This is a genomic window from Mesorhizobium sp. M0491 (assembly GCF_040321265.1).
Taxonomy (GTDB): domain Bacteria; phylum Pseudomonadota; class Alphaproteobacteria; order Rhizobiales; family Rhizobiaceae; genus Mesorhizobium.
Genome location: NZ_JAMYRE010000001.1, coordinates 1 through 230,686, shown reverse-complemented (window position 1 = coordinate 230,686; position 230,686 = coordinate 1). Strand labels below are relative to the sequence as shown.

General features: G+C 63.4%; 203 protein-coding genes, 1 tRNA gene and 3 pseudogenes (1 of these 207 cut by a window edge). 108 read left to right on the top strand and 99 right to left on the bottom strand.

The features are described 5' to 3' along the window. On the top strand, positions 1–340 hold the 3' portion of the coding sequence (locus NKI69_RS01035) for an aromatic ring-hydroxylating oxygenase subunit alpha (RefSeq protein WP_352719614.1). 890 nt of this gene lie to the left of the window's left edge; the window shows 340 of its 1,230 coding nt (coding positions 891–1,230); its start codon lies beyond the left edge, outside the window; the stop codon is at positions 338–340. Between the two features lie 46 nt (positions 341–386). On the opposite strand, the gene NKI69_RS01030 is transcribed toward NKI69_RS01035, so the two are convergent. The 4 genes from NKI69_RS01030 to NKI69_RS01015 form a co-directional block, all read right to left on the bottom strand. Next, on the bottom strand, positions 387–785 hold the full coding sequence (locus NKI69_RS01030; protein WP_128304847.1) for a hypothetical protein: 399 nt from the start codon (positions 783–785) through the stop codon (positions 387–389). 56 nt (positions 786–841) lie between these two features. After that, on the bottom strand, positions 842–2,230 hold the full coding sequence (gene chrA / locus NKI69_RS01025; RefSeq protein WP_352719612.1) for a chromate efflux transporter: 1,389 nt from the start codon (positions 2,228–2,230) through the stop codon (positions 842–844). Next, positions 2,227–3,045, bottom strand: a complete 819-nt coding sequence (locus NKI69_RS01020) for a chromate resistance protein ChrB domain-containing protein (RefSeq protein WP_352719610.1) — start codon at positions 3,043–3,045, stop codon at positions 2,227–2,229. Before NKI69_RS01020 ends, chrA begins: the two co-directional genes overlap by 4 nt. Before the next feature lie 250 nt (positions 3,046–3,295). Continuing rightward, positions 3,296–5,101, bottom strand: a complete 1,806-nt coding sequence (locus NKI69_RS01015; RefSeq protein WP_023811496.1) for an IlvD/Edd family dehydratase — start codon at positions 5,099–5,101, stop codon at positions 3,296–3,298. A gap of 146 nt (positions 5,102–5,247) precedes the next feature. On the opposite strand from NKI69_RS01015, the gene NKI69_RS01010 reads away from it, so the two are divergent. Beyond that, positions 5,248–5,697 (top strand): SRPBCC family protein, encoded by a 450-nt coding sequence (locus NKI69_RS01010; protein WP_023811497.1) that lies wholly within the window; start codon positions 5,248–5,250, stop codon positions 5,695–5,697. 15 nt (positions 5,698–5,712) lie between these two features. Here the strand turns inward: NKI69_RS01010 and NKI69_RS01005 are convergent, their stop codons facing one another. Beyond that, the gene (locus NKI69_RS01005; protein ID WP_352439705.1) at positions 5,713–6,894 is read right to left on the bottom strand and encodes an Mrp/NBP35 family ATP-binding protein; all 1,182 of its coding nucleotides are present in this window, start codon (positions 6,892–6,894) and stop codon (positions 5,713–5,715) included. 269 nt (positions 6,895–7,163) lie between these two features. Here NKI69_RS01005 and NKI69_RS01000 point away from each other — a divergent pair, with 269 nt between their 5' ends. Beyond that, positions 7,164–7,541 carry a VOC family protein gene (locus NKI69_RS01000; RefSeq protein ID WP_352719607.1) on the top strand — a complete coding sequence of 126 codons (378 nt, stop codon included), beginning with the start codon at positions 7,164–7,166 and terminating at the stop codon, positions 7,539–7,541. A gap of 11 nt (positions 7,542–7,552) precedes the next feature. Here the strand turns inward: NKI69_RS01000 and NKI69_RS00995 are convergent, their stop codons facing one another. Together NKI69_RS00995 and NKI69_RS00990 are read right to left on the bottom strand one after the other, a co-directional pair. Continuing rightward, positions 7,553–8,557, bottom strand: coding sequence for an inorganic phosphate transporter (locus tag NKI69_RS00995; protein ID WP_023811692.1), 1,005 nt, complete (start codon positions 8,555–8,557; stop codon positions 7,553–7,555). A 3-nt stretch (positions 8,558–8,560) separates the two neighbouring features. Further along, positions 8,561–9,202, bottom strand: a complete 642-nt coding sequence (locus NKI69_RS00990; RefSeq protein ID WP_352719605.1) for a DUF47 family protein — start codon at positions 9,200–9,202, stop codon at positions 8,561–8,563. A gap of 151 nt (positions 9,203–9,353) precedes the next feature. Between NKI69_RS00990 and NKI69_RS00985 the strand changes: the two genes are divergently transcribed. The 11 genes from NKI69_RS00985 (at position 9,354) to NKI69_RS00935 (ending at position 19,876) form a co-directional block, all read left to right on the top strand. Further along, positions 9,354–10,268, top strand: a complete 915-nt coding sequence (locus tag NKI69_RS00985) for a LysR family transcriptional regulator (RefSeq protein WP_027039670.1) — start codon at positions 9,354–9,356, stop codon at positions 10,266–10,268. Positions 10,269–10,443: 175 nt separating this feature from the next. Then, complete coding sequence (locus NKI69_RS00980) at positions 10,444–10,923, top strand: formate dehydrogenase subunit gamma (protein WP_023811689.1); 480 nt, start codon at positions 10,444–10,446, stop codon at positions 10,921–10,923. Then, complete coding sequence (locus NKI69_RS00975; RefSeq protein ID WP_352719603.1) at positions 10,920–12,476, top strand: formate dehydrogenase beta subunit; 1,557 nt, start codon at positions 10,920–10,922, stop codon at positions 12,474–12,476. Before NKI69_RS00980 ends, NKI69_RS00975 begins: the two co-directional genes overlap by 4 nt. A gap of 10 nt (positions 12,477–12,486) precedes the next feature. After that, positions 12,487–15,399, top strand: a complete 2,913-nt coding sequence (gene fdhF / locus NKI69_RS00970; RefSeq protein WP_352719601.1) for a formate dehydrogenase subunit alpha — start codon at positions 12,487–12,489, stop codon at positions 15,397–15,399. 84 nt (positions 15,400–15,483) lie between these two features. Next, positions 15,484–15,684: a thioredoxin domain-containing protein gene (locus NKI69_RS00965; RefSeq protein ID WP_155930580.1), complete on the top strand. Its 201-nt coding sequence runs from the start codon at positions 15,484–15,486 to the stop codon at positions 15,682–15,684. Further along, the gene (gene fdhD, locus NKI69_RS00960) at positions 15,684–16,511 is read left to right on the top strand and encodes a formate dehydrogenase accessory sulfurtransferase FdhD (protein WP_128304839.1); all 828 of its coding nucleotides are present in this window, start codon (positions 15,684–15,686) and stop codon (positions 16,509–16,511) included. The genes NKI69_RS00965 and fdhD overlap by 1 nt, the downstream gene beginning before the upstream one ends. Beyond that, entirely contained in the window at positions 16,501–16,812 is a 312-nt protein-coding gene (locus tag NKI69_RS00955; RefSeq protein WP_352610808.1) for a formate dehydrogenase subunit delta, read from the top strand. Before fdhD ends, NKI69_RS00955 begins: the two co-directional genes overlap by 11 nt. 112 nt (positions 16,813–16,924) lie before the next feature. Beyond that, positions 16,925–18,478, top strand: a complete 1,554-nt coding sequence (locus NKI69_RS00950; protein ID WP_352719599.1) for an alpha/beta fold hydrolase — start codon at positions 16,925–16,927, stop codon at positions 18,476–18,478. A 108-nt stretch (positions 18,479–18,586) separates the two neighbouring features. After that, positions 18,587–19,066: a carboxymuconolactone decarboxylase family protein gene (locus NKI69_RS00945; RefSeq protein ID WP_023811682.1), complete on the top strand. Its 480-nt coding sequence runs from the start codon at positions 18,587–18,589 to the stop codon at positions 19,064–19,066. Positions 19,067–19,143: 77 nt separating this feature from the next. Then, complete coding sequence (locus NKI69_RS00940; protein WP_023811681.1) at positions 19,144–19,506, top strand: nuclear transport factor 2 family protein; 363 nt, start codon at positions 19,144–19,146, stop codon at positions 19,504–19,506. A 55-nt stretch (positions 19,507–19,561) separates the two neighbouring features. Next, on the top strand, positions 19,562–19,876 hold the full coding sequence (locus tag NKI69_RS00935) for a hypothetical protein (protein WP_023811680.1): 315 nt from the start codon (positions 19,562–19,564) through the stop codon (positions 19,874–19,876). A gap of 123 nt (positions 19,877–19,999) precedes the next feature. Here NKI69_RS00935 and NKI69_RS00930 read toward each other — a convergent pair whose 3' ends face one another. The 6 genes from NKI69_RS00930 to NKI69_RS00905 form a co-directional block, all read right to left on the bottom strand. Continuing rightward, complete coding sequence (locus NKI69_RS00930) at positions 20,000–21,427, bottom strand: gamma-aminobutyraldehyde dehydrogenase (RefSeq protein WP_023811679.1); 1,428 nt, start codon at positions 21,425–21,427, stop codon at positions 20,000–20,002. A 103-nt stretch (positions 21,428–21,530) separates the two neighbouring features. Next, complete coding sequence (locus NKI69_RS00925; protein ID WP_023811678.1) at positions 21,531–22,346, bottom strand: ABC transporter permease; 816 nt, start codon at positions 22,344–22,346, stop codon at positions 21,531–21,533. Then, positions 22,336–23,301: an ABC transporter permease gene (locus NKI69_RS00920; RefSeq protein ID WP_023811677.1), complete on the bottom strand. Its 966-nt coding sequence runs from the start codon at positions 23,299–23,301 to the stop codon at positions 22,336–22,338. The genes NKI69_RS00925 and NKI69_RS00920 overlap by 11 nt, the downstream gene beginning before the upstream one ends. 223 nt (positions 23,302–23,524) lie before the next feature. After that, positions 23,525–24,535 carry an ABC transporter ATP-binding protein gene (locus NKI69_RS00915; RefSeq protein ID WP_023811675.1) on the bottom strand — a complete coding sequence of 337 codons (1,011 nt, stop codon included), beginning with the start codon at positions 24,533–24,535 and terminating at the stop codon, positions 23,525–23,527. A 172-nt stretch (positions 24,536–24,707) separates the two neighbouring features. Beyond that, complete coding sequence (locus NKI69_RS00910) at positions 24,708–25,862, bottom strand: ABC transporter substrate-binding protein (protein WP_023811674.1); 1,155 nt, start codon at positions 25,860–25,862, stop codon at positions 24,708–24,710. A gap of 219 nt (positions 25,863–26,081) precedes the next feature. Continuing rightward, on the bottom strand, positions 26,082–26,993 hold the full coding sequence (locus tag NKI69_RS00905; protein ID WP_023811673.1) for a LysR family transcriptional regulator: 912 nt from the start codon (positions 26,991–26,993) through the stop codon (positions 26,082–26,084). Positions 26,994–27,081: 88 nt separating this feature from the next. Here NKI69_RS00905 and NKI69_RS00900 point away from each other — a divergent pair, with 88 nt between their 5' ends. Together NKI69_RS00900 and NKI69_RS00895 are read left to right on the top strand one after the other, a co-directional pair. Continuing rightward, the gene (locus NKI69_RS00900) at positions 27,082–27,531 is read left to right on the top strand and encodes an RrF2 family transcriptional regulator (RefSeq protein WP_023811672.1); all 450 of its coding nucleotides are present in this window, start codon (positions 27,082–27,084) and stop codon (positions 27,529–27,531) included. Continuing rightward, positions 27,521–28,420, top strand: a complete 900-nt coding sequence (locus tag NKI69_RS00895; RefSeq protein WP_352719595.1) for an NAD(P)/FAD-dependent oxidoreductase — start codon at positions 27,521–27,523, stop codon at positions 28,418–28,420. The genes NKI69_RS00900 and NKI69_RS00895 overlap by 11 nt, the downstream gene beginning before the upstream one ends. Here the strand turns inward: NKI69_RS00895 and NKI69_RS00890 are convergent. After that, the gene (locus NKI69_RS00890; RefSeq protein ID WP_127290028.1) at positions 28,417–29,193 is read right to left on the bottom strand and encodes a DeoR/GlpR family DNA-binding transcription regulator; all 777 of its coding nucleotides are present in this window, start codon (positions 29,191–29,193) and stop codon (positions 28,417–28,419) included. The genes NKI69_RS00895 and NKI69_RS00890 overlap by 4 nt on opposite strands. Positions 29,194–29,596: 403 nt before the next feature. Between NKI69_RS00890 and NKI69_RS00885 the strand changes: the two genes are divergently transcribed. Then, the gene (locus NKI69_RS00885; RefSeq protein ID WP_128304831.1) at positions 29,597–30,484 is read left to right on the top strand and encodes a phosphotransferase family protein; all 888 of its coding nucleotides are present in this window, start codon (positions 29,597–29,599) and stop codon (positions 30,482–30,484) included. Beyond that, positions 30,481–32,934, top strand: a complete 2,454-nt coding sequence (locus NKI69_RS00880) for a GcvT family protein (RefSeq protein WP_352551067.1) — start codon at positions 30,481–30,483, stop codon at positions 32,932–32,934. The genes NKI69_RS00885 and NKI69_RS00880 overlap by 4 nt, the downstream gene beginning before the upstream one ends. 1 nt (position 32,935) lies before the next feature. On the opposite strand, the gene NKI69_RS00875 is transcribed toward NKI69_RS00880, so the two are convergent. Further along, entirely contained in the window at positions 32,936–33,568 is a 633-nt protein-coding gene (locus NKI69_RS00875; RefSeq protein WP_352551068.1) for a class I SAM-dependent DNA methyltransferase, read from the bottom strand. 101 nt (positions 33,569–33,669) lie between these two features. On the opposite strand from NKI69_RS00875, the gene NKI69_RS00870 reads away from it, so the two are divergent. Further along, positions 33,670–34,572 (top strand): phosphotransferase family protein, encoded by a 903-nt coding sequence (locus tag NKI69_RS00870; RefSeq protein ID WP_023811666.1) that lies wholly within the window; start codon positions 33,670–33,672, stop codon positions 34,570–34,572. Between the two features lie 5 nt (positions 34,573–34,577). On the opposite strand, the gene NKI69_RS00865 is transcribed toward NKI69_RS00870, so the two are convergent. Beyond that, the gene (locus NKI69_RS00865; RefSeq protein ID WP_023811665.1) at positions 34,578–35,501 is read right to left on the bottom strand and encodes a DMT family transporter; all 924 of its coding nucleotides are present in this window, start codon (positions 35,499–35,501) and stop codon (positions 34,578–34,580) included. A gap of 106 nt (positions 35,502–35,607) precedes the next feature. After that, the gene (locus NKI69_RS00860; protein WP_352439719.1) at positions 35,608–36,888 is read right to left on the bottom strand and encodes an amidohydrolase family protein; all 1,281 of its coding nucleotides are present in this window, start codon (positions 36,886–36,888) and stop codon (positions 35,608–35,610) included. A 169-nt stretch (positions 36,889–37,057) separates the two neighbouring features. On the opposite strand from NKI69_RS00860, the gene NKI69_RS00855 reads away from it, so the two are divergent. Then, positions 37,058–38,812 (top strand): ABC transporter ATP-binding protein, encoded by a 1,755-nt coding sequence (locus tag NKI69_RS00855; protein WP_128363991.1) that lies wholly within the window; start codon positions 37,058–37,060, stop codon positions 38,810–38,812. A 158-nt stretch (positions 38,813–38,970) separates the two neighbouring features. Here NKI69_RS00855 and ilvD read toward each other — a convergent pair whose 3' ends face one another. Next, entirely contained in the window at positions 38,971–40,815 is a 1,845-nt protein-coding gene (ilvD, locus tag NKI69_RS00850) for a dihydroxy-acid dehydratase (protein ID WP_023811662.1), read from the bottom strand. 251 nt (positions 40,816–41,066) lie between these two features. Between ilvD and NKI69_RS00845 the strand changes: the two genes are divergently transcribed. Then, positions 41,067–41,537, top strand: coding sequence for a VOC family protein (locus tag NKI69_RS00845; RefSeq protein WP_027039696.1), 471 nt, complete (start codon positions 41,067–41,069; stop codon positions 41,535–41,537). A 75-nt stretch (positions 41,538–41,612) separates the two neighbouring features. Here NKI69_RS00845 and NKI69_RS00840 read toward each other — a convergent pair whose 3' ends face one another. Beyond that, positions 41,613–43,205 carry a peptide chain release factor 3 gene (locus NKI69_RS00840; RefSeq protein WP_352719592.1) on the bottom strand — a complete coding sequence of 531 codons (1,593 nt, stop codon included), beginning with the start codon at positions 43,203–43,205 and terminating at the stop codon, positions 41,613–41,615. A 236-nt stretch (positions 43,206–43,441) separates the two neighbouring features. Here NKI69_RS00840 and NKI69_RS00835 point away from each other — a divergent pair, with 236 nt between their 5' ends. Continuing rightward, positions 43,442–44,515, top strand: a complete 1,074-nt coding sequence (locus NKI69_RS00835; protein WP_352719591.1) for an NAD(P)/FAD-dependent oxidoreductase — start codon at positions 43,442–43,444, stop codon at positions 44,513–44,515. On the opposite strand, the gene NKI69_RS00830 is transcribed toward NKI69_RS00835, so the two are convergent. From NKI69_RS00830 to NKI69_RS00815, 4 genes are all read right to left on the bottom strand, one after another. Beyond that, positions 44,509–44,922, bottom strand: coding sequence for an amidase family protein (locus NKI69_RS00830; RefSeq protein ID WP_352719589.1), 414 nt, complete (start codon positions 44,920–44,922; stop codon positions 44,509–44,511). The two genes, NKI69_RS00835 and NKI69_RS00830, sit on opposite strands and share 7 nt — an antisense overlap. Positions 44,923–44,962: 40 nt before the next feature. Next, entirely contained in the window at positions 44,963–45,883 is a 921-nt protein-coding gene (locus NKI69_RS00825; protein WP_352719588.1) for an amidase, read from the bottom strand. Between the two features lie 327 nt (positions 45,884–46,210). After that, positions 46,211–47,011 (bottom strand): class II glutamine amidotransferase, encoded by an 801-nt coding sequence (locus NKI69_RS00820; protein WP_023811655.1) that lies wholly within the window; start codon positions 47,009–47,011, stop codon positions 46,211–46,213. A 15-nt stretch (positions 47,012–47,026) separates the two neighbouring features. Continuing rightward, on the bottom strand, positions 47,027–47,275 hold the full coding sequence (locus NKI69_RS00815) for a DUF6356 family protein (protein WP_023811654.1): 249 nt from the start codon (positions 47,273–47,275) through the stop codon (positions 47,027–47,029). A gap of 114 nt (positions 47,276–47,389) precedes the next feature. Here NKI69_RS00815 and NKI69_RS00810 point away from each other — a divergent pair, with 114 nt between their 5' ends. The 6 genes from NKI69_RS00810 (at position 47,390) to NKI69_RS00785 (ending at position 52,115) form a co-directional block, all read left to right on the top strand. Then, complete coding sequence (locus NKI69_RS00810) at positions 47,390–47,860, top strand: Lrp/AsnC family transcriptional regulator (RefSeq protein WP_352719586.1); 471 nt, start codon at positions 47,390–47,392, stop codon at positions 47,858–47,860. A gap of 301 nt (positions 47,861–48,161) precedes the next feature. After that, entirely contained in the window at positions 48,162–48,647 is a 486-nt protein-coding gene (gene dut, locus NKI69_RS00805) for a dUTP diphosphatase (RefSeq protein ID WP_023811652.1), read from the top strand. After that, positions 48,647–49,309 carry an HAD family hydrolase gene (locus tag NKI69_RS00800; RefSeq protein WP_352719584.1) on the top strand — a complete coding sequence of 221 codons (663 nt, stop codon included), beginning with the start codon at positions 48,647–48,649 and terminating at the stop codon, positions 49,307–49,309. The genes dut and NKI69_RS00800 overlap by 1 nt, the downstream gene beginning before the upstream one ends. A 72-nt stretch (positions 49,310–49,381) precedes the next feature. Continuing rightward, positions 49,382–50,236 (top strand): hypothetical protein, encoded by an 855-nt coding sequence (locus NKI69_RS00795; RefSeq protein ID WP_352719582.1) that lies wholly within the window; start codon positions 49,382–49,384, stop codon positions 50,234–50,236. A gap of 80 nt (positions 50,237–50,316) precedes the next feature. Then, on the top strand, positions 50,317–51,120 hold the full coding sequence (locus NKI69_RS00790; RefSeq protein ID WP_128304822.1) for an isocitrate lyase/PEP mutase family protein: 804 nt from the start codon (positions 50,317–50,319) through the stop codon (positions 51,118–51,120). Continuing rightward, positions 51,117–52,115: a proline racemase family protein gene (locus NKI69_RS00785; RefSeq protein ID WP_352719580.1), complete on the top strand. Its 999-nt coding sequence runs from the start codon at positions 51,117–51,119 to the stop codon at positions 52,113–52,115. Before NKI69_RS00790 ends, NKI69_RS00785 begins: the two co-directional genes overlap by 4 nt. A 9-nt stretch (positions 52,116–52,124) precedes the next feature. Here NKI69_RS00785 and NKI69_RS00780 read toward each other — a convergent pair whose 3' ends face one another. Both NKI69_RS00780 and NKI69_RS00775 read right to left on the bottom strand, forming a co-directional pair. After that, on the bottom strand, positions 52,125–52,835 hold the full coding sequence (locus tag NKI69_RS00780) for a sulfate transporter family protein (protein WP_352719578.1): 711 nt from the start codon (positions 52,833–52,835) through the stop codon (positions 52,125–52,127). Between the two features lie 89 nt (positions 52,836–52,924). Continuing rightward, positions 52,925–53,857 (bottom strand): DMT family transporter, encoded by a 933-nt coding sequence (locus NKI69_RS00775; RefSeq protein ID WP_352439729.1) that lies wholly within the window; start codon positions 53,855–53,857, stop codon positions 52,925–52,927. Between the two features lie 228 nt (positions 53,858–54,085). On the opposite strand from NKI69_RS00775, the gene NKI69_RS00770 reads away from it, so the two are divergent. Then, on the top strand, positions 54,086–55,078 hold the full coding sequence (locus NKI69_RS00770) for an adenosine kinase (RefSeq protein ID WP_027039710.1): 993 nt from the start codon (positions 54,086–54,088) through the stop codon (positions 55,076–55,078). Positions 55,079–55,568: 490 nt separating this feature from the next. Then, a complete protein-coding gene (locus NKI69_RS00765; protein WP_128304819.1) occupies positions 55,569–56,270 on the top strand; it encodes an antitoxin Xre/MbcA/ParS-like domain-containing protein in 702 nt (233 codons plus the stop codon). Positions 56,271–56,303: 33 nt separating this feature from the next. On the opposite strand, the gene NKI69_RS00760 is transcribed toward NKI69_RS00765, so the two are convergent. Beyond that, a complete protein-coding gene (locus NKI69_RS00760) occupies positions 56,304–58,583 on the bottom strand; it encodes an NADP-dependent malic enzyme (RefSeq protein WP_352719576.1) in 2,280 nt (759 codons plus the stop codon). 213 nt (positions 58,584–58,796) lie between these two features. Here NKI69_RS00760 and mutS point away from each other — a divergent pair, with 213 nt between their 5' ends. Continuing rightward, positions 58,797–61,520 (top strand): DNA mismatch repair protein MutS, encoded by a 2,724-nt coding sequence (gene mutS / locus NKI69_RS00755; RefSeq protein WP_352719574.1) that lies wholly within the window; start codon positions 58,797–58,799, stop codon positions 61,518–61,520. 205 nt (positions 61,521–61,725) lie between these two features. Here the strand turns inward: mutS and NKI69_RS00750 are convergent, their stop codons facing one another. The 3 genes from NKI69_RS00750 to NKI69_RS00740 all read right to left on the bottom strand — a co-directional run bounded on the left by NKI69_RS00750 (position 61,726) and on the right by NKI69_RS00740 (position 65,595). Further along, a complete protein-coding gene (locus tag NKI69_RS00750) occupies positions 61,726–62,571 on the bottom strand; it encodes an aldo/keto reductase (protein ID WP_352719572.1) in 846 nt (281 codons plus the stop codon). An 84-nt stretch (positions 62,572–62,655) separates the two neighbouring features. Further along, on the bottom strand, positions 62,656–63,048 hold the full coding sequence (gene copM, locus NKI69_RS00745; RefSeq protein WP_352719570.1) for a CopM family metallochaperone: 393 nt from the start codon (positions 63,046–63,048) through the stop codon (positions 62,656–62,658). A 42-nt stretch (positions 63,049–63,090) separates the two neighbouring features. Next, complete coding sequence (locus tag NKI69_RS00740) at positions 63,091–65,595, bottom strand: heavy metal translocating P-type ATPase (RefSeq protein WP_352719569.1); 2,505 nt, start codon at positions 65,593–65,595, stop codon at positions 63,091–63,093. 187 nt (positions 65,596–65,782) lie between these two features. Here NKI69_RS00740 and NKI69_RS00735 point away from each other — a divergent pair, with 187 nt between their 5' ends. The 3 genes from NKI69_RS00735 (at position 65,783) to murJ (ending at position 71,126) form a co-directional block, all read left to right on the top strand. Beyond that, positions 65,783–66,601 carry a glycosyltransferase family 25 protein gene (locus NKI69_RS00735; RefSeq protein ID WP_128302885.1) on the top strand — a complete coding sequence of 273 codons (819 nt, stop codon included), beginning with the start codon at positions 65,783–65,785 and terminating at the stop codon, positions 66,599–66,601. Positions 66,602–66,679: 78 nt separating this feature from the next. Beyond that, a complete protein-coding gene (locus NKI69_RS00730) occupies positions 66,680–69,481 on the top strand; it encodes a [protein-PII] uridylyltransferase (protein ID WP_127289968.1) in 2,802 nt (933 codons plus the stop codon). A 46-nt stretch (positions 69,482–69,527) separates the two neighbouring features. Continuing rightward, positions 69,528–71,126 carry a murein biosynthesis integral membrane protein MurJ gene (gene murJ / locus NKI69_RS00725; RefSeq protein ID WP_352719568.1) on the top strand — a complete coding sequence of 533 codons (1,599 nt, stop codon included), beginning with the start codon at positions 69,528–69,530 and terminating at the stop codon, positions 71,124–71,126. Positions 71,127–71,186: 60 nt separating this feature from the next. Here the strand turns inward: murJ and NKI69_RS00720 are convergent, their stop codons facing one another. Then, entirely contained in the window at positions 71,187–71,384 is a 198-nt protein-coding gene (locus NKI69_RS00720) for a hypothetical protein (protein ID WP_050592693.1), read from the bottom strand. Positions 71,385–71,930: 546 nt separating this feature from the next. Between NKI69_RS00720 and trpS the strand changes: the two genes are divergently transcribed. The 3 genes from trpS to NKI69_RS00705 all read left to right on the top strand — a co-directional run bounded on the left by trpS (position 71,931) and on the right by NKI69_RS00705 (position 74,309). Then, a complete protein-coding gene (trpS, locus tag NKI69_RS00715) occupies positions 71,931–72,998 on the top strand; it encodes a tryptophan--tRNA ligase (protein WP_128302884.1) in 1,068 nt (355 codons plus the stop codon). Positions 72,999–73,091: 93 nt separating this feature from the next. Further along, positions 73,092–73,583 carry a universal stress protein gene (locus NKI69_RS00710; protein ID WP_013528063.1) on the top strand — a complete coding sequence of 164 codons (492 nt, stop codon included), beginning with the start codon at positions 73,092–73,094 and terminating at the stop codon, positions 73,581–73,583. 156 nt (positions 73,584–73,739) lie between these two features. Further along, positions 73,740–74,309, top strand: coding sequence for a NifU family protein (locus NKI69_RS00705; protein WP_023811631.1), 570 nt, complete (start codon positions 73,740–73,742; stop codon positions 74,307–74,309). A gap of 113 nt (positions 74,310–74,422) precedes the next feature. Here NKI69_RS00705 and NKI69_RS00700 read toward each other — a convergent pair whose 3' ends face one another. Then, positions 74,423–75,040 carry a L,D-transpeptidase gene (locus NKI69_RS00700; protein WP_013528066.1) on the bottom strand — a complete coding sequence of 206 codons (618 nt, stop codon included), beginning with the start codon at positions 75,038–75,040 and terminating at the stop codon, positions 74,423–74,425. Positions 75,041–75,266: 226 nt separating this feature from the next. On the opposite strand from NKI69_RS00700, the gene cueR reads away from it, so the two are divergent. The 5 genes and pseudogenes from cueR (at position 75,267) to NKI69_RS00675 (ending at position 78,571) form a co-directional block, all read left to right on the top strand. Beyond that, positions 75,267–75,689 carry a Cu(I)-responsive transcriptional regulator gene (gene cueR / locus NKI69_RS00695; RefSeq protein ID WP_023811630.1) on the top strand — a complete coding sequence of 141 codons (423 nt, stop codon included), beginning with the start codon at positions 75,267–75,269 and terminating at the stop codon, positions 75,687–75,689. 59 nt (positions 75,690–75,748) lie between these two features. Beyond that, positions 75,749–76,180 carry an OsmC family protein gene (locus tag NKI69_RS00690; RefSeq protein ID WP_023811629.1) on the top strand — a complete coding sequence of 144 codons (432 nt, stop codon included), beginning with the start codon at positions 75,749–75,751 and terminating at the stop codon, positions 76,178–76,180. Between the two features lie 950 nt (positions 76,181–77,130). Beyond that, positions 77,131–77,462 (top strand): annotated as a pseudogene (locus NKI69_RS00685) (SMR family transporter). Positions 77,463–77,788: 326 nt separating this feature from the next. Further along, positions 77,789–77,977: a hypothetical protein gene (locus NKI69_RS00680; protein WP_127289952.1), complete on the top strand. Its 189-nt coding sequence runs from the start codon at positions 77,789–77,791 to the stop codon at positions 77,975–77,977. A gap of 93 nt (positions 77,978–78,070) precedes the next feature. Continuing rightward, positions 78,071–78,571, top strand: coding sequence for an MmcB family DNA repair protein (locus NKI69_RS00675; RefSeq protein WP_023811626.1), 501 nt, complete (start codon positions 78,071–78,073; stop codon positions 78,569–78,571). 16 nt (positions 78,572–78,587) lie between these two features. On the opposite strand, the gene nhaA is transcribed toward NKI69_RS00675, so the two are convergent. The 5 genes from nhaA to NKI69_RS00650 all read right to left on the bottom strand — a co-directional run bounded on the left by nhaA (position 78,588) and on the right by NKI69_RS00650 (position 85,477). Then, a complete protein-coding gene (gene nhaA, locus NKI69_RS00670; RefSeq protein WP_023811625.1) occupies positions 78,588–79,796 on the bottom strand; it encodes a Na+/H+ antiporter NhaA in 1,209 nt (402 codons plus the stop codon). 63 nt (positions 79,797–79,859) lie between these two features. Beyond that, positions 79,860–80,423, bottom strand: coding sequence for an ActR/PrrA/RegA family redox response regulator transcription factor (locus NKI69_RS00665; protein ID WP_013528072.1), 564 nt, complete (start codon positions 80,421–80,423; stop codon positions 79,860–79,862). An 85-nt stretch (positions 80,424–80,508) separates the two neighbouring features. Beyond that, the gene (locus NKI69_RS00660) at positions 80,509–81,840 is read right to left on the bottom strand and encodes an ActS/PrrB/RegB family redox-sensitive histidine kinase (RefSeq protein WP_352719566.1); all 1,332 of its coding nucleotides are present in this window, start codon (positions 81,838–81,840) and stop codon (positions 80,509–80,511) included. A gap of 116 nt (positions 81,841–81,956) precedes the next feature. After that, entirely contained in the window at positions 81,957–84,539 is a 2,583-nt protein-coding gene (gene hrpB, locus NKI69_RS00655; RefSeq protein WP_352719564.1) for an ATP-dependent helicase HrpB, read from the bottom strand. A 47-nt stretch (positions 84,540–84,586) separates the two neighbouring features. Next, complete coding sequence (locus NKI69_RS00650) at positions 84,587–85,477, bottom strand: DMT family transporter (RefSeq protein ID WP_023811623.1); 891 nt, start codon at positions 85,475–85,477, stop codon at positions 84,587–84,589. Between the two features lie 28 nt (positions 85,478–85,505). Between NKI69_RS00650 and NKI69_RS00645 the strand changes: the two genes are divergently transcribed. From NKI69_RS00645 to NKI69_RS00575, 15 genes are all read left to right on the top strand, one after another. Continuing rightward, a complete protein-coding gene (locus NKI69_RS00645; protein WP_023811622.1) occupies positions 85,506–86,195 on the top strand; it encodes a PIG-L deacetylase family protein in 690 nt (229 codons plus the stop codon). 277 nt (positions 86,196–86,472) lie between these two features. Next, complete coding sequence (locus NKI69_RS00640) at positions 86,473–87,804, top strand: ABC transporter substrate-binding protein (RefSeq protein ID WP_023811621.1); 1,332 nt, start codon at positions 86,473–86,475, stop codon at positions 87,802–87,804. A 112-nt stretch (positions 87,805–87,916) separates the two neighbouring features. Then, positions 87,917–88,864, top strand: a complete 948-nt coding sequence (locus NKI69_RS00635) for a carbohydrate ABC transporter permease (protein ID WP_023811620.1) — start codon at positions 87,917–87,919, stop codon at positions 88,862–88,864. Next, entirely contained in the window at positions 88,861–89,811 is a 951-nt protein-coding gene (locus tag NKI69_RS00630; protein ID WP_023811619.1) for a carbohydrate ABC transporter permease, read from the top strand. Before NKI69_RS00635 ends, NKI69_RS00630 begins: the two co-directional genes overlap by 4 nt. Next, positions 89,808–90,014 carry a hypothetical protein gene (locus NKI69_RS00625; protein WP_031213400.1) on the top strand — a complete coding sequence of 69 codons (207 nt, stop codon included), beginning with the start codon at positions 89,808–89,810 and terminating at the stop codon, positions 90,012–90,014. Before NKI69_RS00630 ends, NKI69_RS00625 begins: the two co-directional genes overlap by 4 nt. A gap of 2 nt (positions 90,015–90,016) precedes the next feature. After that, entirely contained in the window at positions 90,017–91,129 is a 1,113-nt protein-coding gene (locus tag NKI69_RS00620; RefSeq protein WP_023811617.1) for an ABC transporter ATP-binding protein, read from the top strand. Then, positions 91,122–92,135, top strand: coding sequence for an ABC transporter ATP-binding protein (locus NKI69_RS00615; RefSeq protein WP_023811616.1), 1,014 nt, complete (start codon positions 91,122–91,124; stop codon positions 92,133–92,135). The genes NKI69_RS00620 and NKI69_RS00615 overlap by 8 nt, the downstream gene beginning before the upstream one ends. Positions 92,136–92,190: 55 nt before the next feature. Further along, positions 92,191–93,834 carry a dihydroxyacetone kinase subunit DhaK gene (locus NKI69_RS00610; RefSeq protein WP_023811615.1) on the top strand — a complete coding sequence of 548 codons (1,644 nt, stop codon included), beginning with the start codon at positions 92,191–92,193 and terminating at the stop codon, positions 93,832–93,834. A gap of 72 nt (positions 93,835–93,906) precedes the next feature. Next, a complete protein-coding gene (gene dhaL / locus NKI69_RS00605) occupies positions 93,907–94,509 on the top strand; it encodes a dihydroxyacetone kinase subunit DhaL (RefSeq protein ID WP_023811614.1) in 603 nt (200 codons plus the stop codon). Further along, positions 94,506–94,895, top strand: a complete 390-nt coding sequence (dhaM, locus tag NKI69_RS00600) for a dihydroxyacetone kinase phosphoryl donor subunit DhaM (RefSeq protein ID WP_013528085.1) — start codon at positions 94,506–94,508, stop codon at positions 94,893–94,895. Before dhaL ends, dhaM begins: the two co-directional genes overlap by 4 nt. A gap of 21 nt (positions 94,896–94,916) precedes the next feature. After that, the gene (locus tag NKI69_RS00595; RefSeq protein ID WP_023811613.1) at positions 94,917–95,219 is read left to right on the top strand and encodes an HPr family phosphocarrier protein; all 303 of its coding nucleotides are present in this window, start codon (positions 94,917–94,919) and stop codon (positions 95,217–95,219) included. Next, complete coding sequence (ptsP, locus tag NKI69_RS00590) at positions 95,203–96,789, top strand: phosphoenolpyruvate--protein phosphotransferase (protein ID WP_023811612.1); 1,587 nt, start codon at positions 95,203–95,205, stop codon at positions 96,787–96,789. Before NKI69_RS00595 ends, ptsP begins: the two co-directional genes overlap by 17 nt. Before the next feature lie 11 nt (positions 96,790–96,800). After that, the gene (locus NKI69_RS00585; protein ID WP_128302874.1) at positions 96,801–97,223 is read left to right on the top strand and encodes a hypothetical protein; all 423 of its coding nucleotides are present in this window, start codon (positions 96,801–96,803) and stop codon (positions 97,221–97,223) included. 89 nt (positions 97,224–97,312) lie between these two features. Next, on the top strand, positions 97,313–98,299 hold the full coding sequence (dhaK, locus tag NKI69_RS00580) for a dihydroxyacetone kinase subunit DhaK (RefSeq protein WP_023811610.1): 987 nt from the start codon (positions 97,313–97,315) through the stop codon (positions 98,297–98,299). 63 nt (positions 98,300–98,362) lie between these two features. Continuing rightward, on the top strand, positions 98,363–99,382 hold the full coding sequence (locus NKI69_RS00575) for a nucleotidyltransferase family protein (protein WP_023811609.1): 1,020 nt from the start codon (positions 98,363–98,365) through the stop codon (positions 99,380–99,382). Positions 99,383–99,389: 7 nt separating this feature from the next. Here NKI69_RS00575 and NKI69_RS00570 read toward each other — a convergent pair whose 3' ends face one another. The 4 genes from NKI69_RS00570 to NKI69_RS00555 form a co-directional block, all read right to left on the bottom strand. Then, positions 99,390–100,367, bottom strand: coding sequence for a phosphoenolpyruvate carboxykinase (ATP) (locus NKI69_RS00570; RefSeq protein WP_023811608.1), 978 nt, complete (start codon positions 100,365–100,367; stop codon positions 99,390–99,392). Continuing rightward, complete coding sequence (locus NKI69_RS00565; RefSeq protein ID WP_023811607.1) at positions 100,364–100,798, bottom strand: lasso peptide biosynthesis B2 protein; 435 nt, start codon at positions 100,796–100,798, stop codon at positions 100,364–100,366. The genes NKI69_RS00570 and NKI69_RS00565 overlap by 4 nt, the downstream gene beginning before the upstream one ends. Next, positions 100,798–101,082: a PqqD family protein gene (locus NKI69_RS00560; protein ID WP_013528093.1), complete on the bottom strand. Its 285-nt coding sequence runs from the start codon at positions 101,080–101,082 to the stop codon at positions 100,798–100,800. The genes NKI69_RS00565 and NKI69_RS00560 overlap by 1 nt, the downstream gene beginning before the upstream one ends. Positions 101,083–101,527: 445 nt before the next feature. Continuing rightward, positions 101,528–102,310: a DUF2259 domain-containing protein gene (locus NKI69_RS00555; protein ID WP_031213397.1), complete on the bottom strand. Its 783-nt coding sequence runs from the start codon at positions 102,308–102,310 to the stop codon at positions 101,528–101,530. Positions 102,311–102,519: 209 nt separating this feature from the next. Here NKI69_RS00555 and NKI69_RS00550 point away from each other — a divergent pair, with 209 nt between their 5' ends. From NKI69_RS00550 to NKI69_RS00540, 3 genes are all read left to right on the top strand, one after another. Next, positions 102,520–104,427: a propionyl-CoA synthetase gene (locus NKI69_RS00550; RefSeq protein WP_023811605.1), complete on the top strand. Its 1,908-nt coding sequence runs from the start codon at positions 102,520–102,522 to the stop codon at positions 104,425–104,427. Between the two features lie 115 nt (positions 104,428–104,542). Continuing rightward, positions 104,543–105,625, top strand: a complete 1,083-nt coding sequence (locus NKI69_RS00545) for an acyltransferase family protein (RefSeq protein ID WP_023811604.1) — start codon at positions 104,543–104,545, stop codon at positions 105,623–105,625. A 236-nt stretch (positions 105,626–105,861) separates the two neighbouring features. Continuing rightward, positions 105,862–106,620 carry a metallophosphoesterase family protein gene (locus NKI69_RS00540; protein ID WP_023811603.1) on the top strand — a complete coding sequence of 253 codons (759 nt, stop codon included), beginning with the start codon at positions 105,862–105,864 and terminating at the stop codon, positions 106,618–106,620. Positions 106,621–106,694: 74 nt separating this feature from the next. Here NKI69_RS00540 and NKI69_RS00535 read toward each other — a convergent pair whose 3' ends face one another. The 6 genes from NKI69_RS00535 to NKI69_RS00510 all read right to left on the bottom strand — a co-directional run bounded on the left by NKI69_RS00535 (position 106,695) and on the right by NKI69_RS00510 (position 114,395). Further along, positions 106,695–109,082: a polysaccharide biosynthesis tyrosine autokinase gene (locus NKI69_RS00535; protein ID WP_023811602.1), complete on the bottom strand. Its 2,388-nt coding sequence runs from the start codon at positions 109,080–109,082 to the stop codon at positions 106,695–106,697. Positions 109,083–109,307: 225 nt separating this feature from the next. Beyond that, positions 109,308–110,204, bottom strand: coding sequence for a UTP--glucose-1-phosphate uridylyltransferase (locus NKI69_RS00530; protein ID WP_013528099.1), 897 nt, complete (start codon positions 110,202–110,204; stop codon positions 109,308–109,310). Positions 110,205–110,278: 74 nt separating this feature from the next. Beyond that, positions 110,279–111,247 carry a glycosyltransferase family 2 protein gene (locus NKI69_RS00525; RefSeq protein WP_023811601.1) on the bottom strand — a complete coding sequence of 323 codons (969 nt, stop codon included), beginning with the start codon at positions 111,245–111,247 and terminating at the stop codon, positions 110,279–110,281. Then, on the bottom strand, positions 111,237–112,187 hold the full coding sequence (locus NKI69_RS00520; protein WP_023811600.1) for a glycosyltransferase family 2 protein: 951 nt from the start codon (positions 112,185–112,187) through the stop codon (positions 111,237–111,239). The genes NKI69_RS00525 and NKI69_RS00520 overlap by 11 nt, the downstream gene beginning before the upstream one ends. Then, entirely contained in the window at positions 112,187–113,182 is a 996-nt protein-coding gene (locus NKI69_RS00515) for a glycosyltransferase family 2 protein (RefSeq protein WP_023811599.1), read from the bottom strand. The genes NKI69_RS00520 and NKI69_RS00515 overlap by 1 nt, the downstream gene beginning before the upstream one ends. A gap of 40 nt (positions 113,183–113,222) precedes the next feature. Then, positions 113,223–114,395: a glycosyltransferase family protein gene (locus NKI69_RS00510; protein ID WP_023811598.1), complete on the bottom strand. Its 1,173-nt coding sequence runs from the start codon at positions 114,393–114,395 to the stop codon at positions 113,223–113,225. Positions 114,396–114,579: 184 nt separating this feature from the next. On the opposite strand from NKI69_RS00510, the gene NKI69_RS00505 reads away from it, so the two are divergent. Next, positions 114,580–116,076, top strand: a complete 1,497-nt coding sequence (locus NKI69_RS00505; RefSeq protein WP_023811597.1) for a lipopolysaccharide biosynthesis protein — start codon at positions 114,580–114,582, stop codon at positions 116,074–116,076. Between the two features lie 52 nt (positions 116,077–116,128). Next, positions 116,129–117,151, top strand: coding sequence for a phosphoribosyltransferase family protein (locus NKI69_RS00500; protein WP_023811596.1), 1,023 nt, complete (start codon positions 116,129–116,131; stop codon positions 117,149–117,151). 142 nt (positions 117,152–117,293) lie between these two features. Here NKI69_RS00500 and NKI69_RS00495 read toward each other — a convergent pair whose 3' ends face one another. The 8 genes from NKI69_RS00495 to NKI69_RS00460 form a co-directional block, all read right to left on the bottom strand. After that, positions 117,294–118,373 (bottom strand): glycosyltransferase, encoded by a 1,080-nt coding sequence (locus tag NKI69_RS00495; RefSeq protein WP_023811595.1) that lies wholly within the window; start codon positions 118,371–118,373, stop codon positions 117,294–117,296. A 74-nt stretch (positions 118,374–118,447) separates the two neighbouring features. Continuing rightward, complete coding sequence (locus tag NKI69_RS00490) at positions 118,448–118,897, bottom strand: hypothetical protein (RefSeq protein ID WP_023811594.1); 450 nt, start codon at positions 118,895–118,897, stop codon at positions 118,448–118,450. A 13-nt stretch (positions 118,898–118,910) separates the two neighbouring features. After that, positions 118,911–120,353 (bottom strand): GMC oxidoreductase, encoded by a 1,443-nt coding sequence (locus NKI69_RS00485; RefSeq protein ID WP_352719559.1) that lies wholly within the window; start codon positions 120,351–120,353, stop codon positions 118,911–118,913. 92 nt (positions 120,354–120,445) lie between these two features. Then, positions 120,446–121,777, bottom strand: a complete 1,332-nt coding sequence (locus NKI69_RS00480; RefSeq protein ID WP_023811592.1) for a UDP-glucose dehydrogenase family protein — start codon at positions 121,775–121,777, stop codon at positions 120,446–120,448. Positions 121,778–121,844: 67 nt separating this feature from the next. Beyond that, positions 121,845–122,702, bottom strand: coding sequence for an endo-1,3-1,4-beta-glycanase ExoK (gene exoK, locus NKI69_RS00475; RefSeq protein WP_127289886.1), 858 nt, complete (start codon positions 122,700–122,702; stop codon positions 121,845–121,847). A gap of 148 nt (positions 122,703–122,850) precedes the next feature. Further along, positions 122,851–123,246, bottom strand: a complete 396-nt coding sequence (locus NKI69_RS00470) for a single stranded DNA-binding domain-containing protein (RefSeq protein ID WP_023811590.1) — start codon at positions 123,244–123,246, stop codon at positions 122,851–122,853. Between the two features lie 282 nt (positions 123,247–123,528). After that, the gene (locus tag NKI69_RS00465) at positions 123,529–124,551 is read right to left on the bottom strand and encodes a glycosyltransferase family 2 protein (protein ID WP_023811589.1); all 1,023 of its coding nucleotides are present in this window, start codon (positions 124,549–124,551) and stop codon (positions 123,529–123,531) included. Positions 124,552–124,646: 95 nt separating this feature from the next. Next, the gene (locus NKI69_RS00460; protein ID WP_352673345.1) at positions 124,647–125,777 is read right to left on the bottom strand and encodes a nucleotidyltransferase family protein; all 1,131 of its coding nucleotides are present in this window, start codon (positions 125,775–125,777) and stop codon (positions 124,647–124,649) included. A 512-nt stretch (positions 125,778–126,289) separates the two neighbouring features. Between NKI69_RS00460 and NKI69_RS00455 the strand changes: the two genes are divergently transcribed. The 6 genes from NKI69_RS00455 (at position 126,290) to NKI69_RS00430 (ending at position 132,222) form a co-directional block, all read left to right on the top strand. After that, on the top strand, positions 126,290–126,442 hold the full coding sequence (locus tag NKI69_RS00455; protein ID WP_013891488.1) for a lasso peptide: 153 nt from the start codon (positions 126,290–126,292) through the stop codon (positions 126,440–126,442). A 136-nt stretch (positions 126,443–126,578) separates the two neighbouring features. After that, positions 126,579–126,893: a PqqD family protein gene (locus NKI69_RS00450; RefSeq protein ID WP_352719556.1), complete on the top strand. Its 315-nt coding sequence runs from the start codon at positions 126,579–126,581 to the stop codon at positions 126,891–126,893. Further along, complete coding sequence (locus NKI69_RS00445) at positions 126,877–127,470, top strand: lasso peptide biosynthesis B2 protein (protein ID WP_352719554.1); 594 nt, start codon at positions 126,877–126,879, stop codon at positions 127,468–127,470. The genes NKI69_RS00450 and NKI69_RS00445 overlap by 17 nt, the downstream gene beginning before the upstream one ends. Next, positions 127,467–129,389 carry a lasso peptide isopeptide bond-forming cyclase gene (locus NKI69_RS00440; RefSeq protein ID WP_352612488.1) on the top strand — a complete coding sequence of 641 codons (1,923 nt, stop codon included), beginning with the start codon at positions 127,467–127,469 and terminating at the stop codon, positions 129,387–129,389. The genes NKI69_RS00445 and NKI69_RS00440 overlap by 4 nt, the downstream gene beginning before the upstream one ends. Next, a complete protein-coding gene (locus NKI69_RS00435) occupies positions 129,386–130,372 on the top strand; it encodes a phosphoenolpyruvate carboxykinase (ATP) (protein ID WP_023811584.1) in 987 nt (328 codons plus the stop codon). The genes NKI69_RS00440 and NKI69_RS00435 overlap by 4 nt, the downstream gene beginning before the upstream one ends. A gap of 8 nt (positions 130,373–130,380) precedes the next feature. Continuing rightward, positions 130,381–132,222, top strand: a complete 1,842-nt coding sequence (locus NKI69_RS00430; RefSeq protein ID WP_352439763.1) for an ABC transporter ATP-binding protein — start codon at positions 130,381–130,383, stop codon at positions 132,220–132,222. 97 nt (positions 132,223–132,319) lie between these two features. Here the strand turns inward: NKI69_RS00430 and NKI69_RS00425 are convergent, their stop codons facing one another. Next, the gene (locus NKI69_RS00425; protein WP_023811582.1) at positions 132,320–132,595 is read right to left on the bottom strand and encodes an exopolysaccharide production repressor protein; all 276 of its coding nucleotides are present in this window, start codon (positions 132,593–132,595) and stop codon (positions 132,320–132,322) included. Positions 132,596–133,196: 601 nt separating this feature from the next. Between NKI69_RS00425 and NKI69_RS00420 the strand changes: the two genes are divergently transcribed. After that, positions 133,197–133,874 (top strand): sugar transferase, encoded by a 678-nt coding sequence (locus NKI69_RS00420; RefSeq protein WP_023811581.1) that lies wholly within the window; start codon positions 133,197–133,199, stop codon positions 133,872–133,874. A gap of 100 nt (positions 133,875–133,974) precedes the next feature. Next, entirely contained in the window at positions 133,975–135,240 is a 1,266-nt protein-coding gene (locus NKI69_RS00415; RefSeq protein WP_164892842.1) for a polysaccharide biosynthesis/export family protein, read from the top strand. A 356-nt stretch (positions 135,241–135,596) separates the two neighbouring features. On the opposite strand, the gene NKI69_RS00410 is transcribed toward NKI69_RS00415, so the two are convergent. From NKI69_RS00410 to NKI69_RS00390, 5 genes and pseudogenes are all read right to left on the bottom strand, one after another. Further along, positions 135,597–136,910: an O-antigen ligase family protein gene (locus NKI69_RS00410; RefSeq protein WP_023811579.1), complete on the bottom strand. Its 1,314-nt coding sequence runs from the start codon at positions 136,908–136,910 to the stop codon at positions 135,597–135,599. Between the two features lie 201 nt (positions 136,911–137,111). After that, the gene (locus NKI69_RS00405) at positions 137,112–137,939 is read right to left on the bottom strand and encodes an SDR family NAD(P)-dependent oxidoreductase (protein WP_352719551.1); all 828 of its coding nucleotides are present in this window, start codon (positions 137,937–137,939) and stop codon (positions 137,112–137,114) included. An 88-nt stretch (positions 137,940–138,027) separates the two neighbouring features. Continuing rightward, positions 138,028–138,522 carry an acetone carboxylase subunit gamma gene (locus NKI69_RS00400; RefSeq protein WP_023811577.1) on the bottom strand — a complete coding sequence of 165 codons (495 nt, stop codon included), beginning with the start codon at positions 138,520–138,522 and terminating at the stop codon, positions 138,028–138,030. Between the two features lie 34 nt (positions 138,523–138,556). After that, positions 138,557–140,722, bottom strand: a pseudogene (locus NKI69_RS00395) (hydantoinase B/oxoprolinase family protein); the annotation flags it as partial. A 13-nt stretch (positions 140,723–140,735) separates the two neighbouring features. After that, complete coding sequence (locus NKI69_RS00390) at positions 140,736–142,895, bottom strand: hydantoinase/oxoprolinase family protein (RefSeq protein ID WP_352719549.1); 2,160 nt, start codon at positions 142,893–142,895, stop codon at positions 140,736–140,738. A 112-nt stretch (positions 142,896–143,007) separates the two neighbouring features. On the opposite strand from NKI69_RS00390, the gene NKI69_RS00385 reads away from it, so the two are divergent. Beyond that, the gene (locus NKI69_RS00385; protein WP_023811574.1) at positions 143,008–143,784 is read left to right on the top strand and encodes a helix-turn-helix transcriptional regulator; all 777 of its coding nucleotides are present in this window, start codon (positions 143,008–143,010) and stop codon (positions 143,782–143,784) included. A 49-nt stretch (positions 143,785–143,833) separates the two neighbouring features. On the opposite strand, the gene NKI69_RS00380 is transcribed toward NKI69_RS00385, so the two are convergent. Further along, positions 143,834–144,109, bottom strand: a complete 276-nt coding sequence (locus tag NKI69_RS00380) for a type II toxin-antitoxin system RelE/ParE family toxin (RefSeq protein ID WP_348625591.1) — start codon at positions 144,107–144,109, stop codon at positions 143,834–143,836. A 20-nt stretch (positions 144,110–144,129) separates the two neighbouring features. Further along, on the bottom strand, positions 144,130–144,411 hold the full coding sequence (locus NKI69_RS00375) for a type II toxin-antitoxin system ParD family antitoxin (RefSeq protein WP_023811572.1): 282 nt from the start codon (positions 144,409–144,411) through the stop codon (positions 144,130–144,132). Between the two features lie 279 nt (positions 144,412–144,690). On the opposite strand from NKI69_RS00375, the gene NKI69_RS00370 reads away from it, so the two are divergent. The 3 genes from NKI69_RS00370 (at position 144,691) to NKI69_RS00360 (ending at position 149,862) form a co-directional block, all read left to right on the top strand. Next, a complete protein-coding gene (locus NKI69_RS00370; RefSeq protein ID WP_352719547.1) occupies positions 144,691–146,865 on the top strand; it encodes an alpha-ketoacid dehydrogenase subunit alpha/beta in 2,175 nt (724 codons plus the stop codon). 84 nt (positions 146,866–146,949) lie between these two features. Next, positions 146,950–148,512 carry an ABC transporter substrate-binding protein gene (locus NKI69_RS00365; RefSeq protein WP_023811570.1) on the top strand — a complete coding sequence of 521 codons (1,563 nt, stop codon included), beginning with the start codon at positions 146,950–146,952 and terminating at the stop codon, positions 148,510–148,512. Positions 148,513–148,632: 120 nt separating this feature from the next. Then, positions 148,633–149,862: an aminotransferase class III-fold pyridoxal phosphate-dependent enzyme gene (locus tag NKI69_RS00360; protein ID WP_023811568.1), complete on the top strand. Its 1,230-nt coding sequence runs from the start codon at positions 148,633–148,635 to the stop codon at positions 149,860–149,862. Positions 149,863–149,896: 34 nt separating this feature from the next. Here the strand turns inward: NKI69_RS00360 and NKI69_RS00355 are convergent, their stop codons facing one another. Continuing rightward, positions 149,897–150,634: a GntR family transcriptional regulator gene (locus tag NKI69_RS00355; protein ID WP_023811567.1), complete on the bottom strand. Its 738-nt coding sequence runs from the start codon at positions 150,632–150,634 to the stop codon at positions 149,897–149,899. 146 nt (positions 150,635–150,780) lie between these two features. Between NKI69_RS00355 and otnK the strand changes: the two genes are divergently transcribed. Together otnK and NKI69_RS00345 are read left to right on the top strand one after the other, a co-directional pair. Next, positions 150,781–152,154, top strand: a complete 1,374-nt coding sequence (gene otnK, locus NKI69_RS00350; protein ID WP_023811566.1) for a 3-oxo-tetronate kinase — start codon at positions 150,781–150,783, stop codon at positions 152,152–152,154. Then, positions 152,154–152,792 carry a class II aldolase/adducin family protein gene (locus tag NKI69_RS00345; protein ID WP_023811565.1) on the top strand — a complete coding sequence of 213 codons (639 nt, stop codon included), beginning with the start codon at positions 152,154–152,156 and terminating at the stop codon, positions 152,790–152,792. Before otnK ends, NKI69_RS00345 begins: the two co-directional genes overlap by 1 nt. Before the next feature lie 143 nt (positions 152,793–152,935). Here the strand turns inward: NKI69_RS00345 and NKI69_RS00340 are convergent, their stop codons facing one another. Genes NKI69_RS00340 through NKI69_RS00320 form a run of 5 tightly spaced genes read right to left on the bottom strand, consistent with a single transcriptional unit; the run spans position 152,936 to position 158,208 of the window. Continuing rightward, positions 152,936–154,207 (bottom strand): CaiB/BaiF CoA transferase family protein, encoded by a 1,272-nt coding sequence (locus NKI69_RS00340; protein WP_352719544.1) that lies wholly within the window; start codon positions 154,205–154,207, stop codon positions 152,936–152,938. Between the two features lie 37 nt (positions 154,208–154,244). Further along, positions 154,245–155,276, bottom strand: a complete 1,032-nt coding sequence (locus NKI69_RS00335) for an ABC transporter ATP-binding protein (RefSeq protein WP_023811563.1) — start codon at positions 155,274–155,276, stop codon at positions 154,245–154,247. Next, positions 155,273–156,349 (bottom strand): ABC transporter ATP-binding protein, encoded by a 1,077-nt coding sequence (locus tag NKI69_RS00330; protein WP_023811562.1) that lies wholly within the window; start codon positions 156,347–156,349, stop codon positions 155,273–155,275. The genes NKI69_RS00335 and NKI69_RS00330 overlap by 4 nt, the downstream gene beginning before the upstream one ends. A 3-nt stretch (positions 156,350–156,352) precedes the next feature. Then, positions 156,353–157,195, bottom strand: a complete 843-nt coding sequence (locus tag NKI69_RS00325) for an ABC transporter permease (RefSeq protein ID WP_081734862.1) — start codon at positions 157,193–157,195, stop codon at positions 156,353–156,355. Beyond that, positions 157,195–158,208: an ABC transporter permease gene (locus NKI69_RS00320; protein WP_023811560.1), complete on the bottom strand. Its 1,014-nt coding sequence runs from the start codon at positions 158,206–158,208 to the stop codon at positions 157,195–157,197. Before NKI69_RS00320 ends, NKI69_RS00325 begins: the two co-directional genes overlap by 1 nt. Before the next feature lie 184 nt (positions 158,209–158,392). On the opposite strand from NKI69_RS00320, the gene NKI69_RS00315 reads away from it, so the two are divergent. From NKI69_RS00315 to NKI69_RS00295, 5 genes are all read left to right on the top strand, one after another. Next, positions 158,393–159,202: an IclR family transcriptional regulator gene (locus tag NKI69_RS00315; RefSeq protein WP_023811559.1), complete on the top strand. Its 810-nt coding sequence runs from the start codon at positions 158,393–158,395 to the stop codon at positions 159,200–159,202. 134 nt (positions 159,203–159,336) lie between these two features. Then, positions 159,337–160,089: an SDR family NAD(P)-dependent oxidoreductase gene (locus NKI69_RS00310; RefSeq protein WP_352551182.1), complete on the top strand. Its 753-nt coding sequence runs from the start codon at positions 159,337–159,339 to the stop codon at positions 160,087–160,089. 212 nt (positions 160,090–160,301) lie between these two features. Further along, positions 160,302–161,651: a glucoamylase family protein gene (locus NKI69_RS00305; protein WP_023811557.1), complete on the top strand. Its 1,350-nt coding sequence runs from the start codon at positions 160,302–160,304 to the stop codon at positions 161,649–161,651. Next, complete coding sequence (locus NKI69_RS00300; RefSeq protein WP_023811556.1) at positions 161,641–163,173, top strand: mercuric reductase; 1,533 nt, start codon at positions 161,641–161,643, stop codon at positions 163,171–163,173. Before NKI69_RS00305 ends, NKI69_RS00300 begins: the two co-directional genes overlap by 11 nt. Positions 163,174–163,338: 165 nt before the next feature. Further along, a complete protein-coding gene (locus NKI69_RS00295) occupies positions 163,339–164,568 on the top strand; it encodes a glycosyltransferase family 4 protein (RefSeq protein WP_023811555.1) in 1,230 nt (409 codons plus the stop codon). Between the two features lie 100 nt (positions 164,569–164,668). On the opposite strand, the gene NKI69_RS00290 is transcribed toward NKI69_RS00295, so the two are convergent. The 3 genes from NKI69_RS00290 to NKI69_RS00280 form a co-directional block, all read right to left on the bottom strand. Further along, positions 164,669–165,640: a hypothetical protein gene (locus tag NKI69_RS00290; protein WP_352719539.1), complete on the bottom strand. Its 972-nt coding sequence runs from the start codon at positions 165,638–165,640 to the stop codon at positions 164,669–164,671. A 235-nt stretch (positions 165,641–165,875) separates the two neighbouring features. Further along, the gene (locus NKI69_RS00285; RefSeq protein WP_352719537.1) at positions 165,876–166,451 is read right to left on the bottom strand and encodes a DUF1349 domain-containing protein; all 576 of its coding nucleotides are present in this window, start codon (positions 166,449–166,451) and stop codon (positions 165,876–165,878) included. Between the two features lie 91 nt (positions 166,452–166,542). Beyond that, the gene (locus NKI69_RS00280; protein ID WP_023811552.1) at positions 166,543–167,982 is read right to left on the bottom strand and encodes an aldehyde dehydrogenase family protein; all 1,440 of its coding nucleotides are present in this window, start codon (positions 167,980–167,982) and stop codon (positions 166,543–166,545) included. Between the two features lie 268 nt (positions 167,983–168,250). Between NKI69_RS00280 and NKI69_RS00275 the strand changes: the two genes are divergently transcribed. From NKI69_RS00275 to NKI69_RS00250, 6 genes are all read left to right on the top strand, one after another. Then, positions 168,251–168,910 (top strand): TetR/AcrR family transcriptional regulator, encoded by a 660-nt coding sequence (locus tag NKI69_RS00275; protein WP_031213366.1) that lies wholly within the window; start codon positions 168,251–168,253, stop codon positions 168,908–168,910. Between the two features lie 212 nt (positions 168,911–169,122). Beyond that, positions 169,123–171,534: a GcvT family protein gene (locus NKI69_RS00270; protein ID WP_352719535.1), complete on the top strand. Its 2,412-nt coding sequence runs from the start codon at positions 169,123–169,125 to the stop codon at positions 171,532–171,534. An 82-nt stretch (positions 171,535–171,616) separates the two neighbouring features. After that, complete coding sequence (locus tag NKI69_RS00265; RefSeq protein ID WP_128302832.1) at positions 171,617–172,870, top strand: sarcosine oxidase subunit beta; 1,254 nt, start codon at positions 171,617–171,619, stop codon at positions 172,868–172,870. 8 nt (positions 172,871–172,878) lie between these two features. Continuing rightward, positions 172,879–173,145, top strand: coding sequence for a sarcosine oxidase subunit delta (locus NKI69_RS00260; protein WP_352719533.1), 267 nt, complete (start codon positions 172,879–172,881; stop codon positions 173,143–173,145). Continuing rightward, complete coding sequence (locus NKI69_RS00255) at positions 173,142–176,027, top strand: sarcosine oxidase subunit alpha family protein (RefSeq protein ID WP_352719531.1); 2,886 nt, start codon at positions 173,142–173,144, stop codon at positions 176,025–176,027. Before NKI69_RS00260 ends, NKI69_RS00255 begins: the two co-directional genes overlap by 4 nt. Beyond that, positions 176,020–176,559 (top strand): hypothetical protein, encoded by a 540-nt coding sequence (locus NKI69_RS00250; RefSeq protein ID WP_352719529.1) that lies wholly within the window; start codon positions 176,020–176,022, stop codon positions 176,557–176,559. The genes NKI69_RS00255 and NKI69_RS00250 overlap by 8 nt, the downstream gene beginning before the upstream one ends. 15 nt (positions 176,560–176,574) lie before the next feature. Here the strand turns inward: NKI69_RS00250 and NKI69_RS00245 are convergent, their stop codons facing one another. From NKI69_RS00245 to NKI69_RS00175, 15 genes are all read right to left on the bottom strand, one after another. Beyond that, positions 176,575–177,060 carry a hypothetical protein gene (locus NKI69_RS00245; protein WP_352719527.1) on the bottom strand — a complete coding sequence of 162 codons (486 nt, stop codon included), beginning with the start codon at positions 177,058–177,060 and terminating at the stop codon, positions 176,575–176,577. Between the two features lie 116 nt (positions 177,061–177,176). Next, entirely contained in the window at positions 177,177–177,737 is a 561-nt protein-coding gene (gene msuE / locus NKI69_RS00240; protein ID WP_352611572.1) for an FMN reductase, read from the bottom strand. A gap of 72 nt (positions 177,738–177,809) precedes the next feature. After that, the gene (locus NKI69_RS00235) at positions 177,810–179,057 is read right to left on the bottom strand and encodes an SfnB family sulfur acquisition oxidoreductase (RefSeq protein ID WP_352719525.1); all 1,248 of its coding nucleotides are present in this window, start codon (positions 179,055–179,057) and stop codon (positions 177,810–177,812) included. Between the two features lie 24 nt (positions 179,058–179,081). Beyond that, positions 179,082–179,888, bottom strand: a complete 807-nt coding sequence (locus NKI69_RS00230) for an ABC transporter ATP-binding protein (RefSeq protein ID WP_352611573.1) — start codon at positions 179,886–179,888, stop codon at positions 179,082–179,084. Between the two features lie 81 nt (positions 179,889–179,969). Next, complete coding sequence (locus NKI69_RS00225) at positions 179,970–181,307, bottom strand: ABC transporter substrate-binding protein (RefSeq protein ID WP_352629842.1); 1,338 nt, start codon at positions 181,305–181,307, stop codon at positions 179,970–179,972. 66 nt (positions 181,308–181,373) lie between these two features. Next, positions 181,374–182,414, bottom strand: coding sequence for a branched-chain amino acid ABC transporter permease (locus NKI69_RS00220; RefSeq protein ID WP_352439782.1), 1,041 nt, complete (start codon positions 182,412–182,414; stop codon positions 181,374–181,376). 3 nt (positions 182,415–182,417) lie between these two features. Further along, positions 182,418–183,317, bottom strand: a complete 900-nt coding sequence (locus NKI69_RS00215; protein ID WP_352439783.1) for a branched-chain amino acid ABC transporter permease — start codon at positions 183,315–183,317, stop codon at positions 182,418–182,420. After that, positions 183,314–184,249 carry an ABC transporter ATP-binding protein gene (locus NKI69_RS00210; RefSeq protein WP_023811539.1) on the bottom strand — a complete coding sequence of 312 codons (936 nt, stop codon included), beginning with the start codon at positions 184,247–184,249 and terminating at the stop codon, positions 183,314–183,316. The genes NKI69_RS00215 and NKI69_RS00210 overlap by 4 nt, the downstream gene beginning before the upstream one ends. Positions 184,250–184,363: 114 nt before the next feature. Beyond that, entirely contained in the window at positions 184,364–185,467 is a 1,104-nt protein-coding gene (sfnG, locus tag NKI69_RS00205; protein WP_352439785.1) for a dimethylsulfone monooxygenase SfnG, read from the bottom strand. Between the two features lie 165 nt (positions 185,468–185,632). Continuing rightward, the gene (locus tag NKI69_RS00200; RefSeq protein ID WP_023811537.1) at positions 185,633–187,093 is read right to left on the bottom strand and encodes an FAD/NAD(P)-binding protein; all 1,461 of its coding nucleotides are present in this window, start codon (positions 187,091–187,093) and stop codon (positions 185,633–185,635) included. Then, positions 187,090–188,262, bottom strand: coding sequence for an FMNH2-dependent alkanesulfonate monooxygenase (gene ssuD, locus NKI69_RS00195; protein WP_023811536.1), 1,173 nt, complete (start codon positions 188,260–188,262; stop codon positions 187,090–187,092). Before ssuD ends, NKI69_RS00200 begins: the two co-directional genes overlap by 4 nt. 235 nt (positions 188,263–188,497) lie before the next feature. After that, complete coding sequence (locus NKI69_RS00190) at positions 188,498–189,436, bottom strand: sugar ABC transporter substrate-binding protein (protein ID WP_023811535.1); 939 nt, start codon at positions 189,434–189,436, stop codon at positions 188,498–188,500. Between the two features lie 14 nt (positions 189,437–189,450). Next, positions 189,451–190,446, bottom strand: coding sequence for an ABC transporter permease (locus tag NKI69_RS00185; protein ID WP_127322263.1), 996 nt, complete (start codon positions 190,444–190,446; stop codon positions 189,451–189,453). Then, positions 190,446–191,444, bottom strand: a complete 999-nt coding sequence (locus NKI69_RS00180) for an ABC transporter permease (RefSeq protein ID WP_245273225.1) — start codon at positions 191,442–191,444, stop codon at positions 190,446–190,448. Before NKI69_RS00180 ends, NKI69_RS00185 begins: the two co-directional genes overlap by 1 nt. Next, on the bottom strand, positions 191,441–192,943 hold the full coding sequence (locus NKI69_RS00175; RefSeq protein ID WP_352551217.1) for a sugar ABC transporter ATP-binding protein: 1,503 nt from the start codon (positions 192,941–192,943) through the stop codon (positions 191,441–191,443). Before NKI69_RS00175 ends, NKI69_RS00180 begins: the two co-directional genes overlap by 4 nt. A gap of 339 nt (positions 192,944–193,282) precedes the next feature. Between NKI69_RS00175 and NKI69_RS00170 the strand changes: the two genes are divergently transcribed. From NKI69_RS00170 to NKI69_RS00155, 4 genes and pseudogenes are all read left to right on the top strand, one after another. Beyond that, positions 193,283–193,957, top strand: a complete 675-nt coding sequence (locus NKI69_RS00170) for a GntR family transcriptional regulator (RefSeq protein WP_128287601.1) — start codon at positions 193,283–193,285, stop codon at positions 193,955–193,957. Positions 193,958–193,976: 19 nt separating this feature from the next. Then, positions 193,977–194,120, top strand: a pseudogene (locus NKI69_RS33510) (L-rhamnose mutarotase); the annotation flags it as partial. A 337-nt stretch (positions 194,121–194,457) separates the two neighbouring features. Then, the gene (locus NKI69_RS00160) at positions 194,458–195,969 is read left to right on the top strand and encodes a UxaA family hydrolase (RefSeq protein ID WP_023811529.1); all 1,512 of its coding nucleotides are present in this window, start codon (positions 194,458–194,460) and stop codon (positions 195,967–195,969) included. 68 nt (positions 195,970–196,037) lie between these two features. Beyond that, the gene (locus tag NKI69_RS00155; protein WP_023811528.1) at positions 196,038–196,784 is read left to right on the top strand and encodes an SDR family NAD(P)-dependent oxidoreductase; all 747 of its coding nucleotides are present in this window, start codon (positions 196,038–196,040) and stop codon (positions 196,782–196,784) included. A 14-nt stretch (positions 196,785–196,798) separates the two neighbouring features. On the opposite strand, the gene NKI69_RS00150 is transcribed toward NKI69_RS00155, so the two are convergent. From NKI69_RS00150 to NKI69_RS00125, 6 genes are all read right to left on the bottom strand, one after another. Beyond that, on the bottom strand, positions 196,799–197,704 hold the full coding sequence (locus NKI69_RS00150) for a dihydrodipicolinate synthase family protein (RefSeq protein ID WP_023811527.1): 906 nt from the start codon (positions 197,702–197,704) through the stop codon (positions 196,799–196,801). Between the two features lie 11 nt (positions 197,705–197,715). After that, positions 197,716–199,428 carry an L-arabinonate dehydratase gene (gene araD / locus NKI69_RS00145; protein ID WP_352719519.1) on the bottom strand — a complete coding sequence of 571 codons (1,713 nt, stop codon included), beginning with the start codon at positions 199,426–199,428 and terminating at the stop codon, positions 197,716–197,718. 14 nt (positions 199,429–199,442) lie between these two features. Continuing rightward, positions 199,443–200,222 carry an SDR family oxidoreductase gene (locus NKI69_RS00140; protein WP_023811525.1) on the bottom strand — a complete coding sequence of 260 codons (780 nt, stop codon included), beginning with the start codon at positions 200,220–200,222 and terminating at the stop codon, positions 199,443–199,445. Between the two features lie 15 nt (positions 200,223–200,237). Then, positions 200,238–201,188 (bottom strand): L-arabinose ABC transporter permease AraH, encoded by a 951-nt coding sequence (araH, locus tag NKI69_RS00135; protein WP_023811524.1) that lies wholly within the window; start codon positions 201,186–201,188, stop codon positions 200,238–200,240. Positions 201,189–201,198: 10 nt separating this feature from the next. Continuing rightward, on the bottom strand, positions 201,199–202,710 hold the full coding sequence (gene araG / locus NKI69_RS00130) for an L-arabinose ABC transporter ATP-binding protein AraG (protein ID WP_023811523.1): 1,512 nt from the start codon (positions 202,708–202,710) through the stop codon (positions 201,199–201,201). A 70-nt stretch (positions 202,711–202,780) separates the two neighbouring features. Beyond that, positions 202,781–203,770, bottom strand: coding sequence for an arabinose ABC transporter substrate-binding protein (locus NKI69_RS00125; RefSeq protein ID WP_352719517.1), 990 nt, complete (start codon positions 203,768–203,770; stop codon positions 202,781–202,783). A 257-nt stretch (positions 203,771–204,027) separates the two neighbouring features. Between NKI69_RS00125 and NKI69_RS00120 the strand changes: the two genes are divergently transcribed. After that, complete coding sequence (locus tag NKI69_RS00120; protein WP_245273229.1) at positions 204,028–204,717, top strand: FadR/GntR family transcriptional regulator; 690 nt, start codon at positions 204,028–204,030, stop codon at positions 204,715–204,717. Positions 204,718–204,725: 8 nt separating this feature from the next. Beyond that, complete coding sequence (gene dgoD, locus NKI69_RS00115) at positions 204,726–205,874, top strand: galactonate dehydratase (RefSeq protein ID WP_023811520.1); 1,149 nt, start codon at positions 204,726–204,728, stop codon at positions 205,872–205,874. 192 nt (positions 205,875–206,066) lie between these two features. Here the strand turns inward: dgoD and NKI69_RS00110 are convergent. Next, positions 206,067–206,142: transfer RNA gene (locus tag NKI69_RS00110), tRNA-Ala, on the bottom strand. A 172-nt stretch (positions 206,143–206,314) separates the two neighbouring features. Continuing rightward, positions 206,315–206,704: a TIGR02300 family protein gene (locus tag NKI69_RS00105; protein ID WP_023811519.1), complete on the bottom strand. Its 390-nt coding sequence runs from the start codon at positions 206,702–206,704 to the stop codon at positions 206,315–206,317. Between the two features lie 206 nt (positions 206,705–206,910). On the opposite strand from NKI69_RS00105, the gene aroA reads away from it, so the two are divergent. From aroA to rpsA, 3 genes are all read left to right on the top strand, one after another. Beyond that, positions 206,911–208,269 (top strand): 3-phosphoshikimate 1-carboxyvinyltransferase, encoded by a 1,359-nt coding sequence (gene aroA, locus NKI69_RS00100; RefSeq protein WP_023811518.1) that lies wholly within the window; start codon positions 206,911–206,913, stop codon positions 208,267–208,269. 254 nt (positions 208,270–208,523) lie between these two features. Beyond that, the gene (gene cmk / locus NKI69_RS00095; RefSeq protein WP_023811517.1) at positions 208,524–209,174 is read left to right on the top strand and encodes a (d)CMP kinase; all 651 of its coding nucleotides are present in this window, start codon (positions 208,524–208,526) and stop codon (positions 209,172–209,174) included. 209 nt (positions 209,175–209,383) lie between these two features. Further along, positions 209,384–211,081, top strand: coding sequence for a 30S ribosomal protein S1 (rpsA, locus tag NKI69_RS00090; protein ID WP_023811516.1), 1,698 nt, complete (start codon positions 209,384–209,386; stop codon positions 211,079–211,081). Between the two features lie 113 nt (positions 211,082–211,194). Here rpsA and NKI69_RS00085 read toward each other — a convergent pair whose 3' ends face one another. From NKI69_RS00085 to NKI69_RS00075, 3 genes are all read right to left on the bottom strand, one after another. Further along, complete coding sequence (locus NKI69_RS00085) at positions 211,195–211,902, bottom strand: SDR family NAD(P)-dependent oxidoreductase (RefSeq protein WP_023811515.1); 708 nt, start codon at positions 211,900–211,902, stop codon at positions 211,195–211,197. A gap of 186 nt (positions 211,903–212,088) precedes the next feature. Then, positions 212,089–213,690, bottom strand: coding sequence for a 5-guanidino-2-oxopentanoate decarboxylase (locus tag NKI69_RS00080; protein ID WP_023811514.1), 1,602 nt, complete (start codon positions 213,688–213,690; stop codon positions 212,089–212,091). Further along, positions 213,687–214,535 (bottom strand): dimethylarginine dimethylaminohydrolase family protein, encoded by an 849-nt coding sequence (locus tag NKI69_RS00075; RefSeq protein ID WP_031213356.1) that lies wholly within the window; start codon positions 214,533–214,535, stop codon positions 213,687–213,689. The genes NKI69_RS00080 and NKI69_RS00075 overlap by 4 nt, the downstream gene beginning before the upstream one ends. 244 nt (positions 214,536–214,779) lie before the next feature. On the opposite strand from NKI69_RS00075, the gene NKI69_RS00070 reads away from it, so the two are divergent. The 8 genes from NKI69_RS00070 (at position 214,780) to NKI69_RS00035 (ending at position 221,525) form a co-directional block, all read left to right on the top strand. Further along, positions 214,780–215,595 carry an ABC transporter ATP-binding protein gene (locus NKI69_RS00070; protein WP_023811512.1) on the top strand — a complete coding sequence of 272 codons (816 nt, stop codon included), beginning with the start codon at positions 214,780–214,782 and terminating at the stop codon, positions 215,593–215,595. A gap of 54 nt (positions 215,596–215,649) precedes the next feature. Continuing rightward, positions 215,650–216,450, top strand: coding sequence for a transporter substrate-binding domain-containing protein (locus NKI69_RS00065; RefSeq protein ID WP_023811511.1), 801 nt, complete (start codon positions 215,650–215,652; stop codon positions 216,448–216,450). A gap of 202 nt (positions 216,451–216,652) precedes the next feature. Beyond that, positions 216,653–217,318, top strand: coding sequence for an ABC transporter permease subunit (locus NKI69_RS00060; protein ID WP_032909264.1), 666 nt, complete (start codon positions 216,653–216,655; stop codon positions 217,316–217,318). After that, positions 217,318–218,127, top strand: a complete 810-nt coding sequence (locus NKI69_RS00055; RefSeq protein ID WP_023811509.1) for an ABC transporter permease — start codon at positions 217,318–217,320, stop codon at positions 218,125–218,127. The genes NKI69_RS00060 and NKI69_RS00055 overlap by 1 nt, the downstream gene beginning before the upstream one ends. 155 nt (positions 218,128–218,282) lie before the next feature. Further along, entirely contained in the window at positions 218,283–219,284 is a 1,002-nt protein-coding gene (locus NKI69_RS00050) for an Ldh family oxidoreductase (RefSeq protein WP_164892839.1), read from the top strand. Positions 219,285–219,524: 240 nt separating this feature from the next. Then, the gene (locus NKI69_RS00045) at positions 219,525–219,806 is read left to right on the top strand and encodes a hypothetical protein (RefSeq protein ID WP_023811506.1); all 282 of its coding nucleotides are present in this window, start codon (positions 219,525–219,527) and stop codon (positions 219,804–219,806) included. A 195-nt stretch (positions 219,807–220,001) separates the two neighbouring features. After that, positions 220,002–220,454, top strand: a complete 453-nt coding sequence (locus tag NKI69_RS00040) for a DoxX family protein (RefSeq protein ID WP_023811505.1) — start codon at positions 220,002–220,004, stop codon at positions 220,452–220,454. Between the two features lie 93 nt (positions 220,455–220,547). After that, positions 220,548–221,525 carry a complex I NDUFA9 subunit family protein gene (locus tag NKI69_RS00035; protein WP_352719513.1) on the top strand — a complete coding sequence of 326 codons (978 nt, stop codon included), beginning with the start codon at positions 220,548–220,550 and terminating at the stop codon, positions 221,523–221,525. 28 nt (positions 221,526–221,553) lie between these two features. Here the strand turns inward: NKI69_RS00035 and NKI69_RS00030 are convergent, their stop codons facing one another. Further along, positions 221,554–222,921, bottom strand: coding sequence for a cytochrome P450 (locus NKI69_RS00030; protein ID WP_023811503.1), 1,368 nt, complete (start codon positions 222,919–222,921; stop codon positions 221,554–221,556). 177 nt (positions 222,922–223,098) lie between these two features. Here NKI69_RS00030 and NKI69_RS00025 point away from each other — a divergent pair, with 177 nt between their 5' ends. The 4 genes from NKI69_RS00025 (at position 223,099) to NKI69_RS00010 (ending at position 230,161) form a co-directional block, all read left to right on the top strand. Beyond that, positions 223,099–223,668 (top strand): NADPH-dependent FMN reductase, encoded by a 570-nt coding sequence (locus NKI69_RS00025; RefSeq protein ID WP_023811502.1) that lies wholly within the window; start codon positions 223,099–223,101, stop codon positions 223,666–223,668. A gap of 91 nt (positions 223,669–223,759) precedes the next feature. Next, positions 223,760–226,378 carry a caspase family protein gene (locus NKI69_RS00020; protein WP_352439797.1) on the top strand — a complete coding sequence of 873 codons (2,619 nt, stop codon included), beginning with the start codon at positions 223,760–223,762 and terminating at the stop codon, positions 226,376–226,378. 161 nt (positions 226,379–226,539) lie between these two features. Then, complete coding sequence (gene gyrB / locus NKI69_RS00015; protein WP_023811500.1) at positions 226,540–229,011, top strand: DNA topoisomerase (ATP-hydrolyzing) subunit B; 2,472 nt, start codon at positions 226,540–226,542, stop codon at positions 229,009–229,011. Between the two features lie 232 nt (positions 229,012–229,243). Beyond that, a complete protein-coding gene (locus tag NKI69_RS00010) occupies positions 229,244–230,161 on the top strand; it encodes a hypothetical protein (protein WP_023811499.1) in 918 nt (305 codons plus the stop codon). 190 nt (positions 230,162–230,351) lie between these two features. Here NKI69_RS00010 and NKI69_RS00005 read toward each other — a convergent pair. Further along, a partial coding sequence (locus NKI69_RS00005) for a transposase (RefSeq protein ID WP_352719510.1) occupies positions 230,352–230,686 on the bottom strand: 335 nt, incomplete at its 5' end.

Genomic DNA, 230,686 nt, shown 5'->3' with positions numbered 1-230,686 from the left:
CTATGACGGTGGCGTCACTTCCATCCATCTCGGCGGCACGACCTTTCTCGTCTGCTATCCCGATCACGGCATGATCTACCGATTCATCCCGAAAACGGCTGGTACATGCGAGATGGAACTGATCTGGCTGGTGCGCGGCGACGCGGTCGAGGGACAGGACTACGATCTGGAGAAGCTGACCTGGCTGTGGAAGATCACCACAGAAGAGGACAAGAAGATCATCGAGCACACCGCGCGCGGCGTGCGCTCGCACTATTTCGTGCCCGGACCTATCGCGCCCATGGAACACAACGAACTGCGCTACATCGGCTGGTATCTCGAGGAGATCAGCCGGGCCTGAACGGTTCGGCTGCCTTAGGAGGATCAGGCAGATCCTGCCTTTCGCGTCATTCCGCGCTGAGCCCGTATCGGTCGACGACTTCGGGGTTGATGAGCTTGGCATGCAGTGTCATCAGCACGATCTGCGCGTCGAGGCTGTCGCCGGTTTCAAGCGCCGCCTCGATGCGGCGCTCGGCTTCCAGCGTCCGCTCATGGCCATTGGCTTGCTCGAAGGTTTCGGGACCCGCGATGCAATAGCTGCATAATTGTGCCACCGACGCATAGGTACCCCGTGGCGGCTCGTCGGGCCAGCGATCCTTCATGAGATTGACCAGGGTAAGCTTCACGCCCTCCGGCACAAGGGCTGGATGCAGATCCGCGCCGCGCAATGCATCGTCGAGCTGCCTCAAGTCGCCCGAGCGGCCGAACATTCCGAGGAAGCCGAGGGAAGAGCGCCGTCCGGCCATGATGTTTCCTTCCGTTCCAGCCCACTTAGGTGGTGGGCATACAAAGGCGGTGCTATCTAACCAGCCGCCGCCAGCAAGACCCCTGCAAGGGCGGATAGCGCGAGTGTCGGCAGCATGCCGATCTTCAGCTTCAGGATGGCGATCATGGCGGCACCCGAAAGCAAGGCCGCGCGCCAGTCGATCGACGAAAGCACCGGCACATTCATGCCAAGACCCGTCGCATGCACCTCACGGAAGATGACGTGCAAGCCAAACCATAGGGCCAGATTCATAATCACCCCGACAATTGCGGCGGTGATCGCGCCCAGTGCGGCCGACAGTGCCTTGTTGCCGCGCAACGCCTCGATGTAGGGCGCCCCGAGGAATATCCAGAAAAAGCAGGGCGTGAACGTCACCCACAGGGTGAGCAACGCCCCCAGCGATCCGGCAAGCAACGGGTCGAGCGAGCCGGAATGGCGGAACGCGGCGATGAAGCCGACGAACTGCAACACCAGGATGAGCGGACCCGGCGTCGTTTCTGCAAGCCCAAGGCCATCAACCATTTCACCAGGGGCCAGCCAGCCGAAGGACTGGACGGCTGCCTGCGCGACATAGGCGAGGACCGCATAGGCGCCACCGAAGGTGACGACAGCCATCAGGCTGAAGAACCGGCCTATCTCGGTCCAGACGCTTGCGGAGCCGGTGAACCACCAGATCAAAAGTGCAGGCCCGAGCCAGATCGGCAGCCAGATGGCGACGGTGCGCGGCGCGTGCCATTTGGTCGGTTTGACATGGGCCAGTTCGCCACGCTCGAACATCAGGTCGACCGCTCCCTTGAAGTCGGCAACATCGTCCTTGCCATGGGCCGAGCCGGAAAACAGGCCGGGAGCAATGCGATCCCCCAGCCATCCCGTCAGGCCGGCGAACAAGACGATGAGCGGAAACGGCACATTCAACGCATAGATGGCGATGAACGCCGCGACCGCGATCGACACCATGACCGGGTTTTTCAGGGCGCGCCGTCCGATCCGGATCACCGCCTCGATGACGATGGCAAGCACCGCCGCCTTAACCCCGAAAAACAGCGCCGCGACGAGTGGCATGTCGCCGTAGAGCATGTAAAGGCTGCTCAAGACGAGCATGACCAGCGCGCCCGGCACGACGAACAGGATGCCGGCGACAAGGCCGCCGATCGTCCTGTGCAGCAGCCAGCCGACATAGATGGCGAGTTGCTGGGCTTCCGGGCCAGGCAGCAACATGCAGTAGTTCAACGCATGCAGGAAGCGCTGTTCACCGATCCAGCGCCGGTCCTCGACCAGCTCCTTGTGCATCAGCGCGATCTGCCCGGCAGGTCCGCCGAAGCTGAGCAATCCGATCCTCGCCCAGACCTTCGTGGCTTCCGCGAAGGTCGGCGCAGCCGGCGGCTCGACGGCCACCGCCTTGTTGTCGGGGACAAGAATGGTCATGACGGCTTACCCGCAGCGGGCCAGTTGTGCGTTTCTTCGGTGGCGTCGCGACACCAGCGGAAGAACGCGTCGTAGAGCAGCATGCCTGCTTCCAGTTGTTCCAGATCGTCGCGGTACATACGCGACAGACCCAGCGAGGCAGCCAGAAAACCGGCCGCCTGGGGCACCAAGTCGAGGCTTGCGGTGTCGGCCGCGCGCACGATTACGGCGAGGCGATCGAGCGCCTCGGATTCCAACCCGAACTCCTCGATCATCGTGTCGAAGGTGCAGCGTTCGCCACGATGGCTCCAGAACACATTGTCGATGTCGAACGGCACGGCCTGAAAGCGGTCGGCAACAGCCAATACTTCAGCGGGCTCGACAAACAGGAACACCGCGTCGGGGTCGAGGAAACGCCGGATCAGCCATGGGCAAGCGATGCGGTCGACCTTCGGGCGCGATCGCGTCACCCAGACGGTGGCGCCCTTTTCATTGCGCCGCGGCATTTTGGCGGTGCGGACCAGAAGTCCCCCGGCATCGCGCCAGGCCTCAAACCCGCTTTCAAGGGATTCGGCTGATATCCCCTCATGGCGCAGCCATGCAACGACGCCTTGCGAGAGCTTTTGCCCCTTCTGGCATACGACGGCCACCGGCTTGCCGGCGAATGCGGCCGCCCAGGTCGAAACGGTTTTGAAATCGCGCCGGCACGAAGCCGGCAACAGGCGCGGGTCGGCGTCGAAATCGTCATCGATGCGAACATCGATAATGACAGGCGCGCCCGGCAGACCGATGAGCCGGGACAGTTGCGATACAGTGATAGCGGTTGTTGACGGCATGGCGTCCACCTCCTGGAAGAGAAGCTTGGACGCGAACGTTGGGCTGACGCCTCACGGGGTCGTCGCGATGCACCCCTTGTCATGATGGTGGATTTGTTGGGCGCGCTTGTCAAGGACGGTGACCGTTCTCGACCTACCCGGCAACACGCTGACCGGAAAACCGACGGCGGCTTGATTTGATCAAGCCGCCATCCGTCGATCCAGAATCAATGATTGTCCCCGGAGCAATCAGTGATTGTCCCCGGAGCAATCAGTGATTGTCTCTGGGAACGCCGCTGGTGTGCGCGACGTCCTGATACTTCACCGCCGGCTTCAGCACCATTCCCTCCGAGAACTGCGCGACCATGCCGCGCTGGATCTCCTGCCAGGGTGTCTGGTGCTTGGGATAGTGGAAGCCACCATTGTTCTGCAGTTCGGCGCGGCGCCGGGTGATCTCGTCGTCGGTAACGAGGATGTCGGCCGTGCCCTTGCGCAAGTCGATGCGGACCCTGTCGCCCGTCTTGAGCAGCGCCAGTCCGCCGCCGATCGCCGCTTCCGGCGAGGCGTTGAGGATCGATGGCGAACCCGACGTACCCGACTGGCGGCCGTCCCCGATGCAAGCGAGCGCGTGGATGCCCTTCTTGATGAGATAGGCCGGCGGCTGCATGTTGACGACTTCGGCACCGCCTGGATAGCCGACCGGGCCAGCGCCGCGCATGAACAGGATGGTGTGTTCGTCGATGCCTTGCGCCGGGTCGTCGATGCGGGCGTGGTAATCCTCCGGCCCATCGAAAACCATGGCGTTGCCTTCGAAAGCCTCGGGATCCTTGGGGTTGGAGAGATAGCGTTCGCGGAATTCCGGCGAGATGCCGCTGGTCTTCATGATCGCCGAATCGAACAGATTGCCCCGAAGATTGATGAAGCCGGCATTGGCCTTCAGCGGCTTGGCGACAGAGCGGATGACGTCGGGATTTTCGTTGGCGACGCCCTCGCTATTCTCACCGATCGACTTGCCGTTGACGGTGCGCGCGCCGGGATGCGGCAACAGCCCGCCCTTCATCAGTTCGGCGATGACCGCCGGCACGCCGCCGGCATGGTGGTAGTCCTCGCCAAGGTATTCGCCCGTCGGCTGCAAATTGACCAGTAGCGGCACATTGAGGCCGACCGTCTGCCAGTCGTCATTGTCGAGCTTGACTCCGAGGTGGCGCGCGATGGCGTTGAGATGGATCGGCGCGTTGGTCGAGCCGCCAATGGCCGAATTGACGACGATGGCATTCTCGAAAGCCTCTCTCGTCATGATGTCGGACGGCTTCAGATCCTCATGCACCATCTCGACGATGCGCTTTCCGGTCTCATAGGAAATCTGGCCGCGCTCGCGGTAGGGCGCGGGAATCGCGGCCGAGCCCGGCAACTGCATGCCAAGCGCTTCGGCCAGCGAGTTCATCGTGGTGGCGGTGCCCATGGTGTTGCAATAACCGGTGGACGGCGCCGACGAGGCGACGATGTCCATGAACTCGTCATAATCGATCTCGCCGGCCGACAGGCGCTGGCGCGATTCCCAGACGATGGTGCCGGAGCCGGTGCGCTTGCCCTTGTGCCAGCCATTGAGCATCGGCCCGACCGACAGCGCGATCGCCGGGATGTTGACGGTGGCCGCCGCCATCAGCAGCGCCGGCGTCGTCTTGTCGCAACCGATGGTGAGCACGACGCCATCGAGCGGATAGCCGTAGAGCACTTCGACAAGGCTGAGATAGGCAAGGTTGCGGTCAAGTGCCGCGGTCGGGCGCTTGCCGGTCTCCTGGATCGGATGGCAGGGGAATTCGAAAGGAATGCCGCCCATCGAGACGATGCCTTCGCGCACACGCTTAGCGAGTTCGATATGGTGACGGTTGCAAGGCGACAGATCCGAGCCGGTCTGTGCGATGCCGATCAGCGGCTTGCCGGACATCAGTTCGGCGCGCGTCAGGCCGTAATTGAGATAGCGCTCGAGATAGAGCGCCGTCATGCCCGGATTGTCGGGATTGTCGAACCACTCCTGCGAGCGAAATTTTTTCTTGTGGGTTGGGGCGCCTGCCATCATGGTCTCCGTATTTGTAAGACAAATCGATATGGCAACGCGCGGGAGCAGGCAAGAGGGCGTGCGGTCGCAACCGGACTTTGGTGCGATAGACACGCACCAAGCCGTGCGTTACGGGTTCCGACAGTCTTGTCCGGGAGGTTTTCATGGCTTTGGTGATCGAAGGCGAGGAGCGCATTGCCGCACCGCTGCAAAAAGTGTGGGAAGCGCTGAACGATCCCGAGGTCTTGAAGGCGACCATTCCCGGCTGCCAGAGCCTGGAGATGAAGTCGCCGACCGAGATGGCGGCAACCGTGGTGGTGAAGATCGGACCGATCAAGGCGACATTCAACGGCGAAGTGACGCTGAAGAACCTGAAGCCGCCGCACTCCTACACCATCCAGGGCGAAGGCAAGGGCGGCATTGCCGGCTTCGCCAAGGGTGGCGCCGACGTGACGCTGACGGCAGATGGACCTGACGCCACGGTATTGAACTACGCGGCCAAGGCCGATGTCGGCGGCAAGATCGCCCAGCTCGGCAGCCGCCTGATCGAATCGACCTCGAAGAAACTGGCCGGACAGTTTTTTTCGTCGTTCGGCGAAAAGGTCGGCGGCTGAGCCCTCAAGCGGGCATCACTCGAACACAATACTCGGCACGGCGGCAGCAGCTGCACCACGCTCTTCGTTGACCCGGTCCCAGACCTTCGAAGCGATGTCGCGGTAGATTTTCGCCTCGGCGCCGTCGGGCTTCGAGACGACAACCGGCGTGCCGGCATCCGAGCTTTCGCGGATGCCCATCTCGAGCGGCACTTCGCCAAGGAAGGTGACGCCGAGACGCTCGGCCTCGCGGCGCGCGCCGCCATGACCGAAGATATCGTAGCGCTTGCCGGTGTCCGGGGCGATGAAATAGCTCATGTTCTCGACGATGCCGAGCAACGGCACGTCGACCTTCTTGAACATGTTGAGGCCTTTTCGCGCGTCGATCAGGGCCAGATCCTGGGGCGTCGAGACGATGACAGCGCCGGCCAGCGGCACCTGCTGGGCCATGGTCAGTTGCGCGTCGCCGGTACCGGGCGGCATGTCGACGACGAGCACGTCGAGACGGCCCCATTCGACCTCGCGCAGCATCTGCGTCAGCGCCGACATCACCATCGGGCCGCGCCAGATCATCGGCGTTTCCTCGTCGACGAGGAAACCCATCGACATCACCTTCAGGCCGTAATTCTCCATCGGTTTCAAGATCTTGCCGTCGACGGTCTGCGGCCGTCCGTGGATGTTGAGCAGCCTGGGCATGGACGGTCCGTAGATGTCGGCATCCAGCACGCCGACGCGCAGGCCGTTGGCGGCGAGGCCGAGCGCGATATTGACGGCGGTGGTCGACTTGCCGACGCCGCCCTTGCCGGACGCAACCGCGATGATTGCCTCGATACCGGGCACGCCACGCTTGCCCGAACTGTGCGAGGCGGGCGCGTGCGGAGCCGCACGCGGCGCGGCGGCAGCGGGCGCAGCCGGCGGAACGGGCCTCGGTGCGGGGCGCGACGGAACCGGCGCCTCCATGCCGCCGCCCTTCTTTTCGGCCGTCAGCGCGACGACCGCGCCTGCGATCCCGGGGATTGCCTTGACGACCCGCTCGGCGGCGGCGCGCAGCGGCTCCATTTCCTGGGCACGAGCGGCGGGAACGGTAATCGAGAAGAAGACCTTCCCGTCGGCGATGAAAATCTCCGAAACCATGCCGAGGTCGACGATGTTGCCGGTGAAATCCGGCCCGTTGACCGTCTTCAGACGCTCGGTGACGATTTCCTTGGTGACGGACATGGCAGTTTTTCCTTACGCAGCTTGCGCCTGAGATGCAGCTTGCACCTGAGATAATGCAGTTTCCGGACAGAACCAAGCCGTGGAGCAATGGCTGTCTTGGCGTGCCTGAAAAAAGCGGCGGGTCCTGTCGGATTTCATCCGCGCCAAACGTCTTCCAGATAATCGAGCGCCGATGCGGCCAACAATCAGGTCAAGCGACAGTCGTCAAACGATCGCGGCGACCTATTTCGGTGACCAGCACGGGCCGACAACCAGGAAAGGAGACCATCATGCTCGCAAACAGCAACGCAATGGCAAATCTGGCGGTAAGCGACCTGGCAAAGGCCAAGGCTTTCTACGAGGGAACGCTTGGCCTGCAACAGGTGCACGATGAGGGCGGCGAACTGATCGTCTACAAAAGTGGCGATACCACCCTCAACGTCTATCATTCCCAATTTGCCGGAACCAACAAGGCGACAGCGGTGACCTGGATGGTTGGCGACGGGATCGGCGATATCGTCAAGGCGCTGAAGTCGAAGGGCGTCGCCTTCGAGCACTATCAGATGCCGGGCCTGACACTGGAGGGCGATATCCACGTCGGTTACGGAATGAAGGTCGCCTGGTTCAAGGATCCAGACGGCAACATCCTGAACCTTGTGGACAGGTAGATTTCCTCACCTCACCTCGCCAGGCCAACCGCGAGGTAGGTGAGCGCCGAAATCAAAGCGGTGGCCGGCAGGGTGACGATCCAGGCAATGACGATATTGCCGGCAATGCCCCAGCGCACGGCCGAGACGCGGCGGGCGGCGCCGACGCCGATGATGGCGCCGGTGATCGTGTGCGTGGTCGATACGGGAACGCCGAGCCAGGTCGCGGCAAACAGCGTGATCGCCCCACCGGTCTCGGCGCAAAAACCCTGCATCGGGTTCAGCCGGGTGATCTTCGAGCCCATGGTGTGGACGATGCGCCAGCCGCCGAACAACGTACCGAGCGCCAGCGCCGTCTGACAGGTGAGCACGACCCACAGCGGCACATAGAAAGTCGCGCCGAGCATGCCTTGCGAATAGAGCAGCACGGCGATGATGCCCATGGTCTTCTGGGCGTCATTGCCGCCGTGCCCGAGGGAATAGAGCGAGGCGGAAAAGAACTGCATGACGCGGAAGGTGCTGTCGACCGCAAACGGTGTCTGGCGCACGAAGAGCCAGGAAACGGCAAGGATCAGGACAAGAGCCAGGATAAAGCCGGTCGCTGGCGACAAGACGATTGCCGCAACCGTCTTGCCAAGCCCTGTCCAGACGATGGCGCCCACGCCTGCCTTTGCCACACCGGCGCCGACCAGACCGCCAATCAGCGCGTGCGAGCTGCTCGACGGGATGCCGGCGATCCAGGTGACGATGTTCCAGACGATGGCGCCGACGAGCGCTGCAAAGATCACCGCCGGGGTGACGATGCTGACGTCGATGATACCCTTGCCCACGGTCTCGGCAACGTGGAGGCCGAAGAACATGAAGGCGATGAAATTGAAGAATGCCGCCCACAGCACCGCATATTGCGGCCGCAGCACGCGGGTGGAAACGATGGTGGCGATGGAATTGGCGGCATCGTGCAGGCCGTTGAGAAAGTCGAAGAACAGTGCGACGGCGACGAGGCCGGCCAGCACGGGAAAGGCAATGGTGGCTTCCATCACCTAGACATTCTCAATGACGATGCCGCTGATCTCGTTGGCGACGTCCTCGAAGCGGTCGACCACCTTTTCCAGCTGGCCATAAATCTCTGAGCCGATCATATAGGCCATCGGATCGCTGCTGCCGTGCTTCCTGAAGAGATCCTTCAGCCCTTGCTCATGCAGGTCGTCGGCCCGGCTTTCGACGCGCATTACCTCTTCGGCGATGGCGTTGAGGCGCACAGTATGCGTCGCGACCTTGCTGAGCAGCGGGATCGCCTCGGCCACCAGCTTGGCGGCGGCGACGATGACGCCACCCATTTCCTGCATCAGCGGATCGAACTCCTTGCGCTCGAACAGCTTCACCGTCTTGACCGTCTTGTGCATCATATCGATGGCATCATCCATCGACTGGATCAGGTCCTTGATGTCGCCGCGATCGAAGGGTGTGATGAAGGAGCGCCGCACCGCCAGCAGGACTTCCGCGGTGATCTGGTCGGCCTCATCTTCGAGATCGATGATTTTCTGGCACCAGAGGTCTATATCTCTGCCTTGGAGAAGCTGCTCCAGCGCCTCGGCGCCGCCGACCACGGTGCGGGAATGTCGTTCGAACAGGTCGAAGAAGCGATCTTCGCGCGGCAAAAGCTTGCGGAACCAGCCCAGCATGGTCGATCTCCCAGTTTCATCCACATAGCGCCGCATCGCGCCGCGGGAAACAGGTAGCCGGCTTAAAGGTGTGGATGCCGGGCAATTGTGCGTGGTGCTTGCGGTAGAGCACAATTTCCCCGACCTTGCAGCGAACGACCGGAAAGATCGCATGATCGACAAGCTGGAATTCTTCATCGCGCTCGCCAGGGAGGAGCATTTCGGCCGGGCGGCGGAGGTGTGCGGTGTCACCCAACCGACGCTCTCGGCCGGCATCAAGCAGTTGGAAGGCCAGCTTGGCGTCATGCTGGTTCTGCGCGGCTCACGCTTCCAGGGGCTGACGCCGGAGGGAAAACAGGTGCTGGTGTGGGCACGCCGCATCGTCGGCGACACCAGAACCATGCGCGAGGAAATGCGCGCGGCGCGCCACGGACTTTCCGGCCGTATCCGCATCGCCGCCATCCCGACGGCGCTCGCCATGCTGCCGCGGCTGACGACGCCGTTTCGCGAAAAGCATCCCGGCGTCACCTTTTCGGTGCTGTCGCGGACCTCGATCGAGGTGCTGTCGCTGCTCGGCAATTTCGACATCGATGCCGGGATCACCTATCTCGACAACGAGCCGCTGGGGCGGGTGACCAGCGTGCCGCTCTATGACGAGCGCTACCAACTGATCACCGCGATGGGAAATCCCTATTCCGACCGCGACAAAGTGACATGGGCGGAGCTCTCGAGCCTGCCGCTGTGTCTGTTGACGCCGGACATGCAGAACCGCCGCATCATCGATCAGCATCTGGCCGAAGCCGGCGTGCAGGTGCGACCGACGCTGGAATCCAATTCGATGATCGTGCTGTTTTCGCACATCCGCACCGGCAAATGGTCGTCGATCATGCCGCTCAACCTTGCGGAAACATTCGGCTTTTCCGAGCCGATCCGGGCCATTCCGATCATCGAGCCAGATGCCAGCCACACGGTCGGCCTGGTGGCGACACCGCGCGAACCGCACACACCTTTGGTCTCGGCGCTGCTGGACGAGGCAATGGCGCTGGCGGACGATTTCCACGCCAACCGTTCCGCTAGACAGAGTTAGCCAAACGGAACGATAGAAAATTTCTATCGTACAACGAAACCGCTTTATTGATTTCATAGGTTTTCTCTGGTTTCTTAAGCACTTAGCGATAAAGCGGCACGCGCATGTCGTTGTTCCAAAACAGCTTGATGCTCTTGGCCGATAGTATGGGTCGCTACGATAGGGAGGGCGCTGCATGACAATGCAGCCTGCAAGTACCGAGATTACGTCGCGCACGGCCGCGATCATCCAGGAGATGAAGGGCCTCGAAGGCCCATTGCTGCCGATCCTTCACGGCATCCAGGAAGAGTTCGGCCATGTGCCCAAGGATGCGCTGCCGGTCATCGCCGAGGCGCTGAACATTTCCAGGGCCGAGGTGCACGGCGTCGTCAGCTTTTATCATGATTACCGCAGCCACCCGGCAGGCAGGCATGTGCTGAAGCTCTGCCAGGCGGAATCCTGCCAGTCGATGGGTTCGGACGCCATCGCCGCCAAGCTGAAGCAATTGCTGGGCATCGGTTTCCATGAGACGACCCGCGACGGTTCGGTGACGCTGGAGCCGGTCTATTGTCTCGGCCTGTGCGCCTGTTCGCCCGCCGCAATGCTGGATGGCGAGGTGATCGGGCGGCTCGATGACGAGAAGCTCGACGAGATCGTTGCAGAGGTGCGCTCATGATCCCGCGTATCTACATTCCCGGCGATTCCGGTGCGCTGGCGCTTGGCGCCGAAAAGGTCGCCAAGGCGATCGCCGGCGAACTCGCCGAGCGCGGCATCGAAGCCAAGATCGTGCGCAACGGGTCGCGCGGCGCCTATTTCCTCGAGCCTATGGTCGAAGTCGCGACAGCCAATGGCCGCATCGCCTACGGGCCGGTCAAGCCGTCCGACGTCAAAAGCCTGTTCGACAGCGGCTTCCTCACCGGCGGCCACCACAAGCGCTGGCTGGGCACGCCGGACAAGATCCCCTTCCTGGCCAAGCAGACGCGGCTGACCTTCGCGCGCTGCGGCGTCACGGATCCGCTTTCGCTCGAATCCTACAAGAAGCATGGCGGGTTGAACGGACTGACGAACGCGCTGGCGCTGACGCCTGCCGCCATCGTCGCCCAGGTTACCGAGTCGGGCCTGCGCGGGCGCGGCGGCGCCGGCTTCCCGACCGGCATCAAATGGAAGACGGTGCTCGATACCGTTGGCGACCGTAAATACATCGTCTGCAACGCCGACGAGGGCGATTCGGGCACCTTCGCCGACCGCATGATCATGGAGGGCGATCCCTTCGTGCTGATCGAAGGCATGACGATCGCCGGTATAGCCACGGGCGCGACGAAGGGCTTCGTCTATGTCCGCTCGGAATATCCGCATGCGGTGGCGGTGATGAACAAGGCCGTCGAGATCGCCCGCAAGGCTGGCGTTCTTGGCGCCAGCGTGCTGGGCTCACCCTACGCTTTCGACATGGAGATCCGGGTCGGCGCCGGCGCCTATGTCTGCGGCGAGGAGACGGCGCTGCTCGATTCGCTCGAGGGCAAACGCGGCATGGTTCGGGCAAAGCCGCCACTGCCGGCGCATAAGGGGCTGTTCGGCAAGCCGACGGTGATCAACAACGTCATCTCGCTGGCCTCGGTGCCTGTCATCATGGACAAGGGTGCGGCCTACTACAAGGATTTCGGCATGGGCCGCTCGCGCGGCACGATCCCGATCCAGATCGCCGGCAACGTCAAATATGCCGGTCTGTTCGAAGCCGCTTTCGGCATGACGCTGGGCGAGATCGTCGACGAGATCGGCGGCGGCACGGCCACGGGGCGCCCCGTCAAGGCCGTGCAGGTCGGCGGGCCGCTCGGCGCCTATTTCCCGCGCGCGCTGTTCGACACGCCATTTGATTATGAAGCCTTCGCCGCCAAGGACGGGCTGATCGGCCATGCCGGCATCGTGGTGTTCGACGACACCGCCGACATGCTGAAACAGGCGCGCTTTGCCATGGAGTTCTGCGCCATCGAAAGCTGTGGCAAATGCACGCCCTGCCGCATCGGCTCGACGCGCGGGGTTGAGACCATCGACAGAATAGTTGCGGGCATTGAGCCGGAGAAAAACCTCGCTCTGGTCACCGACCTCTGCAACACGATGAAGTTCGGTTCGCTCTGCGCGCTGGGCGGCTTCACGCCCTACCCTGTGATGAGCTCGATCACCCATTTCCCCGACGACTTCAAGCCAGCGCCCGTGCGCGTGGCTGCCGAATAGGAGCTGGCAGATGAACATCAAGGCCGACTTCCCCTCCCTCGTCGAAGAGATCGACTACGGAACCCCCCAATCGAAGGCGCAGAAGCAGGTCACGCTGAACGTCGACGGGCGCAGCATCACCGTGCCGGAAGGCACCTCGATCATGCGTGCGGCCATGGAGGGCGGGGTCGAGATCCCGAAGCTTTGCGCCACCGACATGCTGGACTCCTTCGGTTCGTGCCGTGTCTGCCTTGTCGAGATCGAAGGACGTGGCGGCACGCCGGCGTCCTGCACGACGCCCGTCGGCGAAGGCATGATCGTGCGCACGCAGACCGAGCGGCTCGACGCCATTCGCCGAGGCGTCATGGAACTCTACGTCTCCGACCATCCGACCGGCTGGAACGAACAGGCCGGAACCGGCGCCAGCGAGTTCGATGCAGTGGCGAAGTCGATCGGCCTGATCGAGAACCGCTACGGCATCGAAGGTCGCAACCACGTCAAGCCGGAAGGTGGCGTGGCGCCCGGCCATGGCTCGCTGGCGGTCGACTACATCGCCCGCGACGAGTCCAACCCCTATTTCACCTATGATGCCTCGCAATGCATCGTCTGCTCGCGCTGCGTGCGGGCCTGCGAAGAGGTGCAGGGCACCTTCGCGCTGACCATCGAGGGACGAGGCTTCGAATCCCGGGTTTCGGCGGGGATGCACGAGGCGTTCATCGATTCGGAATGCGTGTCCTGCGGCGCCTGCGTCCAGGCCTGTCCAACCGATGCGCTGCGTGAGAAGACGGTGCTTGCCAAGGGCCTGCCGGAGCGCTCCGCCGTCACCACCTGTGCCTATTGCGGCGTCGGCTGCTCATTCAAGGCCGAGGTGAAGGGTGACGAAGTCGTTCGCATGATGCCCTATAAGGAGGGCAAGGCGAACCACGGCCATTCCTGCGTCAAAGGCCGTTTCGCCTATGGCTACGCCACCCACAAGGACCGCATCCTGTCGCCGATGATCCGGGAAAAGATCACCGATCCCTGGCGCGAGGTGAGCTGGGAAGAGGCTATCGCCCACACGGCCAAGGAGTTCCGCCGCATCCAGTATCAGTATGGACGCACTTCGATCGGCGGCATCACCTCGTCGCGCTGTACCAACGAGGAGACCTACCTCGTCCAGAAGATGGTGCGGCAGGGTTTTCGCAACAACAATGTCGATACCTGCGCACGCGTCTGCCATTCGCCGACGGGCTACGGGCTCGGCCAGACCTATGGCACCTCGGCCGGCACGCAGGATTTCGATTCCGTCGACTTCACCGACGTCGCCGTCATCATCGGCGCCAACCCGGCTTCCGCTCACCCGGTGTTCGCCTCGCGGCTGAAGAAGCGGCTGCGCCAGGGCGCCAAGCTGATCGTGCTCGATCCGCGCCGCACCGAGATGGTCAAGTCGGCCCATATCGAAGCGGATTACCACCTGCCGCTGAAGCCCGGCACCAATGTGGCCGTGCTGACGGCGCTGGCGCATGTGATCGTCACCGAGGGCCTGTTCGACGAAGCCTTCATCCGCGAACGCTGCGACTGGACGGAGTTCCAGGATTGGGCATCGTTCGTCGCCTTGCCGGAAAACAGCCCCGAAACCGTCGGCAAATTGTCCGGCGTCGATCCCGAGCTGATCCGGGGGGCCGCCCGCCTCTACGCCACCGGTGGCAACGGCGCGATCTATTACGGCCTCGGCGTGACGGAACACAGCCAGGGTTCGACCACGGTGATGGCAATCGCCAATCTCGCCATGGCCACCGGCAATATCGGCCGGCCCGGCGTCGGCGTGAACCCGCTGCGCGGCCAGAACAATGTGCAGGGCTCGTGCGACATGGGCTCCTTCCCGCACGAACTGCCCGGATATCGCCACATCTCCGGCGAAGCCGTGCGCGACATCTATGAGACCCTGTGGGGCGTGAAGCTGGACGACGAACCCGGCCTGCGCATCCCCAACATGCTCGACGCCGCCGTCGACGGCAGCTTCAAGGGCATCTACATCCAGGGCGAGGACATTCTGCAGTCCGATCCCGACACCAAGCATGTCGCCGCCGGCCTTGCCGCGATGGAATGCGTCGTCGTGCACGACCTCTTCCTCAACGAGACGGCGAACTACGCGCATGTCTTCCTGCCGGGCTCGACCTTCCTGGAGAAGGATGGCACCTTCACCAACGCCGAGCGCCGCATCAACATGGTGCGCAAGGTTCTTGAGCCGAAGGCGCGCTACGCCGATTGGGAGGCGACGCAGGAACTTGCCCGCGCGATCGGGCTGGACTGGAACTATCAGCATCCCTCGCAGATCATGGACGAGATCGCGATGACGACGCCGAGCTTCGCCGGCGTCTCCTTTGAGCTGCTCGACCGTGTCGGATCCGTGCAATGGCCCTGTAACGAGAAGGCACCGCTCGGCACCCCGATCATGCACATCGACGGGTTCGTGCGCGGCAAGGGCAAGTTCATCCGGACCGAATATGTGGCGACGGACGAAAGGACGGGGCCGCGCTTCCCGCTGCTGCTCACCACCGGCCGCATCCTGTCGCAGTACAATGTCGGCGCGCAGACCAGGCGCACCGACAACAGCATGTGGCACTCGGAGGACCGGCTAGAGATCCACCCGCACGATGCCGAGAACCGCGGCTTGCGCGACGGCGACTGGGTCCGGCTGACGAGCCGCTCGGGCGAAACGACGCTGCGCGCGCTGATCACCGACCGGGTGTCGCCCGGTGTGGTCTACACGACGTTCCACCATCCGGACACGCAGGCCAACGTCATCACCACCGACTTCTCGGACTGGGCGACGAACTGTCCGGAATACAAGGTGACGGCGGTGCAGGTCGGCGCCTCCAACGGACCGTCGGAATGGCAGCGCGACTATGACGAGCAGGCCAAGCAGAGCCGGCGCATCGCGAAGCTGGAAGCGGCGGAATAGCTTTTGGGAACCTCGCTTTCGATAAAATGAGGGCGACGTTGCAATGACGGAGGAACAAAGGTGACTCGAAAGGAAGCCTACGAAATGCTCCTTCGCCTTTGTGAGAAGCAAGGCGCCGATCTGGATCGCTTCCTAAGTGATATTCAGGGACATGCTGCCAAAGAGGATTTCGAAAAGCTTCGGAGCATCGTCGGCAAGATAATGGGCAACGGACACTACGAGGCGTTTGAAGCCATTGCCCATGATGTTCCCGAATTGGCGCCTGTTTGGATGAAGCGAACCTGATGCGTACCCGCCAGCCTCTCAGCCAAATTTCCCGCTTGGCGCATCGCGCCAGCGGCACGGCTGCTGCCGACCGCATGGTGCCGGAAGAGACGCCGGTGGCGTTCTCCTTTGCCGGCACCACCCACGCCGTGATGATGGCGAGCCCGGCCGACTTCGAGGATTTCGCGCTCGGCTTCTCGCTGACCGAAGGCATCATCTCGTTACCGGATGAGATCGAAGCGATCGAGGTCGAGGACCATGGCGCCGGCATCGACATCCAGATCCGGCTGAAGGACCGAGCCAACACTCGTTTTGAAGCGCGGCGGCGAAGGCTCGCCGGCCCGGTCGGCTGCGGGCTCTGCGGCATCGAATCGATCGAGGAAGCAATGCGCTCGGTCGATGCGGTTGGTGCTTCAAAGCTTACGCTTGATGCCGACGACATTGTCCGTTCGGTCAAGCTTCTGTCGAAAGTGCAGCCGCTGCACACCGAGACCGGAGCCGTGCACGCCGCCGGCTTCTATGTACCTGGCAAGGGCATCGTCATGGCGCGCGAAGATGTCGGCCGTCACAATGCGCTCGACAAGCTGGCCGGCGCGCTGGCCAAAGCCCGCATCGACGGCGCATCCGGTGCTGTCGTGGTGACATCCAGGGTTTCGGTTGAAATGGTGCAGAAGACGGCTTCTATCGGCTCGGCCTTCATCATCGCCGTCTCGGCGCCGACCGCACTTGCCATCCGCACGGCGCAAGAGGCCGGCATGACGCTGGTGGCGCTGGTTCGCGGCGACGATTTTGATATTTTCACCCACCCCGACCGGGTGGTTTGCGGAGTTGCCAAGCATGTCGCATGACGAAGAACACATTATGAGCACCGCCGACAAGCTGGTGCGCATGGCAAACCAGATCGCCGATTTCTTCCATTCCAAGCCGCGCGAGGAAGGCATTGCCGGCGTCGCCGAGCACATCAACAAGTTCTGGGAGCCGAGGATGCGGCGGCAGTTCTTCGAAATGCTGGACGACGGCACCGGGAACTTCAACGAGTTGGTGGTGGCCGCCTCCGCCAGGATCAGGCGGCCGATCACGCCGGCTGCGGCCGACCTCAAACTCGGACTCGAGCCCTCCCCTGCCGATGTCGCCGCCTCGCAGGAATAGTCGCCAAGCCGCGCCGGCTTATATTCTCCATCGCTAAAGTTTAGCTGCGGCAATCTGCGCTGTTCTGCTATGGTTTGACGACCAGAAATCGTCAGGCCGGGGTGGAAATCTCGTGAGGCCGATCGAGACGCGATACGCCCGTAGCGGCGATGTGCGGATCGCCTATCAGGTGGTCGGGCAGGGATCGTTCGATCTCGTCTTCGTGCCGGGTTTCATTTCCAACCTCGACCTGCACTGGGAAGACGAGGGCTATACCAGGCTCTTGAAGCGGCTTTCGGCATTCTCGCGGCTGATCCTGTTCGACAAGCGCGGCACCGGTCTTTCCGACCGCGTCGACGCGCATAACCTGCCCAGTCTCGAAACGCGGATGGACGATGTGCGCGCGGTTATGGACGCCGCCGGCAGCGGCCGTGCAGCCCTGCTCGGCTCCTCCGAAGGCGCGCCGATGGCGATGCTGTTCGCCGCCACCTATCCGGAGCGGACGCGAGCTCTGGCGCTCTATGGCGGCTATGCGCATTTCCACAAATGGGTGATGTCGCGCGAACGCCTCGACGCTTTCATCGAGATGGCGGAGACAGCCTGGGGCACCGGCGCCACGCTGCCCCATTTCGCGCCGAGCCGGGTCGACGACGCGCATTTCGCTCAGTGGTGGGCACGTTTCGAACGATTATCGGCGAGCCCGACTTCGGCGGCGGCGCTGTGGCGCATGAACGCCGACGTCGACATCCGCCATATCCTGAGCGTGATCAGCGCGCCGACGCTTGTGATACATCGCCGCAACGATGCGCGGGTCGACCCCGATGCCAGCCGCTTCCTTGCGCAAAAGATTCCCGATGCCCGGCTCGTCGAGATTCCGGGACGCGATCATCCGATCTGGACCGGCGATGTCGATGGGGTGGCCGACTTGATCGAGGAATTCCTGACCGGCGAGCGCGCCGTAGGCGAAGTGGACCGTGTGCTGGCGGCGCTGCTGGTGACACGCATCTACGACACGGCGCGGCTCGGCGACCGCATGTGGAGCGAACGCAGCCAACGCTTTCAGGAAACCTGGCAGCTGCTGGTCGGGCGCCATGGCGGGCGCTCTGTGGGCCTGCAGGGCGAGTTGATGATTTCGCGCTTCGATGGCCCGGCACGCGCCATTCGCTGCGCGGCGGCGCTGCGCGAGGCGGCGCAGGAAATCGGCGTGGCAAGCGCGCAAGGGGCGCATGTCGGCGAGATCGAAGTGCGCGGTCCGCCCGTTGGGATGACGGCGCGGGTGGCGATGCAACTAGCCGCCCATGCCGGCCGCGGCGACATTATCGCGTCGCGTCTGATCGCCGATCTAGCGGCTGGGTCGGGCCTGCATTTCACCGACGCCGGGCGCATCAGCGTCGACGAGTTGGAGGAGCCGTTGGCGCTGGTCCATGCGACGTCCGAACAACACCTGGAACCCGCCTGCCGGCCCAAACCCAAGGCTGCCGAGCCTGCCGCATTGACGGCGCGCGAAACCGAGGTGGTGAGCCTCGTCGCCGACGGCAAGAGCAATGCCGCGATCGCCGCCGAATTGAGGCTGAGCGAACACACGGTCAAGCGCCATGTCGCCAACATACTGCTCAAGCTGGACCTGCCGTCGCGGGCGGCGGCGGCGGCGTTCTCAGTCAGGCACCCTGGCCCGCACGGGCCATGAGAGCCATGGCGCTTTCGGGCGAAGCGGCCAAGGGCGGCTAGGCGCTATCAATTCTCCCATGCAGGCCAGGCGGATGTCGCCGGAAAGGTGCTGCGAACGGAGGAGGAAATGCTGACGTCGAACCAAACACTCAAATCGCTTGTGATAGCGGCAGGCATTGGAGCGCTGTTCGCCATCGCTCCGGCAAAGGCCGAGGATGCGTCCGCGGCGGCGACCTACAAGGACATTGAGGCGACGCTCGGCTCGGTGCCGGACATGTTCAAGACGTTGCCGGATGTGGCCGTCGCCGGCGCCTGGGCCGAGATCAAGGGCGTGCAGCTCAACCCGAAGACGGCGCTTGACGGCAAGACCAAGGAACTGCTGGGCCTCGCCGTCGCAGCACAAATCCCGTGCCAGTATTGCATCTATTTCCACACCGAGGCGGCCAGGCTCAACGGCGCCAGCGACGAGGAGATCAAGGAGGCGGTGGCGATGTCCGCGATCGTGCGCCACTGGTCGACGATGCTCAACGGCAGCCAGGTCGATCTGACGACCTTCAAGAAGCAGGCCGACGACGTGTTCGCGGCCGTCAAGGCGAAGTCGCAGTAAAAACCACTGCCTGGCGACAAGCGCCGGGCAGCACTTCGACCATCAACCGCCCGGAAGACGGGCCAATGGAGAATGACATGCTGACCAAGACCCAAACAGTGGATGGCGCGGCGATCAAGAAGGCCATCGAAACCCGTGATGGAAAGATGCTGTCGAGCTTCTACGCCGACGACGCGCTGGTGCGGGTGATCGACCGCAACAACCCGCCGAGCAAGCCGCGTGAAATCCGCGGGCGCGCCGCGATCACCACATTCTGGGACGACATCTGCAGCCGCGCGATGACCCACAAGGTCGATACCACCATCGCCGACGGCGACAGTCTCGCCTTCACCCAGGCCTGCGCCTATCCGGACGGCACCAAGGTGTTCTGCGCGGCGATGCTGGAGCTGAAGGACGGGCGGATCGCAAGGCAGACCGTCGTGCAGGCCTGGGACGAGTAGACCAACAGCCGGTGGATCAATCGCGGCCTGGGCCGCAAAGCTGGAGGAGAAGACGATGTTCAGCGCCAGATGGCAGATCGACGCCAAGTTCGGGCACAAGCAGACCGTGCTCGACCTGTTGAAGAAATGGGAACGCGAGATCGGCTCGCAGGTCGGCCTCGACGAGCTGGAATTCCAGATCATGACCGGTTCGATCGGCGCGCGGGAGGCGACGGTCGAGTCCCATCACCAGGTCGAAAGCCTGGCCCAGTTGGAGGCGTTCTTCGCCAAGATCGGCAAGATCGACGGGCATGCAAAATGGGGCAAGGAGATCGAGCCCTATGTCGTGTCGGGCACCAGCCTGTGGAATATTTATCGCGTTGTGGAGTAGCGACTCTTCTCCCCGTGAACGGGGAGAAGAGAAAATAGCCACGCCCGGCCCTACGCAGGCTCCGGGCGTTCGAAGCTCGAAAAGCCAAGCAATTGGCTTTTCGTCCGCTACGCGGACCACCTCTCACCCATGCGCAACCATCACATGGCGCACGGCGGTATAATCCTCGAGCGCATATAGCGACATGTCCTTGCCGTAGCCGGACTGCTTCAACCCGCCATGCGGCATCTCGTTGGTCAGCATGAAGTGGGTGTTGATCCAGGTGCAGCCATATTGCAGGCGGGCGGCCGTCGCCATGGCGCGCGACACGTCCTTGGTCCATACGGATGACGCCAGGCCGTAGTCGCTGTCGTTGGCCCAGTTCACCGCCTCGTCGACTTCCGAAAAACGGGTGATCGAGACGACCGGTCCGAACACTTCGCGGCGCACGATCTCGTCTTCCTGCAGGGCGCCGGCAACGACAGTCGGCTGGTAGTAGAAACCAGATCCCTCGCCCGGCTTGCCGCCGGTGGTGATCTCGATGTGCTTCAGTTCCGAGGCGCGCTCGACGAAGCTGGACACGCGGTCGCGCTGACGGCGCGAGATCAGCGGACCGATCTCGTTTTCGGTGTCGTCGGGACGGTTGTATTTGATGGTCGAGACGGCCGAGGAGAGATCGGCGACGAGCTTGTCATAGATCTTCCTGCCGGCGTAGATGCGGCAGGCGGCGGTGCAGTCCTGGCCGGCATTGTAATAGCCGAAGGCGCGCAGCCCGTTGACCACGGCGCCAAGATCGGCGTCGTCGAAGACGATGACCGGCGCCTTGCCGCCGAGTTCGAGATGCGTGCGCTTGACCGACTTGGCAGCTGCCTGCAGCACCTTCTTGCCGGTGGCGACATCGCCGGTGATCGAGATCATGTTGACCTTGGGATGGTTGATCAGCGTGTTGCCGACGCTGTCGCCGCGGCCGAGCACGACATTGACCACGCCTTCGGGCAAGATGTCCGCAAGGATTTTCGCCAGCTTCAGCGCCGTCAGCGGTGTCTGCTCGGACGGTTTGAAGACGACGGTGTTGCCGCCGGCGATCGCCGGCGCCAGCTTCCAGGCCATCATCATCAGCGGATAGTTCCACGGCGCGATGGAAGCGACGATGCCGATGGCGTCGCGGCGGACCATCGAAGTATGGCCGGGAATGTATTCGCCGGCGACGACGCCCGGCATCGAACGGACGGCTCCGGCGAAGAAGCGGTAGCAGTCGACGATCGCCGGGATTTCGTCATTGAGCACGGCGTTGATCGGCTTGCCGCAATTGAGCGCCTCGAGCGTGGCGAATTCCTTGGCATCGGCCTCGATGCGGTCGGCGATCTTCAGCAAATAGCCGGAGCGCTGCGCCGGCGTGGTGCGCGACCACAAGACGAACGCTTGTTCGGCGGCAGTGATCGCCGCCTCAATCTGTGCCTGGCTGGCCTCGGGCAGGCTGAGGATGGTCGCCCCGGTCTTTGGATTGAGGATCGGCTCCTCGGTTTCGGTGCCCTTCTCGAATCTCGAGCCGATCAGCATCTGGGTGTCCATAAGGTTTCTCCTTAACAGGAGCGAGTAGCGAGTAGCGAATAGCGAGTAGGGTTTGACTGTCGATCTTCCCTATTCGCTATTCGTCACTCCCTATTCGCTGATTTCATTTTCCACTGCCCGCAATCTGGTCGCCGTCGCGGGTGAGGTAATAGGCGGCAAGGATCGGCAGCAGCGTCACCAGCACCACGACCATGGCGACGACATTGGTCACCGGGCGCTGGCGCGGACGGATCAGCTCTTCCAGCATCCAGATCGGCAATGTCTGCTGCTGGCCGGCGGTGAAGGTGGTGACGATGACCTCGTCGAAGGACAGCGCGAAGGCCAGCATGCCGCCGGCAAGCAGCGCCGTGGCAATGTTGGGCAGCACGACATGTCGGAAGGTCTGAAAACCGTCGGCGCCGAGATCCATCGACGCCTCGATCATCGATCCGGAGGTGCGGCGAAAGCGGGCGACGGCATTGTTGTAGACGACGACGACGCAGAAGGTGGCGTGGCCGAGCACGATCGTCCAGAACGAGAACGGGATATCTGCCAGCGAAAAGGCCGAGCGCAGCGCGATGCCGGTGATGATGCCGGGCAGCGCGATCGGCAGGATGACCAGCAGCGAGATGGTTTCGCGGCCGAAGAATTTTGTCCGCGAAACCGCCGCCGAACAGAGCGTGCCGAGGACGAGCGCGATCGCCGTCGAGATCGCGGCAACCCTGACCGACAGCGACAATGCCTGCCAGACATCCGGCCGGTTCCAGGTGACGGCGAACCATTGCGTCGTCAGTCCTGGCGGCGGCCAGACGAAGCTCTTCTCCTCGGTGGTGAAGGCGTAGACGAAGATCAGCAGGATCGGCAGATGCAGGAACAGCAGGCCGCAGGCGGCGGCGATCTTCAGGCCGAGCGGCGCCGACTGGGAACCATCAGAGCGCATCGAAGGCCCCCATGCGCTTGGCGCCCCAGAGATAGAAGCCCATGATGACGATCGGCACCACGGTGAAGGCGGCGGCGAGCGGGATGTTGCCGGCCGTGCCTTGCTGCGAATAGACGGCTTGGCCGATGAACAGCCGCGAGGTGCCGATGATCTGCGGGATGATATAGTCGCCGAGCGTCAGCGAGAAGGTGAAGATCGAACCGGCGACGATGCCCGGCAGCGCCAGCGGGAACAGCACGTTGCGGAAGGTCTGGCCGGGCGAAGCGCCCAAATCGGACGAGGCCTCGACGAGATTGCCGGGCACGCGCTCGAGCGCCGCCTGTACCGGCAGGATCATGAACGGTAGCCAGACATAGACGAAGACGATGAAAGTGCCGGTGAACGATACCGACAGCGAATTGCCGCCGACGATCGGCAGCGACAGCCAGGCGTCGAGCACCCACAACAAATGCAGCTTGGCGAGGAGCCAGGTGAGGATGCCTTCCTTGGCCAGGATGAGCTTCCAGGCGTAGATCTTGACCAGATAGCTCGACCACAGCGGCAGCATGATGCCGAGATAGAACAAGGCCTTCCAGCGACCGCGCGCATAGCGCGCCGCGTAGTAGGCGATGGGGAAAGCGATGACGGCCGAGGCCAGCGTGACCAGAGCCGCCATCGTCACCGTGCGCAGGATGATATCGAGATTGGCGGCCTGGAACAGGTCACCATAGGTCTTGAGCGTGAACTCACGGTTGATGAGACCGGAAAACTCGTCGATGGAGAAAAAGCTCTGCGCCAGGAGCGCAAACAGCGAGCCGATATAGACGATGCCCAGCCAAAGCACCGGCGGCAGCAGCATGAGCAACAGCAGGACCTTCGGCTTGCGCCAGAAAAGGTCCGACAGCGCGCCACGCAGGCCGCCGCTGCCCGGCAGGATGGCGGGCGCGGGATTGGAGCTGAGCGCGGCGGTCGTCATGATGGAGCTCTGTACTCATGGAGGATGTATGAGAGGCCGAGATCCTTCACACCCCCCTCTGTCCTGCCGGACATCTCCCCCGCAAGGGGGGAGATCAGCAGCTTGTCCGCCTCACCGGCTCTGCAGCGTTGGAAGCTGGCGAAGCCAGTGGTAACAGCCAATCTCCCCCCTTGCGGGGGAGATGTCCGGCAGGACAGAGGGGGGTGCAATGCGCAAACCTTCATCATGCCGGCTCGTCCATCAGATGCAGGTGCTCGCGGTTGAAAGTCAGCACGACCGCCTCGCCTTCCCCAGGCAAGGCCGTGCCGGCCGGCACGATGGCGTGCAGTCGAAGGCCGTCGGCGTCGAGCGCCAGTTTTGTCGTGGCGCCGAGATAGTTGGTCGAGACGAGGCGGGCGGACACGCCTTCACCACTTGTGCCCCCGCTGGCCGCGCGGCCGACGCGAATGGATTCAGGGCGGAGACTCCCCCAGCGATGCTGGCCGGAATAACGCTGGACGAAATCCGGTGGCAGTACATTCGATGAGCCGACAAAATCGGCAACAAAACGCGTCTTCGGCCGCTGGTAGATATCCTCCGGCGTGCCGATCTGCATGATCTTGCCGTCGTTGAAAACGGCGACGCGGTCGGCCATCGACAGTGCTTCGCCCTGGTCGTGGGTGACGAAGACGAAGGTGATGCCGAGCGCCTTCTGCAGCGACTTCAGCTCCTCCTGCATGTTCTCGCGCAATTTGAGGTCGAGCGCGCCGAGCGGCTCGTCGAGCAGCAGCACCTTTGGCTGGTTGACCAGCGCACGGGCGAGCGCGACGCGCTGGCGCTGGCCGCCGGAAAGCTGGCCGGGGCGGCGGGCGCCATAGCCGGGCAGCCGCACCAGTGACAGCGCCTCTTCCGCCGCCTTGTGCCGCTGAACCTTGCCGACGCCCTTGACCATCAGCCCGTAGGCGACGTTGTCGAGCACGTTCAGATGCGGGAACAGCGCATAGTCCTGAAACACGGTGTTGACGTTGCGGCGATAGGGCGGAACGCCCTCGGCGCGTTCGCCGAAGATCGAGATCGAGCCCGATGTCGGCTGCTCGAAGCCGGCGATGAGGCGCAGGCAAGTGGTCTTGCCGGAACCGGACGGCCCGAGCATGGCGAAGAATTCCCCCGGCGCGATATCGAGATCGACCGCGTCGACGGCGCGCACGCTGCCGAAATGGCGCGAGGCTTTCTGGAAGGAGACGGCGGAGGTCATGGGCTGTCAGTCCGTTGCCGGTTTGGTGTGCTGATGTCGCGCGACGTCCTACCTCCCCCCTTATGGAGAGGTCGCGGCGAAGCCGCGGGTGGGGGTGCCTCGAAAAACGCCGAGCCGACCCCACCCCGACGCTATGCGTCGACCCTCCCCACGAGAGGGAGGGTAAGAAAAATCACCGCCCGCCGATGACGCCGATATAGTCCGACACCCAGCGGTAGTAGGGCACGCACTGGTCGTTCTGGGTGGTGCATTTCGACACCGGCGTCTTCCAGAACTTGATCTTGTCGAAATTCTCGTAGCCGTTGGTCTTGCAGCCTTCGTCGGTCAAAAGCTCGTTGCCCTTGCAGGCGGCGGGCACGACGGGCAGCGAACCGAACCAGGCCGAGACATCGCCCTGCACCTTGGGCGACAGCGAATGTTCCATCCACATATAGGCGCAGTTTGGGTTGGCCGAATCGGCTTCCATCATCGTGGTGTCGGCCCAACCGGTGGCGCCCTCCTCCGGGATGGTGGACGCGACCGGCTTCTTGGCGGCGACCAGCGTGTTGACCTGATACGGCCACGAGCCGGAAGCGACGACGCCTTCGTTCTGGAAATCGTCGACCTGAATGGCGGCGTCGTGCCAATAGCGGCCGACCAGCGTGCGCTGGACGCGCAGCAATTCCAGCGCAGCCTTGTACTGATCCTCGTTCAGTTCGTAGGGGTCCTTGATGCCGAGTTCCGGCTTGTGGAACATCAGATAGTTGGCGGCATCCGCGATGTGGATCGGCCCGTCATAGGCTTGGACGCGGCCCTTGTTGGACTTGCCGTCAGGCAGCTTCATTTCCTCGAAGACGATGTTCCAGCTCTTGGGAGCCTCCTTGAACACGTCGGTGTTGTACATGAGGACGTTCGGGCCCCACTGGTAAGGAACGCCGTAATGGGCGCCGCCGACGGTGAACCACGGCGCGTCCTTGAGGCGCTCGTCGACCGTCTTCCAGCTCGGGATGAGATCGGTGTTGATCGGCTGCACGCGCTTGCCGGCAACGAGGCGCAGCGAGGCATCGCCTGAAGCGGTGACGAGGTCGAAGCCGCCCTCATTCATCAGCGAGACCATCTCGTCGGAGGTGTTGGCGGTCTTGACGTTGACCTTGCAGCCGGTCTCCTTCTCGAAGGAGGTCACCCAGTCATAGCCCTTGTCGGTTTCGCCGCGCTCGATATAGCCCGGCCAGGCAACGATGTTGACCTGGCCTTCGCCCTTGCCAAGTTCCTTGACCTGGGCGACGGCCTGACCGGAAAAGGTCAGCGCGACCGTCAGAGCAGTGCATGACTTCAGGAATGAATTCATTGTCGATCTCCCATTTAGGCGCCTGACCCTGAAAGCCGGTTTCGGTCTTCGCTAGGGGTCACGCGCGGACTGAAAACTGTCAGTTCGTCCGTTGGGCTTGATGCCGCTCTGATGGCGGCTTTGGTCCCTGGACCGAAAGTGCTTTGAAAACTCCGGTTTCGCAAATTCATTTATCAGAAGGGCGATATCGGTTTTTCCGATAGGTGGGCAGTCGATCTCTCAGGGACGCTGGCGGACCGTCCGTTGCGACTGGGCAAGGCCGATGAAATCGCGCGCCGCCTGCGGCAGACCGGAGCCGCGCCGCCAGACCATGCCGACCTGGACCACCGGCAAGGAGCCGGAAATGTCGCGCGATTCGATGCGGTCGCCTTCCAGCGACCAGGGCCGGTAGACGAGGTCGGGCAGCAGCGCCACACCGGCGCCGGTGGCGACCAGACTGCGCACGGCCTCCACGGAACGGGTGCGGAAGGCGACATGCGGCTTGGCGCCGATCGCCGTCAGCAGCTTGCCGGTATTCTCCTCGATCTCGTCGACGGTCAGCATGATCAGCGTTTCGGAGGCAATGTCGCCAATGCCGATGATGTCGGCGCCGACGAGCGGATGACCGAGCGGCAGCCACAGCCGATAGGCCGAGACTTCGAGGATTTCCGACTGCAACGCGGTGCGGTCGCGCAAATTGGAGGTGACCATGACGGCAATGTCGAGCTTGCCGCCGATCAGGAGGTGTTCGAGATAATCGCCATTGTCCTCGATGGCAGAGACCTCGACGCCGGGATAGGCGCGGCGGTAGCGGGCGAGCAGATCCGACAGCACATAGCCGGCGACCAGTGAGGTGACGCCGAGCTGCAGCCGGCCGGCCGCCACCGTCTGCTCGCCCGAGAAAGAGCGGCGCGCGTCGGAAACGTCCGCGAGAATCTTCGTCGCGTGGCGCAGGAACTGGTGGCCCTTGTGGGTGATGTTGAGGCCACGCGGATGGCGTTCGAACAGTTCGACGCCGAGATCGCTTTCGAGCTCCTTGATCGCTTCGGTGACCGACGATTGCGAGATTGACAGGTTCTGCGCGGCGCCCGAGACCGTGCCTTGCTCGGCGACGGCGATGAAGAACTGCAACTGGCGGATGGTGAAAGCCATGGCCGGACTAAACACGGCGGACGCGATGCTGGGAAGTGGCAACCGGCGAACACTTGACGGCTTCGCCAATCGTAACTAACTAAGTTACATGAAGCGCAACAGCCGACTGTCCTCGACCTTGCACATTCTCGTCCACATGGCCGAGAAGCCCGAACAGGCGCTGACCTCCGAGCAGCTTGCCACCTTCATCCACACCAATCCGGTTGTGGTCCGTCGCACCATCGCAGGCTTGCGCGATGCCGGCATCGTCACCTCGTCGCGCGGGCACGGTGGCGGCTGGCTGCTCGGGCGGGCGCCCGAGAAAATATCCTTGGCCGAGATCAGCGTCGCCCTTGGCGAGACGCTGCTGCCGTTCAGCACCGAGCCGGAAAGCCCCGGCTGCCTCGTCGAGCAGGCGGTGATCGCCGTGCTCGACGATTTTCGCATCGCCGCCGAAAAGCTGCTGGCGGAGAAACTGAGCCGCATCACGCTGGCCGACCTGACCGCCGATTTCCGCCGCCGTTTTGACCTCATTGGAGTCTCCAGCCATGCAGTATGATCTTGCCGTCGTCGGCGGCAGCTTTGCCGGCCTGTCCGCCGCCATCCAGGTGGCGCGCGCAGGACGCAAGGTGCTGGTGATCGACGCCGGCCAGCCGCGCAACCGCTTTGCCGAGCATTCGCACGGCTTCCTCGGACATGACGGGCGCGCGCCCGGCGCAATCCTGGATGACGCAAGGCGGCAGCTGCTGGCCTATCCGACAGCCAGGGTTGTCGACAGGCGTGCGGACAAGGCCGTTGCTGCTGACAGCAGCGATTTCGAAATCGCCACCGACGGCGGCGAGACATTCGGCGCCACACGGCCGGTGCTGGCCACCGGGGTGCGCGATATCCTGCCGGAGGTTGCCGGTCTTGCCGAGCTCTGGGGCAGAAAAGTGCTGCACTGCCCCTATTGCCACGGCTACGAGGTTTCCGGCGGGCCGCTCGGCGTGCTCGCAACCGGCCCGATGTCCCTGCATCAGGCGCAATTGATCGCCGATTGGGGCGATGTCACGCTGTTCGGCAACGGCCTGTTCGAGCCTGACACAGAGCAGATGCGCGCGCTGGAGAGCCGAAAGGTGCGGTTTGAGCCCACCAGCGTTGCCGAGCTGCGGGAAGACGGCTCCGGCGGGTTGATCGTCCACCTCGACGATAGCCGAAAGGCCGGCGTCAGGGCGATGTTCACCGCACCGCGCAACACCATGGCCAGCCCGCTGGCCGAACAGCTCGGCTGCGGCTTCACCGAAGGCCTTCTCGGTCCGATAATCACCGTCGATGACAGGCAGCAGACGACCGTGCCCGGCGTCTACGCCGCCGGCGACGCGGCACGTTCGATGCACAACATCGCCTTTGCGGTATCGGCTGGCACCTTTGCGGGCGTCTGCGCCCACCAGTCGCTGGTGTTTAGCTAAAACCCGGCTTCCTCGTCGGCGATGCTAAGCCGCGCGCCGGCCTGCGCAAGGGCGGCGGCCAGGTCGTGCGGCGGCGAGCGATCGGTGGCGAGTTCGGAAAAGCTGTCGAAGCCGCAGACCTGGACCAGACCAAGACGGCCGAATTTCGAGTGATCGGTGATGACCAGGGACCGCTGGCCGCGCGACAGCACCATGCGGGCGAACTCGGCTTCATCCAGATCAAAATCCATGACGCCCATCACCGCGTCGACGCCGCCGGTGGAAATGATGGCGTGGCTGACCGAAAAACGACTGACAAAATCGATTGCCGAGGCGCCGAAAGCAGCGCCGGAATCGCTGCGCAGCTCGCCGCCCGCCATATAGACCTTGTTGCCGTTGATGGTGGCCAGCGTGCGGGCAATATCCGAGGAATTGGTGACGACCGTCAGGCGCCGGTGGCCAAGCAGTTCACGCGCAAGGAACGAGGTCGTCGTGCCGGTGTCGAGCATGATCGATTCGCCGTCGCGTATGGTGGCGGCGACCATGCGGGCAATGACGCGCTTGGCGTCGGCGTTCTCACGCATACGCCGCTCGAACGGCGCTTCGCCGATCATCGACGGCAGGCCGATGGCGCCATGCATCTTGAGGACAGAGCCATCACCAGTCAGTGGCTTGACGTCGCGGCGCACTGTCTCGAGCGACACGCCCAGCCGGTCGGCCAGACTGGCGATGGTGACGGTGCCCTCTTCCTGCAGGAGACGCAGGATCTCGCCGTGTCGTTTGGACTGGGCCATCTGGTTTCCCGAACTGATGCTCCTGACCGATTCTAAGGTAATTCAAGTGCTTTTAAAGGAACTACCTTATGCTTTCGGGCAAAATACCCAAAAAAAGTCACACCTTTTTATTGACAAGCGGGCAACCCGGGCGTGAAATCAAAGACATCAACAGGCTTCAGATCTGCGACTGGGGGCAGAGCCGCAACTCAGTGGTCAGGCCGTTTGGAACGTGCCTGTACAAGGAATTTTCAGATCCGCGGGGGCGGATGCCGGGCTCAAAAACCTGGCCAAGGGGCTCGTCGGTGCGGTGCGGGATACCGATCCTGGCGTCCCGCACCGACGAGAGTATTTACGTTTCTCCCCGCCGTCGTTGCGCTGTTCACGGCGCCTTGTCGAAGCCCAGCAAACCAGGGATGATTCCGTGACCGCCGAAGATCGCATCCGCGCCCTGCCCTGCTGGACCGGTGGCATCGAGATCGCACCGCTGCCCGGCGGCCTGAGCAACGCGAATTATGTGGTCACGGACGCGGCCGGACGACATGTCGTGCGCTTCGGCAAGGACTATCCGTTCCACCATGTCTTTCGCGAGCGCGAGGTTATGACCGCGCGGGCGGCGCATGCCGCCGGTTTCGCGCCAGCCGTCCACCATGCCGAACCGGGCATACTGGTAACGGAATTTCTCGGTGCGAAAACCTATCTGGCGGAAGACGTGCGCGCCAATCTCGGCCGCGTCGCGGCTCTGATGCGCGCCTTCCACCGGGAGATGCCCAATCACGTTTCCGGCGCCGGCTTCATGTTCTGGGTGTTCCATGTCATCCGCGACTATGCGCGCACGCTTGAAGAGGGCGGGAGCCGCAAGCGCAGCGACTTGCCGCGCCTTTTGACACTGGCCGACGAACTGGAGCGCGCGCAGAAGCTGCTGCCGATCGTCTTTGGCCACAATGATCTGCTGCCGGCCAACATTCTCGATGACGGCAACAGGCTGTGGCTGATCGACTTCGAATATGCCGGTTTCAACACGGCGATGTTCGACCTCGCAGGCGCCGCCTCCAACGCCGGCATGAGCGACGAGGAATCCTTCGCCTTCCTGACAGCCTACTTCATGAAGGAGCCGGACGATGCGATCCGCCGTTCGCACGCGGCCATGCAATGCGCCTCGCTGCTGCGCGAGGCGATGTGGAGCATGGTCTCCGAGCTCTATCTCGACGCGCCAGGCATCGACTACGTCGCCTACACCGAGGAAAACCTCGTCCGGCTCGACGCGGCACTTGAAAACTACCGGACAAAATACGGGATACAGAAATCATGACATTGCCGAGCCAGGCCGCCATCGTCGTCATCGGCGGCGGCATCATCGGCTGTTCGACGGCCTATCATCTGGCGCGCGACCATAAGGCTGACGTGGTGCTGCTGGAGCAGGGCAAGCTGACCTCGGGTTCGACCTGGCATGCGGCCGGCCTTGTCGGGCAATTGCGCTCGTCGGCGTCTATCACCCGCGTGCTGAAATACTCCGTCGACCTCTACAAGGGACTGGAGGCCGAGACCGGTCTCGCCACCGGCTGGAAGATGACCGGCTGCCTCAGGCTCGCCACCAATGCCGACCGCTGGACGGAGTACAAAAGGCTGGCGACAACAGCAAAAAGCTTCGGCATGGACATGCAATTGCTGTCGCCGGACGAGGTGAAAAGAATGTGGCCGCTGCTGGAGACCGGCGATCTCGTCGGCGCCTCCTGGCTGCCGACCGATGGCCAGGCGAGCCCCTCCGACATCACGCAGTCGCTGGCCAAGGGCGCGCGCATGCATGGCGCCAAACTGTTCGAGGATGTCCGTGTCACCGGCTTCGAAATGAAGGACGGCCGCATCACGGCGGTGAAGACCAGCAAGGGCGACATCGCCTGCGACAAGGTGGTCAACTGTGCGGGCCAATGGGCGCGGCAAGTGGGGGCCATGGCCGGCATCAACGTGCCGCTTCAGCCGGTGAAGCACCAGTACATCATCACCGAGAAGATCGACGGTCTGGCGACCGACGCGCCGACCATCCGCGACCCTGACCGACGCACCTATTTCAAGGAGGAAGTCGGCGGGCTGGTGATGGGCGGCTATGAGCCGAACCCGCAGGCCTGGGCGACTGGTCTCCCCGGCGGCGACGTACCCAATGATTGGGAGTTCAGGCTGTTCGACGACGACTACGACCATTTCGAGCAGCACATGAGCCAAGCGATCGCGCGCGTGCCGGCGCTGGAAACCGTCGGCGTCAAGCAGATGATCAACGGGCCGGAGAGTTTTACGCCGGACGGCAATTTCATTCTCGGCACAGCGCCCGAATGTGCCAACATGTTCGTCGGCGCCGGCTTCAACGCCTTCGGCATCGCCTCGGGCGGCGGCGCCGGCTGGGTGCTGGCGCAGTGGGTGGTCGACGGCGAAGCACCGCTCGACCTTTGGGTGGTCGACATCAGGCGCTTTTCCAACCTGCACCGCGACCGTCAGTGGGTCCGCGACCGCACGCTGGAGGCCTATGGCAAGCACTATACGATCGGCTTCCCGCATGAGGAGTATGCCAGCGGGAGGCCCCGTATCCTCTCGCCGCTCTACGACAGGCTGAAACAGCAAAATGCTGTGTTCGGCTCGAAGCTCGGCTGGGAGCGGCCGAACTGGTTCGCGCCCGAAGGCGTCGAGCCGCAGGACATCTATTCGATGGGCCAGCAGAACTGGTTCGCGGCGGTCGGCGACGAACACCGTCATGTGCGCGAAAAGGTTGGCATATTCGATCAATCCTCCTTCGCCAAATACGAGTTGAGCGGGCCCGATGCGCTGAAGGCGCTGGACTGGATCTGCGCCAACGACGTCAGCAAACCGGTCGGCCGGCTGACCTACACGCAGCTTCTCAACACGCGCGGCGGTATCGAGGCTGATCTCACTGTGGCGAGGCTGGCCGAGGAGAAATTCTACATCGTCACCGGCACAGGTTTCCGCACGCATGATTTCTCATGGATCAGCGATCATATCGGCGAAGGGCTCGACGCCAGGCTTGTCGACGTCACCGAGGATTTCGGCACGCTGTCGCTGATGGGTCCTCGGGCGCGCGACGTGCTCTCGGCGGCGACCGGAGCCGACGTGTCGAATGCCGGCTTCCCGTTCGGCCATGTGCATGAGATTGCCATCGCCGGCCACACGGTTCGGGCGCTGCGCGTCACCTATGTCGGCGAACTCGGCTGGGAACTGCATGTGCCGATCGCGGCCACCGGCGAAGTCTTCGACGCGCTGCTGGCGGCAGGCGAGAAGCATGACATCCGCCCGGTCGGCTATCGGGCGCTGGAATCGCTAAGGCTGGAAAAAGGCTATCGCGCCTGGGGCTCCGACATCACCCCCAACGACACGCCGCAGGAAGCCGGGCTCGGTTGGGCGGTCAAGCTGCGCAAGAACACCGATTTCGTTGGACGGCGCGCGCTGGAGAAGACCAGCGGCGCGGCACTGAAGAAACGCTTTGCCGGCTTCACGGTCGACGACCCCGAGATCGTGCTGCTCGGTCGCGAAACCATACTGCGCAATGGCGATCCGGTCGGTTATCTCAGCAGCGGTGGTTATGGCTACACGCTGGGCAAGACCATCGGCTACGGCTATGTGCGCAACGCCGACGGGGTGAGCGACGATTTTCTGGTCTCGGGCGACTATGAACTGGTGGTTGCGATGGAGAGGACACCGGCCAAGATCCATCTCGAGCCGATGTACGACCCGGCAGGCGCCAGGGTCAAAGCGTAGGTCAGGTCACGCGCAGTGCGAGACCGCGGCTGGGCACGGTGTCGGCTTCGCCCGGCATGGAGACGTAAGGGCGCGTTTCCTCGACGCGGGTGACGAGGCCTTGCACCTCGATCTCGCCGACACGCGTGGCAAAGCCGGCATCCCACAGCGTGTTCTTGACCGTCAGCACGATCACGCCGCCCGGGCGGCAGATGCGGATTAGCTCGTCCAGCCCCTCGACGCCGACATGGCCCGAGGTGAAGACGCCGGCCGAGATGATCCCGGCATAGGCATCATCGGCAAAGGGCAGATGACCGCCGAGCGCCAGGCAATGGAGCGCGGAATAGACGCCCTTGCGGGCCGCCTGATCCAGCATGCCTTGTGAAATATCGAGTGCCTCGACTTGCGGGTAACCAGCAATATCAAGCCATTCGCCGATGAGCCCGGTGCCGGCCCCGGCATCGAGCAGCGGTGCTGAACCGCGCGGCAGATGGCGGGCCAGCAAGGCAAGGCAGATCGTCGGATGGCGATAGCCGGCGGCCGACATGTCGGCGTCATAGGTTTCCGACCAGCGATCATAGAGTGCGGCCACCTCTTCGGGCCGCTTTGCCGCGTAGGCCGCGCCGAGCGCGCCATGATGTTTGCTGTCCGCCACTTTTATCCAGTCCGCCAATTTTTGATCTCGCAGTGATGATAGCCAAAGCGCGAAAATTGTGGAACCGTCGCTGCGACAAATAACGGCGTGGGGGCGCAGGCATGGTGACTGACGAGGCGCGTGCGGCACTGGACGCCATTCCCATGCTGGCCGGCTACAGCGGGCCGCTGGAACGGCTGGGCGGCCTCACCAACCTCGTCTTCAAGGCCGGCGACTTCTGCCTGCGCATTCCCGGCAAGGGCACCGAGGAATACATCAACCGGGCCAACGAAGCAGTGGCTGCACGCGAAGCGGCAAAGGCAGGGGTCAGTCCCGAGGTGCTGCATGTCGACCCCGGCACCGGGGTGATGGTGACACGCTACATCGCCGGCGCCGAAACGATGTCGCCGGAGAAATTCCGGACACGTCCGGGCAGTCCGGCCCGCGCCGGCGAGGCCTTTCGCAAGCTGCACGATTCAGGCGCGGTGTTTCCCTTCCGCTTCGAATTGTTCGCGATGATCGACGATTACCTCAAGGTGCTGTCCACCAAGGAGGTCGCCCTGCCCGCCGGTTATCATGACGTGGTGCGCGACGCCGAGAGCGTGCGCTCGGCGCTGGCCGCCTATCCGCTGCCGCTCGTTGCCTGCCACTGCGATCCGCTGTGCGAGAACTTTCTCGATACCGGCGAGCGGATGTGGATCGTCGACTGGGAGTATTCGGGCATGAATGACCCACTCTGGGACCTTGGCGACCTCAGCGTGGAAGGCAAATTCGACACGGGGCAGGATGAGGAGATGATGCGCGCCTATTTCGGCGGCGAGGCCAAGCCGGCGGAGCGCGGCCGCATCGTCATCTACAAGGCGATGTGCGACCTGTTGTGGACGCTGTGGGGGCTGATCCAGCTCGCCAACAACAATCCGGTCGATGATTTTCGCGCCTATGCCGACGGTCGGTTCGCGCGCTGCAAGGCGCTGATGGAGACGACGGAGTTTTCACGGCACCTGGCGGCGATACGTCAGGGCTGAGCCTACTAATTCACGCCCTTCGGCACGTTTTCGGGCGGCACCGCAGTCTCGACCACTTTCTGGCGGTGGAAGATGAACAGGCCGGCCAGAACGACGATGCCCGAGCCGATCAGTATGCGCGGGCCTGGCACGTCGCCGAAGAATGCCAGTCCGAACACCACCGCCCACAGCAGCAGCGTGTAGTGCAGCGGCGCCAATGTCGAAGCCGGCGCCAGCTTGAGCGCCCTGGTGATCATCAGATGCGCGCCGCAGGAGACGATGCCGAGCAGCAGCATGGCGCCGAGATCGAGCGCCGACGGCGTCTGCCAGGCGCCGATGGTCAGCACACCCCCGACCAGCAGCGTGCCGATAGTCTGCCATGTCACCAGATTGGTGTCGCTGGTGCCGCGCAGCCGGCGGTTGAGGATGATGGCGAAGGCGAAGGAGATGCTGCCCACCAGCGCAAAGCCCGACGACAGCGAGAACGCCGCCGAGGACGGTTTCAGCATGATCAAAACGCCGCAGAAGCCGAGCAGGATCGCCATCCAGCGGCGCCAACCGACCTTTTCGCCAAGCAAGAGGTGCGAGAGCGCCGCAACGTAGATCGGCCCGGCCATGTAGAAACTCATGACATCGGCAAGCGGCAGATAGACCACGGCGGCATAAAAGAGCGCGGTGTCGAGCGTGGTCATGACAACGCGCAGCAGCTGCAGCTCCAAGCGCTCCATGCGAAACAGCTTGGCCGTGCCTTGATGGGCAATCATCGGGCCAAGCACGAAAAAGGCGCCGATGGAGCGGATCAGCACCACCTGACCGACGGAGAAGCTGGCGACCAGCCACTTGCCCATGGCGTCGTTCAGCGCAAACAGGAAGTCGCCGGCCAGCATCAGCAGAATGCCGGCCAGAAGCACATTCCTGATCGTCGAATTCTGCGCCACGGGCTGCGTCATGCCGATCCCGATTCCTCCCTAGTAAGCCGCGTCGTAGACGGAAGCGGCGGCTTTGACGAGGAGAATTCGGGCAATGGGTAAGACCAGCGCCAGGAATCGGCTGTATCTAGCTGGATATGTGCCGCCGGTTCACCATTCCCGGCCTTCCGTCGATGGACAGCCTGGTTTCCTGCTTCGTCCGCTCCGCCACCACCTTGCCCCTGGCGATGACGCACAGGCGCTCGGCGCGCAAGCGCAGGGCTTCGACCGGATTGCCGGCATCGAGGACGACAAGGCTGGCGCGCTTGCCGACCGCCAGGCCGAGATGATCGAGGCCCATGATCGCGGCATTGACGTTGGTGACCATGTCGAAGCAGCGCGCCATCTCGGCCGGGCTCGACATCTGAGCAACGTGCAGACCCATGAAGGCGACATCGAGCATGTCGGCGGTGCCAAGCGAATACCAGGGATCGAGCACGCAATCCTGGCCCCAGCCGACGCGAATGCCGAGCGCCAGCATCTCCTTGACCCGAGTCAGGCCGCGGCGCTTCGGGAAGGTGTCGTGGCGGCCCTGCAGCATGATGTTGATCAGCGGATTGGGAATGACCGAGACGCCGGCCTCGGCGATCAGCGGCAGCAGCTTCGAGACGTAGTAATTGTCCATCGAATGCATCGATGTGAGATGCGAGCCGGCCACCCTGTTTTGCAGACCAAGGCGCTGCGTCTCATAGGCAAGCTGTTCGATGTGACGCGACAGCGGGTCGTCGGTCTCGTCGCAATGCAGGTCGACCATCAGGCCGCGTTTGGCCGCGATCTCGCACAGCTCCGTTACCGAACGCGTGCCGTCGGCCATGGTGCGCTCGAAATGGGGGATGCCGCCGACAATGTCGACGCCCATGTCCAATGCGCGGATGGTGTTCTCACGTGCCGTCGGCGAGCGGTAGAACCCGTCCTGCGGGAAGGCGACCAGTTGCAGGTCGATATAGGGGGCGACCGTCTTCTTGACCTCGAGCAGCGCCTCGACCGCCAGCAGCCTGTCATCGCAGACATCGACATGGGTGCGGATTGCGAGCAGGCCCATCGACACCGCCCAGTCGCAATAGGCCAATGCGCGATCACGCACCGCCTCATGCGTCAAAAGCGGCTTCAACTCGCCCCATAGCGAAATGCCTTCGAGCAGCGTACCCGACGCGTTGATGCGCGGAATGCCGTATGAGAGCGTCGCGTCCATGTGGAAATGCGGATCGACGAAGGGCGGCGAGACCAGATTGCCACGGGCGTCGATCTCGGTTCGCGCGGAACCCTGCATAACGGGCTCGATCGCTGCGATCGTCTCACCGCTGATGCCTATGTCGGCAACCCTGCCATCAGGCAGCGTGCCGCCGCGAACGATAAGGTCGAAATCCATCTGTCGTCATCCCGTCAAAAGAATCATCTGATATAGCCGAGGCTGAAAATCGCATCCCGTCGATGCCGCTTGCAACAGCGGTTTGTCCGCGGCGGCCGCGGATGGTTCCATCCGGCCGCAACTCCCTCTATAAGCCGCCTTCGTTGTCCCGGTTTCAAGGATCCGCCGTTTGTTTCGTTTCTTCCGCTCGACGGAAAACCAGCGCCTCGTTGCGAGGTTGATCCGGGAATCCTTTTACCAGCACAGGTTTGGCTACGGCGCCGCGATCTTGTCCATGCTTGTGGTGGCCGCCACGACCGGCGCCAGCGCCTGGATTCTCAAAGAGATCACCGACGAATTCGTGGTCTTCAAGCGGATTGACCGCGTCAACCTGATTGCGGCGGGGGTCGCCACGATCTTCATTCTCAAGGGTCTCGCCAACTTCATCCAGGCTTATTTCATGAGCCGGGTCGGCAACGCCATTATCGCCGATCGCCAGCGCAAGATCTACGACCGCATCCTGGCGCAAGGCATCGAATTCTACCATTCGACCTCGTCGTCCGACCTGATCACACGCATGACCAACAATGCGCAGGCTGCGCGCAACGTGCTCGACCTCGTTGTCACGTCCTATGTGCGCGACCTGTTGTCGCTGGTTGTCCTGGTAGGAGTCATGGTCTGGCAGCAGCCAGCCTTGTCCATAATCTGCTTTGTCGTCGGCCCCTTGGCTATCTACGGGGTCAACCGCATCCTCAAACGTGTTCGCAAGTTCGCCGCGATGGAGTTTCGCTCGGTCGGCCAGATCGTGCAGGTGATGCAGGAAACTGCAATCGGCGTGCGCGTCGTCAAATCCTTCAACCTCGAAGGCGCAATGCGCAACCGCATGTACAAGGCCGTGTCGGACGTCGAGAACCGGGCCAACAACATCGCGACGCTGGAGGCTGCGACAAGCCCGGTGATGGAGACGCTGGCCGGACTGGCAATTGCCGGGGCCATCTTCGTCAGCGGCTTCCTGGTCTTGCAAGGCGGCCAGATGCCTGGAAACATCATGGCCTTCATCGGGGCGCTCCTGTTCGCCTATGAGCCGGCAAAGCGCCTTGCGCGCGTGCGCATATCGCTGGAAAGCGGCATTGTCGGCGTGCGCATGATGTTCGAGCTCGCCGACCAGCCGCTGACTCTGGTCGAGAAGCCGGACGCGAAGCCGCTTCTGGCCGGACCGGGCGAGATCCGGTTCGACGCCGTCGACTTCGCTTATCAGAACGGGCCGCCGGTGCTGGACAGGTTCGATCTGACGCTTGCGCCCGGCAAGATGACGGCGCTGGTCGGGCCTTCCGGCGGCGGCAAGTCGACGATTCTAAACCTGATCATGCGCATGTACGACCCGAAGAGCGGCAAGGTGCTGTTCGATGGTCAGGATATTTCCCATGCAACGCTCGCATCGCTGCGGGAAAAGATCGCCTATGTCAGCCAGGACACGTTCCTGTTTGCCGGCACCATCATGCACAACATCCGGCTTGGGCGCGAGGGTGCGACCGACGAAGAGGTGATCGCCGCCGCCAAGGCGGCCAACGCCCATGATTTCATCAGCGCGCAGGCGAAAGGCTACGAGACGGATGTCGGCGAGAATGGCGGCCTGCTGTCGGGCGGCCAACGCCAACGGATCTCGATCGCACGCGCCATGCTGCGCAATGCCGAGATCCTGCTTCTGGACGAAGCGACCAGCGCGCTCGATGCCGAATCGGAAGCACTGTTCCGCGACGCGCTGCAGCAATTGACGGAAGGCCGCACGACGATCGTTATCGCGCACCGTCTGTCGACCGTGCACCAGGCTGACACGATCGTGGTGCTCGAAGCCGGCAAGGTGGTGGAAAGCGGCCCGCACAAGACCTTGCTCAAGCAGGGCGGGCTCTACCAGAAGCTTTATGAGTATCAGTTGATGCCCTGATGGTGTTCCGGATGTTGGAGCCAGGCGCCCTCATCCGGCCCTTCGGGCCACCTTCTCCCCGAGGGGAGAAGAGATCGTCAGCGCCGGCGCCAGCCTCTTCTCCCTAGCGGGGAGAAGAGGCCGCGTAGCGGCCGGATGAGGGGGCCTGGGCGCGAACCTTATTCCGGCACGAACCTGACAGCCCCCTTGGCCGCGCTGGTCGCCATCGCGGCATAGGCGCGCAAGGCGGTCGTCACCTTGCGCTTGCGCTTTTCCTCTGGCTTCCAGGCCAGGGCGCCCCTGGCCTCCATCGCCGCCCGGCGCGCAGCGAGCTCCGCGTCATCGACAGCAAGGCGGATGCTGCGGTTCGGGATGTCGATCTCGATCGTATCGCCCTCCTGCACCAACCCGATCAGCCCGCCTTCGGCGGCTTCCGGCGACGCATGGCCGATCGACAGGCCCGAGGTGCCGCCGGAGAAGCGGCCGTCGGTGACCAGAGCGCAGGCCTTGCCGAGCCCTTTCGACTTCAGATAGCTGGTTGGATAAAGCATTTCCTGCATGCCTGGGCCGCCGCGCGGCCCTTCATAGCGGATGACGACCACATCGCCGGCCTTGATCTCGTTGGACAGGATCGCCTTGACGCTGGAATCCTGGCTTTCGAAGACGCGGGCCGGGCCGGTGAACTTCAGGATCGATTCATCGACGCCGGCCGTCTTCACGATGCAGCCGTCGAGAGCCAGATTGCCTTTCAGCACGGCGAGGCCGCCGTCCTTGGAAAAGGGATGTTCGGTCGAGCGGATGACGCCTTTCTCGCGGTCGAGATCGAGCTCGTCCCAGCGGCGATCCTGGCTGAAAGCGACCTGTGTCGGCACGCCACCAGGGGCGGCGAGGAAGAAATCGCGCACACTCTGGCTGGTCGTGCGGGAAATATCCCAATGGTCGAGCGCTTCGCCCAGCGTTCGCGTATGGACCGTCGGCAGGTCGCGGTTGAGCAGGCCGGCATTGTCGAGCTGGCCGAGGATGGCCATGATGCCGCCGGCGCGGTGGACGTCTTCCATGTGGACGTCGGACTTGGCCGGAGCAACCTTGCACAGCACCGGCACCTTGCGCGACAGCGCGTCGATGTCGTCCTGATCGAAATCAATCTCGCCCTCATGCGCGGCAGCCAGGATGTGCAGCACGGTGTTGGTCGAGCCGCCCATGGCGATGTCGAGCGTCATGGCGTTCTCGAAGGCGCCCTTCGAGGCGATGTTGCGCGGCAGCGCGGTTTCGTCGTCCTGCTCGTAATAGCGCTGAGCGAGATCGACGATCAAGTGGCCGGCCTCGACGAACAACCGCTTGCGGTCGGCGTGGGTAGCCAGCGTCGAGCCATTGCCCGGCAACGAAAGGCCCAGCGCCTCGGTCAGGCAATTCATCGAATTGGCGGTGAACATGCCCGAGCAGGAGCCGCAGGTCGGGCAGGCCGAGCGCTCGATGACCTTGACGTCCTCGTCGGAAATTCGGTCGTCGGCGGCCGCGACCATGGCATCGACCAGGTCGAGCGCCTGCGTCTTGCCGGCCAGAACCACCTTGCCGGCTTCCATGGGACCGCCGGAAACGAAGACGGTCGGGATGTTGAGGCGCAACGAGGCCATCAGCATGCCGGGCGTGATCTTGTCGCAATTGGAGATGCAGACCATGGCATCGGCACAGTGAGCGTTGACCATGTACTCGACCGAGTCGGCGATCAATTCGCGCGACGGCAGCGAATAGAGCATGCCGTCATGGCCCATGGCGATGCCGTCGTCGACGGCGATGGTGTTGAATTCCTTGGCGACGCCGCCGGCCTTCTCGATCTCGCGCGCGACCAACTGGCCGAGATCCTTGAGATGGACATGGCCCGGCACGAACTGGGTGAAGGAGTTGACCACCGCGATGATCGGCTTGCCGAAATCCGAGTCCTTCATGCCGGTGGCGCGCCAGAGGCCGCGAGCGCCGGCCATGTTGCGGCCATGGGTGGTGGTGCGGGAGCGATAGGCAGGCATGTTTTTTCCTTGGTGGCTGGCCACAGCCAAGCATGGCGCGGCAGAGCTGAATTCGGACCGCAGGCGTTATAGACGCGCAAGCCCGGTCTGGCCACAATTTTGCAATGCGCCAGATTCTCTCAAAAAAAATGCGTGGCACTGTCGGATGGCGCACTGCATGCCCGTCCTTGGGCAGACGGCATGGAAATGGCACCGCGTTCGGAGTCAGCCGTTTCGCCGTAACGCAACCAAAACCACCCGAGGAGCACGACATGCAAAAGATCACCACCTGCCTGTGGTTCGACGGCCAGGCCGAAGAGGCCATGAATTTCTACGTCTCCATCTTCAAGAATTCGAAGGTGCTGAGCGTAATGCGCTGGCCCGAAGGCCACGCCGATGAAGGCAAGGTGCTGGTGACCACGTTCGAACTCGACGGGGTGCAGTTCCAGGCGCTCAATGGTGGACCGCAATTCAAGCACACCGAGGCGATGTCGCAGTCGATCGACTGCAAGACGCAGGAAGAGGTGGATTACTTCTGGGACAAGCTCATCGAAGGTGGCGGCCAACCGTCGCAATGCAGCTGGCTGAAGGATAAATTCGGCGTCTCCTGGCAGGTTGTGCCGGAGCAGCTGCCGCGCCTGCTGCTGGATCCGGACCGGGCCAAGGCCGGCCGCGTGATGTCGGCGATGATGCAGATGAGCAAGATCGACATCGCCAAGATCGAGGAAGCCGCTAGAGGATAGTCAAGGGTCGCGCCGCCCCTCATCTGCCCTTCGAGCACCTTCTCCCCGTGAACGGAGAGAAGGAAAAACTGGCGCCTACGCCGCTCTGTCGCGGACCTGATAGTCCTTGATCGTGGCAAACCTGATCGCCTTCCAGCGTTCCGCTTCGTAGTTCAGCGAGAAAGCGTGCTGGGCGAGGAACACCGGATCATTGTCGAGGTCGCGGGCGATGTCGCCGCGATGCGCCTCGATGAAGCGAAGCGTCTCGGCCTTGTCGTCGGCCGAGATCCAGCGACACACCGAGAAGCGCGACATTTCGAATTCGACCGGCAGCGTGTATTCGAAGTTCAGCCGTTCCTTCAGCACGTCGAGCTGCAGCGCGCCGACGACCCCGACGATGGCCGGCGAGCCATCCTCGGGCGAAAACAGCTGCACGACGCCCTCCTCTGCCATCTGGTGCAGCGCTTCCTTGAGTTTTTTCGCCTTCATCGCGTCGCCGAGGCGAACGCGGCGCAGGATTTCCGGTGCGAAATTCGGCACGCCGCGGAACAGGATTTCCTCGCCCTCGGTCAGCGTATCGCCAATACGCAGCGTGCCGTGGTTGGGAATGCCGACGACATCGCCGGCGAACGCCTCGTCGGCGGTGACGCGGGTGCGGGCAAAGAAGAATTGCGGCGCCGACAGCGACATAGGCTTTCCCGTACGCACCAGCTTGGCCTTCATGCCGCGCTCGAGCTTGCCCGAACAGACGCGGACGAAGGCAATGCGGTCGCGGTGGTTGGGATCCATGTTGGCCTGGATCTTGAAGACGAAGGACGTCATCTTCTCCTCGGTTGCCTCGACCTTGCGGGTGTCGGCCTCCTGCGCGCGCGGCGACGGTCCAAAAGCGCCAAGCGCCTCGATCAGGTCGCGCACGCCATAATTGCGCAGCGCCGAGCCGAAATAGACCGGCGTCAGATGGCCCTCTCGGAAGGCTTCTATATCAAGGGGTCTGCACGCTTCCCGCGCGAGCTCCAGTTCCTCGATGAAGGCTTCGCGTTCGTTTTCTGGCAGCAGGCCGGCAACGCGGTTGGAATCGGGACCGTTGACCGGCGTGCGTTCTTTCTCCGCGTCTCCCCTGCGCACGGCATTCAGCGCCAGATGATAGGTGCCGGCAAAATTCTTGCCGCGGCCGATCGGCCAGGTGACGGGGGCAGTATCCAGCGCCAGCTTCTGCTCGATCTCGTCGAGGATCTCGAACGGATCGCGGCTTTCGCGATCCATCTTGTTGACGAAGGTGATGATCGGGATATCGCGCAGGCGGCAGACTTCGAACAGTTTCAGCGTGCGCGGCTCGATGCCCTTGGCGGCGTCGATGACCATGACGGCCGAGTCGACCGCGGAAAGTGTGCGATAGGTATCATCGGCGAAATCCTCGTGGCCGGGCGTGTCGAGCAGGTTGAAGACATTGTCCTCATACTCGAAGGTCATCACCGAAGTGACGACCGAAATGCCGCGTTCGCGCTCGATCTTCATCCAGTCGGACCGCGTCTGGATCTTGTCCTTCTTGGCCTTGACCTCGCCAGCGAGCTGGATGGCGCCGCCGAACAGCAACAGCTTTTCGGTGAGCGTCGTCTTGCCGGCGTCCGGGTGCGCGATGATCGCGAAGGTGCGGCGGCGCGCCACTTCTTCTTCTATTGCTTCGGGCATTCTCTGGGATTTCCGTGTGACAGGCCGGGCTTCTAGCAGCGCAGTGCCGGCCTGTCGACCGGTCCGGCGGCTCGGGCGCTGCCGATCGCCGCCTCACCGTCAGAGCATACAGCTCAGTCGTGCTGTGGCTCCGGCCAGTGCATTGCCGCATATTTTGCGCTGCGCAATGTTGGCAAGCGGCTGCCGGGATGGCACTGGATGAACATCCCTCGGGATGACGAGGCAAAGGAACGAACATGACAGCGGCGAAACAAGTGATCGTCATCGGCGCCGGCATCATCGGCGCCTCCATCGCCTGGCATCTGAGCAAGGCGGGAGCACAGGTCACGGTCATTTCCGACAGCCCCGTCGGTGGAATCGCCACCCCAAACTCGTTTGCCTGGATCAATGCCAGCTGGGGCAATCCGGAGCCCTATTTCCGGCTGCGCACCCGCGCCATGGCCGAATGGTCGCGGCTGGCGCAGGACCTACCCGGCCTGCCGCTCAGCTGGTGCGGTGGCCTGTGCTGGGATCTGTCGGCCACCGACATGGAAATCTACGCCACGGAGCATTCCGCCTGGGGCTACGGCATCGAACGCGTCGACCGCGCCGGTGCCGCGCGCATCGAGCCCAATCTCGCCGAGCTTCCCGACTTTGCCCTGCATGTGGCTGAGGAAGGTGTCGCAGAGCCCGTGGCCGCCGCCCATGCCCTATTGGCAGACGCGAAGCGACATGGCGCGAAGACCATCTCCAGCACGGTGACGGCCCTGGTCCAGACCGGCGGCAGGATCACCGGTGTCGACACTTCGCACGGATTGATTGCATCAGACGAGGTGGTGGTCGCGGCCGGCGTCGGCTCGCCGGAGATCGCCGCGACGGCCGGCATCAACCTGCCGATCGAAACGCCGTCCGGCCTGATCGTCCATTCAAGGCCCACCAAAAAGCTGCTCAACGGGCTGGTGCTGGCCGAGCGGCTTCACATGCGCCAAACTGCGGAAGGCCGCATCATCGCCGGCTCGGATTTCGGCGGCTCCGACCCCGGCATGGATGCGGAAGCCACCGCCCAAGAGCTGTTTGCGGCGCTGAAAGCCAGCCTGCGAGGTGGCGAAGGTCTGGCGCTGGATTTCCACACGGTCGGCTACCGGCCGACGCCGATCGACGGCTTTCCGATCATCGGCCGCGCGGTGGGCATGGACGGTGTCTATGTCGCGGTCATGCATTCCGGCATCACGCTGGCGCCGGCCGTCGGCCTGTTCGCCACAAGGGAAATCCTCGACGGCGAGCGCGACCCCTTACTTGCCCCTTATGGATTGTCGCGCTTCGCTCAATAGCCGGGCGGACGGCGAAAGCCGCCGGTGAGTGGTTCGATTGCCTTGGCGATGCCGAGCAGCCGTGACTCCGACCAGCGTTTGCCGACCAGTTGCAGGCCGATCGGCAGGCCGGTGCTGTCCAGTCCGCACGGCATGGAAAGCGCTGGATGGCCGCTGTAGTTGAACACGGCGCCATAGGCCGGCAGCATCCAGTAGCTCTGCTCCTTGCCGTCGACCTTGATCGGCGTGCCCGGCTCGCAATGCGGGAAGGCGGTGGTCATGGCGACCGGGCAGATCAACGCGTCGTAGGCCTCGAAAAACCGGTCCCAGGCGAGAATGGATTTGTCGCGGCGGGCGAGTGCCTCGAACCAGCGCGAGACCGGTGTCGGTTCCTCCGGCGGCTCAGGCTGAGCGGCCTCCAGCATCATGCCGATCAGCGCGCCGCCCTGCTCCAGATCGTCATGCAGGTCAAGTTTCGGCAGTTTTGCTTCTTCGACGACCGCTCCTGCGGATTGTAACTGCCTTGCGAGACTTTCGACCGCGGCGCTGACGTCGCCCGCCACTGGAAACCCGGGAAAGAACGGCGCGAAGGCAATGCGCAATGTCTTGAGGTCGAGGCTTGGCATATCCTCGACCGGCACCGGCCGCAAGATCGGTGTCGCTTCCATTAGGACCGGCAATGATTTGATAGATCAGCGCCAAATCTTCCACACTGCGCGCCAGCGGCCCAAGGCAGGACATCAGCCGCACGCTGCGCGCAGTACCGCCGGGATCGGGAAAGACGCCGGCCAGCGAGACGCGGTGCTCCGTCGGCTTCAGGCCATAGACACCGCAGAAACTGGCCGGCAGCCGGATTGAGTCCTGCATGTCGGTGCCGACATCGAACGGCGTCATCCCCGAGCAAAGTGCAGCCGCCGCGCCGCCGCTGGAACCGCCCGCCGTGCGCTGGAGATTCCAGGGATTGCTGGTGCGACCAAACAGCGGATTGTTCGACTGCCAGTCCGAAAGCATGGTCGCGACATTGGTCTTGGCCATCAGCACGCCGCCAGCCGCACGCAAGCGGGCGACGACCGGACTGTCCTGTTTGGCGACATAGTCGGCAAAGGGCGGAAAGCCGACCGTGGTCTTCATGCCGGATGTATCGTGCATGTCCTTCAGCGTGAACGGTACGCCGTGCAGCGGGCCGAGGGCCTCGCCGCGCGCCTGGGCCGCGTCGGTCTTCTTGGCGCACTCGCGAGCCCCTTCCCTGTCGAGCGAGATGACGGCGTTGACCGCATCGTTGTGCGCATCGATCTGCGCCAGATGCGCGTCGAGTGCCTCGACGGCGGAGATCTTCCGCGCGGCGATGGCAGTGGCCAGCTCGATGGTTGAGGAAAAGACGAGGTCCATTGACAATGCTCCGGCTTGGCCGCGTTCGCCTGATCGGATGGCGGACAGCGGCGCTGCTTCAAATGGAGTTGAGCATTCGAGGATTGGCTGCGTTTGATCGAAATTGTGCAGACTGGACTGTCCAAGTCTGCACTCTACGGCGCCCCCCTCTGTCCTGCCGGACATCTCCCCCACAGGTGGGGAGATTGGATGTCACGACAGCTTTCGCCAATCTCGGACGTTGCAAGGAATAGCGCGGCAGTCGCAGGTGCCAATCTCCCCCCGTGTGGGGGAGATGTCCGGCAGGACAGAGGGGGGCTGTCCCGCGGCGTTGCCGCACTTTTGCAACTAGACGGCCAGTGCCAGCCTGGCCGATGCGGGTGCGAAAGGGCGAATGACCATGCCATCGCCAGTGATCGTCACAAAACTCGACGGCGGGATCGCCTGCCAGTCGCCGCCCTCGCGGTCGAACGGCTCGGAAACGATGCAGCGGCCGCCGCCCTTGCGCAGGACAGACGTGTAGAGCGTCGGTGCGTGAGCGTCGGTGGCGTAGCGCACCGCATGCAGCGCCTGCCCGTCGGAGAAGGCGGCGGTGAGTTTCAGCGCCGGTTCGAGGCCGGCGCGGCGCGAGGCTTCGAGCACGCGGCTGGTGGCGCGGGAGACGGCGCCTTGCGGATCGCCGGTCAATCCCTCGTCGATCATCAGCAGGAAAAACAATTCGGAATCGGTGGTGCCTTCGCGCTGGTCGAAGACAGCGTCGGACAGCGAATTCTCCAGCGCGCGGCGGATTTTTTCGAAGCCGCCGATCTGGCCGTTGTGCATGAACGACCAAGAGCTGGAGATGAACGGATGGCAATTCATGCGGCTGGTGGCGCCGCCGGTCGACGCCCGCACATGGGCGAGGAACAGGCCGGATTTGATCTGCCGGCACAGGCTCTTCAGATTGGGATCCGACCATGCCGGCAGGATGTCTCGGTAGAGACCCGGCTCCGGGCGGTCGCCATACCAGGCAAGGCCAAAACCGTCACCATTGGTCGGCGATTTCGCTTCCTGGGCGCAATGGCTCTGGGCGATCAGCGAGTGACAGGGCGCGGTGAGCATGTCTTCGAGAAAGACTGCTTCACCGAGATAGGCCGCCCACCGGCACATCGCTTCTGTCGCCCTCTAGGCGCGATCCATAAGAGCCGCAGGCTCCTTGATCGCGTGTGTGCCTCTGTTGTGCGTCCGCTCGTAAAGCTCACGAACGATTCGGCTGGCGGTAGTCTCAAACAGAAATGGCAAGAAAGCGTGAACGAGCGCGGCGCCAGCCGCCATCAGCAGCCGCGACGAGAACCAGCCGGCAAAGGCCATATGAGTGAAATAGGTTTCGCCGACCTTGGCCGGATGAGAGGTGAAAATCCTTGCGACCGACATGCTGGTCCCCTTCAGCGCTTGAAGTTCCTGATATGAGTATCCTGACACGCTTCGCCGGTTCATCGGTCTCAAAATATCCTTGTATTTGTCCCGTTGATGGGACAAACATCCCACATGGCGTTGGAAATCGACGAAATCGACCGGAAATTGCTTGCCGAATTGCAACGCGACGGCACGCTGTCGGTCGACCAGCTGTCGGAACGGGTGGCGCTGTCGCGCAATGCCTGCTGGCGCCGGGTGAAGCGGCTGGAGGAGGATGGCGTCATCACCGGCCGCGTGGCGCTGGTCGATGCCGAAAAGCTCGGACTTGGCCTTTCCGTCTTCATCCTGATCCGCACGTCCAACCACGACCCGGAGTGGCTGCAGAAATTCCGGGCGGCGGTGACCGGCTTTCCCGAGATCACCGGCGTCTACCGCATGTCGGGCGACCTCGACTATGTCCTGCGCGCCCGCGTCGCCGACGTGAAGGCCTATGACCGGCTCTACCAGCGGCTGATCGCCAAGGTGTCGCTGTCGGACGTATCCGCCTCCTTCGTGATGGAGGAGATCAAGGAGACGACCGTTGTTCCGATGGAACTGAGGTAGATTAGCTGAAGCCTCCCAACTTCGTCATCCACGGGCGGAGCAGGAGCGAAGCTCCGTCGCGAAGACCCGAGGATCCATGCCGTGACCTTGGCCGAGGAGTGCAGCGGAGCAGAATTCTGCACCGCAGCAACGCTTTAAAGTCGCGGCATGGATCCTATGGTCTGCGCTGCGTCGCTTCGCTCCTTGCTTCGCCCGTGGATGACGAAGCGTTGGGTGGTCACAGTGCCGCCCAAAAGAAAGCCGTTGATAGCAGTGTAGTCGAGTTGACCGAATCGCCGTTCGCGCCGATAGGATCGATTTTATGCGCGCAGCCCTTCAAACTCCCTCCGTCATCGGTCCGACCGTCGGCTTCGTCAGGTTGCCGCATGCTGAAGGACTTCCCCTCCCCGCCTATGAAAGCATCGGGGCCGCCGGCATGGATTTGCGCGCCGCGGTGCCCGACGACCGGCCGCTGCTGATCCTGCCCGGAAAACGCGCTTTGGTGCCGACCGGGCTGATCCTGGAGATTCCCGAGGGCATGGAAGGTCAGGTGCGGCCACGCTCCGGACTTGCTTTCAAGCACGGCCTGACCGTGCTCAACACGCCCGGCACCATCGACAGCGATTATCGCGGCGAGGTGAAGGTGCTGCTGATCAATCTCGGCGACGAGGATTTCGCGGTGACGCGCGGCATGCGCATCGCCCAGATCGTCTTCGCGGCGGTGACGCAGGCGGCCGTGGAAGAGCGCACTTTGGCCGGCGGCACGGCGCGTGGCTCGGGCGGGTTCGGATCGACCGGCACCGCCTGATGTCTGAACTGCCTAAACTTGTCATCTTCGACTGCGACGGCATCCTGGTCGATACAGAGAACCTGGCCAATCGGCGTCTCGCCGAATGGCTGACCGCTGCCGGCTATCCGACAAGCTTCGAATATTGCCGCAAGAATTTCTCCGGCCGCAGCATGGCGTCGGTGCAGAAAGAGATCGAAGCAGAGACCAGCGTCAGGCTCGGCGTCGATTTCGTCGATCGCTGGAACGCCGGCCTGCCGGATCTGTTTGCCCACGGCGTCGAAGCGATCCCCTACGTCCGCGAGTTCGTCGAAGCCGTGGGTTCAGCCGGTATCGCCTATTGCGTCGCCACCTCGGCCCGAGTGTCGAAGATGCACATCACGCTCGGCCAGACCGGGCTGTTGCCGCTGTTCGAACACGCGATGTTTTCCTCGACCATGGTCAGCCGTGGCAAGCCGTTCCCGGACCTGTTCCTGCATGCGGCCAAGACCATGGGCTTCGCGCCCGCCGACTGCATCGTCATCGAGGACAGCGTCGCCGGCACGCAGGCCGGGATCGCCGCCGGCATGCGGGTGTTTTCCTATCATGCCGATCCCTATTCCGACCGCGCTGGCCTGATCCAGGCCGGCGGCATCCTGTTCGACGACATGCGCGAGCTGGCCGGGCTGGTGCCGATCCACTAAGCTGATCTTCAGCCCGCGGCTGTACGCCTCGATCGTCCGTGCTAGCTTGGCCCCGCCAATTCGAGGCCACGCATGAAACCCGCCCTGTTCCGCTTCTTCCTTACCTTGACGCTGCTGCCGTTTTTGTGGACTGCGGCCGGCGCGCAAGCCGTCGGCTTCCCGGAACTCGGCAGTGCTTTGCCCGGCCGCACGGATGCCACCTATCTCGACCTCGCGAGGATGGTCATTCCAGATCTCGCCGCGGACCAGGACGGCTTCTACAGGGGCGGGTTACCGATCGAGATGCGACATATCGAGCGACCGGATGGCGGCGGTTCGCCGCCCGAAACTTCGGGCTTTTCCAATGCCGCGGTGCTTGCGATCAAGGCCGGCGGCAAGGACCGGCTGGCCATGCTGTTCGACCTCGGTGACTCTCCCGACAGCGCCGAAGGCTATGCGGTGCTGGCGCTCTACGACGTCACGGCCAAGCCAAAATTGCTCGACGCCGTCAATGTCGCGCTCGACCGCGGCACCTACTTCCGCGAACCGGGCAAGCTTTCGGTCAGCGCCAACGATGACGTCCTGATCACCATGAGCGCGCATTTCAACTCGAGCCAGAACTATGTGATCACGCCGCTGATCATGGTCCGCGACGACAAATTCGAACTGATCGACATGATCTATACGTTCGACGAAAACCTGTGCGCCTACAGCCGCAAGCAGGATGTAGCTTTTCAGGCCATCGCGGAGGGGAAGTCCTATGCTGCCATCAAAGTGACGGTGACCGATGCCATGGTGCTCAACGGCGAAAGCTGCGACGACACTCCGCCCCGACCAGAGTCCCACGCGATTTCCGTCATCTATCACTGGGACAAGAAGACATCGCACTACATCAAGGATTCCGACACGCTGGACAAATTGGCAGGAGAGAACGCCAAACGCTTCTGAACCAACCGCATTCGTTTGCCCGGCCAAATGGGGCAGGATAAAATCCACTTAGCCACACCGCATATGATGGGGGTACTACCATGGACAAGGGCAAGATCTTCCGCGACCTGCATGCCTCGACCTTCGTCATGCCCAATCCCTGGGATATCGGCACGACGAAGCTGCTCGGCTCGTTCGGCTTCACGGCGCTGGCGACAACCAGCGCCGGCTTTGCCTTTTCGCGCGGCTTGCCGGACGGCGCGGTGACCTTCGACCAGATGATCCACCATTGCCGCGAGGTGTCGGGGGCGACCAGCCTGCCGGTCTCGGCCGACCTCGAGAAAGGCAAGGGCGACAGCGCCGAGCAGGCCGCCGAAACCATCTTCGCGGCCGAAGCGGCCGGTCTTGCCGGCTGCTCGATCGAAGACCACACCGGCGACCCCGACAAGCCAATCTATGATTTCGCGCACGCTGTCGAGCGCGTTGCGGCGGCGGTGGAGGCGGCGCGGGCGCTGAAGCGCGATTTCGTCTTCACGGCGCGGGCCGAGAATTTCCTGTGGGGCAAGTCCGACCTCGACGATACCATCAAGCGGCTGCAGGCGTTCGAGAAGGCCGGCGCCGACGTGCTCTATGCGCCAGGCATCGGCGACGTCGAGATGATCCGCACGCTCTGCTCGGCGGTCAGCAAGCCGGTCAATGTCATGGCAAAGCCTGGCTTCACCATCGCCGACCTCGCCATGGCCGGCGTCAAGCGCATCTCGCTCGGGCCGTGGCTGACCAATTTCGCCTATGGCATGCTGGAAACGGCGGCACGCGAGATCCAGCAGGACGGCACCTTCGGCTTCACCCGCGCCGCCATGCCGTTCGGCAAATTGCAGGCCCTCTTCACGAAGCCCGTCGCATGACGCTGGCCGTGGTCGATATGCATACCGGCGGCGAGCCGCTGAGGATCGTCACCGGCGGCTATCCCGGTATTCCCAAGGGCACGATCCTGGAAAAGCGCGCCTATGTGCGCGACCATCTCGATCATCTCAGGAAAATCCTGATGTTCGAGCCGCGCGGCCATTACGACATGTATGGCGCCTTGCTGGTCGAGCCGGACCTGCCCGGCGCCGACCTCGCCGTGCTGTTCATGCACAATGAGGGTTACTCGACGATGTGCGGCCACGCCATCGTCGCGCTCGGCCGCTACGCCGTAGATGAGGGATTGGTGGCGAAACAGGAACCAATCACGACAGTCAATATCGAGGCGCCGTGCGGGCTGGTCGTCGCCTCGGTCGAGGTCAGGGACGGCAAGGCCGGTGCGGTGTCGTTCGAAAGCGTGCCGGCCTTCCTGTTCGCCGGCGGGCAGACGATAGAGCTGGCGGGCCATGGCACGATCGGCTTCGACGTCGCCTATGGCGGCGCCTTCTACGCGCTGGCCGATTGTCACCAATTCGGGCTTGAATTCGGCAGAAGCCGGGTGCGCGATTTCGTCGATGCGGCAACCGCGCTGACGGACAGGATCAAGGCCGAATTGCCGCTGTCGCATCCCGACCATGCCGACCTAGCCTTCCTCTATGGCACCATCCTGACCGATGGCCGCGATGCGTTTTCCAGCGAGGTGACTAAAAACATCTGCGTCTTCGCCGAGGCGGAGGTCGACCGCTCGCCGACCGGCTCCGGCGTCACCGCAAGGCTGGCGGCCATGCATGCCAAGGGCGAGATCGCGATCGGACAGACGCGCACATTCGAAAGCATTGCCGGCTCGCGTTTTTCGGGAGCCGTGGTGCGGACTGCAAAGGCTGGCCCGCACGAGGCGATCATCGCCCGCGTCGGCGGCCGCGCCTATTATAGTGGCAGGACTGAGTTTATCGTCGAAGCGGACGACGAGCTCGGACGCGGATTCCTGTTGCTCTGAAGAAAATGCTCAGTGGCGCGAGGAGCGAGCCACTTCCCGCACCGAGATCGCCTTGTGCAGATGCACCATCATGGCGGCGGCGAACAGCGGCGTCAGCAGGTTGAGCAACGGCACGGCGAGGAAAGCCGCGATGAGCAGCCCGGCGAGAAACACTGTGGCGGCATAGTGCCTGCGCAAGGCCCTGGCCTCTTCTTCCCTACGAAAGCGCATGGCGGCGAATTCGAAGAACTCGCGCCCGAGCAGATAGCCGTTGACGATGAAGAAGGCGGCTATGTTGACGCCCGGCACCAAGAGAAGCAGCAGCGCGACGATGTTGCCAAGAATGACGACGCCGAGGAATCGCGCCGACAGCACCAGCGAGCGCAGCGCCGGCATGGCGCGGCCGGTCGGATCGCCGGGATAGTCGGTGCGCTCGACCACTTCGGCGATATCGTCGAGGAACAGGCCGGCGACAACAGCCGTCACCGGCGCGATGAGCAACGCCATGCCGAAGGCAAGCGCTATTGCCGCGATGATGCCGCCCAGCCACCCGGCCCAGGACGGCGTGCCGGGCAACAGCGTCTGCAACCATGGCAGGGCCAGCCACTCGACAAGGCTGGTCAGACCGAACCACAGCGCCACCAGCGCCAGCAGGGTCAAGCCCAGCGTCTTGAGGAACACGGCACGAAACGGAGGCGAGAGCAGCTCAAGGGCCGCAGTGCGGGCAGCGTCGAAAATCACCGTGCTTCAACCAAGGGTTAGCGGATACCGCCGAAAGACGGACGCCCCCGAGATAAGCAGTGCAGGTCGCCAGCACAAGCGGCGGGCGCCTACCGCGCAAGCGCCGGCCTGCGAACCGGGATGGCCATGGCAGCGACCCCAGCCACGACAAACGCCATGCCCAGCCATGCCGTCGAACCAAGGCTTTCACCGAGGAAGACGGCGCCGATGCCGACGCCGATCGGCACGCGCAGATAGGCCTGCGAAGTGGTGCCGACCGAGCCCAGCGTGTGGATGAGGCGGAAATAGATGACGAAAGCCAGTGCGGTCGAAAACACCGACAGGCCGAGCAAGGCCAGGATCGATGCGGTCGACGGCGCCAGCGTCCACGGCTGGTCGAACACAAGACTGAGCGGCACCAGGATGATTGCGCCGCACAGCATCGATCCGGCGGCCGGCAGCATCGGGTCGAGGCCCTTGAAGCCACGGCCGAAAATGGCCGCACCGGCATAGCAGATTGTCGCTGCGACGATGGCAAGCTGCGCCCACAATTGGTGACCGATGCCATCAAGCGCCTGGGTTCCGATGATCAGGCATATTCCAGCTATACCGGCGCCGACGCCAATCAGCTTGCGCACCGTGACCGGCTCATGGCGGGTGATGAGCGCGGTGAACAGGAAGGTGAAGATCGGTGAGGTCGCGTTCAGGATGGTGGCGAGGCCTGCATCGACCGAGCGCTCGGCGGCGGCGATCAGGGTGAATGGTATGACGCTGTTGAGGCATGCCTGGAAGGCAAAGCGGCGCCAGCTTGCCGCATCGCCCGGCATGGCGAGCCCGCGCCAGCGGATGATGGCGAACAGGATACCGCCGGCGATCAGGGTGCGGGCGGCTATGAAGGTGACCGGCGGGATGGTTTCGACGCCGATCTTGATGAAGGTGTAGGAGGCGCCCCAGAGCACTGCCAGAACGACGAGCAGTGTCAGGTCGGTGGTCATGTCGTTCTTTGCAGGCTCGTTCTTTGTCGAGATCTTCTTTGTAGACATGGGGCTGGCTCGCCTTCGAAACGGGATCGGCTGAACCAGGCTTGTAGGCGGTGCGGCGACGAAATGCTTCGGCCACGGTCGAATTGTCATAGCGCCTCCCGGCTGATGCGCCTTTTGCCTGTTCCGCCAAAGTTGCGTCTCACGCCCTAGGCAAACCGGTTTCAAATCGCTAGACCCGCGCCGGACCGGCGTGGCAAGAAGCCGGCTCGGGTTTTGGCGGAGATTTTGATGCCGGATTATGACGTGCTTTGCATCGGCAATGCCATTGTCGACATCATCGCCCAGTGCGACGAGGAATTCCTCGAGACCAACGGCATCATCAAGGGCGCGATGAACCTCATCGACACACAACGCGCCGAACTGCTCTACAGCCGCATGGGTCCGGCGATCGAGGCGTCCGGCGGCAGTGCCGGCAACACGGCGGCCGGTGTCGCCAGCTTCGGCGGCCGCGCCGCCTTCTTCGGCAAGGTCTCCAACGATGCGCTCGGCGAAATCTACGCCCACGACATCCATGCGCAGGGCGTCGCCTTCGACACCACGCCGCTCAAGGGCGAGCCGCCGACGGCGCGCTCGATGATCTTCGTCACGCCCGACGGCGAGCGCTCGATGAACACCTATCTCGGCGCCTGCGTCGAGCTTGGCCCTGAGGATGTCGAAGCCGACAAGGCGTCTGGCGCCAAGGTCACCTATTTCGAAGGGTATCTGTGGGACCCGCCGCGCGCCAAGGAGGCAATCCGCCAGACGGCGAAGCTGGCGCACGCGGCAGGCCGCGAAGTCTCCATGACACTGTCGGATTCGTTTTGCGTCGACCGCTACCGCGACGAATTCCTCGACCTGATGCGCTCGGGCACGGTCGATATCGTCTTTGCCAACAGCCACGAGATCAAGTCGCTCTACCAGACGTCGTCGTTCGACGAGGCGCTGGCCCAGATCCGCAAGGATTGCCGGATCGCCGCCGTCACCCGCTCGGAAAAAGGCTCGGTGATCGTACGCGGCGACGAAACCGTGGTGATCAAGGCGACCGCCATCAAGGAACTGGTCGACACGACCGGCGCCGGCGATCTCTATGCCGCGGGCTTCCTGCATGGCTACACGCAAGGCCGCGACCTGCAGACCTGCGGCGACCTTGGCTCACTGGCGGCCGGACTGGTGATCCAGCAGATCGGCCCCAGGCCACGGCAGAATCTGCGCCGAGAGGCTGAGCAGGCGGGGTTGCTTTAGCAGCCATCAAGCTGCCGATCTCCCCCCTCGTGGGGGAGATGGCCGGCAGGCCAGAGGGGGGCACCGTCCCGCCAGCATCTTCAAGGCTTTACACTGCCGCCGACCCCGAAATAGACGGCATGAATTCCTGGATTCTTGCGCGACGTTGACGTCGTCAGAAGGACCTGGAGCGCGGGCGCAAAACATCGTTCCGTAGCGATCCTTCGCGCGCCCCTCTGCCCTGCCGGGCATCTCCCCCACGAGGGGGGAGATCGGCAGCTTGGCCGTCCGCTTCTCACCGTCGCGCGGCTGTCATACATCGCACCTACACGCAATCTGGGCGTCCCGCGACTGACATTTCGGTGCGCCCTCAGTCAGTTGGGGTGTCAAGAAATGCTAGACAGCATGCTGTCGGGCGGCCGGATTCATTGCCGCCGCGATTTCCGCTTTCCGCTCTAGAGATTCAACAATCGGCCGCAGCTGAGGGGAGCGCGGCCCGGAAGACAGATGCATGAACAGATTTCAGATCCAGGCCCTCAGGCAGGACGACTTCGCGGAGATGGTCGCGGAGGAGGTCGAACGCGCGCTTGCCCACTATGATGAGGCCATCAACAAGCCAACCATGGTCTCGGTCGGCAAGATCGCCGGCAGCATAGCGTCCGCCGTCACCTTGCTGTCGCCGAAGCACCAGCGCGCCATCGACGCCATCCATGCCGACCTGCCCGGCCTGGCCTCGAAATTCGTGCGCGCGCTGGCGGCGGAAGCCGCGCGCCGCAGCGAAGCCGGTATTGCCGGCGTGATCAATCCGCCGATGACCCCGTTGACCGATGTCGAGCCCCCCTCGCTGCCAAAGTCCGACGATCTCGAATCGATGCTGATCGAGGACTGGGCGGGCCGCGTCGCCGGCTCGACCTATCTGGAAGAGCATTTGCGCATCGCCCGCTCGACCCTGCACCGTTGGCAGAGACGGGGTGAGGTCATCGCCTTGCGCAAGGGCGGCCGCAAACATGTCTTCCCGCTGGCGCAGTTCGTCGACGGCCGGCCGGTTGCAGGCATTCGCGACGTGCTGTCGCTGATCACCAATCCAAGGCTCGCATGGCTGTGGCTGACGCGGCCCTCGGCGCAGCTCGACGGCCGCATTCCCGTCGACCTGCTTCGGCAGGATCAGGTCGACGAGGTCGTTGAGGCCGCGCGCGTATTCGCGCCGCGCTGAACGCCTCGCGACCTCACCGCTCAGGCTCGCCCCTCAAGTCCCCGCCGTATACGCCGCGATCGCCGCCATGTTGACGATGTCGCTGTCCTTGGCGTTGAGCGACACGATCTGAACCGGCTTGTTCAGGCCGACCAGCAGAGGACCGATGACCGTGGAGCCGCCGAGTTCCTGCAGCATCTTGGTCGAGATCGAGGCCGAGTGGAACGCCGGCATGATCAACACATTGGCCGGGCCGGTCAGCCTTATGAACGGATATTGCGCCATGGCGCGGGCGTTGAGGGCGACGTCGGCGGCCATTTCGCCGTCATACTCGAAGTCGACGCGGCGCTTGTCGAGGATGCGCACCGCTTCCTGGACGCGCTCGGAGCGCTCGCCCTGCGGATGGCCGAAGGTCGAATAGGCGAGCATGGCGAGCCTCGGCTCATAACCCATGCGGCGGGCAAAGCCTGCGGCCTCCTCGGCGATGTCGGCGATCTGCTCGGCGTTCGGCATATCGTGCACGGCGGTGTCGGCGACCAGCACGGTCTTGCCCCGCGCCAGCACGATCGAGACGCCGATGACGCGATGGCCGGGCTTGGCGTCGATGACGCGGCGGATGTCGTCGAGTGCTGTCGAATAGTTGCGGGTGACGCCCGTCACGATGCCGTCGGCGTCGCCCAGCGCCACCATGCAGGCGGCAAAATGGTTGCGGTCGTTGTTGATCAGCCGCTGGCAGTCGCGGAACAGGAAGCCTTTGCGCTGCATGCGCTCGTAGAGATAGTCGGTGTAGATGCCGTTGCGGCGCGACAGCCTTGCATTGATGATCTCGATGCCTTGCTTGTTGAGGTCGATGCCGGCGTGCTTGGCGTTTTCCTTGATGACGTCGTCGCGTCCGAGCAGGATGGCGGTGCCGAGCCGCTGATTCACATAGGAGACGGCGGCGCGCATGACCTGCTCCTCTTCGCCCTCGGCGAAGACGATGCGCTTGGGCTGGCGCCGCACGCGGTCGTAGATGCGCTGCAGGGTCGAGGCGATCGGGTCGCGGCGGGCCGACAGCTCCTGCGCATAACGGTCGAGATCGAGGATCGGCTTGCGGGCGACGCCGGAATCCATCGCCGCCTTGGCCACCGCAATCGGGATGGCCGAGATCAGGCGCGGGTCGAACGGCACCGGGATGATGTAGTTGGGGCCGAATTTCGGCCGGTTGCCCTGATAGGCGGCGGCGACGTCGTCGGGCACATCCTGGCGTGCCAATGCCGCCAGCGCCTGGGCGGCGGCGATCTTCATGTCGTCATTGATGGTGGTTGCCCTGACATCCAGCGCGCCGCGGAAGATGTAGGGAAAGCCGAGCACGTTGTTGACCTGGTTGGGGTAATCAGAACGACCGGTGGCCATGATGGCGTCGGTGCGGATCTCGGCGACCTCCTCCGGCGTGATTTCCGGATCGGGATTGGCCATGGCGAAGATGATCGGGTTCTTGGCCATCGACTGCACCATGGCGGTGGTCAGCGCGCCCTTGGCGGAGAGGCCGAGGAAGACGTCGGCGCCATCGAGTGCCTCGGCGAGGCTGCGCGCCTCGGTCTTGACCGCATGCGCCGACTTCCACTGGTTCATGCCTTCGGTGCGGCCTCGAAAGACCACGCCCTTGGTGTCGCACAAAGTGATGTTTTCCGGCGCAAAACCCATCGCCTTCATCAGCTCGATACAGGCGATGCCGGCTGCACCGGCGCCGTTGCAGACCATTTTTGTGGTCTTCATGTCGCGGCCGGTGATTTCCAGCGCGTTGATCAGGCCGGCGGCCGAGATGATCGCAGTGCCGTGCTGGTCGTCATGGAAGACCGGGATGTCCATCAATTCGCGCAGGCGCTGCTCGATGATGAAGCATTCCGGCGCCTTGATGTCCTCGAGATTGATGCCGCCGAAAGAGGGCCCGAGGAAACGCACACAGTTGATGAACTCGTCGGCGTCCTCGGTATCGACCTCGAGGTCGATGGAATCGACATCGGCGAAGCGCTTGAACAGCACCGCCTTGCCCTCCATCACCGGCTTGGAGGCCAGCGCGCCGAGATTGCCAAGGCCGAGAATGGCGGTGCCGTTGGAGATGACGGCGACCATATTGCCGCGCGTCGTGTAGTCGAAGGCGCGCGAGGGGTCTTCGGCGATGGCCAGAACAGGAACCGCGACGCCAGGCGAATAGGCGAGGCTGAGGTCGCGTTGCGTCGCCATCGGCTTGGTGGCAACGACCTCCAGCTTGCCGGGGCGACCCATGGCGTGGAATTCGAGCGCTTCCTGCGCACTGACGGACGGACCGTTGTTCTCGGTTTTCCTGGCCATGATGTTCTTGATTTCCTCACCGGTGCAGCACCTCGTTGAAGCGGGTGCTTTGTGTCGGACCGAATTAAGACCACGCGCCGCCGCGTGTAAACCGCCAGCGCGCTGGAATCGCCGTCCGCATCGGCAATTGCGGACAAGCTGCCGTCCCGTCGTCCCCTGTTTTTCGAAGCTCTGGCATTAAACCGCATCATCACATCTGCTAGCGTGCCGCGCATGAACATGCACAGCCCGAACGAGCCAGACGCCCCCGAGGCGATGACGCCGGTGCCGACCGCCCACGCCGGCGCCACGCCGATGATCGAGCAATTCATCGAGATCAAGGCGGCGAACCCCGATTCGCTGCTGTTCTATCGCATGGGCGATTTCTACGAGCTGTTCTTCGACGATGCCGAGAAGGCGAGCCGGGCGTTGGGCATCGTGCTGACCAAACGCGGCAAGTATCAAGGGCTCGACATTCCGATGTGCGGCGTGCCGGTGCATGCCGCCGACGATTATCTGCAAAAGCTGATCGGCCAGGGTTTCCGCGTTGCCGTCTGCGAACAGATCGAGGATCCGGCCGAGGCCAAGAAACGCGGCGGCAAATCGGTGGTGCGCCGCGACGTGGTGCGGCTGGTGACACCGGGCACCATCACCGAGGACAAATTGCTGGCGCCGTCGGAATCGAGTTTCCTGATGGCGCTGGGGCGGGTGAAAGGCGGAGCGGACCACTCCTTTGCGCTGGCCTGGATCGACATCTCGACCGGCGCCTTCCGCGTCACCGACACCACCGCCGACCGGCTTTTGGCCGACATTTTCCGCGTCGATCCGCGCGAGCTGATCGTCGCCGAGCCGGTGTTCCATGATCCGGAGCTGAAGCCGGTGTTCGACGTGCTCGGCCGCGTCGCCAGCCCGCAACCGCCGTCGCTGTTTGATTCGGCCTCGGCCACGGGACGCATCGCCCGTTTCTTCGATGTGGCGACGCCGGATAGCTTTGGCGCCTTTTCGCGCGCCGAGCTATCGGCGATCTCGGGCGCCATCGCCTATGTCGAGAAGACGCAGAAGGCGGAGCGCCCGCCGCTATCGCGGCCGGAGCGCGAGGAGCAGGGATCGACCCTGTTCATCGACCCGGCAACACGCGGCAATCTCGAACTCTTACGCACGCTGTCGGGCAGCCGCGAAGGCTCGCTGTTCAAGGCGATCGACCGCACGGTCACCGGCGGCGGCGCAAGGCTGCTCGCCGACCGGCTGATGGCGCCGCTGACCGACCCGGTGGCGATCGGCGGCAGGCTGGACTCGGTTTCGTTCTTCCGTTCCGAGACCCGGCTCTGCCAGGCGGTGCGGTCGAGCCTGAGGAGCGTCGCCGACATGCCGCGCGCGCTGTCCAGGCTGGCGCTCAACCGGGGCGGCCCGCGCGACCTTGGCGCGCTGCGCGCCGGTTTCGAGGCTGCCGGCGCGATCGCCGAGATCTTTGCCGCGACCGCCCTGCCCAGGGAATTGACGGCGGCACTCGCTGCCATCCACGCGCTGCCCCAGGCGCTGGCCCAGCACCTGACACAGGCGCTTGGCGACGAACTGCCGCTGCTCAAGCGTGACGGCGGCTTCGTTCGCGGCGGCTATCACCCCGATCTCGACGAGATGCGGGCGCTGCGCGATGAGTCGCGCAAAGTGATCGCCGGGCTGGAGCGCTCGCTGATCGACGAGACCGGCATCCGCTCGCTGAAGATCCGCCACAACAATGTGCTTGGCTACTACATCGAGGTGACCGCCAATCACCACGCGATCATGACCGGCAGCGACGGCGCCAAGGCTCGCTTCATCCACCGCCAGACCATGGCCAACGCCATGCGCTTCACGACGACCGAGCTTGCCGAACTCGAGACCAAGATCGCCAACGCCGCCGACCGGGCGCTCAGCATCGAGCTTGCCGCCTTCGACGCGCTGACGGCGGAAGCGGTCGGCGAAGCGGAGAAGATCCGCGCCGGTGCGGATGCGCTGGCCGTGCTCGATGTCTCGGCGGCACTTGCGCTTCTCTCGGAAAGCGAAGCCTGGTGCCGGCCGGTGGTGGATTCGAGCCTTGCTTTCGACATTTTGGGGGGCCGGCATCCGGTGGTCGAGCAGGCCTTGCGCCGTTCGGGCGAAGGCCCGTTCGTCGCCAATGATTGCGACCTGTCGCCGGAGGGCAGCGCCAAGAATGGCGCGATCTGGCTTCTGACCGGCCCCAACATGGGCGGCAAGTCGACGTTCCTGCGGCAAAACGCGCTGATCGCCATCCTGGCGCAGACCGGCTCGTTCGTGCCAGCGACCTCGGCCCATATCGGCGTCGTCGACCGGCTGTTCTCGCGTGTCGGCGCCTCGGACGATCTGGCGCGCGGCCGCTCGACCTTCATGGTCGAGATGGTCGAGACGGCGGCAATCCTCAACCAGGCCGGCGAGCGCGCCCTGGTGATCCTCGACGAGATCGGCCGCGGCACCGCCACCTTCGACGGCCTGTCGATCGCCTGGGCGGCGGTCGAATATCTGCATGAGAAGAACCGCTGCCGGGCGATCTTCGCTACTCACTTTCACGAAATGACCTCGCTGGCCGGCAAGCTGGCGCGGCTCCACAACGTCACCATGCGGGTCAAGGAATGGGAAAACGACGTCGTCTTCCTGCACGAGGTCGGCAAGGGCGCCGCCGACCGCTCCTACGGTGTGCAGGTGGCGCGGCTGGCCGGGCTGCCGGAAGCGGTGGTCGACCGGGCCAAGGAAGTCCTGCACCAGTTGGAGGAAGGCGAGGTTTCCGGCAAGACCAACCGGCTGGTCGACGACCTGCCGCTGTTTTCGGTGGCGGTGAAGCGGGAAGCGGCGAAGCCGGCCAAGGGCGACGCGTTGGGTGCCGCGCTCGGCGACATCAATCCCGACGAGATGACGCCAAGGGAAGCGCTGGAGGCGCTTTACCGGCTTAAGGGACTGGCGTAGCCAGTAAAGGTCGGCGGGACAGCACCCCCCTCTGCCCTACCGGGCATCTCCCCCGCAAGGGGGGAGATCGGACGTCACCTTGGCTTTCGCCAATCACCATGCAAGGAGAGCGGAGCGCGGAAGCTGCCTATCTCCCCCTTGCGGGGGAGATGGCCGGCAGGCCAGAGGGGGGTGTGACGGAACGCGGCCTTCGCTATCTGCGCGCCTAAATCATCTCCAGCCCGCGTTTGCGCGTCGGTGGCGGAAAGCCACGGTCGAGATCGGCGATGTCCTGCGGCGTAAGCTTGATGTCGAGCGCCGCGACGTTCTGGCGGACATGCTCTTGGCTGCTGGCCTTCGGGATGGCGATGACGCCCTCCTGATGCATCACCCAGGCCAGGGCGATCTGTGCCGCCGTGGCCTTGTGGCGGGCGGCAATGGCTTCCAGCCTGGCATTGCGCGCCAGCGCGCCCTGCTCGACCGGCGAAAAAGCCATTAGCGGAATGCCGCGCTGCCGGCTCCACGGCGCCAGGTCGAATTCGAGGCCGCGCCGGACCAGATTGTAGAGCACCTGGTTGGTCTGGACATTGCCGCCATCCGACAAGCCGATCAGCTCTTCCATCTCGTCGGTGTCGAAATTGCTGACGCCCCAGTGACGGATCTTGCCCGCCTTTTTCAGGGCCTCGAAGGCCGCGACCGTTTCCGCCAGCGGCACGCTGCCCGGCCAATGCAGCAGATAGAGATCGATGCGGTCAGTGCGCAGGCGCTTCAGGCTGTTTTCGCAGGCGCGCTGCACGCCCGCGCGCGAAGCGTTCGATGGCAGAACTTTCGAGACCAGGAAGGTCTCGTCACGGCGCCCGGCAATAGCCTCTGCCACCACCTCCTCGGCGCCGCCGCTGGCATACATTTCGGCAGTGTCGATCAGTGTGATGCCGAGGTCGAGGCCGAGCTTGAGGGCATTCACCTCATCGGCACGGCGACTGATATCCTCGCCCATCTTCCATGTGCCCTGGCCAAGCACCTGAACGGCTTCGCCTGAGGGCAGTTTGGTGGTTCTGATGGTCGGCGGCATGGCGGGCTCCATTTGGGCCGATCGCATCACAGGCTGGACGAGAAATCCAGAGGCGTTCTCGCCGAGCTGGCGATGGCTGAAGACTTACTTCACCGGATGGGCGGCGAGCCAGGCCTGCATCTGCTTGATCTCGGCTTCCTGCGCGGCGATGACGCCTTCGGCCAGCTTGCGGATTTCCGGATCCTTGCCGTTGGCAAGCTCGACCTTGGCCATGTCGATGGCACCCTGATGGTGCGGGATCATGCCCCTGACGAAATCGACATCGGCATTGCCGGTATATTCAGATGCCATCATGTCGGCATGCATCTTGTCCATCGCTGCCTTGTAGCCCTCGGTCGAGGGGCTGGTCGCGTCCGTCGCCATGGCGCCCATGTCGTGTTTCATCTCCTCACTTTGCGCCGGAACACTTTCGAGGAAGACGGCAACCAGCATTCCGGCCGCCATCAGCAGCAGCACGAGTTTTTTGGCGAAGGTCATTCATGGTCTCCTGTTGGGTGGTTTCGTATTTGGGGGCTTGGATCAGAGTTTCAATGTTCTCAGCCGCAATGCGTTTGCGATCACCGACACCGAAGACAGGCTCATCGCCGCCGCCGCCAGCATCGGCGACAGAAGCGTGCCGGTGAGCGGATAGAGCACGCCGGCGGCGACCGGCACGCCAAGCACATTGTAGAGGAAGGCGAAGAACAGGTTCTGGCGGATGTTGCGGATCGTCGCCTGGGCCAGCGTGCGGGCGCGCACGATACCGTTGAGGTCGCCCTTGACCAGAGTGATACCGGCGCTTTCGACGGCGACATCGGCGCCGGTGCCCATGGCGATGCCGACATCGGCGGCGGCAAGGGCCGGTGCGTCATTGACGCCGTCGCCGGCCATGGCAACGCCGGCGCCCTTTGCGCGCAGTTCCTCGACAAGGGCTGCCTTCTGTTCCGGCAGCAGGCCGGCGCGGACCTCGTCGATGCCGAGGCTTCTGGCGATCGCGTTGGCCGTGCGTTCATTGTCGCCGGTTGCCATGATGATCCGCAAGCCGCTTTCATGCAGCGCCTTGATCGCCTCGGCCGTCGTTGCCTTGATAGGGTCGGCGACGGCGACGATGCCGGCCAGTTTTTTGTCGACAGCGACGAACATCGCCGTCTTGCCTTCGAGTTGCAACGCCTCGGCCTTGGCCGAGATGGATGCGATGTCGACGCCAAGGTCGGCCATCATCGCGGCATTGCCGAGCGCGACCGTCTTTCCCGAGACCGAACCGGACACGCCCTTGCCGGTGACCGCCTCGAAGGCGCTGGCCTCGGCAACTGTCACGCCGCGCGTAGCGGCGCCGTCGACGATGGCTTCAGCCAGCGGATGCTCCGACCCCTTCTCCAGACCGGCGGCAAGCGCCAGCAATTCCTCCTCGGAAAAACCGTTTGCCGCAACGACATCGGTCAGCTTCGGCCGGCCTTCGGTCAGCGTCCCCGTCTTGTCGACGATCAGCGTGTCGACGGAAGCGAAGCGTTCGAGTGCTGCGGCCTCCTTGATCAGCACACCGGCATGCGCTCCGCGCCCGGTGGCGGTCATGATCGACATCGGCGTGGCAAGGCCGAGCGCACAGGGGCAAGCGATAATCAGCACCGACACCGCCGAGACGATGGCAAAGATCAGGCTGGGCTCGGGTCCAAACACGGCCCAGGCGGTGAAAGCGACAATCGCGACAAGGACGACGGCCGGGACAAAGTAGAAAGAAACGCGATCGGCCAACCCTTGAATCGGGGCGCGCGAGCGCTGCGCCTTGGCGACGAGCTCGACGATGCGCGCCAGCGTCGTCTCGGCGCCAACCTTCTCAGCGCGCATGATCAGCGCACCATTCTTGTTGAGCGTGCCGCCGGTCAGCGCATCGCCCTCGACCTTCTCGACCGGCAACGGCTCGCCCGTGATCATCGATTCGTCGATCGAGGACCGCCCTTCCAGCACCGTGCCATCGACCGGCACGGCGTCACCGGGGCGTATGCGCAGGCGATCGCCGGCCTTGACGGCGTCGAGGGGCACGTCGTTTTCGGAACCATCGGCGGCAATCAGCCGCGCGGTCTTCGGCGCCAGATCGAGCAAGGCGCGGATCGCCGAACCGGTCTTTTCACGGGCGCGCAGCTCCAGCACCTGACCAAGGAAGACCAGCGCAACGATGACGGCGGCAGCCTCGAAATAGACGGGCACCGCACCGCCATGGCCGCGGAACTGATGCGGGAAAATGTCCGGAAACAGCGTGGCGACGACGCTGTAGAGATAGGCAGCGCCAACGCCGAGCGAGATCAGCGTCCACATGTTGGGGCTGCGGTTGACCAGCGAGTCCCAGCCGCGGTGGAAGAAGGGAAAGGCGGCCCAAAGCACCACCGGACTTGCCAGGACCAGTTCGATCCAGACCTTTGTCCGGTCCTCGACCAGGCTTTCAAACATCAAGCCGATCATGGGCGCCATTGCGATGATCAGAAGGGGGACCGAAAGGACAGCGCTCACCCAAAACCGCCTGGTGAAATCGACCAGCTCGGGATTTGGCCCTTCATCGCCCGTCGGCACGCCCATCGGCTCCAGCGCCATGCCACAGATCGGGCAGGATCCTGGCTTGTCGCGGATGATTTCGGGATGCATCGGGCAGGTGTATTGCGTGCCTTTGGGCATCGGCTGCGGTGCCGGCCTGTCGCCGAGATATTTTTGCGGCTCCGCCTCGAATTTCGCCTGGCAGGCGGCCGAGCAGAAGTAAAAGCCCTGGCCTTCGTGGCGGGCAAAGTGCCTGGCTGTCGCGCGATCGACGCTCATACCGCAGACCGGATCGGTGGCCGTCAGGAATTTTTCCGGCTCGGCGACGAATTTCGTGCGGCAGCCCTGGCTGCAGAAATGATAGGGATGGCCATCATGCTCGGTCGTCGGCTTGCCGGCGACCGGATCGACAGTCATGCCGCAGACCGGATCGCGGACGACGCTCTTCGTGGTGGGCACGGCGCCTTTTGTCGAGCAGCAGCTACTATGCGCGTGATGATCGTGATCGGAATGCGTCATTCGAAAATGCCTTGATTTATCGGCGTGTGACGTGGAGATAGGGCTTCCAGTAACTGGAAGGTCAAGGGCTGTTTCGACTTTTCTTCTCCGGTCCACGGCGCGTCCATCCTCCCCCAGAAAAAGTCTCACGCGGCAACACCACGCCTGCTAGAGAGCGAGCGTCCCGGGGGTGAGATTTTCTTTGGCAATGAAGCGTCTGGTCATCAATCTCGATCGGTCTCCCGATCGCCTTGCCCGTGTGACGGCGGAGTTTGCCCGCATCGGCGTCCCGTTCGAACGCGTTCAGGCCATCGACGCACGGGATCGGCCGGACCTGGACCAGCTGCCGCAAAATGTCGGATATCGGAACAGGCTGCCATTGACTGACGGCGAGATCGCCTGCCTGCTCAGTCACCGGGCCTGCTGGGCCGCCATAGCGCAAGGCGACGCTCGCTACGGGGCAATCTTCGAGGACGACATCGTCTTTGCCGCGAAAGCCGGCGCATTGCTTCGCGACAGCAACTGGATTCCAGCCGATGCCGAAGTCGTCAAGCTCGAAAGCTATTTTTGCAAGACCGTGATCCGACGCAAGCGCATTGACATCGGTCACGGCTTTTCCACATCCAAACTCGACGCTGGACATATAGGAACCGCCGGCTACATCATCTCCAGGCAAACCGCGCTCGACCTGATCAAGGCCACCGAGGAGATCGGCATCGCTGTCGACGACCTTGTCTTCAACCCCGAGTTTTCGGTTTTGCGAGGCGAGACAATCTATCAGCTTGTTCCTGCGCTCTGCGCGCAAGATCAGTTCCTTGGCGACAGGGCGCTCCAATTGCCAAGCCTGCTCAGGGAAAAGCGGGATATCCAGTGCGCCGCCGGGACCGGGAAACGCAGAAAGACAGCCATAGCGAAGGTCAAAGCCGAGGCTCGGCGGATAGGCAAGCGCATTGTCGATTTCTGTCGACTGAAGCGGAGAATGGTTATTCCATTTACTTATCCGAGCCAAAGCTCAACCGGGTCTTGAACCGGCTTTCAACGCCCCATACCCAGCGCCACGAAAACGCGCTATAGACGCCGCCGAACGGCAAGGCCGACTGGATATATGGCAAGAATCTCCCTGAAGCTCGACGAATTGATCGACGGCGAAGCCTTGCGCCGCGAGATGACCGCGCTGACCGCGGCCACGGCGGATGATGGCTCAGGGCAGGCCGCGCGCAATGGCGTGCTCCAACTGCTCAAGGGACGACTGGCGGAAGGGCGCGCCATTGCCGAACGAATGCTGATGGACGATGGCGGCGGCAGCGCCTGCGCGGCGCGGCTGTCGCATCTCATGGACGAGATCATCCGGGCGCTTTACGATTTCGCCGTCACCCATGTCTACCGGGTCAAGAACCCGTCCTCGGCGGAGCGCATGGCCGTCGTCGCTGTCGGCGGCTACGGCCGTGGAACGCTGGCGCCCGGATCCGACATCGACCTTCTGTTCCTGCTGCCCTACAAGCAGACGCCGTGGGGCGAACAGACAGTCGAATACATGCTCTACATGCTGTGGGACCTGGGGCTGAAGGTCGGCCACGCCACCCGTAACATCGACGAATGCCTGCGCCTGTCGCGCACCGATGTCACCATTCGCACCTCGATCCTCGAAGCACGTTTCCTGTGGGGCGAGGAAAAGCTCTATGATGAACTGATGCTGCGGTTCGATCATGAGGTGGTGCGCACGACCGGCCCCGAATATGTCCAGGCCAAGCTTGCCGAACGCGATGACCGCCATGCCAAGGCCGGCGAAAGCCGCTATCTGGTCGAGCCCAACGTCAAGGACGGCAAGGGCGGCCTGCGCGACCTGCAGACGCTGTTCTGGATCGGCAAATATTTCTATCGGGTGCGTACCGGCGAGGAACTGGTCGACAAGGGCGTCTTCACCGAGGGCGAATACCGCGAGTTCCAGAAGGCGGAGGATTTCCTGTGGGCGGTACGCTGCCACATGCATTTCCTCACCGGCAAGGCCGAAGAGCGGTTGCATTTCGACATCCAGCGCGAGATCGCCGAACGGCTCGGCTACACCACACACCCCGGCCTGTCGGCGGTCGAGCGCTTCATGAAGCACTACTTCCTCGTTGCCAAGGACGTCGGCGACCTGACCCGCATCTTCTGCGCGGCGCTCGAGGAGGAGCAGGCCAAGCACGTTCCTGGCTTCAACCGCATCTTCCTGACTTTCTCCAGGCGCAAACGCAAGCTGGCCGGCACCTCCGATTTCATTGTCGACAACCACCGCATCAACATCGCCGACGACCAGGTGTTCGAGCGCGATCCGGTCAATCTGCTCAGGCTGTTCTGGTTCGCCGACAAGCACGGTCTGGAATTCCACCCTGACGCGCTCAAGCTGCTGACCCGTTCGCTCGGCCTGGTCAACAAGTCGCTGCGGCGCGACGAGGAGGCCAACCGGCTGTTCCTCGACATATTGACCTCGGATCGCAATGCCGAACTCAATCTGCGTCGCATGAACGAAGCCGGACTGCTCGGCAGGCTGATCCCGGATTTCGGCAAGATCGTCGCCATGATGCAGTTCTCGATGTACCACCACTACACGGTGGACGAGCATCTGATCCGCTGCATCGGCGTGCTGGCCGAGATCGAGCGCGGCGACGGCGAAAAGGTCCACCCCCTCTCGCACACGCTGATGCCGGGCCTGAAGAAGAGCCGCGAGGCGCTCTATGTCGCCGTATTGCTGCACGACATTGCCAAGGGCAGGCCGGAGGACCATTCCGAGGCGGGGGCCAGGATCGCCCGTCGCATCTGCCCGCATATGGGGCTGTCGCCTGCCGATACCGAAACCGTGGCCTGGCTGGTCGAGAACCACCTCGTGATGTCGATGACGGCGCAGACCCGCGACCTCAACGACCGCAAGACCATCGAGGATTTTGCCGCGATCGTGCAGTCGGTCGAGCGGCTGAAGCTGCTTTTGATCCTCACCGTCTGCGACATCAGGGGCGTCGGACCCGGTGTCTGGAACGGCTGGAAGGGCCAGCTGCTGCGCACGCTCTACTACGAGACCGAATTGCTGCTGACCGGCGGGTTTTCGGAAGTGTCGCGCGCGCAGCGCACGGCGGCGGCGCGCGAGCGCCTGGCCGAGGCGCTTGCCGACTGGCCGGACAAGGCCCGCAAGCGCTATGTCGGCCAACACTACGAGAATTACCTTTTGACCGTCGATCTCGCAGACCAGTTGCGCCATGCCGAGTTCATCCGCGAAGCGGACGTGTCAGGCAACAAGCTTGCCACCATGGTCAAGACCCACCAGTTCGAGGCGGTGACCGAAATCACCGTGCTGGCGCAGGACCACCCCCGCCTGCTCTCGGTCATCGCCGGGGCTTGCGCCGGAGCCGGCGGCAACATTGTCGACGCGCAGATCTTCACGACGTCGGATGGCCGCGCGCTCGACACGATCCTGATCAGCAGAGAATTCGATCGCGACGAGGACGAGCGCCGGCGTGCCGAGCGTGTCGGCCGGCTGATCGAGGACGTGCTGTCGGGCAAGAGCTGGCTGCCGGAAATGATCGAGAAGCGCACCAAGCCGCGGCGCGGCTCCAAGGTGTTCAAGATCCCACCGCGTGCCGAAATCCGCAACACGCTGTCAAACCGTTTTTCGGTCATCGAGGTCGAGGGCCTCGACCGGCCGGGACTGCTGTCGGAGATCACCGGAACGCTTTCCGACCTGTCGCTCGACATCGCATCGGCCCACATCACCACCTTCGGCGAAAAGGTCATCGACACCTTCTATGTCACCGATCTCACTGGCCAGAAGATAGATAGCCCGGCCCGCATCGCCACCATCCGCAATCGGCTGATGGCAACGCTCGAAGGCATCGTGCCCGAACGCGGCGGCAAGCCCAGGGCGGCGGCCGAGTGACAACGACCATCACTTTGTCCCAATTGCGCAGGCAGTTCCCAAAAGCATGAGCCTCGTCAAGAAATTCGCAACGGTCGCTTCCGGCACGCTGATGAGCCGCGCGCTCGGTTTCGGCCGCGAGATGCTGATGGCTGCTGCACTCGGAACCGGACCGGTTGCCGATGCCTTCAACGCCGCTTTCCAGTTTCCCAACACCTTTCGCCGGCTGTTTGCCGAGGGGGCCTTCAACGCCGCCTTCGTGCCGCTATTCGCCAAGGAGATCGAGACCCACGGTACCGACGGCGCCAAGCGCTTTTCCGAGGAAGTGTTCGGCGTGCTGTTCACGGCGCTGCTGGCGCTGACGATCATCATGGAACTGTCGATGCCGCTGATCGTGCGCTATCTGGTGGCGCCGGGTTTTGCCGGCACGCCGGGGAAGTTCGACACCACGGTGACGCTGGCGACGATCATGTTTCCCTATCTGATCTGCATGTCGCTGGGTGCCATGATGGCGGGCATGCTGAATTCGCTGCGCCGCTATTTCGCCGCCGCGGTGGCACCGGTGTTCCTCAACATCATCCTGATCGGCGTGCTCGCCTATGCCTGGTACAAGGGCTCGGATGCCCTCACAGTCGGCTACGGGCTGTCCTGGGGCGTGCTTGCCGCCGGACTGGTGCAGTTGGCGATCGTCTGGGTGGCGGTGCGCCATGCCGGCATCTCGATCGGCTTTCGCCGTCCCAAAATGACGCCCGCGGTCAAGCGGCTGCTGATCCTGGCGCTGCCGGCGGCCATCACCGGCGGCATCACCCAGATCAACCAGCTGATCGGTACGGCGATCGCCTCGGCGCAGAACAGCGCGGTGTCCTCGCTCGCCTATGCCGACCGCATCTACCAGTTGCCGCTCGGCGTGGTCGGTGTTGCGGTGGCGATCGTGCTGTTGCCCGAACTGTCGCGGGCGCTGAAGTCGGGCAATCTGATCGAGGCGGCCAATCTGCAGAACCGCTCGGTCGAGTTCACGCTGTTCCTGACCTTGCCGGCAGCCGCGGCACTCTGGGTGATGTCTGAGCCGATCGTGCGGCTGGTCTATGAGCGCGGCGCGTTCGCCGCCAACGGATCGACGCCGACGGTGGCGGCGATCCTGGCGATCTTCGGCCTCGGCCTGCCGGCCTTCGTGCTGATCAAGGCGTTCACCCCAGGCTATTTCGCCCGCGAGGACACGCGCACGCCGATGATCTTTGCCGCCATCTCGGTGGCGGTGAACGTCACCACGGCGCTGACGCTGTTTCCACGGATGGGGGCGCCCGGCATTGCGGTGGCCTCGGCCGTCGCCGGCTGGGTCAACGCGGTGATGCTGCTCGGCGTCTTGATCCGGCGCGGCCATTGGGGCCGCGACGTACCGCTGATGAAGCGCATTCCACGTCTGGTGCTGTCCGCCGTGGTGATGGGCGCTGCGCTCTATTTTGCCGAACACTGGTTCGCCATCAGGCTTGGGCCGGGCTCGCCGCTGGTGGTCAAGGCGGCGACGCTGCTGTCGCTGGTTGCCGGTGGGGCGCTGCTTTATTTCATCACCGCGTTTGCCACCGGCGGCGCCGATTTCGGGATGATCCGGCGCAATGTCGGACGGAAAGGATCGCCGCCGACTAGGGAACAGTCTCCAGATCCGTGAGCCGGAATTTATTGCAATGTCCCACCCTCATTGCGACGATAGCGGCTGCTTCGACAAACATTAGTCTTCTCCAGACAATTCGTCGTAGACGGAGGGTGGCAAGGTGTTGCGCGCCTGCCCCCTCAGTTCAATTCCGAGTTCGGCCCGAAGCCGTGCCGCGGTCTCCAGCGGCGTCTCGCGGCTGCGCCTGCGCTGCAGTGCCTCTTGCATACCGACCACGCCGGCGGGGCGCTTCTGACCTTCAGATCCGGTGGGCATTCAAGGCGTCTCCTCCAAGGTCGCTATGTAATGCACCCGGCTGCCGCTCGCGTACATGATGAAGTGCTTGTTGCCAAAGCGGTCGTTTTTGACAGTGAGCGACGTAGTGAAGCGCGGAGCGTTTCGTGGCAATGGGGTCGTGGCGACGGGTGGCAGATGGCTCGCGGCTAGCCGCGATAGAAGCACGACTAATTGCCCTTCGGCCAGCGACTTCTCTGGGATGGAATCCTCCCATTGATCGGGCGCCCCGTGGCGTACAATCTTCCAAACTCGCGCCAAGTCTCCGGCCCCTGCTTTCCGCGAAGCATATAGGTGCTTTTGCATATTTCAAATTTCAAACTGAGACACTCCCGGTTTCTTGTCCCTGTTCCTTGTAGTCTGCTCCAAGGCCCAATGGCCTCTTGATCCTCTCACCGCTCTCGTCCATAAGCGCGCCGTCGCAAGACTTTCGCCGCGCGCGGTTTCCAGCCGCGTGATTGGCTCCGAAAAGTCTGCAACTTTTCGGAATCACGCTTATACGGCCCTCCACAAGCCATGAGGACAATCATGACCGCCTTCAAGCCACTCGTCTTTTCCGGTGTCCAGCCGACCGGCAATCTGCACCTCGGCAACTATCTCGGCGCCATCAAGAAATTCGTCGCCCTGCAGGAAACCTCCGATTGCATCTATTGCGTCGTCGACCTGCATTCGCTGACAGCTCAACTCGTTCATGAAGACCTAGCCGACCAGACGCGGTCGATCACCGCTGCGTTCCTGGCCTCGGGCATCGACCCGAAGAAGCACATCGTCTTCAATCAGTCGCGGGTCATGCAGCATGCGGAGCTCGCCTGGATCTTCAATTGCGTGGCGCGCATCGGCTGGATGAACCGCATGACGCAGTTCAAGGACAAGGCCGGCAAGGACCGCGAGAACGCGTCGCTCGGCCTGCTAGCCTATCCTTCGCTGATGGCTGCCGACATCCTGCTCTACCGTGCCACCCACGTGCCGGTGGGCGAGGACCAAAAGCAGCATCTGGAACTCACACGCGACATCGCGCAGAAATTCAACAACGACTTCTCCGACCGCATCGCGGCCCTTGGCATCGGCGTCGAGATGCAGGTCGGCGAAGAGACCGTGAACGGCTATTTCCCGCTGACCGAGCCGGTCATCGGTGGGCCGGCGGCGCGCATCATGTCGCTGCGCGACGGCTCCAAGAAAATGTCCAAATCGGACCCGTCGGATTTGTCGCGCATCAACCTGACCGACGATGCCGATGACATCTCGAAGAAGATCCGCAAGGCCAAAACCGACCCGGAAGCGTTGCCGAGCGAGCTGGACGGCCTGGCCGGCCGGCCCGAGGCGGAGAACCTGGTCGGCATCTATGCGGGTCTCGCCGAGATGTCGAAGGCGGATGTACTCAAGGAATTCGCCGGCCAGCAGTTTTCCGTGTTCAAGCCGGCCTTGGCCGATCTTGCAGTGGAAAAACTGGCGCCGATCGCCAGCGAGATGCGCCGCATTTCGGATGACCGCGCCTATGTCGACGCGGTCCTCAAGGATGGCGGCGAGCGCGCCGGCGTGCTGGCCGAAGCGACGATGAAGACGGTGCGCGACATTATCGGCCTGCTGCAGGGCTGATCGCGACATCGGGTGCACTGGCACAAGGCCGGCGGCTTGCCGCCGGTCCCCCGCAGTGGCAGATTGCGGCCGCACGACACCGAGTAGATAGACATGGTCTCCAAACGCCTCAGCCGCGAAGCCGGCCATCGCAGGAAATTCCTGACGATCATCGACGACACGCCGGAATGCGAGCGCGCCGTCGCCTATGCCTCGAAACGGGCGCAGAGCACCAGCGGCACGCTGGTGCTGCTCTATGTCATCGTGCCGGACGATTTCCAGCATTGGCTGGGTGTCGAGAAGATCATGCGCGAGGAAGCCAACGCCACGGCGCGCGCCGCACTCGACAGCTATGCCAACAAGGTGCGCCAGAAGCTCGGCATCGAGCCCGAGATGGTGGTGCGCGAAGGCAAGCCGACGGAAGAGATCCACAAATTGATCGAGGAAGACCAGGACATCGCCATCCTGGTGCTGGCCGCCGGTGCGGGCAAGGAAGGCCCGGGGCCGCTGGTCGGCGCCGTGGCCGGCAAGGGTGCCGCCTTCCCGATCCCGGTGACTGTCGTGCCGCAGAACCTGTCGGACGAGGAAATAGACAGCCTGGCCTGAGATTTTGCTCTTCAGGTGATGCCGCTCCGATTTTGGGCGCGAAAAAACATTCCGCCAGCCAGCCGTTCCGGCGATGCGTTTCGCTTGAATGTCCATCCAATTGAGCCTATTTAGAATTGTTCCAAACTAGATGCCCAAACGGGCACGGAGACGGCCATGTTCATCCAGACCGAATCGACGCCAAACCCGGCGACGCTGAAATTCCTGCCCGGCAAGGAAGTGCTTCTGGAAGGCACCGCCGATTTCCGCGATGCCGACAGCGCCGCCGTCGCCTCGCCGCTGGCCGGCCGGCTGTTCGAAATTCCTGGCGTCACCGGCGTTTTCTTCGGCTATGACTTCATCACCGTGACCAAGGATGGCCCCGACTGGCAGCATCTGAAGCCGGCGATCCTCGGCGCCATCATGGAGCATTTCATGTCCGGCGCGCCTGTCATGGCCAAGGCTGGCCCGGCCGCAGAGACCAGCCAGACCGGTGAGTTCTACGACAAGGCCGACGAGGAGCTGGTCATCACCATCAAGGAACTGCTCGATACACGGGTGCGCCCGGCGGTCGCCCAGGATGGAGGCGACATCACCTTCCGCGGCTTCGAGAACGGCACGGTGTTTCTGCACATGAAGGGCGCCTGCGCCGGCTGCCCGTCCTCGACGGCGACGCTGAAGCACGGCATCCAGAACCTTCTGCGCCATTTCGTGCCGGAAGTGCAGCAGGTCGAGCAGGTCTCGTAGAGACCTCCTTCTCGAGGCATTAGAGGCAAACAACAAAAAACCGGGCCGAATTGCCCGGTTTTCTGCTTTGGACGTCCGTTGTTGCCTAGACGGTCCGCGTACGAAAACTGCCTCTAGAGAACGATGACCTTGGCGCCGACCGAGGCGCGGTCATAGAGGTCGATAATGTCCTGATTCATCAGGCGGATGCAGCCAGACGACATAGCCTTGCCGATCGAATTCCACTCCGGGCTGCCATGCAGGCGATAGCCTGAATCACCGCCCTTGTTGAACAGGTACATGGCGCGCGCGCCGAGCGGGTTCTTCAGGCCCGGCTCCATGCCGCCGGCAAACTTTTCCAATTCCGGCTGGCGCTGGATCATCTGCCTCGGCGGCGTCCAGGTCGGCCATTCGCGCTTGAGCGCAATGTGGGCGGTGCCATGCCACTCGAAGCCCTCGCGGCCGACGCCGATGCCGTAGCGAATGGCCCTGCCGTCGCCCTCGATGAAGTAGAGGAACTTGTTCTGCGTATCGACGATGATCGTGCCCGGCTTTTCCGGGCTGTCGTAGTTCACTTCCTGCCGATGGTACTTCATCGGCACTTTCTCGATCGGGATGCGCGGCAGCTGATAACCGGCGTCGGTGACCGCGCCGTAGTCGTTGGAGAAGATCTGCGAGCCGATGGTGCTGCAACCGGCGATAGCAGTGGAGAGCGCCAGTGCGGCGATGATTGCAAACGACTTCATGCGCATCAGGTGATCCGGTGCCCCGCCCAACTTCGGCGGCACGAGTCGGCCGCTCTCTCATCGTCATTCATGCTGGCATTTGCTTTGCTTGCCAAGCGCGCGATGCCTATATGCCTGCCTTGACGTACCGGTAAGCGTATCACTATGGCATTTTGGCAACAGGACTCACAGGATTGTGAAGCAAATTCAAGGGGCCTGCTCCATGGGCTCCTGGAAATCGAGGAGAACCGTCATGAATGTCGGTGACGCCGCCCACCGCTCCGGCCTGCCGGCCAAGACTATCCGCTACTATGAAGAGATCGGCCTGATCGCCCCGGCGCGGGCCGCCAACGGCTACCGCGATTATTCCGGAGACGACATCCATCGGCTGGCCTTCCTGCGCCGCGCGCGCAATCTCGGCTTTTCCATCGACGATTGCCGCCAGTTGATGGCGCTTTACCAGGATCGCAGCCGCGCCAGCCACAACGTGCGCGAAATCGCCGCCGCCCATGTCACGGCGATCGAGGAGAAAGTGCGCGAGTTGCAGTCGATGCGCTCGACGCTGCAGAAACTGATCCATGCCTGCCACGGCGACGAAAGGCCGGATTGTCCGATCCTTGATGACATGGCGGGAGCGGCGTTGCTCAGCGACAGGGGCACCTCTGCGGCTGCATAATGACCCTACGTCGACGAGGCCCGACGCCTGGTCGACTCCTGCCGGGAGGACGTCCACAAATGGTCTCGATGAGCGTCGAACTGCGCAATATGGGGGGCACGCAGGCGGCCATGGGCTGGGCCGGCGGCCACACGATCATCGTCGACCGGCCCGAAGGCAAGGCCGGCGGCATGGGCCTGGGCTTCAATGGCGGCCAGCTGCTCGCCCTGGCGATCGGCGGCTACTTCTGCAACGACCTTCGCTACGTTGCCGAGGAAATGGGCATAACGCTCAACAAGATCGCCGTGACCGTGACGCTGAACCTCGAAGGCAAGCCTTTGCTCGCGACTTCGTCAACCATGACGGTTTCCTGCACGACGCTGGACGGCTCCGACCCGGCGGAGATCATCACAAGGGCCGCGGCGATTTCCACGGTCAGCAACTCCCTGCGCCAGGGCGTGCCGGTGAGCATCGAAACGGACGCAACGGCGACCGGCTTGTCGGAGGAATGATCCCCGGGAACAGGCGCATTTGGCCGCGTGGATTGTCAGAGATCGCTAAATAGGCCCACCGCCGGCACAGCAGAGCGATTGATCCAATTTTCTTCGGCATCTGGGCGCGTCAATCTGACGCGCTATGTCTTCCCTTGTTGCAATGATCAACGATGGAGATTGGCATGGATCGGCGATTGTTTCTGACTAGAATGCTTGGGCTGGCAGGGGCTGCGACCGTCGTCGCAATCGCGCGTCCTGCCACCGCCTTGGCCGGCATCCCCAATACGGGGCCGGGCATTCTCGATGAGCTCGACAAACCGTCCGACGACATTCTCGACCCGGATGGTCCCGATGTCCAGGACGGCGTCGAGTTCGTGCGGCACCGCAGGTGGCACCGCCGCCGTCGTCGACGCGGGTGGAGGCGGGTTTGCCGTCGCTATTGGCGCCACGGTTCCTGGCGCCGCAGGTGTTTCCGCAGATCCTTCTGGATCCACTTCTGACGAGACCTGCAACGCGAAGGTCCCGGAGTCCGCCGGCGCCTTCGCTATCGCTGCAGGCTTGAACCCAATCGGTAAAAAAGGCCCGCCGCCCCTCGGCAGCGGGCAGGTCCTGGAGTGCCGGGGGATCAACCCGGCATGGGTCAACGAGCGGGTCACCGGTTGGTTGCAGGGATCGGCCCGGTAGCCTTCCTTTGGGTGGACCGCCACCGGGCCTGACCGGAGCGGGGTGTATTGGGGGAGCCCCGGCTGCTTCGAAAATATCACCTTTCACTTATATTCGCTCTAGCTAATTAACAGGAGCGACGCAGCCCGGAGTGTAGCTGGGTGGGCCTCATCGGACAGGCGCGCGCCCTTGCAATCGACGAGACTCTGCGCCGCTCGCGGCGAGGCACGATCACGGGAAAGTGAACGTGACGCCATCGTAGCGTTCTGATCATTAGATGCCTCCCGCCACTGGAGGTTCATCGAATGCCAGCTTATGCCATTCTTGCCCTGGCTATTGTCGGTGAGGTCATCGCGACCAGCGCGATGAGGCCTCGGAAGGCTTCACCAGGCTTGGCCCGTCGATGTTGGTGCTGCTCGGTTACGCCACGGCGTTTTTCTTTCTGTCCCAGGTGCTGGACCGCATACCGGTCGGCGTTGCCTATGCAGTATGGGCGGGCGGCGGCATTGTTCTGGTCGCGCTGGTCGCTTGGATTGTCTACGGGCAACGGCCCGACGTGGCAGGTTTTGTCGGCATGGGCCTGATCTTGGCTGGAGTGCTGGTTTTAAACCTGCTGTCCAAAACGGGCGTTCATTGAGGTCCGACAACTACACGATCGCCTACATAAAGGCGGTTATATATTTGACAGGCCTAACGCCAAAATGGCCGGCGCAGGTTGCCGGATGAATGATGATCCGCGCCGGCCACTGCGGCTTCTTTGAGGGGTTGCCGCCTGCCGGGAGCTAGAGCGCGCGAATTGGCCGGCAATTGAGGCCCAGCCGCTTGGTTAAAAATGTACAGTGAATCCTTATTGAAGCCACCTCACAGCGTATTAAAATCCCAAGGTCACCGGCTACGGGTTAACGGCGCACCGGTGATTGAGAGTAACGCTAAGCTCCCGCCCTTATGGATGGGAGGTTGGCCATGTCTCAGTTCGATAGCTCGGTATCGGCTTTTGACTGCGATATTTTGCGCAGCGCGTTCATAAAAATCGTCATCCAGAAGAACATTCCAGAGGACAAATGGCGGGCCGAGGCCGAGCTTTTGATCCGGGAGTATACGGATAGCGACGACATTGAGCCCGGTTTAGCGGAATGGATCGCGCGGAAGTAGCCCGCGATGAAAGAGTGGAAGCCCGACGATTACCTGAAAGCGCCCACATAAAACAGGTTCAAACCGTGAACAGAATCTGGCATGGTGCCTGGCATGCCGATCATCTCCCCCATCCCCATCAATCCTCTCATCGACGGCCGCCAGTCCGAACGCGCCATGCTGGTGCGGCGCGGCGTACAGCGGCTGCTCATGGATATGGGCGCACATGTGTTGCCCGAGCTGTCGCTGGCCACGGGCCGCCGCGCCGACCTCGTCGCGCTGACCCGGCAGGGCGATATCTGGATAATCGAGATCAAATCCTCGATCGAGGATTTCAGGGTCGACCGCAAATGGCCCGACTACCGGCTGCATTCCGACCGCTTCTTCTTCGCCACCCATCCCGGCGTGCCCTCGGAAATCTTTCCGCAGGAATGCGGCTTCATCCTTTCCGACGGCTATGGCGCCGAGATCCTGCGCGATGCGCCCGAGCACCGCATGGCAGCGGCAACGCGCAAGGCGCTGATGCTGCGGGTCGCGCGGGCCGGCGCTTCGCGGCTGCTGGCGGCAGAGCTTGCCGGCGTGTCGGTGCCGGCGCTGGAGGGTGAGAGCGAGTAACGGCCCGTCCTTCAGTCTATGACCGGCTCTGCTCTTCATCGTCCTCCACGCCACCCTTGGCGGGCGCCATGAGCAGCACGGCAGCACCCAGAATTGCGGCGATGAAGGAGCCGGCGAGGATGCCGACCTTGACCGCGTCCTGCAGCGCCACGTCGCCGGCGAAGGCGAGCAGGCCGATGAACAGGCTCATGGTGAAGCCGATGCCGCACAGCAGCGATATGCCGATCATGTGCGTCCAGCCGGCATTGGCGGGCAGGTCGGCAAGACCGAGCCGGATCGCAAGTGCCGAGGAGCCGAACACGCCGACCAGCTTGCCAACCACCAGGCCGGCGGCGACACCCAGCGTCAACGGCTCGATCAGCGCACTGACGCTGAGGCCGGCCAGCGAAACGCCGGCATTGGCAAAGCCGAAGATCGGGATGACGACGAAGGCCACAATCTTGTGCAGGCCGTGCTCGAGCCGGTGCAGCGGCGAATGGTCGAGATCGTGGCCGATGCCGGCGGAGCGCTCAAGCGGGATGGTCAGCGCCAGCGCCACGCCGGCGAGCGTGGCATGGACGCCGGATTTCAGCACCAGCATCCACAAGATGACGCCGAGCACGAGATAGGGAACCAGCGTCATCACCCGCATGCGGTTGAGCACGACAAGCGCGGCAATGACGGCGAAGGCAGCACCCAGATAAGCCAGCGACAGGCCGCTGGTGTAGAAGATGGCGATGATGATGACGGCACCGAGGTCGTCGATGATCGCCAGTGCTGTGAGGAACACCTTCAGCGAAGCCGGCACGCGGCTGCCGAGCAGCGACAGCACGCCGAGCGCGAAAGCGATGTCGGTGGCGGTCGGGATCGCCCAGCCGGACAGGGCGGCCGCATTGTCGCGGTTGACGGCCACATAGACGAGTGCGGGAACCACCATGCCGCCGGCGGCTGCAATGCCGGGCAGCACGCGCCGGGGCCAGGTGGAGAGCTGGCCGTCCAGCATCTCGCGCTTGATCTCCAGTCCGACGAGCAGGAAGAACACCGCCATCAGCCCGTCATTGACCCAATGCGAGACGCTGAGCGGGCCGAGATAGGCGTGGAGCGCGGAGAAATAGGTTTCGGCGAGCGGCGAATTGGCGACGATCAGGGCCAGTGCCGCCGCCACCATCAGGATGATGCCGCCAGCCGCTTCACTATCGAGGAATTCGCGGAAGACGGAAACCGGCCGATGCTTCAAGTCCTGCATGTCGCCTCCGTCATGCCGTCTGTTTTGGCGGGCTTCGATCCCGCAAGATGGGAAACGGCGGCCTTAACGCGGCGCCCGCTTGGCCAGTATGCGCTGCAAGGTGCGTCGGTGCATGTTGAGCCGGCGCGCTGTCTCGGAGACGTTGCGCTCGCACATCTCATAGACGCGCTGGATATGCTCCCATCGAACGCGGTCGGCTGACATCGGGTTTTCCGGCGGCGCCGCGCGCTCGCCGGCGGTGCGGGTGAGTGCCGCGAAGATATCATCGGCGTCGGCGGGCTTGGAGAGATAATCGACCGCACCGAGCTTCACCGCGGTCACCGCGGTGGCGATGTTGCCGTAGCCGGTCAGGATGATGGTGCGGGAATCCTCGCGCTTTTCGCGGATGGCCGCGACCACGTCGAGGCCGTTGCCGTCGCCGAGCCGCATGTCGACCACGGCGTAGGCGGGTGGATTGGCGCGCGCCTTGGCAACCGCCTCCTCGACGCTCTCGGCCGTCTCGACCACGAAGCCCCTGGCTTCCATGGCGCGGGCCAGACGCGTGAGGAACGGCTTGTCGTCATCGACGACAAGCAGCGAGGTGTCCTCGCCTTCAACCATTGCGCCAATATTCTCGTCGCCTGTCATAGTCTCAAAATTCCTGCTGCCTTAATTTTACGCAAATATAGTTCCTGAGCCTCCTTGTCCAATTTTTAGAGGTCCTTCAAGGCTCTCAGGCGGTGTCGAACATGCTGGCCGAAATGATTTCCGGATTGAGGAACACACCACGCGGCCACGATATCTGGACCATGGCGCCCTCGCCCAGGCCGCTCGAATTGCGGAAATCGAGCACGGCACCAGAGCGTTCGAGCAGGGTCTTGGCGATGAACAGGCCGAGGCCCAGACCGCCGCCTGTTTCATTGCCTTGGCGCGTCGACATATAGGGCTCGCCGATGCGGTCGATGATCTCGGCTGGAAAGCCGGGGCCGTCATCGATGATCGAGAAGGTGACGATGGCCTCGTCCCAACTCCAGCGCACGGTTACGCTTTTGCGGGCAAAATCGACGGCGTTCTCGACCAGGTTGCCGAGGCCGTAGATGACGCCCGGATTGCGTCGCCCGACCGGCTCGGGGCCGATGCGTTCGCCGGGCCGAAGCTTGATCGAGATGCCGAAGTCCCGGTGCGGCGCGGTGACCTCCTCGACCAGCGAAGTCAGTGGCAATCGCGAAAGATGCGCCTCGCCCTCGGAGGACAGGCTGGTCAGCCGCTTGAGAATCTCGCGGCAACGCTCGCTCTGCGAACGCAACAGCGTCACATCTTCCCCGTATTTCGGATCCTTGCCGAGCGCCTTTTCCATCTCCTTGGCGACAAGCGCGATGGTGGCGAGCGGGGTGCCGAGCTCGTGCGCGGCCGCGGCGGCCAGCCCGTCGAGTGCCGAAAGGTGCTGCTCGCGCTGCAGCACGAGCTCGGTTGCGGCGAGCGCATTGGCCAGAAGCCGGGCTTCGGCGGCCACCCGGAAGGCGTATATGGCGGTGAAGGCGATCGAGGACAGCACCGCCATCCACATGCCGGCGACATAGAGAAAAGGCATCGCCAGCGGCGCGTCCTCATGCCAGGGCAGCGGCAGATGGACAAAGACCAGAAAGGTCGCCGCCGACATGACCAGCCCGCCGAGGATGGCGGTCAGGCGCAGGGGCAGCGATGTCGCCGAAATGACGACAGGCACGGTCATCAGCAGCGAGAACGGGTTGGTGAGGCCGCCGGTCATGTAGAGCAGGCCGGCAAGCTGCAGGCTGTCGAAGATGAGGATGCCGAAGGCCGCAAGCGGCGTGAGCCGGTGCGCTGCCGGAAAGCGAAAGGCGAGAAACAGGTTCATCCAGGCCGAACAGGCGATTAGGGCAAAGCAGAGGCTGACCGGCAGTGGAAACTTCAGCCCATAGGCGACGACGAGCACCGTCAGGCTCTGACCGACAATGGCAAGCCAGCGCAACCGGATCAGCGTGTTGAGGCGCAGTCTCTGGCTCTGCTGGAAATCGGGCGAACGCAAAACGTTGATCATGGCCATGAATTACAGCCGCGAAGCGCTGAAGGCTAGGTCCCGCCCCAATCCGAGGAGTCGGATGGGGCTCTACTTCTTGTTTGAGCATGACCTTTCCAAAAACCGGTTTCCACTTTTTGGGATCATGCTCTGGGTTTTGCGCGGGCGGTGGCGGTCGCGAGCAGCGGGTTTTCCGGCCAGACGTGCTTGGGATAACGGCCGCGCATATCGGCGCGCACATCGGCCCAGGAGCCGCGCCAGAAGCCGGGCAGGTCGCGCGTCGTCTGGATTGGCCGGTGCGCCGGCGACAGGAGTTCGAGCGTCAGCGGCACACTGCCATTGGCGATGGCAGGATGGCGGTCGAGGCCGAACAGCTCCTGCACGCGAATCGCCAGCACCGGCCATTCGCCGTCATAGCGGATCGGCACATGGCTGCCCGACGGGGCATCGAAATGGGTCGGCGCCAGCGTATCGATCCTGCGCTGCAGATCATGCGGCACGAGGCTGGCCAGCCCGGCCGAGATAACGCCCGCATCTATGGCGGCAAACGATGCCGCGCCGGACAGGTAAGGCAGCAGCCAGTCATTGAGGCGCGCGATGAGAGCAGCATCCTCCATATCGGGCCAAGGCGCGCCAAGGCCGCGATGCAGCCAGCCAAGCCGCTGGCGCAGCGTTTGCGCCTCCTTGCTCCAATTCAGCAGCGACAGCCCGTGCTGGCGCACCGCATCGAGGACGGCGCGGTCGGCGTCGGGCCCCGTTGGCGGCGGCAGCATGCGTTCGGCGAGCGTGATGGCGCCAAGGCGCACGGTTTCACGCACACGCACGGCGCGCTTGTCGCGGTCGAAGCTCGTTTCGCGGCGGACCTCGATCCTGTCCGCCAGCGCAGCGCGGACATCGTCCTCGCCGATCGCCGCCGCCGCCGTGATGCGCGCATTCTGTGCCTTGCCCTGCAGGTCGGCGACGACCAGAAACGGCTCGCCCGCCAGCGGATCGCCGGCGTCGAGCATGGCGCCGGAGCCGTTGGCCAGCACGAAACGGCCACGCTCGCCACGCGCCTTCGCCACCCGATCCGGCCAGGCGTGGACGAGCAGGGGACCGGCTGACTTACCCTCCCCCTTGTGGGGAGGGTCGGCGAGCGCGCCTTGCGCAGCAAGGCGAGAGAGACGGGGTGGGAGTGCAGCGCTCGGCCTACCCCCACCCCGCTCCGCTTCGCGGATCGACCCTCCCCACAAGGGGGAGGGTGAAGAGGTGCCGGCCTGCCGCGCCAGCCGTTCGGCGAGCTCCTTGGCGGCGGTAGCGCGCGGAGATCTTTCCCCACGAAAGCGCATCAGCCGTCGCTCCAGATCGGCGCCGTCGCCACCAAGACCGCGTTCGGTGAGCAGCACCGCAAGCATCGCCGCCTCGAAGGCATGGCCGCTGCCGGCTGCCTCGGCAACCATGTGCGCCAACCGCACCGGCAGAGCGAGCTTGCGCATCGCTGCACCCGCCTCCGTCAGGCGGCCCGTCTCGTCGATGGCATCCAGCGCGCGCAGCAGTGCCCTTGCCTCACTAAGGGCCGGAACAGGCGGCGGATCGAGAAAGGCGAGCCCTGCCGGATCGGCAACGCCAAAGGCAGCGCAATCGAGCAGCAGTCCGGACAGATCGGCCTCGAGGATTTCCGGCGGCGTGAAAGTGGGAAGTGCAGCCGTCTGCTCGGCCCGCCACAGCCGGATGGCGACGCCTGGCTGCGTGCGTCCGGCACGGCCGGCGCGCTGGTCGGCGGAAGCCTTGCTGACGCGCACGGTTTCGAGCCGGGTGAGGCCGCTGGCCGGTTCGTAGCGCGGCAGGCGCGACAGGCCCGAATCGATGACGACGCGCACGCCGTCGATGGTGATCGAGGTCTCGGCGATCGAGGTGGCCAGCACCACCTTGCGGCGGCCTGCCGGCGGCGGCTTGATCGCGGCGTCCTGCGCCTTGCCGTCGAGCATGCCGTAGAGCGGCACGATGTCGGTATCGGTGCCGACCTTGCCGGCCAGCCGTTCGGCGGTGCGCTCGATCTCGCGCTGGCCGGGCAGGAAGGCAAGCACGCTGCCGCTTTCGTCGGCAAGGGCGGCGCGGATCGCCTTGGCCATCGCATCCTCGATGGCGATGCCGGCGGGACGCTCGTCATAGCGGATGTCGACAGGGAAGGCGCGACCCTCGCTCTCGATCACCGGCGCGCCCGACATGAGTTTGGCGACACGTGCGCCGTCGAGCGTCGCCGACATCACAGCCAAGCGCAGATCCGGCCTGAGCGCCCCTTGCACGTCGAGGGCCAGAGCGAGACCGAAATCGCCGTCGAGCGAGCGCTCGTGGAATTCGTCGAAGATCACAGCCGAAACGCCGGGCAATTCGGGATCGTCGAGGATCATCCGCGCCAGCACGCCTTCGGTGACGACCACGATCCTGGTCTTTGCCGAAATGCGGTTTTCCATGCGCATGGCATAGCCGACGGTGGCGCCGGGCTCCTCACCAAGCAATTCAGCCATGCGGCGAGCGGCGGCGCGGGCGGCGAGGCGGCGCGGTTCAAGCAGGATGATCTTGCCGGCGCCGAGCCAAAGCGCGTCAAGCAGCGCCAGCGGCACCAGCGTCGTCTTGCCGGCGCCCGGCGGCGCCACCAGCACGGCGCTGTTGCCATCGCCAAGCGCTTCCCTCAGCGCCGGCAGCACGGCGGATACAGGAAGCTCCGGCAGGGGTTTTGTGGTCATGGCGCCCGCATATCAGCGGTTACGGCCACGGCGCAACCAGAGACGGTTCAAAGCCGGGTGCGCGAAAACGGGTTCCAGCGCACGGTGCCCAGCCGCGCTTCCTCCCGCACCATAGTCAACAGGCCGGCGCCGCCAACGACCGCCAGACCAACCAGCGACAGCCCGTCCGGATATTCCTGGAAGAACAACGCGCCGAGGACCACCGCCCAGGCGATCTGCGAATAATGCGTCGGCGCAACGCGGTTGGCGGGCGCGTATTTCATGGCCAGCAGTTGAAGGAATTGTCCACCTGCGGTGAAGGCTCCGGCCATTGCCAGCCACAGCAACTGCTTTCCGCTGGGAACAGTGAAGGCGGTGGCGGCGGCACCGATGCCGTTGAACAGCAGGCCGCAACCGACCAGCACGCCGAGCATGGTGGTGCGCTTTTCCTGCTGCGCCAGCGAGCGCATCAGGATGACGCTGATGGCGGCGAGGAAGGCAACGCCGAAGGCGGCAAGATGGCCGAGATTGAGCTCGCGAAAGCCAGGCCGCACCACCAGCATGACACCGGCAAAACCGGCGACCACCGCCAGCCAGCGCCAGGGGCCGACCTTCTCCTTGAGGATCACCGTGGAGAGGATGGTGACGCAGAGCGGCGCCAGGAAGATCAGCGCATAGGACTCGGCCAGCGGAATGGTGGTGAAGGCGTAGACGCTGAGCACGCCGGAAGCGATACCCGCCCAGGCGCGCGCCTGCACCGCCCATGGCCTTTTGGTGCGCCAGAAATCGCGCCAGCGTTCGCCCGCAGGTCGCGTGAAGAATAGGAAGAAGCCCGCGAACAAGGTTATGAAAAAGCCGATCTCGAAGATCGTGAGCTGACCGCCCAGGCTTTTGACAACGGCATCGCTGCCCGAATAGCTTGCGTAGGCGATCAGGGCGAGCAGGATTCCGTTCGTCACGTTGTTCCAGTTCCGGGGAGAGAGTGATTTGAAAATCCTAGCGCTCGGTGCGCATCCGGACGACATCGAGATCTTCATGTTCGGTACGATGGCCGCCTATGCCGCGCAAGGCGCAGAGCTCACTTTTGCCATGGCCACGGATGGTGCCAGGGGCGGCACGAGTGATCCCGCTGTTCTCGCTCGTGTCCGTCGCGATGAAGCAACGGCCGCGGCTGCGCTGGTAGGCGCAATGCCACGCTTCCTCGACTTCCCGGACGGCGAGTTGGTGGCCGATGCAGCGCTGATCGGAGCTCTGAAAGCACTGATTGGTCAAACCGGCCCGGATCTGGTGATCACGCATGCGCCCAACGACTATCACGCCGACCATCGCGCGCTGTCGGACGGCGTGCGCATCGCGGCGTCTTTCGCCGTCCCGGTGCTGCATGCCGACACGATGGGCGGCACCGGTTTTTCGCCGACGCACTACGTCGACATTTCCGGGTATGCCGACGTCAAAGCTGAGGCGATCCGAATGCATCAGTCGCAGGATCCCGACCGCTTCGTCGACATCGCGCGGACACAGAACGCCTTTCGCGCCGGCCAGTGCAACAGCGCGCAAGGCTCATCGGCCGAAGCGTTCCGTTTCGAACCGTCGTTCCCGTTCGCCGATATCCGCGCGCTGCTGCCGCCGGCGCCGCCAATCCGCAAGGTGATGGTGAGCACCAGAAGGGTGGATTGAAAACCGCGGCTGCCCCACGTCCTGGTCAGAATCGGCCTGAAGAGCTTCGGTAGGCCGACCAGCGACCCGCGCTTTTCCCAAGGTTTTCAGACATCGCCATAAGCATGCTGCGGCGCAGCAACGAATTCGCTTGCCTTGTTTAGTAAAAATTGCATCACTAAACAAATTACTAAACATCCGCAGCGTGACCGCGCCGCCATGTTTGGGCCCCTGAGGAGAGGGGTTGAGGGCTTTTTGAAACCGTCATCCGGGCGCGTTTCGCAAATGGGAGGAAGTCATGAAATCGAGCTTGAAACTGGCGTTGGGACTGACCTCGGCGATCACAGCGTCGACAGCCGTCTCGAATGTCGCGCACGCTGAAGACCTGACGCTGTGCTGGGCCGCTTGGGACCCGGCCAACGCGCTTGTCGAACTGTCCAAGGATTTTACCAAGGAAACCGGCATCGGCATGAAATTCGAGTTCGTGCCGTGGACCAATTATGCAGACCGTTTCCTCAACGAGCTGAATTCGCACGGCAAATTGTGCGACCTGATCATCGGCGACAGCCAGTGGATCGGCGGTTCGGCCGAGAACGGCCACTATGTCAAGCTGAACGACTTCTTCGACAAGGAGAAGATCAGCATGGACGACTTCGTGCCGGCAACCGTCGTCGGCTATTCGGAATGGCCGAAGAACACGCCGAACTACTGGGCGCTGCCAGCCATGGGCGACGTCGTCGGCTGGACCTATCGCAAGGACTGGTTCTCCAAGCCGGAGCTGCAGAAGGAATTCAAGGAGAAGTACGGCTGGGATCTCGGTCCGCCGACCACCTTCGACCAGTTGAAGCAGGTCGCCGAGTTCTTCCAGAAGCGCGAGATTGACGGCAAGACCGTCTACGGCGCCTCGATCTATACCGAGCGCGGCTCGGAAGGCATCACCATGGGCGCCATGGACGTGCTCTACAGCTACGGCTTCCAGTACGAAAACCCGAAGAAGCCCTACGAGATGGAAGGCTTCGTCAACTCCGACAAGTCGGTGAAGGGCCTGGAATTCTACAAGGCGCTTTATGATTGCTGTACCCCTCCGGGCGCGTCGAACAGCTACATGGGCGAAGGCGTCGATGCCTTCAAATCCGGCCAGGTGGCGATGCACATGAACTTCGCCTTCACATGGCCGGGCCTGCAGAAGGACGAGAATGTCGGCGGCGACAAGATCGGCTACTTCGTCAACCCGAAGGGTCCCGACGGTGAGCAGTTCGCCCAGCTCGGCGGCCAGGGCATCTCGGTAGTGTCCTATTCCGACAAGCAGGAGGCGGCGCTGAAATACATCAAGTGGTTCGCCAACAAGGACGTGCAGGCCAAATGGTGGTCCCTCGGCGGCTATTCCTGCCTCAACGCGGTGGTCAAGGATCCGAAGTTCCCGGCCAGCCAGCCCTACGCGCAGACCTTCCTCGACTCGATGGCCATCGTGAAGGACTTCTGGGCCGAGCCGAGCTACGCACCGCTGCTGCAGGCTTCGCAGAAACGCTTCCATGACTATGTCGTGGCCGGCCAGGGCTCGGCCAAGGATGCGCTCGACGGCCTGGTCAAGGACTGGACGCAGGTCTTCCAGGACGACGGCAAGATGTAACCCCGGCTCCTCCCGAGCTAGGGCCCTAGCGTCCCGTGCCGCCCTTGGCACGGGACGCAGTTCAGATAAATTCCATGACAGAGACGACCAAGTGACCGAAGCAGGACTCACCATGCTCAATCGGACTGCGGAGAACGTTGCCCGGGCGACCCCGGAACCGTTGGCCGGCAAGGTCCGGGGCATCAGCGACAAGGGCCTCGCCTGGCTGTTCATCTCGCCGACAATCCTGTTGCTGCTGGCCATCAACATCTTTCCGCTGTTCTGGGCGATCTATCTGTCGTTCACCAACTACCGGGCCAACCGGCCGAACGAGGTGGTGAAGAATCTCGGCTTCGCCAACTACCAGCGCATCCTCGGCGACAAGGATATCTGGATCGCCATGCAGACGACGGCGCATTTCGTGTTCTGGACCATCCTGTTGCAGACGCTGATCGGCTTCACGCTGGCCTGGCTGATCGACAGGAAGTTTCGCGGCCATGCCTTCTGGACGACGCTGATCCTGGTGCCGATGATGCTGTCGCCGGCGGTGGTCGGCAATTTCTGGCGCTTCCTCTACGAGCCGCAGATCGGCCTGTTCGCCTACGCCATCTCCTTCGTCACGAGGATCCCGCCAACCGATATCCAGATGCTCTCCAACGTGTCGCTGGCGCCGTGGTCGATCATCATCGTCGACACGTGGATGTGGACGCCCTACGTGATGCTGATCTGCCTCGCCGGCTTACGCTCGATCCCCGAATACATCTACGAGGCGGCCGAGGTCGACCGCGCCTCCAACTGGCGGCAGTTCTGGTCGATCACGCTGCCGATGGCGCTGCCCTTCATCATGCTGGCGGTGCTGTTTCGCGGCATCGAGAACTTCAAGATGTTCGACATGGTCAACCTCTTGACCGGCGGTGGGCCGGGCTCGACCACCGAGGTCGCCTCGATCACGCTGAAGCGGCAGGCTTTTGAGAGCTGGCGCACCGGCTACTCCTCGGCCTTCGCCATCATCCTGTTCGTCGCGGTGTTCGGGCTGGCCAACATCTACGTCAAGGCGCTCAACAAGGTGAAGCAGAGATGAGCCTGACCACTGCCCACTCGGTCGTCGCACCGTCCACGAATTCGAAGCGCATCGCCGGCACGATCATCGTGCTCTACGCGCTGATCTCGATCGTGCCGCTGCTGTGGATCTTCGCCACCAGCTTCAAGACGCCGCCGGATTCGATCGCCTATCCGCCCAAGATCCTGTTCCAGCCCAGCCTCGAAGGCTACTGCAATCTGTTCACGACGCGGACGCGGCAGACGCCGGAATACATCAACTCGCTGGGTCCCGCGACGGGCTTCTGCGACGAGACCACGCGCAAGCGCAACATGGTGATCGCCGGCCCGTCCAACTTCCTGCCGCGCTTCGTCAATTCGCTGATCATCGCCTTCGGTTCGACCTTCTGCGCCGTGTTCCTCGGCACGCTGTCTGCCTATGGCTTCTCGCGCTTCAAGGTGCCGCTCGCCGACGACCTTTTGTTCTTCATCCTGTCGACGCGCTTCATGCCGCCGATCGCTGTCGCCATTCCGATCTACCTGATGTACCGCGAGCTTGGCTTGTCGGACACGGCGCTCGGCATGATCCTGCTCTACACGGCAGTCAATGTGTCGCTGGCTGTATGGCTGCTGAAAGGCTTCATCGATGAGATCCCGCGCGAATATGAGGAGGCGGCGATGATCGACGGCTATACGCGGCTGCAGGCCTTCTGGCGCACAGTGCTGCCGCAGGCGACGACCGGCATTGCCGCGACCGCCATCTTCTGCCTGATCTTCGCCTGGAACGAGTATGCGTTCGCGGCACTCCTGACTTCCGGCACCGCGCAGACTGCGCCGCCCTTCATCCCGACCATCATCGGCGAAGGCGGCCAGGACTGGCCGGCGGTGGCGGCAGGCACGACGATCTTCCTGGTGCCGATCCTGGTCTTCACCATTCTGCTTCGCAAGCAATTGCTGCGCGGCATCACCTTCGGTGCGGTGCGCAAATGAGCATGACCAAGCCACAGAAAAGCAAATCGCGCTGGCCGGTCTGGGCGAGGCGCGGGCTGATGGAAAACATCGCGACGGCACTAATCGCCATCGGCTTCCTGATGCTGTTCCAGCCCTTCGCGCTGTCGCTCTACACCTATTCCTTCATCACCATGCTCGCCGGCACCGTGATGTTCATCATCGTCTCGAAATTCCCGGAATAATCATGGCCGAAATTCGCGTCCAGCACCTGAGAAAGGCCTTCGGCGATTTCGTCGCCGTGCAGGATTCCAACTTCGTCGTCGAGGATGGCGAGTTCTTCGTCATGCTCGGCCCGTCGGGCTGCGGCAAAACGACGACCTTGCGCATGATCGCGGGGCTCGAATTGCCGACCGGCGGCCAGATCCTGCTCGGCGGCGACGACGTCACCATGCTGCGGGCCCGCGAGCGCGACATCGCCTTCGTCTTCCAGCTCTTCGCGCTCTATCCGCACATGAATGTGCGCAAGAACATCGGCTTCCCGCTCCTGGCGCAAGGCATGCCTTCGGCCGAAATCCGCACCCGTGTCGAGGAGACGGCGAAGCTGCTGCGCATCGACCATCTGCTCAACAAATCCGTCTCCGGCCTGGCCGGCGGCGACCGCCAGCGCGTCGCGCTCGGCCGCGCCATCGTGCGGCGGCCAAAATGCTTCCTGATGGATGAGCCGCTCGGCACGCTCGACACCGAATTCCGCGATCTGATGGTCCGCGAGCTGCGCGAGCTGCACAACCGCATCCACGCCACGACGGTCTATGTCACGCACGACCAGATGGAAGCGATGTCGATGGCCGACAAGATCGCGGTGATGAACCATGGTGTCATCGAACAATTCGGAAGCCCACGCGAAATCTACGACCGCCCGGCGACCATGTTCGTCGCCGACTTCATCGGCTCGCCGCCGATGAACTTTCTGGGATTTGGCGGCGGACTCGCCAAGGGCGCCAGGGAGATCATCGTGCAAGGTGCAAAGGTGGCGGTGCCGGAGGTGCGCGAGGACATCGCACCGAGCGACATGGCGCTCGGCATCCGCCCGGAGCACATACGCTTCGACGACGCCTCCAAGCTGCGTGGCGCCATCTATGGCACCGAATATCTCGGCACCACGCAGATCGTCGCGGTGGAGACGGCGGACGGCATCATCAAGGCGCGCGTGCCGGCTGAAATCCGGCTCTCGACCGGCGATCATGTCGGCCTGACGCTGAGCAGCGCGCGGCTGTCGCTGTTCGAGAAGGGGTCCGGCCGCGCGGTGAGAACCGCGATCCACGATGTCGCCTCGGAGCGGAGGGCCCAGCATGGCTGAGGTGCACATCAAGAACGTGACCAAGAGTTTCGGCGACCATGTCGCCGTCGACGGCCTCGACCTGCACATAGCAGATGGTGAATTCGTCGTGCTGCTCGGGCCGACCGGGGCCGGCAAGACAACGACGCTGCGGCTCATCGCCGGGTTGGAACGGCCGGATACCGGCACGATCGAGATCGGCGGACACAATGCCACGACACTGTCGCCGGCGGAGCGCGACACGGCTTTTGTGTTCCAACAATATTCGCTCTATCCGCATCTGTCGGTGTTCGACAATCTCGCCTTCCCGCTGCGCTCACCGGCCCGAAAGATGCCGGAAGAGCAGATCCGCCGCCGGGTCGAGGAGGTGGCCAGGATGGTGCGCATCCATCACAAGCTCGCCAATCGCTCGACCAAGCTTTCGGGCGGCGAAATGCAGCGCGTTGCCATCGGCCGGGCGCTGGTGCGCAAGCCCTCGATCTACCTGATGGACGAGCCGCTGTCGTCGCTCGATGCCAAGCTGCGCGGCGATCTCAGGCTCGAGCTGAAGCGCATCCAGACCGAACTCGGCGCCACCATGCTTTATGTCACGCATGATCAGATCGAGGCGATGACCATGGCCGACCGTATCGGCATCCTTGCCGATGGCGTGCTGGTGCAGATCGGTTCGCCGCGCACCATCTATTCCGAGCCGGCAAACCTGCATGTCGCGGCAAGGCTCGGCCAGCCGGCGATCAATCTTCTGCCAACCGGACTGCTGCCTGACGGCGGCGCACCGGCCGGGACCAAGACGATCGGCGCGCGCACCGAACATCTTTCGATCGCGAAGGCCGCGAATGGTCACGCCGACGGCGTTGTCGACTGGGTGGAGCATCTCGGTGATCAGAACCATTTGCATGTGACGGTAGGGACCAAGAAACTGGTGACGCTGACCGATCCCGACACGGATCTGGCGCAGGGCGACAGAGTGGTGATCCGCTACCGGGCGCCGCTGTATTTCGACGCCGATGGACAGCGATTGATGTGAGCGGTTTTCGGTGATTCAGCACCGGTTTTGACTTTGCCAGTACGGGACGAATTCGATGAAGCACTTTTTCAATCGCAGGGAAACGATCGTCACCGAGGCGCTCGACGGCCTGTTACGGACCATTGGCTCCGGCGATCTCGCGCGCCTCGACGGCTATCCCGAGATCAAGGTCATCCTGCGCACCGACTGGGACAGGACGAAAGTCAGCGTCGTCTCCGGCGGCGGGGCCGGGCACGAACCGTCCCATGCCGGCTTCGTCGGCAAGGGCATGCTGACGGCGGCGGTTTCGGGCGAGATCTTTGCCTCGCCAAGCGTCGAGGCGGTGCTGGCAGCGATTCGCGCGGTCACCGGTTCGGCCGGCTGCCTGCTGATCGTCAAGAACTACACCGGCGACCGTCTCAATTTCGGCCTCGCGGCAGAGAAGGCGCGCGCCGAGGGTTTTGCCGTCGAGATGGTGATCGTCGCCGACGACATCGCGCTGCCCGACATTGCCCAGCCGCGCGGCGTTGCCGGCACCTTGTTCGTCCACAAGATATCAGGCCACCTGTCGGAGACCGGGCACGATCTTGCCGATATAGCGGCTGTCGCGCGAGCGGCAGCGAAGGACGTTGTTTCGCTCGGCATGTCGCTGTCGTCCTGCTCGATTCCCGGCCAGCCGCACGAAGACAGGTTCGGCGAGAACGATGGCGAGCTCGGCCTCGGCATCCATGGCGAGCCGGGCGTCGAGCGGATTGCGGTGCAGAGCGCCGACAGGCTGGTGGCGATCATGGCGGCGCGCCTAGCGGCACGGCTTGATCCCAAGGCCGGCCACGCCTTGCTGATCAATAATCTCGGTTCGGTGCCGCCGCTCGAAATGTCCGTTATCGCCAACGCAGTGCTTGCCTCGCCGCTGGCCAAAACCATCAAGCTGGCGATCGGCCCGGGCCCGCTGATGACGGCGCTCAACATGAACGGCTTCTCGCTGTCGCTGATCCGGCTCGACCCCGCGCGCGAGACGGCCTTGCAGGCGCCGGTCGGTCCGCACGCCTGGATGCCGGCAAAGCCGGTTGTGCCGCCTGCCGTGGTGCCGATGGCGAAAGCGGCCGGACAGAGCGCGGCACGCAAGCCCAGCCAGGATGCACGGACCCGCTCTCTTCTCGTCACCATCTGCGAACGACTGATCGCGCTGGAAACCACGTTGAACGGGCTCGACGCCAAGGCGGGCGACGGCGACACGGGCTCGACGGTGGCGACCGGCGCGCGCAGCATCCTCGAGCGGCTTGATGCGCTGCCGCTTGCCGAGCCGGCGGCGACCCTTGGCGCGATGGGCGACATTCTGAGCGCCTCGATGGGCGGCTCCAGCGGCGTGCTGCTGTCGATCTTCTTCACGGCGGCGGCGCAGGCTCTGGATAGCGGCGCGAGCTTGGCCAAGGCGCTGCTTGCCGGCCTTGAGCGGATGACCTTTTATGGCGGCGCAAGGATGGGGGATCGTACAATGGTCGATGCCCTGGAGCCTGCCCTCAGAGCGCTCGATGCCAAGAGCCTGGACGAAGCGGCTATCGCGGCTCGCCATGGTGCCGAGGCCACCGCTGCCATGGACAGGGCAAAATCCGGGCGGTCCGCCTATGTCGGCAGCAAGCTGCAAGGCGTGGCCGACCCCGGCGCCTATGCAGTGGCCGAGGTTTTCGCGGCGGCGGCCGCGCTCCACGAAGCGGCCTGATTCATGCTCCAGTTGTCGAATGAGCGTTCTTTCGATACTGCGGGCGGCATGGAAACCGGGAATGCGGGTGACATGGCGGCATTGAACCTTGCCCGGCTGATCGCGGCCGCTGCGGATACCATTGCCGCTCACGCCGAGGAGTTGACGGCGCTCGACCAGGCGATCGGCGACGGCGACCACGGGCTGAACATGAAGCGCGGCTTCGAGGCCGTGCGCGCCGAAGCCGAAGCATTTTCGGCCAAACCGCTGCCCGATGCCCTGAAGGCGATCGGCACCAAGCTGGTGATGACGGTCGGCGGCGCCTCCGGCCCGCTATTCGGCACCCTGTTCCTGGCGCTCGGCAAGGAGATTTCAGCGGCGCCTAATCGCGCCAATCTGACGGCAGCGTTCGGCAAGGCGATCGAAGCGGTGGCCGCGCGGGGCAAATCGCAGATCGGACAAAAAACCCTGCTCGACGTGCTGCAGCCGGTGCATGACGCGCTGCTGCAGGGAAAGACAGCTCTTGAAATCGCCGATATCGCCGACGCGGCGGCCGAGGCGACCGTGCCTATGAAAGCCTTGCGTGGCCGCGCCTCGTTCCTTGGCGACCGCTCGATCGGCCACATGGATGCCGGTGCACGTTCGACCGCGCTTCTGGTGCGCACGATCGTCGAAACGTTGGAAGGTCAGCCATGAGCAATGTCGGCATCGTCATCGTTTCGCATTCGCCGCTGGTTGCCGAGGGCACGGCCGACATGGTGCGCCAGATGGTGGGCGACGAAGTGCCGCTTGCATGGTGCGGCGGAAACGGCCATGGCGGGCTCGGCACCAATGTCGAGGCGATCATGGGCGCCATCGACAAGGCCTGGTCGGAAGCCGGTGTCGCCATTCTGGTCGATCTCGGCGGTGCCGAGACCAACTCGGAAATGGCGGTGGAGATGATCGGCGAGCCACGCTCGCACAAGATCATCGTCTGCAACGCCCCGATCGTCGAAGGCGCGGTGATGGCGGCGACCGAGGCCTCAGGCGGCGCCTCGCTCAGGGAAGTGGTGGCGACGGCGCACGAATTGTCGCCGTCGTGAGTGAACGGGAAGCTTGAAGACATGTCCGCATCCGCCGAAGCGACCGTTGTCGTCACCCACGAGGTGGGCCTGCACGCGCGTCCTTCGGTGAAGTTCACCAAGCTGGCCAAGACTTTCGCCGCCGAGGTGGAAATAGCGCTGGCCGCCAACGGGCCATGGTTCGACGCCAAGAGCATCGTCAAGGTGATGGCGGCCAAGGCGCCGAAAGGCACGCTGCTGCATATCAGGGCCAGCGGCGACGGCGCCGATGATGCCGTCGATGCGCTGGTCGAGCTGGTGCGCCGCGATTTCGACGAAGGCACGGACCATGTCCGAACCGCTTAGGCTGCAAGGCATTTCGGCCTCGGCCGGCTATGCCGAAGGGCCGCTGTTCGATCTCGACCAGACTGTCGGCTCCTATGTCGGCAAAGAAACGGCCGACGACGAGAAGGCGGCGCTCGAAACCGCAATCGCCATCGCGGCGGGCCGCCTCACCGCATTGATAGACGCGGCTGAAGGCGACGCCGCCGACATCCTCGAGTTCCAGATCGCCATGCTGGAAGATGATGCGCTGAGCAGCCTGGCCTTTGCCGCTATCCACGCCGGCCAGCCGGCCGATCAGGCATGGCGGCAGGCGCTCGACGCCGAAATCGCCGGCTACGATGCTTCCGACCAGGATTACTTTCGCGCACGTGCCGCCGACATACGCGACATCAGGGATCAGGTGCTGCGGGCACTGACCGAGGCTGGTGACGTCCAGGTTCCAGCCGGCGCCATTCTCTACGGCGAGGACATCGCGCCGACGCGCTTTCTCGAAACCGACTGGAGCAGCGGCGGCGGCATCGCGCTGAAGGCGGGCAGCACAGCCAGCCACGTCGCCATGCTGGCGCGCTCGCGCGGCGTGCCCATGATAGTCGGGCTTGGTGCTTTGCCGGCTCACTTTGCCGGCATTGTACTGCTCGATGCCGAACATGGCGGCATCGTGCTGTTGCCGTCCAAGGCTGAAATCGACGCCTTCCGCCAATTGTCTTCGTCGTTCACGGTGCGCCGCGACCAAGCCGGGACTTTCCTGGCGCGGCCGGCGGCGACCAGGACCGGCACGCCGGTACGCGTGCAGGTCAACATCGCCGACCCGTCCGAAGTCGACGGCATCGACATCGCCACCTGCGACGGTGTCGGCCTGATGCGCACCGAATTCCTGTTCGGCAAGTCGCTGCCGGATGAGGAGACGCAGTATCGCGCCTACCGCAAGGTGCTGGAGTGGGCCGGCGACAAGCCGGTGACGATCCGCACCGTCGATGCCGGCGGCGACAAGCCGGTGCCAGGCTTCACGGTCGACGAGAGCAATCCGTTCCTCGGCCAACGCGGAATCAGGCTGTCGCTGGCAAGACCGGAGGTGTTTCGTGTACAGATCCGTGCGCTGCTGCGCGCCGCCGTGCATGGCAGTCTGAAAGTGATGTTCCCGATGATCGCCATTGTGGAGGAATACCGACAGGCTGCGGCGATGTTCGCCGAGGAACAGGCAGCACTTGCCGCGCGCGGTATCGCGAACAAGATGCCGCCGCTCGGCATCATGGTCGAGGTGCCTTCGGTGGCGATCGTGCCGGAAGCCTTTACAGAGGCCGCCTTCTTCTCGATCGGTTCCAACGACCTCACCCAATATGTCATGGCGGCCGCCCGCGACAACGCTGCCGTGGCCCATCTCAATTCGGTCCGTCATCCAGCCGTGCTGCGGCTGATCGCTGCCGTGACCGCGTTTGGCGAACGAGAAAAAATACCGGTCAGCCTGTGCGGCGATGCCGGCGGCGATCCCGCCTCGATACCGTCACTGCTCGAGGCCGGCCTGCGCGATCTTTCCGTCGCTCCGGCGCAACTCGCCATGGCCAAGGCAGCCATCGCGGACGTTTCTGTCTAGGCGCGGCTGGCATGGTCGACATCAAACCCGAACCTGGCTCCGAGGAGGCGATCCGCGCCTACAAGACGATCCTGTCGCACGTCATCGACCAGCGCCCATCCGGCATGCGCCAGCGCCTTGCCGATGCGCTTGGCAAGCACCGCAGCTTCGTCACGCAGATTTCCAGCCCGGCCTATTCGATCCCGATTCCGTCAAAACATTTGCCGGCTATCTTTTCGGTGTGCCATTTCAGCCCGGCCGAGCGTGACCAGTTTCTCGCCGCCTACCATCAGGCGCATCCGGGAAAAATGTCGATCGCATCAGGCATGCGCAAGACGCGGCATGTCTCGCTGATCGTGCCGGATTTCGGCGACGACAAGCAGAACGCCGCGCTCGACAAAGCGGTAAACGACTTCATCCAGAAGATCACCAGCATCACTGGCAAGGGTAGCTGATCGAACGCTTTGTTTTACGCAATTCCGGAAAAAACGCGACACACTTTTCCTGGAATTGTTTGGAAGGCCTATTTCCGGAGGAGACGATCGTGAAGAAGTTCATGAACTCGGTGGACACGGTGCTGACCGAGAGCCTCGACGGATTCGTGGCCGCCCATGCCGACATCCTGGTGCTTGGCGACGCGCACAAATTCATCCGGCGCAAGACCTTGCGGCCGGGCAAGGTGGCGCTGATCTCGGGCGGCGGCTCCGGCCACGAGCCGCTGCATGGCGGCTTTGTCGGTCACGGCATGCTGGACGCCGCCTGCCCCGGCCAGGTGTTCACCTCGCCGACACCGGACCAGATGCTGGCGGCGGCGCAAGCCGTCGACACCGGCGCCGGCTGCCTGTTCATCGTCAAGAACTATGAGGGCGACGTGATGAACTTCGACATGGCGGCCGAGATGTCGGACGGCGTCCAGCAGATCGTGACCAATGACGATGTCGCCGTCGAGAATTCTTCTTATACGACGGGCCGGCGTGGCGTCGCCGGCACGCTGGTGGTGGAAAAGATCGTCGGCGCGGCGGCCGAACATGGCCTGGCGCTGGCGCCGTTGAAGGCGCTGGGCGACCGCGTCAACACGGCAACCCGCTCGATGGGCGTGGCGCTGACCAGTTGCACGGTGCCGGCGGCGGGCAAGCCGACTTTCGGCATCGGCGACGGCGAGATGGAATTCGGCGTCGGCATCCATGGCGAGCCCGGCCGCCGGCGCGACACGTTGAAAAGCGCCGATGCGATCGCGCAGGAGATTTGTGCCGCGATCCTGGGCGATCTCGGCGACAAGGCGAAAGGCCCGGCGCTGCTGTTCGTCAACGGCTTCGGCGGCACGCCGCTGATGGAACTCTATCTGATGTACAACAGCGCACGGCTGATCTTCGAGAAGCGTGGCGTGACGGTGGCCCGTTCGCTGGTCGGCTGCTACGTCACTTCGCTCGACATGGCCGGCTGCTCGATCACGCTGACCATGCTCGACGACGAGACGACCGGATTTTGGGATGCGCCGGTACACACGGCAGCGCTGCGCTGGGGTATGTAAAGCTGGCTTCCACCCTGCTTTTCTGCAACATCTTTCCCTTCAATCGCAACATTGTCCGGGTTGATGCTGCCACCGCTTACCCCTGCCGAAGAAAAGCTGCTGCTGCGCTACGCAGATCCGGAAGCGCCGACTGTCGACGTCGATAATTTGTCGGCAAAGACGCTGATGTCGCTGCTCGACAACGCCGAATTCCATGGCGTCCTGCCGATCATGCTGCGCAAGCTCAGCGGCGACGCGCAACTGCCATCGGATCAGGAGTTGGGAGACAAACTGGAGGACCTGCGCCAGAAAGCGACGATCGCCACCGGCCAGTCGATGCTGTTGAAGTATCATGGCGACCGCATCATGAAGGGACTGGCGGCGGACAATATTCCGGCGCGGATCGTCAAGGGGCCGGCCTTCGCGCGAAAGCTCTACCGCAACGTCGCCGACAGGCCGTTCACCGATATCGACATCCTCGTCGAACCCGCCAATCTGGCCAGGGCAAACCGGGTGATCGCGGCATGCGGCTTCGAGCTTGGCAGCAACGAGGCCGAATCCTACGAATTGCAGGAATTCAAATGGCTCGAAAAGGAGAATTCCAGCCTGCTGGTCGAACTGCATGGCGACCTCGTGCATGACACCGGCATGCGGCGGCGCCTGTCGCTGGGTTTCCCAGAATTGCGCGCCATTGACGGCGACGCGACCGACACGCCGGCGGCTCTTCTGACGATCGCCATCGTTCACGCCGCCGGCGGCCACAAATTCCACCGGCTGCAGCTTTGCGTCGACGTGCTGCAAGGGGTGCGGGCGCTGCAGTCGCCGGAAGCGGAAACATGCCTGTTCGATGCTGCCCGCATGACCGGCATCGAACTCGAACTGGCTGTTGTGCTCGATGTGACGGGCCAATTGTTCAAGGAGAGCCGAGCGCTTGAACTCGCCGCCCGGATCAAGCCCGATCTCTCGATACGGCTGGCCAAGCGGTTGATCACCACGAATACGCTGCTCGGCGTCAATTCCAGGGACAGACTGGGCTCGCGCCTGCGCCGCGACGCCTTCCGGTGGATCCAGAGATTGGCCAAGGCCAGGCCGCAAGTAGCCTGACTTGACGTCAATCCAGGGTGGCGCTGATCAGCGCCGCAGCGTCAGCCGGGCGCGCGCCCACCTCCAGCCGGAAGGTCGGCACCGCATTGACCAGCCCGCCGATGGTCGCCAGCCGGCGCTTCTGCATGGGCAGCAGCCCGGTCATGCCCGTGCGGACATTGTCCACTGCCAGCGCCACCATTGCGTCGGTCCCGGCCATGGCGACGAGCCGGGTCTGGCTGTCGGCGGAACGCGCCAGGTGCAGGAGGGCCGCCACCGGCCGGGCGGTCGCGTTTTCGACCCGAACGATCCCACTCAGCCTTTCAAGCGGGACGGGCTGTTCGCTGTTGCGATCCCACGTCTGGCCAAGGCATCGCGCCACCTGCGGGATCATTTCGGCAGTCTTCTGGTGGATTTTTACGGCGCGCGGCAAGCCCCAGGCGACGACCTTGCCAGAAGCGACATTCAGGATCATGGCGTCGTCGGAGCAGAGGCCAAAGCCCTGTGTTGCCAGCGCGAGCGACGTCGTGGTCTTGCCGGTGCCGCTCGGAGCATGGATCAGCACCACCGCATCGCTGTCCGGCAACGTCAAGCCGGCAGTGTGCAGCATATGCTGGCCACCGGCGTCGAGCGCGGCGTCGAGCACCAGCATTGCCGGTGTCCACGCGGCTTTCGCGCCAGGGCGGATCCGGAGTTCGGCCCAGCCCGCCACGCCATTGATGGCAACGGTCTGACGCTCGGGAAAGACCAGATGGATGATACCACCATCCTCGATCATCCGGCAGTGACCATCCTCCGGCACCTCGCCATCGAAGACGAGGGATCCGTTGGGTGCCTCGTCCAAGGTGACTGTCTCGGCGATCTCGAGACGAAAGTCCGGCTCGACGGGTTCCGCGATACGCAGGCTGCCCAGCATCCGGTCGAAATCCTGCCACAGCTCGGGGCGCTCGGCCGATATGCCAAGGATCAGGCCGTTGAGGCCATAGCAGGCTGAAGGTCTGGTCAAGCGGGGCGCGCCTTTACGGCATCGGCATGATGACGATAGATTTCGACCATGCCGGGAAGCTTGTCGCTGACCACCGGCCTGCCATCGAGGCAGACCCAGCAATGCGCTGCCAGGCGCTGCGCTTGCATCGACTGCGGATCGACGCCGAAGCGCAGGTCCGGATCGAAACCGGCTAGGCGCAGGAAACGATGACCTAGCAGACCCTCCCTCAGGCACCTGCGGTCACGCATCAGCCAGGGATGGCGGACGGCGCGGTTGACACTCGCGACGATGTAGGCGGACGGCAGACCGCGATAGGGCGTCGACGAGGCGAGCGGCGCCCATTTGAGCACCTCCTCGAAGCTCCGGTTGGTGACAAGGACCGGCATCAGCCGCGCGCTTGCCCAGAGATGGCAGCGAAACAGAGCGCGCAGGAGCGGGCCGTCAGCCATCAAGCACCTGGCGCGGCGAGGATACCTTCAGAGATCAGATCCGTGGCCAGTGCCGCCATGTCCTGATCGAGCGTCCCCTTGTCAACCTCGAACTCCTCGCAAAGCAGGTCGACGATCTGGTCGAGGTTGCGCGCGCCGTCCACCTTGTCGAGAAAGGCTTCGGTCGTGCCGTTGCATGTATAAAGCTGGCCGCTGCGCGCCAAAAGCACGACTGCGCCATCGCCCACATGCTGCACGGAGGCATCCTCGGCTAGCCGCAGAACGGTTCCAGAGACTATTTCCACCACGCCCCTCCAAGCCACGCTCATCCCGGAAATCAGATAGCGCGGAGGTGGAGCGCTGTCTATCAGCCGATCATGGGAGCCCAGTGCACCGGACCAACGGCTTTGCTGACAGATTCTCCGCCCCAGTCGCGTTAGAACCTGCTCGGTTGCGTCTTCCCGGCCGCATTCGTCCCAGAAATAGTCATCGGTGAAATGTGACAAGCAGCGGGCCGGCCGGCAGCGGACGTTGCATTTCTTCCCCTAAGTAAGATAAAACCTGTCCGGGTATTGGGGAGATAGCGTATGCGTTACAATTGGGAGCGAGCTCCGACGAGCTTCGAACGTCACAGAAAAGCGCTGGCTACAGCCATTTTGATCGCTGGCGGCATTGGCTTCATGCTTGTGGCCCTGCCGATCTAGAAACAACCTTCAGACACAGCGGCTGCCGGCGCCTGGGCGCAACCTCTCAGCGTGGCTGCCCGGTCACCGCGAGGAAGCGACGATCGCGCCCCTCGAAACCCTGGCTGAAACGCTGGACCAGCACGACGATCACCGCCGGCTTGCCGGCCGGGGTGAATTGGTAGGATTCCGACAGGCTGTAGGAGGTCGGGCAGTTTCTTGAGCCCGGCACGGTCTTGTCCTCGTGCAGGATCTTGATCGGCTTGCCATCCTGGCCTTGGAGCGTCAGCCGGAAGCCGAGCGCCTTGCCTGCCTTCTCACCTTGAAGTGGCTTTTCCCCTTGAAGTGCCTGGTCGCCTTGCTGCGTCGCATCGAAACTCGCCGAACAATCGGTCGCGCTGGCCGCCAGGATTTCGTCGAGCTGGATGGTCGAAATGCCTGTTTCGCCATGGAGCGGCGCCAGCCATTTCCGCGACACCTGTTCGAGGCGGGAGATGTCGTTGTAGGCAACCATTTCGCCCGGGAAGGTAAACTTGTCGGAAGCGGCCTGCTCGGCCACAGATGTGATCGCATATTGGGCGAGAACGGGCGCTGCCTGAGCGGCGGCCTGCGCCCTCGCCTGCTCCAGGGTCAGTGTCGCTTCCTCCGTCTCGTCGACGACGAGGATCGGCTTGCCGCCAACCACCTGATCCGTACGGGTATCGATGATATCGATCTGCGACCAGCCGGAGTCCGAGACACCGGCGTCGAGCGTTCCATATTGCTCGAAGGCGAAATAAGCGCCATCCGGCGAAAAGCCGATGATGTGCCGTGCCGCGGCATCGCCGGCTTCAGCGGTTCCGGTGGACATAGCAAGTAGGGCGCCCGTGACCGATGATTGCGCAAAGCGCCCGATGAACCGCACAGCAGCAAACATCACCAACCCCAATCCTGTCTCGCAATTCATAGCTGCTTGCCCCCAAGCGCCAGGTCGATGCCGTCGCCACAATGGCGTGGATTTGCGGCCAAGGTTAGAGCGCGCTATCTGGAAGGAAGAAAACATTTCCCGGGGAGGTACGGATGGCTTCACGCTATCACGAGGTCTATGAAGGCTGGAAGCGCGACCCGGAGCGCTTCTGGGCGGACGCGGCTAGCGGCATCGACTGGTATTCGCCCTGGGACAAGGTGTTCGACGCCGCGGCCGGCGTCTATGGCCGCTGGTTCACCGGCGCCACCTGCAACACCTGCTACAACGCCATCGACCGCCATGTCGCGGGCGGGCGCGCCGATCAGATCGCGCTGATCCATGACAGCGCCATCACAGGAATGGTCAGGAAGTTCACCTATGCCGAGCTGAAGCGCGAGGTAGTTGCACTCACCTCTGTGCTGAAGAATCGCGGCATCGGCAAGGGCGACCGCGTCATCATCTACATGCCGATGGTGGCCGAGGCGGCCATCGCCATGCTCGCCTGCGCCCGCATCGGCGCGGTGCATTCGGTGGTCTTCGGCGGCTTTGCCTCGCATGAGCTTGCCACCCGCATCGACGATGCCAGGCCGAAGCTGATCATTTCGGCATCCTGCGGCCTGGAGCCGGGCCGCGTCGTTGCCTACAAGCCGTTGCTCGACAAGGCGATAGAGATCTCCCGCCATAAGCCGGACGCCTGCCTGATCCTGCAGCGCGACCAGTTGCGCTGCGAGATGAAGGAGCATTTCGACATCGACTATGCCGATGCGGTCGCCCGCGAACGGGCAGCGGGCGCCAATGTCGATTGCGTGCCGGTGCTGGCCACCGATCCGCTCTACATCATCTACACATCGGGCACGACCGGCCAGCCCAAGGGCATCGTGCGCGACAATGGCGGCCACATGGTCGCGCTGAAATGGACGATGGAAAACGAGTTCGGCGTCAAGCCGGGCGAGGTGTTCTGGGCGGCGTCCGATGTCGGCTGGGTGGTCGGCCATTCCTACATCGTCTACGGACCGCTGCTGCATGGCTGCACCAGCATCCTGTTCGAGGGCAAGCCTGTCGGCACGCCCGATGCCGGCACCTACTGGCGGGTGATAGCGGAGCATGGCGTGGTCGCGCTGTTCACCGCGCCGACCGCATTCCGCGCCATCAAGGGGCAGGACCCGAAGGGCGAGTTCATTGCCAAACACGACCTCTCGAAATTCCGCACGCTGTTTCTTGCCGGCGAGCGCGCCGACCCGGAAACCATCAAATGGGCGGAGCAGAAGCTAGGTGTGCCTGTGGTCGACCATTGGTGGCAAACCGAGACCGGCTCGCCGATGACGATCAATCCCGCCGGCCTTGGCCTGTTGCCGGTGAAATACGGCTCGCCCGGCGTGCCGATGCCCGGCTACGACATCCGCGTGCTCGACGATGCTGGCCATCAGGTGCCTCGCGGCACACTGGGCAATGTGGTGGTCAAACTGCCGCTGCCGGCCGGCTGCCTGCCGACGCTGTGGCATGCCGACGCACGGTTCCGCCAAGCCTATCTCGACGAGTTCCCCGGCTTCTACAAGACGGCGGATGCCGGTATGGTCGACGACGACGGCTATCTCTACGTCATGGCCCGCACCGACGACATCATCAATGTCGCCGGCCACCGGCTCTCCACCGGCGCCATGGAAGAGGTGCTTTCGGCCCATCCCGATGTCGCCGAATGCGCGGTCATCGGCATTGCCGACGCCATGAAGGGCCAGGTTCCGCTGGGCTTCGTGGTGTTGAACGCAGGTGTAACCCGCGATGTCGGCTCCATCGAGAACGAGGTGGTCGGCCTGGTGCGCGAACGCATCGGCCCGGTAGCCGCCTTCAAGACGGTGGTGACGATCAAGCGCCTGCCCAAGACGCGTTCGGGCAAGATCCTGCGCGGCACCATGCAGAAGATCGCCGACAAGGAAGAATGGACCATGCCGGCGACGATCGACGATCCGATCATCCTCGAGGAGATCACCAAGGCCCTGAAGGACCGTGGGATCGGCCTTTGAGCGGCTGAAGGCTTTGGCTTGTCGAGGCCGCTTTTCGGATCGACGAGCAATCTTTTATTGTGCAACGCAGCAATGCGCCCTACAGTGCTTGCGGGGGGCCATCGACACAGGTCGCATGGCTCAAAAGAAGATTACATTTGGCGGCGTCGACATCCTGCGCTTTCTCGCCGCCCTCATGGTCATGGTTTACCACTATGGCTTCTGGGTGTGGGCGTATCCGGACGGTGTTTCGGCGCGCGCGACGGGCGGCGTTCCCCCGCAGCCGGCAATAGGCGCCTGGGTCGAATCCGGCTGGGTCGGCGTCCAGATCTTCTTCGTCATCAGCGGTTTCGTCATCGCCTTCAGCGCCGAAAGGTCGACACCCCTACAGTTTTTCGAAGCAAGGGTGAAACGGCTGGCGCCGGCGGTTTGGATCTGCGCACCGGTCACGGCGGTGGTGCTGCTGCTTGTCGGCCTCAGTTGGCCGACCGATGCCGTTATCAGGCTCCTACGCACCGGCCTGTTCGTTCCGTACGCGCCTTGGGTGGACAGCGTCTACTGGACGCTGGGCATCGAGATCGCCTTCTATGCTATCGTCTGGATCTTACTCAGCCTTGGCCGCTTCCATCTGATGGAGATTGTGGCCGTCGCCATCGGCTTGGTCAGCACGCTGTTTTGGTGCCTGTATTACCCGCTCGGCTGGGCCGATCTTGCCGAAACACGCACGCTCGCCCTGCTTCTGGTGCATCACGGCGTTTTCTTCGCCACCGGCGTCATGCTGTGGCTGATGCGCTTCAAGGCGGTGACAGGCGCCCGACTTGCCTTCTGCGCCCTGTTCCTGGCCGGTGGTGTGCTGCAGATCGCTAGTTCGGTCGACGTTCATATCCTGAAGGTCGGGCGGGATATGCCGTTCGCGCCGCCGATCCTCATCTTCCTCATCGGCATCGCGCTGATGGCATGGTCGCTGCGGCTCGACCTTTCGTGGAGCGGCTGGCGCCGGATCGGCCTGATGACCTATCCGCTCTACCTGCTGCACGATGTCGTCGGCGCGGCCCTGCTCGGCATCCTGGTCCGCGCCGGTCTGCCACATCTGTTCTCGATGGCGGTCGTCGGCGCGACGATGATCGCGGCAAGCTGGCTGGTGGCGATCGAGGCCGAACCACGCATCCGGCTGCTGCTCGACCACACCGTTTTCCGTTATCGGCTCAAGGCAGCCTGACGACGATCCGGCATTACCGGCCCAACGGCCGACGTAAAGCATGTCGCGCCTGAGCGGATTCAGGCTTTGTTTCCACACAGGCCGTTCTTCCAAAACCGAGCTCATTTTTGGGCGACATGCATTGGCGGTCCCAACCCGGCGTGGTTGCATTTTCCACGATTGCGGAATTCTCCGTTTCGGGCAAGATATCAGGCGCTTATGCCTTCCGCATGAGAGTTCGCCTCGAGACGCCGCACGTGACCCTGTTCCAGCGAAAACCCCGCATCGCGGCGCGTCCGCGCCTGGATATCGACATGCAGGATGCCGTTGTCTACGCGATCGGCGACGTGCATGGCTGCTACAAGGAACTCCGCGCCCTGGAGCAGAACATCCTGCTCGATTCGCTGCGCTTCCAGAGCCGCAAGATCATCGTCATGCTTGGCGACTACATCGACCGGGGGCTCCAGTCGGCGCGGGTGCTCGATCACCTTCTGGCGCCGGCGCCGAAAGGGTTTCAGCGCATTTGTCTTGCGGGCAACCACGAAGTGGCCATGCTGAACTATCTCGACGGACATTTGTCGCGCGAGCCCTGGCTGGCGACGGGCGGCCTGCAAACCCTGTTTTCCTACGGCATCGATCCGGCGCGCCTCACCAGCCTCTACGGGAGCAGCGCGCAGATCGACAGGCGCATAAGGGAGATCATTCCAGAGGATCACGTCAGCTTCCTACGCGGGCTGCCGATCATGGTCCGCTCGCGGAAGTTCGTGTTCGTCCACGCCGGCATCAGGCCCGGCGTCGACCTTGCGGCGCAAACCGACCACGACCTAATTACCATCCGTTCGGACTTCTTCGAGGCAACACACCTGCTCGACCGCTGGGTGGTGCACGGGCATACGCCGGTGGATGTCCCGAAGCTCGAAGGGCGCCGGCTCGGCATCGACACAGCCGCCTTCCAGAGCGGACGCCTGACCGCCGTCAGGATCGCCGACAAGCAAGGCAGGCTGATCTTCTCCTGACGCATCGATGTTCAGGTGTGCTGACCTGAAGATCGATACACCTCAAAGTGGCCCCACGCGCGCAATGACCGATGTCAGACCGGCGCCTTGCCGCGCACTTCCGACTTTTCCAGATAGTAGCTCGAATATTTATCGAAGAACTTTTCCGAGCCACCGAACGATCCGTATTTGGCCAGTTTCTTCAAATCGACCTTGTTCAGCACCGCGCCGACGATCTTGTTGGCGACATAGGGTTCGGATTCCAGCATCGACCTGACCATCGCGCGAGGCGTGCGCCCCCACTCGGTGACCAGGACAAACCCGTCGACCAAGGGGGCGAAGGCCTTGGCGTCGACCACCGGTCCGAGCGGCGGCAGATCGACGACGATGTATTCGAACGTCTCCTTGGCGTTCTCGATGAAGCGCCGCATGCCGGCCGAGGAGAGAAGTTCGCTGGTATGCGAGAAGTGACCGCGCAGCACCGCCGGGATGATCGCCAGCTTCGTCTGCCTGTCGATCTTGCCGACAGACTGCCAAGTCTGGCCGCTGACAACCGCTTCCATCAAACCCTGCTCGGCTTCCATGCCAAGGCCCCGGCTGAGGCCGGGATTGCGCAAGTCGCCGTCGATCAGCAGCGTCTTGGCGCCATTGGCGGCAAGCAAGCCCGCGAGATTTGCCGCGACCGTCGACTTGCCCTCGCCGGGAAGCACCGAGATAATGCCGATGACGCGGCTGCCTTGCCCTTCCATCACGACGTCGAAGGCGATCTTGGCGCTGCGCAGCGTTTCGGAGAACATCGAGGCTGGAGAATCGATGCTGACCCGCATGCGCGCCCGCCTTTCGGCCGCCGACAGCGATTGAGTGGTCTTGGCGTCCACCTGGGTATCGCCCGGCTTTTCTTCCTTGCCGAGCTTGCCGCCGATCGTCGGCAGATAGCCGAGGAATTTCAGGTTGACGCGGTCGCGCACGTCCTCGCCGGTCCTGAAGAAGCGTTCGTTGAACTCGTTCAGCCCACCAAAGCCGGCGCCCATCAGCAGGCCAAGCACCAGCGAAAGTCCGAGCACGACGATGGTGCGCGGGCTTGACGCGGCAAACGGCATCGAGGCGTCCGAGATGATGCGGATTTTGCCGACCGGGAAGGATTGCTGCTGCGCGGCTTCCTCGTAACGACCCAGGAATGTCTGATAGAGCGTGGTGAGCGCCGTCGCCTGCTGATCGAGTTCACGCAGCTTGACTTGCGTCTGGTTGTCGACGGAACTCTTGCCTTGCGCGGCCGCGACGTTGGCCCTGAGCGCGGTCTCGCGTGCCTGCGCCACCTCATACTCGTTGCGATAGCTTTCGGTCAGCTGCTTCAGCTCGCCGAAAATCTGCGTCGATATGTCGGCCTTCTCCTTGGAGAGAGCCACCGCCTGCGGGTGCTCGGGGCCGAAATTCGCCTCGACGTCCTGCAGCCGCTTGGCCACTGTGAGGTAGCGGGTCTTGAGCGCCGATATGACCGAACTGCTTGGCTGGTCGCTCGATATGGCGGCATCCTTGAAGGCGTTTTCGGAGCCGCTGTCGACAATGGCCTTGTACTGCTGGTAGCGGGCGCTGGCGCGTGCGGTGTCGGCCTGCGCCACGATAAGCTGGGCGTTGAGGTCGGAAAGCTGCTTGTCGCTCATCAGCTGGCCATCGCTGTTGGCGGCCAGCCCATGTTCGGCCCTGAATTTCTCAACCGCGAGCGAAGCTGCCTGCGAACTCTGGCGCAGCTCCGTCAACCGGCCCTGCAGCCACACCGCAGCCCGCTCGGTGGCATCGAAGCTCGCATCGAGCTGATCGGCGAGATAGGCATCGGCATAGGCCTTGGTGATGGCGTTTGCCAAGGCCGGATCCGTCGCCTGATAGCCGAGCGCGATGACGTAGCTTCGGCCGACGCGTTCCGCCCGGATCTCGTTCTGCAGCTTGAGGATAGCGTAGTCGCGGCGCGACGTGGCGATCAGCGCATCGCGGGCGGCGGGGTCGAGCTTGCTGAAGTCGGCGCCACCCGGAAGGGAAGGGCTGGGGCGGACATACTGAATCACGCTGCGGATAAGGCCTATGCCTTGGGCAAGCGCCGACTGGGGCGGATTCATGAACGTGTCGTTCTGGTCGAGCTTCAGCTTGTCGACGACCACGGCGGCAAGCCGCGTCGAGGTCAGGATCTCGATCTGGCTCAGGATGGCGGAATCGGTCTGCATGGTTGTCGACGCCGCCGAGATATCGTCGACAATCTTGTTCAAGCCTTCGTCGATCAGCACGCTCGCGACCGACTGATATTTGGGCGGCGTTGTCTGCAAATAGAACAGGCCCAGGAAGAGACCGATGACGGCACACACGGCAACCACCTTGGCCTGCCGTGCGGCCATGCCAAGCAGCCGCTCGATATCGATGAAGTCTTCGCCGTCTCCTGCGTCCGAATTCGGCAATGGCATCCTCTTGTCGAGAGGAAAATTGGCATAATTCATCTTCGGTCCAATTCTAGAGCCGGTCCGTCGCAATGGGCTCTATCTCACTGTTTCAACATGATCTTTTCCGGAAACCGGGACCCACTTTCCGGGATCATGCCTTGGCTTGCAGGCGCCTCGAAGATCGGGAGCATCGCCAGAAGCGAAGCAAGCGTCGTGCCAGACGGCGAGAACCTGCCGGCCCCTCTTCGCCAGCCATCTGACCATGCTCCCGAAAGATGGGCATTATGCGGCTTCTTCCTGGCGTTCATGCGACCGGACGAACTCCTGAAGCATCTCGAAAACCGGACCCTTCATGTCATCGCGCGCCAGCGCGAAGGCGATGTTGGCCTGGATGAACCCTTCCTTGGAACCACAGTCGAACATGCGGCCGAGGAAAGGCTGGGCGAAGAACGGCTGATCCTTCGACAGACGAACCATGGCATCCGTCAACTGGATCTCGTTGCCGGCGCCGCGCTGCTGATTGCCCAGAAGAGCGAAAATCTCGGGCTGCAGGATGTAGCGGCCGTTGATGTAGAAGTTCGACGGCGCATTGGCCGGCGCCGGCTTCTCGACCATGGCCGTCACCTCGAAACCGCCACCGATCTCGGCGCCACGGCCAACGATGCCGTATTTGTTGGTCTCGCTCGGTTCGCAACGCTCGACGGCGATCACGTTGCCGCCCGTGCGCTCATAAAGCTCGACGGTTTCGGCTAGGCATCCGCGCCCGCCGAAGGACACCATGTCCGGCAGCAGCAAGGCAAAGGGCTCGTTGCCGATAACCTCGCGCGCGCACCAGACGGCATGGCCGAGGCCTTGCGGCGATTGCTGGCGGATGAAGCTGGTGGCACCGGCCACAGGCAGCATGCTTTCGAGCGCCTCCAGCTGGGTCTTCTTGCCGGTCTGCTCCAGGGTGCCGATCAATTCCGGATGCAGGTCGAAATAGTCCTCGATCACCGCCTTGTTGCGACCGGTCACGAAGACGATGTGCTCGATGCCCGCTTCGAAGGCCTCGTCCACCGCATATTGCACGACAGGCCTGTCGACCACGGGAAGCATTTCCTTCGGCATCGACTTGGTCGCCGGCAGGAACCGTGTTCCAAGCCCCGCCACCGGTATCACGGCCTTCCTGATTTTCTTCATCGCAAATTCCTTCTGAGGAGATCGACTTCAGTCCATTCACAGGCCACGAAAAATCCCTCCATGTGCCTGCATCTTCACCTCCCCGCCCCAACGGCAAATTGTGCCGCTATTCTTCGCAACCGCACGGCGATCGGCATGCCCATATGCCTGACCGCCGCCGGGTCGCTGAGCGCTGTCCGGATCGCCTTGAGCGGGGACCGCGCCTTGATGTGCTGTACCAGTGACAGAAACGATGCCGCCTTGCGCAGGCTGCGGCCGCGCCGGGCAAACGCGGCCTGCGCGGCCTCATCCATCCGATGGGTTTGAGCGAACACGGCATCCGCCCTGCGCATCGCTTCGACGTGGTGAAGCTCGAGCACGCGCGAAATGGAGCCGCTGCGAATATGGTAGACATAGCCGATATCGGGCTCGACCACGCATTTGCCGCCCTTGGCCAGGGCTTCGGCAAACAGGACGTAGTCTTCGCCGATCCTCAGCTTTTCGTCGTAGCGAAGCCGGTTTTCGTTCAGGAACTCGCGCTGGAAGATCGGCTTGAGATAGCCGAGGTTGAACTTGGATTCGAAGACAACGTTGCCGGCGATGTAGGTGGCCAGCGAAATCTCGCGCAAGCCTTCCAGATACTGCCGCGGAAACATCGCGTCCTCGATGACGCCATCTTCGCGAACGACCTGCAGATTGTCGACGGCGATCTGGGCATCCGCGCTTTCGGCACGAGCGATCATGGCCGCGAGCCGGCCGGGAAAGACCGCGTCGTCGGAATCGAGAACCGCGATCCATCTGCCTCGGGCGGCGTCGAGGCCGGCATTCCTGGCGCCGCCGGGGCCGCGGTTGCTGGCCAGGGCGACGACACGGACGATATCCCCTGGATAGGCCCGCGCCACGTCGAGCGTAGCATCGCGCGACTTGTCGTCGACGACGATGATTTCGACGCTGACACCCTTCTGGGCGATGGCGCTGGCAATCGCCCGATCAAGGGTCGCCTCGGCGTTGTAGGCGGCAATGACGAAGGAAACATCGGGGACAGAGCTGACGTCAGACTGCACGCTTGCCTCCCTCCTGTGGCGACGGCTGGCCATAGAGGCGGATTTCGCGGATGCCGACGAGGCCGCTGACGACACCGACATGCATAATGCCGCGCAGCACGCTGCGGTTCCTGCGGACCGGACTGACGACGACCGGAAGTGCCGAGGCGAAGCAATAGATGGCCTTTGCCGAGGCCAGGCCGACCTGCTTGACCAGGCCGATGCCGCTGGCGCTGCTGCCCAGGAGATGGCCATGCGTCTGGCCGACGCGGAAGCGGCGGCGGCCGAGCCAGTCGAATGCCGCCCTTGAGCGCGGCACCACCTCGTCGACCCAGGCCTCGGGCGAGAACGCGATGCGGCCGCCCGCCTTGTGCATCTGATCGAAGAATTCGGTGTCCTCGCCGCCGGTCTGGCCACGCGCCAGGCTGAAGCGGCGGCCGCGCAGGCTATCCGAGCCCATCCGCAGCAGAACATTGCAGGTGTAGCCGGTGCGGATCTCGCCGCGCACCCAGACGGGCAAGGTCGAATGGAAATCGCCGCGCCGCATCCAGTCCGGCGCATCTGGGCGATAGCGCGCCCTGACCGGGCCGAGCACGACGGCGACACCGCTTTGCTGCGCCATCACGACCAGTTCGGCGAGCCATTGATGCGTGGCCGTCTCGTCGTCATCGATGAAGGCGACGAAATCCGCTGTGCTCGCATCGAGGCAGGCATTGCGGGCGATCGAGATGTTGCGCGCCGGGGCATGCCGATAGTGGATCGGCACCGTCAATTCCCGCGACAGCGCCGCCACCAGGTCACGGGCCGTCGGGGTGTCGTCATTGTCGGCGACGATAATGCGGATATCGAATCCCGCCGGCATCTCCATGGCGTCGAGCGAGCGCAGCGTGTCAGCCAGCTCCGGCCGGCGGAACGTGCAGACGCCGATGTCGATGCTGCGGTTCTTTGCCGACACTGCCATCAGGCCACTCCGCGTCGCGAGCCGAGGCCGAGAAGCTGCAGCCAGAAGCCAACCGACCAGCCAAGATGCATGACCATGGCCGAGACACCGGCCAGCGCAACGTCAGCCTTGCGCTGGCGGATAGCCGCCACCAGTCCGTAGCCCAGGCACACCGACACCCACAGCAACAAAGGCACTGCCGCAATCCAATGCACGAAGGAGAAGGCCGCAAGAAGAACCACCGGGAACACCGCCAGCGGCACCATCTGCCGGATCTTTGGGATGACGCGGTGCTTCAGCACATTCTTGGCACGCCCGCGACCGTAGCCGAGATACTGGAAATAGAGGCCTGAGAGCGAGGCGCGCGGATAGTAGACCATCTGCGTCTTGCCACTCATCCAGATCTTGTAGCCGGCCTTGCGCAGGCGATAATCGAGCTCGGCGTCCTCGTTATGGCTGAACGTTTCGTCATAGCCGCCAACAGCGCCGAACGCCGATATCCGCATCAGTGCATGATGGCCGTGATCGATCCACTGTCCCTGCGAAAGATGCCTATGCTTCGAGCCGCCGGTGCCGAGCTTGGAGTTCTGCGCCGCAGCGGCCGCCTTCTGCACGGCACCGCTGCCGCTGGTCAGCATCGAAACGACAACCGAATCCGCTGATGTAGCCAGGGCTTCCTCGACCAGCCGGTCGCAATAATCGTCGGGATAACCGCCATGCGCATCGATGCGGATGAGATAGTCGGCACCATCGCCGAAGGTACCGACGGCGAGATTGATCGCCGCGCTCTGGATGCGCCGCTTGTTGTGGAGCAGGATAACCCGCGGGTCCTTGGCAATCACGTCCTCGACGATGGAAAGCGTGCCGTCGGTGCTGCCGCCATCGGCGACGATGATCCGGGCGCCAAGCCGGGCGGCCGCGGGCCGCAATTGATCGAGCAGCGCACCGATATGGGCGGCTTCATTCAGGCACGGAATAACGATCAGGTTGGATGAGGGTCTTTCGGTTTGCGTCATCAACCCCTGTCCATCTTGCCTCTGTCCATCCCCGGCCATCCTATGCCAATGCCTCGGCGGCAAAGGAGCCGGGCACGGCCGTCAGGCTGCGCAGCCGCTCGACAAGCGCCCGGCAGTCGCTGCGATCGTAGCTCCAGGTCCTCGGATTGCGCGCCAGAACACGCCCTTTCAGCCTGGCGAAGCGATGCTCTTCCATCTTGCCTAGCGCGGCTTCGAGTGCCTCGGGCGAAGCCTGCGGCAACAGCACGCCGATGTCCTGCTGTTTGAGGAACCGCCCGGTCTCGGTGTTGCCCATAGAGATCGGCACCGCGCCGAAACGGCAGCCTTCGTAGAGCCGGTTGGGCAGAAGCCATTCGGAGTTCTGCCCCGCTTCGAAGAAATCGATCGCCCAGGAAAAATGGACATCGTTGTAGATCGCCGCCATGTCTTCCGGATTGCGGTAGGGCCCGAGAAACGACAGCCACGGCTCGGCTTCGACAAAGCCGTGAAAGTCAGGGAATTCCGACAAAGCCGGACGTCCGCGCAGCACGATTTCAAAGCGGCCCTCCATGCGGCGGGAGAAATCGGCCAGCAGCTCGAGCGAGCGGCGGCAGCGCAGCGCACCGAACCAGCCGATCCGCCATGGCGGACCGGCCGGGCTCTCTTCAGCCTCCGGAGCGCCGGGCAAGATCGTCGCGGCCTCGAAATATTTGTTTTCGACCAGCTCGATGGGTGCCGCGACCTGGCCGAACGGCTTGAAATAATTGGCGATAAAGGCAGGAGAACTGGTCACCAGCAGCTTCACATCCCTGGCCAGAAAGCGTTCGGTGGCGCGCAGCGCCTTGCCCAGGACATCGTTGCGCAGCACAAGCCGATGAATGTCGAGGCACTCGTATACGATCGGGACCGATGCACCGAAGGCTGACCTGGCGCGGCGGGCAAGCGCCAGCATTTCCAGGTTGCGCGCGATGATGAGATCCGGTTTTGGCATGCCGCCAAGCTTCGAGCCTGTCGAAACGGCTGCTTTGGCGATGGCCGCGAGGCGTTGGCCGAATCGCCCGTCACGCGTCGCGCCGAGGTCGATCGGCCGCAGTCCCTCGATATCCGCAATCGGATTCGCGGTGCGACGGAAGCCGGCCAAAGTGACCTGGGCCCCACCTGCCCTGAGCATCGTGATCCGCCGGCGCACCGCCGGGTCGGAAACGTCGTGCACAAGGTACAAGACATGCAGCATAAACACTCGACCGCTGTTGGCCCACCCGAGGGAATGCTAGTACAGCTCTTGCTGCATCGCAACATTTTTGCTGCACACATCGACGTTTTCTGTTGCACTGCAAAATTATTGCCGTAGTTTGTAGTCGGCGGCGGTCGTGGATTTCGGGCTCGGAAATCCACGTAAAAAATCAGGAATCCTGAATTTGGAAGCCAATGCATTCGATCCGCCAGAAGGCTCCTTGCGCAAATCGGTTGGGCGCGGCGCGGTTGTCACGGCCATGGCGCAATCGGTGCGGGTCGCGACACAGATCCTGTCCGTCATCGTGCTGTCGCGGTTATTGTCGCCACAGGATTTCGGTGTCGTGGCGATGTGCGCGCCGGTGCTTGCCTTTATCGCCCTGTTCCAGGATTTCGGCCTGACCCAGGCGACGATCCAGAAATCAGGCATCCGGCATGAGGAGGTGAACTACCTCTTCTGGATCAATGTCGCCGTCAGCGCTATCCTGGCTTGCGTGCTTGCGGGTGCGGCGCCGCTGGTTGCTGCCTTCTACGGCGAGCCGCGCGTGACGGGCCTGGTGGCTGCGTTCGGGCTGCAGATCATGGCCTATGGGCTGGGCGCCCAGCATCTGGCGCTCTTGACACGCCGCATGCAGTTCGGCCGGCTGGCCGTCATCGACGTCGCCAGCGCCATTGCCGGGCTTGCGGTGTCGATCGCCTGGACCTTTATCGATCGCTCCTATTGGGCCCTGTTTGCCGGTACGCTGACCGGTGCCGTGTTGCCGACGCTCTGCTATTGGGCGAGCTCGCGCTGGCGTCCGGGCCTGCCGCGCAAGGTCGCCGGCATCGGCGAGCTGATCAATTTCGGCGCCGGCATCACCGGCTTCAACTTCGCCAATTTCTTTGCCCGCAACCTCGACAATGTGCTGATCGGCAAATATTGGGGCGAGGCGCAACTCGGCCTCTATGACCGCGCCTACAAGCTGCTTCTGTTTCCGTTGAGCCAGATCACCAACCCGCTGTCGAAGGTGATGGTTCCGGCGCTTTCCAGGCTTAAGGACGAGCCGGATCGCTACCGCAGCGCCTATCTGCGCGTCATGCCGCTGATCCTTCTGGTGGCGCTTCCCGGCGTCGCCTTCGCCACCGCGATGTCGGATGTGCTGATCCCCTTCGTGCTCGGCGAGCAATGGCGCGCAAGCGCCTCGATTTTCCTGGCGCTCGGCTTTGCCGGGCTGCTGCAGCCGCTCAACAATCCGGCCGGGTGGCTTTTCGTCAGCCAGGGCCGCTCCGGCGATTTCATGCGCTGGGGCATCATAACGGCCGTGACGTCGGTGCTGGCTTTCATGCTCGGCCTGCCCTATGGCGCGCTGGGCGTGGCGATCGCCTATGCGATCAGCGAATATCTGCGGACGCCGTTCCTGTGGCTTTATGTCGGCAGGAGCGGGCCGCTGCAGGCGCACCATGTGCTTCGCGCGGCAACGCCGTTCGTGCTTGGCGCCCATCTGGCGCTGGCCGTGATCTGGTTCATCAAGCCCCTGCTGCCCCAGCAGCATGTCGTCGCCCTGGCCAGCGGCGCCGTGCTCTCCTACCTCATCACCATCGTCATCGCACTGGCATTCGCCTCCGGCCGCGAAGCCTTGCGCGAGGCCCTCAAGATGCTGCCGGCAAGGCTGCCTGCGGCGGCGGCGCGCGAAGCGCAATAATTTGGGCGTCTTCGACTGCTACGGACATCTCCTCCAGGACCAGGTCTGAACCATGCACTACCGATCGATCTCCGATATGAACGACGCCATCGTCAGGGGCCTGCACCGGCTGCCGCGCGATATCGACCTCGTGGTCGGTGTGCCGAGAAGCGGCGTTTTGGCAGCGACGCTGGTCAGCCTTGCCGCGAACATCCCGATGACCGATCTCGACAGCTTCCTGGCAGGTCGGATCTATACGTCTGGCGTCACCAAGCGCCGTGCCGCTCTCGACCGCAAGGTTTCCGAGATGCGCAAGGTGCTGGTGATCGACGACAGCGTCGCCGGCGGCAACGCCATGCGCGACGCACGCGCCCGCATCCAGGCTTCGGGCATCGAGGCGGAGTTCACCTTTGCCGCCGTGTTCGGCCTTGAGCCCCAGCACCAGGAAACCGACCTCGTCTTCGAAGTCGTGCCGCATCCGCGCATGTTCCAGTGGAACTTCATGCATCATAAATTCCTGGCGCAATGCTGCGTCGATATTGACGGCGTGCTGTGCCTCGATCCGACAGAGGCGGAAAACGACGACGGCCCGGCCTATGAGAAATTCCTCAGCGAAGCGCGGCCGCTCCATGTCGCGACCCACAGGATCGGCTGGCTGGTCACCAGCCGGCTGGAGAAATACCGCGCGCTCACCGAGGCATGGCTCGCCAAGCATGAGATCAAATACGACCAGTTGATCATGCTCGATCTGCCGAGCAAGGCGGAACGGCAACGGCTCGGCGCGCATGGCAGTTTCAAGGCCGACTTCTACCGCAAGTCCGATGCCATCCTGTTCATCGAGAGCGAGCACGAACAGGCGCTGAGGATCACCGAACTGTCAGGCAAGCCGGTGCTGTGCGTGGAAACGCATATGGTCAGCTTTCCCAACACGCTGTCGCTGCCGGCACTTGGTCAGGCGGCCAGGAACCTGCCGGCAAGGCTGCGGCAGATCAAGTCGCAAGAGGGCCGCAAGAGCGCTGCCAAGACCATTGCCCGCGCCCTGCTTGGCGCCCGCGGCTACGAGACGCTGAAAAGCCGGGTCAAACGCCCGGCCTGACCTGCTCAGGCGGCGCCGTTAGGGCAATTCCAGGAAAAGTGTGAACGGTTTTCCCGGGAAAAGCGCATAGCGCTTTCCCTTGGGAATTGATCAAAACAAAGAGTTAGAGGAGTTCGCCGTTTCCGTGACACGGCGAACTCCTCTAGGCCGCCTGTCGCGCGCGTTGCTGCATCGCCCTGTCCAGTATCGAGAAGAAGGTGATGAACTGGCGATCGGGATCGAGTTCCGGGCGCCCGGCGAAGCTGCGGGCGAGGCTTGAAAGCCGGTCATATTCCTGGTTGTCGTTCCACAGCCGCCTGACGGCCGCGACCCAATCGGCCAGCGGAGCATCGTAATCCAGCACCACGCCACCGGAGCCGACAGCCTCGGGCAGACCGCCGCGCCGCGAGCCGACAACCGGGATTCCGCTGCAATGGGCCTCCGAAGCGACGCGGCCCCACGCCTCTTCCCACTTGCTGGGAGCAAGCAGGATCTTCGTGCGGCCATAGACCGTCTTCATGTCGCTGGTGCGGCTCTCCAGGACGACATTGCCCAAGGGAGCGATCGTCTGTTCGATCCGCGCCCGGTGATCGTCGTCGAGCTTCCAGCTTTCGACGAACAGGAATGGGATTTCGCGGCAGGCGCCGGCGATCCGCACCGCGAGTTCAAACCCCTTTTCCTCATAAGGGTTGATCAGCGTGACGAACTGGCCCGTCGTTGGCGTCGAGTAGTGCGCCGGGTTGATGGTGGGCGGGATTACCACCGCCTCGATGCCGAACTCCTGTCTGTAGGTACGTGCGGTGAAGTCCGAATTGGCGATGTAAAGCGCTGAATGCAATTCGCGCAGATCGCCGCCCAATTCATGGAACTCGACATTGCGGAGATAAACGACCAGAGGCACGCCCTCCGCCTGCAGCGCCTTGCCGATCGGAACCGATTTGTGACACTGGACCACGGCGACATCGGGTTTCAGCCTGTCGACGGCATAGCCCGCCGCTTCCCAGGGAAACCAGGCCCGCACCACCGGATAGCCGGGATAGCTGTCGACAACCGCCGGCTGCCGCAACAGCTTCATCTTGGCGCGCGCCTTGAAGCCGAAGACACCATCACCGAACAGGGCGGCGAGCACAGCGGCTTCATGACCGTGCTCGATCAGCTGTTCGGCCAGATGATGCGTGCTCGACTGAACGCCGCCGCTGAACTCAGGCGGGTAGCCGTTGCCGCCTGCAAAGAGAACTTTCATGATCGGGCTCCTTGTCGCATCTCGTATTCCTTGCTCGGAGACAACAGCAAAGTCCGCCGCCTCTCTTTTCGACGTCAGGCAAGTTTCGGCGGCTCCAGATTGGCGAAGGGATTGGTACAGGATTGCCAGCCGGTAAATCGGATCGGGTCGTTGGGCGAACTGCGCCAGGCGTAGTCCGTCAGCATATGGAATTCGGCGACGACCCAGCGGTCGAAATGCAGCAGATCTTCCCGCTTCCGCTGGGGCAGCAAGCGGCGCGCGGCCCCCAGTTTGAGCTCCTCCACCAAGGTGACGGCGTCACTCAGTTTTTCGCTCGGAAAGTTCCATGGATTCCTGTCGCGGAACGCCAGCACGAACTGCTGCAGATGCTCGATGCGGATGTTCAACTTGCCAAGGTATTTTTCCAGCGTGACGCGCACCAGATCCTCGTCCGAGAACGAGGAAACGGCGGCGTAGGCGACCCCTGTCGAAACCACTCCGCCAGCCATGACGGCCAGGGCCGAGCGTCGGGAAATCTCGATCATGCGATACCTCCTTTCACGCGATCCGGCTCGCCGCCCGCAAGGACAGCGCTGCCGCGGTCAGGCTCGGGTTGGCGCAGGAGCAGCTCGGATAGGTGCTGGTGCCGACGACGACCAGATTTCTGAGCTGGTGGTGGATCATGCCGCTGTCGATGACCGAATCGGCTGCGCCCGTACCCATCCTCAGCGTGCCCTGGACGTGCGATTCGGTCGGCCGGATGCCGCGATCGAAGAGCTTTTCGACCGCCAGCGGCGCCAGAAGGCCAGGCAATTTCTCCAGAGCGCGCGCCATGCCCTTCACCGCATAGTCCGATGGCGCCTTGAAGCTGACGAAGGCATTCTCATCCTCGTCAAGCGTGACGAAGTTCTCGGGATCGAGCAAGTCCTCGGTGACCACGACAAGCGGCAGCGCCTGGCGTAGCCGCCCTTTTTCGGCACGCAGTCCGTGCTGCCAGCGGTTCTCGAAATAGACGAGTGCCGCCGCATGCTCCGATCGGTGAGGACCATCATAGAGGCCGAAATTCAGGCCGGTGGTGATGGTGCTGCCGTCGAAATTGTCGACGCCGTCTAGATAGACCTCGAAATTCCAGCCGTAGGATTCATGCAGGCCGCTGCCGACGAATTCGCCGCCCAGGCCGGATCGCAGCATGATCGCCGCGCTCTGGATGGCATTGGCGCCGAGAATGAAGAGATCGCCGCTGACCTGGTATTCCTTGCCGTCATGGCTGAACGTGACCGAACGGACAGCGCCGCCGACGTGATCGAGCCGGCGCACTTCCGCACCGAGGCAGACCGAAACGTCGGGATGCTCGAAGACGTGCATCAAGCCGTTGTTGACGGTGAATTTGGCGTCGACCGGACACAGCCAGCAACGCAGATTGGCACAGCACGAGGTGCGTTGCGATGTCGGCAGCCGCGCCCGCGCGGTTGGCATGACGAAGTGCTGGCCGGGCTGCGCCGCCTTCATCATCCTGTCCGGTGTCGACATGCGATGCGGCGGTTGCGGAAACGGCTTCGAGCGGGGCAGCATCGCCGCCATGTCGGGATCGCCGGAGATCGACATGATGTCTTCCGCGTCGCAATAGAACGGCTCGACGTCGTCATAGCTGATCGGCCAGTCATTGCCGATGCCGTAGGTGCTTTTCAGCCGGAAATCATTGGGATGAAATCTTGGCGTCTGCGCGAACCAGCAGTTCGTCCCGCCACCCAGTCCGATCGTGTAGTTCCACGGCTTGTTGGAATTGGTCTTGTAGGTCGTCTCGTCTTCGATGTCGGTGTTGACGTTCTGCTCGAGCTGCCATTCATGGGTGTTGTGGCGTCCCCACTCCAGCACCAGAATGCGCGCCTTTCGGCGCTTGGCGAACTCATGCAGGAAGAAGGCCGAACCGAAGCCGGAGCCGATCGCAACGAGATCGAAATGGTCCTTGGTGATTTGCCCCGGCTTTACGTCCAGCACCATCGGCTACAACTCCACACAGAAATACGCGCTCAGTCCCAGCGCCCGCAGGCCATGTGCGGACCGGTCTTGCATCCGTCTGCCAGGACCTGGTCTCATGCCGCCATTCTGCCGATCGAGTGATATTCGATGCCGTGGCGGGCGATGACCTTGGGGTCATAGAGGTTGCGGCCGTCGAAGATGACCGGCGTAATCAGCGCATCCTTCACCGCATCGAAGGAGGGCGCACGGAAGCTCTTCCATTCCGTGGCGATCAGCAGCGCATCGGCGCCGCGCAGCGCCGCCTCCTTGGTGCCGCACAGAAGCAGGTCGTCGCGCAGTCCGTAGATGGCCTGGCATTCCTGCATCGCCTCGGGATCATAGGCCTGCACATTGGCGCCGGCCTTCCAGAGCGCTTCCATCAGGACGCGCGCCGGCGCCTCACGCATGTCGTCGGTGTTGGGCTTGAAGGCCAGGCCCCAGAGCGCAAAGGTCTTGCCTTTGAGGTTGCCCTTGAAATAGCGGTCCACCTTGTCGAAGAGAACCGATTTCTGTGCGTTGTTGCGCTCCTCGACGGCGCGCAGCAGCTTGGCGTCGAACTTGACGCCTTCGGCGGTCTTGATCAGCGCCCGCACGTCCTTGGGGAAGCACGAGCCGCCATAACCCAGACCCGGATAGATGAAATGGTAGCCGATGCGGGGATCGCTGCCGATGCCCTTGCGGACCTCCTCGATGTCGGCGCCGAGCTGTTCGGCCAAATTGGCCATCTCGTTCATGAAGCTGATCTTGGTCGCCAGCATGCAGTTGGCGGCATATTTGGTGAATTCGGCGCTGCGCACGTCCATCACGATCATCTTCTCGTGGTTGCGGTTGAACGGCGCGTAGAGTTCGCGCATCACAGCCTCGGTGTCCTCGCTGTCGGTGCCGACGATGATGCGGTCCGGCTTCATGCAGTCGGCGACCGCGGACCCCTCCTTGAGGAACTCGGGATTCGAAGCGACATCGAAAGCCAGGTCCTCGCGGCCTCTTTTCTTCAACGTGTCGGCGATCCTAGCTTTCACCCTTTCGCAGGTGCCGACCGGCACCGTAGACTTGCCGACGACGATCTTGGGTTTGTCCATTTCGCGGCCGATGGTCTCGGCGACGGCCAGCACATATTTGAGGTCGGCCGAGCCGTCCTCGCCCGGCGGCGTGCCGACCGCGATCATCTGGATCTCGCCATGCCTGACCGCGGCGGCGGCATCGGTGGTGAACTTGATGCGGCCGGCAGCATGGTTTTCCTTAACGAGGTTTTCCAAACCGGGTTCGAAAATGGGGACCAGGCCCTGGTTGAGCCGCTCGACCTTGGCGGCGTCGATGTCGACGCACACGACCTGGTGCCCGACTTCGGCAAGGACCGCAGCCTGCACGAGGCCGACATAGCCAATTCCAAACACCGTCAAATTCATTCGGTTTCATTCCCATGCAAGGCAGCGGACCGTTTTCGGTCCCGCCGGTTCAAATCGACTTTCCCAACTACTTTACACTGCATGCCAGCGATTCCGGAAATTGACAGGGTTCGCCGAGCGCCGTGAAGGCAACCCGCTCGATCTGCAGGGAAAGCTTGCGGCCCGGATCCGCGAACGCTCCCATCCAACCCTTCATCGTATCGCTGCCCCAAAAACTGAAGAATATCTTCTGTGCATGGCTGGGCAGCTTCGCCGGGTCGGTAATCGTGTTCACCAGCTGGCCGTTGACGTACCATCGCAAGCTGTCCTTCTGCCAGACGAAGGCGTAGTCGTTGAAGGCGTTCTCCGTGCCGCCCGGCACGTCGACGAGCTTCTCGTTCTTGCCCTTGCCCGCGATATAGGCATTGACCTGCACCTTGGAGGTGTCCTTGGTCAGGACCTCGAAGTCGATCTCGTCCCAGGGCTGCTTGTCGCTGGGACCGATATAGGTGAAGAACGCCGCGTTGAGGCCGGAGCCGGTATCGGTCTTCAGCCGTGCCTCATAGGTGCCGTAGCCGAAGCGCTGCTTGGTCTGGATCTCGCCGCAGACGTAGTCGCGATCCTTCAACGTCTGCTTTTCGAAGCCGAGCGACAGCACATTATTCGACAGTCCGACCATGCCTTTCGACCAGGTGCAATTCTGATGGCTGCCGTTGTTCCAGCCGTCGGAAACATACCAGCGCGCACGATCGAAGCTTTTGAAATCATCGACGAAGGACGGCGATGTCGGAATGTCCTGGGCGTAGGAAGGGGTTGCCACGAAAGCGCCAAGAGCAGCCAGCAGCAACGCACCGAGCGACCCCAGCCGCCGCCGGGCGGCTTGCCCGGCCCGATATGAGAGAGACGGTGCGTCAATTGCTGTCGTAGGTTTCGGATTCGAATTCATACCAAACTCACCTTTGCGCTGTGTGTCCCCAACCCAAAGTCGACGTTCGAACCGCTCCTGAACGGGCCAACCTTGACCTCCCTTGTGACCCTCTCGATTGCTTCCCGCCCTGCATCAAATCTGTTGCAACAGTTCCGAGCCTTCACGTTCAACCTCTGCCTGCGCCTGCCGGCCAGGCGAATTCCGCCGAGGTGGCCGAATCGGCATTCTCGTCGAAGACCATATCCAGCGAATGACGGAGCTCTTTCATCATGCCGTCCTGGCGCGACAGCGCCGCGATGCGGCGTTCGCAATTCAGGATCGACTGTGTCAGTGCGCTGACTTCCGAAGACCGCTTGTCGGAAGCTGAGCCGTTTTCCATGGCTTCGACCAGGAAGGCGGCGTTGGTCGACGTTGTCCGGTAGCGATTCTCAAGCCCGGTTCTCTCGGCCTCGATCTCGGCCGCAATCTGCTCGAACAGCTTTGCCAGACGATCAAGACGTGAAACATCGGCCTGCCGGTCGCGGGCCGGATCCCTTGATCTGAAACCGAATATCGAGGCCATGGACTCAGGTTCCTGTCATCGCCGGCTTGTGGGCCGGGCTTCTGGCCGATCCCCGCAGCCGGGGCTCAAAAACTCGTGTTGCGTTGTCCTGCTCCGGAGAGACATCAGACCAATCCGATCGGGGGCCAGTTCGGCTGGTCGTCCACTATGCTGCACCGCAACATAGACTGCCATCGTCGGAGCCGCGAGGCAACCACCCAATTCGTAAACTCATAAATCCGGCCGAAATGGTTTCCGTGATGACGTGCCGCGAGGACAAATTGCAAGCACCGGGGCCCGCTCTCAGCGTTCCTTGCCCATGCTGGTTCCGGCCATCAGAAAACGCCGCGGCGGGACATGTTTTTGGCTGGACATAAGGCCGACGCGACGAAACAGCGCCTCGAGCTTGTCGGAAGCCACGCCCTGGACGATGGGGACGAGGTTGGACAGGCTGGCGAAAGCGTAAGCCGCAGCCGATGCCAGCCCCCGCTCAGCCTTGACGTCAAGGAAATTGCGCAGCCGATATTTGTCGCGCACGTGCCGTTCATGCCGCCTTAGCACCGCCTTCGAGCCTTCTGGCAGACTGTCTATCGCCAGCAGCGCCAGATCCGCATCGGCCAAACGCTTCAGGTCCTGGGTCTTGTGGCGGCCGCTCAGAGAATCGGCGCGGACGACGGCGCCGTAGCCGCAGGAGCGAATGACCTTGAACCGCGCCCCGCATGCGACCGCGCGGGCGTAGAGTTCATAGTCCTCGCCCAGCCGCAGGCTCTCGTCGTAGCTCAACCCGTGGCGGTCGAGGAAGGCACGGCTGATCACCGGCTTCAAAAAGCCCAGTTCGCCCCTCTGCACGCGGCGCCTGGAGATGTTGCCTTCGACGAAGCGCTCGAAATCGAGGAATTCCGGATCGGCGGCAAATTGCGGCGCGACGATTTTCGTCGCGTCGCCCGTCGCATCATCCCTGATCAGCATGATGTTGTCGGCTGCGAAATCCCAATCGGCGCCGGCAAACAGGTTGCGAAACCGGCCTTCGAGGAAGAAATCGTCGGCATCAAGAATGCTGATGAACGGCGATTTCGAGCCGGCGATGGCTGCGTTGCGGGCAAAGGAGGGGCCGCGATTGACATCGAGGCGCATCACGGAGAGCCGCCCGCTGCCATCATCGGCGGATCGTGCGACATCGGCGGTGTGGTCGGTAGAGGCATCATCGACAACGACGACCTCCGCCACTTCCGGTTCGCGCAACGCGGATGCGATGGCGACGGCGATTGTCGCTGCGGCGTTTTTTGCCGCGATGATCACGCAGACCTCGGATTTCGTCATCGACATGGATTTGCCTCTCGTACAGGTAATATCGATTTGCCCTCGCCCCGTACTCCTTCGATGCCCTACAGAATTGCCATCAGCACCCGATTTGCCTTCATTCAGCGACTCCCCGGCCGCTCGAAGATACGGCGGCTGATATCGGCGGACGCCGCCCAGCCGGCTTCCGCCAGATAGCGGACCGGCGCGCGGCCGCACAGTTCCCACAGCACCGTTCGCCGCTGTGGCCACCGGAGCGACGGCAGCCACGGCGCGATGACCATGCTGAGCAGATCCTCATTGCCGATGCGCGACAGGATCCTGGTCGCGCGCTGCGACAGCAGCGTGCCAGCACCGCCGAGTAGCACATCGGCGGCGCGCAGGCCAAGCAGCAGCGTGTCGTCCAAACCTTGCACGGTTGCGGCATCGAGCAAACGCTGCTGATCCGCCTCGTCGAGCCGGCCGGCGCTGGCGCCGATATCACAGACGTAGCCCGCGCAGGGTTCCCGGTTGAAAAGTGCCTTGGCAACGCTGATGCAGGACAAAAGCAAAGTATCGGCAACCGAGGTGAACGGCACCGTCGCGCCGGCGATTTCGACCTGTCGTTTGCGCCGCAGGAACCCGTCCGCGTCGCGCGGGCTTGGCGAGCCGGGCTGCTGGAGGCGGTAGTGGAGATCTACCGTGGACGACCTCGGCCCGTCGTCCCGGGTCATGTGCTGTTCGCCGAGGAAGCGGACCCACCAGACGGAGTTCGACTTGCCTGATACCTCATAACCGATCTTGCGAAGGGCATCACGCGCCCTAACAAATCCGAGCGGCGAAACCAGAATGTCGACATCGCCGGACGGCTTCATGAAGTGGTCGTCGTAGAGAAGCTGCTGCTGGAACGGACCCTTCAGAAAAACAAAATCGATCTCGTTGGCGCGCAGCACATCATGGACCGCCATGGAATCCATGATGCAGGACGCGTTCATCGAAACCGTTCTCCTGCGGTAGGTGTCGAGCCATCGGAAAAGCTCAGGCGGCCTCTCAAGCGCGGGTGCGCGCGAAAGGGCCTTGAGGACAAAGGTGGCGACCTTGTTCAGCCTGGCGATGTCGGCAATTTTGGCACCGTCCAGATCACGCATCGAAATGTCGCCCGCGCCGGCGTGCGGCCCGGCAAAATAGAATCGCAGGCAGGCCTGCACGTAGGCCACCTCGTCGGCACAGCCGGCGGCGCGCAATCGTTCGTATGAGCCGTCAGGCAATGCCATTTAGCGCACAATCTCCAAAGAAAGCGGTTTGCGCGAACACTTATGCTGCATGTGCGAAGCAAACATCACCAAAAACCTCGGTGCCGTAAAGCCTTTCCTTTTGCAGTGCGAATTTTTGCAACCGAGCGCCTATCGAGATCGCGTCGGAAAGAAGTGAGAACCGCGGCTGAAATATCCTTGTCAGGTCTTTTGCCGATCCCCGGCCGAATTTTCCAAACAGAAAATTCTTTCCATTAGCGACGCCTAAAAATAGGCACAAAGCAAACGACTTATGCAAGCAAAATCACATGCTTAAAGAATCAGCGCGGGCGCTGCCATCGTGCCCAAGGAATCGGCTAAAAAGTGACAAGTTTTAGGCATGGCCGCTCATGTCCTGACGCCAGCAACGTAATTGATTAACGGAAGGTAAAACAGTCTTGACTCATAAATGCTGCCGTGCAGCTATTGCATTGCAGCATAAAAGTGCTGACGGCACTCGACAGGCCGTTTCCAGTCCTAAATCGGAGAGTAAAATGGAACAGAATGTTGAAAAGCATGAATACGAGACACCAAGCCTGACGGTTCATGGTTCGATTGAGACCATCACCCAGGGTGGCGGCGGCAACACGGCGATCGACGCATCGTTCCCCGCGCACACGCCGATCGGCGACCTGACGTTCTCCTGAGACTTATAGCCGTTTCCAGAGTGACATTTCGGGACTCTGGATTCAAAAGCAGACGTAAGAGGGTCGGGGGGCCAGCCTCCCGACTTCTCCTGCGCCAACCGGAGATGTCGAAGCGTTTTGTCAGTGAGGTGCGGGGATGAACTGGAAGCAATCCGACCATGATCTGGCCGACCACGATAGCGTGAGTGCGACCAAGGATGCCGTGGCTTGCGAGTTCGGCGATGGCTTGGCTCTGCTCAATCTCAAATCCAATGTCTACTACAGCCTGAATGGCGTCGGCGCCTTCATCTGGGATTTGATCCAGGAGCCCCGGTCGCTCGGGGACATCCGCAGCGCCGTTCTTGCGCGCTATAATGTCGACCCGGTGCGCTGCCAGGCCGATGTCGACGCATTGCTGAAGGGCCTGGCCGAAAATGGGCTTGCGACACGGCATCATGAGGCACTTGTCTAAGCCGACCCAGCACAAGGCGCTGGTTTGGCAGGCCATAGTTTCGCGGGCCCTGGTTTCGCGGGCCCTGGTTTCGCGGGCCATGGTTTCGCGGGCAACGGCTTTACGGCAGGAACCCGCGAGGGAAACAGGCCTCAAGCAGTCGAAGCGCGGCGGAAGCCGGCACGGGCTGGTCAGGATTTTCTCCCTGAGCGGCTCGGAAATGATCTTCCTTGGCCAGTGCCTGCTGGTGGTGGCGACAGTTCGGCTGGGGCTGACCCTGCTGTCCTACAATCGTGTACGCAGCCTGGTGACGCGGCTCGACGCGCGGCAGTGCGCCTCGATGGGCGAACTGCGGCGTGTCGCCTGGGGTGTTGCCGCCGCGGCCCGTTTCGTCCCTTACGCTACGTGCCTGACCCAAGCGCTCTCCGGCCAGTATATTCTCGCCCGCCAAGGCAATGAATCGACGATACGCATCGGCATCGAACGTGGTACGGGCGAGCAGTTGAAAGCACATGCCTGGCTGGTCAGCGACAACCATATCGTGCTTGGCGGATCGATCGATGGCTTCGCCCATCTCGTCGACCACGGCAGCCGATGAGCGGCGTCGCCGGAATCCTGCTGCGCGGAGCACACGCACCGGCGGTCGCGGCGGCAGACATTCAGCAAATGCTGGCGCGCATGCGCCATCGCGGTCCCGACGGCGGTTCATGGTGGCTGGACACCAGCATCGCCCTTGGCCACGCCTGGCTCAACACATCGGATGAGGTCGGTCCAGGCCCTTTGACGATGGCTGGCGGCCGGCTCGCCATCACCGCCGATTGCCGGCTGGACAACCGTGACGAGTTGCTGGCCAGGCTCGGTATCCGCGACCAGTCGGTGGCCGACGCGATCGTGCTGATGCGGGCCTATCTACGCTGGGGCGAAGCTTGTCCGGAGCATCTGCAAGGCGATTTCGCGTTCGCCATCTGGGATGACGAGCGGCAATCGCTGTTTTGCGCGCGCGATCATTTTGGCGTCAAGCCGTTCTACTACCACGCGGCGGACCAGCGTTTTGCCTTTGCGTCCGAGATCGGGCCGATCCTGGAGGTCGAAGGTATCCGCGCACGTGTCAGCGAGCGCCAGATCTCCGGCTTCCTGGCCGGGCTTCCCGACGACCCGCAGTCGACCCCCTACAGCGATATATTCAGCCTGCCGGCCCGCCACAGCGTAACCGTCACCGCGCAACAGGTGGTGCTGCGCCGATACTGGCAGATCGAGCCGTCGGCGCGGCCCTTGCGGTCGGATGCATCGGAGGAATTCGCCCATCTGTTCTCGCAATCGGTGCGCAACCGCATGCGAGGGACCTCGGCAGTCGGCGCAATGCTGAGCGGCGGCCTCGATTCCTCATCTATCGCCTGTGTCGCCGGCCTGCAGAATGCCGCTGCGCGCAGGCCGAAGCTGCCGACCTTCTCGCTGATTTTCGAGAGGGGCTCGCCGATGGACGAGCGGCCCTTCATCGATGCCGTTCTCGACCAGCAGAAGGTCGACGCGACGCTGATCCCGGTCGGCAACTATGCCCCATTCGCCGAATTCGAACGCGTGCTGGAAGAACAGGAAGGAACGTTCCTGGCGCCGGGCCTGACGCTCACCCGCGGTATCTACCGGACTGCCGGCGCCAAGGGCATCAAGGTGCTGCTGGACGGCCATGGCGGCGACGAGGTCGTTTCCCAAGGCCATGGTCACCTGCACGAGCTTGCGAATGGCGGCCGATGGATGGATCTGTGGCGCGAGGTCCGCAGCGCCTCCAATACCTATGGCGACAGCACGCTTGGCCTTTATCTCCAGTTCCTGACCCTCTACGGGCCGGCCTGGCGCATCGCCAAGCTGAGGCATCTGGCCAACCGTGCCCTGAACAGGATCCGCAAGCCCGCGCACGTGCAGCGCGCACGAAGCTGGCGCGACCTGATCAATCCGGACCTTGCCAAGCGCACCGAGCTTGTCGACCGGTTTCACCGGGCCGGCTATATGCCGCCCGGCGTTCAGGCCAGCGACGCCTTGAGCCATCGCTGGATCCTGTCGAACGGCTATGTCCCGCATGCTTTCGAGGTTCTCGACAAGGCCGCCGCCAATTTCGGCGTCGAGCCGCGATACCCATTCTGGGATAAGCCGCTGGTCGAGTTCTGCCTGGCGTTGCCGGGCGAGGAGAAGCTGAGCCACGGCTTTGGTCGCTATGTGCTGCGTCGCGCCATGCAAGGCGTATTGCCGGAGGCGGTGCAGTGGCGGCGCGACAAGATCGACTTCACCGCCAATCTCGTCAACGGCATGCTGCGCAACCATCGCGACCTCCTGGAACAGCTGCTGGTCTCGGATGCGAACCGCATCGCGCCTTATGTCAATCTGCCGCAAGTGAGTGCTGCCTATGCGCGACTGCTGCGCCAGCCCGATCAGGCAGCCCCCCTGGATGTCCAGTATGTCTGGCGCTCGGCCTCGCTGTCGCTCTGGCTGCGGCAACTCCAGCACGGCGGGAGCCCCACGTGATGCCGCGCAACGAGCCGCTCGCTCTATACAATGATGATGCCTGTTCACATGGCCGGGCCATGCGAAAACGCCGCTTCTACCGCGCCTATGGTCTGACCATCGCGTCGGAGGTGATGTTGCCCGAACTGCAGCCGGCGCCGCCGGGGGCGGCGGATCTCGTGATCGCTGTCGGCGCGATCGACCTGCCAAAGCCGGCGCTCGAAGCCGCGGCCGACTTTCGCTTCGAGCCGGACCGGCAATATCTGGCTTGGCATGCCGTGGGCGCGTTCCTGATCACCGATTTCAGCCGTATCGACATAGAACCGGCGCCCGGCGTCGACGATGCGCTGCTCGCGTTTCCGCTGCTCGGTCCGGTCATGGCGCTGCTCTTGCACCGGCGCGGCCTGCTTGTCCTGCATGCCAGTGCCATCGCCGCCGCCGGCACGAGCGCCATCTTCATGGGTGACAAGGGAGCCGGCAAGTCGACGACGGCAAGCGCGATGATCCGGGCCGGGCATCGACTGCTTACCGATGACGTGGTGGCGCTGGACCTTGCCAATCCGAGTGAGCCAATGACCGTTCCGGGCTTTCCGCAGATCAAGCTGGCGGCCGACGCCGCTGCGGCGATCTCGCTCGGGGAAGCGGAAGTGCGGCCGCAAGTGCATCCGGCGATCGACAAAATGCAGCATCGCCTGAACGGTGACTTTTCAGGCGACAAGGTGCCGGCGACCAGGATCTATGTCCTCGAGCGCGGCGAAAGGGCTGACATCACGCCCTTGCCCGCCATTGCCGCCCTGCCGGCCATCATCAAATTCTCCTATGTGACGCGCTTCGGCCGTGCGGCGCTGCCCGACGACTTCGCGGCGGCGCATCTTCAGCAATGTTCATGGATTGCTAACCATATCGGCGTGTACCGGCTGGAAGTCCCGACGGGCCTGGACAGGATCGGCGAAGCCGTGGAGCTGATCGAAAAGGATCTGTCGGCTGGCAGCCGGCGGCCGTGAGCACAACCATGTCGAAGCCAATCCTTCGCCTGTCGCTGTTTCGAGAAATTGCCGCATTCGGCGCCGCCATTGCCCGGATCGGCGGCCGGCGAACATGGACGGCACTGTTCTTCCTCATCCTCGGCAGCCTGACCGAGGGCATCTCCATCCTGCTGCTCATCCCGCTGCTGCATCTGGTCGGACGCGCCGACCAGGATTTCGCTGTTCGGCTGCCCAACAATGATTTCGTGCGCTGGCTGGTGCCTGACGGCACGCTGCAGCTGACGACCGTGCTTTGCGCGCTGGTCGGGCTTGTTGCAGCGCAGGCGGCGTTCAATCGCTTCAAGTCGGTCTACATGGCCAAATTGCTGTTCGATTTCGTCAACCGCGTTCGCATGAACCTGTTCGAAAGCATCGGCAAGGCGCGCTGGGGCGTTTTTACCCACATGCGCAGTTCCGATCTCGATCATGCCCTGACCGGCGACATCGACCGCGTCCAGGGCGCGGCGTTCTCACTGCTGATGCTGGTGCAGATCGCCGTTCTTCTGGCTGGCTATCTCCTGGTTTCCATGTTCATCTCGCCGGTCATGACGCTGTTTGCCGTCGTCATCGGCATGCTGATGTTCGTGGCGCTGCGGCCCTTCCGGGCACGGGCCACTGCCTTCGGCCGTGTGCTGACCGCCAATCGCCAGGATCAGTACCGGACGGTCTCGGAATTTCTCGGCGGCATCAAGGTGGCCAAGAGCCTGAATGTCGAGGACAGCTATTTCGCGCAGCTGCGGTCGACGCTTGAAAGGATGAAGGCCGACAACATCGACTATGTGCGCAACAGCACCATCGGCACCGCGGTATTCCAGGTGGCGAGCGTGGTGGGCCTGAGCCTGTTCATCTATGTGGCTTTGGTCCGCTTCAACCTGTCGCTGGCCGAGATCGTCGTCCTGCTCCTGGTCTTCATGCGCATCGCGCCGCGCTTCATGGACATGCAGACGCAAGCCCAGCAAGTGCTGATCAACCTGCCCGCCTTTACGGCAATGCGCAGCCTGCAGGCACGTTTCGACGCCGAACGCGAACCAGGCCATACCGAGTTCGCCGACGCCGGGACACTCTCCCTCAATACGGGATTGAATATTCGCGGTGTCTCCTTCGCCTACGGAGATGCTGGCGCCAAGATGGTGGTGAGCGGCATCACCTTCGGCCTGCCGGCCGGCAAGGTCACCGCCCTGATCGGCCCGTCCGGATCGGGCAAGAGCACGATCGCCGATATGCTGCTTGGCCTGCTGGAGCCTACCACCGGCATGATGCTTGTCGACGGCGTCGAGATCGATGCCAGCAATCGCCGTCGCTGGCGCGACCAGGTGGCCTATGTGCCGCAGGACGTGTTCCTCCTGCACGACACGATCGCGGCGAACCTGCGCCTTGCCGCGCCACGGGCCAGCGATGGCGACCTGTGGGCCGCGCTGCATCAGGCGCACGCCGGCGAGTTTGTCGAACGGCTCGACCTCAGGCTCGAGACGGTGGTCGGCGATCGCGGCGTGCGGCTTTCGGGCGGCGAACGCCAGCGCATCGCGCTCGCACGCGCGCTGCTGCGCAAGCCGTCGCTGCTCATCCTGGACGAGGCGACCAGCGCGCTCGACTGGCAGAACCAGTCGCTGATCGTCAGGTCGATCGACGGATTGCGCGGCACGATGACGATCCTGACCATCGCGCACCGGCCGTCGATGATCGCCTTCGCCGACTGGGTGGTGGCGATGGAAAACGGCCGTATCGTCGAGGTCGGCCAATATCAGCGGCTGAAGGAAAAAACCGGCAGCCGGTTGTCGAGGATGCTGTCGGGGGAACAGTCAGAGAGCGAACCCGCCGATGTCGCGTGAGCCGGCGACCAAGACGCGCCGAAACGGATTCACGCGGCGCCTGGTCTCTTGTTTCGAAGCATGCCTCCAAACCGGGGGCAGGTTTGAGCAATCTGCATCAATGCAGGCCGCGCCTGGCACCGCCCAGCTTCTCGCTTTCGGCGACCTCTGGTGCGTTCAGTTTGCGCTCGGCGTCACGGGCTATGTCGGCAGGCGTCGGAGCGCTCCTGGCGATCATGGTGTAGATGAGCACGAAATAGCCGGCCTGAATGATCACGGCGCAGATGATGACGCGCACCAATATCGTGCCTATCGACGCACCGCCCAGCCAGGACCAGCCGACGACGATCGCCAGAGCGAAAATCATCCCGAGGATGAATTTTGGAAGTGCCATGCCCAACAGCCCATAAACCGGCTCGGGTATTTATCACGATTGCCCCACCCGAGCGCCGTCCCTTGTCATGTGGGCTTGTTAAGGTCGCCCACTCTCGACCGGTTGCTTCCGGCCTTTTCCACCTGTCGTCACCGTGACAGGTATAATTTGCAATTCTATTAAGGCGAGCAATAGGCGGCAAGGGCAACTTCGGATATTTTTGATCGAGCTTTTGCGATCGACTCTGCCATGCTGCAATGCACGCGACGGGAGCTAAGCCGATCTGCTCTCCTCGGCATTTTCAGTAAGATAGACAATATTAAGTAGTATTTTATACGGTTTTCACCATGCATTAGGGCAGGATAAAGCACTAGTTTGCAGCTTGCCTTGACAGATAGGTAGGTCTGCCTAAAAACGGCCCCACAAAGGCCCCTATTTTTTCGGCCGTGCCCATTTATTGTCACAAATGTGCTAAATACGCCGAAATTTGTGCATGACAAGCTTATTATTTAGTCAATTCATGACGTGACTATTTCAATGGGGTGGTAAATTGTGTGTTGCGCTGCAACATTTTTTTGGTATCGTGCGCTGAACCATTCGTTCAACGCATGGAGTTTACGGCATGAGGGACGTTGCCAAGTCGGCCACGGCGAGCTTTTCGCAGGCTGACATCGATTTTCCGCCACCGATCGGCGGCTTGCTCAAACGCAGCTTCGATATCGCCGGTTCACTGATTGGATTGATCGCACTCAGCCCGCTGTTTGTCATGATAGCGCTGCTGGTCAAGTTTTCCGACGGCGGCTCGATTTTCTACGGTCACAGGCGAATTGGACGCGGCGGGCGGATTTTTCCTTGCCTGAAGTTCCGCACCATGGTTCCGGACGGCGACAGGGTATTGGCAACCTATCTCGCCACCAACCCGGACGCCAACGCGGAATGGATCGCCACCCGCAAGCTGAAGAACGATCCGCGCGTTACCCGTGTCGGAGCAGTGCTGAGGAAACTCAGCCTCGACGAGCTGCCGCAGATCATCAACATCCTGCAGGGCGACATGAGCCTTGTCGGCCCTCGTCCGGTCGTGCGCGACGAGCTGGAGATCTATGGCACGTCCGCCGTCTATTACCTGAAATCCCGCCCGGGCCTGACTGGCCTGTGGCAAGTCAGCGGCCGCAACGATGTGTCCTATGACAGCCGCGTCGCCTTCGATCGCCACTATGTCGAGAACTGGTCGCTGTTCGAGGACGTTCGCATCATCATCAAGACCGTCCCGGCCGTCTGGATGTCGCGCGGTTCTTACTGACCGGCCGGTGGCCAATGCCAGACATTGGCATCGGCCATTCGACGCAAGCTCATCGGGCGATGGGGCTATAGCGGATCGGAACGTTGAGTTGAAAACAGATTTGTTCGAAGCCTTTCGCAGCGGCCCGGATTCCGGCCGGCTGCGGCGGGCGCGTTTGCTGGCCACATGCCTTGCCATGGCGCTCGTCGTCCCGCATATCGCCGCCGCCGGCGACTATCGCCTCGGCTCGCAAGACAAGCTCACCATCCGCGTCGCCGAATGGCAGACCGTCGAAGGCACATTTCGTGACTGGTCGGCGGTGAATGGCGAGTACACGGTCGGTCCATCCGGTACGCTGTCGGTGCCGTTCGCCGGCGAGTTGCCGGCATCCGGCAAGACCACGTCCGAAATCGCGGCGGCGATCGGCGAGGCTTTGCAGAAAAAGCTCGCTTTGTCAGACCGACCGGAAGCCTCGGTCGAGATGGCGCAGTTCAGGCCATTCTACATTTCGGGCGAAGTCCAGAACCCAGGTCAATTTCCTTATGTCCCAGACCTGACGGTGTTGAAGGCGATCAGCGTCGCGGGCGGCATCAGGCGCAACGCCGATTACGGCCCCCAGCTCGGCAAGGACCTTGTCACCGCCAAGGGCATGTTCGACATCTCCGACGACCAGCGCATTCGACTGATCGTCAGGCGCGCCCGCATCGATGCGGACATGGCCGGCAAGGCGAGTTTCGACGTGCCTAAGGAAGTCGAGGGCGATCCAAGGCTGCCAGCCATCGTCGCGGACGAGATGACGATCCTGACGGCCGACCAAAAGGCGCTGAAGCTGAAACTCGAGGCGCTCGACGATCTGAAAGGTGTCTTGGAGTCCGAGATCGAATCGCTGCAGAAGAAGATCGTCAATCAGCAGCAGCAGGTCGACCTGGCGCAGCAGCAACTCGCCAGCATCGGTCCGCTGGCGCAAAAGGGCCTGATCGCCAATGCCCGTCTGCTGGATTCGCGCCAGTCCGTGGCCGACCTGCAGGGCAAGATCCTGGACTACGAAACCGCCATCCTCACCGCCAAGCAGGCGATCAGCAAGGCGAAGCAGGATGCTATCGATGCCCAGAACACCTTGAGTTCAAGTCTCGCCACTGACCGGCAGCAGACCGAAGCCGACCTGAACGAGGCCGCGTTGAAGGTGAACATGCAGAAAGGCCTGATAGCCCAGGCCAGCGATCCCGCGATGGCGGCCGCTATAACAAACGATCAGCAACCTACCCTGCTCTATTCACTGGTGCGCAATCTCGATGGCAAGACCACCGAGATAGCCGCCAAGGAAGAAACCCCGGTGCTGCCTGGCGATGTGATCAAGGTCAAGCTGGCGCCGCTGGCCAGCCAGTAGACTTGCTAAGCGCTGAGCGGTTCATCATTTTACAGAAATGCAGAACCGCTTCATACGCTCGTCGCCTTCTGTGAGCGGATGGTCCGCGGATATTCGCATTTGCACGTTCTGAGATTGGTTTTCGCGGCGCCGTAACTGGAAGTGCCGGCCGGACGCCCTGGCGCTTCTGGAGCACGGCTTTTGGACAGTAACAGCTGCGCGCCGGACGTCCTGGTCGCTCGGAGCACGCGAGTCTGACAATCCAGCGTTTCAGTCTATTTCGCGGAGGCATGGATTTCCCGCCTCGCGCCCGGCCTGCTTGAGCCTTCGATCAGGGGAATTTGTATTGACGCGACTTCAGGTCCCGAGACGATAGCTCACGCCTGATCGGCGACCGCCGGACGGCGGGCATGCCGAGGCCAGTCAGCCTCGCCCCCGGCCGCGTCAGCCGGCTCGGGACGCGGCGACCGCCGCCTGCGGGTAACGGGCAGCCGCGCCAGCTTGAAGAAGCTGAAATACATCAGGAAAGAACCCATGATGTAGGGGTTGAGAATCTCGACCTCGACGAAGGAGCGGATCAGCAGCAGCACCATCACGCCGAAAAGGATCACCGAGTCCGCCTGCCATGCCTTGAAGATCACCGCCGAGACGTGGCCGTAGAGCGTGCGCAGCATGATCAGCGACACCAGCGTCGCTCCGACGAAGCCGAGTTCGACGAGGGCCTCGATGTAGGTGTTGTGGAAGTGAAAGCCGGTGCGGGTGGTGATGTAGAATTCGTTCCACAGCCGCTCGGCTTCAGCGAAGCCCTGCACCCAATAGGCGGCATAGCCGACGCCGAGAATCGGCGATTTCTGCACCGTGTTCCAGCCTTGTTCCCAAAGATAGGTTCGCCCGGTGAGCGTCGAATCCTTGCCGAAGAGGCCGAGGACGAAGTCCATCAGCCCGAGATTCAAGGCGACGAAGGCCGTCACGACCAGCAGGCCGGCGCCGATCAGGAAGATGACCCGGCGATAGCGGCGTGACAGAAGTTTGCTCATCGCAAGAAGCGCCACCAGCGCCAGAACCGCGGGTATCGAGGCCATCGAGGTGGCGGAATGCGAGGCGACCAGTACATAGGCGGACAGCAGCACGACGGGCACCGCCAGTATGAAGCTCAGCCGGCCGCGTCTGTAGAACGCAAGGAAGACAACGCAGAAATAGATGCCAAGCGAGCCGACAAAGCCGATCTGATTCTTGGAGGCGAAGGCGCCGACGAAGTTCACGGTGCCGTCGAGGACATCCTCGGAATAATTCCCGACCTTCACAGAATAGAGAAGGACGACGAATATCCCGACCAGCGCCCCTATGGTCAACGTGCGCACGCTGACGGTGCGCGCAGCTATGTAGGCGCAGGCAATATGGGAAAAATACTGGACCGACGTCCTTGCGGTGACGCCGGGAGCCTGCGACCAGAAAACCGAGAAGCAGACATAGGCCGCAAACAGCAGCGGCAGCCAGGCGCTGGACAGATGTCGCAAAAACCGCCGGTAGTCGACCAGGATGAGCGGAAGCCAGACCGCATAGTAGGCCAGGATCAGCACCTGGCCGAAAATGACCGAATAGGAAAACGCCCAGATCGAGACGACTACGGCAAAGGCGCCATAGACCGAATTCTTCTCGGGATCGATCAGCAGGGACTTTGGAATCTTCATCTCAGAGTCTCGCCGACACGACCCAGGGCCGGCAAGCCATGAGCCGGCCGGAATCTTCGCAAATATGGGCGTGCAATAAACGGCGTCTCCATTGTGCAGTGCAATATAACCGATTGCGCCCGGCGCTCAATGGCAAATCCGGTCACCTTGTCTTACAGCGAGGCATCTGCGGAGAGATCAGCTGGTTGCGCGTCCGAGACGCTACCAAAGCGCTCCGCCGGTGATCTGGATGTTCTCCATGGTGATGCCCTTGGCGAGATCCGAGCACAGGAATACCGCCAGAGCCGCAATCTCCTGCGGCTGCAGCATGCGCTGCTGCGGGTTGCCTTTGGCGATCTCGGCCCTCGCTTCCTCAGCGGTGCGCCCCTTGCCTTCGCGCTCGACGACCTGCGCCACATTGCGGCGCATCAGTTCGGTCTCGACCCAGGTCGGGCTGATCATGACACAGGTGACGCCATGCGCTGCCCCTTCCAGCGCCACGCAGCGTGTGAGGCCGAGAAGGCCGGCCTTGGACGCGCAGTAGGCTGGGTTGTCCTTCCAGCCGACCGAGGCGGCGGTTGAGCCGATATTGACGATGCGGCCCCAGCCGCGCTCAATCATGCCCGGCAGCACGGCGCGGGTGGCACGGAAGGCGCCGGTCAGGTTGGTGTCGACGATCTTGTCCCACAGCGCGTCGGAATGGCCGCAGACCGGCTGCTCGGCGGTGGTGCCGGCAGCGTTGACCAGAATGTCGGCCGGCCCGATGGCCGCTTCGGCTTCCGCAACAAAACGGTTGGTGACGTCGCTGTCGCGGACGTCGAGATGGGCGGCGTGGACCCTGGTGCCGTGGGCGGCGAGAGCCGTAAGCACCCGCTCGATCTCGTCCGCGCCTGGATAGTAGGCGGCATCGGACCTGTCAGAGCTGGCCGGCGCGATGTAGGAGCCGACGGCGACATTGGCGCCGGCTTCAGCCAAAGCCGTGGCAATGGCAAAGCCCATGCCCGAGAACCCACCGGTAACGATGGCGCTACGGCCGGAAAGGTTTGTCATGGCGCACGGTCTCCACTTCGTTCCGGGCAGGCAATCAGGCCTGACCGGATTTGGCAATCACACCGGCGCAGCCTCCATCGCCAGCGTTTCATGTTTGCTGGAGCGGTTTGCCTAACCATTCGCGATAGAAGCCTTCGAGGTCGGGCTCGAAATCGTGGACGATGGGATAGCCAGGTGCCGCCGCCTCCACCTCGTGCAGCGTGCCGCACTCAGGACAGATGAATTCGCGGATTTCCATCCACTCGGGATCGGGGAGATCGCTGTTCGGATAGATTTCGCGCAAAGCCTCCTCGGTGTTGCGGACGTTGATCGCAGCCTTCAGCTTCCAGTTCTTGCGATAGTCGCCGAAGGAGTGGCCGCATTCACAGCGGGTAATGCGCTCATCGCCGCTCTGGCAGATGAACAGATGATCCGAGACCGGCAGCAGGATCGGGTCCGTCCAGGCAACGCGATCCTGATAGACGGCAACCATCTTGAAGAAACGGTCATCGTCCTTGTAGGCACTCATGATCCGCCTTGTCTGTGGCCAGGGCAGCTTGCCTGCGGCCAGATCGCCCAGGACTTCCTTGCTGTACGAGGTCATGGTTTGCTCCCGGCATGAAGATCGATCTGGCATCGACGTTCCAGAACTCGCTGAATTCGCTGGTGAAGCGCGGCGACAGCTTGATCGCGCTGGCGTACATTTTCTTCACCTCGGGGGCGAAATCGGCCTTTTTGACGCGGCCGCGCTCCTTGGCGATCCAATCCGCCACCGGTACTGCTTTCGCCAGACGCTGCTTGCGCATGGCGGCGCGGCGCTCGACCGTGGCGTCGATATCGGCGATGGGATAACCGTCCTCATCGTCCTTCAGCACGATGCCGAACACCTGGTCCGCCGCTTGCCGGGTGAGAAAGCCGTTCTCGACATCCCAGGCCGTCTTGATCGGATCGCGCTCCAGAACGTCGCCGTAACCGCCGCCGCCATTGTAGGAATGGCTGAAGATGTCGCCGGACTTGTGCGGCGAGGTGATGTAGGGGCCCTCGACCACGACATGGTCGCCACCGATGTTCCGCTCGTAGTCGGAGACATGCGGATCGATGCCGGGCGCATGCGCCAGCGGTTCGCCTTTTGCGGCGAGTTCGTGAATGTCTGAGTTGCGCACCGCGCGATGCTTCTGGCAGGTCGGCGCCGGATAGCCGCCGCACATGCCGGCGTTGTCGAACACACGCGAGGAGTGCTCGGAGGTGTGGAGCCGCAGATGCGAGGTCTTGTTGATCAGCCAGGTCGAGACGAAGGAACAGCCGCCGCGATATTTGCCGGCACCGCCGGAATTCGGCACGATCGAGCGGCCGATATAGACCATCGGCATCGACTGTTCCCAGACCTCGATGTTGCCCATGTCGGATTCCGGGTTCCAGCCGACATAGGCGGTGTCGAGACCATCCTTGATGGCGAGCGCGCCGGAGCCGGCGGCGGCGCATTCAAAATGGGCCATGCCGAACGGCGTGCCGTACTGGCTCTCGCCACCCATTTCGATCATAGGACTGTTGACCTGGCCGACAAAGGCCTCCTCGACGAAGCCGCGGGCGATGAAGCCGCGCGACAGCAGGCGCTGGAAGACGCCATAGGCTGGCAGCAGCAGCGCCCACGAGGTGGCGGTCGCCACCATCTCGTTGTCGGGGTTGGTCCAGGTGCCGTGCGGCAGTTTCAGTTCGGTTGCCATCCAGGCGCCGTCATTGACCAGCCCTTCGAAATTCATGTGCTGGGTCAGCGTCACGAACATGCCGCCATCCATGCCGGCCGGCGTGCAGTTCATCGAATGGTAGCCCCAGGGCTGCGTGCCCTCGAAGTCCATGGTGATCTTCCCGTCGGTGGTGATCTCCATCTCGATCGGGATATTATAGAGCCAGTCGGGATCGCCGAGCAGCTGGAAGCCGGGCTTTCCCGCCGTGACATGGCCGTAAAAAGTGTGGCCGCGATAGATGCCGGGCACGGTAAGCTGGCGGGTGCGGGCGAGCTGGGCGCGGCGGCCTTCCTCGATGAACTCCTTCGAGACCTTCATCCAGTAGTCTAGGCCGATCTCCGAGATCAGCTGCTTGACGCTTTCGCGCATGTCGATGCAGGAGGCGACCTTGGCCTTTTCGTCCAGCACCCAGTAGATCGGCATGCGCAGATTACGTTCGCAGCGGATGACGTAGTCGCGGCGGATCTCGTCATTCTCGCCGATCTTCTCGGCGCAGACGAACAGACCCTCGGTGAAGCGCTCCTGCGCCAGACACACGTCGCCGCCCGGCGTGATGCCGCCGGCTTCCAGCTCATGGCAGACGGCGCCTGCCCAGCCGACCAATGTGCCTTCATGGAAGATCGGCACGACGTCCATGACGTCGGGCACCTGCACGGTGCCTATGAAGGCATCGTTGTTGGCGAAGATGTCGCCTTCGCGGATGCGAGGGTTGTCCTCGTAGCCGTTTTTGATCATCCATTTGATGAAGCGGCTCATCGTATGGACATGCACCATGATGCCGTTGGAGAGCGCAATGGCGTCGCCCTCGGGCGTGTAGATGGCGACCACCATTTCGCCGACCTCTCGCACGCCGGGCGAAGCCGAGATGCGGCGGGCCATTTCGCGTGCCGAGACGCAATAGGCGCGCAGCTTGGTGTGCAGCGTCTCGAATTTCAGCGGATCCTGGTTGCGCAGCGTGAGTTCGGTGATGCCGTCATAGCAACCGGTCTCCTCCATCAGCCGCTCGGAATCGAGCAATCTTTCGCGAAGGCGCAGGGCCGAGGCAGGTTTGTCCAACATGGCGGTCGCCCTCTCAAGCGTGGGTGTAGTGCAGCAACGTCCATTCATCGACATGGACGCGGTCCTGCGGATGAACGACGAGCGTGGTGGCGGGATGTTCGATGATGGCCGGGCCGATGACTTCATGGCCGGGCTGCAAAAGGTCCATCTCGTAGAGATTGGCCTTGTGCCAGCGCCCACCGATATACGCCTCGCGCACACCCTTGTGGGCGGAAGCAGGATTGGAAGCGCCGAGGGGTCGCTTGAGCAGCACCGGCTTGACCTTGTCAGCGGTGGCGATCAGCCCGAGTTCGGTGATGGTGAAGCCGGCTTCGCCATAGCGCGACACGCGATGGTTGACCTTGGCATAGACGGCCTCGAACTCGTCGAGAACCCTGCGCATCTCGTCGGCCGAATCGACCTTGGCAAGTGGCGCCATGACCTCGACGTCCTCGAGCTGGCCGGTGTAGCGCATCATCAGGAACGGCACGGTCCTGATCTTCTCCCTGGCATGGCCGTCGGCGATCATCTCGTCGACCGCGGCCCTGGTCAGGTCGTCCCAGACAGTGGTGACCTTGGCGCCGAAGGCGGCCAGCGTAGCCTCGTCGGGACGTGACGTGATGTCGTGCTGCGTCGAGACGGAATGACGGCGCATGAAATCGGCCGTGGTGCAGCCGAAGGCGGAGAAGGCGGCCGCGAACTGGAAGGTGATGATGTCCTTGAAGCCGATGCCCCTGGAGCAGCCGGCCAGATGCAGAGGACCGGAGCCGCCATAGGACAGCAGCGTGAACTCCGAAGGATGAATGCCTTGGCCCGAGATGACGCGGCGCAGCGCGTTGTTGGCGTCGGATTCCAGCATGTCGATCATGCCTTCCGCGGCTTCCTCCAGTCCGACGCCCAACATGTCGGAGCATTTCTCCTGGAAGGCACGGCGCGCCTTTTCGACCTGCAGCACGACCTTGCCGCCGAGGAAGTAGTGCGGGTTGAGGCGACCGAGAATGGCGTCGCAATCGGCGATGGTCGGTTCGGTGCCGCCGCGATCGAAGCAGATCGGACCGGGATCCGAGCCAGCGCTTTCCGGCCCAAGCGAGACCTTCTTGGTCAGCGGATCGACCTTGAGGATCATGCCGGCGCCGGCGCCGATGGTGTCGAGATGCAGCGTCGGCACGTTGAGCTTGAAACGGTCCATCAGCGGCTCGTTCTCGATCCGCGTCTGGCCGCGCGTGATGACGCCCATGTCGAAGGAGGTACCGCCCATATCCGAGCAGATCAGCGAGTCGTTGCCGATCAGCTTGCCCACATAGGCAGCGCCCAGAATGCCGCCGATCGGGCCGGAGATCATGGTTTCATGCAGGCGCGGATGGTTGATCGAGGTCAGGCCGCCGAAGGAGAGCAGCGTCTGCACGCCATATTTGAAGCCGTATTTCTTCGAGACATCCTCGATGCCTTTGAGCTGCTTGCGGCCACGCGAGGTGGCGTAGGCTTCGATCAGCACCGAATTCAGCCGCGACTGTTCGCGAATAACCGGGCGAACCTCATGGCTGGTGTAGACGATGATGTCGGCGCCGGCCTTGTCGACCTCCGCGCGGCAGATCTCGGCGATGCGCTTCTCGTGCACCGGATTGACGTGCGAGAAGATGGTCATGATGCAGATCGCCTCGACCTGGTCGGCGATCAGTTTTTTCGCGGCGGCGGAGACCTCGTGTTCGTAGAGCGGCAGCACGATGTCGCCGAACTGGTCGATTCGCTCGGTGACGCCATGCGTGCGGCGGCGCGGCACCAGCGGATCGGGATGGTGATGGGTGACCGCATGCAGCCGGTCGGCGTAGGAATAGTCGGCCCAGGCCTGCAGTCCTCGGCCCATCAGGATCATGTCTTCCAGGCCCTTGGTGGTGATCAGGCCGAGCCTGCGGCCGGTGCGCGACAACAGTGTGTTGAGCATGCCGGTGCCGGAATAGAGCACGACGTTGACGCCGGAAAACAGTGATTCGAGCGAGATGCCCCAAGCATCCGCCGCATCCTCGGCAGACGCGAGAAAACCTTCGGCTTCGTTCTTCGGCGTGGTCGCCGACTTGCCGATCTTGAAGTGGCCGTCCTGATCGACAAGGATCGTGTCAGTCATGGTGCCGCCGGCGTCGATACCGATGACGATTGGATTGCCGACGATGGGGGCGGTGAGATTGGGTTGGGTCACGGTCGCCTCGGGATCTGGTCTAGGTTGACGCTAGGCTAGATTCGACAGGCGGCTTCGCGCCATATGCCTAAAGACATAATGACGGCTGGGCTGACATCGCCGAGAAAAGGGCATGCGCATGGACAATATCTGGGCGCCGCTCGCCAAAGCGATCGCCGCCACCGGCACCGACAGGCATGTCGACTGCCTGATCGACCTGATCGGCGCCGACATCGAGCACGACCTCGTCACGGTGACGCGCTATTCGGCGACGCAGACGCCGGAATTCGTCAAGCACCGGCGCTTCTCGGATGAAATGGTCCGGCGCTATCTCGACAACTACTACGTCTTCGACCCGTTCTATGCCTCGTGGCGGCGCGAGCGAAGGCTGGGCATCATGCCGCTGAAGCGGCTCGCCGACGACGAGGCCAAGCGCGGCCAGTACATTGCCGGCTTCCTGGCACAGTCGGAGATCTGCGACGAGGTCGGCATCATGCTGGCCGATGGCGGTGACTGGTGCCTCGGCATCTTCCTCGATCGCTCGACCGCTTCTTTCAAGGACAGCGAGATCGCCCTGCTGGACGAGCGGCTGCCGGTGTTCGAGGCGCTGCATGCGCTCGACATCAAGGCGCGCGGAACCGAATTCTCCCGCACATCGGCACCGACCAGCCCCGGCGCCTCGCCCCGGCAGGAGCCGACCATTCCGGCCAGCCTGTGGCCGGAGCTGTCGCTGCGCGAGCGGGAGCTGGTCCAGTTGATCCTCGCCGGCCACCCGACGGCGAACATCGCCGAGCGCCTCGGCATCACCGTCGGCACGGTCAAGAACCACCGCCGGCGTATCTACGAGAAGCTCGACATCACCACCGAGCGGGAATTGTTTTTGCAGTTCTTCCAGCATCTGGTCGACTGACAGCCGGGGTTCGGACAGCTAGGCGGTTTACGCTTTTTCCCGTTGCAGGTTAGAGCTCATCCTCCCAATTGGCGCCGCCATAGAACACACGGAAAATCACCACTTGGTCGGATTCCACTGTAAAGGTCACCGTTACACGGCGCTCAAAACCGACAACCCGAAGCCCCGGCCGCAGATCGTCACGGCGTGTTCCGCGCTCCGAGGCGTAGTCGAGACCCTGGCAGTAGGCTTCGATACGCTCGATATAGCGTATGGCCGTGACGTTGCCGGCGGCGATCTCGATGGTGTCGTATATCCATCTTAAGTCCGCTAGGGCTTCCGGCAACAGAACAATATGCCGGCGCTTCACACATCCCTCTTAAAGCGGGCGGCGTGGTGAGCGCGGATGTCGTCAAAAGCCTGGTTGGCTGGGATAACTCGGGAAGGGTCTGCCTTCCATCTGTCATAGGTCGGCACGACTTCCTCGCGCAGCCAACGCTCTACGGCCGCGTCGCGCTCTTGCAGGGCACGAAGCCCGGCGCGGATCACTTCACTGCTGGTCGCATAGGTTCCTGATTCAACGAGACGGTCGATGAAAGCAGCCTGCTCTGTTGGCAGGCTGAAGGTGCGCTTTTCGGTGGCAGCCATGATTTCTCCTATGATGTCGGTGTGATTATATCATACCAATATCGAATAGCGTTAGAAAATCTGTCGGGCGAAGAACCGACATGGGGCCTGCTAGCAGTCTCAAAATTCCTCTTGCGGAACCGCGCCGTCCCGGCTTAGTCTCTGCCTCGTCACAAAAATGAAATTTAATTCCATTTGTGTGCAAACCTTCTAGCCAGCATCGTGCCCCAGGAAAAATGAACGGCCTAATCGACTGAGAAAATATTTGATATATCATCTACCAGAACGGAAATAGCTGACATGGTCCAGCAGACATCGATCCAGCCATCGGCGCCCTGGTTGCGGCTAGAGGTTGACGATTCGGACTGGAACGACGCCGAGGTTTCGGGCCTGGTGCGCTGGTACCACCAGATGCTGCTCATCCGCCGTTTCGAGGAAAAAGTGCTCGATCTCGCCAATGCGGGGCTGGTGCATGGTCCGGCGCATGCCAGCATCGGCCAGGAGGCGACGGCGGTCGGCGCCATGTCCGTGCTCGGCACGGGTGACCGCATCAACGGCACCCACCGCGCCCATCACCAGGTGCTGGCCAAGCTTGTCAACGCGCAGACGCCCGGCGGATTCGACCCGCTGCATGACGCTTTCAACCCGGACATGCAGGGCTCGGTGCGCGGCCTGATGGCCGAGATCATGGGCCTCAGCGCCGGCTATTGCGGCGGCCGTGGCGGCTCGATGCATATGCGCGACGACGCCTCGGGGATTCCTGGCACCAGCGCCATCATCGGTGGCAACCTGCCGCATGCGGCAGGCTACGCGCTCGCCGACAAGCTGCTTGGTACCGGCAACATCTCGGTCGCCTTCTTCGGCGACGGCACGATGATGGCAGGGCGGGCCTATGAGGCGATGAACATCGCCGCGCTATACCGGCTGCCGGTGATCTTTTTCGCCGAAAACAATCTCTATGCCGTCTCGACTCACATCAACGAGCAGACGCGCGAGACGCGGCTGGCCTCGCGAGGACCTATGCTCGGCTTTCGCGGCATCGAATGCGACGGCATGGATGTGGTGGCCGTCCACCATGCCATGCGCAAGGCGCGCCGGACGATCGAGGAAGACGGCGGCCCGGTGCTGGTCGAGGCGCTCTGCTACCGCTTCCTGCATCAGAGCGGCGCCCGCCCGGGCAGCGAATTCGGCTACCGCACGCGGGCCGAAGAGGACGCCTGGAAAGCGCGCGACCCGCTTGCCACCATGGCGGCTCGCCTGAAGACGATGGGCATCCTGAACGATTCGGACCTCGGTACACTCGACCAGCGCGTCATGGAGGTGGTCAACACCGCTGCCGATTCGCTGACCGAAATGAGCGGCAACGCGCTGCGCATTCCTGATCATCTGTGGCCGGACCCAAGCGACGTCGACAACCAGATCCGCGGCGATCTTTCCGAACTGAAGAGCGAGCGCTTCCTCGAGATCGAGGACGTGCCGCCGGCCGAGACCAAGCCGGTCAAATTCATGGTTGCCGCGTCCGAGGTCATCGCTCGCGCCATGGAGCAGGATCCGCGCATCATCATCATGGGCGAGGACGTGCACCGGCTGCGCGGCGGCGTTTCGGGCGCCACAAAAGGTGCGCTGGAACGCTGGCCGGAGCGCGTGCTGGCGATGCCGATCGCCGAGAACGGTTTTGTCGGGGTGGCGCTGGGTGCAGCGCTTTGCGGCTTGCGGCCGATCGTCGAGATCATGTTCGGCGACTTCTGCCTGGTTGCCGCCGACCAGCTGTTCAACGCGGTCAGCAAGGTGCGTCACATGTTCGGCGGCGGTTTTCCGGTGCCCATCGTGGTCAGGGTGCGCGTCTCGCCGCACACCGGCTACGGCTCGCAGCATTCGGGTGATCCGTCCGGCCTGTTCGCCCTGTTTCCCGGCTGGCGCATCGTCGCGCCGACGACGCCCTTCGACTATATCGGCCTGATGAATTCAGCGCTGAAATGCGACGATCCGGTCGTCGTCATCGAGCATGTCGAACTGTTCCCGAGCGAAGGCCCTGTGCCTGCGGACGACCGCGACTATTGCGTGCGGCTCGGCAAGGCGAAGATAGTCAGGCCGGGCAGCGCCTGCACACTGCTCACCAGCGCCAGCATGGTTGCTGTCGCCAGACAGGTGGTCGAGGAGACCGGCGCCGATGCCGAGATCATCGACCTGCGCAGCCTCGACCCGACCGGGCTCGACTGGCCGCTGGTGGAAGCCTCGATCCGCAAGACCAACCGAGTGGCCGTCATCGAGCAGGTGCAGCGTGGGCTATCGCTTGGCGGACGACTGACACAGGAGATTCAGGATCGCGTGTTCGATTATCTCGATCACGAGATCCTGCATGTGACGGGAAGCCTTTCTGCTCCCGTCGTATCGGCCCCGCTCAACCGCGCCGCACTGGGCGGCGCTGAAAAGCTCAAGGCCGCGCTTCAATCCCTCACTGGCGTGGGCGGATAGAGCGAACGCATTGCCACAAAGATCCGACAAGAAAATGGGAGAACTGACATGACCATCCTACCGAGAAGCAAGACCAGAGCGACGATGCTGGCAGCCGTGCTGCTGGCCACCAGCGCCTTCTGGGCGCCGGCCAGCTTCGCGCAGGACAGCAAGCCGCTGGTCATCGCGCGCAACATCGACCTCAACTCGCTCGATCCGCACCGCGCGTTCTGCGACACCTGCCAGATCTACAATTCCAGCGTCTATGAATCGCTGCTGACGCTGGACAAGGACAACAAGCTGATCCCGTTGCTCGCTTCCAAATGGGAAGGCAATGCCGACCAGAGCAGCTTCACCTTCACGCTCGACCCGGCCGCCAAATTCTCGGACGGTTCGCCGGTAGAGGCCAAGGACGTGAAATGGTCCTGGGAGCGGCTGAAGAACCTCAAGGGCAGCGCCTCGTTCCTGATGGACAATGTCGCCTCGATCGAGACCCCGGACGCGCATACGGTGGTCGTCAAGATGGTCGCGCCGAGCTCCGAATTCCTCAACATCGCGGCGGCGCCCTACGCAGCGGTCGTCAACAGCAAGGTTGCTTCCGAAGCCGGCGCCAAGGCCGATGCGGAAGCCTCGACGACAGACAATGCCGAGGCCTGGTTCCTGGCGCATTCGGCCGGCAGCGCGCCGTTCGTGCTGAAATCCTATGAGCCCAATTCGGAGCTGCGGCTGGCACGCAACGACAAATACTGGCGCACGGCGCCGGCGCTGAGCGAAGTCGTCATCCGCCAGACCAAGGATGCAGTGGCGCAGGCGCAGATGCTGCAGAGCGGCACCGCCGACATCGCCATGCAGATCGACCCGGACACGGCCAAGACGATGACCGGCAGCGACGTGAAGATCGAGACCGTGCCATCCTACAACTTCATCTATGTGGCGCTGTCGCCGGGCGCCAAGGCCAACAAGGTTCCGCTGACGCCCGAAGTGCGTGAGGCCATCTCGCTCGGCCTCGACCGTCCGAGCATCCTCGACTTCACCATCGGCTCCGAGGGCCAGTTGATCAGTGCGCCGATCCCGCTCGGCTTCCCCGGCGGTTCGGGCTTCGAGGCGCAGCCCTATGACGTCGCCAAGGCAAAGGAACTTCTGGCCAAGGCCGGACACGCCGACGGCTTCGAGATGGAAGCAGCGTTTCCCGGCATGAACGTCTACGGCGTCGACCTGTCGCTTCTGATGCAGAAGGTTCAGCAGGATCTGGCCAAGATCAACATCAAGCTCGATCTGCAGCCGATCCCCTTCGCCAACTGGCGCGAACGCGTCAATGGCGACGGCATCCCGATGACCGCGGTGTTCTACGCGCCGGACTATTACGGCACCTCGCAATACATCGATTATTTCGCCATGACCAAGGGCAGCCCGTGGGCACGCCGCGCCGGCGCGGAGCGCGACCCGTCGGTGCTCAACCCAAAGGAAGCGGAGATCTACAAGGCAGCCCTTGCGGCAAGCGGCGACAAGGCCGCCCAGCTGTGGCACCAGGCTGGCGAGGAGATGATCAAGGACAGGATCATCCTGCCGCTGATCAGCCCGAACCTGATCCTGGCCTACAAGTCGGACGTCAAGGGCGTGCGCTACAGCGCCTGCTGCAACCTGCCGCTGGCAGAACTCAGCCACTGAGCGAAAAAAAGCGGGAGGCGGCCCAGCCGCCTCTCGCTTCCTCCTCCTGGACGATCAGCAAATCCTGTTCTTCCAGCGCCAAATTCAATATATGATATATCAATGTGCGGAGACCTCGCTATGCATTCCCTGATCAACTCCAAGGACCAGTTGCTGCGCGAGCGTGCGGCCTCGGTCATTCCGGGCGGCATGTGGGGACACATGGCCACGCGCTATCTCGGCTCCGCCTATCCGCAGTTCTTCGAGCGCGCCGACGGCTGCCGGGTCTGGGACGTCGATGGGCGCGAATACATCGACCTGATGTGCAGTTGGGGGCCCAACATCCTCGGCCACCATCACCAGGCCGTCGAACAGGCAGCCGAGAAGCAACGTCGCCTGGGCGATGCGATGAACGGCCCGGGTGAAGTTCTGGTCGAGCTGGCGGAGTTGCTGGTCAAGACCGTCGCGCATGCCGACTGGGCAATGCTGCAGAAGAACGGCACCGACGCCACCACGGCCTGCGTGACAATCGCGCGTGCCGGCACCGGCCGGCGCAAGGTGCTGGTCGCGCGCGGCTCCTATCACGGCGCCGTGCCGTGGTGCACGCCTTCGCTCGCCGGCGTCACCGCCGAGGACCGCGCCCATCTCATCCATTTCGACTACAATGACGTTGCCGGCCTTGAGGCAGCCGTCGAGCAGGCCGGCAGCGATCTTGCCGCCGTCATCGTCACAGCTTTCCGCCACGACATCGCCCGCGACCAGGAATTGCCGACAGCCGCCTTCGCCAGACGGGCGCGCGAGCTCACCACCGCCGCCGATGCGGCGCTGATCGTCGACGATGTCAGGGCCGGGTTTCGCATCGACCTTGCCGGCAGCTGGGAGCCGCTTGGCGTACGGCCGGACCTGTCCGCCTTCTCGAAGGCGATCGCCAATGGCTATCCGCTGGCCGCCATCACCGGCACCGACCGGTTTCGCGAAGCCGCGACCAAGGTCTACGTGACGGGGTCGTTCTGGTATGGCGCCGTCGCCATGGCCGCCGCGATCGCCACCATCAACACGCTGCGCGATACCGACGCGATTGCCCGCATGACCGAAGCCGGCGACAGGCTGCGCTCAGGTCTCGACGCGGCAGCGAAGAAGCATGGCCTGTCGCTGCGCCAGACCGGTCCGGTGTCGATGCCGATGGTGCTGTTTGACGACGATGCCGAGTTCAAGCTGGCCAATGCCTTCTGCTCGGCCGCCTTGCGCGAAGGCGCCTATTTCCATCCCCGGCACAACATGTTCCTGGGTGCCGCGCACAGCGCAAAAGACATAGATCTCGCCCTGCAGGCGGCCGATGCCGGCATGGCCGCCGCGGCGCAGGTGGCTTGAACCAGCGCCCATGCGGTGGAGGCAAACAGATCGTTCAGCCGGCGGCCGACACCAGACGGCCGTTCTGCGCCGCGCGGCGCAGTTCCTCGGGCGTGACCGCACCGTCGTTCAGCCGTTCGAGAACCTTGACGAGCAAGCGGCCGCCTTCGATCATGTCCTGCTGAATGCCCTTGCGCACGCCGTTCTCGTCGCGCGCCCGCAGCGCGTCGAGAATGTCGAGGTGCCTGTGGCGGCCGTCATAGGTCGGCCTGGCGTGCGGGTACTGATAGTTCACCAGCGGCCCGTTGCGCAGCCAGATGCCCTCGATGATGGCCAGCAGCTCCGGCATTTGCGCCGCCTGGTAGATAGAGTGGTGGAATTCCCAATTGTCGCGGACGGCTTCGAACCAATGGCCATTGTCCTCGTTGGCAATCAGCCTGTCATGCACTTCGGCCAGACGGTCGATCTCGCGCGGCTCGATGCGCGTCGTTGCCGCCGCGCCCGCCATGCCTTCGAGATGCAGCCGGATGCTGCGCAGTTCCAGATATTGGGCCAGCGACAGCTGGGCGACGGTGATCGAACGACCGGCCTCCATCTCCAGGCCTTTTTCGCGCACCAGCTGCATCAGCGCCTCGCGCACCGGCGTTTCGGAAACCTGAAGGCTGGCGGCGAGGTCGCGGATCTTGAAGCGATGGCCCGGCCAGAAACGGCCTTCCATCATGGCGCGGCGAAGCTCCTCGTAGACGCGCGTCGTCAGATTGTCGCGCGCGATCGGCGCGATAGAAGCAGTCACATCCGCTCTCCGTTCTTGCAACAGCGCAGGCGTCGCCTGCGTCGCGTGGGCTGTGTATATGATACCACGAATGGCCTGACCACCGACATGAGACAGGCAACTGTGAGACGGGCAGCCATGGTGCAGACGGATATGAGACGGGGCGCATGACCGCGACGCCTTCACTCCTGTTTGGCGCCATAGCCGACGATCTGACCGGCGGCACCGAGCTGGCGTCGATGCTGGTGGCGCGCGGCATTCCAACGGGATGCACGGTCGGACTGAGTGCGCCGATCCCACCAGGCAATCTTGCCCATGTGATCCTGCTCAAGACACGCGTCATCGCGGCCAGCGATGCGGTGCGCCAGGTTCTGGAGGCGGCGGACCGGTTGCTTGAAGCTGGTGCCCGGCAGATCTTCTTCAAATATTGCGCCACTTTCGATTCGACACCTGCCGGCAACATCGGTCCTTGCGCCGAGGCGCTGCTCGAGCGGCTTGGCGGCGGCGTCACGCTGTTCACCCCGGCCCTGTGTGAGACCGGCCGCACCGTCTATCAGGGACACATGTTCGGCGGCGCCCAGTTGCTGGGTGAATCGCCCAAGCGCTTCGATCCGCTGACGCCGATGACCGATTCCAATCTGGTTCGCGTGCTGCAGGCGCAGAGCAAAGGCAAGGTCGGGCTGGTGCCCTATCTCGTCGTCGATGCCGGGTCGGAGGCCATCCGCAACGCCATACGAGAGCACAGCGCGGGCGGCGAGATACTGCTGATCACCGATACGATCCGCGAGCGCGACCTGGTTGCGATCGCGGAAGCGACCTTCGACCTGCCGCTGATGACCGGCAATTCCTCGGTCGCCGCGCATCTGCCGCCGGCCTGGCTCACGCATGGGCTGCTGAATTCAGGCGATCTCGTTGCCGCCAGCCTGCCGGCCGTCGAAGGGCCGGCAGCGGTGCTGGCCGGCAGCGTCGCCGACCGCACCATCGAACAGCTCGAGCGTTTTGCGCGCAACAATCCACTGCTGACGATCGACCTTGCCAGCGCCTTTGCCGGCGCCGATATCATGGCCGAAGCGCGTGCCTTTGCCGAGCGGCATTTGCCCGGTGCGATGATCGCCATTGCCACGACCGCGCCGCAAGCGACGGTCGAAGCGCTGCAGCAGGCGCACGGCCGCGATGTGGTGGCAGCAAGGGCGGAAGAGATCCTGGCCGGGATTGCACAGATTCTGGTGCGTGAACTCGGCGTCCGCCGGCTCGTCGTCGCCGGCGGCGAGACAGCCGGTTCGGTGGTCAAGGCGCTCGGCATCGACCGGATCGCCATGGGCGCCTATGAGGGCCCGGGACTGTCGCGCGCCATCGCCCACCTCCCCGACCTGCCATCCGATCCGCTGGCGCTGATACTGAAATCGGGAAAGCTCGGCGGCCCGGATATTTTCGCCGACGTCCTGCAAGACATGACACGGGCGACCACCGTCGCGCCGGCGATCGACACATGGCCACCGGCAAAACCTGTCATGTGGCCAACCACAGGAAAAGCATCGTGATGGACACCGAGACTGCACGCGCCAGCCTGATCACCGCGACGCAGACGCTGGACGCTAGTGGGATGAATGTCGGCACCACCGGAAACATCAGCGTGCGCACGACAGCCGGCATGCTGATCACGCCGACGGGAATAGCCACGAGCGCCTTGCGGCCGGAGCAGATGGTGGCGATGCAGCTCGATGGAGCCTGGGACGGTGCGTTCAGGCCATCGAGCGAATGGGAAATGCACGCCGAGATCTACAAGGCCTTTCCCGAGGCCGGCGCCGTCGTCCATGCCCATCCCGACCATTGCGTGGCGCTATCGTGCCTGCGCGAGGGACTGCCGCTGTTCCATTACATGGTCGCGGGTTTCGGTGGCGATGATGTGCGCTGTTCGGACTATGCGCTGTTCGCGTCAAGCGACCTGGCCAAGGTTGCCGTCGTCGCGCTCAAGGACAGGTCGGCCTGCCTGCTCGCCAATCATGGCATGATCGCTTTCGGCGGCGATCTCGACATGGCGCTCATCCGCACCATCAAGCTCGAGACCTTGGCTCGGCAATACCTTTTGGCGCGCAGCGCCGGCACACCGGTGCTCATCGAGGGCAGCGAGATACCCGCCATTCGCGGGCGCTACAAGAATTACGGTCAGCAGAAATAACCGGCCGAGCAATTCCAGGAAAAGTGGGAAGCGCTTTCCCTTGGGAATAGCGCCAAAACAAGGAACGGCTCTTCGCGCTCTTGAAGTAGAGAACCACTCAGTCGACCGCAAATGCGACGAGGGCTGTCACGCTCCGTGAAAGATCAGGCGGGGATCGGTTCGGCGGCAGGCGCATAGACGCTGACAGCCCCAGTGCCGACCAACTGGTCGATGGTCTCGGCGCTGTAGCCGAGCACGTCGGCCAGCACGGCAGCTGTGTCCTGGCCCAGCATCGGTGGCGCGGTGAACTCGGCGGTCAACTGCGCGGCAAGTCCCTGCGCCGGACGCACCATGGCGACGGAACCGAGATGCGGATGCGGCAAGGTCTGAACGAGGCCGCGCTCGCGCACATTGGGACTGTCGAAGACTTCCGGTATCGATTTTACGGTGCCGGCCGGCACGCTGGCGGCGGCGCAAGCCGACATCCAGTGGTCTCGCGTTTTGGTCCTGAAGGCAGCCGCCAGCTGCGGAATCAGCGCCTCGCGGTGGGTGGCGCGCGCGCCTGCCTTGATGAAGCGCGCATCCCCAGCCAAATGTGGCAAGTCCACGACCTGCTCGCACAGGGCTGCGAACTGACGATCGTTGCCGACGGCCAGCGCGAAGCCGCCGTCGGAGGCTTCGAATATCTGATAGGGAACGACCGTCGGATGGGCATTGCCGTATCGGGCAACCTCTCGACCGGTGTTGAGGTAACCGCTGCCGACATTGATCAGCAGGCTGAGCGCGCAGTCGATCAGCGACAGGTCGAGGAACTGGCCCTTGCCGGTCGTCGCGCGCTCGTAAAGCGCTGCCAGGATCGACTGCGTGGCGACCATGCCGCAGACGATGTCGGTGATGGCGACGCCGACACGCATCGGCTCGCCATTGCTCTCGCCAGTGATGGCCATCAGGCCGCTTTCGGCCTGCATGACGAAATCATAGCCGGGCCGTCCGGCATCGGGCCCGGTCTGGCCGTAGCCGGAAATCGAGCAATAGATCAGCCGCGGGTTTGACGCGCTGAGTTCCTTGAAACCGACACCGAGGCGATCGGCGGTGCCGGCGCGGAAATTCTCGACGACGATGTCGGCCTTCGCTGCCAACTCGCGCACGATGGCCAGCCCCTGCGGGCTTTTCATGTCGAGCGCGATGCTCTGCTTGCCCCGATTGGCGCAGAGATAATAGGTTGAGACACCCTTGTAGCTCGGCACCGACCACGCCCTGGTGTCGTCGCCACCATCGATATTCTCGATCTTCCAGACTTCGGCGCCGAGATCGGCCAAGCTCATCGTCGCCCACGGACCGGCCAGCACGCGCGAAAGATCGAGAACCTTGATGCCTTCGAGCGGCAGGCGCGCGCGGCCAGCCGTGGCGGCATTTTCGGAATGGTCCTCAGTCACGATCAAAATTCCTTCGCGGATGAATTCGGCGGGCCTGTCAGACAGCCCTGAAAGTGTTGACCGGCTCCGGAAAATGACAGGCGACGCGATGCGAACCACCAGCCGGATCGAGCGGTGGTTCGACGGCAGCGCAAATCGCCTGCGCCTTGAAGCAGCGCGTGCGGAAGCGGCAGCCGGATGGTGGGTTGAGCGGGCTCGGCACGTCACCGGTCAGTACGATGCGCTCGCGCTTGCGCTCCTTCTCGGGGTTGGCGAGCGGCACCGCCGACAGCAGCGCCTGGGTATAGGGGTGCAGCGCCCTGGAGTAGAGTTCGGCCGCGGGTGCGATATCGACGATCTTGCCGAGATACATCACCGCGACCTGGTGCGAGATGTGGCGCACGACCGAAAGATCATGTGCGATGAACAGATAGGATGTGCCGAAGGACTGCTGAATATCCCTGAGCAAATTGAGCACGCCAGCCTGCACCGAAACGTCGAGCGCCGAAACCGGTTCGTCGAGGATCACCACTTGCGGGTTGAGCGCAAGCGCGCGGGCGATGACCACACGCTGGCGCTGGCCGCCGGACAGTTCGTGCGGATAGCGCTTGCCGTGATCGGGATTGAGCCGGACAAGTTCGAGCAGTTCGGCCACCCGCCCACGGCGATCGGCCGCCGACATGTCGCTCATGCGCAAAGGCTCGGCGATGTTGTCGGCAATGCGCATGCGCGGATGCAGCGACCCGTACGGATCCTGGAAGACCAGCTGGATGTAGCGCCGCATCAGGCGCATGTCTTCGTGGTTGAGGGCGAGCAGGTTCTGGCCACGGAACCAGCTTTCGCCACTGGTCGGCTCGATCAGCCGCATCAGGCAGCGTCCGAGGGTCGACTTGCCGCAACCGGATTCGCCGACGAGGCCCAGCGTTTCGCCCGGCGCCAAGTCAAAGGACACATCGGCCACCGCACGCACATGGGCAACCGCGCGGTCGAAGACGAGGCCGCCGCGAACCGGAAAATCCTTGACAAGATGGCGCACGGAAAGCGCTGCCGCCGGCTTGGTTTCGACTTGAATTTGCTCCACTGCGCTCATGGGGCCATGCTTCCACTGTCCAGTTCTGCCGCCGCAAGCGCAGCACTATGGAAGGGCGGCAAGGTCGTCGCGAAATGGCAGGCCGAGAAGCGGCCGCCTATGTCGTGCAAAGGCGGATCCTCGGTCCGGCAGCGTGCCTCGGCATAGATGCAGCGCGGATGGAAGGCGCAGCCGCCCGGCAAGCGGCCAAGTGCGGGCGGCGAACCGTCGATCGAGAACAGCCGCTCGCGGCTTTCCTCGAGGTTGGGGATCGAGGCAATGAGCCCGCGCGTGTAGGGATGGCGCGGGTCGGCGAACAGCTCGGACACGCCAGCCTGTTCGACGACACGGCCGGAATAGACGACCGCGACGCGGTCGGCATGACCGGCGACGACGCCTAGATCATGGGTGATCAGCACCAGGCCAAGGCCGAGCCGCTCCTGCAGCGAACGCAGCACGGCCAATATCTGCGCCTGCACCGTGACATCGAGCGCCGTGGTCGGTTCGTCGGCGATTAGCAAATCGGGATCGTTGGCGACGGCCATGGCGATGACCGCGCGCTGGCGCATGCCGCCGGAGAATTCATGCGGATACTGGTTCACCCGGCGCTCCGGCTGCGGGATCGCCACCAGATGGAGCAGTTCCACCGCGCGCGCCATGGCCTGCTTGCGGGTGACGCGCTGATGCAGCCTGACCGCCTCGGCGATCTGGGCGCCGACGGTCATCACCGGATTCAACGAGGACAGCGGGTCCTGAAAAATCATGGCTATGCGCGCGCCCCTGATCTTGCGCATTTCGCGTGACGATTTGCCGACCAGTTCGTCGCCGTTGAAGCGGACCGAGCCGGTAACCACGGCGTTCTTCGAGGTCAGGCCGAGCGCGGCGAGCATGCCGACCGACTTGCCCGAACCGGACTCGCCGACAATGCCGACCACCTCGCCCTTGGCGACGTCGAGGTCGATGCCTCGCACCGCTTCAAACTGGTCGCCGGCCCGCCGGAACCCGACGCGCAGGCCACGAATCGAGAGCAGCGGCTCCTGCTCACCTGCCTTGTCGACGGCGCCGGAGCGCGCTGAAGATATCTGTGCGCTCATCGCCTAGTCCGACCTTGGATCGAGAATGTCGCGCAAGCCGTCGCCGATGAAGTTGAAGCCGAGCACGATGGTGAGGATGGCGACGCCGGGACCGAAGGCGATCCACCATTGATAGAAATGGACGGCGCCATCGGAGATCATCGAGCCCCATTCAGGCGTCGGCGGCGTGGCGCCGAGACCGATGAAGCTGAGCGACGCGGCAAGCAGCACGACCTGGCCCAAATCCATGGTCGCGCTGATCAGCACCGGAGTCCAGCAAAGCGGCAATATGTGCGTGAACAGCACGCGCCGCGGCCTGGCGCCGGCGGCGATTGCCGCCTCGACATGCTCGCGCTCCTTCACCTCCAGCACCTGCGCCCGCATCAGCCGGGCGTAGACCGGCCACCAGACCAGCACCATGGCGATGGCGGCATTGCCGAGGCCCGGCCCGAGCGACGCCGCGACGGCCATGGCGAGCAGCATCGGCGGGAACGACAAGGTCACGTCGACCAGCCGCATGATCGCCGCGCCGGTGAGGCCGCCGACGAAGCCGGAAATGGCGCCGAGCAGCGAGCCGATCACCACAGCCGAGACGACGACCAGGACCGCGATCGGCAACGAATGTGCGGCCCCGTGCAGAGTGCGGGCCAGCACATCGCGGCCGAGCGCATCGGTGCCCAGCCAATGCGCCCAGTTCGGCGGCTGCAGCCGGCGTGCGACCATTTCGAGCGGATCGAACTGCACGACCAGATTGGCGAAGACGGTCATGAACAGCCAGAACAGGATGACGATCGTGCCGATGACCAAAGGCGCGGTCAGCCATTCGGGAACAGCGGTGGAACGGGATCTGGTTTCGACCGCCGACATCAGCTCAATCTCACGCGCGGATTGGCCACGACATAGAGTATGTCGGTGATGAGATTGGTGACCAGGAAGGCGAGGCCGCCGACGATGGTAACGCCGATGATTGCCGGGAAGTCGAGCGCGCGCGCCGCCTCGACGGCATAGGAACCCATGCCCGGCCAGGAAAAGATGGTCTCGGTCAGCACCGCGCCGGTGATCAGATAGGCGAAGGAGTAGCCGATGACGGTCAAGGTCGGCACCATGGTGTTGCGCAGCGCGTGGACAATGACGACGCGGAATTCGCTGGCCCCCTTGGCGCGCGCGGTGAGCACGAACTCGCGGCTCATCACATCCAGCATGTTGGCGCGCACCAGCCGCGATATGGTGCCGGAAACCGTCCAGCCGAGCACGAAGGCCGGCAGAAGCAGGTGCCAGAGCGCATCCTTAAACACCGTCCAGTCGCCGGCCAGCAACGAGTCGATGGTCAGGAAACCGGTGATACCGGGCGGTAATGCCAGGCGGGCATCGACCCTGCCCGGCCCCGGCAGCCAGTTCAGCATGACGGAGAAGATGAACAACAGGCCGAGCCCCGACCAGAACACCGGCAGCGAAGAGCCGAACAAGGCGAACAGCCGCGCGCCATGGTCAATCAGGCTGTTGCGGAAATAGGCGGCCAGCACACCAAGCACAATGCCGAGCGTGGTGCCGAAGATCATCGCAGCGAAAACCAGTTCGAGCGTTGCCGGCAAGCGGTAGAGAATGTCGGTGCCGACATTGCGCTTGGTGATGAACGAGGTGCCAAGATCGCCGCTCAGCAGATTCCCAAGATATATCATATAGCGTTCCGGCAAAGGACGATCGAGACCCCAGCGCGCCTTGGCGGCGGCCACCACTTCGGGGTTGCTCATCTGCTGTTCGGCGACAATCGCGGTCAGCGGATCGCCCTTGGTCACCGTGGTGATCAGGAAGGCAATGGTGACGATGCCGAGCACCAGAAACGGCATGGCGATAAGCCGGCGCAAAATATAGCGAGACACGTGGCTACCTTCACAAGGAGGGGCTTCGTAAGATGGCACAGGGCGCTTGGAGATGCCATCGAGGGAAGCATATTGACAGTGGGGGAAAGCGCCTGTCAATATAAATGGAATTTAATTTCATTTTTGATACAACGCCGGCGACACCGGCCCGACAGGCGGACGACGACGCCAGAAAGACCTCAGCGTGCGCAAGCGAGCCACCAGGGACGAGACGGAGCTTGAAGTCGAAGGCGCGCAGCTTTCGTCGTCGCTGGTGCGCGGGCTCGGCATCCTGCGCGCTTTCCGCCCGGGCGATGCCTCACTCGGCAATCAGGACATCATTGCCCGCACCGGCCTGCCCAAGGCCACGGTTTCGCGCATCACCTATACGCTAAGCGCGCTCGGCTATCTCCTCTACGACAAGGACCTTGGCCGCTACAGCCTGGGACCAGCCACCGTGGCGCTGGGTTATTCGGCACTGAGTTCCAGTGCGGTTGTCCACGTCGCCCGGCCGCTGATGCAGCCGCTGGCCGATTTGACGGGGGCGGCGGTGGCGCTCGGCACCCGCGACAGCCTCAACATGGTCTATCTCGCCAACTGCCGGTCGGAGAGCCTTGTCACGCTGCGCCTCAACCCGGGCTCCTATCTGCCGATCTGGAAGACATCGATGGGGCTGGCCTATGCGGCGGCACTTTCATCCGAGGAGCGTGCCAGCCTTGTGGGGGCTTTGCAGGAGGCCGAGCCGGACAGGGCGGCGATGATCGCGGCGGCGATCGACGATGCGATCGCCCAGTATGCCGACAAGGGCTATGTGACGTCGTTCGGCGCCTGGCACAGCTACATCCATGCAGTCGGCGTGCCGTTCCGTCCGAGTGACGGCTCGCCGCTGGTTGCCATCACCTGCGGCGGCATCGGCGAGATCATCACGGAAGAGCGCGCGCATGCCGAGATCGGACCGGCGCTGGTGGCGATGGTGAAGGCGCTGGGCAGAGAGCTCGAGGGGAGTCCCGGGTAACGGGATTGGCCCAGACGATCGGACTCGCATGCCGGCTTGAACTTGCCTGATCGTGACCGCACAGTCGCCGTCGATGGTATGGCGGTCGCGCGTGGTTGGCGTCCATCGGGTTCAGGTGACGGGGGGAGAATCAGATGCCGATGAATTTTGCAGGACGGTTCAGCGGTCGAGCGGCGGTGATCACCGGCGGCGCATCGGGCATCGGTCTGGCAGTGGCTCAGAGGATTGTCGAAGAGGGCGGACGGGTTTCAGTCTGGGATCGCGATCCTGCTCAGATCGAACAGGCCAGGACTACCCTTCCCGGCCTCCACGGTGTTGCCATTGACGTCGCCAATGCGGCCGGCGTGGAACGCGCCAAACAGTCGGCGATCGAAGCGCTTGGCGGTGTCGACATCCTGGTCACCAGTGCGGCGATCACCGGACCCAACATGACGACCTGGAATTACTCGGTCGAAGATTGGCAGAAGGTCATCGACATCAACATCAATGGCGTCTTCTATTGCAACAAGGCGCTTGTCCCGCACATGCTCGAGCGCAACTATGGCCGCATCGTCAACATCGCTTCGATCGCCGGCAAGGAAGGCAATCCCAACGCTTCGGCCTACAGCACCTCGAAGGCCGCGGTGATCGGCCTGACCAAGTCGCTCGGCAAGGAGTTGGCCAAGACCAAGGTGACGGTCAATTGCGTCACACCGGCGGCCGTGCGCACCGCGATCTTCAGGCAGATGAGCCAGGAGCACATCGACTTCATGCTGTCCAAGATACCGATGGCGCGCTTCGGCGAGGTCGACGAGGTGGCGGCGCTGATCTGCTGGATCGCCTCGGAAGAGTGTTCGTTCACGACCGCCGCCGTATTCGACGTTTCCGGCGGCCGCGCCACCTACTGAGGCAGGACGCATCTCAATTCCGCGTGACGACGCAACGAACTGGAGCGTAGGGGCGTATAGTCCCAGACGTCGAATCGACGTTGACGCAACAAAGCTATGCGGGAAAGCTATGACGCGGCATGACAGTTCAGCATGCGTGATGACCTGCCGGCGCGGGGCAACTGGTTGGCGGTTGACGGACGCTGCAGCCATCCGACGGGAGCTTGCTTCTTTTGCTTAGGGCCGAGCCTTGCGCGCTGTCCGACGACGAGCTTCTGGACCGCTATCAGCGCGCCGCCTTCGACTATTTCCTCGAGAACGTGAACCCCGAAAACGGATTGGTCGCCGACACCTCGCGGCCGAATTCGCCGGCCAGCATCGCTGTCGTCGGCTTCGCGCTGTCCAGCTATCCGGTCGGCGTCGAGCGCGGCTGGATGGCGCGCGATGCCGCCGCGAAGCTGACGCTGGCCGCGTTGCGTTTCTTCTCGGCCGGCTCGCAAGGCAATGGCGAGGAGGTCACCGGCCACAAGGGTTTCTACTACCATTTCCTCGACATGCGGACCGGCCTGCGCGTCTGGCGCTGCGAACTGTCGATGGTGGATACGGCATTGCTGATATCGGGCATGCTGGTGGCGGGCGCCTATTTCTCCGGTGATGATGACGAGGAAGCCGAAATCCGCCAACTGGCCGAGGCGCTCTACCGGCGCGTCGACTGGCGGTGGGCACAAGGCTCAAGCCCGACCTTGCGACAAGGCTGGAAGCCGAGGAGCGGCTTTCTCCACTATGGCTGGGAGGGCTACAACGAAGCCACGATCCTCTACGTCCTGTCGATGGCCTCGCCCGACAGCCCGACCTCGGACAACAGCTACGAGGGCTGGACGGCGACCTATCAGTGGGAGAACATTTACGGCTACGACGTGCTGTATGGCGGTCCGCTGTTCATGCACCAGTTCTCGCATGCCTGGATCGATTTCGCCGGCATCCGCGACGCCTTCATGCGCGAGAAGAACTCGGACTATTTCGAAAACAGCCGCCGCTCGACCTATCTGCATCGCGACTATGCACGCCACAACCCTTACGGCTATGGCGGCTACGACGAGAACCTTTGGGGTCTTTCGGCGGGCGACGGGCCAGGCGGTTTTCGCACCAGCGTGGAGCGACAGCGCCGGCGGTTTTCCGGCTATGCCGCGCGCGGCGCGCCGTTCGGGCCCGATGACGGGACGATCGCGCCTTGGTCCTATCCGGCATCACTGCCTTTCGCCCCGGAGATCTGCCTGGCGGCGTTGCGCCATCTCGGTGATCGCTACCCCGAGGTGATCGACAATTTCCGACTGCCGAGCGGTTTCAATCCGACATTGGCGAACCGACGTAAATTCGGGAGGCACGGCTGGGTGTCGGAAGGCCACTATGGGCTGGATCAAGGCATCGTGGTGATGATGATCGAGAACCATCGGTCAGGGTTGATCTGGAGACTGATGCGGTCAAATCAACACATCCGCAACGGCTTGCGCAAGGCCGGATTCAATGGCGGCTGGCTGTCTCAGCCGGCAAGCCCGGCGTCGGGTGGCGGCGATGTCGCGTGACCGGACCAGGGCTGCCGCCTTTCCTGTCGATCACAACGACATTGAGCTGATCAAGGGCGCCCATCCGCCGCACCGGAAGAACCCGCAGCCGGACGGTCCCTACAACCTCGTCGTCATCGGTGCCGGACCGGCTGGACTGACCGCCGCCTACGAAGCGGCCGGCCTCGGCGCAAAGGTCGCGCTCATCGAGCGCAACCTGATCGGCGGAACTTGCGTCAATGTCGGCTGCATCCCGTCGAAGTCGATCATCCGCACCGCAAGGCTTTATGCCGACATGCGCGACGCCGAGAATTTCGGCGGCGACATGCCGGACCGTCTTCACGTCAACTTTCAGCGCGCCATGACGCGGATGCGGCAGATCCGGCAGCGGATCAGCCGCGCCGATGCCGCCGATAGCCTGATTGCCGAAGGCATCGACCTTTATTTCGGTGAAGCGCGGTTTTCCGGAAGGGACGCTGTCACGGTCGCCGGACAAACCTTGCGTTTCAGAAAGGCGCTGATCGCGACAGGCGCGCGCCCGAGGCTGCCGACGATCTCGGGGCTTGCCGACGCCGGCTATCTCAGCAACGAGACCATGTTCGATCTCACGGAGTGCCCGAAGCGGCTTCTGGTCATCGGCGGCGGACCACTCGGTTGCGAAGCGGCGCAGGCCTTCTGCCTGCTGGGCGCGAAGGTCATCCAGGCGCAGCGCGAACCGATGTTCCTGCCCGGTGAGGAACGCGATGCCGCCCAAATTCTTTCGGACGCGCTGGCGCGCGAAGGTGTCGAGGTTCGCCTCAACACCGAGGTGGTGGCGGTACGAACGGAAGGCGGCAAGAAGCTCGCCGACCTGGTGTGCGACGACATCACGACAACGATTTCCGTCGACGAGATCATCACCGGCATCGGCCGATCGCCCAATGTCGACGGTCTCGACCTGGAGAACGCCGGGGTGGCATATGATGCCGACGGCATCAAGGTGGACGATTATCTCCGAACCGCCAATCCACGCATCTATGCGGCGGGCGACGTCTGCCTCGCCTACAAATTCACCCATACCGCCGAGGCGACAGCCCGCATGGTCGTGCGCAATGCCCTGTTTCTCGGACGCAGGAAACTGAGCGAACTGGTCATTCCGTGGTGCACCTATACCGATCCGGAGATCGCCCATGTCGGCCTCTATCCGGCGGAGGCGCGCCAGAGCGGCATTCCGGTCAAGACCTATACGGTGCTGATGCACGATGTCGCCCGTGCGGTGATGGACGGCGAGGAGGAGGGTTTTGTCAAAATCCACGTCAGGGAGGGGTCCGACCGCATCCTGGGCGCCACGGTCGTCGCCAGCCATGCCGGCGAGATGATCAATGCGGTGTCGCTGGCGATCAAATCGGGCATGAGATTGCGGGCGCTGGCCGACGTCATCCATCCATTCCCGACGCAGGCGCAAGGCATCAAGATGGCCGGTGACGCCTATCGGCGGACAAGGCTCACCTCATCATGGAAGCATCTGGCGGGCCGCTGGTTGGCGTGGTCCAGGCGATGGTGACATTCGGCAGGGCGCGCAGCTGGTGCATCTGACATTCAGCGACGATGCGGCGCTTGACGAAAGCGGCGTTCGGCTGAACAAGTCGAAGCCGATTGTTGTGGTTTTGGGGCCGTCGCGCATGTCGTCTGGAATGAAGCCTCCGGCGCAAAGCCCAGAGCGTCCGCTTTGAAACCCGCGGACGCACAACCGCTCGACGCTGCCTCCGCGGCGAAAGCCGGGCGACGTGTGCTGGTTGTGTCCCACGATCCGGCCTTTCCGCCGATCTCCGGCGCGGATTTGCGGAACTACCGCAATGCTGAGTCTGCTGCGCAATTCGGCCCGGTCTGCCTGGTGTCTGTGCTGCCGCAGGCGACGGAAACAACCGATCCGTCGATCCGCACCGAAGCCTTGTCGATCAAGGGAGAGGCCCGCTCCGCTTCGATCGGGTGGTGGCGCATAAGGGCGGAGCGTCGCATCTCGCGCGTCGCCTTGACGCGGCTGGAGGCACTGGTTCGGGACTTCCGCCCCGATACGGTGCTGATCGAGGGCATCGGCCTGTTCAAGCTGCTGCGGCCTTTGCGGGCATTGACGAAACATCTCATCCTCGACATGCACAACGTCGAGTCCGACTTGGCGGGGCAGTTGCGGCACGTCGATGTGAAGCGGCCTGCGGTGGCGACGATCAGCGCGGGCATCAGGCGTCTCGAGAGAAAAGCGATTGCCCTTGTCGACCGGGTCTGGGTCTGCTCGAGCCAGGATCGAGAGCGGTTGATGGCGCTTTCCCGGCATAAGTTGCCGATCGATGTCGTTCCAAACGGAATTCCGCACGCCGGGCACAGCCCCGAAACGCTGCCCGCCGAGCCCGGATCCGGCGAAAGCTTTCCGGTGATCCTGTTCGTCGGCCATCTCGGCTATCCGCCAAACGTCGACGCCGTCCAGAGATTAGCCGGCTCCATACTTACGCGCATCCGACTGGCCTTGCCGACCGCGACATTGATTCTCGCTGGGCGCAACCCGACAACGGCCGTGCAAGCGCTGGCAGGATTGCGGGGCGTGGAGCTTGTCGAAGACCCCGAAGACATGGCGCCGCTTCTTTCGAGAGCGCATCTCACCATCATCCCGCTTGCGGCAGGCGGCGGCACCCGCATCAAGATTTTGGAGGCGATGGCGTGGGGCGTGCCGGTGATCGCCACGCCTCTGGCGGCCGAGGGCCTGGATCTGGTCGACGGGGAGGAGCTGCTGCTGTCGGATACCGATGAAGGGCTTGCCGGAATGGCTGTCGGACTCTGCCTGGATGCCGACCGCAGGGCACGGCAGCGCATCCGCGCGCATCAAGCGGTTTGGGCAAGGTTCGGCCCAGAAGCCATCCGCAATGCTGTCCGCGGCGGGCTGGGGCTGGACGAGGCTGGCACATGATCCGTCCCTCCACCAGATATGGAGGAGCCACATCGTTCCACATCGCTTGCAGGAGCCCCGCTTCGCACCACGTCCAGCCGGAATTTCGTGGTCTGCCCTATCAGGATGCGTGCTGAAGCTCTTGCCGAATGGGGCCGAGATAGGTTTGCGGATGCAAGCGTCCCCAAACATGGCCCCGGTCGGTCAGATGCGCGACCTGCTCTATCCAGCGTCTCGGCGCATCGGGGTCCCTCACCTCATGCCAGTCGTCGACGATAATGACAGGCAGGCCCTGGTAGAGCGGTAGCGGCGAGGTCCTGGTGACGACGATGCAGCCGAGATAAAACAGCTCCCATGTCCTATGGCAGTCCAGGCCATTGCCTTCGGTGGACAGCACGAGCGGGTATTGCGAGTATAGTTGCCAGATCGAGCGCTGGGAGACCCGTTTCGTCAGGAAATCGACATGCGGACATCCGCCCAGGGCATCAAGCAGTTCCCGGCGCTGCCTCGAGCCATTGCTGATGCTGAAATCAGAGAACAGCCTGGGCAGGCGGCGGTCCACATGATCCTGCCGGGCGCGTATGATTTCCAGTTGCTTCACAAGCCCTGCCGGCGTGGCAAGGGACCGAGGCGTGTGAAGATCGAGCCCGATCGGGAAAGGCTTCACTCTGGGGTGAGTGCCGTCACAATTCTGGCTGTACCAAGAGACCAGGAAAGGGTTGGCGAGAAGTTGGTCGACGGTGTCCTTCGCCAGATCCGACGGCACCGAAGCATCTCCGTCGGTCGTCAGCAGCGTGAACGGTGCCGTGATCGTCGGCAGCACGATCCTGACGAACGTGTCGAGGTCGCAGGTTTGCGCATCCCTGGACAAGGTGCTCAGGCGCAGCCAGACGATGCCATGCGCGCCGCTGTAATGTTGGCGGAAAAATGCCTCGCTCTGCGTCGATGCAGTTGGCGCGTTGCGATACCAGCGCGGCCCGGCGAAATCGCAGAAATGCCCGATGCCCTGCGACCACAGCACGGGCGGAACGTCAAGAAACCTTAGCGCCCTGGAATAGACGACTCTTTTGACAGCCCTTCGAAACCTGCCCATCGGCAACTCCTAGCGCGGATGCCAATAGCGTTGCAACGTACTGCCTGGCATATTCGCCTTGAGCCGAACCCGGGCTAAAAATTTCGAGCCGTCTGGCGGCGTCGCAACTGGCTGACGATCTCGCCGGCTGCAGTGCCGCGACCAACTCCCGGCACGGACAGAGGCACGCGGCGGTCTACAGACTTGATCGCGGCAAAGGTCGAAGTGCTTGCGGTTCAGCGCAAGACCGCACATCTCAATCGTGCAATTCCCGCGATATCGGCGGACCGAGGGAGAAATCGGAGAACGTTACCTCAAAGCCCTCGCGTTGCGGCGAACAGCACATCATGCCGATATCGACCGTCTTCGAGGTCGGGAAATAGGCAAGCCGCACAGGCTTCCAGTGGCCGTCGGAAGCATCGAGGTACTGGACGCGGATCGCCTCGGCGTGACGGGTGAACCGGATCCTGACGCCGTTCGGATCGGCATGAATGGCGACCAGCGACCAGTCTGACGTGTCGTTGGTGACGACAACGGAGAAATAGGCAAGGCCGTCGGTGTACTCGATACCGGCCTTGATCCAGTGCGTTTCGCTGAGCCGGACCATCAGCCCGGCCTGATCATAGAGGACTTCGTAGTCGCCTTTGACCGTGACTTCGGCGCTGAAATCGCCTTCGACCGGCCGGTGCAGGAAGTGGCCGTTGTCGCGCCAGAAACCGTAGAAGGTCTCGCGCCAGAAATCGGTCTCCTTACCGGTGCGCACACGAACGCTGTCGCCGTCGATAGAATGGTGCGGCGGCGGGTTAAGCCAGATCAGATCTTGCACTGTCATCCTTTCGCGCCGTCCAATCCAGATGTGCATGGCGGTGTTGCCGGCATGATCGGCAGTGACCGATCAGTCAGGCTGATCGGTCGACGGCCGATCAGCCTGCGAACGTATAGGCCGTCTTCACCGTGGTGTAGAACTCCGCCGCATAGTGGCCCTGCTCGCGCGGCCCATAGCTCGAACCCTTGCGGCCGCCGAAGGGAACATGGAAATCGACACCCGCCGTCGGCAGGTTGACCATCACCATTCCGGCCTCCGAATTGCGCTTGAAGTGCGTGGCATGCTTGAGGCTCGAGGTGCAGATGCCGGAGGTCAAGCCGAAGGGCGTGTCGTTGGCGACGGAAAGCGCCTCGTCATAGTCCTTGACGCGAATGACGCTGGCGACAGGTCCGAAAATCTCCTCGCGCGAACTGCGCATGGCATTGGTGGCCTCGGTCAGCAATGCCGGCTGCAGATAGAAGCCTGGCGTCTTGCGGTCGAGCCGCTCGCCGCCGAAGGCGAGCGTGGCACCTTCCCTGACGCCGATGGCGATATAGTCCTCGTCCTGCTTCAGCTGCGTCGCGTCGACGACAGGACCGATCTGGGTCTGCGCGTCGAGCGCATCGCCGATGACCAGTTTGCTCATGCGATCCTTGAGGGCATCGACGAAACGGTCATGGATGGCCTCGGTCACGATCAGCCTGGACGACGCGGTGCAGCGCTGGCCGGTCGAGAAGAAGGCGCCATTGAGCGCGCAATCGACGGCGATCGCAAGATCGGCATCGTCGAGCACGACCAGTGGGTTCTTGCCGCCCATTTCAAGCTGGAACTTGCGCATGTGTTCGATGCTTGCCGCGGCAACGCGCTTGCCGGTACCGACCGAGCCGGTGAAGCTGATGGCGTTGACGTCGGGACTGTCGAGCATCGCCTGACCGACCACCGAACCCTTGCCCATGACGAGATTGAGCACGCCCTTTGGCAGGCCGGCGCGATGCAGGATGTCGACAATGGTCCAGGCGCTCTCGGGAACCAGCTCCGCCGGCTTGAAGACGACGGTGTTGCCGTGTGTCAGCGCCGGAGCGATCTTCCAGGCCGGAATGGCGATCGGAAAATTCCACGGCGTGATGATGCCGACCACGCCGACCGCCTCGCGCGTCATCTCGACGCCGACGCCCGGCCGCACGCTCGGCACGACCTCTCCGGTCAAACGCAACGTTTCGCCGGCAAAGAAATCGAAAATCTGGGCGGCGCGAATGGTCTCGCCTATGCCTTCGGCCAGCGTCTTGCCTTCCTCACGCGCGAGGTTGCGGCCAATCTCGTCCTTGCGCGCCAAAATCTCGTCGGAGGCCTTTTTCAGCACCGCGTGACGCGCCAGCGGACCGGAGCGGGACCAAGCCGGGAACGCTGCCTTGGCCGCGGCGATCGCCTGCTTGGCCTGTTCGACACCCGCCGAGGCATAATCGCCGACGATGTCACCGGTATCCGAGGGGTTGATGTTGCGCGAACCGGCGTCGCCGACCCACTCGCCATCGATGAGGTTCTTTCGAAACAGCGTCATATCGTATGTTCCTGCTTGTTGGCCGCGCGGGCATCTGTCTGAACTGGTATTTGCCAGACAATTGCCTCGCGGGAAAGCAAACAGTGAACCAGCAGCCGCGACAAAAATCCCCGCTTGCGCCGCGCGGATGGCGGGCGACGACAATGCCCCATCGAGCCTCGATGCAGCCAACAGCCACGATGCATCGTTCGGCTTGGGCCCGATTTGGTCTGTACACAAATGTCCATAGCCTTGATTTGCCTGAGGCAGCGTGTCATGCGTCGTGTCGATGGCAGCTCTCGAAACGACGATTCAGCGCGCCGGCGCCACCGGCAATATCAAGGCCACTCGCGAAGACTGGCTGAAGCTTGCGCTTGAAACGTTGATCTCTGACGGTGTCGAACGCGTCCGCGTGCTGACGCTTGGACAGAAGCTCGATGTGTCGCGTTCCAGCTTCTACTGGTATTTCAAGAGCCGACAGGATCTGCTCGATCAATTGCTAGATTACTGGCGGCAGACCAACACCAGGTTCATCGTCGAACGGGCCAGGCGGCCTTCCGCGACCGTCATCCGCGGGGTGATGAGCATTTTCGAATGCTGGGTGGACGAAAAACTGTTCGATCCGCAGCTGGATTTCGCGATCAGGGCCTGGGCCCGCCGCTCGCCCGCCATCAGGCGCGCGCTCGACGAGGCCGACGAGGAGCGCGTCAACGCCATCCGCCACATGTTCATGCGCCACGGCTATGAGGAAGAAGACGCGTTCGTGCGAGCCCGCGTGCTGTATTTCATGCAGATCGGCTATTACTCGCTTGAGCTCAACGAGCCGATGAGCAGCCGCCTGCCTCACGTCGCCGGTTATCTGCGCAGCTTCACCGGCCAGGAGCCTCCAGCGGAGGATGTCGAAGACTTCTCGCGCTATGTCGAGAAAACGCTTTTGCGCAACCGATAGTACGGCCCGTTCGGCCCCCGCAGCTGGCGACTTCGCGGGCGCATCGGCCCAAATAGCAAGCACGTTTGCTGCCGACAGCAGCGGAGACGCCCCTCTGCCGCATCGGCGCAAAGCGGCGTCATGGACCGTTCATTCCGTCCTCCGCCAAGCTCTAGACACATATGTACAATACCGATAGGGTACGCCACACTGACTGGGTGGAGTGCGACAGGATGAAATCCCAATACAGGGCGATCGTCATCGGCGGCGGCGTGGTTGGAGCCTCGGTGCTCTATCACCTGGCGAAGTTCGGCTGGAGCGACGTCGCGCTTATCGAACGCGAGGTACTGACAGCGGGATCGAGCTGGCATGCGGCCGGCGGGTTCCATGCGCTGAACGCCGATCCCAACATCGCCGCCCTGCAGGCCTATACGATCGACCTGCTCTCCGAGGTCGAGAAGGAATCGGGCCAGAGCATCGGCATGCACATGACCGGCGGCATCTCGGTCGCCTCGGCGCCCGAGCGCTGGAAATGGCTCAAGGCCTCCTACCGCATCTTCCAGACCATGGGCATCGACGATGTCCACCTGGTCGGTGTCGATGAGATCAAGCAGCGCTGCCCGATCCTCAACACCGACGGCATGCTGGGAGGCCTCTATGCCGCGCGCGAGGGCCATATCGATCCCTCAGGCGTCGTGCACGCCTATGCCAAGGCAGCCAGGCTGCGCGGCGCCGACATCATCGAGCACAACCGGGTGCTGGAACTGAACCGCCGCGCCGATGGCGGCTGGGACGTGGTCACCGAGAAGGGCACGGTGATTGCCGAGCACGTCGTCAATGCCGGCGGACTGTGGGCCAAGCAGGTCGGCAGGATGGCCGGCATCGACCTGCCGGTATCGCCGATGGAACACCATTATCTCGTCACCGAGGCATTGCCCGAAATCCAGGCGCTGGACATGGAATTGCCGCTGATCGTCGATCTCGAAGGCTTCACCTACATGCGCCAGGAGCAGAAAGGCCTTCTGCTTGGTATCTATGAGGTCAACCACAAGCACTGGAACATGGACGGGGCGCCCTGGGACTACGGCATCGAACTGATCCAGGAAGATACCGACCGCATCGCCGACGAGCTGGCGCTCGGCTTCAGCCGTTACCCCTGCCTAGAGACAGCCGGCATCAAGCGCTGGGTAAACGGCGCCTTCACCTTCTCACCGGACGGCAATCCGCTGGTCGGCCCGGTGCGCGGCGTGCCCAATTACTGGGTGGCGTGCGGCGTCATGGCCGGTTTCCTGCAAGGCGGCGGCGTCGGCAAGTCGCTGGCCGAATGGATGATCCATGGCGAGCCGGAAGCCGACGTCTACGGCATGGACATCGCCCGCTATGGCGACTTCGCCTCCAACCGCGAATACATCAGGCAGACCACCGGGCAGTTCTATTCGCGCCGCTTCGTCATGAGCTATCCCAACGAGCAGCTGCCGGCGGGACGGCCCTTGAAGACAGCCGGCGCGCATGACGCGATGGATGCCGCCGGCGCGCGCTGGGGCAATTCATGGGGCATGGAAGTGCCGCTCTATTTCGCGCCGCAAGGTTTCGTCGAGACACCGACGCTGAAGCGCTCCAACGCCTTCGACATTGTCGCACAGGAATGCCGCAAAGTGCGCGAAGGTGTCGGCCTGCTCGATATATCAGCTTTCTCGCGCTACGAGATCACCGGTCCGCGGGCCGAGGCTTGGCTGGACCGGCTGCTTGCCTGTGCGCTGCCCAAGCCGGGACGCGCCAAGCTCGCGCCGATGCTGGGCGAAAACGGCAAACTCAAGGGCGACCTCACCGTCTTCAACTGGGGAGATGGCTCCTGGTGGATCATGGGATCCTACTATCTGCGCCAGTGGCATATGCGCTGGTTCGAGCAGCATATGAGCGAAGGCGTCACCGTCCGCGACATTTCGGACGCCATTGTTGGTTTCTCGCTCGCCGGACCCAATGCGCGAATGCTGCTCGAGCGGCTGACACACCAGGATGTCTCGCACGAGGCTTTCGGCTTCCTCGCCTGCAAGACATTGGATGTCGGCCTGGTGCGGGCCAAGGTCGGTCGGCTGTCGGTCATCGGCGAGCTCGGCTACGAGATCCATTGCCAGGCCAATGAGCACGCGGGCCTGCGCCGTGCGCTGCTTGCCGCAGGCAGCGATCTGGGCGTCACCGAATACGGCTTCGGCGCGGTCAATTCGCTGCGCCTCGAAAAGAGCTTTGGCATCTGGTCGCGCGAGTTCACGCAGGACTATACGCCTGATGAGACCGGGATGGACCGCTGGATCGCCTTCGACAAGGGCGATTTCATCGGGCGGGAGGCGGCCCTGAAAGAGCAGAAGGCTTCATCGAGGCGCACGCTGGTGACGCTCGAAATCGACGCGGCGGATGCCGATGCCAGTGGCTACGAGCCGGTCTGGAACAGAGGCAGGCTTGCCGGCTTCGTCACCTCCGGCGGCTATGGCCATACGGTCGGCAAGAGCCTCGCCATGGCGCTGGTCGAGCGCGAGGCGGCCGAGATCGATACGCAGTTGACAACCCACATCGTCGGCGTCGAAAGAGGTGCGCGCGTCATCGCTTCGTCGCCATACGATCCACTGGGCAAGGCGATGCGGGCATGACCGATCGAACCGGCGGCATCCGTGCAAAAGACCATGCAATGATCCACGTTCCCTTCAGAAAATCAGATCTGTCCGGCACGCCATGACCAGACGCTATTCCGCATTGTCGCTGTTCAAGGAGGGCCTGGCCGGCCAGACCGGCTGGAAGCCGGCCTGGCGCTCGCCCGAGCCGAAGCCAGCCTACGACGCGATCGTCATCGGCGGCGGCGGCCATGGGCTGGCGACGGCCTATTACCTGGCAAAGAACCACAACATCACCAGGGTCGCTGTGCTGGAAAAGGGCTGGATCGGCGGCGGCAACACCGGCCGCAACACCACCGTGGTGCGCTCCAACTACTATTACCCGGAAAGCGTTGAGCTCTACGGGCTGGCGCACCGCCTTTACGAAGGGCTGGGCAAGGACCTGAACTACAATGTCATGCTGTCGCAGCGCGGCATGGTCAATCTGTGCCACTCGACCGCCGAGATGGAGATCGGCGCGCGCACCGTCAACGCTATGCAGATCAACGGCATCGATGCCGAATTGTTTTCTCCCGAGGATGTGCGCCGGGTGGCGCCGATCTACAATTTTTCGCCGGACGCGCGCTTCCCGGTGTTCGGCGGCATCTGGCAAGGCAGGGCCGGCACGGCGCGCCATGACGCCGTCGCCTGGGGCTACGCGCGGGCGGCGAGCCGGCTCGGCGTCGATATCATCCAGAACTGCGAGATCACTGATTTCATCATCGAAGGCGGCCGCTGTCGCGGCGTCCAGACTTCGCGTGGCGCGATCCGTGCCGAGCGCATCGGCATGGCGGTAGCCGGGCATTCTTCGGTGCTGGCGGCAAAGGCCGGCTTCCGGCTGCCGATCAATTCCTATGCGCTGCAAGCCTGCGTGTCCGAGCCGGTCAAGCCGATCCTCGACACGGTGGTGCTGTCGCCCGGCTGCGGCGTCTATGTCAGCCAGTCGGACAAGGGCGAGATCGTCATCGGCGGCGGCCTTGACCGCATCCCTTCCTATGCGCAGCGCGGCAATCTGCCGACGCTGGAGGGGGTGATTGCCGGCCTTTTGGAAATGTTTCCGATCTTCGGCCAGCTCAAGCTGATGCGGCAATGGGCCGGGATCGTGGATGTCGTGCCGGACTCCTCGCCGATCATCGGCGAATCGCCGCTGCCCGGCCTGTTTCTCAATTGCGGCTGGGGCACGGGCGGCTTCAAGGCCATTCCCGCCGGCGGCACGCTGCTTGCGAACCTGCTGGCGACCGGCAAGCACAACGACATCAGCCGCCCCTTCGACCTCGATCGCTTCGCCAGCGGGCGGCTGATCGACGAAGCGGCCGGCTCCGGCATCGCGCATTAGAGGCAATCATGCAGTTGTTCCCTTGCCCATTTTGCGGCCCGCGTGACGAGACCGAATTCCACTATGGCGGCGATGCCGGCAACATCAGGCCTGACGGTGCCGACGTGCCGATCTATCGCTGGGCTGAGTACCTCTATCTGCGCGGCAATCCGAAAGGCACGGCGCGCGAGATCTGGGTTCACATGATTTGCGGCGAGTTCTTCGTCATGGAGCGGGACACCATCACCCACAAGGTGCTGTCTTCGGCCGCTCTCGACGGGGAGCATGCCGCGTGACCGCCTCGCGTCTTGCCACCGGCGGCAGCGCTATCGACCGCTCGCGCCCGATCCGCTTCAGCTTCGACGGCGCCACCGTGCATGGCTTTGCCGGCGACACCATCGCCTCGGCGCTGCTGGCCGGCGACGTCGCGGTCGTCGGCCGCAGCTTCAAATATCACCGGCCGCGCGGCATCTGGGGTGCCGGCGTCGAGGAGCCGAACGCGCTGGTCGATCTCGGCGGCAGCGTGCCAGCGAAGCCCAACACGCGCGCCACGACCGAGCCGGCGCGCGACGGGCTGGTGGCGAAAAGCGTCAACGCCACGCCCAGCGCGCTGGCCGACCGCAACGCCTTTCTCGACCGTTTCGCACGCTTCATACCGGCGGCGTTCTACTACAAGACTTTCATGTGGCCGGACTGGCACAGGTTCGAGCCGCGCATCCGCGCCATGGCGGGATTGGGCACAGTCGACGCCTACTGGATCTCGCCGGGCACGGCGGACCAGATCAACCATCATTGCCATGTGCTGGTTGTAGGCGCGGGACCGGCAGGGCTGGCGGCGGCAAGGCTGGCGTCTGGTGCTGGCCTGACCGTCACACTGGTCGACGACCAGCATAGCCCCGGCGGATCGCTCGGCCATCATGCCGCGGAGATCGACGGCAAGCCGGCGGCCGTATGGGTCAAGGAGACGATTGCCGAGCTTGCCGCTGGCGGTCACCTCATCCTGCCTTCGACCACCGCCTTCGGCATTTACGACCACAATCTGGTCGGGCTGAACCAGCGTCATCTCGACGGCCGGCCGGATACGCTGTGGCGGGTCAGGCCGCGCCAGATCGTGCTGGCGGCCGGCGCCATCGAGCGGCCGCTGCCCTTCGCCAACAACGACTTGCCGGGCATCCTATCGGCGGATGCGGCGCTCGCCTATCTCCGGCGCCACGCTGTGCTGGTCGGCCGCCGCATCGTCGTCGCCACCAACAATGACAGCGCCTATGAGGTGGCGGGGGCGCTTGCCGAGGCCGGCGCCGAAGTCAGGCTTGTCGACATCCGGCGCGACGGCACGCCTGCCGCGCCGGCCAATGTCCGGCTGGCCAAAGGGCGTTCTCTCATATCCGCCAGCGGCAGGCTGCGCGTCGACGGCGTAACGCTCGACGACGGCACGAGGTTCGATGCCGATTGCATCCTGATCTCGGGCGGCTGGACGCCGACCCTCCATCTCTTCGGCCAAGCCAAGGGCAAGCTCGCCTGGAGCGAGGCGCGCGCGGCCTTTCTGCCGGGCGATCCGGTCGATAACATCGCGGTGGCAGGTGCGGCTGCCGGCGCGGTTTCCTTGTCGGAGGTGTTTGCTGGCGCCAGCACCGCCGTTGCATCGCTCGGCCAGACGAAGGCTCCCCTACCGCGGAGCACCGGGCCGGAGGCAACGGACGGCATAGTCGCGGCATGGCCAATGCCGGGCTCGAAGGGACGCATCTGGATCGACTATCAAAACGACGTGACGGTGAAGGACGTCGAGTTGGCAGCGCGCGAAAACTTCGTCTCGGTCGAACATCTGAAGCGCTACACCACGCTCGGCATGGCGACCGACCAGGGCAAGACCTCCAACCTGCCCGGCCTGGCGCTGATGGCCGGCATCACCGGCCGCACCGTGCCGGAGGTCGGCACCACCACCTATCGTCCGCCATTCACCCCGGTGCCGCTGGCAAGCTTTGCCGGCGCGCGCGTCGGCGAATTGATGGCGCCGGTGCGCCGGCTGCCGCTCGAAAATGTCCACCGAGCCAATGGCGCCGTCTTTCAGGAATATGGCGGCTGGCTGCGCCCGGCCCACTATGGCGGCGGCGCTGACGCGGAACGTTCGATCGCGGACGAGGCACGGCGCGCCCGTCAATCCGTGGCGCTGTTCGATGGTTCGACGCTCGGCAAGATCGAGGTGATCGGGCCGCAGGCGGCCGCATTCGTGGATTTTCTGTACTACAACACCATGTCGACGCTGAAGCCCGGCCGCTGCCGCTACGGCTTCATGCTGTCGGAGAACGGCGTGGTCTTCGACGACGGCGTTCTGGTGCGGCTGGACGAGCATCGCTTCGTCGTCTCGTGCTCGTCCTCGCATGTCGCTGCCGTTCACGCCCGGCTGGAGGAATGGCGTCAGGACCGTTTTGGGCGCGACGCCGTCTACATCCACAACGCCACATCAGACATGGCGACGCTGACCGTCTCGGGGCCAAACTCCCGAAAACTGCTCGAAACGCTTGGCCTCGGCCTCTCGCTCGACGATGCCGACCTGCCGCATATGGCAATCGGTCATGGCACCTATGCCGGCGACGAAGTCCGCATCGCCCGAGTCAGCTTCACCGGGGATCGGAGCTACGAGATCTCGATCCGGGCGGATCGCGCCGAGCCGCTATGGGCGCATCTGCGCCAAGCCGGCCAGGCGCTCGAGGCCGTCGTCATCGGACTCGAGGCGCTGATGATCCTGCGGGCAGAGAAAGGCTTTATCGTCATTGGCAAGGACACTGACGGCACCACGTTGCCGCATGATCTCGGCGTTGAAGGCCCTCGCGTCAAACGCCAGAGCGAGTTCGTCGGCCGCCGCTCGCTGTTCACCGAAGAGGCCTCGCGTGACAACCGCTTGCAGCTTGTCGGGCTGGCGGTGCCGCAAGGCGAAGCGCCGCTGCCGACCGGCGCGCATGGCATCAAACGGATCGACGGCGGATTGCGCAGCCAGGGCTTTGTCACCTCGAGCTACCAGAGCCCGACGCTCGGCCGCCCGGTTGCGCTTGGCCTGATCGAGCGTGGCGCGGCCCGGCACGGCGAGGCGATCGACATCCAGCATCTCGGCAAGATCAGCAAGGCGATGATTACCGCACCTTGCACCTTCGACCCGGCAGGAGACCGGCTGCATGCGTGATCTCGCGGAAAAATGGTCTGTTGCACCGGACTGGCAGTCGGCGGTGATCACGGCGACCGGCCTCGTGGTGCGCGCGATCTGCGGCCTCAACCAGCTTCTGGTCAGTGGCGACCTCGACGCGTGGGCAAGGGCTTCCGGTGTCGACGGAACTGGCGTGGGTGCTTTTGGTACCGCACAGGGCGACCGCTATGCGGCGCGGCTGGCGCGCGACCGGTTGCTCGTCGTGTCGAAGAGCCCGCTCCCCATCCCCACGGGCTGGCATGCAGACGGGTTCGCGGCGACGGCGATCAGCGCCGGGTTGCAAATATTCGAGGCCGAGGGCACGGCGCTCGATGCTTTCATCGCGCGTGGAACGACGCTCGATCCCAGCCAGCCAAGTGCCAGTGCAGCGCTTTCCTTCGCCGGCATCAGCGCCGTCGTCTATCGCCATGACGGCAAGCTGCGCATCCATGTCGATCGCGGTCTTGCCGCCTATCTCTGGACATGGATGGAAATTGCCGTCGGCAACATCGCCGCCGGATCAGCCGCTTAGCCGGCGGCAGTGCGATCAGAGCGTGAACGACCAGAACAGGCAGGCCAGCGTCGCGGCGGCAAAGACGACGAAGAACAGGCTGCGCAACAGCACGTTGCGACGCAGCTCGTTCATGACGAAGTGACAACCGACGATCGCCGCCGCAAACAGGAACCGCCAGTTCAGCAATGCCCACACGGCGCTGCCCTGCCCGAACGCCCATCTGGCGACAAGACAGCCGACGATGGTCGCAACCAGTGCAATCACGGTCCAGAAGAGGGCGTCGGCGGCATGGGTCAGGACGACGCCGGCCGCCCTGATCGGCAGGATCATCATCAGCATTGCGCTGAAGAAATAGACAGCGGCAATCGGGATGAACACGCCGGCGTCGGCGATGCCGTCAAGACGCCTGACGCCGATGGCACCATAGGGATAGCCGTGCCTGGCGACAGCCAGGCTCAACGCCATGAGCAAGGCGGTCAGCACGGCGACCAATGCGAAGGATGTGAGGGCTTTGCTCATGACGTTCCTGTCCTAGACGAATCAGACAGGAACGTTTTTAGCGGGCAGTCGTAAATTGCGTAAGCGAGATCAATCATTACGCGAATTTCGATTGCGGCGTAATCCGCCGACGGCGTCTATTCGGCGGCGATCCTGCCTGCCGAGCGGTTGGCCAGCACGAAGCCGACCTCGTCGACCGCCTGCGCGGCACGCTTAAGGATCGCCTCGGAGTGTAGCACGCCGTCGGTGAAATCCTTGTCGGTGGCGTAGACGGCGGTGGGCAGCGCAAAGGCCTCGAAGAAGCCGAACAGCGGCCGCAGCTGATGTTCGACAATCAAGGCGTGGCGCTCGCCACCGCCGGTCGCCGTCAACACGATGGGCTTCCCCCGCAGCGCTGCCGGATCGATCAGGTCGAAGAAGTGCTTGAACAGGCCGGTATAGCTGCCCTTGTAGGTCGGCGAGCCGACGACGAGCACGTCGGCGGCGAGGATTTCCTCCAGGATCACGCGCGCCTGGCCGTCGAGATCGCGGGCCCATTTCGCCGTTCCCAGCGACGGACCGAGGTCCTCGATATCATAGGTGCTCGCCGACAGGCTGTGGCTGGCGGCGATGTCCCTGGTGACCAGATCGACGAAGGCGCGCGTCTTTGACGGCCGGGTGATGTTGCCGGAAAAGCCGACGACTGTTGGATTTGACATGGCAGTGAACCTCTTGGGGTATAGTGGCCGAAAAATTTTGCTGTGGCGAGCCTCTCGCCCGCCGGTGAGAAATCAGCTCCAGGCGTGCAGCGGCGGGTTTTCGCCGTTGAGGAAATATTTGCCGAGGATCGAATATTTCCAGCGCACCGGATCGTGCAGCGTGTGCGTGCGCGCGTTGCGCCAATGCCGGTCGAGATTGTGTTCGGCCAGCGTCGAGCGGGTTCCCGCAAGTTCGAACAGCCTGTTGGTGGCGGCAATGGCGATCTCGGTCGACAGGATTTTTGCCTCGGCGGTGACGATCTGGGCGTGCGCCACCGTCTCGGCGGTCGGCTCGATCACCGCCCGGTCGATTGCCAGGCCGGCCTTTTCCAGCAGCGCCTGCGCCGCGTGCAGGCGCAGCGTCAGGTCGCCGATGGCCTGGATGGTGTAGGGATCGTCCCAGGCATTGTCGACGCCACTGTCGATCCAGGCTCGGCTCTTGGTCCTGACGAAATTGACCGTCTCGTCGATCGCTGCCTGGGCGATGCCGGTGTCGACCGCCACCTGGATGATCTGGAAGATGGCGCCGTCGGCGGTTGGCCTGTCAAAACCCTTGTAGCCTGGCACCAGATGCGTCTTCGGCACCTTGACGTTGTCGATGATGACGGTGCCGGACAGCGTCGTGCGCTGGCCGAAGCTCGACCAATCGTCGATGACGGTCAAGCCGGGCGCGCCGCGGTCGGCGATCGCATACCAGGCACGGCCTTGGTCATCGAGCGCGACGATCGGCACGAGATGAGCGAGCAGCGCGCCGGACGAATAGAATTTGCGGCCATTGACGACGACATGGTCGCCGGCATCGGTGAAGCGGGTTTCGAAATCGGCGGCGCGTTTGGAGCCGAACTCGGAAAAGGCGTTGCCGAACCGCGTGCCTTTCAACGCTTCGGCAAACAGCAGCTTCTGCTGGTCCGCGTCGGACACGGTGCGGATGGCGGCGACCACGCCGAGATGGTTCTGGGCAATCTGGCCGATCGAGGAATCGGCCGCCGAGATGATCTCGATCACCTTCGCCAGCGTCGCATAGGACAATTCCGGCCCGCCGAATGCCTTGGGCACGTTGATCGACCACAGGCCGCTTTGCGAAAAGGCATCGAGTTCGGCAACCGGCCAGATCCGCTCGCGGTCGCGCCTTGAGGAGTCCTTGACGAATTCGGCGGCGAGCGCGTGGGCGATAGCAATCGCCTCGGCGGCGTCCTTGATGATGTGCGCCGGCGCGGTCGGTCTTGCGACTGCCGGCACGGCGGCGGAAGCCTGGTCGGTCTTGACGGTCGAAACGGTCATTTCACTGCTCCTTGGGATTTCATTTCAGGCAACGGCATGGAGATGGGCTGGTTTGACGGCGGGCGAAGGCTGTTGCCCGGCGGTCGATTGACCGAGGTAGAAGGCCCTGATGTCCTCGCGCTGGCGAAGCTCGGCGGCCGCACCAGTGAGAACGGAGACGCCGTTTTCGAGCACAGTGGCGTGGTCGGCATAACGGAGCGCCACCGCCGAATTCTGCTCGGCGACCAGGATCGACAGGCCGGTCTCGCGGTTCAGCTTTCTGAGCGTCTGGAAGATGTCCTGGACGATGAGCGGCGCGAGACCCATCGACGGTTCGTCGAGGACCAGCAGGCGCGGCCGCGACATCAGCGCCCGGCCGATGGCGGTCATCTGCTGTTCGCCGCCAGAAGTCAGGCCGGACGATGTCCGGCGCTTTTCCCTGAGCCTCGGGAAATAGCCGTAGATCCGCTCGAGATCTTCGTTGATCTCGGCGCGGCGGCCACTGCGGCCAATGCCGCCGGCAACCAGATTTTCCTCGACGGTGAGGCTCTTGAAGCAATGCCGGCCTTCCAGCACCTGGACCAGGCCGGCGCGCACGAGATCGCCCGGCTTGCGGCGCGAGACATCCGAGCCTTCATAGCGGATGGTGCCTGCATTGACCTGGCCACGCTCGGCCGGCAGCAAATTGGAGACGGCCTTGAGCGTCGTGGTCTTGCCGGCGCCATTGGCGCCAAGCAATGCCAGGATCTGGCCGCGCCGAAGTTCGAAGCTGACGCCGTGCAGCGCCGTGATGGCGTGGTTGTAGGTGGCATGAACCGTATCCACGGCAAGAATGACGTCATCGTCCGGCATGGGGCTCTCATTTTGTGGTTCGATGAACCGAACAGGCCGGGCGCTGCGGAACCCTATCCGCTGCGCCCGGCTCTGCCCTGATCAGTTGGTGGTCACTGCGTTGGCATCATCCGCGGTGCGCAGCTTGATGCCCTTCTCGGCGGCGTAGGCCTCGGCGGACTTCTCGATGATTGGCCGCAGCAGCGCCCAGTCCGGCGCGATCCAGTCGGAGACGACGTTCCACTTCTTGCCGTCCCACTGCTGGAAGGTCACGTAGCCCTCGCCTTCGTGATTGTCCCAGCTGACATTGATCGAGTGGAACAGGTCCTTGGCGCCAAGCGCCTCGACTTTGGCCGGATCAAGCTTGAGGTGCTCGAAGCCCCAGCGGACCTCGTCGCCGGTCAGCGTGCGGTGGCCGAACTTCTCCTGCGCGACGCGGATCGCCTCGACATTGAGGATGCCGTTGACGATGCCGAGATTGTGGTAGACCGAGCCGATACGCGCCTTGTCTTCGAGGTTACCCTTGCCGGCGCCGTAGACCGTCTTCACGATCTCCTGAACCACCGGGTAGGAGTTGCCGGAAGCCTGGGTGGTGATGGCGGTGTAACCCTTGGCGGCGTCGCCGGCCGGGATGACATCCTCTTCCGAGTTCGACCAGACATTGCCGACGATGTGATCGACGGGAAAGCCGACCTTGACCGCCGTTTTCAACGCCACCGGGTTCATCACGCCCCACCCGCGCAGGACGACGAAGTCCGGCTTGGCGCGGCGGATCGTCAGCCACTGCGACTGCTGCTCGTTACCGGGATGCGGCACCTCGATCTGCTGCACGGTGAAGCCGTATTTCTGCGCCAGCAATTCATAGATCGGGATGGTTTCCTTGCCGTAAGGCGAGCCGTGATAGAGCACGACGATCTTCTTGCCCTTCAGTCTGTCGATGCCGCCTTCCTTGGAGGCGATGTAGTTCACGATGCCTGATGTCTCGCTGTAAGGATTGAGCAGCAGCGGGAAGACGTAGGGGAAAACGCGTCCATCTGTGGAATCGGTGCGGCCGTGGTTGACGGTGATCAGCGGCACCTTGTCGGCGGTGATGCGGTCGATCATGGCGTAGGCGATGCCGACCGAGAGCGGGTTCCAGGCGGCGGCACCGGCATGGCTCTTCTGCCGCTCGTAGCATTCGACGCCGCGCTCGACCTCGTACTGGGTCTCGCATTCGTCCCAGGTCAGCTTGACGCCGTTGACGCCGCCGTCGCGGATGTTGATGAGGTTGAGATAATCGATGAAGCCGCCGAAGAAGCCGGTGCCGCCGGCCGCATACGGCCCGACACGATAGCTCTGCAGCGGGAAATACTGTTCGTCGGCGTGCGCGGCGGGCAAGGCCACCGACACGATCATCGCCGCGGACAGCGCCGCCGCCTTGATTGTGTTCAGGAAATTCATGGTTGAGGTACTCCCGGTATGGGCCGTCTTGGGTTCGGCCTCTGGTTCATTTTCGGATGCGTCAGCTCAAGTCGACTGCCAGGCGGACAGGAGCCGTCTTCGGACCCTGTCCCACAGCGCCACCAGCCCGTCGGGTTCAAGGATCAGAAACAGGATGATGAGCGCGCCCAGCACGATGCGCTGGCTCATGTCGAGCACGCCCGAATCGAAAAGATCGCCAAGCAGGAAGCCGCCGAGGCGCGAAAGAGCGAGCGGGAAGACCACGATGAGGGCGGCGCCGAAAAATGCGCCGCGGATCGAAGCCAGGCCACCGATGATGATGATGAACAGTATCTGGAACGACCGGTCGAGGTCGAAGCCATCCGGCTCGACGGTCCGCAGATACGCGAAGGCCCAGATGACGCCGGCGACGCCGATGATGAAGGACGAGATGGCGAAGGCCAGCAGCTTGGTCTTCAGCACCGGGATGCCGATGATGCGGGCAGCGGTTTCATTGTCGCGGATGGCGATGAAGTTGCGCCCGGTCTGCGACGAGACCAGCCGATGGGCGAGGAAGGTCAGCACGGTGACGATGGTTAGCGCGAAGAGATAGCGGCCGATGGCGCCGTCGAGCGCGAAGCCTGAAATCGACAATCTCGGCGCGTCGATGACGCCGGAAGCCGAGTTGTTGGAGAACCAGCTGAACTTGGTCAGCGCCCATTGCACGAAGAACTGCGCGGCGAGCGTCGAAACCGCGAGGTAGAAGCCTTTGAGCCGCAGGCTAGGCAGGCCGAAGACGATGCCGATCGCGGCGGCGACGATGCCGGCCAGGAAAATGCTGCCGATCAGCGGCAGGCCTTCGACGCGCAGGTTGAAATTATAGGCGGCGAAGGCGCCCGCCGCCATGAAGGCAGCACTACCCAGCGAAACCTGGCCGGCATAGCCGGTCAGGATGTTCAAGCCCACGCCGGCGAGGCTGAGCGCCAGGAACGGCAGCAGGATGGCCTCGAACAGATAGCTCGAGCCGATCAGCGGCACGACGCCATAGGCGAAGGCGAGCAGCAACACGGGCACGACCCATTTCGGCAGCACCGGCGCGGACGAGAAATCGCTTGTTATGGCGGTCATGGCTCAGATCCTCTCGACGAGCTTCTGGCCGAACAGGCCGGAAGGACGGATCAGCAGGAAGACCAGCGCGACGACATAGGCGAACCAGCTCTCTATGCCGCCGCCGAAATAGTCGCCGATATAGACCTCGGCGAGCTTCTCGCTGGCGCCGATCAGCAACCCGCCGACGATGGCACCGAGGATGGAATCGAAGCCGCCGAGCACCAGCACCGGCAGCGCCTTGAGCACCACCAGCGACAGCGAGAACTGCACACCGAGGCGCGCACCCCAGAGCAGTCCCGCCACCAGTGCGACAAGACCGGCAGCAGCCCAGACGGTGGCCCAGATCAGCGGCAGCCTGAGACCGACCGCGAGGGCCGCGAACTGATCGTCGGCGACGGCGCGAAAGGAGAGGCCGATGCGGGTGTAGCGGAAAAACAGCGACAGCAAGAGGACCATGCCGGCGGCAACCACTGCGGCAAAAATGTCGAACTGGCTGATCAGCACGCCGCCGATTTCCAGCGGCACGTCCTCGATGCCGAGATCGAGGCCGTGGACCTGCGTGCCCCAGATCAGCTGGGCGGCGCCCTCGATGATGTAGGACAGGCCGAGCGTCGCCATGAACAGTGTGATCGGCGGCTTGTTGGTCAGCGGCCGCAGCACCGTGCGCTCGATGGCGACACCCATGGCGACCATGATGGCGAAAGTGATCACCAGCGCCAGCGCGAACGGGATGCCGCGCTCGATAAGGCTGACGAAGGTGAGTGCCGCGAACAACAGCATCGCGCCTTGCGCGAAATTGAGCACGCCCGAGGTCTTGTAGATCAGCACGAAGCCGATCGCGACCAGCGAGTACATGACGCCGGAGAGCAGGCCGCCGACGAGCACTTCGATGAAGAACTGGTAGTCGAAATCGGCGATCATATGCCTGCCCCGTCCTCATTGTCCGAGGCGACGCCGAGGTAGGCATCGATGACGCGCTGGTCGTTCCTGACCTCGTCTGGCGTGGCGTCGGCGATCTTGCGGCCGTAGTCGAGAACGGCAATGCGGTCGGACAGGCCCATGACGACGCCGACATCGTGCTCGATCAACACCACGGTGGTGGCGAAACGATCGCGCGCGGCACGGACGAAAGCCGCCATCTCGCTCTTTTCGCTCGCGGTCATGCCGGCCATCGGCTCGTCGAGCAAAAGCAGGCGCGGCTGGGCGACCAGTGCGCGGGCCAGTTCGACACGCTTCTGCAGTCCGTAAGGCAAGGTGCCGACAAGACGGTCGCGAATGGCGGTGAGGTCGAGAAATTCGAGGATCTGTTCCGCGCGGCTGCGTGTTTCGCGCTGCTCGCCGCGCGAGCGGCCGATGCCGAGCACCTGGCCGGCAAAGTTGGAGCGAACCTTGTAGGCGAGGCCGGAAGCGACATTGTCGAGGACGCTGAGACCCTTGAACAGTGCAAGGTTCTGGAAGGTTCTGGCGACACCGAGGTGAGCCAACTGCTGCGTCGGCACCTGGGCATAGAAGGTGCCGTCGAGCCGGACGTGGCCGCGATCCGGCCGATAGACGCCGCTGATGACGTTGATCAGCGAGCTTTTGCCGGCGCCGTTCGGGCCGATGATGGCGCGAATTTCGCCTGGGTGAACCGACAGGTCGATATCGGCCAGTGCCACGACGCCGCCGAACGACAGGCCGATGCCCTGGAGCGAAAGCAGCGGAGCGGCGACACCAGCAACGGAGCCGATCGGCTCGCCGTCGTCTTCGGACTGCTGCTGCAGACGCGGGCTTGACGGCAGGCCGCGCGCAAAGACTTCCGGCGCATAGACCGAAGCGTCCATCACTCCGAGCGTATAACTGGGCAACGGCATTCCAATCGTCCTTGATTAGGCGCGCAAAACCTCATTGCCGCTCGACGGATCGAGCGCGCCGGCAACCTTCATGCGTGTACTGGCCGGACCGTGGCGGGCCAGGCTGCGGGATGGCTACTCCGCCGCCAGCGACGCCGCCGCCTCGGCGTTTTCCAGTTCGCGGACCAGCGGGATGACATGCTTGCCGAAATACTCGACCTCTTCCTGGAAGTGCAGGAAGCCGAGCAGGATGAGATCGGCGCCGGCGCGCTTCAGGTCGACGATGCGTTGAGCGACCTGCCTGGGGGTGCCGATCAGGTTCGAGCGGAAGCCGTCATTGTACTGGACCAGATCGTCGAAGGAGGATTTCGCCCAATTGCCCTCGCCTTCCGGCGAAGCCTTGCCGGCATTTTTCACCTCATGGCCAAAGGCGTTGACCGCCTCGGGGTTGGCCTTGGCAATGATTTCGGCGAGCACCGCCCTGGCCTCATCCTCTGTCTCGCGGACGACCGCGAAGGCGTTGACGCCAACCTTGACGGAATGGTTATTGGCCTTCGCCTTGGTCCTGAGGTCGTCGACCTGCTTGGCGATCTCGGCCGGCGTGTTGCCATTGGTGAAGTACCAGTCCGAGACCCGCGATGCCATGTCGCGCGCGGCGCGCGACGAGCCGCCCTGGAAGATTTCGGGCAGCGGCTGCGGCGGTTTCGGCTTCAGCGAATATTCGTTGAAGCGGTAGAAATCGCCACGGAAGGTGAAGCTGTCCTCGGTCCATATTCCGCGCAGCGCACGAATGAATTCCTCCGAGCGGCGATAGCGCTCGTCATGGTCGAGCCAATGCTCGCCGATGGCATGGAACTCGCCACGGAACCAGCCGGAGACGAGGTTGATCGCGACGCGGCCATTGGTGAGATAGCTGATGGTGGCGATCTGCTTGGCCGCCAGCGCCGGGTTCCACGGTCCGGGCAGGATCGCCGCGATGACCTTGAGCGTTGTGGTCGCCGCCAGCAGATCATGGCTGAACGCCACCGATTCATGCTGCTCGTCGGCGCCGTAGCCGGCGGTGAAGCGGATCTGGCTGAGTGCGTAATCAAAGCCGGACTTCTCGGCGATCTGCGCCAGCTTGCGATTGTACTCGGCCGAATGGTTGGTGCGCTGCTCGATGTTGGAGATCACAAGGCCGCCCGAAACATTCGGCACCCAGTAAGCAAACTTGATCGAGTCGGTCTCTGCGTGTGCCATGAACTGTCTCCCATTCAGGCCATCTCGTTGATCGATCCGACCGCAGCCGGTTTCGTCGGTATTTATTATGTTTATAGAATCTATATACAAAGAAGGATTTTCCGTTTTTGAGCCCCTCTTGGGACGGAAATACCAATTTTGCTCGGCCAACCCGGTTTGCCGGTGTCAGCTCATGACCGGACCCTGCGCGGCATTGGCGCCGATGGCCTGCGCTGACGGCAGCGTTACCAGCAGCTTGGCAATTTCAACCGCGACCGCCTGGGCATGGCGAGCGACTTCCGGCAGACCCATGAGCTCGCCGAAAGTCCCTCGTGCCAGCGGGCCGGCGACCAGGAGTGTCGCGACCGCCTCACCGTCCCGGCCGATCGCGCGGCTGTCGAGACCTGTCTCGATGCCAAGCCCATATTGGTCCGTCCTGATCAAGCCGGTTTCCGCCAGCGAGCTCAGCGCCGGGTTCAGCTGCAGCGCCTGCCCATGAGCCGGACCGGTGGTGTTGATGACGGCAGCGAAGCGCGCCGCCTCGATCCGGGTCTGCCCGCGCCGTTGAAAGCTGACAGCCAGGCTGCCGTCCTCATCGTTCGACGCGACAAGCCTGGCGGCAATGGTGTCGACTGTACCGGCGGCATGGCGCCGGTCGAGCACGGCGGCGACCTGCGGGGCGATCCTGAAACGATGCACGTCCCAGAACACGCGCAGCTGGCGGACCAGCCTTGCCCGCTCCGGCGGGGCAAGTGCGGCCCACAGCACCGGCCCCTGCAGGCGCAACTGGTCGAAGACCGACTGCCAGTTGACATTGGCCGCTCTTGCCGCTGCCAGCGTCGCGCGAATGGTCCTGAGCAGGCCGAGCGCCGTCGTCGCCGGCGCGGATGCAAAATCGCCAAAAGGCTCGCCCCTGACATCGGGGTGTCCGCGCGAGCGTAAGCCGCGGCGCGACAGCGTGAGGATGCGGCCACGATGGCCACGACGGTCAAGTTCGGCGGCCATGTCGGCCGAGGTCAGCCCGGAGCCGACGATCAGCACCGAGGCGTCCGGCCCGATCCCGGCAAGCGCCGCGGCAGCGTATGGGTCGGCGATGAAACCCGGCGCTTCCGTCAGGTGGATCAACGCGGCTGGAATTGCAGGCTGGGGATGCGTTGCTGCTAGAACGACGATGTCGGAGGCGACCGGTCCGGCAGAGGTGTGCACGGTCCAGCCCGCGCCACTGGCATCGCGTGTCACGCGTGTGGCGGAACCTTCAACATGATGGACAAGGCCGGAATTGAGATGCGGCGCCAGATGCTCGGCAACATAGCGACCGAACACGCGCCGGCGCGGAAAAGCGTCGCCGTTCTTCCAGATGGCATCCGGGTCGTGTTCGAGTTCTCCGCTGCCAGTCAACCAGCGTGCAAAATGCTGCGGGTCGTCGGGAGCCATGCTCATCCTGACCGCGGGAACATTGACCCGATGAGACGGTTCCTCGCTGGAATAGGCAAGGCCACCGCCAAGAACCGGTCGTGGCTCGATCACGGAAATGGAAATGCGCTCCGGTCGAGGCATTTGCGCCAGGTGCCACGCCACCGCCGCACCGGAAAAGCCGCCACCAATAATGGCGACGCGCAACCGCGAGGACGCAGGAAGCAAGTTCACGAGGCGCTGGCGAGCGACTTCGGCCGGTGGTCGCCGGCGATGGTTTCGCCGAACGGACCGGTGTTTACGGACGAGCCGGCTGCCTTGACCGGATGGTCGGTCGGCAGTTTCGGCAGCACCAGCTCGCCGAAGCGATAGGCTTCTTCGAGATGTGGATAGCCGGAAAGGATGAAGGTATCGATGCCGAGGCGCCGGTACTCGTCGATGCGCTCGGCGATCGTGTCGGGATCGCCGACAAGTGCGGTACCTGCGCCGCCGCGCACCAGGCCGACGCCGGCCCAGAGGTTGGGGGCGATCTCGAGCTTGGCGCGATTGCCGCCATGCAATGCGCTCATCCGCGCCTGGCCGACCGAATCCATGCGGGCAAAGACCTTCTGCGCCGAGGCGATCGTCGCGTCGTCGAGCCGGCTGATCAGCCTGTCGGCAGCGGCCCAGGCCTCCTCGGTGGTTTCGCGGGCGATGACATGCAGCCTAATGCCGAAGGAGAGCTTGCGGCCAGCCTTCTGCGCCAGTTCACGCATGCCGTCCAGCTTGCGCTCTACATCGGCTGGCGGCTCTCCCCAGGTCAAATATTTGTCGATCTCCTGCGCCGCCACCACGGACCCAGCGTCGGACGAGCCGCCGAAATAGAGGGGGGGGTAGGGCGTCTGCACCGGCGGAAACAGCAGCCTTCCATCCTCGATGCGGAAATGCTTGCCCTGATGCTCGACCGTCTCGCCGCTCAGCACCCGCTTGTAAATCCGAAGGAATTCCTGCGTCACCTCGTAACGTTCGGCATGCGACAGGAAAATGCCGTCGCCCTTGTTCTCCAGCGGATCGCCGCCGGTGACGACGTTGATCAGCAGGCGGCCATTGGAGATGCGATCCAGCGTCGCAGTCATGCGCGCGGCCAGCGTCGGCGACTGCAAACCGGGCCGCACGGCGACAAGGAAACGCAAGCGTTCGGTCATCGGTACGAGGGCCGATGCGATCACCCAGGAATCCTCGCAAGAGCGGCCGGTCGGCAACAGCACGCCATAGTAGCCGAGCGTGTCGGCCGCCTTCGCCACTTGCGTCAGATACGGCAGATCGACCGATCTGCCGCCCTCGGCTGTGCCGAGATAGCGGCTGTCGCCATGCGTCGGCAGAAACCAGAGCACCTTGATGCGGTCTGGCACGATCCGGCTCATGGCCTTTCTCCCGCTGCCTGGCGACTGGATATGTCTGCTTTGGTCGAGGGCGAGCGTAAGAGAGTGGGCATGGCGTGGTCCTGTCCGGGTGGAAACCAGATCGCCAGTGCAGATTGCTTATTCCACAAACTCTGTAGAGTTAGTTTATTCCAATTCTGTCGCCGCTATTAGAATTTCTCTCTCCAACGCGTCGGCGGTGAGGCCGACCCGAGTGCACCGGGCCGGCCTTCCTGAATCAGAACGCGGGTTCGACCGCGTTGACATTGTCCTTGGTGACGACGGTCAGCGGGATGGGTAGCCGGTCCTTGACCTCCTTGCCGTCGATGATCTCGGCCATCGTGTTGATCGCCAGGCGGCCATCCTCGACGGGCGACTGGACGATGGTCGAGTACATCTCATTGGTGCGGATCGATTCGAACGCATCCTTCTGGCCATTGATGCCGACGATCGGCGGTGCGGCCTTGGAGGGGTTCGCCTCCTTCCATGCGTCGATGAAGCCGCGGGCCATCGTGTCGTCATTGGCGTAGACACCGCTGATCTGGTCGCCGAAGCGTGTGATCAGATCGCGGCTGACCACCAGCGCCTTTTGCTGGTCGAAGTCGGCGTTGACCGTGTCGAGCACCTTGATGTCGGCATTGGTTTCCTTGAGACGGTCGGTGAAGCCGCTGACACGTCCGATCGTGGTGCCGTTGCCAGCCTGGCCGGCGATGATGACGACGGAGCCCTTGCCGCCCAGCGCCTTGCTCAGCGAGTCCGCCGCCAGCTTGCCTTCCTCGTAGACATCAGGCCCGGTGAACGACTTGATGAACGGCTTGGCATCGTCGCTCATCGGCGAATTGATGAGGATCGCCGGAATGTTCGCCTGCTGCGCGCGCGCCAGCCCCGGTATGTATGCCTGCGGGTCGAGCGGCCACAGGATGATGCCGTCGACCTTACGCGCAACGCAGGTGTTGAGCTGCTCGGTGCCTTTCTGGACGTCGAAATCCTGGCTGAGGCTCAGGATCTCGATGCCGAGTTCCGCGGCGCGCGCCTGAAGCGCCTTGTTGGCCGGCGTCGCGTAGGCATGCGAATCCGCTGCCGTCACGTAGCAGACCGTCTTGGCGCTGGCCCAGCCCGTCGATGCCAGCACAGCCGCCATGGCGGCGACGTGAAGCATGCTTTTCTTGCCAATCATGTGTTTCCTCCCAATCATGTGGTTCCTCCTTGAGTGATTGGATTGTCGCGAACGAGCGCCGGGCGCGTGCCCGGAGCCCTCCCCTTGGTGGTAACGGCCCGATCGAGCACGACGAGCAGGATCAGGATAAGCCCGGACACGACCTGCTGGACGTATGCGGGAACGGACTGGAACTCCATCGCGATGGTCAGCGAGCCGATTGTCAGCACGCCGCCGAGCGTGCCGAGCGCGGATCCCCTGCCGCCTTCGAGACGAGTTCCGCCGACAACGACCGCGGCAATGACGGCGACCGTCAGTTCCGAGCCGAAGACGGGCGAGCCGGTGTTGGTGACGAGGCTCTGGAGAACCCCCGCTAGGCCGGCAAGCGTGCCGGCAAAGACAAAGCCGAGAAAGACGATACGGTCCGAGGCGATACCGCTTTCCTTGGCAGCCGCCGGGTTGGATCCCACCGCAAAAACGTTACGCCCAGGTATGGTGCGCGTCAGCCAGAAATGCAGCAGCACGATCAGGGCGATGAACAGCGCGCTGCGGAGGGTGAAGACATCGAGATAGATCTTGGCCAGCGCCAGGGAGAGCATGATGTCGGTTCCGGTCACCGGCTGGCTGTTGGTGATCCAGTGCGCGAGCGAGCGGAAGATCAGCATCGTCGCGAGCGTCAGCACGAGCGAATTCACCTTCAGGCCGACGACCAGCATGCCGTTGACGGCGCCTGCCAGGGTACCGACCAGGATGCCGACGATCGCGGCAGGGAGGATGCCGATCTCTCGCTGCAGGATGACCGATACGATGCCGGCCAGGGCAAACACCGCGCCACCGGAGAGGTCGATCTGGCCCGATATCAAAAGCACCGTCAGGCCGATCGCGATCAGGCCGATTGTCGCCGCCCGGTCGAGGCCGAGGCCGAGGGTCGATGCCGAGAGGTAGCCGGGGACCACCAGCGCGGAAATGACCAGCGTCAGACCGAGAATGACGATGACGCGATACTGCGAGACAAGCGAAAGAAAACGCATCACGACACGCCCCGCTTGCGCAGCGCCGCATCCATGCCGACGGCGCCGACGATCAGGATGCCGAGCACGAAACCCTGGATCGGCGTGCGCACACCGTCGAGCACCATGACGTTGGTCAGCAGTTGCACGAAGATGAGGCCGGCGATGGCCCGTGGCACCGATCCGAAGCCGCCGACGATCGACACGCCGCCGACCACCACCGCCGTGATGGCACTGAATTCGTAGCCGCCGCCGATGAGCGGCCGCGCGCTCTGCAGCGTCAGCCCGAGCAGGCCGCCACTGATGCCGGAAGCGAGTGCTGTGATCACGAAGGCGCCAGCCTTCACGGCCTGCACCGGAACCGCACTTGCCTCGGCGGCGCTGTAATTGCCGCCGGTGGCGAGCGTCCATCTGCCCCAGAAGGAGCGGGACAGGACGAAATGGCCGACAAGAGCAATGACCAGGAAGATCAGCACCACGACCGGAATGCCGAACAGCCGGCCCTTGGCGAATTCGGCGGAGGCGGGATTGCTGCCATAGACGATGACCCCGCCGACAGCCGCCTGGACGATGCCCAGTCCGATCGTGCCAATGCCGAGCGTGGCAATGATTGGATTGATGCCGACATATCCGACCAGGACCCCGTTGAGCAGGCCTATGAGGCCCGCGAGACCAACCGCCAGCACGAAGGCCGGCAGCGGCCCGATCATCGGCTGCAGCCCGAGCGACAGGATGGCGCCGCAGGCGATGGTGGCCGGCACCGACAGGTCGGCCAGGCCGCCGACCACGAGCACGAAGGTCATGCCGACGACGACGATGCCGACGATGGACATCGAGGTCAGGACGTTGAGCAAATTGCCTGATGTGAAGAAGGCGGGGCTGACGAAGGAGCCGTAGAGCATCACGGCGAGGATAGCGAAGGCCAGCCCCGCCTTCGACAGGACATCGACAAGCCTGCTGCCACGCGTAAAGCGGTCGTTGCGGTTCACGCCGCCGATCTCCATGGCAGCTTCGGTCACGCCGTCTCCTCCCCCGTGGCTAGCGCCATGATGCGCTCCTCGCTCAATTCGCTGCGCAGGAGAGGCTCGGAGGCATAGCCATCGCGCATCACCACCACGCGATCGCAGACGCCGAGGATTTCGGGCAGCTCCGACGAGATCATCACGACCGCCATGCCGCCGGCGACGAGTTGGCCGATGATGTGGTGGATCTCGGCCTTGGCGCCGACGTCGACGCCCCGCGTCGGCTCGTCGAGGATCAAGGCCGAAGGTTTGGCGGCAAGCCATTTGGCGATGACCGCCTTCTGCTGGTTACCGCCCGACAGAAGGCTGATGCGCCGTTCGCCGTCGGGCGGTGAAATCGAAAACTGCTTGACCGAGTCCGCGGCAAGCGAGTGATCGGCGCTGCGGCTGATGCGACCGAAACGGCTCAGGCGGCGCAGTATGGGCAGGCTGATGTTTTCCCGGATCGACATTCCAGGCACGACGCCGTCGCCCTTGCGATCTTCCGGAACATAGGCAATGCCTGCCCTGACCGCCTGGGATGGCGAGTTGATCGAGACCTCGCGTCCGTTGACGCTGACCGAGCCCTCGACAAGCCGCGACAGGCCGAAGATTGCGCGGGCGACCTCGGTGCGGCCAGCGCCCACCAGCCCCGTCAAGCCCAGTATCTCGCCGGCGCGTACATCGAAGCTGACATTGCGGAAGCGCGTGCCGTCGCTGATGCGTTCGACGCGCAGCACCGACTTGCCGATCTCGGCCGGGCTTTTCGGGAAGACATTGCTGACTTCGCGACCGACCATCAGCCTGATCATGTGAGCGGCATTTATGCCTTCGATCGGACGCGTCTCGATCATTGAGCCGTCGCGCAGCACAGTCACCTCGTCGGCGATTTCGAGCACCTCCTTCAGTCGGTGGCTGATGTAGATGATGGCGATGCCGTCATCGCGCATCTTGCGCAGGATCCGGAACAACGCCGCCGTCTCATGCTCGCTGAGGCTGGATGTCGGTTCGTCCAGGACGATGATCCTGGGCTGCGCCGCGTAGGCTTTGGCGATCTCGACGAGCTGCTGCTGGCTGATCGACAGGTTGCCGAGCCGTTCACGTGGGTTGATGGCCGCTCCGAGCTCATCGAGAACGGCGGCTGCAGCCCGGATCATCTCGCCCTTGCGCAGAAAGGTCCACTTGCCCGGCATGCGGCCGAGATAGACGTTTTCGGCGACGCTCAGGTCGGGGACCAGATTGATTTCCTGATGCACCATGCGGATGCCCAGCGCCTGGGCGTCCGCGGGCCGGCGCATGCGCACTTCGGCGCCGCCGACCCTGATTGTGCCGCTGGTGGGTGCGTAGGACCCGTTGAGCACTTTCATGAGCGTCGATTTGCCGGCGCCGTTCTCACCCACGACCGCATGAACGGTACCGAATTTCACGGCGAAATTGACGTTGGACAGAGCCTTCACGCCCGGGAACGTCTTGCTGATGCCTCGCATGTCCAAGGCGCAATCGGCGGCGACAGTCATATCTGGCTAGGTTCCTCCTGGCGGCTGGCCGATCGTCCTCGGTATCGGCCATCGATATGTTAGTATAATAGTTTCTTCAACGCAGCTCGACCCCTCTTCGAACTGGCTTGAACGTCCGGGCTTTTGAACACGCGACTCAGTCCAGGCTCTCGGTTGCGGATTGAATTTCTCACCGCGGACGATGACTATTGCACTAATATAACAGTTCTGGCAAGCTGGATTCCGGCGGTCGTTTATGGGCATCGTGTCCACCGACACCCGACGCTTCCATTGGATGCGTGCCAATTGACATTCTAGTATTATCTGGCCATTTCTGGTGAACGAAGACACGGATTTGCAATGGACCTGGATCCTTCGACGCTCAATCGGGCTCTTCCGCTCCGCGATCAGATCTACCACAAGATCCGCAACCTGATCGTCGTCGGGCAGCTGAAGCCGGGGGAGGTGATCAACGAGGTCGCCATCGCGGAGGCCCTGGGGGTGTCTCGCACCCCCGTTCGCGAAGCGGTCAAGCGCATCAGCGACGAGGGCCTGGTCAAAATCCTGGCACAGACCGGCACCTATGTCGCTCCGATCAGCCGGGCCGACCTGGAAGAAGCCTATGTCATCCGGCGGGCCCTGGAGATGGAAAGCGCCCGACGCGCGGCCGCCAAGTTCACAGCGGCAGCCAGCGAATTGCTGGAAGACAACATGGCGGCGCACCGGCTTGCCATATCGCGCGGCAGATATGCCACCGCGATACAGCTCGACGATGTCTTCCACCGCACCATAGCCGAGATCTGCGGCCTGCCGATGATCTGGAGAGCCGTCGACATCTCGAAGGCACAGATGGACCGCGGACGCTATCTCGCCATCCCAAGACCGGGTTATGGCGAACAGACGATCGAGCAGCACGAGGCCATTTTCGACGCGCTGAAGCGCCACGACGCCGAGGGGGCGGCAAGGGCCATGGAACATCATCTCGAGACGTCGTTCCGCAACACGCTCGAAGTCGCCGCCGACCTTCTCGACTGAAGCCTCGCGAGCAACCGGCATGCAAAGAATGGGGCTTTGTATCGGCGTGAAAGCCGAGGCGATCGCGGACTACAAGCGCGTCCACGCCGCCGTCTGGCCCGAGGTGCTGGACGTCATCAGTCGCGCCGACATCCGCAACTATTCGATCTTCCTGCGCGAACCGGAGAACGGTGGGAGTTGTGCGACCCCATGCAGACGCCGCTGCCGACGCGCGCCGACGGGCGAATGGCGGGCGGCCATGGAAGAGGTCTTCCATCTCGACTGACCGTGTCCCGGCCGTGCGGCGGTCCGTTCTTTCATCCAGCCGTTTGCCGCCCTCAAACTGCGCCGCAAGGCGCACTCATTGCACGCCACTCACCTAACCGATCCGCCGCAACGCCCTGCAGTCCAGGCCTTTCGCAACCGCACCTTGACCACTGACATTCTGTTATATTAGTATTCCAAATCACTTTTGCCTCTCGGCGCTCCTTGTCGGGGGGAGCTTTTTCAGAGTTTGGGTCATGGCACGGTTCATCAAGCTGTCGGATATCGACAACATTCTTCTGGCGGTCGATCCGTTGAAAATCGGCGACAAAGCCGGGGACGTGGCGGCCAGGGCACGCATACCGCGCGGGCACAAAATGGCCTTCCGCGACATCGGCTCGGACGAGCCGATCGTGAAATACGGCCAGACCATTGGTTTTGCGCGGGGATCCATCGTCGCCGGCGACTGGGTTCACGAGCACAATGTGTATCTGCGCAATTTCGAACGCGACTACGTCTTCGGCACCAATACCAGGCAAACCGAGGTCGTTGCCGAGGCCGAGCGCGCTACTTTCATGGGTTACCGCCGGCCGAGCGGCAAGGTGGGCACGCGCAACTTCATTGCCGTCCTGACCTCGGTGAACTGCTCTGCCAGCGTCGCCCGGTTCATCGCCGACGAAGTCAACCGGTCCGGCATCCTGCGCGACTATCCCAATGTCGATGGCGTCATTGCGCTCGTCCACGGCACCGGCTGCGGCATCGACACCAAAGGCCCCGCTTACGACCTGCTGAAGCGCACGCAATGGGGCTTTGCCACGAACCCCAATGTCGGCGGCGTGCTGATGGTCGGGCTCGGCTGCGAAGCGTTCCAGATCCCACGCTGGATGCAATCCTACAACATCGAGGAGAGCACGACCTTCCGCACAATGACCATCCAGGAAACCGGCGGCACGCGAAAGACGGTCGAAGCCGGCGTCAAGGCGATCGTCGACATGCTGCCTACGGTGAACGCCGCCGAAAGGACGCCGCAGCCGGCCTCCGAACTGGTGCTTGCGCTGCAATGCGGCGGCTCGGACGGCTATTCCGGCATCAGCGCCAATCCGGCACTTGGCGCGGCGGTGGACCTGCTTGTCGCGCAAGGCGGCACGGCCGTGCTTTCGGAGACGCCGGAGATCTATGGCGCCGAACATCTCCTCACCTTGCGCGCCGAGAGCCGCGCAGTGGGTGAAAAGCTGATCGAACGCATCCGCTGGTGGGAGGATTATACCGCCAGGCACGACATGGAGATGAACAACAACCCCTCGCCCGGCAACAAGCTGGGCGGGCTGACGACCATCCTGGAGAAATCGCTCGGCGCCTCCGCCAAGGGCGGCACCACCAATCTGCGCGCGGTGCTGGAATATGCCGAGCCGATCAACGAGCGCGGCCTCGTCTTCATGGACACGCCCGGCTACGACCCGGTCTCGGCCACCGGGCAGGTCGCCGGCGGCGCCAACATATTGTGCTTCACCACCGGCCGCGGTTCGGCCTTCGGATGCAAGCCGACGCCCTCGATCAAGCTTGCCTCCAACACCTTTATCTTCGAGCAGATGCGCGAGGACATGGACATCAATTGCGGGGATGTACTGGACGGCGTCTCGCTGGCCGAGAAGGGCCGGGAAATCTTCGCCGAGATCCTGCGCGTGGCATCCGGCGGGCGCACCAGGTCGGAAGCGCTCGGCTATGGCGACAACGAGTTCGTGCCGTGGAGCCTTGGCGCGACCATGTAGCGATATCGCCCGCCTGCACAGGCCGGCGGGCGCCCACGAAAAATCTCAAACGGAAAGAACCGCTCGACATGAACAGCATCGATCTTGACGGCCAGCACGCTGTCGTCACCGGCGGCGCCCAGGGCCTCGGCTTCGCGATGGCCAGACGCTTCGTTGCCTCCGGCGCGACGGTCAGCTTGTGGGACCTCGATGAGGCACGTCTCGAGACCGCACGAGAAGAACTCGGCAGCGCCGCTTCGACAGAATTGGTGGATGTCGCCGACTGGGCGTCGGTGGATGCCGCGCGCGCCAGGACCGAAGAGCGCGCCGGCAAGATTTCCATTCTGGTCAATTCCGCCGGGATCGCGGGCCCGGCCGCCCCGCTCGACGTCTACGACATCGAGACGTGGAAGAAGGTCATCGACGTCAATGTGAACGGCACGTTCTACGTCAACCGGGCGGTGGTTCCGGGAATGAAGGAGCGCAATTACGGGCGCATCGTCAACATCGCCTCGGTCGCCGGCAAGGAGGGCAACCCCAACGCATCAGCCTATTCGGCCTCGAAGGCGGCGGTCATTGGCCTGACCAAGTCGCTCGGCAAGGAACTGGCGCAGTACGACATCGCGGTGAACTGCATCTCGCCAGCCACGGCGCAGACGCGCATTCTCGAACAGCTGACGCCGGAGCATATCGAATATATGCGCTCGCGCATTCCGCGCGGCCGCCTGCTGGAGGTCGACGAGGCCGCCGCCATGGTCGCCTGGCTCGTCTCCAAGGAGAACAGTTTTACAACCGCCTCCACGTTCGACCTGTCGGGTGGGCGGACGACCTATTGAAAGGCAGTTGCCGTTCAGCCAGGCAACCGACCGAGATCAACCGCAAAGCGCTCCACCATCGCGAGGCCAGGCTCGCTGGGCCGCATCGCCGGAGCCCGGTCGTGTATCGGGATGCCTGCGCGGGCGCCGAACAGCCGCTTGCCATAGCAGATCAAGTTTTCGATGCCTTGCATGACGAAGACCGCTGCCGGCAACATTCTTGCATATTCAGCCTCGGCCGTGGCTTCGCCTCCGGCGCGGAACGCATGATAGGCGCGCACGGCATAGTCGGCGCAATCCGGCGCCAGGATCATGCCGCGGCAACCGATGCGGAAATTGTCGATCAGTTCCAGGCCGCCACGCCCGTTGAAAACCGGTATCCGGCCATCGGTACGCTCGATCAGCCCGGCGATGTCGGTAACCGGACCCTCGCCCTTGATCAGCCTTACGTTGGGATACAGCGTGACGAGGTCGCGGATTTCGTCTGATGAAAGGCCGCGCCCGAAAAACGCCGGCGCGTTCTGGATCGCCACCGGCAGATCGGTCGCCTCGGCAACGCGGCCGAAGAAGCTGATGTATTCCGGCGTACCATAGGATCCGACGGGCGGCGGCTGCAGGATCACCCAATCCGCTCCGACGCTTTCGGCGTGCCGAACCTGCGCCACCTGCTCAGCCACAGAAGAACCGAAGATGGTGAAGGCGAGCGGCACTTTTCCGGCGGTGTCTTCGGCTGTCCAGTCCATGATCGTCCGGCGCTCGGCGTCGGTCAGCTTGGCGACTTCCGTCGCCAGGCCGAGCGCCGCCATGCCGTGCACGCCGCTCGCCAGGCAAATCTCGACCTGCCTGCGCATCGCTGCGCGGTCGAGTTTTTCGTCGCTGTCGAACAGCGCGTAGAGAATGGCGTGAATGCCGTGGAAATCGTCAGGCTGGAAATTGGGCATGCAGGTCAGCCTCAATGGCTTTCGCGAGGGATAGCATGGCCACGGCATCCGACGAGAAAGTCGAGATCGGCGCCGCGATCCGCCTGCAGAACATGGTCGACATAAAGTCCCTGATAGCCGCCGCGCATCGCCGGCTCCGGCGGAGCCCAGGATGTCCGCCGCCGCGCCAGTTCCTGTTCCGACACGTCGAGATGCAGCTTTCTTGCTTCGACATCGAGTTCGATGAAGTCGCCGCTCCTGACCAGCGCCAGCGGACCGCCGACGGCGGCTTCCGGTGCAGCGTGCAGAACGACGGTGCCGAAGGCGGTACCGGACATGCGGGCGTCGGAGATGCGTATCATGTCGCGGACGCCTTGCTTCAGCAGCTTCCGAGGCAGAGCCATGTTGCCGACCTCGGCCATCCCCGGATAGCCCTTGGGGCCGCAATTCTTCAGCACCATGACCGAGCTCTCGTCGATATCGAGCGCGGGATCGTCGACGCGCGCCTTGTAGTCGTCGATGTCCTCGAACACGACGGCGCGGCCGCGATGCTTCATCAATCCTGGCAACGCGGCTGAAGGTTTGATGATGGCGCCGTCCGGCGCCAGATTGCCGCGCAGCACCGCGATGCCGCCCTGGGCGGTAAGCGCCTTGTCGCGCGGGCGGATAACCTCGGGATTGTAGTTTTGGGCATCGGCAATGTTGTCGCGCACGGTCTTGCCGGTGACCGTCAGCGCGTCGAGATCAAGCCGACTGGCGATCTCTTTCATGACGGCCGGAATGCCGCCGGCGTAGCAGAAATCCTCCATCAGGAAGCGGCCGGACGGCATCAGGTCGAGGATGGTCGGCACATCGCGGCCATATCGATCCCAATCGTCCAGCGTCAGCTCGGTGCCGACACGGCCGGCAATCGCCAGCAGATGCACGACCGCATTGGTCGAGCCGCCGATGGCACTATTGACACGGATTGCGTTGGCGAAGGCCGCCTTCGTGAGGATGGCCGACGGGCGCAGATTCTCATCGACCATCTCGACGATGCGCCGCCCGGTCATGCGGGCGATGCGGCTGCGGCGCGCGTCGACCGCCGGATAGGCGGCGTTGCCGGGCAGCGCCAGGCCGAGCGCCTCGACCATCGAGGCCATGGTCGAGGCCGTGCCCATGGTCATGCAGTGGCCGGGGGAGCGCGACATGGCGCTCTCGGCATTGGCGAAATCCTGCTCGCTCATCACGCCGGCGCGGACATCCTCGGAGAATCTCCACACATCGGTGCCGGAACCGATCTCCCGTCCCTGAAAGCGGCCATTGAGCATCGGTCCGCCGGAAATGACGATCGACGGCAGATTGCAAGAGGCCGCGCCCATGACCAGCGACGGCGTGGTCTTGTCGCAGCCTGCCATCAGCACGACGCCGTCCATCGGGTTGCCGCGGATCGCCTCCTCGACATCCATTGAGGCGAGGTTGCGAAACAGCATCGCCGTCGGCCGCAGATTGGACTCGCCGCAAGAGAAGACCGGGAATTCGAGCGGCAGGCCGCCAGCTTCCAGGACGCCGGCCTTGATGTGCTCGATCAGGCCACGGAAATGCACGTGGCAAGGCGTGAATTCGGAGAAGGTGTTGCAGATGCCGATCACCGGGCGGCCGTCGAAAGCATCGTCGGGCAGGCCGTTGTTCTTCATCCAGCTGCGGTGGATGAAGGCATCCTTGCCCAGCCCGCCGAACCAATGCTGCGATCGTCTCTTGGTCATGGTCTTTCCGGCGTTCAGGCGGGATGCTGCAGCTGGCTCAGCCCGCCATCGACGACGAGCGTCGCCGCGTTCATGAACGGGCACTCGTCGGAAATCATGAACACCGCGGCAAGCGCGATCTCGTGCGCCGTGGCGATGCGGCCGCCGGGATGCAGCGCCATGGTGTTGGCGCGTGCTGCGGCCGGATCGGCAAAGCTGTTCCAGTAGTCGATCGCCTTCTGCGTCTCGACATAGCCCGGCGCCAGCGCGTTCACGCGCACGCCTTGCGCCGCATATTCGAGCGCCAGCGATTTGGTCAGGCCGAGCAGAGCGTGCTTGGCGACGGGATAGGGGAAGGTGTGCGGAATGATGGTGAAGCTGTGCGTCGAGGCGATGTTGAGGATGGCGCCGCCGCCGCTTGTAATCATGCCCGGCAGCACAGCCTTGCTGCAATTCCAGGCGCCCTTGACGTTGAGGTCGAAATTGCGGTTCCACTCTTCCTCGGTCGCCTTGAGCGGCGTCGAGAACACATTGACCCCGGCATTGTTGATCAGCGCGTTGATGTGGCCGATTTCGTCGGTCGCTTGGCCGACGGCAGTGGCAATCGCGGCTCCGTCGCTGATGTCGGCTGCCGCATGCCCGACATGGCCGTGCGGCGCGGCAAGGCCGGCGACGGCCTTGTCCAGCAGTGCGCCGTCGCGGTCGACGAGGAACAGTCTTGCACCTTCGGCAAGGCAGGCCTCGGCGATGGCCAGCCCGATGCCTTGCGCGGCGCCGGTCAGGAAGATGCGTTTGCCGGAAAGGCGCTCAGCCATTTTTGTCCCTCCAGCTTAGCGCCGGCCCAGTGCCGACGAGCGCAGATTGTCGAGCAGCACGGCCAGCAGCAGGATCACGCCACGTACGATGTACTGGTAGAAGGCCGGGATGTTGAGCAGGTTCATGGCGTTTTCGGCGATGCCCATGATCAGCACGCCGACGATGACGCCCGACATGGTGGCGCGGCCGCCGGCAAGCGAAACACCGCCGAGCACGCAGGCCGAGATGACCGAGAGTTCGAGCCCGACCGCCGCGTTGGGCTGGCCGGAGGTGATGCGCGACGCCAGCAGGATGCCGGCGATGCCGCAGACGACGCCCTGCAGCGCAAAAATCCAGATGCGCGTCCGGTCGACATTGACGCCGGCAAGACGCGAGGCCTCCGGATTGCCGCCGATGGCCAGCGTGTTCTTGCCGAAGACGGTGCGGTTGAGGACGAAGCCGAAGATGCAAAACAGGATAGCGAGCACCCAGACCGGCGTCGGTATGCCGAGCAGTTTCGAGAGCGCCAGCTGATAGAAATCCGAGCTGTTGATGCCGACGGCACGGCCGTCGGACGCGATCAGCGCAAAGCCGCGCACGATCTGCATGGTGGCCAGCGTCGTGATCAGCGCGTTGATGCGGAATTTGGCGATGACGACGCCGTTGATGAAGCCGACGAAAGCGCCGCAGGCGATTGCCGCCAGCAGGCCAAGCAGGATCGAGCCGGTGTAATTCGACGCCATCACAGCGACCATGCCGGCAAAGGCGACGATCGAACCGACCGACAGGTCGAAGTCGCGCGCGGCGAGGCAGAACATCATGGTGCAGGCGACGATGCCGACGGTGACCACCGACTGCAGCAGGCCGAGCATGTTGCGGTCCGTAAGGAAGTTCGGCACCAGAGCCGACACCAGCGCGAAGGCGACGACGAAGATGACGACGAGGCCCTGTTCGCCGAGCAGGATTTTTTTCAACTGGTCGGTCATGCCAAAGTCCTCAGGATGCGATCGCGTCGGGAGTTTTCTGATCGGGGAGAGCGGCGGCCAGGATCGCCCTTTCGGCGAACTGGTCGCGGGTGAGTTCAGCGCTGACGCGGCCACCGCACATCACCAGAATACGGTCGCAGATGCCCATCACTTCCGGCAGTTCGGACGAGACCACGACGATCGCCATGCCGTCCTGCGCAAGCTGGTAGAGCAATTCGTAGATTTCCGATTTGGCCCCTACGTCGATACCGCGCGTCGGTTCGTCGACAATGAGAACCCGCACCCCTTGTTCGGACAGCCAGCGGCCAAGGATGACCTTCTGCTGGTTGCCGCCGGAGAGATTGATGATGTCCTGCTTGCGCGACGGCGTGCGCACCTTGAGCTTCTTGATGAAGGTTTCGGCGGTGGCGATCTCGCTGGCGCGGTTGAGCACGCCGAAGCGCGTGTGATGGCGCCGCGACGAGATGTTGATGTTCTCCTCGACCGAGCGGCCCTGGATGATGCCGTCATGCTTGCGATCCTCCGAGCACAGCACGATGCCGGCCCGGATCGTGCCACGCGGATCGGCGGCACGGACCAGCTTGCCGTCGACGGTGATGCTGCCGCCCGAGCGCGGATCGGCGCCACAGACCAGCCGCATCAGTTCCGAGCGCCCGGCGCCGATCAGGCCGAAGAAGCCGACGATCTCGCCTGCCCTCGCCTCGAAACTGGCCGGCGTCTTCAGTTTGGGGCCGCTGAGAGCGTCGACCTTCAGGCGGACATCGCCCGTTTTTCGTGCGCGAAAACCCCAGATATCCGAAATCTCGCGGCCGACCATCTCGGCGACGACCTGGTCGCGGGTGACGCCTTTCAGCGACGCATGGTGCGCCGCGAGCTTGCCGTCGCGCAGCACGGTCAGGCTGTCGCAGAGCCGGAACACTTCGTCGAGCCTGTGCGAGACATAGATGATGACCTTGCCTTCGCCGCGCAGGCGGTCGATCAGGGCAAACAGGATTTCGCTTTCGCGCGAGGAAAGCGACGAGGTCGGTTCGTCCAGCGCGATAACGCGTGCGTCGAGCATGACCGCCTTGGCGATCTCGACCATCTGGCGTTCGCCGATCGACAGCGTCTTGACCTTGCGGCGCATGTCGATGTCGATACCGGCCGATTTCAGCTTGGCGCCGACGTCGTCCAGCATCCGGCGGCCGGCGATGATGCCGGCGTTGGCGGGGAAACGACCGAGGCTGAGGTTTTCGGCAACGGTGAGTTCAGGAACGAGTTGCAGTTCCTGATGAATGACAATGACGCCATTGTCGAAGGCATCCCGGGTCGAGGTATAGGCCTGAACCCTACCGTCAATGCGGATCTCGCCCTGATCGGCATGCTGGTCACCGGACAGTATCTTGATCAGGGTGGATTTGCCGGCGCCGTTCTCGCCCATCAAACCATGCACGGCGCCTTTGTCGACACCGAACGAGACGTCCGACAGCGCCTTGACGCCCGGATAGGTCTTGGTGATGTGCGAGAAGTCGAGAAAGGACACGGGCAGCGATCCTCTTATGGAATGGCAAACAGGCGGCGGGATGAGCCGCCGCCTGTTTGTACAGGGAGGATTATTCGATGCCGAGACCCTGGCGGACCTTCTGGTAGTCGTCGCGCTTGGCGAGTGCACCCGAGGTCAGGATCAGCTTCTCCGGCTCCTTGTTGTTGGCAACCCAGTCATACATGTCGAGCGCCGTCTCGTAGCCATGACGCTTCGGCGAGATGATCACGGTGCCGACGAAGCCGGTGGCCGTCGGCTTCTTAAACTCGTTGATCGCCGAATCCGCGCCGCCAATGCCAACACCGATCATGCCGTCCGCCGGAATGCCAACGCTTTCGGCTGCACGCACGGCGCCGAGCACCGCTTCGTCGTTGAGGCCGAAGGAAACCCACTTCTTGATGTCGGCATGGGCGTTGAGCACGACCGTCGCCGCATTGAGGGCAGCTTCCGTGTCGGTCTTGGCCTGCGGGGCGTCAAAAATGTTCTCGGCCTTGAAGCCGTTTGCCTTCAGCACCGAGATGGCACCTTCGACGCGATCGACCGCCGTCGGCAGCTGGTCGTAGGAGACGCGGATGGCGCCAACCTCGTCGGCTTTCCAGCCGCGCGCCTTCATTTCGTCGACGATCGCCTGGCCGACGGCTTCGCCGATCTTGGTGGCCGAAATGCCCATATGCGGGACGTCTTCCAGCGCCTTGCCGTCGGCGCCGACCAGACGGTCGTCGACAGTCATCAGCTTGAGATTGTTGGCGGCGGCCTTGGCGACGATGCCGGGGCCAAGCTTCACGTCCGGTGTGCAGACGATGAAGCCCTGGGCGCCCTGGGCGCCGAGATTGTCGATCGCCGACATCAGCTTCTCACCGTCCTCGGCGCCGATCTTGACCAGGGTAAAGCCCTTCTCCTTGGCGGCCTGGTCAGCGAACTTCCATTCGTCCTGGAACCACGGCTCCTCGGGCTGCTTGACGATGAAACCGATCTTGGTGTCCTGAGCATATGCAGCGATGGTCGTGACGGACAGCACGGCAAGCGCGCCCGCGACGAGCGCGGTCTTCAAAAGTCGCATGATTACCTCCCAGCGATAGACCGGGCGCTCAGCCCGGATGCCGGAGTGTCTAATCGTTTTTATCATACTCGTCAATTGATCTGGTATGATAATTAATGTACATGCTCTGACCAGCAATCGCTGGCGCAATCAGTCCGCATCCGTTAATGGCGGATCGGTTGTGCGAAACCAGCGGTTCGCCGCCTTGGAGGAGGGCTGAGGTGACCGGGACTTTGAAGAAACCGCAAGGCGACACAGCCACTCGCCGCCCGCGCGTCATGCCCGATGTGACCAAGGCAATGGCCTCAGACATCTTTTCCGGGCGCTACCCGGCCGGATCCTCCTTGCCGACCGAAAACGAACTCGGCGTCGAATATGGTGTCAGCCGCACTGTCATCCGCGAGGCCCTGAAAGTGTTGGCGGCAAAGGGGCTGGTGCTGTCGCGGCCGCGCGTCGGCACGATCGTCTGCAACGAGGACGACTGGAACATCATCGACCCACAGGTGCTGGCCTGGCACGCGCCGCATGCACTGGACGACAAGCTGTTCGACGCCATCCTCGAAACGCGCCGCGCCATCGAGCCGCTGGTCGCCGAACTGGCGGCCACGCGCGCAACGCTGCAGGAAATAGCCGATCTCGAAGCGGCATGGCGCGGCATGGCCGGCGCCGGCGAGGATCTCGCCGCCTTCTCGCGCAGCGACATCGCCTTCCACCAGATCGTCTATACAGCGAGCCACAACCCGATCTTTCGCCAGATCGGCAATCTGATCGACACCGGGCTGAAATTCTCGCTGGAGGCGACGGCGGTGATTTCGCTCGACCGGCGCATGGAGGCCGTGGCGGCGCACCGCGAGGTGGTCGAGGCGCTGCGCATGCGCGACGCGGAGGCGGCGCGCGGGGCGGCAAATCGAATCCTCGACCTTGCGGCGCGCGACCTCGTCAGCGCCAAGAAACTCAAGAGCAACTGAGACGGCGCATGAAAATCATCTCGCTCACCACCTACATCGTTCCGCCGCGCTGGCTGTTCCTGAAGATCGAAACCGATGCCGGCGTCACCGGCTGGGGTGAGCCGGTCGTCGAAGGCCGGGCGCTGACCGTCGAGGCAGCGGTCAAGGAGCTTGGTGATTACCTGATCGGCAAGGATCCCCGCCTGATTGAAGACCACTGGACGGTAATGCACCGCGGCGGCTTCTATCGTGGCGGGCCGATCCTGATGAGCGCCATTGCGGGCATCGACCAGGCACTGTGGGACATCAAGGGCAAGGCGCTCGGCGTGCCGGTGCATGAACTGCTCGGCGGCAAGCTGCGCGACACGATCAAGGTCTATTCCTGGATCGGCGGCGACCGGCCGGCGGAGGTCGCGGCCGGTGCCAAGGAAATGGTGGCGCGCGGCTTCCTGGCGCTCAAGATGAACGGCACGGAAGAACTGCAGATCGTCGACAGCCATGACAAGATCGACGCGGCTATCGAACGCGTCGCCATGGTGCGCGAGGCGGTCGGGCCCAACATCGGCATCGCCGTCGATTTCCATGGCCGCGTGCACCGGCCGATGGCGCGCGCCCTGGTCAAGGAGCTCGAGCCCTACAGGCTGATGTTCATCGAGGAGCCGGTGCTCAGCGAAAACCGCGAGGCGCTGAAGGAGATCGCCGCGCTTGGCTCGACGCCGATTGCGCTCGGCGAGCGGCTCTACAGCCGCTGGGACTTCAAATCCGTGTTCGAGGAAGGTGTCGTCGACATCATCCAGCCCGATTTGTCGCATGCCGGCGGCATCACCGAATGCCGCAAGATCGCGGCGATGGCGGAAGCCTATGACGTCGCGGTGGCGCCGCACTGCCCGCTCGGGCCGATCGCGCTTGCCGCATGCCTGCAGCTCGACGCGGTCAGCTACAACTGCTTCATCCAGGAGCAGAGCCTCGGCATCCACTACAACGCCTCCAACGACCTGCTCGACTATGCCGCCAACAAGGATGTCTTCCGCTACGAGGATGGCTATGTCGCCATCCCCGACGGCCCGGGCCTGGGTGTCGAGATCGACGAGGACTATGTCAAGGAGCGCGCTAGGGAAGGCCACCGCTGGCGCAACCCGATCTGGCGCCACAAGGACGGCTCCTTCGCCGAGTGGTGATCGGGCTGGCTTTCAGTCTCTAAGCGCTCCATGAACAGTGAAGACTTTGTCCGGCGAACAGTTGCTCTCGAGAAATGGCTGGTTCGTTCCGTTTGATGGGGGCGCTTTCAGCGGCGTTGCCTGAACTGACCATCAAACGCAGATGACCGCAGTACGGCACATTCATCGGCTGCGAATTGCAGAGGGACTGTTTGGTGGAGCCAATCGGGATCGAACCGACGACCTCTTGAATGCCATTCAAGCGCTCTCCCAACTGAGCTATGGCCCCACTTCCGGCAGTCAACCGGCGCCGTTTCCGGCGAAGAGATCCGGCGCGGGTTGGAGACCGCGCCGTTAGTGCAGGCGGCTTCTAACCCCGCCTTTCGTCAATATCAAGCCTTCAAGAGCCGCTTTTTCTTCGCAGGCTACGAAAGCCTGCAAACGCCCGCTTTCAAGGCCGATCAGACCTCGTCGTCGTCGTCGCCGACGCCGATCATGTCGGCAACGTCGTCATCTTCTTCCTCTTCGTCGGCGAGGAAGGTGTCATCCTCGTCGTCGCCGAGGTCGACGTCATCCTCGTCGTCGCCGAGATCCGGCAGGTCGTCGCCCTTGGCGTCCTCGTCGGCCTCTTCAAGCGAGACGACCTCAACGCCCTCTTCTTCCTCGGCGTCCACTTCCTTCTCGGCCACTTCCTCTTCCTCCTCGAGAGCGGCAATCTTGCCTTCCTCGAAATAGGAACGCGGATAGGTCTTGCCGGTGTAGGGCGAGACGATCGGGTCCTTGTTCAGGTCGTAGAATTTTCGGCCCGTCTCCGGGTCGATACGTTTTGTGCCAAGTTCGGTTTTTGCCACGGCAAGCCTCGTCAATAAAAGAGTGGTCCCCTTAACCACAGTTTGCAGCGCTGTCAAAGCGAAAAGCCGGCGTCACAAAACCATACGTTGAAAGGCGTCGCGTCAGTGACGACCATGGGGGATGACCATTTCGGCCCGCCGTGATACGAGACCGCCGCAACAAATGAAAAGCGCCGGCCCGCCGGCATTCCGTCCAGGGAAATTCCATGTCTCACGCCGCCGCGCCCAAGCCGGCCACCGCCCGCCAATCCCCAGCCCTTTCTGGTATCGCGCGCGTGCCGGGCGACAAGTCGATCTCGCACCGCTCCTTCATGTTCGGCGGCCTCGCCTCGGGCGAGACCCGCATCACCGGCCTGCTCGAAGGCGAGGACGTGATGCGCACAGGTGCTGCCATGAAGGCTATGGGCGCACATATCGAGAAGAACGGCGACGAGTGGGTGATCCGCGGCACAGGCAATGGCGCACTGCTGCAGCCGGAAGGCCCGCTCGATTTCGGCAATGCCGGCACCGGCTCGCGGCTCACCATGGGCCTTGTCGGCACTTATGACATGGAGACGACCTTCATCGGCGACGCCTCGCTGTCGGGCCGGCCGATGGGCCGCGTGCTGGAACCCTTGCGCCAGATGGGCGTGCAGGTGCTGAAGGCGACACCGGGTGACCGCATGCCGATCACGCTGCATGGGCCAAAGCATGCCGCGCCGATCACCTATCGTGTGCCGATGGCCTCGGCGCAGGTCAAGTCGGCGGTGCTGCTTGCCGGGCTGAACACGCCGGGCATCACCACCGTCATCGAGCCCGTCATGACGCGCGACCACACCGAAAAGATGCTCAGAGGATTCGGCGCGAACCTGTCGGTCGAAACCGACGAGCGCGGCGTGCGCCACATCTTCATCGAAGGACAGGGCAGACTGACCGGCCAGACCATCGCCGTGCCGGGCGACCCGTCCTCGGCCGGCTTCCCGCTGGTGGCCGCGCTGATCGTGCCGGGTTCCGACATCACAATCGAGAACGTGCTGATGAACCCGACCCGCACCGGCCTGCTTTTGACGCTCCAGGAAATGGGCGGCAAGATCGACATTTTGAACCCGCGCAACGCCGGTGGCGAGGACGTCGCCGATTTGCGCGTGCGCTACTCCGAGTTGAAGGGCGTCACCGTGCCGCCCGAGCGGGCGCCGTCGATGATCGACGAGTATCCGGTGCTGGCGGTCGCGGCGAGCTTCGCCGAGGGCGAGACGCTGATGCAGGGGCTGGAGGAGCTGCGCGTCAAGGAATCCGACCGGCTGTCGGCCGTCGCCAACGGGCTGAAGCTCAACGGCGTCGATTGCACCGAGGGCGAGGCCTCGCTCGCCGTGCGCGGAAAACCGGGCGGCAAGGGGCTGGGTGGCCATCCGAACGGCCAGGACACGACCGTGCAGACCCATCTCGACCACCGCATCGCCATGAGTTTCTTGGTCATGGGGCTGGCGACGGAAAAGCCGGTGACGATCGATGACGCCGCGATGATTGCGACGAGCTTTCCGGAGTTCATGGGGCTGATGACGGGGCTGGGCGCGGAGATCGGCTAGTCGATGGCTTGGGACCAGACTGCAACGCTGGCGGGACAGCACCCCCCTCTGTCCTGCCGGACATCTCCCCCGCAAGGGGGGAGATTGGCGGCTTTGGCGCTCCATTCAATCCTGCAATATTGGCGATTGGCTAAGTCAGCGGTGATGGCTGATCTCCCCCCTTGCGGGGGAGATGTCCGGCAGGACAGAGGGGGGTGTGAAGAATCTCGGCGCCCGTCTTCTTCATCGCACCTGTCAATCGCGGCGGCCCGCCAATGACTCACACCTTCACCATCGCCATCGACGGCCCCGCAGGCGCCGGAAAAGGCACGCTGGCCCGGCGGCTCGCCGACCACTACCGGCTGAACCTGCTCGACACCGGTCTCACCTATCGCGCCGTCGCCTATGCGCTCATCCAGCACGCGCTGCCGCTCGACAATGTCTCGGCCGCCGAAACCGCGGCCCGCCAGGTCGATCTGGCGAAGCTCGACCGGGCGGTCTTGTCAACGCATGCCGTCGGCGAGGCTGCCTCCAAGGTCGCGGTGTATCCGACGGTGCGGCGCATCCTCGTCGAAAAGCAGCGCGACTTCGCCAAGACGCCGCCGGGCGCGGTGCTCGACGGGCGCGACATCGGCACCGTTGTCTGCCCCGACGCCGACATCAAACTCTATGTGACAGCGAGCGCCGAGGTGCGGGCACAGCGCCGGCTGTCGGAGATCGAGAGCATCGGCGGGACCGCCGATTTCACCGAAATCCTCGCCGATATCGTGCGCCGCGACGAACGCGACATGAGTCGAGCGGACTCACCGTTGAAGCCGGCGGCCGACGCGCACTTGCTTGATACCAGCGAAATGGCTATAGAAGCCGCGTTTCTTGCAGCCATGGCGATCATAGACGACGTGCTGGCCAAAAGAGACAACGCCTAATCCGGGTTTTCCCTCGTATTTCCGTTGTCGGAGGCGAAGAAAATACCCATATCGGGCACGAACCAGCCTGCCAGCATTCTTCATGCGCCGGAATTGCCGTTTAAAGAGCGGCCCAGGGTTTTTGTAGCCCGGAACGCCGGTAGGCCAAACGCAACGCTAACCCACGGCGCCCGTCCCGCTTTTAGATGCGGGGCACTCCAGGAGAAACAATGTCAGCTGCAAATCCCACTCGCGACGATTTCGCGAGCCTGCTCGAAGAATCTTTTACCGCCGGCCATTCCGGCGAAGGTCAGGTCGTCAAGGGCATCATCACCGCCATTGAAAAAGACATGGCTATCATCGACGTCGGCCTCAAGGTCGAAGGCCGCGTGCCGCTGAAGGAATTCGGCGTCAAGGGCAAGGACACCACCCTCAAGGTTGGTGACACCGTCGAAGTCTATGTCGAGCGCATCGAAAACGCGCTTGGCGAAGCGATGCTTTCACGTGAAAAGGCCCGCCGCGAAGAGAGCTGGGTCCGCCTGGAAGAGAAGTTCACCAAGGGTGAGCGCGTCGAAGGCGTCATCTTCAACCAGGTCAAGGGCGGCTTCACCGTCGACCTCGACGGCGCCGTGGCCTTCCTGCCGCGCAGCCAGGTCGATATCCGCCCGATCCGCGACGTCTCCCCGCTGATGCACAACCCGCAGCCGTTCGAGATCCTCAAGATGGATCGCCGCCGCGGCAACATCGTGGTGTCGCGCCGTACCGTGCTTGAGGAGAGCCGCGCCGAACAGCGTTCGGAAATCGTGCAGAACCTCGAAGAAGGCCAGGTTGTCGAAGGCGTCGTCAAGAACATCACCGATTATGGTGCGTTCGTCGACCTCGGCGGCATCGACGGCCTGCTGCATGTCACCGACATGGCATGGCGCCGCGTCAACCATCCGACCGAAATCCTCAACATCGGTCAGACGGTCAAGGTGCAGATCATCCGCATCAACCAGGAAACCCACCGCATCTCGCTCGGCATGAAGCAGCTCGAGAGCGATCCGTGGTCCGAGATCGGCACCAAGTTCCCGATCGGCAAGAAGATCAAGGGTACCGTCACCAACATCACCGACTACGGCGCGTTCGTCGAACTGGAGCCGGGCATCGAGGGTCTCATCCACGTTTCGGAAATGTCGTGGACGAAGAAGAACGTGCATCCCGGCAAGATCCTGTCGACGACCCAGGAAGTCGACGTGGTGGTGCTCGAGGTCGATCCGGCCAAGCGCCGCATCTCGCTCGGCCTCAAGCAGACGCTCGAGAATCCGTGGCAGGCTTTCGCCTCGAGCCATCCGGTCGGCAGCCAGGTCGAGGGCGAGGTCAAGAACAAGACCGAGTTCGGCCTGTTCATCGGCCTCGAAGGCGACGTGGACGGCATGGTGCACCTTTCCGACCTCGACTGGACCCGTCCGGGCGAGCAGGTCATCGAAGAGTACAATCGCGGCGACATGGTCAAGGCGCAGGTGCTCGATGTCGACATCGACAAGGAGCGCATCTCGCTCGGCATCAAGCAGCTGGCCAAGGATACGGTCGGCGAAGCGGCGACTTCAGGCGAACTGCGCAAGAACGCGGTCGTCACCTGTGAAGTCATCGGCGTCAAGGATGGCGGTCTGGAAGTGCGGCTGGTCGACAGCGGCATCGAAACCTTCATCAAGCGCTCCGATCTGAGCCGTGACCGCGACGAGCAGCGCCCCGAGCGCTTCACCGTCGGCCAGAAGGTCGACGCGCGCGTCATCGCCTTCGACAAGAAGACCCGCAAGCTGCAGGTCTCGATCAAGGCGCTGGAAATCGCCGAAGAGAAGGAAGCGGTCGCTCAGTACGGCTCGACCGACTCCGGCGCTTCGCTGGGCGACATCCTGGGTGCCGCGCTGAAGAAGCAGGGCAGCTAAGCCCTTCGCACCGCGAAGCCCTTCGAAGCGAAGTTTTCGCACAGGCTCGAAAACAAAACCCCGCCGGAACAATCCGGCGGGGTTTTTCTTTGACCGCGGTAAAGGGTGGAAGGTTACGCCCTGCCGTAAAGCGGCACCAGCGTACCACTCATCGCCAGATTGGCCGGCGATGCCAGATAGGCGATGGCCTCGGCGGCGGCTTCGAGGCTGACCCATCTGGTGACATCGGCATCCGGCATGTCGGCGCGGTTTGCCGGCGTATCGAGTGTCGACGGCGCCACGGCATTGACCAGGATGCCCTTGTGCTTCAGCTCTTCGGCCATCGCCACCGTCATGGCTGCCACCGCCGCCTTGCTGGCGGCGTAAGCGACCATGCCGGCGCCGCGTCGCGGATCGAGCCCGGCGCGCGCGGTGACGTTGACGATACGGCCCGCGGTATCCGATGCGAGCATAGAGCGTACCGCGGCGCGGCAGCACAGGAAGGCTGTGCGCGCATTGGTGTCCATCATCTCGGCAAAGGACGCCGACTCGATCTTTTCAACAGGTGCCGAGGTGAAGCCGCCGGCCAGATGGATCGAGCCCCAAAGGCCTGGAACCTGGCTGTAGAACGCTTCGACCTTGGCAGGGTCCGAGAGATCGACGTTGTGCACCAGCTGGACACGGTCATGCGTGGTAAAGGGGAAATGCGTGGGGGCGGCAGCATGGGCGTTGGGCACATGGCAGATCGCGCCGTCACTCAGCAGTTTGCCGACAACCGCACCGCCGAGCGCACCGGTTCCACCGGTCACGACGATATGCTTGCCTTCAAGTGTTTCCGTCATCTTGGACGCTCCTGTCATTTTTTTGTCGTTAGGTCGTTTCTGTGCCGCCGACGCGAAGCGTCGCGCCTTTTGCGCCATCACTCAATTGACATCTCGACATGGCAGTTGTCGCGTCTTTGCATGCGTCCGCCCACCGGCCGGCCGTGGTTCAGGGCCGTCGAGACGGGAAATACGTAGCACCGTCCTTCAGTCAACCGTGATTTCGATGACGCGCGGCAGTCCGGTGGCCCGGGCGCGCTTCAACGCGTCCGCGAGAGCGTCGATATCGGCAAGCCGTTCGGCGCCGATGCCATAGGCCTCGGCCAGCTTGCAGAAATCGGGCGGCGCCGGCGATACGCCGACGGGCTCGACACCGACATCGAGCATGGAGGTTTCGATCTCGCGGTAGCCTCTGTTATTCCAGACGATGAAGATGACCGGCGCCCGCGCATCGAGCGCGGCGCCCAACTCCGGCAGCGTGAACTGGAAGCCGCCGTCGCCGGTCAGGCAGACAACCGGCGCATCGGGTATCGCAAGGGCCGCGCCAATCGCCGCCGGCGGGCCATAGCCGAGCGCGCCGAAGCCGGTGGCGGCATTGAACCAGCCGCCTGGGCGGTCGTGGTCGTAATAGAGGTTGGCCGCATAGATCGGCTGCGTCGAATCGCCGACGATGAGCGCGCCCGGCAAGGTGTCGCGGATCATCTCGACGGCACGCACTTGCGCCTGCAGGGTCGGATTGAGCTCGGCAAAGGCTGCTTTTCGTGTAGCAGCTGCGCGCGACGGACCGCCCTCGCTTGCCCGGACATGGCCCGTTTCCAGAAGCAGCGCTTCGAGCGCCTCGGCGCAATCGGCCTGGATCGAAACGGTTGCCGGGCGGCGGGCAATCTGGTCCGCGCCGATATCGATGCGGATCAGATTGGCGGGCAGGACGAAGCCGCCATCGCTGTAGCCGTCATAGTCGGTCGGGCCGAATTCGGTGCCGGCGGCAATGACCAGATCGGCTTCGGCCATCAGCGCCCGTACTGTCTTCAGGCTGGGACTGGCCGGCACGCAAAGCGGATGACCATGCAGCAGGCCGCGCGCATTGGTGGTCTGGACGACCGGCGCTCCCAGCCGCTCGGCCAGACGCCGCAATGGCGCCCCGGCGCGTTTGGCGCCGCCGCCGACCAGGATCAGCGGGCGGCGCGCGGCAGCGATGAGTTTGGCCGCGCTGGCAATTGCGGCACCTTCCGGCGCGGGTGGCGTCACATTGCTCAGCATGGCAGCGATGCCATCCGCCGGCTTGACCATGACGTCGGTCGGGATCTCGATATGCACCGGGCCGGGCCGGGCCAATGAAAACAGGGCGAAGGCCTGCGCCAGAGCAGCGGGCAATTCGCTGGCCTCGGTGACGCGCTTCGAAAACAGCGCCACCTTCTCCATCATGCCGCGCTGATCCGGCAGTTCATGCAGATGGCCGAGGCCCTTGCCCAGCGTCGGCATGGCGTTGACGCCGGATATGACCAGCATCGGCACCGAATCAGCGCGTGCCTGCCCCATGGCGGTGATGGTGTTGGTCAGCCCCGGTCCGGTGATGACGAAGGCGACGCCCGGCCTGCCGCTGGCGCGTGCGTAGCCATCGGCCATGAAGCCGGCGCCTTGTTCGTGGCGCGGCGTGACGTGGCGGATCTTCGAGCGCGCCAGCCCGCGATAGAGTTCGACCGTGTGGACGCCCGGAATGCCGAACACCGTGTCGACGCCATGCGCTTCAAGCAGCGAAATCAACGCCTCGCCGACGGTCGTCCCAGTGGTGGTCCCAGTGGCGATCATTGGCGCAGCACCGGGCGCGTCAGGCAGGTCGGACCGCCCTCGCAGGCGATGCAGAGCGCATCCGCATCGAAGGTGGCGACCGTGCAGCCGGCCGCTTCCATGGCGGCCGCCGTCCTGGGAAAGCCGGCAACGGCAATGATCTGGCGCGGCGCGGTCGGCAGCACATTGAGACTGAGCCCGCTGGAAGCGAAGAACTCGTCGGCATCGCCCTCGACCAGCTTGATGCCGCGACCCCGCAGCATCTGGTAGAAGGGGGCCGGCAGCAAGGGCGGGTAGACCAGCGCCAAATCGTCGGCGAGCGGGCTGATCACCGACATCAGATGCAGGCAGGCTTCCTCGCCGTGCCAGAGCGGCAGGTCGAAACCGAAGACCGAAATGCCCTTGGGCGAGAGCAGGTTCGAAAGCTGCTGGATGCCGTCCTGGTTGGTGCGTACGCCACGACCGACGGCCAGCGTGGTTGCATCGACCCAGACGCAGTCGCCGCCTTCCACCTGCCCCGGATCATCGATCCGACCGAGAATGGGTATCCCCATGCGCTTGTAAGCTGCCTCGTGCAGACCGGGCTCGGCACGGCGCAGCGCCTTGCCCATCGAAAGGATAATCGCGCCATGATCGGTCATCAGCGACGGATCATGGGTGAAGACGGAATCGGCCAGCCCGTCATCGGCGTCCGTCAGCCATTCGATCTCGGCGCCGGAAGCCGCGACCATGCTGGTCAACTGCTCATGCTGGGCCGCCGCCTTCTGCGGATCGAACCCCGGACCATAGTGCCATTCCTGTGCCCTGGCATGACGCATGGCGCTCGTGGCGGACCGCATCAACACGCGTTTCAGGGGTCCGGCCATGGACTGCGACCCGTATGATTTGCCCACTAAATTCTCCCTGAACGTCGGTTGGCGCCACTAACCACTACAGCAAGCTGTGATCAATAGTCCAAAAACCATGGTTGACGGAGGCAAGCGGAACGGTCCATCCTGAGCATGGGAACTCTGTCCAGTGACGGGTAATGGGTAAAAGATACCAGCAGCGACGAGCTCGAACGCTCCGCGGAGCGTGGAAGGAATGACGGCCATAAGCGCCGCATCCGGGATGACAGCGCAAAGCGCCGCACCCGCATTGAAACATACGGCGCAGGACGGCGCCGCCGAAGCCATCCATGTCGAGAACCTGCACAAGAGATTCGGTGAGCTGCATGTGCTGAAGGGCGTCTCGCTGTCGGCGCGCGACGGCGAGGTCATCGCCATCATCGGCGGCTCGGGCTCAGGCAAATCGACCCTGCTGCGCTGCATCAACTGCCTGGAAAACCCCACCAGCGGCATCATCCGCGTCAATGGCGAGGAGATCAAGCTCAAGGCCGACAGCCATGGCCACACGGTCCCGGCCGACCGCAAGCAGATCGAGCGCATCCGCTCCAAGCTCGGCATGGTGTTCCAGAACTTCAACCTGTGGAGCCACATGACGCTGATCGAAAACGTCATCGAGGTTCCCGTACATGTGCTTGGCATCAAGCGCGATGTGGCGATCGGCGAGGCCGAGAAACTGCTCGCCCGTGTCGGTCTGGCCGAAAAGCGCGACGTCTATCCGGCCTATCTGTCGGGCGGCCAGCAGCAGCGCGCGGCGATCGCCCGAGCGCTGGCCATCAATCCGCGCGTCATGCTGTTCGACGAGCCCACCTCCGCACTCGATCCCGAGCTGGTCGGTGAGGTGCTGAAGGTGATCGGCGACCTGGCGCGCGAAGGCCGCACCATGGTGCTGGTCACCCACGAGATGAAGTTCGCCCGCGAGGTCGCGACGCATGTCGTCTATCTCTACAATGGATTGGTCGAGGAAGAAGGCCCGCCGGAGCAGATCTTCGGCGCGCCCAAATCCGAAAGGCTGAAGCAGTTCATCCGCAACATCGGCTAGGACAGGCCGGGACGGAAGAAAACCGGGAACCAACAACAAACTGGGAGTCGTGACATGAAGACTGTTCTGAAAACATTCGCCGCAGCGCTGCTGCTCGGCGTCGCCGCCATGGGCGTGGCCAAGGCCGATCCGGTCAAGATCGGCGTCGCCGCCGAGCCTTATCCGCCCTTCACCTCGCCCGATGCTTCGGGCAAGTGGGTCGGTTGGGAGATCGACTTCATCGATGCCGTCTGCGCCGAGGAGAAGCTCGATTGCGTCATTACCCCGGTCGCCTGGGACGGCATCATCCCGGCACTGACGACCAAGAAGATCGACCTCATCGTCTCCTCGATGTCGATCACCGCCGAACGCGCGAAGACGATCGATTTCTCGGACAAGTACTATAACACGCCGACCGCGATCATCGGCCCCAAGGACCAGAAATTCGGCTCCGCCCCGGACGACCTCAAGGGCAAGATCGTCGGCGTGCAGGTTTCGACGGTGCACGCTGTCTACGCCAAGAAGCACTTTGGCAGCACAGCCTCGGAGATCAAGGAATACCAGACCCAGGACGAGGCCAACAACGATCTGGCCGCCGGCCGCCTCGATGCGGTTCAGGCCGATTCCATCGCGCTTGGCGAGTTCCTGAAATCCGACCAGGGCAAGGCCTGCTGCGACTTGAAGGGGATGGTCGCTCCTGACGACGAAGTGCTCGGACCGGGCGTCGGCGCCGGCGTGCGCAAGGAAGACACCGAACTGAAGGGCAAAATCAACGCCGGCATCAAGGCGATCCGCGCCAACGGCAAATATGACGAGATCTCGAAGAAATACTTCGATTTCGACATTTACGGCGGTGGCGGCGCACAGTCGAACTGACGATCCTCGTATGAGCGGTGGGGCATGGCGCCAGCGCCATGCCCCCTGCTCGATCTTTCCCAGGCATGTTTGCCGCCGACGCAGCCGTCGGCGGTTGGCCAGCACTTCGGGGGCGACGCTGATCGACGCACTTCTTTCGGCCTCCGCGGCCGGCATCACCGAGCTTCTCTCGCCCTACCCGCCAGGCTGGGGCGGGGCTCTTTTGGTTGGGCTGCTCCATTCGATCGAGATCGCGCTGGGCGCCACGTGCCTCGGCCTTCTGATCGGCACCGGCGGCGCCTATGGCAAACTTTATGGCGGGCCGGTGGTGCGCGATCTCCTGGCGGTCTACACCACCATCGTGCGCGCGGTGCCCGAACTGGTGCTGATCCTGCTGCTCTATTACGCCGGAACCGACCTGATCAATCAGGCGCTGACGGCCATGGGCTATCAGCGCGTCGACGTGAGTGGCCTTGCCGCCGGCATCGCCGTGCTCGGCTTTGTCCAGGGCGCCTATTCGACAGAGGTGATACGCGGCGCGATCCTGGCCATTCCGCAGGGCCAGATCGAGGCCGCCCGCGCCTATGGAATGTCTCCGGGCCTGATGTTGCGGCGCATCACCTTGCCGTCAATGCTGCCCTTCGCCATACCGGGCCTCGCCAATCTCTGGCTGATCGCCACCAAGGACACCGCGCTGCTGGCGGTCGTCGGTTTCTACGAACTGGCGCTGGCGACGCGGCAGGCGGCGGGCGTCACCAAAGCCTATTTCACCTTCTTTTTCGCGGCGGGCGTGCTCTATCTGCTGCTGTCGCTGGTCTCCAATCTCATCATCGGCCGGGTCGAGGCATGGTCGCGGCGCGGCATGCCTTCGCTCAAGGAGGCGCGCTGATGGCCAACGAGGCCGCCATCATCAATGTCGTCGCGCGAACGTCGCTGTGGCTGCAGCCGCACCGCATCGTGCTGATCCTGATCGCACTCGGCCTGGTTCTGTCGGCCGCCTTTTTCATGCGCTGGGACTGGCTGCCGCAATATTATGAAATGGGCTTGATCGGCATCTGGCGGTCGCTGTGGATCCTGGCCGTCACCTGCGTCCTGGGCTTCCTGCTGGCCGTGCCGCTAGGGCTGGCGCAAGCCGCCGGCTCATTCTGGTTCGCCGCGCCCGCCAAGGTGTTCTGCACGGTGATCCGGGGCACGCCGCTGCTGATCCAGCTATGGCTGCTTTACTACGGCCTGGGCTCGCTGTTCCCGCAATATCCCTGGATCCGCGAATCCTGGATGTGGCCATATCTGCGGCAAGCCTGGCCCTATGGCGTGCTGGCGTTGACCCTGTCGTTCGCCGGCTATGAGGGCGAGGTGATGCGCGGCGCCTTTGCGGGCGTGCCGAAGGGGCAACTCGAAGCCGCCCGCGCGTTCGGCATGAGCCGCTGGAAGGCGTTCCGGCGCATCTGGCTGCCGCAAGCCATCTATCGGGCGTTGCCGACGCTGACCGGGGAGACCGTGCTGCAGTTGAAATCGACGCCGCTGGTGGCGACGATCAGCGTCATCGACATCTTCGCCGTTTCGTCCAAGGTGCGGCAGGACACCTATCTCACCTATGAACCCCTGCTGCTGCTGGCGCTGATCTACATGATGATCACCGGTATTCTGGTCTTTGCGTTCAGCAGGATAGAAGCGCGGATCCCCAACAAGATTGGTTAGAGGGGAGTAGGGGAGTAGGGGAGTAGGGGAGTAGGGGAGTAGGGGAGTATCCGGCTACTATCCACATTCACATTTCCATCCCCATTCGCTATTCACTGCTCACTGTCCCCTACTCCCGTACTCCCCTATTCCCTTACTCCCCTAGGACGGCCATGATGCAACTCAGTCTCGACCAGGCAAAAGGACTGTGCCGGATGGCGGCACTTGGCGCCGGCGCCAATGAGGAAGCGGCACAATCGCTCGCTGCTTCGATCATATCAGCCGAGGCCGAAGGGCTTTCCTCGGTCGGTCTGTCGCATTTCATCGACTATCTTGAGGCGCTGGAAGCCGGACGCATCGACGGCAATGCCGATCCGGTGATCACCCGGCCGGCGCTTGCGGTCTATCTCTCCGATGCACGCGGCGGGCTGGCGCATACCGGCTTCGACCGCACCATCGACGACCTCGCCAAGGCGGCAAAGCTGTTCGGTGTCGCCATCTTCTCGCAGAAGAACGCCTATACATGCGGCGCGCTCGGCTATTTCACCGGAAGGCTGGCAGCACTTGGACTGGTGTCGTTCGCCGCCACCAACGGCCCGGCCGTGCTTGCCGGCTCGGGCTCGGTCAAGCCGGTCTATTGCACCAACCCGATGTCGTTTGCCGCACCCGCCGCCGACGGCGCGCCGCTGGTCATCGACCAGTCGTCAAGCGCCACCGCCTTCGTCAACATCCGCAAAGCGGCCGAAGAGGGCAAGACCATCCCGGAAGGCTGGGCGCTGGACGCCAGCGGCAACCCGACCACCGATCCGGCCGCCGCCATGAAGGGCGCCATGCTTGCCTTCGGCGGCCAGCGCGGTGCCAACATCGCGTTGATGGTCGAAGTGCTGGCAGCCGGCCTGTCAGGCGCCAACTGGTCGCTCGACGCGCCATGGTTCAGCGGCGGGCCGGACAGTCCCGGCACCGGCCTGTTCGTGCTTGCCGTCGAGCCCAAGCTGCTCGATCCGGATTTCGAGCAGCGAATGAAGGACCAACTCGACCGGCTGCGGCGGCGCTTCGGCGTGCACGTGCCGGGCCGCGCCCGTGCAGAGGCGGCAGAGAAGGCGCAAGCGCGGGGCATCACCGCATCCAAGGCGGTGGTGCAGCGCATTTCCGAATTCGCCGCACGCTACTCTTCCTGAATAATAATTAAATATCAATTGGTTATCTGAAATCAGCCCGCCCCAGGCGCGGTGCGGTGCGATTTTCTTTGCGCGCCGCTGAACCTTTCCGCGCCTTGCTGCGACACAGCTTTGTCCAGGGCAAGGCGAGCTTGCCCGATCCACACCGGGGGAAGCAGCAAACCGAAATCGAAAGCCTGCATCACGCGATGGCCGGTCCTTCGCGCCTCGGAAACTCAACCCAAATCAAAGGAAATTGTCATGACCAACACCAAGATCACCATGCTGACCGCCGTCCTTCTGCTCGGCTCGTTCATGGGTGCCACACAGGCAGCCACCTTGAAGGCCGCGCCGGCCAAGCCGTCCAGCCCGGGTGTCATCACTGCCCCGAGCGGCGGGGCCACCGAAGATCACTACTGCAAGAACGGCCATGCAAAATTCGCCAATTGCAGCGCCGATTTCGTCGCCGCCTGCAAGAAGGTTGGTGGCACCATGTCGGATGTTCAGGGCTGGGGTGGGCGTACTTGCTTCACGCCCTCCTGATACCGTCTCAGGTCAGGCCGCTCCGTCGGCACCTGACTTCACATGGACGTCGCCCGGAAAACCCCGCTTCTGCGGGGTTTTCTGCGTTTGGCCGCGCAATGTTAAAACATTCGTAGTTTGGTCAACTTTTGTTTATTTGACTTCGTCCGACCTGATCGGCCGTTTGCGCTGATCAAGCAAAACAGAGGAGCTACAATGTCGGCAAGCACGGACAATCCCCGCAACGCCCTTATCATTCCGGCCCTTGGCAGGGTTTACGCCGCTCTGCACGATGGTGCCGAAACGGTTCTTCGCGTCGTCGCCGGTGGGTTTCTAGCCATCCACGGTTCGCAGAAGATCACCAATCCTTTCGGCGCCGCCGAGATGGTCGAGGGTCTCGGCTTTTATCCGGGTGCGTTGTGGTCCTTGCTTTTGGCCTGCACTGAATTCTTCGGCGGCATCTTCATCGCCATCGGGTTTTTGACGCGGCCGGCCGCCTTTGCCGGCCTGTTCGTGCTGCTGGTCACGGTCTGGTTCCACTGGGTTACGATGGACCAGGGTTATTCGGGCGCGGAGAAGTCGCTGCTGTGGGCGGCGATCCTGCTCTTCTTCGTCATTCGCGGCGGCAACCGCCATTCGGTCGACGCCCGTATCGGCAAAGCGTTCTGACAGGCTGATAGCGACGACGCGTCGCCCTTTGCCTTTGGCACGAAACGGATTATGAAACGGCTTCAGCCAAGCTTGCGAGCGCCGGAGCCAGCCATGACCGAAATCCTGCAGACCCCAAAGCTCGTCGTCGTCTTTGGCGGGTCAGGCTTTGTCGGGCGCCATGTCGTGCGTGCGCTGGCCAAGCGCGGCTATCGCATCCGGGTCGCCTGCCGGCGGCCCGATCTTGCCGGCCATTTGCAGCCGCTTGGCAATGTCGGCCAGATCCAGCCGGTCCAGGTCAATGTGCGCGTGCGTTGGTCGGTAGACCGCGCCGTGCAAGGCGCCGACCATGTCGTCAATCTGGTCGCCATCCTGCATGAGAGCGGCCGGCAGAAATTCTCCGCCGTGCACGAATTCGGCGCCCGCGCAGTGGCCGAGGCCGCGCGCTCGGTCGGCGCCGGCCTGACCCACATTTCTGCGCTTGGCGCCGATCTGGACTCCGAATCGGACTACGCGCGCACCAAGGCGCTTGGCGAAAAGGCTGTGCTGGAGACGATCAAGGACGCCGTGATCTTCCGGCCGTCGATCAATTTCGGACCCGAAGACGGCTTCTTCAATCGCTTCGCCAACATGGCGCGCTATTCGCCGGTGCTGCCGCTGATCGGCGGCGGCCAGACCAAGTTCCAGCCGGTCTATGTCGGCGACGTTGCCGAAGCGGTGGCGCGCTCGGTCGACGGCAAGGTGGATGGCGGCCATATCTATGAACTCGGCGGGCCGAAGGTGCTCACCTTCAAGGAATGCATGGAAGAGCTGCTCGAGGTGATCGAGCGCAAGCGCCTGCTGGTGCCGGTGCCGTGGTGGGTGGCCAACATCCAGGCCTCGATCCTCGGCCTCTTGCCCAATCCGCTGCTGACCAAGGACCAGGTGATGCAGCTGCGCGAACACAACATCGTTTCGGACGCGGCCGCCAAGGCCAACCGGACGCTTGCGGGGCTCGGCATCCAGCCGCAATCGATCGCGACGATCCTGCCCAGCTATCTCTGGCGCTACCGCGCCGCCGGCCAGTTCCAGCAGCGCAAGCCTGCAGCATAGTCGTTACAGCTACCTGAAGGGGTCACGCCTATCTTGGCGTCACCCGCATCGGCAGACCGCCTTGTGGCTGCGTGGTGAGTTTCTGCACCGGCCAAGGCTTGGTTTCGGCGGTGGTGTCGAAGCGGAAGCGCGACAGCATGATCGCCAGCGCGATGATCGCCTCCTGCATGGCGAAGCTGGCGCCGATGCAGACGCGAGGACCGGCGCCAAACGGCAGATACTGGAAGCGGTCGATCTTTTCGCGATTTCCCGGGTGGAAGCGCTCCGGCAGGAAGGCATCCGGCCGGTCCCAAAGCTTCCTGTGGCGATGCACGACCCATGGCATCACCAGCACGGCGGCATGCTTGGGGATATGAAGATCCTTCCACATTTCCGGTTCGATCGGCTCGCGGTTGATCGACGGCGCCGGCGGATAGAGCCGGAGCGCCTCGTCGAAGGCGGCGCGGGTGAACGGCATGGCATCGAGCCATTTCGTCGGATCGGGCTCGCGCGCCAGCACCTGGTCAATCTCCTGCTCGACCCGGTTGCGCTCCCACGGTGATTCCGCCAGGCAATACAGCGTCCAGCCCAAAGCCCGCGCGGTCGTCTCATGGCCGGCGCCGATGAAGGTGATGATGTTGTCCTCGACCTCGGCCCGTGTCAGTCCGTCGGGTCCCTCGGCCTTGAGCAGCAGTGTCAGGAAATCCTGCGGCACGGCATCAGGGTCGCGCTTGAATTTCGCTTCGCGCATCGTGACCGTGTCGGTGACGATCTTGCGGAAATAGGCCATGGTCTTGCGGCCGCGGATGCGGGTCAGCCTCGGCAGCCAGTCGGGCGCGCGCAACAGATCGAGCGGATCGACGCGGCCCATGGTCTCGAACAGGCGGTCGATCTCGTTGGCGAAACTGCCCGGCTCGCCCGATATCTCGCCGGAAAATAGCGTCTCGGCCAGGATGTCGTAGGTGAGCAGCGTCATGTCATGAGCGATGTCGGACGTGCCGCCGTCTTCATAGCGGGTGACGAAGTCCAGCGTGCGTCTCAGCATCGGCTGGGCGAAGCCGAAGATGTGGCGCGGCGTGAACACCGGCGCCATCGCCTTGCGCGACCGCTTCCAGACCTCGCCCTCGGCGGTCAGCAGGCCGTCGCGCAGGATCGGCCGCAGGATCTTCTGGCGCACCGTCGCCATCTTGTAGTTCCTGGCGTTGTCGACCAGCACATGGCGGATCAGGCCGGGATCGTTGGCGACGATCAGATGTCCGCCAACGCCATTGGCCGAAATCCAAGGCTCGTTGTAGGTGTGTTCACCCCACAATTCGAGCGGGTTGCGGTAGACGATGCGGATCATCTCCAGCGTCGAGGGCGGCGTCGTGCGCGGCTTCGGCGCCGGGGGAATGAAGGGGGCGGGCTGGATGTCCATGCTGTGCTCCGCTGATGACCCAATGTAGTGGGCCGCAAAGCAGGCGTCCATGTGACCGTACGGCAAGGCCCTGCTCTCCGGAACGTGACCGGTTACCGTGAGGTGCCTTCTTGTTGCCCCGAGCGGCATGCCCTAGGTGGCAGTCACCAATGGATACCGCTATCGCAGGAGCCCAGCTTGAAGCACCAGTTGAACATCATCATCGGCAGCACGCGGCCAGGCCGCGCAGGGCCGGTTTTTGCCAAGTGGCTGGAGACGTTCGCGCGCGAGCATGGAAAATTCGAGCCGGTACTGACCGACATCGACACGTTCAAGCTTCCGGTGCTGGACGAACCGCACCATCCAAGACTCGGCAATTACCAGAACGACCATACCAAGGCCTGGTCAAAAGCGATCGATGCCGCCGATGCCTTCGTCTTCGTGGCGCCGGAATACAATTATTTCGTGGCGCCGGCGATCGTCAACGCGATCGATTATCTCTCGCGTGAATGGAAGTACAAGCCTGCCGCCATTTTCAGCTATGGCGGCGTCTCCGGCGGCCTGCGCGCGGCGCAAGCGCTGAAGCCGCTGCTGACCTCGGTGGGTGTCATGCCGATCTCGGAAGGCGTCGCCCTGCCGATGTATCAGAAACTGCTCGACGAGAACGGCGCTTTCAACGCCGGCGAACAGGTGCAGGGCGGAGCCAAAACCATGCTCGACGAGCTGTTGCGCTGGAGCGAGGCTTTGAAGCCTATGCGGGCTGCCTGAAAACGCTGGTCTTCCGCAAAAAGCCCGGCTTGCTCATGGCATAAAGAGGTGGAATGTTCGCGCAAAGGGACAAGCCGGGGGGCGGTTCGACTTGCGTTTGCTTTTTGCCTTGCTGCTGATGCTCATGACCACCGCCACCGCGGCGGCTGAGCGGCGCGTGGCCTTGATCATCGCCGACGACGACTACCGCCTGATCCGGCCGCTTGCCAACCCGGTTCATGACGGCGAGGCGATGGGAGCGGTGCTGAAGAAGCTCGGCTTCGAGGTCGTCCTCGAAACCAACCGCGACCTGCGGCGCATGCGCCGCGCGCTCGACGATTTTCGCCAGGATGCCAAAGGCGCCGACGTGGCGCTGGTCTACTTCTCCGGCCACGGCGTGGAAATCTCGGGCGATAACCGGCTGCTGCCGGTCGATGCCGACCCCTCTTCGCTCGATGCGCTGGAGAAGACCAGCTTGCCTCTGGAGGAGGTGCGCAAGACCGTGGCCGCCACCGCCAAGGTCGGCCTGATCATGCTCGACGCCTGCCGGAGCGATCCGTTTTCGGGCACGGTGGGTGACGGGCGCGGTGCGACGTCGCTGGTCAAGGATGTCGTGGAAAATGTCCGGCCGGGGCTTGGTCGGACTGGCCGCGCCGAAAACATCCTGTTCGCTTTCTCGGCAGCACCCGGCGAGACGGCGGCCGACGGAACCGGCCAGAACTCGCCATTCACCACGGCGCTGACCAAATATCTCGGCACCAGCGGGCTCGAAATCCGCTCGGTGCTGACGCTGGTGCAGCAGGAGGTCTACGATTTGTCGCGGGGCAAACAGCTGCCTTACGTCGAGAGCGGCCTGCCGAAGCTGTTCTTTGCCGCGGCCGCCATGGAACAATTGCCGGAGCGCGAGCGCCTGTTGCTTGCCATGGCCGACGTGACGCCGGAAATGCGCGGTGAGGTCGAGCAGGTTGCCAGCGATGCCGACATGCCGCTGGCGCCTCTCTACGGCGTGCTGATCAGCTCCGACGCCAGCCACCTTTCGGCGGACAGCCTGAATGCCCGGTTGCGCGAGGCGGCGGACGCCTTCGTCAAGGTGCGCGGCGAAATGAGGACGCTGGCCTCCGATGATCCGCAGGTGACGGAGCTGCGCCGGCAGGCCGAGGAGCAGCTTTCGCTCGGCGCCTTCGATGGGGCTCGCGCCATCCTCGCAAAGGCCGCCGACATCGACAATGTTTCGCGCAACGCCTTGAAGGCCAATTTCGTCGGCCGCACGCTGTCCGAGGCGGCGACGCGTTTCCTGTCCGGCGGTGCGGCGCGCGCCGACCTCGACTACGCCACGGCCATCAACGATTATGAATCGGTCCTGGCTCTTTACCGCGAGGCCGGGCAGACCGATCTGACCCTGGACCAGGCCGACCGCCAGATCCGCACGCTGGACGAACTCGGCAAGCTCTACACCCTTGTCGGCAACACCGATGCGGCAGGCCGCGCCTTTGCAGCGCTGGTATCCAATCTCGAGCTGCGTTCGGCCCGGGAAACCGACCCGAGCGTCAAGCGCGATTTTGCCGTCAGCCACATCAAGCTCGGCAACGTCAAGCTGGCGCAAGGGGACCTGCCGGAAGCGCTGGAAAACTATCGGACCGCCAGAACCATGCTCAGGGATTTGACCGCTGCCGAACCCGATCGGCTGCCATGGTTCGGGGACTTCGCCATGGTCGACGACAAGATCGGCAACGTGCTGGTGACGCAAGGCGATCTGGCCAGCGCCGCACAAGTCTACCAGGAAAGCCTGTCGATCAAGAAGCAACTTGCCGATAATGAACCGGAGCGCGCCGAGCTGCAGCGCGACCTGACCATCACCTATGACGAGATCGGCGGCCTTGCCCGGGTCATGGGGCGACTGGACAACGCCCAGATGGCCTACGAGGAGAGCCTGAAGGTCCGATTGGCGCTGGCCGAGAAGAAGCCGTGGGACGCCGAGCGGCAACGCGATGTCTCCGTCAGCCATGATACGATCGGCGACCTCAAGCGCGAGCGCGGCGATGCGGCGGGCGCACTCGCGTCCTATAAAGCGGGCCATGCGATCGTCGAACAATTGGTGGGCCGCGACCCCGACAACAGTGAGCTGAAGCGCGACCTGTCGGTCGGCAACGCAAAGATCGGCAATGCGCTGAGCGATCAAGAGGACTGGCCGGCAGCCCTCGCCGCCTACAGGCAAGCCCTCTCGATAGCCGGCGTGCTGGCGGCCAGTGACCCTGCCAACGCCGACTGGCAACGCGACCTCTCGGTCAGCTTGGAAAAAGTAGCGGGCATTCGGGCGATACAGGGCGACCGCGCTGGAGCGCTCAAGGCCTATACAGACAGTTTCGCCATCGCCGACCGGCTGGCCAAGCTCGACCCTGCCAATGCCGACTGGCAACGCGACCTGTCGATCACTCTGTCCGAGATCGGCATGCTCAAGGCCAAGCATCGCGACGTCAAAGGCGCGCGGCAGGCTTTCCAGGACAGTCTCGACATCCGCCAGCAGCTCGCCCGGTCCGACCCAAACAACGCCACCTGGCAGCGCGACCTGGTGGTGGCCATGATCGACTACGCTCAGGTCGCCAAGAACCCCAAGGCCGTGCTTTCCCAGGCGCTGGACATGACGCTGGAGCTCGACCGCAGCGGGCGGCTGGCGCCGCGATATAAGTTCATGATCAAGTTTCTCAGGGACCGGCTGGCCAAAGTGAAATAGGGCCTGACGGGAGGCTGTCATGGACAGCCGGCTCATTCCCCGTGAAATGCCTGCAAACCTTGGAAAAACCGCCTTTTGCGCCTATATCTAGTGCATATCAGAGGCGCGATTCGAAGCGGGTTTTTCGCGCCGTGCAAGCGGCATCCAGACAACAGGTTTTCATGAGCGATCAGATCGACAACAACAACGGCGCTGAAGCCGAATACGGCGCCGATTCCATCAAGGTTTTGAAGGGGTTGGATGCTGTCCGCAAACGCCCCGGAATGTATATCGGCGATACCGACGACGGTTCGGGCCTGCATCACATGGTCTATGAAGTGGTCGACAACGCCATCGACGAGGCGCTGGCCGGTCACGCCGATCTCGTCACCGTGACGCTCAACCCCGATGGTTCGGTCACCGTGATCGACAATGGCCGCGGAATTCCAACCGATATCCACACCGGAGAAGGCATTTCGGCGGCCGAAGTGATCATGACGCAGCTGCATGCCGGCGGCAAGTTCGACCAGAATTCCTACAAGGTCTCGGGCGGCCTGCATGGCGTCGGCGTCTCGGTGGTCAACGCGCTGTCGGCGTGGCTGAAGCTGAAAATCCGCCGCAACGGCCAGATCTTCGAGATGAGTTTCACGCATGGCAATGCCGACGCGCCGCTGAAGGCCACCGGCAGCTATGAGCAGGACAAGCAGCCGGGCACCTATGAGGGCCGCAGCGGCAGCCAGATCACCTTCTTCCCGTCGGCCGAGACCTTCACCATGGTCGAGTTCGACTTCGGCACGCTGGAACACCGGCTGCGCGAGCTTGCCTTCCTCAATTCCGGCGTGCGCATCATTTTGACCGATGCCCGTCACGCCGATGTCGTGCGCCATGAACTGCACTATGACGGAGGCCTCGAAGAATTCGTCAAATATCTCGATCGGGTCAAGAAACCGCTGATCGACAAGCCGATCGCCATCAAGGCGGAGCGCGACGGGATCACCGTCGAAGTGGCGATGTGGTGGAACGACAGCTACCACGAGAACGTGCTGGCCTTCACCAACAACATCCCGCAGCGCGATGGCGGCACGCATCTGGCCGGCTTTCGCGGCGCGCTGACGCGCCAGATCACCGGCTATGGCGAATCGTCGGGCCTGACCAAGAAGGAAAAGGTCTCGCTGATCGGCGACGATTGCCGCGAAGGCCTGACGGCGGTGCTTTCAGTCAAGGTTCCAGATCCGAAATTCTCCTCGCAGACCAAGGACAAGCTGGTCTCGTCGGAGGTCCGTCCTGTCGTCGAAGGCCTGGTCAACGAAGCGCTCGGCACCTGGCTTGAAGAACATCCGAGCGAAGGCAAGGTGGTCGTCGACAAGGTGATCCAGGCCGCGGCGGCGCGTGAAGCGGCGCGCAAGGCGCGCGATATCACCCGCAAGAGCTCGCTCGGCGTCACTTCCCTGCCCGGCAAGCTGGCCGACTGCCAGGAACGCGACCCGGCGAAGTCCGAAATCTTCATCGTCGAGGGTGACTCCGCCGGCGGCTCGGCCAAGGGCGGCCGTTCGCGCCAGAATCAGGCCATTCTTCCGCTGCGCGGCAAGATCCTCAATGTCGAGCGGGCCCGCTTCGACCGCATGCTCGGCTCCGACATGATCGGCACGTTGATCACGGCGCTCGGGACCTCGATCGGCAAGGACGAGTTCAACGCCGACAAGCTGCGCTACCACAAGATCATCCTGATGACCGACGCCGATGTCGACGGCGCCCATATCAGAACCTTGCTGCTGACCTTCTTTTTCCGGCAGATGCCGGAGCTGATCGAGCGCGGCCATCTCTACATCGCCCAGCCGCCGCTCTACAAAGTGACGCGCGGCAAGAGCTCGCAATACATCAAGGACGAGAGCGCGTTCGAGGAGTTCCTGATCGGCTCGGGACTGGAGGAAGCATCGCTTACCCTCGGCTCGGGCGAGGTTCGCATCGGACAGGACCTGCGCGGAGCCATCGACGACGCGCTGGCGGTGCGCCAGCTGATCAACGGCCTGCACACGCGCTACAACAGAGGCGTCGTCGAGCAGGCGGCGATCGCCGGCGGGCTCAACCCGGACGTGTTCACCGATCTCGGCCGCGCCAACGACATGGCGGAGCGGATTGCAAAACGCCTCGACATCATCGCCGAGGACACCGAGCGCGGCTGGACCGGCCGCATGTCGACCTCGAATGAAGGCGTCGGCGGCTATGTGTTCGAGCGCACGGTGCGCAGCGTCAAGGAATACGCGCATCTCGACCTGGCGCTGATCAATTCGGCCGACGCACGCCAGCTCGACCGCTACGCACAGCGCCTCAGCGAGGTCTACGGGTCGCCGCCGGTGCTGCGCCGCAAAGATGTCTCCGAAACCATCTCGGGGCCGCTGGCGATGCTCAACGCGGTCTTTGCGACCGGCCGCAAGGGCCTGACGATGCAACGCTACAAGGGTCTCGGCGAGATGAACGCCGAACAGCTGTGGGAAACCACGCTCGATCCGAACGTGCGCTCGCTGCTGCAAGTCAAGGTCAATGACGCGACCGATGCGGATTCGCTGTTTTCGCGGCTGATGGGCGATGAGGTCGAACCCAGGCGCGAGTTCATCCAGGACAACGCGCTGTCGGTCGCCAATCTGGACATCTGATCTGGACATCAAATCTGAATTGGCGCGCTGCGGCGCGCCAATGTTCCGCTGGCGGCAAGAAAATCATTTTACAACGCGCCGGAACGGAAGTTCCCTTGGAACATTGTGACAACATCGATTCACAATATTCTAACAGGAGGCCTCCATGGGACGTGGCATTTTGCTCTGGTTGCTCGGCATTCCGATTCCGATCATCATTCTGATCATGCTGTTCGTACGATAGGGGGCTTCCATGCAGTCCACCCTGTCGGCGGTCGATGTTTCCGCCTCAACCGAGTCCTCCTCCACCGCCGTCAGCTGGGGACCGATCATCGCCGGAGCCTTCGCGGCCTCGACATTGACCCTCATCCTCATGCTGCTCGGTTCGGGGCTGGGATTGAGCATGGTGTCGCCATGGTCGGGATCGGGCGCATCTGTGACCACTTTCGCGGCGTCCACCGCGATCTGGCTTGTCATCGTGCAATGGCTGTCCTCCGGCGTCGGCGGCTATCTTGCCGGACGCCTGCGCACCAAATGGGTCGGCATCCACACCGATGAAGTCTATTTCCGGGACACCGCACACGGCTTTCTTGCCTGGGCGCTGGCCACGTTGCTCGTCGTCGGCGTGCTTGGCTCCGCGCTTTCCGCTGCGATAGGCTCAGGCGTGCAGGCGGTGTCCACCATCGCGTCTGGCGCGGCCATGGGCGCATCGGCGGGAGCTTCGGCCAATGCCGACAGCACATCGGCAGACAATGCGACCTCCTACCTGGTGGATTCGCTGTTCCGTCCGGCTGATCCGGGCAGGCTGGCTGCCGCCAATCCGGACAGCGATGCGGCTGCGGTCGGTCAGGCTTCGCGCATCCTGATCGCCGGTGCAGCGGCAGGCGAGGTTTCCGCAGACGACAAAACGTATCTGTCGCAGCTGGTCGCCGTCCGCACAGGGCTTTCTGAAGCAGACGCCAGGACCCGGGTGGATGCCGTCCTCGCCAAGGCTCAGGACGCCAAAGTCAAGGCGCAGCAGGCCGCCGACACCGCCAGGAAGGCCAGTGCGACGTTTGCCCTGCTTGGTGCGCTCTCGCTGGCCATCGGCGCCTTTATCGCCAGTGCCGCCGCGGCCCTCGGAGGCAGGCAGCGCGACGATGAGGAAGCGGTTTTTATCGCCAACCGCTGAACTGCACTTGCAACAAAGCCACTCCGGCCCGCCCGGAGTGGCTTTGCTTTGAATTGTCGCACAGCGTTGCCTCGACCCCGTTCGCTGAAGTCCGTTCCTATTTTCGGGGAGGAATCGTCGGTGCTTCGGCTTGGCTCGGCTCCAGTTTGCGACCGAGGTCGACCGCGTCGCGCAGCACGGCTAGAGCGTTTCATATTTTGACGGAAGCGTAGCCTGCGTTTTCGAAGTAGTTCTTGCATTCGGCTGCCTCGATGGTTTCGACGAGGTGGCCGATGTGGCGCCACGTGTCCTCGACGGTGCGTTTCTGAGCTTGTCGCATCCAGTGTTTGATCTTGGCGAAGGCCTGCTCGATCGGATTGAGGTCCGGCGAGTAGGGCGGCAGATACCAAAGCCTGGCGCCGGCAGCTTTGATCGTCTGCCTGATGGCCGCCGACTTATGGCTTCCCAGGTTATCCATGACCACGATGTCGCCGGGCTTCAGCACGGTGATGAGCTGCTGCTCGACATAAGCACGGAAGCATTGGC

Bases quoted from the DNA above. Each gene is read 5' to 3' on its own strand.
- NKI69_RS01030 (WP_128304847.1), bottom strand. From the start codon at position 785: ATGGCCGGACGGCGCTCTTCCCTCGGCTTCCTCGGAATGTTCGGCCGC.
- chrA (WP_352719612.1), bottom strand. From the start codon at position 2,230: ATGACCATTCTTGTCCCCGACAACAAGGCGGTGGCCGTCGAGCCGCCG.
- NKI69_RS01020 (WP_352719610.1), bottom strand. From the start codon at position 3,045: ATGCCGTCAACAACCGCTATCACTGTATCGCAACTGTCCCGGCTCATC.
- NKI69_RS01015 (WP_023811496.1), bottom strand. From the start codon at position 5,101: ATGGCAGGCGCCCCAACCCACAAGAAAAAATTTCGCTCGCAGGAGTGG.
- NKI69_RS01010 (WP_023811497.1), top strand. From the start codon at position 5,248: ATGGCTTTGGTGATCGAAGGCGAGGAGCGCATTGCCGCACCGCTGCAA.
- NKI69_RS01005 (WP_352439705.1), bottom strand. From the start codon at position 6,894: ATGTCCGTCACCAAGGAAATCGTCACCGAGCGTCTGAAGACGGTCAAC.
- NKI69_RS01000 (WP_352719607.1), top strand. From the start codon at position 7,164: ATGCTCGCAAACAGCAACGCAATGGCAAATCTGGCGGTAAGCGACCTG.
- NKI69_RS00995 (WP_023811692.1), bottom strand. From the start codon at position 8,557: ATGGAAGCCACCATTGCCTTTCCCGTGCTGGCCGGCCTCGTCGCCGTC.
- NKI69_RS00990 (WP_352719605.1), bottom strand. From the start codon at position 9,202: ATGCTGGGCTGGTTCCGCAAGCTTTTGCCGCGCGAAGATCGCTTCTTC.
- NKI69_RS00985 (WP_027039670.1), top strand. From the start codon at position 9,354: ATGATCGACAAGCTGGAATTCTTCATCGCGCTCGCCAGGGAGGAGCAT.
- NKI69_RS00980 (WP_023811689.1), top strand. From the start codon at position 10,444: ATGACAATGCAGCCTGCAAGTACCGAGATTACGTCGCGCACGGCCGCG.
- NKI69_RS00975 (WP_352719603.1), top strand. From the start codon at position 10,920: ATGATCCCGCGTATCTACATTCCCGGCGATTCCGGTGCGCTGGCGCTT.
- fdhF (WP_352719601.1), top strand. From the start codon at position 12,487: ATGAACATCAAGGCCGACTTCCCCTCCCTCGTCGAAGAGATCGACTAC.
- NKI69_RS00965 (WP_155930580.1), top strand. From the start codon at position 15,484: ATGCTCCTTCGCCTTTGTGAGAAGCAAGGCGCCGATCTGGATCGCTTC.
- fdhD (WP_128304839.1), top strand. From the start codon at position 15,684: ATGCGTACCCGCCAGCCTCTCAGCCAAATTTCCCGCTTGGCGCATCGC.
- NKI69_RS00955 (WP_352610808.1), top strand. From the start codon at position 16,501: ATGTCGCATGACGAAGAACACATTATGAGCACCGCCGACAAGCTGGTG.
- NKI69_RS00945 (WP_023811682.1), top strand. From the start codon at position 18,587: ATGCTGACGTCGAACCAAACACTCAAATCGCTTGTGATAGCGGCAGGC.
- NKI69_RS00940 (WP_023811681.1), top strand. From the start codon at position 19,144: ATGCTGACCAAGACCCAAACAGTGGATGGCGCGGCGATCAAGAAGGCC.
- NKI69_RS00935 (WP_023811680.1), top strand. From the start codon at position 19,562: ATGTTCAGCGCCAGATGGCAGATCGACGCCAAGTTCGGGCACAAGCAG.
- NKI69_RS00930 (WP_023811679.1), bottom strand. From the start codon at position 21,427: ATGGACACCCAGATGCTGATCGGCTCGAGATTCGAGAAGGGCACCGAA.
- NKI69_RS00925 (WP_023811678.1), bottom strand. From the start codon at position 22,346: ATGCGCTCTGATGGTTCCCAGTCGGCGCCGCTCGGCCTGAAGATCGCC.
- NKI69_RS00920 (WP_023811677.1), bottom strand. From the start codon at position 23,301: ATGACGACCGCCGCGCTCAGCTCCAATCCCGCGCCCGCCATCCTGCCG.
- NKI69_RS00915 (WP_023811675.1), bottom strand. From the start codon at position 24,535: ATGACCTCCGCCGTCTCCTTCCAGAAAGCCTCGCGCCATTTCGGCAGC.
- NKI69_RS00910 (WP_023811674.1), bottom strand. From the start codon at position 25,862: ATGAATTCATTCCTGAAGTCATGCACTGCTCTGACGGTCGCGCTGACC.
- NKI69_RS00905 (WP_023811673.1), bottom strand. From the start codon at position 26,993: ATGGCTTTCACCATCCGCCAGTTGCAGTTCTTCATCGCCGTCGCCGAG.
- NKI69_RS00900 (WP_023811672.1), top strand. From the start codon at position 27,082: ATGAAGCGCAACAGCCGACTGTCCTCGACCTTGCACATTCTCGTCCAC.
- NKI69_RS00895 (WP_352719595.1), top strand. From the start codon at position 27,521: ATGCAGTATGATCTTGCCGTCGTCGGCGGCAGCTTTGCCGGCCTGTCC.
- NKI69_RS00890 (WP_127290028.1), bottom strand. From the start codon at position 29,193: ATGGCCCAGTCCAAACGACACGGCGAGATCCTGCGTCTCCTGCAGGAA.
- NKI69_RS00880 (WP_352551067.1), top strand. From the start codon at position 30,481: ATGACATTGCCGAGCCAGGCCGCCATCGTCGTCATCGGCGGCGGCATC.
- NKI69_RS00870 (WP_023811666.1), top strand. From the start codon at position 33,670: ATGGTGACTGACGAGGCGCGTGCGGCACTGGACGCCATTCCCATGCTG.
- NKI69_RS00865 (WP_023811665.1), bottom strand. From the start codon at position 35,501: ATGACGCAGCCCGTGGCGCAGAATTCGACGATCAGGAATGTGCTTCTG.
- NKI69_RS00860 (WP_352439719.1), bottom strand. From the start codon at position 36,888: ATGGATTTCGACCTTATCGTTCGCGGCGGCACGCTGCCTGATGGCAGG.
- ilvD (WP_023811662.1), bottom strand. From the start codon at position 40,815: ATGCCTGCCTATCGCTCCCGCACCACCACCCATGGCCGCAACATGGCC.
- NKI69_RS00845 (WP_027039696.1), top strand. From the start codon at position 41,067: ATGCAAAAGATCACCACCTGCCTGTGGTTCGACGGCCAGGCCGAAGAG.
- NKI69_RS00840 (WP_352719592.1), bottom strand. From the start codon at position 43,205: ATGCCCGAAGCAATAGAAGAAGAAGTGGCGCGCCGCCGCACCTTCGCG.
- NKI69_RS00835 (WP_352719591.1), top strand. From the start codon at position 43,442: ATGACAGCGGCGAAACAAGTGATCGTCATCGGCGCCGGCATCATCGGC.
- NKI69_RS00830 (WP_352719589.1), bottom strand. From the start codon at position 44,922: ATGATGCTGGAGGCCGCTCAGCCTGAGCCGCCGGAGGAACCGACACCG.
- NKI69_RS00825 (WP_352719588.1), bottom strand. From the start codon at position 45,883: ATGGACCTCGTCTTTTCCTCAACCATCGAGCTGGCCACTGCCATCGCC.
- NKI69_RS00820 (WP_023811655.1), bottom strand. From the start codon at position 47,011: ATGTGCCGGTGGGCGGCCTATCTCGGTGAAGCAGTCTTTCTCGAAGAC.
- NKI69_RS00815 (WP_023811654.1), bottom strand. From the start codon at position 47,275: ATGTCGGTCGCAAGGATTTTCACCTCTCATCCGGCCAAGGTCGGCGAA.
- NKI69_RS00810 (WP_352719586.1), top strand. From the start codon at position 47,390: ATGGCGTTGGAAATCGACGAAATCGACCGGAAATTGCTTGCCGAATTG.
- dut (WP_023811652.1), top strand. From the start codon at position 48,162: ATGCGCGCAGCCCTTCAAACTCCCTCCGTCATCGGTCCGACCGTCGGC.
- NKI69_RS00800 (WP_352719584.1), top strand. From the start codon at position 48,647: ATGTCTGAACTGCCTAAACTTGTCATCTTCGACTGCGACGGCATCCTG.
- NKI69_RS00795 (WP_352719582.1), top strand. From the start codon at position 49,382: ATGAAACCCGCCCTGTTCCGCTTCTTCCTTACCTTGACGCTGCTGCCG.
- NKI69_RS00790 (WP_128304822.1), top strand. From the start codon at position 50,317: ATGGACAAGGGCAAGATCTTCCGCGACCTGCATGCCTCGACCTTCGTC.
- NKI69_RS00785 (WP_352719580.1), top strand. From the start codon at position 51,117: ATGACGCTGGCCGTGGTCGATATGCATACCGGCGGCGAGCCGCTGAGG.
- NKI69_RS00775 (WP_352439729.1), bottom strand. From the start codon at position 53,857: ATGTCTACAAAGAAGATCTCGACAAAGAACGAGCCTGCAAAGAACGAC.
- NKI69_RS00770 (WP_027039710.1), top strand. From the start codon at position 54,086: ATGCCGGATTATGACGTGCTTTGCATCGGCAATGCCATTGTCGACATC.
- NKI69_RS00765 (WP_128304819.1), top strand. From the start codon at position 55,569: ATGAACAGATTTCAGATCCAGGCCCTCAGGCAGGACGACTTCGCGGAG.
- NKI69_RS00760 (WP_352719576.1), bottom strand. From the start codon at position 58,583: ATGGCCAGGAAAACCGAGAACAACGGTCCGTCCGTCAGTGCGCAGGAA.
- mutS (WP_352719574.1), top strand. From the start codon at position 58,797: ATGAACATGCACAGCCCGAACGAGCCAGACGCCCCCGAGGCGATGACG.
- NKI69_RS00750 (WP_352719572.1), bottom strand. From the start codon at position 62,571: ATGCCGCCGACCATCAGAACCACCAAACTGCCCTCAGGCGAAGCCGTT.
- copM (WP_352719570.1), bottom strand. From the start codon at position 63,048: ATGACCTTCGCCAAAAAACTCGTGCTGCTGCTGATGGCGGCCGGAATG.
- NKI69_RS00740 (WP_352719569.1), bottom strand. From the start codon at position 65,595: ATGACGCATTCCGATCACGATCATCACGCGCATAGTAGCTGCTGCTCG.
- NKI69_RS00735 (WP_128302885.1), top strand. From the start codon at position 65,783: ATGAAGCGTCTGGTCATCAATCTCGATCGGTCTCCCGATCGCCTTGCC.
- NKI69_RS00730 (WP_127289968.1), top strand. From the start codon at position 66,680: ATGGCAAGAATCTCCCTGAAGCTCGACGAATTGATCGACGGCGAAGCC.
- murJ (WP_352719568.1), top strand. From the start codon at position 69,528: ATGAGCCTCGTCAAGAAATTCGCAACGGTCGCTTCCGGCACGCTGATG.
- NKI69_RS00720 (WP_050592693.1), bottom strand. From the start codon at position 71,384: ATGCCCACCGGATCTGAAGGTCAGAAGCGCCCCGCCGGCGTGGTCGGT.
- trpS (WP_128302884.1), top strand. From the start codon at position 71,931: ATGACCGCCTTCAAGCCACTCGTCTTTTCCGGTGTCCAGCCGACCGGC.
- NKI69_RS00710 (WP_013528063.1), top strand. From the start codon at position 73,092: ATGGTCTCCAAACGCCTCAGCCGCGAAGCCGGCCATCGCAGGAAATTC.
- NKI69_RS00705 (WP_023811631.1), top strand. From the start codon at position 73,740: ATGTTCATCCAGACCGAATCGACGCCAAACCCGGCGACGCTGAAATTC.
- NKI69_RS00700 (WP_013528066.1), bottom strand. From the start codon at position 75,040: ATGCGCATGAAGTCGTTTGCAATCATCGCCGCACTGGCGCTCTCCACT.
- cueR (WP_023811630.1), top strand. From the start codon at position 75,267: ATGAATGTCGGTGACGCCGCCCACCGCTCCGGCCTGCCGGCCAAGACT.
- NKI69_RS00690 (WP_023811629.1), top strand. From the start codon at position 75,749: ATGGTCTCGATGAGCGTCGAACTGCGCAATATGGGGGGCACGCAGGCG.
- NKI69_RS00680 (WP_127289952.1), top strand. From the start codon at position 77,789: ATGTCTCAGTTCGATAGCTCGGTATCGGCTTTTGACTGCGATATTTTG.
- NKI69_RS00675 (WP_023811626.1), top strand. From the start codon at position 78,071: ATGCCGATCATCTCCCCCATCCCCATCAATCCTCTCATCGACGGCCGC.
- nhaA (WP_023811625.1), bottom strand. From the start codon at position 79,796: ATGCAGGACTTGAAGCATCGGCCGGTTTCCGTCTTCCGCGAATTCCTC.
- NKI69_RS00665 (WP_013528072.1), bottom strand. From the start codon at position 80,423: ATGACAGGCGACGAGAATATTGGCGCAATGGTTGAAGGCGAGGACACC.
- NKI69_RS00660 (WP_352719566.1), bottom strand. From the start codon at position 81,840: ATGGCCATGATCAACGTTTTGCGTTCGCCCGATTTCCAGCAGAGCCAG.
- hrpB (WP_352719564.1), bottom strand. From the start codon at position 84,539: ATGACCACAAAACCCCTGCCGGAGCTTCCTGTATCCGCCGTGCTGCCG.
- NKI69_RS00640 (WP_023811621.1), top strand. From the start codon at position 86,473: ATGAAATCGAGCTTGAAACTGGCGTTGGGACTGACCTCGGCGATCACA.
- NKI69_RS00635 (WP_023811620.1), top strand. From the start codon at position 87,917: ATGCTCAATCGGACTGCGGAGAACGTTGCCCGGGCGACCCCGGAACCG.
- NKI69_RS00630 (WP_023811619.1), top strand. From the start codon at position 88,861: ATGAGCCTGACCACTGCCCACTCGGTCGTCGCACCGTCCACGAATTCG.
- NKI69_RS00625 (WP_031213400.1), top strand. From the start codon at position 89,808: ATGAGCATGACCAAGCCACAGAAAAGCAAATCGCGCTGGCCGGTCTGG.
- NKI69_RS00620 (WP_023811617.1), top strand. From the start codon at position 90,017: ATGGCCGAAATTCGCGTCCAGCACCTGAGAAAGGCCTTCGGCGATTTC.
- NKI69_RS00615 (WP_023811616.1), top strand. From the start codon at position 91,122: ATGGCTGAGGTGCACATCAAGAACGTGACCAAGAGTTTCGGCGACCAT.
- NKI69_RS00610 (WP_023811615.1), top strand. From the start codon at position 92,191: ATGAAGCACTTTTTCAATCGCAGGGAAACGATCGTCACCGAGGCGCTC.
- dhaL (WP_023811614.1), top strand. From the start codon at position 93,907: ATGGCGGCATTGAACCTTGCCCGGCTGATCGCGGCCGCTGCGGATACC.
- dhaM (WP_013528085.1), top strand. From the start codon at position 94,506: ATGAGCAATGTCGGCATCGTCATCGTTTCGCATTCGCCGCTGGTTGCC.
- NKI69_RS00595 (WP_023811613.1), top strand. From the start codon at position 94,917: ATGTCCGCATCCGCCGAAGCGACCGTTGTCGTCACCCACGAGGTGGGC.
- ptsP (WP_023811612.1), top strand. From the start codon at position 95,203: ATGTCCGAACCGCTTAGGCTGCAAGGCATTTCGGCCTCGGCCGGCTAT.
- NKI69_RS00585 (WP_128302874.1), top strand. From the start codon at position 96,801: ATGGTCGACATCAAACCCGAACCTGGCTCCGAGGAGGCGATCCGCGCC.
- NKI69_RS00575 (WP_023811609.1), top strand. From the start codon at position 98,363: ATGCTGCCACCGCTTACCCCTGCCGAAGAAAAGCTGCTGCTGCGCTAC.
- NKI69_RS00565 (WP_023811607.1), bottom strand. From the start codon at position 100,798: ATGGCTGACGGCCCGCTCCTGCGCGCTCTGTTTCGCTGCCATCTCTGG.
- NKI69_RS00555 (WP_031213397.1), bottom strand. From the start codon at position 102,310: ATGTCCACCGGAACCGCTGAAGCCGGCGATGCCGCGGCACGGCACATC.
- NKI69_RS00550 (WP_023811605.1), top strand. From the start codon at position 102,520: ATGGCTTCACGCTATCACGAGGTCTATGAAGGCTGGAAGCGCGACCCG.
- NKI69_RS00545 (WP_023811604.1), top strand. From the start codon at position 104,543: ATGGCTCAAAAGAAGATTACATTTGGCGGCGTCGACATCCTGCGCTTT.
- NKI69_RS00535 (WP_023811602.1), bottom strand. From the start codon at position 109,082: ATGAATTATGCCAATTTTCCTCTCGACAAGAGGATGCCATTGCCGAAT.
- NKI69_RS00530 (WP_013528099.1), bottom strand. From the start codon at position 110,204: ATGAAGAAAATCAGGAAGGCCGTGATACCGGTGGCGGGGCTTGGAACA.
- NKI69_RS00520 (WP_023811600.1), bottom strand. From the start codon at position 112,187: ATGGCAGTGTCGGCAAAGAACCGCAGCATCGACATCGGCGTCTGCACG.
- NKI69_RS00515 (WP_023811599.1), bottom strand. From the start codon at position 113,182: ATGACGCAAACCGAAAGACCCTCATCCAACCTGATCGTTATTCCGTGC.
- NKI69_RS00510 (WP_023811598.1), bottom strand. From the start codon at position 114,395: ATGCTGCATGTCTTGTACCTTGTGCACGACGTTTCCGACCCGGCGGTG.
- NKI69_RS00500 (WP_023811596.1), top strand. From the start codon at position 116,129: ATGCACTACCGATCGATCTCCGATATGAACGACGCCATCGTCAGGGGC.
- NKI69_RS00495 (WP_023811595.1), bottom strand. From the start codon at position 118,373: ATGAAAGTTCTCTTTGCAGGCGGCAACGGCTACCCGCCTGAGTTCAGC.
- NKI69_RS00490 (WP_023811594.1), bottom strand. From the start codon at position 118,897: ATGATCGAGATTTCCCGACGCTCGGCCCTGGCCGTCATGGCTGGCGGA.
- NKI69_RS00485 (WP_352719559.1), bottom strand. From the start codon at position 120,353: ATGGTGCTGGACGTAAAGCCGGGGCAAATCACCAAGGACCATTTCGAT.
- NKI69_RS00480 (WP_023811592.1), bottom strand. From the start codon at position 121,777: ATGAATTTGACGGTGTTTGGAATTGGCTATGTCGGCCTCGTGCAGGCT.
- exoK (WP_127289886.1), bottom strand. From the start codon at position 122,702: ATGAATTCGAATCCGAAACCTACGACAGCAATTGACGCACCGTCTCTC.
- NKI69_RS00470 (WP_023811590.1), bottom strand. From the start codon at position 123,246: ATGGCCTCGATATTCGGTTTCAGATCAAGGGATCCGGCCCGCGACCGG.
- NKI69_RS00465 (WP_023811589.1), bottom strand. From the start codon at position 124,551: ATGTCGATGACGAAATCCGAGGTCTGCGTGATCATCGCGGCAAAAAAC.
- NKI69_RS00460 (WP_352673345.1), bottom strand. From the start codon at position 125,777: ATGGCATTGCCTGACGGCTCATACGAACGATTGCGCGCCGCCGGCTGT.
- NKI69_RS00455 (WP_013891488.1), top strand. From the start codon at position 126,290: ATGGAACAGAATGTTGAAAAGCATGAATACGAGACACCAAGCCTGACG.
- NKI69_RS00450 (WP_352719556.1), top strand. From the start codon at position 126,579: ATGAACTGGAAGCAATCCGACCATGATCTGGCCGACCACGATAGCGTG.
- NKI69_RS00445 (WP_352719554.1), top strand. From the start codon at position 126,877: ATGAGGCACTTGTCTAAGCCGACCCAGCACAAGGCGCTGGTTTGGCAG.
- NKI69_RS00440 (WP_352612488.1), top strand. From the start codon at position 127,467: ATGAGCGGCGTCGCCGGAATCCTGCTGCGCGGAGCACACGCACCGGCG.
- NKI69_RS00430 (WP_352439763.1), top strand. From the start codon at position 130,381: ATGTCGAAGCCAATCCTTCGCCTGTCGCTGTTTCGAGAAATTGCCGCA.
- NKI69_RS00425 (WP_023811582.1), bottom strand. From the start codon at position 132,595: ATGGCACTTCCAAAATTCATCCTCGGGATGATTTTCGCTCTGGCGATC.
- NKI69_RS00420 (WP_023811581.1), top strand. From the start codon at position 133,197: ATGAGGGACGTTGCCAAGTCGGCCACGGCGAGCTTTTCGCAGGCTGAC.
- NKI69_RS00410 (WP_023811579.1), bottom strand. From the start codon at position 136,910: ATGAAGATTCCAAAGTCCCTGCTGATCGATCCCGAGAAGAATTCGGTC.
- NKI69_RS00405 (WP_352719551.1), bottom strand. From the start codon at position 137,939: ATGACAAACCTTTCCGGCCGTAGCGCCATCGTTACCGGTGGGTTCTCG.
- NKI69_RS00400 (WP_023811577.1), bottom strand. From the start codon at position 138,522: ATGACCTCGTACAGCAAGGAAGTCCTGGGCGATCTGGCCGCAGGCAAG.
- NKI69_RS00385 (WP_023811574.1), top strand. From the start codon at position 143,008: ATGCGCATGGACAATATCTGGGCGCCGCTCGCCAAAGCGATCGCCGCC.
- NKI69_RS00375 (WP_023811572.1), bottom strand. From the start codon at position 144,411: ATGGCTGCCACCGAAAAGCGCACCTTCAGCCTGCCAACAGAGCAGGCT.
- NKI69_RS00370 (WP_352719547.1), top strand. From the start codon at position 144,691: ATGGTCCAGCAGACATCGATCCAGCCATCGGCGCCCTGGTTGCGGCTA.
- NKI69_RS00365 (WP_023811570.1), top strand. From the start codon at position 146,950: ATGCTGGCAGCCGTGCTGCTGGCCACCAGCGCCTTCTGGGCGCCGGCC.
- NKI69_RS00360 (WP_023811568.1), top strand. From the start codon at position 148,633: ATGCATTCCCTGATCAACTCCAAGGACCAGTTGCTGCGCGAGCGTGCG.
- otnK (WP_023811566.1), top strand. From the start codon at position 150,781: ATGACCGCGACGCCTTCACTCCTGTTTGGCGCCATAGCCGACGATCTG.
- NKI69_RS00345 (WP_023811565.1), top strand. From the start codon at position 152,154: ATGGACACCGAGACTGCACGCGCCAGCCTGATCACCGCGACGCAGACG.
- NKI69_RS00335 (WP_023811563.1), bottom strand. From the start codon at position 155,276: ATGAGCGCAGTGGAGCAAATTCAAGTCGAAACCAAGCCGGCGGCAGCG.
- NKI69_RS00330 (WP_023811562.1), bottom strand. From the start codon at position 156,349: ATGAGCGCACAGATATCTTCAGCGCGCTCCGGCGCCGTCGACAAGGCA.
- NKI69_RS00325 (WP_081734862.1), bottom strand. From the start codon at position 157,195: ATGTCGGCGGTCGAAACCAGATCCCGTTCCACCGCTGTTCCCGAATGG.
- NKI69_RS00310 (WP_352551182.1), top strand. From the start codon at position 159,337: ATGCCGATGAATTTTGCAGGACGGTTCAGCGGTCGAGCGGCGGTGATC.
- NKI69_RS00300 (WP_023811556.1), top strand. From the start codon at position 161,641: ATGTCGCGTGACCGGACCAGGGCTGCCGCCTTTCCTGTCGATCACAAC.
- NKI69_RS00290 (WP_352719539.1), bottom strand. From the start codon at position 165,640: ATGGGCAGGTTTCGAAGGGCTGTCAAAAGAGTCGTCTATTCCAGGGCG.
- NKI69_RS00285 (WP_352719537.1), bottom strand. From the start codon at position 166,451: ATGACAGTGCAAGATCTGATCTGGCTTAACCCGCCGCCGCACCATTCT.
- NKI69_RS00280 (WP_023811552.1), bottom strand. From the start codon at position 167,982: ATGACGCTGTTTCGAAAGAACCTCATCGATGGCGAGTGGGTCGGCGAC.
- NKI69_RS00275 (WP_031213366.1), top strand. From the start codon at position 168,251: ATGGCAGCTCTCGAAACGACGATTCAGCGCGCCGGCGCCACCGGCAAT.
- NKI69_RS00270 (WP_352719535.1), top strand. From the start codon at position 169,123: ATGAAATCCCAATACAGGGCGATCGTCATCGGCGGCGGCGTGGTTGGA.
- NKI69_RS00265 (WP_128302832.1), top strand. From the start codon at position 171,617: ATGACCAGACGCTATTCCGCATTGTCGCTGTTCAAGGAGGGCCTGGCC.
- NKI69_RS00260 (WP_352719533.1), top strand. From the start codon at position 172,879: ATGCAGTTGTTCCCTTGCCCATTTTGCGGCCCGCGTGACGAGACCGAA.
- NKI69_RS00250 (WP_352719529.1), top strand. From the start codon at position 176,020: ATGCGTGATCTCGCGGAAAAATGGTCTGTTGCACCGGACTGGCAGTCG.
- NKI69_RS00245 (WP_352719527.1), bottom strand. From the start codon at position 177,060: ATGAGCAAAGCCCTCACATCCTTCGCATTGGTCGCCGTGCTGACCGCC.
- msuE (WP_352611572.1), bottom strand. From the start codon at position 177,737: ATGTCAAATCCAACAGTCGTCGGCTTTTCCGGCAACATCACCCGGCCG.
- NKI69_RS00235 (WP_352719525.1), bottom strand. From the start codon at position 179,057: ATGACCGTTTCGACCGTCAAGACCGACCAGGCTTCCGCCGCCGTGCCG.
- NKI69_RS00230 (WP_352611573.1), bottom strand. From the start codon at position 179,888: ATGCCGGACGATGACGTCATTCTTGCCGTGGATACGGTTCATGCCACC.
- NKI69_RS00225 (WP_352629842.1), bottom strand. From the start codon at position 181,307: ATGAATTTCCTGAACACAATCAAGGCGGCGGCGCTGTCCGCGGCGATG.
- NKI69_RS00220 (WP_352439782.1), bottom strand. From the start codon at position 182,414: ATGACCGCCATAACAAGCGATTTCTCGTCCGCGCCGGTGCTGCCGAAA.
- NKI69_RS00215 (WP_352439783.1), bottom strand. From the start codon at position 183,317: ATGATCGCCGATTTCGACTACCAGTTCTTCATCGAAGTGCTCGTCGGC.
- NKI69_RS00210 (WP_023811539.1), bottom strand. From the start codon at position 184,249: ATGCCGTTGCCCAGTTATACGCTCGGAGTGATGGACGCTTCGGTCTAT.
- sfnG (WP_352439785.1), bottom strand. From the start codon at position 185,467: ATGGCACACGCAGAGACCGACTCGATCAAGTTTGCTTACTGGGTGCCG.
- ssuD (WP_023811536.1), bottom strand. From the start codon at position 188,262: ATGAGCCGGATCGTGCCAGACCGCATCAAGGTGCTCTGGTTTCTGCCG.
- NKI69_RS00190 (WP_023811535.1), bottom strand. From the start codon at position 189,436: ATGATTGGCAAGAAAAGCATGCTTCACGTCGCCGCCATGGCGGCTGTG.
- NKI69_RS00185 (WP_127322263.1), bottom strand. From the start codon at position 190,446: ATGCGTTTTCTTTCGCTTGTCTCGCAGTATCGCGTCATCGTCATTCTC.
- NKI69_RS00175 (WP_352551217.1), bottom strand. From the start codon at position 192,943: ATGACTGTCGCCGCCGATTGCGCCTTGGACATGCGAGGCATCAGCAAG.
- NKI69_RS00170 (WP_128287601.1), top strand. From the start codon at position 193,283: ATGGACCTGGATCCTTCGACGCTCAATCGGGCTCTTCCGCTCCGCGAT.
- NKI69_RS00160 (WP_023811529.1), top strand. From the start codon at position 194,458: ATGGCACGGTTCATCAAGCTGTCGGATATCGACAACATTCTTCTGGCG.
- NKI69_RS00155 (WP_023811528.1), top strand. From the start codon at position 196,038: ATGAACAGCATCGATCTTGACGGCCAGCACGCTGTCGTCACCGGCGGC.
- NKI69_RS00150 (WP_023811527.1), bottom strand. From the start codon at position 197,704: ATGCCCAATTTCCAGCCTGACGATTTCCACGGCATTCACGCCATTCTC.
- araD (WP_352719519.1), bottom strand. From the start codon at position 199,428: ATGACCAAGAGACGATCGCAGCATTGGTTCGGCGGGCTGGGCAAGGAT.
- NKI69_RS00140 (WP_023811525.1), bottom strand. From the start codon at position 200,222: ATGGCTGAGCGCCTTTCCGGCAAACGCATCTTCCTGACCGGCGCCGCG.
- araH (WP_023811524.1), bottom strand. From the start codon at position 201,188: ATGACCGACCAGTTGAAAAAAATCCTGCTCGGCGAACAGGGCCTCGTC.
- NKI69_RS00125 (WP_352719517.1), bottom strand. From the start codon at position 203,770: ATGCGACTTTTGAAGACCGCGCTCGTCGCGGGCGCGCTTGCCGTGCTG.
- NKI69_RS00120 (WP_245273229.1), top strand. From the start codon at position 204,028: ATGCCCGATGTGACCAAGGCAATGGCCTCAGACATCTTTTCCGGGCGC.
- dgoD (WP_023811520.1), top strand. From the start codon at position 204,726: ATGAAAATCATCTCGCTCACCACCTACATCGTTCCGCCGCGCTGGCTG.
- aroA (WP_023811518.1), top strand. From the start codon at position 206,911: ATGTCTCACGCCGCCGCGCCCAAGCCGGCCACCGCCCGCCAATCCCCA.
- cmk (WP_023811517.1), top strand. From the start codon at position 208,524: ATGACTCACACCTTCACCATCGCCATCGACGGCCCCGCAGGCGCCGGA.
- rpsA (WP_023811516.1), top strand. From the start codon at position 209,384: ATGTCAGCTGCAAATCCCACTCGCGACGATTTCGCGAGCCTGCTCGAA.
- NKI69_RS00085 (WP_023811515.1), bottom strand. From the start codon at position 211,902: ATGACGGAAACACTTGAAGGCAAGCATATCGTCGTGACCGGTGGAACC.
- NKI69_RS00080 (WP_023811514.1), bottom strand. From the start codon at position 213,690: ATGATCGCCACTGGGACCACCACTGGGACGACCGTCGGCGAGGCGTTG.
- NKI69_RS00075 (WP_031213356.1), bottom strand. From the start codon at position 214,535: ATGGCCGGACCCCTGAAACGCGTGTTGATGCGGTCCGCCACGAGCGCC.
- NKI69_RS00070 (WP_023811512.1), top strand. From the start codon at position 214,780: ATGACAGCGCAAAGCGCCGCACCCGCATTGAAACATACGGCGCAGGAC.
- NKI69_RS00065 (WP_023811511.1), top strand. From the start codon at position 215,650: ATGAAGACTGTTCTGAAAACATTCGCCGCAGCGCTGCTGCTCGGCGTC.
- NKI69_RS00055 (WP_023811509.1), top strand. From the start codon at position 217,318: ATGGCCAACGAGGCCGCCATCATCAATGTCGTCGCGCGAACGTCGCTG.
- NKI69_RS00050 (WP_164892839.1), top strand. From the start codon at position 218,283: ATGCAACTCAGTCTCGACCAGGCAAAAGGACTGTGCCGGATGGCGGCA.
- NKI69_RS00045 (WP_023811506.1), top strand. From the start codon at position 219,525: ATGACCAACACCAAGATCACCATGCTGACCGCCGTCCTTCTGCTCGGC.
- NKI69_RS00040 (WP_023811505.1), top strand. From the start codon at position 220,002: ATGTCGGCAAGCACGGACAATCCCCGCAACGCCCTTATCATTCCGGCC.
- NKI69_RS00035 (WP_352719513.1), top strand. From the start codon at position 220,548: ATGACCGAAATCCTGCAGACCCCAAAGCTCGTCGTCGTCTTTGGCGGG.
- NKI69_RS00030 (WP_023811503.1), bottom strand. From the start codon at position 222,921: ATGGACATCCAGCCCGCCCCCTTCATTCCCCCGGCGCCGAAGCCGCGC.
- gyrB (WP_023811500.1), top strand. From the start codon at position 226,540: ATGAGCGATCAGATCGACAACAACAACGGCGCTGAAGCCGAATACGGC.
- NKI69_RS00010 (WP_023811499.1), top strand. From the start codon at position 229,244: ATGCAGTCCACCCTGTCGGCGGTCGATGTTTCCGCCTCAACCGAGTCC.